The 230,686-nt window shown below is 45.0% G+C and carries 212 protein-coding genes, 1 tRNA gene, 1 pseudogene and 1 riboswitch (1 of these 215 cut by a window edge); of the genes and pseudogenes, 85 read left to right on the plus strand and 129 right to left on the minus strand.

The features are described 5' to 3' along the window. A pseudogene (locus tag ABIX36_RS02015) lies at nt 1-215 on the minus strand (hypothetical protein); the annotation flags it as partial. 170 nt (nt 216-385) lie between these two features. Next, nucleotides 386-1,303, minus strand: coding sequence for a deoxyribose-phosphate aldolase (gene deoC / locus ABIX36_RS02020; RefSeq protein ID WP_348080491.1), 918 nt, complete (start codon nt 1,301-1,303; stop codon nt 386-388). 9 nt (nt 1,304-1,312) lie between these two features. Here deoC and ABIX36_RS02025 point away from each other — a divergent pair, with 9 nt between their 5' ends. From ABIX36_RS02025 to ABIX36_RS02045, 5 genes are all read left to right on the plus strand, one after another. After that, nucleotides 1,313-2,263, plus strand: coding sequence for a nucleoside phosphorylase (locus tag ABIX36_RS02025; protein ID WP_348080492.1), 951 nt, complete (start codon nt 1,313-1,315; stop codon nt 2,261-2,263). 122 nt (nt 2,264-2,385) lie between these two features. Beyond that, the gene (locus ABIX36_RS02030) at nt 2,386-2,781 is read left to right on the plus strand and encodes a DUF2750 domain-containing protein (protein ID WP_348080493.1); all 396 of its coding nucleotides are present in this window, start codon (nt 2,386-2,388) and stop codon (nt 2,779-2,781) included. A gap of 77 nt (nt 2,782-2,858) precedes the next feature. After that, on the plus strand, nt 2,859-3,224 hold the full coding sequence (locus ABIX36_RS02035; RefSeq protein WP_348080494.1) for a hypothetical protein: 366 nt from the start codon (nt 2,859-2,861) through the stop codon (nt 3,222-3,224). A gap of 247 nt (nt 3,225-3,471) precedes the next feature. Then, nucleotides 3,472-4,029, plus strand: coding sequence for an ORF6N domain-containing protein (locus ABIX36_RS02040; protein ID WP_348080495.1), 558 nt, complete (start codon nt 3,472-3,474; stop codon nt 4,027-4,029). A gap of 81 nt (nt 4,030-4,110) precedes the next feature. Then, nucleotides 4,111-4,656: an ORF6N domain-containing protein gene (locus ABIX36_RS02045; protein WP_348080496.1), complete on the plus strand. Its 546-nt coding sequence runs from the start codon at nt 4,111-4,113 to the stop codon at nt 4,654-4,656. 54 nt (nt 4,657-4,710) lie between these two features. On the opposite strand, the gene ABIX36_RS02050 is transcribed toward ABIX36_RS02045, so the two are convergent. The 3 genes from ABIX36_RS02050 to ABIX36_RS02060 all read right to left on the minus strand — a co-directional run bounded on the left by ABIX36_RS02050 (nt 4,711) and on the right by ABIX36_RS02060 (nt 9,314). Beyond that, nucleotides 4,711-4,980, minus strand: coding sequence for a hypothetical protein (locus ABIX36_RS02050; protein WP_348080497.1), 270 nt, complete (start codon nt 4,978-4,980; stop codon nt 4,711-4,713). Between the two features lie 137 nt (nt 4,981-5,117). Beyond that, complete coding sequence (secA, locus tag ABIX36_RS02055) at nt 5,118-8,450, minus strand: preprotein translocase subunit SecA (protein WP_348080498.1); 3,333 nt, start codon at nt 8,448-8,450, stop codon at nt 5,118-5,120. A gap of 507 nt (nt 8,451-8,957) precedes the next feature. Further along, on the minus strand, nt 8,958-9,314 hold the full coding sequence (locus ABIX36_RS02060) for a hypothetical protein (protein WP_348080499.1): 357 nt from the start codon (nt 9,312-9,314) through the stop codon (nt 8,958-8,960). A 126-nt stretch (nt 9,315-9,440) separates the two neighbouring features. On the opposite strand from ABIX36_RS02060, the gene purD reads away from it, so the two are divergent. Then, nucleotides 9,441-10,715: a phosphoribosylamine--glycine ligase gene (purD, locus tag ABIX36_RS02065; protein ID WP_348080500.1), complete on the plus strand. Its 1,275-nt coding sequence runs from the start codon at nt 9,441-9,443 to the stop codon at nt 10,713-10,715. A gap of 132 nt (nt 10,716-10,847) precedes the next feature. Here the strand turns inward: purD and ABIX36_RS02070 are convergent, their stop codons facing one another. Genes ABIX36_RS02070 through ABIX36_RS02080 form a run of 3 tightly spaced genes read right to left on the minus strand, consistent with a single transcriptional unit; the run spans nt 10,848 to nt 14,421 of the window. Continuing rightward, nucleotides 10,848-11,975 (minus strand): TlpA disulfide reductase family protein, encoded by a 1,128-nt coding sequence (locus tag ABIX36_RS02070; RefSeq protein WP_348080501.1) that lies wholly within the window; start codon nt 11,973-11,975, stop codon nt 10,848-10,850. Nucleotides 11,976-12,012: 37 nt separating this feature from the next. Then, nucleotides 12,013-13,188 carry a TlpA disulfide reductase family protein gene (locus ABIX36_RS02075; protein ID WP_348080502.1) on the minus strand — a complete coding sequence of 392 codons (1,176 nt, stop codon included), beginning with the start codon at nt 13,186-13,188 and terminating at the stop codon, nt 12,013-12,015. Between the two features lie 51 nt (nt 13,189-13,239). Next, the gene (locus ABIX36_RS02080) at nt 13,240-14,421 is read right to left on the minus strand and encodes a formimidoylglutamase (protein WP_348080503.1); all 1,182 of its coding nucleotides are present in this window, start codon (nt 14,419-14,421) and stop codon (nt 13,240-13,242) included. 260 nt (nt 14,422-14,681) lie between these two features. Here ABIX36_RS02080 and ABIX36_RS02085 point away from each other — a divergent pair, with 260 nt between their 5' ends. Beyond that, nucleotides 14,682-15,650: an NAD-dependent epimerase/dehydratase family protein gene (locus ABIX36_RS02085; RefSeq protein ID WP_348080504.1), complete on the plus strand. Its 969-nt coding sequence runs from the start codon at nt 14,682-14,684 to the stop codon at nt 15,648-15,650. Between the two features lie 191 nt (nt 15,651-15,841). On the opposite strand, the gene rlmD is transcribed toward ABIX36_RS02085, so the two are convergent. The 4 genes from rlmD to creD form a co-directional block, all read right to left on the minus strand. Continuing rightward, complete coding sequence (rlmD, locus tag ABIX36_RS02090; RefSeq protein WP_348080505.1) at nt 15,842-17,278, minus strand: 23S rRNA (uracil(1939)-C(5))-methyltransferase RlmD; 1,437 nt, start codon at nt 17,276-17,278, stop codon at nt 15,842-15,844. A gap of 188 nt (nt 17,279-17,466) precedes the next feature. Continuing rightward, nucleotides 17,467-17,952, minus strand: a complete 486-nt coding sequence (gene tnpA, locus ABIX36_RS02095) for an IS200/IS605 family transposase (RefSeq protein WP_348080506.1) — start codon at nt 17,950-17,952, stop codon at nt 17,467-17,469. A gap of 330 nt (nt 17,953-18,282) precedes the next feature. Next, entirely contained in the window at nt 18,283-19,020 is a 738-nt protein-coding gene (locus tag ABIX36_RS02100; RefSeq protein ID WP_348080507.1) for a ferritin-like domain-containing protein, read from the minus strand. Nucleotides 19,021-19,098: 78 nt separating this feature from the next. Then, the gene (gene creD, locus ABIX36_RS02105; RefSeq protein ID WP_348080508.1) at nt 19,099-20,415 is read right to left on the minus strand and encodes a cell envelope integrity protein CreD; all 1,317 of its coding nucleotides are present in this window, start codon (nt 20,413-20,415) and stop codon (nt 19,099-19,101) included. Nucleotides 20,416-20,629: 214 nt separating this feature from the next. Here creD and ABIX36_RS02110 point away from each other — a divergent pair, with 214 nt between their 5' ends. After that, nucleotides 20,630-21,235, plus strand: coding sequence for a hypothetical protein (locus ABIX36_RS02110; RefSeq protein ID WP_348080509.1), 606 nt, complete (start codon nt 20,630-20,632; stop codon nt 21,233-21,235). Here the strand turns inward: ABIX36_RS02110 and ABIX36_RS02115 are convergent. The 6 genes from ABIX36_RS02115 to kbl are packed head-to-tail and all read right to left on the minus strand — an operon-like array spanning nt 21,232 to nt 25,196. Next, entirely contained in the window at nt 21,232-21,813 is a 582-nt protein-coding gene (locus ABIX36_RS02115; RefSeq protein WP_128532749.1) for a TetR/AcrR family transcriptional regulator, read from the minus strand. The genes ABIX36_RS02110 and ABIX36_RS02115 overlap by 4 nt on opposite strands. A gap of 3 nt (nt 21,814-21,816) precedes the next feature. Beyond that, the gene (locus tag ABIX36_RS02120; RefSeq protein ID WP_348080510.1) at nt 21,817-22,230 is read right to left on the minus strand and encodes a hypothetical protein; all 414 of its coding nucleotides are present in this window, start codon (nt 22,228-22,230) and stop codon (nt 21,817-21,819) included. Next, nucleotides 22,227-23,264: a phenylalanine--tRNA ligase subunit alpha gene (gene pheS / locus ABIX36_RS02125; protein WP_348080511.1), complete on the minus strand. Its 1,038-nt coding sequence runs from the start codon at nt 23,262-23,264 to the stop codon at nt 22,227-22,229. The genes ABIX36_RS02120 and pheS overlap by 4 nt, the downstream gene beginning before the upstream one ends. After that, nucleotides 23,264-23,683: a PIN domain-containing protein gene (locus ABIX36_RS02130; protein ID WP_348080512.1), complete on the minus strand. Its 420-nt coding sequence runs from the start codon at nt 23,681-23,683 to the stop codon at nt 23,264-23,266. Before ABIX36_RS02130 ends, pheS begins: the two co-directional genes overlap by 1 nt. Next, complete coding sequence (locus tag ABIX36_RS02135) at nt 23,673-23,957, minus strand: DUF6364 family protein (protein WP_348080513.1); 285 nt, start codon at nt 23,955-23,957, stop codon at nt 23,673-23,675. The genes ABIX36_RS02130 and ABIX36_RS02135 overlap by 11 nt, the downstream gene beginning before the upstream one ends. Before the next feature lie 48 nt (nt 23,958-24,005). Further along, entirely contained in the window at nt 24,006-25,196 is a 1,191-nt protein-coding gene (gene kbl, locus ABIX36_RS02140) for a glycine C-acetyltransferase (RefSeq protein ID WP_348080514.1), read from the minus strand. 123 nt (nt 25,197-25,319) lie between these two features. Between kbl and ABIX36_RS02145 the strand changes: the two genes are divergently transcribed. From ABIX36_RS02145 to ABIX36_RS02195, 11 genes are all read left to right on the plus strand, one after another. Continuing rightward, complete coding sequence (locus ABIX36_RS02145) at nt 25,320-27,800, plus strand: DUF5686 family protein (protein WP_348080515.1); 2,481 nt, start codon at nt 25,320-25,322, stop codon at nt 27,798-27,800. A 334-nt stretch (nt 27,801-28,134) separates the two neighbouring features. After that, the gene (locus tag ABIX36_RS02150; RefSeq protein ID WP_348080516.1) at nt 28,135-29,097 is read left to right on the plus strand and encodes a rhodanese-related sulfurtransferase; all 963 of its coding nucleotides are present in this window, start codon (nt 28,135-28,137) and stop codon (nt 29,095-29,097) included. A gap of 16 nt (nt 29,098-29,113) precedes the next feature. Then, nucleotides 29,114-29,710 (plus strand): hypothetical protein, encoded by a 597-nt coding sequence (locus ABIX36_RS02155; protein ID WP_348080517.1) that lies wholly within the window; start codon nt 29,114-29,116, stop codon nt 29,708-29,710. A 288-nt stretch (nt 29,711-29,998) separates the two neighbouring features. Beyond that, nucleotides 29,999-32,884 carry a triple tyrosine motif-containing protein gene (locus ABIX36_RS02160; protein ID WP_348080518.1) on the plus strand — a complete coding sequence of 962 codons (2,886 nt, stop codon included), beginning with the start codon at nt 29,999-30,001 and terminating at the stop codon, nt 32,882-32,884. Nucleotides 32,885-33,207: 323 nt separating this feature from the next. Continuing rightward, nucleotides 33,208-36,162, plus strand: a complete 2,955-nt coding sequence (locus tag ABIX36_RS02165) for a TonB-dependent receptor (protein WP_348080519.1) — start codon at nt 33,208-33,210, stop codon at nt 36,160-36,162. 20 nt (nt 36,163-36,182) lie between these two features. Further along, nucleotides 36,183-37,655 (plus strand): RagB/SusD family nutrient uptake outer membrane protein, encoded by a 1,473-nt coding sequence (locus ABIX36_RS02170; protein WP_348080520.1) that lies wholly within the window; start codon nt 36,183-36,185, stop codon nt 37,653-37,655. A 21-nt stretch (nt 37,656-37,676) separates the two neighbouring features. Continuing rightward, entirely contained in the window at nt 37,677-38,510 is an 834-nt protein-coding gene (locus tag ABIX36_RS02175) for a LamG domain-containing protein (protein ID WP_348080521.1), read from the plus strand. Nucleotides 38,511-38,605: 95 nt separating this feature from the next. Continuing rightward, entirely contained in the window at nt 38,606-40,276 is a 1,671-nt protein-coding gene (locus ABIX36_RS02180) for a glucoamylase family protein (RefSeq protein ID WP_348080522.1), read from the plus strand. Nucleotides 40,277-40,294: 18 nt separating this feature from the next. Next, complete coding sequence (locus ABIX36_RS02185; protein WP_348080523.1) at nt 40,295-41,644, plus strand: glucoamylase family protein; 1,350 nt, start codon at nt 40,295-40,297, stop codon at nt 41,642-41,644. Between the two features lie 109 nt (nt 41,645-41,753). Further along, nucleotides 41,754-42,329: an alpha/beta hydrolase-fold protein gene (locus ABIX36_RS02190; RefSeq protein ID WP_348080524.1), complete on the plus strand. Its 576-nt coding sequence runs from the start codon at nt 41,754-41,756 to the stop codon at nt 42,327-42,329. Further along, entirely contained in the window at nt 42,295-42,558 is a 264-nt protein-coding gene (locus tag ABIX36_RS02195) for a prolyl oligopeptidase family serine peptidase (protein WP_348080525.1), read from the plus strand. Before ABIX36_RS02190 ends, ABIX36_RS02195 begins: the two co-directional genes overlap by 35 nt. 70 nt (nt 42,559-42,628) lie before the next feature. Here the strand turns inward: ABIX36_RS02195 and ABIX36_RS02200 are convergent, their stop codons facing one another. The 4 genes from ABIX36_RS02200 to ABIX36_RS02215 all read right to left on the minus strand — a co-directional run bounded on the left by ABIX36_RS02200 (nt 42,629) and on the right by ABIX36_RS02215 (nt 45,092). Next, entirely contained in the window at nt 42,629-43,153 is a 525-nt protein-coding gene (locus tag ABIX36_RS02200; protein ID WP_348080526.1) for a hypothetical protein, read from the minus strand. 135 nt (nt 43,154-43,288) lie between these two features. Then, a complete protein-coding gene (locus tag ABIX36_RS02205) occupies nt 43,289-43,915 on the minus strand; it encodes a response regulator transcription factor (protein ID WP_348080527.1) in 627 nt (208 codons plus the stop codon). Nucleotides 43,916-43,918: 3 nt separating this feature from the next. Then, nucleotides 43,919-44,581, minus strand: a complete 663-nt coding sequence (locus ABIX36_RS02210) for a sensor histidine kinase (RefSeq protein WP_348080528.1) — start codon at nt 44,579-44,581, stop codon at nt 43,919-43,921. 262 nt (nt 44,582-44,843) lie between these two features. Next, the gene (locus ABIX36_RS02215; RefSeq protein WP_348080529.1) at nt 44,844-45,092 is read right to left on the minus strand and encodes a hypothetical protein; all 249 of its coding nucleotides are present in this window, start codon (nt 45,090-45,092) and stop codon (nt 44,844-44,846) included. Between the two features lie 174 nt (nt 45,093-45,266). Between ABIX36_RS02215 and ABIX36_RS02220 the strand changes: the two genes are divergently transcribed. Then, nucleotides 45,267-45,842 (plus strand): hypothetical protein, encoded by a 576-nt coding sequence (locus ABIX36_RS02220; protein WP_348080530.1) that lies wholly within the window; start codon nt 45,267-45,269, stop codon nt 45,840-45,842. 42 nt (nt 45,843-45,884) lie between these two features. On the opposite strand, the gene ABIX36_RS02225 is transcribed toward ABIX36_RS02220, so the two are convergent. Together ABIX36_RS02225 and ABIX36_RS02230 are read right to left on the minus strand one after the other, a co-directional pair. Next, nucleotides 45,885-46,643: a phosphosulfolactate synthase gene (locus tag ABIX36_RS02225; protein ID WP_348080531.1), complete on the minus strand. Its 759-nt coding sequence runs from the start codon at nt 46,641-46,643 to the stop codon at nt 45,885-45,887. Between the two features lie 247 nt (nt 46,644-46,890). Beyond that, a complete protein-coding gene (locus ABIX36_RS02230; protein WP_348080532.1) occupies nt 46,891-48,294 on the minus strand; it encodes a tetratricopeptide repeat protein in 1,404 nt (467 codons plus the stop codon). Between the two features lie 235 nt (nt 48,295-48,529). Between ABIX36_RS02230 and ABIX36_RS02235 the strand changes: the two genes are divergently transcribed. Further along, nucleotides 48,530-50,071: an aldehyde dehydrogenase family protein gene (locus tag ABIX36_RS02235; protein WP_348080533.1), complete on the plus strand. Its 1,542-nt coding sequence runs from the start codon at nt 48,530-48,532 to the stop codon at nt 50,069-50,071. A 24-nt stretch (nt 50,072-50,095) separates the two neighbouring features. Continuing rightward, on the plus strand, nt 50,096-51,742 hold the full coding sequence (locus ABIX36_RS02240; protein ID WP_348080534.1) for a S8 family serine peptidase: 1,647 nt from the start codon (nt 50,096-50,098) through the stop codon (nt 51,740-51,742). Nucleotides 51,743-51,827: 85 nt separating this feature from the next. On the opposite strand, the gene ABIX36_RS02245 is transcribed toward ABIX36_RS02240, so the two are convergent. The 7 genes from ABIX36_RS02245 to murQ all read right to left on the minus strand — a co-directional run bounded on the left by ABIX36_RS02245 (nt 51,828) and on the right by murQ (nt 61,422). Beyond that, a complete protein-coding gene (locus ABIX36_RS02245; RefSeq protein WP_348080535.1) occupies nt 51,828-52,646 on the minus strand; it encodes a TylF/MycF/NovP-related O-methyltransferase in 819 nt (272 codons plus the stop codon). Nucleotides 52,647-52,671: 25 nt separating this feature from the next. Beyond that, complete coding sequence (metF, locus tag ABIX36_RS02250; RefSeq protein ID WP_348080536.1) at nt 52,672-53,628, minus strand: methylenetetrahydrofolate reductase [NAD(P)H]; 957 nt, start codon at nt 53,626-53,628, stop codon at nt 52,672-52,674. A gap of 126 nt (nt 53,629-53,754) precedes the next feature. Beyond that, nucleotides 53,755-57,474, minus strand: a complete 3,720-nt coding sequence (metH, locus tag ABIX36_RS02255) for a methionine synthase (protein ID WP_348080537.1) — start codon at nt 57,472-57,474, stop codon at nt 53,755-53,757. 266 nt (nt 57,475-57,740) lie between these two features. Next, nucleotides 57,741-57,850: riboswitch (SAM riboswitch) on the minus strand. Nucleotides 57,851-58,527: 677 nt separating this feature from the next. Further along, nucleotides 58,528-59,262, minus strand: a complete 735-nt coding sequence (locus ABIX36_RS02260) for a Bax inhibitor-1/YccA family protein (RefSeq protein WP_348080538.1) — start codon at nt 59,260-59,262, stop codon at nt 58,528-58,530. Nucleotides 59,263-59,376: 114 nt separating this feature from the next. Continuing rightward, complete coding sequence (locus ABIX36_RS02265; RefSeq protein WP_348080539.1) at nt 59,377-59,943, minus strand: hypothetical protein; 567 nt, start codon at nt 59,941-59,943, stop codon at nt 59,377-59,379. 12 nt (nt 59,944-59,955) lie between these two features. Then, the gene (locus ABIX36_RS02270; protein WP_348080540.1) at nt 59,956-60,606 is read right to left on the minus strand and encodes a DUF4240 domain-containing protein; all 651 of its coding nucleotides are present in this window, start codon (nt 60,604-60,606) and stop codon (nt 59,956-59,958) included. 6 nt (nt 60,607-60,612) lie between these two features. After that, nucleotides 60,613-61,422, minus strand: a complete 810-nt coding sequence (murQ, locus tag ABIX36_RS02275; protein ID WP_348080541.1) for an N-acetylmuramic acid 6-phosphate etherase — start codon at nt 61,420-61,422, stop codon at nt 60,613-60,615. A gap of 225 nt (nt 61,423-61,647) precedes the next feature. On the opposite strand from murQ, the gene ABIX36_RS02280 reads away from it, so the two are divergent. After that, the gene (locus ABIX36_RS02280; protein ID WP_348080542.1) at nt 61,648-63,234 is read left to right on the plus strand and encodes a S41 family peptidase; all 1,587 of its coding nucleotides are present in this window, start codon (nt 61,648-61,650) and stop codon (nt 63,232-63,234) included. On the opposite strand, the gene ABIX36_RS02285 is transcribed toward ABIX36_RS02280, so the two are convergent. Further along, nucleotides 63,229-64,953 carry a glycoside hydrolase family 3 N-terminal domain-containing protein gene (locus ABIX36_RS02285; protein WP_348080543.1) on the minus strand — a complete coding sequence of 575 codons (1,725 nt, stop codon included), beginning with the start codon at nt 64,951-64,953 and terminating at the stop codon, nt 63,229-63,231. The genes ABIX36_RS02280 and ABIX36_RS02285 overlap by 6 nt on opposite strands. Nucleotides 64,954-65,301: 348 nt before the next feature. On the opposite strand from ABIX36_RS02285, the gene ABIX36_RS02290 reads away from it, so the two are divergent. Continuing rightward, nucleotides 65,302-65,994, plus strand: a complete 693-nt coding sequence (locus tag ABIX36_RS02290; RefSeq protein ID WP_348080544.1) for a porin family protein — start codon at nt 65,302-65,304, stop codon at nt 65,992-65,994. Nucleotides 65,995-66,054: 60 nt separating this feature from the next. Here ABIX36_RS02290 and ABIX36_RS02295 read toward each other — a convergent pair whose 3' ends face one another. The 4 genes from ABIX36_RS02295 to ABIX36_RS02310 form a co-directional block, all read right to left on the minus strand. Beyond that, nucleotides 66,055-66,858: a DUF5672 family protein gene (locus ABIX36_RS02295; RefSeq protein WP_348080545.1), complete on the minus strand. Its 804-nt coding sequence runs from the start codon at nt 66,856-66,858 to the stop codon at nt 66,055-66,057. A 24-nt stretch (nt 66,859-66,882) separates the two neighbouring features. Then, nucleotides 66,883-68,712 carry an ABC transporter ATP-binding protein gene (locus ABIX36_RS02300; protein ID WP_348080546.1) on the minus strand — a complete coding sequence of 610 codons (1,830 nt, stop codon included), beginning with the start codon at nt 68,710-68,712 and terminating at the stop codon, nt 66,883-66,885. Nucleotides 68,713-68,773: 61 nt separating this feature from the next. Further along, nucleotides 68,774-69,910, minus strand: coding sequence for a glycosyltransferase family 9 protein (locus ABIX36_RS02305; protein ID WP_348080547.1), 1,137 nt, complete (start codon nt 69,908-69,910; stop codon nt 68,774-68,776). Nucleotides 69,911-69,913: 3 nt separating this feature from the next. Next, nucleotides 69,914-70,639, minus strand: a complete 726-nt coding sequence (locus ABIX36_RS02310) for a glycosyltransferase family 2 protein (protein ID WP_348080548.1) — start codon at nt 70,637-70,639, stop codon at nt 69,914-69,916. 68 nt (nt 70,640-70,707) lie between these two features. On the opposite strand from ABIX36_RS02310, the gene ABIX36_RS02315 reads away from it, so the two are divergent. Further along, nucleotides 70,708-71,430 carry a glycosyltransferase family 2 protein gene (locus ABIX36_RS02315; RefSeq protein ID WP_348080549.1) on the plus strand — a complete coding sequence of 241 codons (723 nt, stop codon included), beginning with the start codon at nt 70,708-70,710 and terminating at the stop codon, nt 71,428-71,430. A gap of 4 nt (nt 71,431-71,434) precedes the next feature. Here the strand turns inward: ABIX36_RS02315 and ABIX36_RS02320 are convergent, their stop codons facing one another. Together ABIX36_RS02320 and ABIX36_RS02325 are read right to left on the minus strand one after the other, a co-directional pair. Then, entirely contained in the window at nt 71,435-72,493 is a 1,059-nt protein-coding gene (locus ABIX36_RS02320) for a glycosyltransferase family 1 protein (protein WP_348080550.1), read from the minus strand. 25 nt (nt 72,494-72,518) lie between these two features. Continuing rightward, nucleotides 72,519-73,394, minus strand: coding sequence for a glycosyltransferase family 2 protein (locus ABIX36_RS02325; RefSeq protein ID WP_348080551.1), 876 nt, complete (start codon nt 73,392-73,394; stop codon nt 72,519-72,521). Between the two features lie 103 nt (nt 73,395-73,497). Here ABIX36_RS02325 and meaB point away from each other — a divergent pair, with 103 nt between their 5' ends. Continuing rightward, entirely contained in the window at nt 73,498-74,382 is an 885-nt protein-coding gene (gene meaB, locus ABIX36_RS02330; RefSeq protein ID WP_348080552.1) for a methylmalonyl Co-A mutase-associated GTPase MeaB, read from the plus strand. A gap of 56 nt (nt 74,383-74,438) precedes the next feature. Here meaB and ABIX36_RS02335 read toward each other — a convergent pair whose 3' ends face one another. Next, a complete protein-coding gene (locus ABIX36_RS02335) occupies nt 74,439-75,728 on the minus strand; it encodes an aminopeptidase P family protein (RefSeq protein ID WP_348080553.1) in 1,290 nt (429 codons plus the stop codon). Nucleotides 75,729-75,837: 109 nt separating this feature from the next. Here ABIX36_RS02335 and ABIX36_RS02340 point away from each other — a divergent pair, with 109 nt between their 5' ends. From ABIX36_RS02340 to ABIX36_RS02385, 10 genes are all read left to right on the plus strand, one after another. After that, complete coding sequence (locus ABIX36_RS02340; RefSeq protein WP_348080554.1) at nt 75,838-77,310, plus strand: OmpA family protein; 1,473 nt, start codon at nt 75,838-75,840, stop codon at nt 77,308-77,310. A 74-nt stretch (nt 77,311-77,384) separates the two neighbouring features. After that, nucleotides 77,385-77,528, plus strand: coding sequence for a DUF6728 family protein (locus ABIX36_RS02345; RefSeq protein ID WP_348080555.1), 144 nt, complete (start codon nt 77,385-77,387; stop codon nt 77,526-77,528). A 32-nt stretch (nt 77,529-77,560) separates the two neighbouring features. Continuing rightward, the gene (locus ABIX36_RS02350; RefSeq protein ID WP_348080556.1) at nt 77,561-77,941 is read left to right on the plus strand and encodes a RidA family protein; all 381 of its coding nucleotides are present in this window, start codon (nt 77,561-77,563) and stop codon (nt 77,939-77,941) included. An 11-nt stretch (nt 77,942-77,952) separates the two neighbouring features. Next, complete coding sequence (recG, locus tag ABIX36_RS02355) at nt 77,953-80,061, plus strand: ATP-dependent DNA helicase RecG (RefSeq protein WP_348080557.1); 2,109 nt, start codon at nt 77,953-77,955, stop codon at nt 80,059-80,061. Between the two features lie 49 nt (nt 80,062-80,110). Next, complete coding sequence (locus ABIX36_RS02360; RefSeq protein WP_348080558.1) at nt 80,111-80,389, plus strand: type II toxin-antitoxin system RelE/ParE family toxin; 279 nt, start codon at nt 80,111-80,113, stop codon at nt 80,387-80,389. Nucleotides 80,390-80,407: 18 nt separating this feature from the next. Next, nucleotides 80,408-80,719 (plus strand): HigA family addiction module antitoxin, encoded by a 312-nt coding sequence (locus tag ABIX36_RS02365; RefSeq protein ID WP_128532827.1) that lies wholly within the window; start codon nt 80,408-80,410, stop codon nt 80,717-80,719. A 61-nt stretch (nt 80,720-80,780) separates the two neighbouring features. Beyond that, entirely contained in the window at nt 80,781-82,160 is a 1,380-nt protein-coding gene (locus tag ABIX36_RS02370) for a M20/M25/M40 family metallo-hydrolase (RefSeq protein ID WP_348080559.1), read from the plus strand. A 127-nt stretch (nt 82,161-82,287) separates the two neighbouring features. Beyond that, nucleotides 82,288-83,565, plus strand: a complete 1,278-nt coding sequence (locus ABIX36_RS02375; protein WP_348080560.1) for an MFS transporter — start codon at nt 82,288-82,290, stop codon at nt 83,563-83,565. 338 nt (nt 83,566-83,903) lie between these two features. Beyond that, the gene (locus tag ABIX36_RS02380; RefSeq protein WP_348080561.1) at nt 83,904-85,481 is read left to right on the plus strand and encodes a tetratricopeptide repeat protein; all 1,578 of its coding nucleotides are present in this window, start codon (nt 83,904-83,906) and stop codon (nt 85,479-85,481) included. Between the two features lie 294 nt (nt 85,482-85,775). Then, on the plus strand, nt 85,776-85,949 hold the full coding sequence (locus ABIX36_RS02385; RefSeq protein WP_348080562.1) for a hypothetical protein: 174 nt from the start codon (nt 85,776-85,778) through the stop codon (nt 85,947-85,949). Between the two features lie 278 nt (nt 85,950-86,227). Here the strand turns inward: ABIX36_RS02385 and ABIX36_RS02390 are convergent, their stop codons facing one another. Next, nucleotides 86,228-87,550 (minus strand): polysaccharide deacetylase family protein, encoded by a 1,323-nt coding sequence (locus tag ABIX36_RS02390; protein ID WP_348080563.1) that lies wholly within the window; start codon nt 87,548-87,550, stop codon nt 86,228-86,230. A gap of 264 nt (nt 87,551-87,814) precedes the next feature. Here ABIX36_RS02390 and ABIX36_RS02395 point away from each other — a divergent pair, with 264 nt between their 5' ends. The 4 genes from ABIX36_RS02395 to ABIX36_RS02410 all read left to right on the plus strand — a co-directional run bounded on the left by ABIX36_RS02395 (nt 87,815) and on the right by ABIX36_RS02410 (nt 90,468). After that, the gene (locus tag ABIX36_RS02395) at nt 87,815-88,126 is read left to right on the plus strand and encodes a hypothetical protein (RefSeq protein ID WP_348080564.1); all 312 of its coding nucleotides are present in this window, start codon (nt 87,815-87,817) and stop codon (nt 88,124-88,126) included. Between the two features lie 98 nt (nt 88,127-88,224). After that, the gene (locus ABIX36_RS02400) at nt 88,225-88,815 is read left to right on the plus strand and encodes a TetR/AcrR family transcriptional regulator (RefSeq protein ID WP_348080565.1); all 591 of its coding nucleotides are present in this window, start codon (nt 88,225-88,227) and stop codon (nt 88,813-88,815) included. A 138-nt stretch (nt 88,816-88,953) separates the two neighbouring features. Continuing rightward, on the plus strand, nt 88,954-89,178 hold the full coding sequence (locus ABIX36_RS02405; protein WP_348080566.1) for a hypothetical protein: 225 nt from the start codon (nt 88,954-88,956) through the stop codon (nt 89,176-89,178). Nucleotides 89,179-89,184: 6 nt separating this feature from the next. Continuing rightward, complete coding sequence (locus ABIX36_RS02410; RefSeq protein ID WP_348080567.1) at nt 89,185-90,468, plus strand: MFS transporter; 1,284 nt, start codon at nt 89,185-89,187, stop codon at nt 90,466-90,468. A 58-nt stretch (nt 90,469-90,526) separates the two neighbouring features. Here the strand turns inward: ABIX36_RS02410 and ABIX36_RS02415 are convergent, their stop codons facing one another. After that, nucleotides 90,527-91,105: a hypothetical protein gene (locus ABIX36_RS02415; RefSeq protein ID WP_348080568.1), complete on the minus strand. Its 579-nt coding sequence runs from the start codon at nt 91,103-91,105 to the stop codon at nt 90,527-90,529. A gap of 37 nt (nt 91,106-91,142) precedes the next feature. Then, nucleotides 91,143-92,009: a PfkB family carbohydrate kinase gene (locus ABIX36_RS02420; protein WP_348080569.1), complete on the minus strand. Its 867-nt coding sequence runs from the start codon at nt 92,007-92,009 to the stop codon at nt 91,143-91,145. A 184-nt stretch (nt 92,010-92,193) separates the two neighbouring features. On the opposite strand from ABIX36_RS02420, the gene ABIX36_RS02425 reads away from it, so the two are divergent. Further along, nucleotides 92,194-94,515 (plus strand): family 20 glycosylhydrolase, encoded by a 2,322-nt coding sequence (locus ABIX36_RS02425; RefSeq protein WP_348080570.1) that lies wholly within the window; start codon nt 92,194-92,196, stop codon nt 94,513-94,515. A 219-nt stretch (nt 94,516-94,734) separates the two neighbouring features. On the opposite strand, the gene ABIX36_RS02430 is transcribed toward ABIX36_RS02425, so the two are convergent. The 19 genes from ABIX36_RS02430 to ABIX36_RS02520 form a co-directional block, all read right to left on the minus strand. Continuing rightward, the gene (locus ABIX36_RS02430) at nt 94,735-95,565 is read right to left on the minus strand and encodes an alpha/beta hydrolase-fold protein (protein WP_348080571.1); all 831 of its coding nucleotides are present in this window, start codon (nt 95,563-95,565) and stop codon (nt 94,735-94,737) included. Between the two features lie 17 nt (nt 95,566-95,582). After that, the gene (locus tag ABIX36_RS02435; protein WP_348080572.1) at nt 95,583-96,359 is read right to left on the minus strand and encodes an NUDIX domain-containing protein; all 777 of its coding nucleotides are present in this window, start codon (nt 96,357-96,359) and stop codon (nt 95,583-95,585) included. A gap of 134 nt (nt 96,360-96,493) precedes the next feature. Then, entirely contained in the window at nt 96,494-96,712 is a 219-nt protein-coding gene (locus ABIX36_RS02440) for a hypothetical protein (protein ID WP_348080573.1), read from the minus strand. A gap of 62 nt (nt 96,713-96,774) precedes the next feature. After that, the gene (locus ABIX36_RS02445; RefSeq protein ID WP_348080742.1) at nt 96,775-97,563 is read right to left on the minus strand and encodes a glycoside hydrolase family 27 protein; all 789 of its coding nucleotides are present in this window, start codon (nt 97,561-97,563) and stop codon (nt 96,775-96,777) included. A gap of 17 nt (nt 97,564-97,580) precedes the next feature. Further along, on the minus strand, nt 97,581-97,760 hold the full coding sequence (locus ABIX36_RS02450) for a hypothetical protein (protein ID WP_348080574.1): 180 nt from the start codon (nt 97,758-97,760) through the stop codon (nt 97,581-97,583). Between the two features lie 4 nt (nt 97,761-97,764). After that, complete coding sequence (locus tag ABIX36_RS02455) at nt 97,765-99,516, minus strand: alpha-L-arabinofuranosidase (RefSeq protein WP_348080575.1); 1,752 nt, start codon at nt 99,514-99,516, stop codon at nt 97,765-97,767. 99 nt (nt 99,517-99,615) lie between these two features. Then, on the minus strand, nt 99,616-100,497 hold the full coding sequence (locus ABIX36_RS02460) for an AraC family transcriptional regulator (RefSeq protein WP_348080576.1): 882 nt from the start codon (nt 100,495-100,497) through the stop codon (nt 99,616-99,618). 27 nt (nt 100,498-100,524) lie between these two features. Then, the gene (locus ABIX36_RS02465; RefSeq protein ID WP_348080577.1) at nt 100,525-101,070 is read right to left on the minus strand and encodes a hypothetical protein; all 546 of its coding nucleotides are present in this window, start codon (nt 101,068-101,070) and stop codon (nt 100,525-100,527) included. 82 nt (nt 101,071-101,152) lie between these two features. After that, the gene (locus ABIX36_RS02470) at nt 101,153-102,355 is read right to left on the minus strand and encodes an IPT/TIG domain-containing protein (RefSeq protein WP_348080578.1); all 1,203 of its coding nucleotides are present in this window, start codon (nt 102,353-102,355) and stop codon (nt 101,153-101,155) included. A gap of 20 nt (nt 102,356-102,375) precedes the next feature. Continuing rightward, a complete protein-coding gene (locus ABIX36_RS02475; protein ID WP_348080579.1) occupies nt 102,376-104,013 on the minus strand; it encodes a RagB/SusD family nutrient uptake outer membrane protein in 1,638 nt (545 codons plus the stop codon). Nucleotides 104,014-104,027: 14 nt separating this feature from the next. Beyond that, entirely contained in the window at nt 104,028-107,192 is a 3,165-nt protein-coding gene (locus ABIX36_RS02480) for a TonB-dependent receptor (protein ID WP_348080580.1), read from the minus strand. A 799-nt stretch (nt 107,193-107,991) separates the two neighbouring features. Next, a complete protein-coding gene (locus ABIX36_RS02485) occupies nt 107,992-112,125 on the minus strand; it encodes a two-component regulator propeller domain-containing protein (protein ID WP_348080581.1) in 4,134 nt (1,377 codons plus the stop codon). Nucleotides 112,126-112,361: 236 nt separating this feature from the next. After that, a complete protein-coding gene (locus tag ABIX36_RS02490; protein ID WP_348080582.1) occupies nt 112,362-115,646 on the minus strand; it encodes a carboxypeptidase regulatory-like domain-containing protein in 3,285 nt (1,094 codons plus the stop codon). 151 nt (nt 115,647-115,797) lie between these two features. After that, nucleotides 115,798-116,397, minus strand: coding sequence for a helix-turn-helix domain-containing protein (locus ABIX36_RS02495; protein WP_348080583.1), 600 nt, complete (start codon nt 116,395-116,397; stop codon nt 115,798-115,800). A gap of 77 nt (nt 116,398-116,474) precedes the next feature. Continuing rightward, nucleotides 116,475-117,923, minus strand: coding sequence for a hypothetical protein (locus ABIX36_RS02500; RefSeq protein WP_348080584.1), 1,449 nt, complete (start codon nt 117,921-117,923; stop codon nt 116,475-116,477). A gap of 81 nt (nt 117,924-118,004) precedes the next feature. Further along, on the minus strand, nt 118,005-120,809 hold the full coding sequence (locus ABIX36_RS02505) for a TonB-dependent receptor (protein ID WP_348080585.1): 2,805 nt from the start codon (nt 120,807-120,809) through the stop codon (nt 118,005-118,007). Between the two features lie 128 nt (nt 120,810-120,937). Next, nucleotides 120,938-122,146 (minus strand): glycosyltransferase family 1 protein, encoded by a 1,209-nt coding sequence (locus tag ABIX36_RS02510; RefSeq protein WP_348080586.1) that lies wholly within the window; start codon nt 122,144-122,146, stop codon nt 120,938-120,940. A 7-nt stretch (nt 122,147-122,153) separates the two neighbouring features. Further along, a complete protein-coding gene (locus ABIX36_RS02515) occupies nt 122,154-122,318 on the minus strand; it encodes a hypothetical protein (protein ID WP_348080587.1) in 165 nt (54 codons plus the stop codon). Nucleotides 122,319-122,557: 239 nt separating this feature from the next. Then, nucleotides 122,558-123,127 (minus strand): RNA polymerase sigma factor, encoded by a 570-nt coding sequence (locus ABIX36_RS02520; RefSeq protein ID WP_348080588.1) that lies wholly within the window; start codon nt 123,125-123,127, stop codon nt 122,558-122,560. A gap of 451 nt (nt 123,128-123,578) precedes the next feature. Between ABIX36_RS02520 and ABIX36_RS02525 the strand changes: the two genes are divergently transcribed. Further along, nucleotides 123,579-125,132, plus strand: coding sequence for an FAD-dependent protein (locus tag ABIX36_RS02525; protein ID WP_348080589.1), 1,554 nt, complete (start codon nt 123,579-123,581; stop codon nt 125,130-125,132). Nucleotides 125,133-125,199: 67 nt separating this feature from the next. Beyond that, a complete protein-coding gene (locus ABIX36_RS02530) occupies nt 125,200-125,682 on the plus strand; it encodes a DinB family protein (protein ID WP_348080590.1) in 483 nt (160 codons plus the stop codon). 72 nt (nt 125,683-125,754) lie between these two features. On the opposite strand, the gene ABIX36_RS02535 is transcribed toward ABIX36_RS02530, so the two are convergent. The 14 genes from ABIX36_RS02535 to ABIX36_RS02600 all read right to left on the minus strand — a co-directional run bounded on the left by ABIX36_RS02535 (nt 125,755) and on the right by ABIX36_RS02600 (nt 134,136). Further along, a complete protein-coding gene (locus tag ABIX36_RS02535) occupies nt 125,755-125,967 on the minus strand; it encodes a hypothetical protein (protein WP_348080591.1) in 213 nt (70 codons plus the stop codon). Between the two features lie 79 nt (nt 125,968-126,046). Beyond that, entirely contained in the window at nt 126,047-126,460 is a 414-nt protein-coding gene (locus ABIX36_RS02540) for a hypothetical protein (protein WP_348080592.1), read from the minus strand. Between the two features lie 14 nt (nt 126,461-126,474). Continuing rightward, nucleotides 126,475-127,050, minus strand: a complete 576-nt coding sequence (locus ABIX36_RS02545) for a sigma-70 family RNA polymerase sigma factor (RefSeq protein ID WP_348080593.1) — start codon at nt 127,048-127,050, stop codon at nt 126,475-126,477. A gap of 162 nt (nt 127,051-127,212) precedes the next feature. Continuing rightward, nucleotides 127,213-127,641: a hypothetical protein gene (locus ABIX36_RS02550; RefSeq protein WP_348080594.1), complete on the minus strand. Its 429-nt coding sequence runs from the start codon at nt 127,639-127,641 to the stop codon at nt 127,213-127,215. Nucleotides 127,642-127,644: 3 nt separating this feature from the next. Further along, nucleotides 127,645-127,983 (minus strand): phage holin family protein, encoded by a 339-nt coding sequence (locus ABIX36_RS02555; RefSeq protein WP_348080595.1) that lies wholly within the window; start codon nt 127,981-127,983, stop codon nt 127,645-127,647. A 47-nt stretch (nt 127,984-128,030) separates the two neighbouring features. Continuing rightward, the gene (locus ABIX36_RS02560; RefSeq protein ID WP_348080596.1) at nt 128,031-128,297 is read right to left on the minus strand and encodes a YtxH domain-containing protein; all 267 of its coding nucleotides are present in this window, start codon (nt 128,295-128,297) and stop codon (nt 128,031-128,033) included. Between the two features lie 114 nt (nt 128,298-128,411). Beyond that, complete coding sequence (locus tag ABIX36_RS02565; RefSeq protein WP_348080597.1) at nt 128,412-129,455, minus strand: AI-2E family transporter; 1,044 nt, start codon at nt 129,453-129,455, stop codon at nt 128,412-128,414. 77 nt (nt 129,456-129,532) lie between these two features. After that, on the minus strand, nt 129,533-129,748 hold the full coding sequence (locus ABIX36_RS02570) for a histidine kinase dimerization/phospho-acceptor domain-containing protein (RefSeq protein ID WP_348080598.1): 216 nt from the start codon (nt 129,746-129,748) through the stop codon (nt 129,533-129,535). Nucleotides 129,749-129,753: 5 nt separating this feature from the next. Beyond that, nucleotides 129,754-131,190: a sigma-54 dependent transcriptional regulator gene (locus tag ABIX36_RS02575; protein ID WP_348080599.1), complete on the minus strand. Its 1,437-nt coding sequence runs from the start codon at nt 131,188-131,190 to the stop codon at nt 129,754-129,756. A 338-nt stretch (nt 131,191-131,528) separates the two neighbouring features. Beyond that, the gene (locus ABIX36_RS02580) at nt 131,529-132,128 is read right to left on the minus strand and encodes a hypothetical protein (protein ID WP_348080600.1); all 600 of its coding nucleotides are present in this window, start codon (nt 132,126-132,128) and stop codon (nt 131,529-131,531) included. A gap of 182 nt (nt 132,129-132,310) precedes the next feature. Next, complete coding sequence (locus tag ABIX36_RS02585; RefSeq protein WP_348080601.1) at nt 132,311-132,646, minus strand: hypothetical protein; 336 nt, start codon at nt 132,644-132,646, stop codon at nt 132,311-132,313. 30 nt (nt 132,647-132,676) lie between these two features. Further along, on the minus strand, nt 132,677-132,874 hold the full coding sequence (locus tag ABIX36_RS02590; RefSeq protein WP_348080602.1) for a hypothetical protein: 198 nt from the start codon (nt 132,872-132,874) through the stop codon (nt 132,677-132,679). Nucleotides 132,875-132,920: 46 nt separating this feature from the next. Beyond that, complete coding sequence (locus tag ABIX36_RS02595) at nt 132,921-133,703, minus strand: enoyl-CoA hydratase-related protein (protein WP_348080603.1); 783 nt, start codon at nt 133,701-133,703, stop codon at nt 132,921-132,923. 10 nt (nt 133,704-133,713) lie between these two features. Continuing rightward, nucleotides 133,714-134,136: a cobalamin B12-binding domain-containing protein gene (locus tag ABIX36_RS02600; protein WP_128533066.1), complete on the minus strand. Its 423-nt coding sequence runs from the start codon at nt 134,134-134,136 to the stop codon at nt 133,714-133,716. Nucleotides 134,137-134,672: 536 nt separating this feature from the next. Between ABIX36_RS02600 and ABIX36_RS02605 the strand changes: the two genes are divergently transcribed. Next, on the plus strand, nt 134,673-136,331 hold the full coding sequence (locus ABIX36_RS02605; protein WP_348080604.1) for a glutamine--tRNA ligase/YqeY domain fusion protein: 1,659 nt from the start codon (nt 134,673-134,675) through the stop codon (nt 136,329-136,331). 473 nt (nt 136,332-136,804) lie between these two features. On the opposite strand, the gene ABIX36_RS02610 is transcribed toward ABIX36_RS02605, so the two are convergent. The 7 genes from ABIX36_RS02610 to ABIX36_RS02640 all read right to left on the minus strand — a co-directional run bounded on the left by ABIX36_RS02610 (nt 136,805) and on the right by ABIX36_RS02640 (nt 141,969). Beyond that, a complete protein-coding gene (locus tag ABIX36_RS02610; protein ID WP_348080605.1) occupies nt 136,805-137,626 on the minus strand; it encodes an N-acetylmuramoyl-L-alanine amidase in 822 nt (273 codons plus the stop codon). Between the two features lie 838 nt (nt 137,627-138,464). After that, complete coding sequence (locus ABIX36_RS02615; protein WP_348080606.1) at nt 138,465-138,833, minus strand: DUF4476 domain-containing protein; 369 nt, start codon at nt 138,831-138,833, stop codon at nt 138,465-138,467. 165 nt (nt 138,834-138,998) lie between these two features. Then, nucleotides 138,999-139,298, minus strand: coding sequence for a hypothetical protein (locus ABIX36_RS02620; RefSeq protein WP_348080607.1), 300 nt, complete (start codon nt 139,296-139,298; stop codon nt 138,999-139,001). Between the two features lie 52 nt (nt 139,299-139,350). After that, nucleotides 139,351-140,121: an HNH endonuclease gene (locus ABIX36_RS02625; RefSeq protein ID WP_348080608.1), complete on the minus strand. Its 771-nt coding sequence runs from the start codon at nt 140,119-140,121 to the stop codon at nt 139,351-139,353. Between the two features lie 19 nt (nt 140,122-140,140). Further along, nucleotides 140,141-140,806 carry a hypothetical protein gene (locus ABIX36_RS02630; RefSeq protein ID WP_348080609.1) on the minus strand — a complete coding sequence of 222 codons (666 nt, stop codon included), beginning with the start codon at nt 140,804-140,806 and terminating at the stop codon, nt 140,141-140,143. Continuing rightward, on the minus strand, nt 140,745-141,656 hold the full coding sequence (locus ABIX36_RS02635) for a P-loop NTPase fold protein (RefSeq protein WP_348080610.1): 912 nt from the start codon (nt 141,654-141,656) through the stop codon (nt 140,745-140,747). The genes ABIX36_RS02630 and ABIX36_RS02635 overlap by 62 nt, the downstream gene beginning before the upstream one ends. A 217-nt stretch (nt 141,657-141,873) precedes the next feature. Beyond that, complete coding sequence (locus ABIX36_RS02640; RefSeq protein ID WP_348080611.1) at nt 141,874-141,969, minus strand: hypothetical protein; 96 nt, start codon at nt 141,967-141,969, stop codon at nt 141,874-141,876. 145 nt (nt 141,970-142,114) lie between these two features. On the opposite strand from ABIX36_RS02640, the gene ABIX36_RS02645 reads away from it, so the two are divergent. Continuing rightward, a complete protein-coding gene (locus ABIX36_RS02645) occupies nt 142,115-142,291 on the plus strand; it encodes a hypothetical protein (protein WP_348080612.1) in 177 nt (58 codons plus the stop codon). Between the two features lie 82 nt (nt 142,292-142,373). On the opposite strand, the gene ABIX36_RS02650 is transcribed toward ABIX36_RS02645, so the two are convergent. Then, complete coding sequence (locus ABIX36_RS02650) at nt 142,374-142,739, minus strand: CoA-binding protein (protein ID WP_348080613.1); 366 nt, start codon at nt 142,737-142,739, stop codon at nt 142,374-142,376. 367 nt (nt 142,740-143,106) lie between these two features. Here ABIX36_RS02650 and trmB point away from each other — a divergent pair, with 367 nt between their 5' ends. Beyond that, a complete protein-coding gene (gene trmB, locus ABIX36_RS02655; protein WP_348080614.1) occupies nt 143,107-143,754 on the plus strand; it encodes a tRNA (guanosine(46)-N7)-methyltransferase TrmB in 648 nt (215 codons plus the stop codon). Nucleotides 143,755-143,764: 10 nt separating this feature from the next. Beyond that, nucleotides 143,765-144,097 (plus strand): MGMT family protein, encoded by a 333-nt coding sequence (locus ABIX36_RS02660; RefSeq protein WP_348080615.1) that lies wholly within the window; start codon nt 143,765-143,767, stop codon nt 144,095-144,097. Here ABIX36_RS02660 and ABIX36_RS02665 read toward each other — a convergent pair. The 4 genes from ABIX36_RS02665 to ABIX36_RS02680 all read right to left on the minus strand — a co-directional run bounded on the left by ABIX36_RS02665 (nt 144,054) and on the right by ABIX36_RS02680 (nt 146,528). Then, nucleotides 144,054-144,458, minus strand: coding sequence for a hypothetical protein (locus ABIX36_RS02665; protein ID WP_348080616.1), 405 nt, complete (start codon nt 144,456-144,458; stop codon nt 144,054-144,056). The two genes, ABIX36_RS02660 and ABIX36_RS02665, sit on opposite strands and share 44 nt — an antisense overlap. A 69-nt stretch (nt 144,459-144,527) precedes the next feature. Beyond that, nucleotides 144,528-144,890 (minus strand): VOC family protein, encoded by a 363-nt coding sequence (locus ABIX36_RS02670; protein WP_348080617.1) that lies wholly within the window; start codon nt 144,888-144,890, stop codon nt 144,528-144,530. Continuing rightward, nucleotides 144,890-145,270, minus strand: a complete 381-nt coding sequence (locus ABIX36_RS02675) for a VOC family protein (RefSeq protein ID WP_348080618.1) — start codon at nt 145,268-145,270, stop codon at nt 144,890-144,892. Before ABIX36_RS02675 ends, ABIX36_RS02670 begins: the two co-directional genes overlap by 1 nt. Before the next feature lie 22 nt (nt 145,271-145,292). Beyond that, nucleotides 145,293-146,528: a hypothetical protein gene (locus ABIX36_RS02680; RefSeq protein ID WP_348080619.1), complete on the minus strand. Its 1,236-nt coding sequence runs from the start codon at nt 146,526-146,528 to the stop codon at nt 145,293-145,295. A gap of 81 nt (nt 146,529-146,609) precedes the next feature. Between ABIX36_RS02680 and ABIX36_RS02685 the strand changes: the two genes are divergently transcribed. The 7 genes from ABIX36_RS02685 to ABIX36_RS02715 all read left to right on the plus strand — a co-directional run bounded on the left by ABIX36_RS02685 (nt 146,610) and on the right by ABIX36_RS02715 (nt 154,678). Next, nucleotides 146,610-146,954 (plus strand): carboxymuconolactone decarboxylase family protein, encoded by a 345-nt coding sequence (locus ABIX36_RS02685; RefSeq protein ID WP_348080620.1) that lies wholly within the window; start codon nt 146,610-146,612, stop codon nt 146,952-146,954. A 45-nt stretch (nt 146,955-146,999) separates the two neighbouring features. After that, nucleotides 147,000-147,614, plus strand: coding sequence for a hypothetical protein (locus tag ABIX36_RS02690; RefSeq protein WP_348080621.1), 615 nt, complete (start codon nt 147,000-147,002; stop codon nt 147,612-147,614). An 85-nt stretch (nt 147,615-147,699) separates the two neighbouring features. After that, on the plus strand, nt 147,700-148,263 hold the full coding sequence (locus tag ABIX36_RS02695; protein WP_348080622.1) for a DNA-3-methyladenine glycosylase I: 564 nt from the start codon (nt 147,700-147,702) through the stop codon (nt 148,261-148,263). A 137-nt stretch (nt 148,264-148,400) separates the two neighbouring features. Then, nucleotides 148,401-151,211, plus strand: coding sequence for a DNA polymerase I (gene polA, locus ABIX36_RS02700; RefSeq protein WP_348080623.1), 2,811 nt, complete (start codon nt 148,401-148,403; stop codon nt 151,209-151,211). A 417-nt stretch (nt 151,212-151,628) separates the two neighbouring features. Continuing rightward, entirely contained in the window at nt 151,629-151,793 is a 165-nt protein-coding gene (locus ABIX36_RS02705; protein ID WP_348080624.1) for a hypothetical protein, read from the plus strand. A 201-nt stretch (nt 151,794-151,994) separates the two neighbouring features. Next, complete coding sequence (locus ABIX36_RS02710; protein WP_348080625.1) at nt 151,995-153,419, plus strand: glycogen/starch synthase; 1,425 nt, start codon at nt 151,995-151,997, stop codon at nt 153,417-153,419. Further along, nucleotides 153,416-154,678, plus strand: a complete 1,263-nt coding sequence (locus tag ABIX36_RS02715; protein ID WP_348080626.1) for a glucose-1-phosphate adenylyltransferase — start codon at nt 153,416-153,418, stop codon at nt 154,676-154,678. Before ABIX36_RS02710 ends, ABIX36_RS02715 begins: the two co-directional genes overlap by 4 nt. Before the next feature lie 53 nt (nt 154,679-154,731). Here ABIX36_RS02715 and ABIX36_RS02720 read toward each other — a convergent pair whose 3' ends face one another. The 3 genes from ABIX36_RS02720 to ABIX36_RS02730 form a co-directional block, all read right to left on the minus strand. Further along, nucleotides 154,732-155,412 carry a metal-dependent hydrolase gene (locus ABIX36_RS02720; RefSeq protein ID WP_348080627.1) on the minus strand — a complete coding sequence of 227 codons (681 nt, stop codon included), beginning with the start codon at nt 155,410-155,412 and terminating at the stop codon, nt 154,732-154,734. A gap of 80 nt (nt 155,413-155,492) precedes the next feature. Then, nucleotides 155,493-155,798 (minus strand): YbaB/EbfC family nucleoid-associated protein, encoded by a 306-nt coding sequence (locus ABIX36_RS02725; RefSeq protein WP_348080628.1) that lies wholly within the window; start codon nt 155,796-155,798, stop codon nt 155,493-155,495. A 145-nt stretch (nt 155,799-155,943) separates the two neighbouring features. Continuing rightward, nucleotides 155,944-157,149, minus strand: a complete 1,206-nt coding sequence (locus tag ABIX36_RS02730; RefSeq protein WP_348080629.1) for a serine hydrolase domain-containing protein — start codon at nt 157,147-157,149, stop codon at nt 155,944-155,946. Nucleotides 157,150-157,362: 213 nt separating this feature from the next. On the opposite strand from ABIX36_RS02730, the gene ABIX36_RS02735 reads away from it, so the two are divergent. The 7 genes from ABIX36_RS02735 to ABIX36_RS02765 all read left to right on the plus strand — a co-directional run bounded on the left by ABIX36_RS02735 (nt 157,363) and on the right by ABIX36_RS02765 (nt 163,341). Then, nucleotides 157,363-158,385 carry a tetratricopeptide repeat protein gene (locus ABIX36_RS02735; RefSeq protein ID WP_348080630.1) on the plus strand — a complete coding sequence of 341 codons (1,023 nt, stop codon included), beginning with the start codon at nt 157,363-157,365 and terminating at the stop codon, nt 158,383-158,385. A 2-nt stretch (nt 158,386-158,387) separates the two neighbouring features. Beyond that, on the plus strand, nt 158,388-159,410 hold the full coding sequence (locus tag ABIX36_RS02740; RefSeq protein ID WP_348080631.1) for a tetratricopeptide repeat protein: 1,023 nt from the start codon (nt 158,388-158,390) through the stop codon (nt 159,408-159,410). A gap of 91 nt (nt 159,411-159,501) precedes the next feature. Next, the gene (fumC, locus tag ABIX36_RS02745) at nt 159,502-160,899 is read left to right on the plus strand and encodes a class II fumarate hydratase (protein WP_348080632.1); all 1,398 of its coding nucleotides are present in this window, start codon (nt 159,502-159,504) and stop codon (nt 160,897-160,899) included. A 61-nt stretch (nt 160,900-160,960) separates the two neighbouring features. Next, the gene (locus ABIX36_RS02750) at nt 160,961-161,467 is read left to right on the plus strand and encodes a fumarate hydratase (protein ID WP_348080633.1); all 507 of its coding nucleotides are present in this window, start codon (nt 160,961-160,963) and stop codon (nt 161,465-161,467) included. A 1-nt stretch (nt 161,468) separates the two neighbouring features. Further along, entirely contained in the window at nt 161,469-162,263 is a 795-nt protein-coding gene (locus ABIX36_RS02755) for a S1/P1 nuclease (protein ID WP_348080634.1), read from the plus strand. A gap of 122 nt (nt 162,264-162,385) precedes the next feature. After that, nucleotides 162,386-162,826, plus strand: coding sequence for a low molecular weight protein-tyrosine-phosphatase (locus ABIX36_RS02760; RefSeq protein ID WP_348080635.1), 441 nt, complete (start codon nt 162,386-162,388; stop codon nt 162,824-162,826). A gap of 17 nt (nt 162,827-162,843) precedes the next feature. Continuing rightward, a complete protein-coding gene (locus ABIX36_RS02765) occupies nt 162,844-163,341 on the plus strand; it encodes a DUF3347 domain-containing protein (protein WP_348080636.1) in 498 nt (165 codons plus the stop codon). A 322-nt stretch (nt 163,342-163,663) separates the two neighbouring features. Here the strand turns inward: ABIX36_RS02765 and ABIX36_RS02770 are convergent, their stop codons facing one another. Then, on the minus strand, nt 163,664-164,581 hold the full coding sequence (locus ABIX36_RS02770) for a DUF6607 family protein (RefSeq protein WP_348080637.1): 918 nt from the start codon (nt 164,579-164,581) through the stop codon (nt 163,664-163,666). 109 nt (nt 164,582-164,690) lie between these two features. Between ABIX36_RS02770 and ABIX36_RS02775 the strand changes: the two genes are divergently transcribed. Genes ABIX36_RS02775 through ABIX36_RS02790 form a run of 4 tightly spaced genes read left to right on the plus strand, consistent with a single transcriptional unit; the run spans nt 164,691 to nt 167,922 of the window. Continuing rightward, a complete protein-coding gene (locus ABIX36_RS02775; protein ID WP_348080638.1) occupies nt 164,691-165,080 on the plus strand; it encodes a hypothetical protein in 390 nt (129 codons plus the stop codon). A gap of 60 nt (nt 165,081-165,140) precedes the next feature. Continuing rightward, nucleotides 165,141-165,638: a heavy metal-associated domain-containing protein gene (locus ABIX36_RS02780; protein WP_348080639.1), complete on the plus strand. Its 498-nt coding sequence runs from the start codon at nt 165,141-165,143 to the stop codon at nt 165,636-165,638. A gap of 23 nt (nt 165,639-165,661) precedes the next feature. Beyond that, nucleotides 165,662-166,459 (plus strand): hypothetical protein, encoded by a 798-nt coding sequence (locus ABIX36_RS02785; RefSeq protein ID WP_348080640.1) that lies wholly within the window; start codon nt 165,662-165,664, stop codon nt 166,457-166,459. Nucleotides 166,460-166,503: 44 nt separating this feature from the next. Then, complete coding sequence (locus tag ABIX36_RS02790; protein ID WP_348080641.1) at nt 166,504-167,922, plus strand: hypothetical protein; 1,419 nt, start codon at nt 166,504-166,506, stop codon at nt 167,920-167,922. Nucleotides 167,923-168,190: 268 nt separating this feature from the next. On the opposite strand, the gene ABIX36_RS02795 is transcribed toward ABIX36_RS02790, so the two are convergent. Then, nucleotides 168,191-168,715, minus strand: coding sequence for a YfiT family bacillithiol transferase (locus ABIX36_RS02795; RefSeq protein WP_348080642.1), 525 nt, complete (start codon nt 168,713-168,715; stop codon nt 168,191-168,193). Nucleotides 168,716-168,801: 86 nt separating this feature from the next. On the opposite strand from ABIX36_RS02795, the gene ABIX36_RS02800 reads away from it, so the two are divergent. The 6 genes from ABIX36_RS02800 (at nt 168,802) to ABIX36_RS02825 (ending at nt 174,656) form a co-directional block, all read left to right on the plus strand. Beyond that, nucleotides 168,802-170,628 carry an FAD-dependent oxidoreductase gene (locus ABIX36_RS02800; RefSeq protein ID WP_348080643.1) on the plus strand — a complete coding sequence of 609 codons (1,827 nt, stop codon included), beginning with the start codon at nt 168,802-168,804 and terminating at the stop codon, nt 170,626-170,628. A 149-nt stretch (nt 170,629-170,777) separates the two neighbouring features. After that, on the plus strand, nt 170,778-171,113 hold the full coding sequence (locus ABIX36_RS02805; RefSeq protein WP_348080644.1) for a tRNA-binding protein: 336 nt from the start codon (nt 170,778-170,780) through the stop codon (nt 171,111-171,113). Beyond that, complete coding sequence (locus ABIX36_RS02810) at nt 171,113-171,580, plus strand: nucleoside deaminase (protein WP_348080645.1); 468 nt, start codon at nt 171,113-171,115, stop codon at nt 171,578-171,580. Before ABIX36_RS02805 ends, ABIX36_RS02810 begins: the two co-directional genes overlap by 1 nt. 220 nt (nt 171,581-171,800) lie before the next feature. Further along, nucleotides 171,801-172,412 carry a superoxide dismutase gene (locus tag ABIX36_RS02815; protein ID WP_128532990.1) on the plus strand — a complete coding sequence of 204 codons (612 nt, stop codon included), beginning with the start codon at nt 171,801-171,803 and terminating at the stop codon, nt 172,410-172,412. 214 nt (nt 172,413-172,626) lie between these two features. After that, entirely contained in the window at nt 172,627-173,625 is a 999-nt protein-coding gene (locus ABIX36_RS02820) for a zinc-binding dehydrogenase (RefSeq protein ID WP_348080646.1), read from the plus strand. A 2-nt stretch (nt 173,626-173,627) separates the two neighbouring features. Next, nucleotides 173,628-174,656 carry an iron-sulfur cluster-binding domain-containing protein gene (locus ABIX36_RS02825; RefSeq protein WP_348080647.1) on the plus strand — a complete coding sequence of 343 codons (1,029 nt, stop codon included), beginning with the start codon at nt 173,628-173,630 and terminating at the stop codon, nt 174,654-174,656. Nucleotides 174,657-174,774: 118 nt separating this feature from the next. Here ABIX36_RS02825 and ABIX36_RS02830 read toward each other — a convergent pair whose 3' ends face one another. The 6 genes from ABIX36_RS02830 to ABIX36_RS02855 all read right to left on the minus strand — a co-directional run bounded on the left by ABIX36_RS02830 (nt 174,775) and on the right by ABIX36_RS02855 (nt 183,643). Further along, nucleotides 174,775-175,944 (minus strand): PepSY-associated TM helix domain-containing protein, encoded by a 1,170-nt coding sequence (locus ABIX36_RS02830; RefSeq protein ID WP_348080648.1) that lies wholly within the window; start codon nt 175,942-175,944, stop codon nt 174,775-174,777. An 8-nt stretch (nt 175,945-175,952) separates the two neighbouring features. Further along, a complete protein-coding gene (locus ABIX36_RS02835; protein WP_348080649.1) occupies nt 175,953-178,433 on the minus strand; it encodes a TonB-dependent siderophore receptor in 2,481 nt (826 codons plus the stop codon). 93 nt (nt 178,434-178,526) lie between these two features. Further along, the gene (gene ruvC, locus ABIX36_RS02840; protein WP_348080650.1) at nt 178,527-179,114 is read right to left on the minus strand and encodes a crossover junction endodeoxyribonuclease RuvC; all 588 of its coding nucleotides are present in this window, start codon (nt 179,112-179,114) and stop codon (nt 178,527-178,529) included. A 21-nt stretch (nt 179,115-179,135) separates the two neighbouring features. Next, nucleotides 179,136-179,774: a leucyl/phenylalanyl-tRNA--protein transferase gene (aat, locus tag ABIX36_RS02845; RefSeq protein WP_348080651.1), complete on the minus strand. Its 639-nt coding sequence runs from the start codon at nt 179,772-179,774 to the stop codon at nt 179,136-179,138. 10 nt (nt 179,775-179,784) lie between these two features. Continuing rightward, complete coding sequence (locus ABIX36_RS02850; protein WP_348080652.1) at nt 179,785-181,716, minus strand: DUF3857 domain-containing transglutaminase family protein; 1,932 nt, start codon at nt 181,714-181,716, stop codon at nt 179,785-179,787. Between the two features lies 1 nt (nt 181,717). Continuing rightward, nucleotides 181,718-183,643 carry a DUF3857 domain-containing protein gene (locus ABIX36_RS02855; protein ID WP_348080653.1) on the minus strand — a complete coding sequence of 642 codons (1,926 nt, stop codon included), beginning with the start codon at nt 183,641-183,643 and terminating at the stop codon, nt 181,718-181,720. 124 nt (nt 183,644-183,767) lie between these two features. Between ABIX36_RS02855 and ABIX36_RS02860 the strand changes: the two genes are divergently transcribed. The 3 genes from ABIX36_RS02860 to ABIX36_RS02870 all read left to right on the plus strand — a co-directional run bounded on the left by ABIX36_RS02860 (nt 183,768) and on the right by ABIX36_RS02870 (nt 188,434). Further along, nucleotides 183,768-185,150, plus strand: a complete 1,383-nt coding sequence (locus ABIX36_RS02860; RefSeq protein ID WP_348080654.1) for a DUF1800 domain-containing protein — start codon at nt 183,768-183,770, stop codon at nt 185,148-185,150. 74 nt (nt 185,151-185,224) lie between these two features. Next, nucleotides 185,225-186,424, plus strand: a complete 1,200-nt coding sequence (locus tag ABIX36_RS02865) for a DUF1501 domain-containing protein (protein ID WP_348080655.1) — start codon at nt 185,225-185,227, stop codon at nt 186,422-186,424. Between the two features lie 156 nt (nt 186,425-186,580). Next, nucleotides 186,581-188,434, plus strand: a complete 1,854-nt coding sequence (locus tag ABIX36_RS02870; RefSeq protein WP_348080656.1) for a PAS domain S-box protein — start codon at nt 186,581-186,583, stop codon at nt 188,432-188,434. On the opposite strand, the gene hisS is transcribed toward ABIX36_RS02870, so the two are convergent. From hisS to ABIX36_RS02905, 7 genes are all read right to left on the minus strand, one after another. Further along, nucleotides 188,431-189,915: a histidine--tRNA ligase gene (hisS, locus tag ABIX36_RS02875; protein WP_348080657.1), complete on the minus strand. Its 1,485-nt coding sequence runs from the start codon at nt 189,913-189,915 to the stop codon at nt 188,431-188,433. The genes ABIX36_RS02870 and hisS overlap by 4 nt on opposite strands. A gap of 101 nt (nt 189,916-190,016) precedes the next feature. Next, entirely contained in the window at nt 190,017-190,694 is a 678-nt protein-coding gene (locus ABIX36_RS02880) for an OmpA family protein (RefSeq protein WP_348080658.1), read from the minus strand. 218 nt (nt 190,695-190,912) lie between these two features. Then, a complete protein-coding gene (locus tag ABIX36_RS02885; RefSeq protein WP_348080659.1) occupies nt 190,913-192,241 on the minus strand; it encodes a HAMP domain-containing sensor histidine kinase in 1,329 nt (442 codons plus the stop codon). A gap of 3 nt (nt 192,242-192,244) precedes the next feature. Continuing rightward, a complete protein-coding gene (locus ABIX36_RS02890) occupies nt 192,245-192,928 on the minus strand; it encodes a response regulator transcription factor (protein ID WP_128533009.1) in 684 nt (227 codons plus the stop codon). A gap of 6 nt (nt 192,929-192,934) precedes the next feature. After that, complete coding sequence (locus tag ABIX36_RS02895; protein ID WP_348080660.1) at nt 192,935-193,846, minus strand: hypothetical protein; 912 nt, start codon at nt 193,844-193,846, stop codon at nt 192,935-192,937. A 24-nt stretch (nt 193,847-193,870) separates the two neighbouring features. Continuing rightward, the gene (locus ABIX36_RS02900; RefSeq protein ID WP_348080661.1) at nt 193,871-194,215 is read right to left on the minus strand and encodes a hypothetical protein; all 345 of its coding nucleotides are present in this window, start codon (nt 194,213-194,215) and stop codon (nt 193,871-193,873) included. A 151-nt stretch (nt 194,216-194,366) separates the two neighbouring features. Continuing rightward, a complete protein-coding gene (locus ABIX36_RS02905) occupies nt 194,367-195,293 on the minus strand; it encodes an FAD:protein FMN transferase (protein WP_348080662.1) in 927 nt (308 codons plus the stop codon). Nucleotides 195,294-195,529: 236 nt separating this feature from the next. Here ABIX36_RS02905 and ABIX36_RS02910 point away from each other — a divergent pair, with 236 nt between their 5' ends. Then, nucleotides 195,530-196,642, plus strand: a complete 1,113-nt coding sequence (locus ABIX36_RS02910; protein ID WP_348080663.1) for an acyloxyacyl hydrolase — start codon at nt 195,530-195,532, stop codon at nt 196,640-196,642. Here the strand turns inward: ABIX36_RS02910 and prfA are convergent. The 4 genes from prfA to ABIX36_RS02930 all read right to left on the minus strand — a co-directional run bounded on the left by prfA (nt 196,639) and on the right by ABIX36_RS02930 (nt 200,613). Further along, nucleotides 196,639-197,712, minus strand: coding sequence for a peptide chain release factor 1 (gene prfA / locus ABIX36_RS02915; RefSeq protein WP_128533014.1), 1,074 nt, complete (start codon nt 197,710-197,712; stop codon nt 196,639-196,641). The genes ABIX36_RS02910 and prfA overlap by 4 nt on opposite strands. Nucleotides 197,713-198,286: 574 nt before the next feature. Next, nucleotides 198,287-199,045: a UDP-2,3-diacylglucosamine diphosphatase gene (locus tag ABIX36_RS02920; RefSeq protein ID WP_348080664.1), complete on the minus strand. Its 759-nt coding sequence runs from the start codon at nt 199,043-199,045 to the stop codon at nt 198,287-198,289. Between the two features lie 44 nt (nt 199,046-199,089). Beyond that, nucleotides 199,090-199,650, minus strand: coding sequence for a DUF922 domain-containing protein (locus tag ABIX36_RS02925; RefSeq protein ID WP_348080665.1), 561 nt, complete (start codon nt 199,648-199,650; stop codon nt 199,090-199,092). Nucleotides 199,651-199,671: 21 nt separating this feature from the next. Beyond that, nucleotides 199,672-200,613: an SPFH domain-containing protein gene (locus ABIX36_RS02930; protein ID WP_128533017.1), complete on the minus strand. Its 942-nt coding sequence runs from the start codon at nt 200,611-200,613 to the stop codon at nt 199,672-199,674. 97 nt (nt 200,614-200,710) lie between these two features. Here ABIX36_RS02930 and ABIX36_RS02935 point away from each other — a divergent pair, with 97 nt between their 5' ends. Further along, the gene (locus ABIX36_RS02935) at nt 200,711-201,544 is read left to right on the plus strand and encodes a DUF4262 domain-containing protein (RefSeq protein ID WP_348080666.1); all 834 of its coding nucleotides are present in this window, start codon (nt 200,711-200,713) and stop codon (nt 201,542-201,544) included. A 45-nt stretch (nt 201,545-201,589) separates the two neighbouring features. Here the strand turns inward: ABIX36_RS02935 and egtD are convergent, their stop codons facing one another. From egtD to ABIX36_RS02965, 6 genes are read right to left on the minus strand one after another with little or no spacing between them, the layout of a single operon-like run. Next, the gene (gene egtD, locus ABIX36_RS02940; RefSeq protein ID WP_348080667.1) at nt 201,590-202,585 is read right to left on the minus strand and encodes an L-histidine N(alpha)-methyltransferase; all 996 of its coding nucleotides are present in this window, start codon (nt 202,583-202,585) and stop codon (nt 201,590-201,592) included. A gap of 20 nt (nt 202,586-202,605) precedes the next feature. Beyond that, nucleotides 202,606-203,760, minus strand: a complete 1,155-nt coding sequence (egtB, locus tag ABIX36_RS02945) for an ergothioneine biosynthesis protein EgtB (RefSeq protein WP_348080668.1) — start codon at nt 203,758-203,760, stop codon at nt 202,606-202,608. A 5-nt stretch (nt 203,761-203,765) separates the two neighbouring features. After that, the gene (locus ABIX36_RS02950) at nt 203,766-205,337 is read right to left on the minus strand and encodes an ABC transporter permease/substrate-binding protein (RefSeq protein WP_348080669.1); all 1,572 of its coding nucleotides are present in this window, start codon (nt 205,335-205,337) and stop codon (nt 203,766-203,768) included. Further along, nucleotides 205,330-206,295 carry an ATP-binding cassette domain-containing protein gene (locus ABIX36_RS02955; RefSeq protein ID WP_348080670.1) on the minus strand — a complete coding sequence of 322 codons (966 nt, stop codon included), beginning with the start codon at nt 206,293-206,295 and terminating at the stop codon, nt 205,330-205,332. Before ABIX36_RS02955 ends, ABIX36_RS02950 begins: the two co-directional genes overlap by 8 nt. 9 nt (nt 206,296-206,304) lie before the next feature. Beyond that, complete coding sequence (locus tag ABIX36_RS02960) at nt 206,305-207,693, minus strand: mercuric reductase (RefSeq protein WP_348080671.1); 1,389 nt, start codon at nt 207,691-207,693, stop codon at nt 206,305-206,307. A gap of 1 nt (nt 207,694) precedes the next feature. Continuing rightward, nucleotides 207,695-207,976, minus strand: a complete 282-nt coding sequence (locus ABIX36_RS02965) for a DUF427 domain-containing protein (RefSeq protein ID WP_348080672.1) — start codon at nt 207,974-207,976, stop codon at nt 207,695-207,697. A gap of 241 nt (nt 207,977-208,217) precedes the next feature. On the opposite strand from ABIX36_RS02965, the gene ABIX36_RS02970 reads away from it, so the two are divergent. The 3 genes from ABIX36_RS02970 to ABIX36_RS02980 all read left to right on the plus strand — a co-directional run bounded on the left by ABIX36_RS02970 (nt 208,218) and on the right by ABIX36_RS02980 (nt 210,324). Next, nucleotides 208,218-208,289, plus strand: a tRNA-Glu gene (locus ABIX36_RS02970). A gap of 248 nt (nt 208,290-208,537) precedes the next feature. Continuing rightward, nucleotides 208,538-209,782, plus strand: coding sequence for a site-specific integrase (locus ABIX36_RS02975; protein WP_348080673.1), 1,245 nt, complete (start codon nt 208,538-208,540; stop codon nt 209,780-209,782). Next, complete coding sequence (locus tag ABIX36_RS02980) at nt 209,779-210,324, plus strand: ORF6N domain-containing protein (RefSeq protein WP_348080674.1); 546 nt, start codon at nt 209,779-209,781, stop codon at nt 210,322-210,324. Before ABIX36_RS02975 ends, ABIX36_RS02980 begins: the two co-directional genes overlap by 4 nt. A gap of 163 nt (nt 210,325-210,487) precedes the next feature. Here ABIX36_RS02980 and ABIX36_RS02985 read toward each other — a convergent pair whose 3' ends face one another. Further along, nucleotides 210,488-210,598, minus strand: coding sequence for a hypothetical protein (locus ABIX36_RS02985; protein WP_348080675.1), 111 nt, complete (start codon nt 210,596-210,598; stop codon nt 210,488-210,490). Further along, nucleotides 210,598-210,741, minus strand: a complete 144-nt coding sequence (locus tag ABIX36_RS02990) for an RNA-binding protein (protein ID WP_348080676.1) — start codon at nt 210,739-210,741, stop codon at nt 210,598-210,600. The genes ABIX36_RS02985 and ABIX36_RS02990 overlap by 1 nt, the downstream gene beginning before the upstream one ends. A gap of 210 nt (nt 210,742-210,951) precedes the next feature. Between ABIX36_RS02990 and ABIX36_RS02995 the strand changes: the two genes are divergently transcribed. After that, the gene (locus ABIX36_RS02995) at nt 210,952-211,089 is read left to right on the plus strand and encodes a hypothetical protein (protein WP_348080677.1); all 138 of its coding nucleotides are present in this window, start codon (nt 210,952-210,954) and stop codon (nt 211,087-211,089) included. Nucleotides 211,090-211,207: 118 nt separating this feature from the next. Here ABIX36_RS02995 and ABIX36_RS03000 read toward each other — a convergent pair whose 3' ends face one another. Further along, entirely contained in the window at nt 211,208-212,740 is a 1,533-nt protein-coding gene (locus tag ABIX36_RS03000) for a HEPN domain-containing protein (protein WP_348080678.1), read from the minus strand. A gap of 140 nt (nt 212,741-212,880) precedes the next feature. Here ABIX36_RS03000 and ABIX36_RS03005 point away from each other — a divergent pair, with 140 nt between their 5' ends. Then, nucleotides 212,881-213,267, plus strand: coding sequence for a helix-turn-helix transcriptional regulator (locus ABIX36_RS03005; RefSeq protein WP_348080679.1), 387 nt, complete (start codon nt 212,881-212,883; stop codon nt 213,265-213,267). A 36-nt stretch (nt 213,268-213,303) separates the two neighbouring features. On the opposite strand, the gene ABIX36_RS03010 is transcribed toward ABIX36_RS03005, so the two are convergent. From ABIX36_RS03010 to ABIX36_RS03030, 5 genes are all read right to left on the minus strand, one after another. Next, on the minus strand, nt 213,304-214,215 hold the full coding sequence (locus ABIX36_RS03010) for a DUF5712 family protein (RefSeq protein ID WP_348080680.1): 912 nt from the start codon (nt 214,213-214,215) through the stop codon (nt 213,304-213,306). 18 nt (nt 214,216-214,233) lie between these two features. Beyond that, nucleotides 214,234-214,788, minus strand: coding sequence for a BfmA/BtgA family mobilization protein (locus ABIX36_RS03015; protein WP_348080681.1), 555 nt, complete (start codon nt 214,786-214,788; stop codon nt 214,234-214,236). A gap of 276 nt (nt 214,789-215,064) precedes the next feature. Next, entirely contained in the window at nt 215,065-215,388 is a 324-nt protein-coding gene (locus ABIX36_RS03020) for a hypothetical protein (protein WP_348080682.1), read from the minus strand. Continuing rightward, nucleotides 215,385-215,651 carry a helix-turn-helix domain-containing protein gene (locus tag ABIX36_RS03025; RefSeq protein WP_348080683.1) on the minus strand — a complete coding sequence of 89 codons (267 nt, stop codon included), beginning with the start codon at nt 215,649-215,651 and terminating at the stop codon, nt 215,385-215,387. Before ABIX36_RS03025 ends, ABIX36_RS03020 begins: the two co-directional genes overlap by 4 nt. A 149-nt stretch (nt 215,652-215,800) precedes the next feature. Continuing rightward, nucleotides 215,801-216,559: a hypothetical protein gene (locus tag ABIX36_RS03030; RefSeq protein WP_348080684.1), complete on the minus strand. Its 759-nt coding sequence runs from the start codon at nt 216,557-216,559 to the stop codon at nt 215,801-215,803. A gap of 743 nt (nt 216,560-217,302) precedes the next feature. Between ABIX36_RS03030 and ABIX36_RS03035 the strand changes: the two genes are divergently transcribed. Further along, nucleotides 217,303-219,564, plus strand: a complete 2,262-nt coding sequence (locus tag ABIX36_RS03035; RefSeq protein WP_348080685.1) for a PAS domain S-box protein — start codon at nt 217,303-217,305, stop codon at nt 219,562-219,564. A 405-nt stretch (nt 219,565-219,969) separates the two neighbouring features. On the opposite strand, the gene ABIX36_RS03040 is transcribed toward ABIX36_RS03035, so the two are convergent. From ABIX36_RS03040 to ABIX36_RS03065, 6 genes are all read right to left on the minus strand, one after another. Further along, on the minus strand, nt 219,970-220,254 hold the full coding sequence (locus tag ABIX36_RS03040) for a BLUF domain-containing protein (protein WP_348080686.1): 285 nt from the start codon (nt 220,252-220,254) through the stop codon (nt 219,970-219,972). Between the two features lie 196 nt (nt 220,255-220,450). Continuing rightward, on the minus strand, nt 220,451-221,320 hold the full coding sequence (locus ABIX36_RS03045) for a hypothetical protein (protein ID WP_348080687.1): 870 nt from the start codon (nt 221,318-221,320) through the stop codon (nt 220,451-220,453). Further along, the gene (locus tag ABIX36_RS03050) at nt 221,271-224,012 is read right to left on the minus strand and encodes a hypothetical protein (protein ID WP_348080688.1); all 2,742 of its coding nucleotides are present in this window, start codon (nt 224,010-224,012) and stop codon (nt 221,271-221,273) included. The genes ABIX36_RS03045 and ABIX36_RS03050 overlap by 50 nt, the downstream gene beginning before the upstream one ends. Before the next feature lie 1,103 nt (nt 224,013-225,115). After that, entirely contained in the window at nt 225,116-225,814 is a 699-nt protein-coding gene (locus tag ABIX36_RS03055; protein WP_348080689.1) for a hypothetical protein, read from the minus strand. Nucleotides 225,815-225,840: 26 nt separating this feature from the next. Then, nucleotides 225,841-227,211, minus strand: coding sequence for a hypothetical protein (locus ABIX36_RS03060; protein WP_348080690.1), 1,371 nt, complete (start codon nt 227,209-227,211; stop codon nt 225,841-225,843). 108 nt (nt 227,212-227,319) lie between these two features. Continuing rightward, nucleotides 227,320-228,177 carry a phytanoyl-CoA dioxygenase family protein gene (locus ABIX36_RS03065; protein WP_348080691.1) on the minus strand — a complete coding sequence of 286 codons (858 nt, stop codon included), beginning with the start codon at nt 228,175-228,177 and terminating at the stop codon, nt 227,320-227,322. A gap of 119 nt (nt 228,178-228,296) precedes the next feature. On the opposite strand from ABIX36_RS03065, the gene ABIX36_RS03070 reads away from it, so the two are divergent. The 3 genes from ABIX36_RS03070 to ABIX36_RS03080 form a co-directional block, all read left to right on the plus strand. Continuing rightward, nucleotides 228,297-229,166: an AraC family transcriptional regulator gene (locus tag ABIX36_RS03070; RefSeq protein WP_348080692.1), complete on the plus strand. Its 870-nt coding sequence runs from the start codon at nt 228,297-228,299 to the stop codon at nt 229,164-229,166. Nucleotides 229,167-229,236: 70 nt separating this feature from the next. After that, nucleotides 229,237-230,076, plus strand: a complete 840-nt coding sequence (locus ABIX36_RS03075) for a sugar phosphate isomerase/epimerase (protein ID WP_348080693.1) — start codon at nt 229,237-229,239, stop codon at nt 230,074-230,076. Nucleotides 230,077-230,248: 172 nt separating this feature from the next. Continuing rightward, nucleotides 230,249-230,686 carry the beginning of a Gfo/Idh/MocA family oxidoreductase gene (locus ABIX36_RS03080; protein ID WP_348080694.1) on the plus strand. 765 nt of this gene lie beyond the right edge of the window, so only the first 438 of its 1,203 coding nucleotides appear in the window; it begins with the start codon at nt 230,249-230,251; its stop codon lies beyond the right edge, outside the window.

The raw sequence follows: 230,686 nt of genomic DNA on the forward strand, positions 1-230,686 counted from the left end.
TCTGCTTCATTTGCTTCTGCTATTTCTGATAATTTTTCTTCAGTTGCCGGATTAATGGTATCAAAATATTTTTTGCTTAGCGGCTTTTCAAATTTTCCATTAATGAACAGGTCATATTGCGGGTCTATTTTTACAGACGATCTGCTTTCCAGGGCCGGTGCGTATTTCCGGGTGCTATCAAATTTTAGTTTTAGGGCGCTATTTTTTGTAACCATGTATTTATTTTTTTAAAGTACTCTTTAACCTCATCCTCCATCTCCTTCTCCAAAAGAGACGGAGATGGAGCTTTTGAATAAACCAAACATCATATCTTCCATTTCGGCTATAACTATAAGCCAAACAATTAAGCAAGTCTTCCCTTTGGGGAGACTTAGAGGTACTTTTTTTAATCTATCGAAAAATAATCTTTCCCCTGGTAAACGCCTGTCTTCTCTTTCATCAATTGCATCAATAAATCATTCGCCAAACTGCTTGCACCAAACCTGAACAAATGATTATTCATCCAGTCTTCACCCAAGATTTCATTTAACATTACAAGATAATGGAGCGCTAATTTTGATTTTGAAATTCCACCGGCGGGCTTCATTCCTATCTTCTTACCGGTTTTATAATAAAAATCTTTGATGGATTCTAACATTACCAAAGTCACAGGCAACGTCGCTGCAGGAATAACTTTGCCAGTTGATGTTTTTATAAAATCTGCACCTGCATGCATGGCAATATCACTTGCCCTGCGAACCTTATCATAAGTAACTAACTCTCCTGTTTCTAAAATTACTTTTAACCTTGCATCACCACATGCTTCTTTAATTGAAGCGATCTCATCAAATACAAAATTATATTCGCCTTGCAGAAATTTTCCGCGGCTTATAACCATATCTATTTCATCGGCGCCTTGGTGCATTGAAAATTTTGTGTCACTGATCTTTACATTATGCGGAGCCTGGCCACTGGGAAATCCGGTGGCAACAGAGGCTACTTTTATTCCTGAACCTTCCACGGCCTTTTTTGCTGTTTTAACCATAGAGGGATAGACACAAACCGCTGCAACAGTTGGCAGGCCGGGGTATGCATCAAGCAGGTGCATAGCTTTGTAACACATTTGCTTAACTTTTCCTTCAGAATCTTTTCCTTCCAGCGTAGTAAGGTCAATCATATTTAACGCAAGCAGTAAGCCTTTTACTTTAGTTTCTTTTTTTATACTTCTTTTGGTAAATCTTGCGGCTCTTTCTTCAATACCAACCTGGTCAACAGGGGGAGAAAATCTAAAATCCGGAAGAGCAATCGTCGTTCTTTCAGCCATTGTTATTAATTGAGAAAAAACAAAATTACTGTTATTGATTCAATAGTTACCTTAACTTTCATTCTTAAAAAGCAGTATATGCAACACATTGCTGAATCTGAATTGATCATAAATAAACGTGGCGCTATTTATCATCTTGATGCAAGGCCAGAAGAAATAGCCAATACTATTATTACCGTTGGCGACCCGGGACGTGTAAAAGAAGTAAGCAAATATTTTGACAAAGTAGAGTTTGAAAGGCAGCATCGTGAGTTTATAACCCATACCGGTTATATTGGCAAAAAGAGGCTCACAGTGGTAAGCACGGGCATCGGCCCGGATAACATTGATATTGTTTTAAATGAATTAGATGCTTTGGTAAACATTAACCTGGAAACAAGAAAAGTAAAACCTATCCTTACTTCTTTAAATATTCTTCGCTTTGGCACTTCCGGATCTTTACAAAAAGAAATACACGTTGATAGTTTTGTTGCAGCCACACACGGGCTTGGATTAGATAACCTTATGAATTTTTATCGCACCGAAAATAATGAAGAAGAGAAACAAATTATTCATGCATTTAAAACACATACGCAATTAACTTCGGGGAATATTTCTCCATACATTTATATGGGAAGCCCTGCCCTGCTAAAACATTTTGTAAAAGATTACTATCATGGAATAACGGTTACCTGTCCCGGCTTTTATGGTCCACAGGGGAGGGTGCTTAGGCTTGGGCTCGCTTATCCTCAGTTGGTTGATCTTCTTTCTACTTTTCATTTTGGCAATCACCGTATTTCTAATTTTGAAATGGAAAGTTCTGCTATTTATGGCTTAGGAAAATCTTTAGGGCATCATTGTATAAGCCTGAATTGTATCGTTGCTAATCGCATTATAAAAGAATTTACAAAAGATGGAAATAAGGCTGTGGAAAATTTGATTAAACAGTCATTGAATGTTATTGCGGATGCTGATATTTAACTTTGTTAGTTGGACAGCCATTAGATGTAAAATAAAATGAAAATCCTTATTAAATGCCCTGACGTTCTGCCCTGCTTATGCTTGAAATAGAACCATAGATAGGGAAAAAATCCTAATTAATTATGAAAGTTTCAGATAAAGAAATTAAGGCTGTCTCTAAATTGGGGGCTTTCGAACGCTATCAATATTTTATTAAAAGAGTTGCTGATTCTGAAACGATGTATAGCCTTATTGGTGAGGATGGAAATTTTGCATTGGCTGATGTGGAAAATACTGTTCTATTTTCAGTTTGGTCGGCCCCTGAGTTTGCTTTGGCATGCGCAGAGGGAGAGGGGATATGGAAGAATTTCTCTGTTAAAGAAATTTTAATGGAAGAATTTGAAGACAATATCATTAATGAAATAGAAAAAAACAAATGGCTTATAAACGTTTTTGCTATTAAAAACACATCGGGGTTTATTGTAGATTTAAATGAGCTCGCTAAGGATTTAAATGAAGAGAGGAAGAAATATCATTAAATAATAATCCGTAGCCTTGCGCCAAAAGTGGGATTATCTTATCTTTAACCAATTTCAAAATTTGGCAGTAATTAATCATGAAACCTAAATTTTATTCAAAAGCAGCTATTGGAATATTGACATTACTATTTTCACCTTTTTTGGGGTCTATATTGTTTGCAAATAACTTGAAGGAAGTCGGGAAAAGTAAATTAAATCCATATTTTCTTATAGCAGGTATTTTTTGGTTATTCATTGTAAAGCTGCTTACTAATGGCATCAACCCTCTTCTTCAACTTGGAATTGCCAATGTTACTGGTAGTTCTTTACTAACCTACTATTTTTGGGATAAATATTTAGCTGGACACGACTACGAAACCAAAAGTTTTTGGAAGCCGACTTTAATATTCTTAGCGGCTTGTGTTGGGCTTATTCTTTTGCAGATATTGACCTCTCGTATTTAGCCCTCCCTTAGTCCAAGCATATAAAAGAGTAGCGTGGCGCAAGTTTCAACTTGTGCCGTGTAAAAGAGCTACCAATAAAAATTAAGTAAAGCCGGCAATGAGTAAAAGCGGTGTTGGTTTTATGCCAACAGGAGGTGGAGGAGTTGGAAACCTTCATTCGTAAGCTTTGTAAACAATCCTCCATTCGGATAAGGTATCCCAAATTGCAATGTCTTAAATTATATTTGCAAATTATAAAACTAACAAGATGGCAAAAGCCATAAAGAAGGCAGGAGAATCCTTAATCATACCTGATGAAGTAGTTATAAACAAAATACTTTTGATAAGGAGAAAAAAGGTAATGGTAGATAAAGACATTGCAGAATTATACGGCGTACCAACCAAACGATTAAATGAGCAGGTAAAGCGCAATAAAAAGCGGTTCCCCGAAGATTTTATGTTCCAGTTAACACAAGAAGAGAAAGACGAGGTAGTCGCAAATTGCGACCACCTAAAAACGTTGAAATACTCACCCAATTTGCCTTTTGTTTTTACCGAACATGGAGCCGTAATGTTAGCCAGTGTTTTAAACAGCAACAGAGCAATAGAAGTGAACATACAAATAGTAAGGATTTTTACACAGATAAGAGAAATGCTTCTAACGAATAAAGATATTTTATTAAAGCTGGAACAGTTAGAAAAGAAAGCAATTGCACATGATGCTGATATAGAGATCATTTTTGAAGCTTTGAAACGGTTGATAAATCCACCATCACAAACGCTGCGAAAAAGGATCGGCTTTATAAGAGATAAAGACGAGCAATAGTCTTACAAATACAGCAAGTAAACCTACGGCACGCATTGTCCCCATTTTAGTCCAAGCTATAAAGAGTAAGCGTGGCGCAACGTGGCAAAAGCGTTAAAGAAAATAGAAGCGGCAGATGAAGAAATCGTTAGTAAGATTTATTTTATCAGGGATAAAAAAATAATGTTGGATAAAAACCTGGCGGAGCTTTACGATGTAACCACGGGAAATTTAAACAAGGCAGTAAAGAGAAATTTAAAACGCTTCCCGGAAGATTTTATGTTCCAGCTTACAGAGGCGGAGTTTAAAAATTTGATATTCCAAAGTGGAACATCAAGTTGGGGCGGTACAAGAAAAATGCCTTATGGTTTTACGGAGCAGGGAGTTGCCATGTTATCAGGTGTTTTAAATAGCGAAAGAGCAATAGAAGTAAATATTCGTATTATAAGAATATTTACGAAACTCCGTGAAATGTTACTTACGCATAAAGACATTTTAGTGAAGTTGGAAAAAATAGAAAATGAGTTGATGAAGCAAGATAGCCGGACAGCGAAGAATGAAGATAATATACAAATGATTTTTGAGGCATTGAAGCAATTATTAAATCCACCACAAGAGCCAAGACAAAGAATAGGTTTTAAGCCCTAATAAAATCAGTACTAGAGAAGGCCGCCGAAGGTTTGTTTCAAGAAAACAAAGAGATTATTTTTTTAAAAACAATAATATAAAACCAAAGGTAGCCACTACCTGCCCAACCCAAAAAATGAACATCCACTTAATAAGCTCGGCTTTTGTTTCGGCCACATATGCTCTTACCTCTGCAATATCTTGTTTGGTGGCTAAAATTTGACTTTTATTATCAAATTCCCCTTTTATCTTTTCTTCAATATATGAAGTAAGGGATTCCGCAGTTTCCTTTCCTACCTTAACGGAAAGAAGGTCGTATAGATGTGTGATAGATATAGAAGGCATTTTTTAAAACTTATTTTAAAGATATAATATTAACCTTATCAAACAAACTATCATTGCCTAAGTAATACATTGCAGGTTATCAGAGAGAGCATTAGAAATAATTTAATATTCAATTACATATTCATATTGAATAATAATTACGCCTCCCTCCCATGGCATTGCTTATACTTCTTTCCACTTCCACATGGGCATGGATCATTTCTGCCAATCTTCGGACCAACCTTAATTGGTTCTTTTTTTATCGGCTCTGAGGGATCATTATAATCATTTTCCTGTGAAAGATATTCCGGACCTGCGCCCGCAGCAGCTCCTGCATATTCCTCTTTACGCTGGCGCATTTTGCTCATGTCTGTTTTTTGTTCACGGCCTTCTCTTATTCTGGCTGTTTGAGTTTGCTCAACAGGAATGGCGCAGTGACATAAGAAGCTTACAATATCTTTATTAACCTCATCATCCATTTGTTTAAAAGCATTAAATGCTTCTATCTTATAAATAACCAAAGGATCTTTTTGTTCGTAGCCGGCAGTTTGTACGCTATGCCGAAGATCATCCATTGCTCTCAGGTGTTCCTTCCAGGCATCATCAATTAAAGCAAGCGTGATATTGCGTTCCAGGGCATTAGTTAATTCAGCACCTTCTGTTTCAATTGTTTTGTCAAGATTAGCGAGCGCTTGTATTGCTTTTTTGCCATCAGTGAAAGGAACCGCCACATTTTCAATATGTGAGCCTTGTTCTTTACGGATATTTTTTATTACCGGTAAAGTTTGCTGGCTCATTAATCTCGTCTTTTCATTGTAATGCGTTTTTGCTTCTTCATACAATTGTTCCGCTAAAACATTTACGTCCGTTTTATCTAATTCATCGGCAGTAATAACGGTATCAATTCCGAAGTTCATTATCACTGATAATTTAAAATCTTCGTAGTCGTTAATTTCTTTTGCAGAAAATACAAGGCCTTCTGCAACAGAATAAAATGCATTATCAAGATCAAGCACGAGGCGCTCGCCGAACAATGCATGGTTACGTTTACCATACACTACTGTACGCTGCTTATTCATCACATCATCATATTCCAGCAATCTTTTTCTTATACCAAAATTATTTTCTTCTACTTTCTTTTGAGCTCTTTCAATACTCTTTGAGATCATGCTATGTTGAATAACCTCGCCTTCCTTATACCCCATTCTATCCATCATCGAAGCGATTCTTTCACTGCCAAACATCCTCATCAGGTCATCTTCAAGAGAAACAAAAAACTGTGATGTTCCGGGATCGCCCTGGCGGCCGGCACGCCCACGTAACTGCCTGTCCACACGACGACTTTCATGGCGCTCAGTACCCAGGATAGCAAGACCGCCGGCATTTACCACGCCTGGCCCTAATTTAATATCTGTACCACGACCAGCCATGTTAGTGGCTATGGTAACACCTTGCGCATAACCAGCTTCCGCAACAACCTGTGCTTCTCTTGCATGCTGCTTGGCATTTAAAACATTATGCGGAATGGCTTTTTGTTTTAACATCCGGCTTAGCAATTCACTCACTTCTACTGAGGTAGTACCAACCAGTATTGGCCGGCCGGCGTTACGCATTTTTTCAATTTCTTCTATTACTGCTTTGTACTTTTCCCTTTTGGTTTTATAAACAAGATCCTGTGTATCCTTCCTGGTAACGGGTAAGTTTGTCGGAATGTTTACTACATCTAATTTATAAATATCCCAAAGCTCTGCAGCCTCTGTTTCGGCAGTACCTGTCATACCCGCAAGTTTGTGGTACATCCTGAAATAATTCTGTAAAGTAATAGTAGCATAGGTTTGGGTAGCCGCTTCGATCTTTACATTTTCTTTTGCTTCAATTGCCTGGTGTAAGCCGTCACTATATCTTCTGCCGTCAAGAATACGCCCTGTTTGTTCGTCAACGATTTTAACCTGCTGGTCAAGAACAACGTATTCAACATCAATATCAAATAATGTATATGCTTTTAATAATTGCTGAACTGTGTGAATTCTGTCGGCTTTGATTGAGTATTCATTAAGCAGGGCTTCTTTTTGATGTAGTTTTTCTTCCGACCCTAAACTGCTCTTTTCAATATCTGCAAGCTTAACCCCGATATCAGGCAAAATAAAAAATTCAGGATCCTCTCCTGATTTAGTGATAAGATTAATTCCTTTATCAGTTAGTTCAACCTGGTTGTTTTTTTCATCAATGTGGAAGAATAATTCATCATCCACCTTGTGCATATTTTTTTGCTGATCAGCCAGGTAATAATTTTCTGTTTTCTGAAGCTTAACCCTCATACCAGGCTCACTAAGATATTTAATCAATGCACCTGTTTTTGGCAAACCGCGATGTGCCCTGAACAAAGCCAGTCCTCCATCTTTAGGATCATCATTGCCTTCCCCTATTTTCTTTCTGGCTTCAATTAAAAAATTATTGACCACTTTTTTCTGGGCATCAACTATCCTCTCTATACGTGGCTTTAATAGGTGAAACTGTTGATCATCACCTTTAGGCACCGGACCGGAAATAATCAACGGCGTTCTTGCATCATCAATTAAAACACTATCTACTTCATCTACCATTGCAAAATGATGTTTGCGCTGTACCATCTCATCAGGAGAATGCACCATATTATCTCTCAGGTAGTCAAACCCAAACTCGTTGTTAGTACCATATACAATGTCAGAATTGTATGCTTTTCTGCGGGCATCACTGTTTGGTTCATGTTTATCAATACAATCAACTTTTAATCCGAGCCATTCAAACAAAGTCCCGTTCCATTCACTATCACGGCGGGCCAGGTAATCGTTTACCGTTACAATATGCACACCTTCCCCAGCAAGTGCGTTGAGATAGGCAGGTAACGTAGATACCAACGTTTTACCCTCACCCGTAGCCATCTCTGCAATTTTACCTTCATGCAAAACTATACCACCAATTAGCTGCACATCGTAGTGTACCATGTTCCAGGTAACTTCGTTGCCGGCTGCAAGCCAGGTGCTGCTGTGGGTAGCTTTATCGCCCTTGATAACCACGTTGGTTTTTTTGGCAGCCAGTTCACGGTCGAAAGCGGTTGCGGTAACCTCTATGCTTGGGTTCTCTGCAAGGCGTTTCGCGGTTTCTTTAACAACGGCAAAGGCCTGCGGCAGTATGTTGATCAGGATATCTTCCAGTTCTTTATTACGGTCTTTCTCCAGCTTATCCAGTTGGGTATAAAGCTCAACCTTCTCGCTTACTTCCATATCAAGCTCGTTTTCGGTACGATCCTTAATGGCCTGTATCTCGCTATCGATGCCGGAAAGGCCGGTGGCGATGGTTTCTTTAAATTCTATGGTTTTAGCCCTAAGCTCGTCGTTGCTCAGCACACCAATTTTGGCAAATTCAGCCTTAATTTTTTCAACTATAGGCTGTATGCTTTTTACATCCCGTTCTGATTTGCTTCCGAAAAGCTTACTAAAAAAGTCTAACATGTTGTTTGTATATAGTACACCGGACTCAACAATTGCGCCAGTGCAATTTCAAAGTCATTTTGACAGGCAAAGGTACGGAATTGAGGTTAAAGGAGAAAGGTAAAAGGCGAATGGATTAACATCACAGTACAGTCTGTCATCTAAAATAATAGAACCAGCTACTTTCATATTTATTATCAAAATTCTCTTTGCTATCAAGCGAAACAGAAAATTGATCTCTTTTTATATAACCAAACTCGTCGTAACTTTTTAACAACTCGAAATACTTGCCACTGAAATAATTATTAAGCCCTTCTTTTAGGGCCTCTCAATCTGGCTGTCCTTGTAAAAAAAGAAAATAGCACTTTTAAAACCTTTTACAATTTTCCATAAATTGGGGTTATTGATCTCCTTTTCCAATAGCTGGATCCGCGCCTCCGATAAACTGTTATTGGCTTCTTCGCATGCAATGGTTTCAAAATTAGAAAAACATACAAAAAGACCGTTGGTGTTATACTTATCAGGTTTCTAAGTTTGCCATCGATTCCATATTGATTTTTTTGTATTAAGTCCTAACTCAAAAAGTGTTGTTTCAAACTGATTTGCTATTGCTTGCTGTTTTTTTCCATCAAAATTTGCGATAGCCTGGTTAGGGTAAGTAAAAGGTTCAAGAAAAAAAGTCTTCTCTTTCCAAAATTCAAGCACAACTTGAAGGCGCGGAATCCTTCCCCCACTGTAAATCACGTCATAAATTATATTGATCGGTTTAATTCCATATTCCTTATTTATCCAATCACAAAGCGGTTTAAAATCACTTTTCATTTCAGCCTTGCCTTGCTTAATCAGTTTGGTGTCTTGATAATCTTTGTCGGATGGTACTATCATTTATAAACCTGGGTTTAGGGTGTTAAAACACATTGTGTAAACTTAATAAATCCAATCCTAAAATCATCTGCACATTTGAAATCTGCACACCTGCACATTTATCTGCACATTAAGTATATTCGCCCCATGAATATCCTGATCCTTGGTTCGGGCGGAAGGGAAAGCGCCTTCGCCTGGAAAATTGCCCAAAGCCCCAAATGCGAAAACCTTTTTATTGCTCCCGGCAATGCCGGCACAGGGCAATATGGCACTAATGTAGACTTAAAAGTAACCGATTTTGTCGGCATCAAAGCGTTTGCCTTAGCTAACGCAATAGATATGGTATTGGTTGGCCCCGAGGAACCTTTGGTAAAAGGTATTCACGATTTCTTTTTAGCGGATGCCGAAATACAGCACATCCCCGTAATAGGTCCGCAGCAGGAAGCCGCCCAACTGGAAGGCAGCAAGGATTTCAGCAAGGAGTTTATGCAACGCAATAACATCCCCACCGCTGCTTCAAAAACATTTACTAAAGATACTTTACAGGAAGGTTTTGATTACCTGTCCACAGCCGGTTTGCCCGTAGTTTTAAAAGCCGACGGCCTTGCAGCCGGAAAAGGCGTGCTGATCTGCTTAACTTTAGAAGAAGCAAAATTAGAACTTGCAGAAATGCTTACCGAAGCCAAATTTGGTGATGCAAGCTCTAAAGTGGTGATAGAACAATTTTTAACAGGTATCGAGCTGTCGGTTTTTGTAATGACCGATGGCACTAACTATAAAATACTGCCCGAAGCCAAAGATTACAAACGCATTGGCGAAGGCGATACCGGCCTCAATACCGGCGGCATGGGTTCTGTTTCCCCGGTACATTTTGCCGATGCCGAATTTATGGCGAAGGTGGAGCAACGCGTCATCATTCCAACTGTAGAGGGTTTGAAGAAAGAAGGCATCCCTTATAAAGGTTTCATTTTCATCGGCCTGATGAATACCCACGGCGAACCCTGGGTAATTGAATACAACTGCCGCATGGGCGATCCCGAAACCGAAAGTGTTATGCCACGCATCGAATCGGACTTTGTAGACCTGCTGGAAGGCGTGGCCGAAGGCAACCTGAACGAGAAAGAGATCATCATCTCTAATAAAACAGCAGCAACCGTAGTTTGCGTAGCAGGTGGTTACCCCGGCGAATATTTAAAGAACAAAGCCATCAGCGGGATAGAAAATGTACGCGGCTCGCATGTGTTCCACGCGGGCACCATCTTAAACGGCGAAGAAGTTTTAGCTACCGGCGGTCGCGTTTTAGCAGTTACTACCTTGCAGGATAACATGTTTGATGCTCTGCAACAAGCCACTGCCGATGCCGCCCGGATCTATTACGATGGCGTATATTTCCGGAAAGATATCGGTTTCGACCTTTTATAGTTCACTGGTTCAGTTGTTCATTAGTTCATTGGTGGGATAGTTAGGTATCCAAATTCCCGGAAATAAATAAAGCCATCCCGCAAGAGATGGCTTTATTGTTATACAAGCCCAATGAACTATTGAACCAATGAACTACTGAACTGAAAACAGCTCCGCCAACTTATCGTTCAAATCGTCGCCCCTAAGGTTTTTGGCGATGATCTTACCGTTGGGATCTATCAAAAAGTTTTGGGGGATTGCCTTTACACCATAGATCACCGCTGCTTTGCCCGCCCAGAATTTCAGGTCGGATACCTGCGTCCAGGCAAGGCCATCTTTGTGGATGGCTGCCAGCCAGGCTTTTTTAGCGGTAAGTTTATCTAATGACACACCTACGATGGTAAAATTCTTGTCTTTATATTGGTTGTAAGCTTTTACCACGTTCGGGTTTTCGGCACGGCAGGGGCCACACCACGATGCCCAAAAATCTATCAGCACATATTTCCCGCGAAAGGATGACAGGCTCACCATTTTACCGGCGGTATCGGCTTCGGCAAACTCAGGGGCAGTGGCACCCAAAGCAACAGCTTGTAATTTTGGCAACAGCTCGGCAAAGGCCTTACCACCTTCAGATGCTTTAACAGGCGCGGTAAGCGACTCGTACAAGGGCGCGATATCTGCGTAATCAGCACCATAGGCGTACGACCTCAAAGCCGTCAGGCTAACGTACGAATCCGGGTAATCCTGTATAAATTGCTTATTAATGGCCTTCCATTGGTTCCCCAATACCTTCTCTTGCACTTTGGCTTGTTTAATAAAAGCCTCCGATTTTGCCGAATCGCCGGCTGCTTTTTCTTTGGCGTCCATTGCATCGTAACCATCATCCACGGCTTTAAAAGCCGCCAGGAATAAATTATTCTCCTGGTTGGTTTTCGGCCCATCCACTTTGGCGTTCTTCAAAAGATCGCTTGTGGTAACCGTTATCACACCCGGTTCGAGATAAACAGCATGCGAGTCGTCGGCAGCACCCATACCCGATGCCTTTGGGTTAAACCAAAGCCTTGCGCTCGTTGGGCTGGCACCTGCATCGCCCTTAAAAGTAAATTTTCCGTCTTTTAAGGTAACCGAATCGCTGATGGTTTTGCCATCTATTTTGTATTGCAAATAAACCTTAGCCGGTTTGTTTAGCGTACCCACGTTGCCTTGTATGGTATATTTAGTATCCTGGGCAAAAAGTAATGCCGGGATAAAAGCAATTGCACTCAGTGCTATTTTTTTCATGTTGATGTTAAACGTACCTTCTAAAAATTCGTATCACTTATATCTTCCCCAGCAACTCTTGCAGTTTATCGTCCAGCGCGTCGCCTCTCAGGTTTTTTGCTACTATTTTCCCTTGTGGGTCTATCAGGAAGTTTTGAGGGATGGCGTGTACCCCGTATAAGGTAGCTGCCATGTTGTTCCAGAATTTAAGATCGGACACCTGCGTCCACTCCAGGCCATCGCTTTTAATAGCTGCCAGCCAGGCGTCTTTAGCGGTTTCCTTATCCAGCGAAACGCCTAATATGGTAAAGTTTTTGCCTTTGTACTTCTGATAAGTACGCACCACGTTAGGGTTTTCATGGCGGCAAGGACCGCACCATGATGCCCAAAAATCAATCAGCACATACTTACCTCTAAAAGATGATAACTGCACAGCTTTGCCGTTCACGTCGTTCTGTATAAAATCGGGCGCAATGGAACCGATGGCGGTGATCTTTAAATTATCGAGGGAATAGCGTAGCTGCCTGCCCTGGTCGGAGTTTTTCAACTCTTCGGATAGGGAATTAAATATAGGCTCCACTTCGGCCACATCCGGTGAGGGGCCGCTTACGCTGGTTAAAGCCAGCAAGCTTAAATAGCTATCGGGATTAGCGGAGATAAAGGTCTTCAGCATGGAGCGTTGCTCATCCTGCAGGGCCTTATACTTGGCCGTCATGCTGTTTTGAAACGCGGCTGATTGCTGCTGCACTGGCGTTGCTGCCTGCGCTTCCTTTGATATGGCCCGCGCTTTTTCAACGATGGGTTTTAGCGCAGCTTTTAACCTGGCATCATCATCGTTTACTTTGGAGCCTGTGATTTTTGCTTGTTTAAGTGAATCAACAGATGTTATGTTAACGGTTCCTTTTTCAACATACAAACCCAGGTAGTCGGTTGCTTTTGATGGCCCCGTGCTTTCGTTAAAGTTTTGCGATACAAATTTATTAAACCCAACACCTTTCGAATCGATAAACAGGGTCGCATTAACGGGGTTTGTGATGGTACCGGTAAAAGTAAATTCACCGTTTACAATAGCGGCCGAATCGGTAACGGTATTAGCGCCTAAACGATAGGCCAAAAACGCCTGCGCGGGTGTATTGTACTTACCAACCTTTGCCTTTATGGTAAACGGTTGTGCATTTTGTGCAAATGCCAGCGCTGGTAAAAAGGACAGCAGGCATAAAAAAGATCTCTTCATTTATAACAATTGTAAGTTTACTTAACGGCAAAAAGGCTAATGAATTGCCAATCAGTTCAATTTTTGAAAAGTACGCCACCACAAGTCGGGCATTTCGCCGGAGCGGGCGGTCTTATAATCATCGTAACGGCAGGGCACTAAATGGTAGCGCTCGTTCTTAGAGCCTCCTGTTGGGTAGGGTACCTGCATCCACCAGCGATCGCTTTTTTTGCTTTTTACAAACACCAGTTCGTGCTCCTCGTGCTTCAGGCTGGTTTTGTAAATAAGGTATTGCGATTTTGGATTGAGCGGAAAATCTTTTTTTCGGTTGTAAAAACCATCGACAAAACACCAGATCATTTGCGACAGCAGCATGGCGGTTTGCCCGTTGTTATCATACGCCGGGTTAAACTCGTAAAAGCCTATGGAGGTAAGCTTATCGTTCATGCCGGCGTAGCGGCATACCTGGCAGGCATCCTCGCCATAAAAGCCATTTGGCTTAGCGTTGGCATTGCCCACCGCGTCTGACGAGCGGATAGCGCCCATATCAAAGCTCACCATATTGGCATTGCGGATCACCGGCTCGGTAGTAGTAATATTGCCGGTAAGTTCGCCAAGGCGGTGTACATCAAAATAAAGCTTATCCATTACCCGTAAACTCTCCTGGCTGGTAAAATAGGTTTGGTACCCCAGGTTACTAAAGTTGAACAGGTAGTTAGGTTCGTGCAGAAAGATCTTGTTTAAGTAGGCTATCGAATTGGTTTCAATGCTATCGCCAAAACCGTCGTCATCCAGGTCGAAATGCGAATCGACCACCAACACATCTACCTTTTGCTCCATGTTTTCGTAGCCCAGGTACTGAGCGTAGCTAAGGTCCTGCCCGCCGCCGATAATTACCGGCACGATGTCCTTTTTTATCAGTTCCTCTACCACGGTTTTTAGCGCGAAGTAGGTATCGGTAACTTTGTCGCCGCGTTTAATATTGCCAAGGTCTACTATTTTGGTGGTATAGCCGCCCTCGTTTAGCTGGTATAATTTCTCACGTACATAATCGGGACCCAAAGCGCAGCCGGGGTTATTAATGGCGTTGCGATCCTCCATCACACCGATGATGGCGATATCGATCTTTTGTTCCAGATCTGGAAAGGCAACCGAATGATGGTCTATCCTGTCGCCCAGTTGGCTGGTATAAAACCCATCTTTAGGTATTATTTTTTTAAGATCGATAGGGGAAAAAAAATCGGCTAAAGACATTGCTTAATTTGAAAATGGGCTGATTTGAAGATTTGAAAATTCAATTTGAAGATTAACTGATTTGAAAATGTTAATACTCAAAATGCAAATATAACTCATATGCAAATACTCTTGCACACTTTTTCATTTTCAAATTTTCAAATCGGAAGCTGTTTTTCCGCTCATTTACATTTTCAAATTAACTCATCTTCAAATTTTCAAATTACTTTTTCGCACTTTTACATTTTCAAATCAGCTCATATTCAAATTTTCAAATTAAAATGATTCTTGTTACCGGTGCAACAGGGTTTTTAGGGGCCGAACTGGCGAAGGAGCTTATCCTGCGCGGCAATACTATCCGTTGCACTAAGCGTGCTACTTCTACTATTCCAGAGATACTTGTTCCCTACCCTGCCAAAATAGAATGGGTGGAGGCTGACCTGATGGATTCCTTTGCTTTAGAGGCCGCGCTGGAAGGTATTACGCAGGTTTATAATTGCGCTGCATGGGTGTCTTTAAAAGCTGCCGATAAAGCACCGATGATCCGTACCAATGTAACCGGCACCGGCTACCTTGTTGATCTGTGTACCGAAAAAGGCATCCGGATGGTGCACACCAGTTCGGTTGCGGCTGTTGGAGAAGCCAAACCCGGCGAACTCATTACCGAGAACCACCACCTTGACCCATCGCTGGAAAGCGATGGTTACGCCATATCCAAACTGGAAAGCGAAATGGAAGTTTGGCGCGGCATTGCCGAAGGGCTTGATGCCGTTATTGTAAACCCGTCTATCATCATTGGCCCGAGTGCGGGTATAGAAGGCAGCGGGCAGATCTTTGAGACCATACGCAAAGGCTTGAAATTTTACACCAGAGGTACCATGGGTTTTGTAGATGTGCAGGACGTGGCCAAATGTATGATAGCACTGATGGAAAGCAACATCAGCGGCGAGCGGTATATCATCAATGCCGAAAACCGTCCCTATCAGCAAATATTTACCGAGATAGCAGGCAAGCTTGGCGTACCCGCCCCTGCAAAACTGGCCCAACCCTGGATGATGGAACTGGCCTGGCGCGGTGCATCGGTATGGGGTGCTTTAACCGGCAACAGCCCTGCCATAGATAAAACCAGTGCGCGGGCCGCATCAGTAACCCGGGAGTTTGATAACAGCAAAATTAAAAAAGCCATCGGCTTTGAGTTTAAGCCGCTGAGCGAGACTATTGAGGAGGTTTGCCAAGTGCTGAAGCAGTAAACCTTATGGTCAGAATCGCTTTTAAATTTTCGGCTAAAGCCAGTATTGATTATTGCTAATCCGTTGGCTAAAGCCAACGGCAATAAATGGGACCAATCTCGCGCATCTATTATTGCCGTCCCTTTTAAGGGACGGACGGGAAAAGAAGCCTTCCGGCTTTAGCCAAAAAACTTCCCCTTGCTATGAATCAGCTACAAATCGTCTCTCAAGGTCAACAATACCACGTTCTCCACATGCTGGGTATGCGGGAACATATCTACCGGTTGAATTTTTACGGTATCGTATTTCTCCTTGAGCACCAGCAGATCGCGGGCCTGGGTGGCGGCGTTACAGCTTACGTATACAATTTTTGGCGCTTCAATTTCCATGAGGCGGGCAACTACATCCGCGTGCATCCCGGCGCGTGGCGGGTCGGTGATGATCACATCGGGTTTGCCATGCTCGGCCACAAAATCAGCTACCAGCACATCTTTCATGTCGCCTGCAAAGAACTTGGTGTTGGTGATATTGTTGATCTGCGAGTTCACTTTGGCATCGTCAATAGCGGTTGGCACATACTCCACCCCTACAACTTCGCGTACCTGGTCGGCAATAAAGTTAGCGATGGTGCCCGCGCCGGTGTATAGATCGTAAACCAGTTCGTCGCCTTTAAACTGGGCAAAATCGCGGGTTATCTCGTAAAGTTTTAATGCCTGGATAGAATTGGTTTGATAAAATGATTTGGGACCAACCCTAAAACGGATCACCTTCCCATGCCCGTTTGCCATTTCCTCGTGGATGTACTCCGGGCCTTTCCAACTCACTACCTCCTGATCGAAAATGGTGTCGTTCATTTTGGTGTTGAGGATATACAGGAGTGAAGTTACCTGCGGGAAATTGGCATCCACAAAGCTCATTAGCTTATTCACCTGCTCTTCATCCGCGTGAGCGAAAACCACGATCACCATAATTTCGCCGGTAGACGAGGTACGGATGATGAGGTTACGCAAAGCGCCCGTATGCTGGCGTACATCGTAATAACTGATGCCCTGCTCTTTGGCGTATTGGTTAATGCTGTTGCGCAGATCGTTTGATGGTTCTGCCTGCAAATAGCAATGGTTTATGTTCAGGATCTTATCAAACCTGCCGGGGATGTGGAAACCGAGGGCGTTCATATCAAGCGTTTCGTCCTCGCGGTTCTCGCCGTCGTACAACCAGCGTTTGTTAGAAAAAGTATACTCCAGTTTGTTGCGGTAGTAGCGGTCGGCAGGCGAGGGCACAATGGCATCCATGTGCTCCACCTCTATTTTGGCGATGCGGGTAAGCGCATCATGTACGGCTTTCTGCTTGAATTTCAGCTGCGCATCGTAGGTCATGTGCTGCCATTTGCAGCCCCCGCAGGTACCAAAATGCTCACAAAAAGCTTCGGTGCGGTGTTCTGACGGCTGGATGAGGCGGATGATCTTGCCTTCGCCAAAATTCTTTTTACTGCGGTAAACCTCAATATCGGCAATATCGCCCGGAACGGCTTTCTCGATAAACAAAACAAAATCATCTGCTTTGCCTACACCTTTGCCTTCTTCGGCTATATCAATTACCGTTACGTTCTCAAAAACTTTATTTACCCGTGGTTTACCAGATCTGCCCATAAGGATGCAAAGGTAAACGAAATAATTATTTTACGAATTAAGCTTCGCAAGTACAAAGTATGCATTTCAATATTGCCGTTGGCTTTAGCCAACGGATTAAGAAAGAAAGAACTGGCTTTAGCCGAAATCGCGCATGCTAATCAACTACATGAGTCCAGCCATAAGCTGTCATAAACTCATTCACCTCATCATTGAAAGATTTTTTTGCATGATGCTTTTTCCTGGTTCCTGATATAATTAGTAACGGCCTCAACCTGAGATTCGCTTACGGAAACAGCGAAGTAATCATCCTGCCAGCTAAATGATTCTTTTGTAAAACCTTCTCTGTTTATCCAAAAGGATGACTCGCCTTTTATTAATTGAGTTACTTTAGAAATAGTTTGGTCTTTACCGAGCGATATGAGGCAATGAATATGTTCAACATGCCCGTCTATTTCTTTTAAATAGATTCCTTTTTCTTTACAATTTGCCCTGATGTGCGTATAAAGTTGGCTTTTGAAATTCGTATGGATTAACGGCTGCCTATTTTTTGTAGAAAACACCAGATGCACCCAGATTTTAACAAACGACATTGAAACTTGATTTAGAAAGGTAAGATAATGGTTTAGCATTAAATACAAAACAATATCGTTACCTGCATAGCCTGTTTGGCTAAAGCCAATACATGATGCCACCTATCCGTTGGCTAAAGCCAACGGCAATATTATATGATGCCCATTCTTTCGCCGGTGATGGTTAGTGCATAATACGGCATCATTAATTAGATTGATTGATTCACCCCCGGGGCTCTCGTATTGTACCGGTATCTCAATCCTCATAACCTACAAAAATATGCTCAATAACTTATCAATATAAACCTCGATGGTGATGTCTTCCATCTCGAATTGCTCATCAATAAGTTCTGAAAATTCAATTAATTCTTCACTCATGGCGGTAAATTTTACTATGCAAACATAGTATTATTATACCAAAAACCAAAACGGTATTTTGTTTTTATTTTTGCTTTATTCCCATGATACGTGCTTTTGCTCCCTTTCGGTTATCATTTTTATAGTTTTACGATACTTATGTATCATCTTTCTAGTAAAGGAATTGAAAGTATTGCCCCCGGCTTTAAATAACGTGCGATGTGCAAACCATACCAGGCAGGATGTTAAAAAGAAGAACGCCTTGTAAACGTGGTTTCGCCAGGCTTTACCGATGCCAGACTTACCCTCGTAGATCATCGCCAGCCGCTCTGTTTGGAAAGTAATGTGATAGGCTTCATCGATCAAGATATCGGTGCAGATCGATTGTAAAAGTTCGCAATCAGTAGCATCTTTCAGGGCCTGATAAAAAATCTGCGCCGTGCTTTCCACCACAATTACAGCCACCGTCCATATTTCCATATTGGTGTTGTAGTACCGCACTTTTCTAAAGAGTGTGTCGCCCCAATCTTTGTTAATACGCGTTTGCCCGATGCCGTCGATATACCGGCCCAGGTTGTTGCCATGTTTTTGCTCCTCCTTTATAAAAAGTTTAACGGCTTCCACGTAGTCCGGGTCGCCTATTTTGTTGGCATATTTGGTTGACGCGGCAATTAAATGCGCCCCCTCCGAGGTTTCGCCCAACTGCCAAGCCTGTAGCGATGGCAATATAATTTTTATCTCGTCGGCGGTTAGTGAAGGGAATAAATTCCAGTCGATGCGTTTTTCGCGGGCATTTGCCTTGAAATGCCCTATCCAATAATTACTTGTATGCATGTTGATTTGGGTTTAAAATCCGCCGCATGCGTGGTGGCATGCGACGGAATATGATGTGAACGGGTTTAGGTGAATACTTTAGTGGCTATCCCAATTGATCTTACGGGAGAAATACATCAGCGCCGCCACAATAACAAACAACGCAATACCACCTACTAACAAGGAGTATTCTTCTAACTGTATGATAATGAAAATGAAGCCGTAAAATATTGCGAGGATAAAGGCAAACAGTGCTGCCGCTCCTTTATTATGCAACAACGAAGCCGTGAAAAAAGAGATGAGCGCTACAGTCGCCGTTGATGAGATGATGTAAGCATAATTGTAACCAACCTGCTCTGCAAAAGAAAGCAAAAGGATATAGTACACAATCATGGCCGCGCCTATCAGCGTATAATTAAACAGGTGAATGGGTTGCCTGCGTATCAACTCTGTTAAAAACAGGGAGACAAAAGTAAGCAGAATAATGAGCGTGGCGTACTTGTTAGTGCGCGTTACTTTTCGGTATTCGTCTACAGGCTGTTGCAGCCGTACACCAAAGGTTGCTTCGGCTATAGCCTTTGAGTTGCTCAGTATGGTATTATCGTTTAGCCATTGCTGCGGAAACGGCCTGTTATAGTAAAGCATGTGCCATTTTGCACCAGAACCATCTGCCGTAGTGTCTCGCGTATCCGGCAGGTAGCGTCCATTATAACGCGGGGTTTTCCAGTCGCTTATAAACTGCACGTTGGTAGTTTTACCAATGTGCAGGAAATTAATGTCGTTGCTCCCCTTCAGGTCGAGATCATAATTAAATGCTATAATCCCGGTAGCAGGCAAAGCAAAATTTACCTGAAGCGATTGTTCAAAAGGGTTTATGTCGCCAGACGCCGGCTCCGGGGTATAACTTTGTCCTTGTATTTTCACTGAAGGGTTGTTCAGAAGCCCTTTAATATCAGATATGCTGAATAAAAGGTGCGCCTTATCGTACATCACCTGCTTGGGCGCTATTCCCAATTTAACCAGATTGGGCTGGGCAAAATTACCTTGCACCCCCACCTTAGAAGTGTACACCGTAACATCAAAAACCCCTTGTTTGAACAATTGCGTTTTTAGGTTTGCTTTAATGTGTACGTCATCGGGCAGCACATAAATATACCCTACCGTGCTGTTAACCGCCATCGGCTGTTTGTTATAAGGTATCACCAACACCGGCCCCTGTATTAACTGGTTGCCCGACCAGCTGTCAGACACCTGTGTGCCTATCTTCGACTGGCTTTCCTGGCGTTCGTCTATCAGTCCCTGGATCCATGACGATGGAATAAGCAGCGCCAGGATAATTAAAGTGATTACGGTTAATTTTACTAAAATGGAACCCTGGTACCATTTTTTCGGTTGTTGTGGGATTTGGTCTATCATATTTTTAATTTAAAAGTTCTTTGTATTTCAAAGTTAATGGTTAAAAAATAACGCTGAATGTTTTGTCAGCGATTATCTTCGAGTTGTTATTGTATCTTAAAGTACTTTGAATAACAAAGTAAATGAATTGAATTTATCATTCCAAATAATTTTGTTTAAATATTTTGTAAATGGAATGCTTGTTATATTTACACATCACTAACTTTATCGAAGAATGTTTAAAAACTTCCTAAAAAAATTGTTCACTCCCGAACCCCGGAAAGAGAACTATATAGCTGCTCAATTGAATGATAAAATTATGCCAATTGACCGTGGTGAAGTATACGAAGATCCGTTAGATAGTTTCCTGAAATTGAAATACTACGGAGAAGTAACAGGTGGCGGAACATTGCTGAGCGAGACCAACGAAATCGAATACTGCGATGTTGAGATCAAAGTAGTCGACGGTAATTTCAATGATCAAAGTATAAAAGACATCATAGAAAAGTTAGAGGAATTGGGTGCGCCAAAAGGATCGAAACTTATAATTGAGCAAACCGGCGAAAAGATAGAATTTGGAAAATTAGAAGGCTTGGCAATTTATCTGGATGGCATTAATCTTTCCCCGGAGGTTTATGAAAATTCGGATTCAGAGGCAATTGCGGAACATATAAAGAATTTAGTCGGCATAAAAAGCGACGTTATCAGATACCATCAGGGTAACACAGAAACTGCCTTATATTTTTACGGACCTTCATTTATGACCATGAAAAACGCGATTACCGATCTTGTGAATAACCATCCTGAATGCGAAAACGCGAGGATCGTTCAGATTGCCTAAACCAAAATCGCCGCCTTCACCAAATAAGGCAGGATCTCTTTTTGGAAAGATACAAAATTCTTGCGCACATCAGCATCGCTTACCGAGGTAAAGGCAAAGCTGAATACGATGCTTTTGCTGCATTTAATTAAAAAACGCAGGCGTTGCTGGTAGGTTTCGTGCTTGCGGATGCCAGCCAGTTGGGTAAAACTCATTACCAGCAACTCTTCCAGTTCGTTAGAAAGGTTCTTTAAAAAATCCTGGGAGTTGGTGCTTTCACGGATAAAATCCCAGCCTATAAATTCGTTGCAAACGGTGTAAGAGAGGCGGCAGGTTTTCATGATGAGGTTGTTGAGGTGCGCCTCTTCATCCAGTTCGGGTACGTTGGTGTTTATCAGTTCGTCAACACTCAACTTAATATAGTCCATCAGCAGCACGTGCAAAATGGCCTCTTTACTCTCAAAATATTTATAAATAGTGGCTTTCGCAATCTTTGCGCGCTTGGCTATTTCGTTTACGCTTGTTTTATGGTAACCGAATTTGCGGAACAGATCCTGCGCTGCCCGCTTAATACTATCTTTAATTTTATCGGCTTCCATTCATCAGTTTGACACAAATATCTCAAAATTACTCACATTTACTGTATAAGCCCTCAGCGATTTTACGGCAGGTGCCTTTACGGGGCTACCGTCTGATAGCGAGAACTTTGCACCGCTGCATGGGTCGGTAGCGGTAAAGCCCGTTGCATCGGGGCTAATCGCGCATAGTTTTTCGGGCTGGTAGCTGCTGCACCTGTCGTAACAGGAGTAGGTGCCATCGGCCTGGCGATAAAGCAATAACCCGGCCACACCGTAACCTGAGATAACTACCGAACCGCCCGCGCTATTGAGTGCCGCCAAGCGCGGATCGGTTTTAGATGCTCTGAAATTTACAGGCACACTGGGCACTACACCTTCAATTTTGCCGCATGATGTAAATGTTAATACGGCAAAAATGATGATAAGTGCATTCCTCATATGATCTCTGATTGAAACTGTTTTAAGAAACGGACGTCGTTCTCAGAGAATAAACGCAGATCGCGTATCACATATTTCAGGTTGGCAATTCTTTCCATACCCATACCAAAGGCAAAGCCTGTATATTTCTTACTGTCGATGCCGCAGTTTTCTAAAACATTCGGGTCAACCATGCCGCAGCCCAATATCTCTACCCAACCGCTGTACTTACACATATTACAGCCGGAACCTTTACAAATGGTACAAGAGATATCCATCTCTGCAGACGGTTCGGTAAACGGGAAGTACGACGGTCGGAACCTAACCTTGGTACCCTCGCCGTAAAGCTCCTGCACAAAGTGGTAAAGCGTTTGCTTCAGATCGGAGAAGGATACGTTCTCATCCACATATAAACCTTCCACCTGGTGGAAAAAGCAATGCGCACGTGCAGAGATAGCCTCGTTACGATAAACACGGCCAGGCATAATGGCGCGGAACGGCGGTTTACCGTTCTCCATCATGCGTACCTGTACCGATGAAGTATGCGTACGCACGGCGATATCGCCGTGCTCTTTATCACCTTTGCGGATAAAGAAGGTGTCCTGCATATCGCGCGCCGGGTGTTCCTCGGGGAAGTTGAGCGCCGAAAAGTTATGCCAGTCGTCCTCGATCTCCGGGCCTTCGGCAACCACGAAACCTAAACGTTTAAAAATATCAATGATCTCGTTACGTACCAGCGATAAAGGATGGCGCGAACCTATTTCCAATCCGTCGCCAGGAAGCGTTAAATCAATTTCGGATTTCGGATTTGCGATTTCGGATGTAAGAGATTCCTTTATCTCCTCATAACGTGCTTCGGTGAGTTGCTTAAACTGGTTAAGCACTTTACCAAAGGTGCGTTTTTCGTCTGCACTAACGGTTTTAAATTGCTCAAAAAGATCTTTTATGATCCCTTTTGTACCTAAAAATTTGATGCGGAATGCCTCCAGTTCTTCAGCCTTAGCGGCCGTAAACGCTTTTATCTCGTCGGTATATTGATCTATTTTTGATTGCATTATAGTATTGTTCTTAAAAATTGTTCGGCAGTTAATACCGGGATGGTTGATTGTTTATAGTCTTTTAGGTTGCGAGTGATGATGGCATCAGCACCATGTTGAATAGCAATATGATTTTCTATGGCATCTTCAAAATCGGTAAAAAAACCGTTCAGAGCACTTTCGATAGCGTCTTTTTCCAAATAAAAAATCTCAAATATCTTTAAAATTCGTTTTACGCCTTCCTTTGCACCCGGCTTACCAATTTTTTTGGATAGGATATAATTGATATTGGCAACTATAAGTGTTGATGTGCTTAATCTTATTCCGTTCGATTTTATCTCTCCAAGAAGCATCTCGGCGTACATCGAAAACGGCTGCCGGTCAACCAATATATCTAATATTATATCGCTGTCTACAAATAAATGCTTATAGGCCATGCCGCTCTTTTAAATACTCCCATTTCAATTCTTTATAATCTACATCATCAGGAACCTTACCTTTCAATATACCTTTGAGTGCCTTAATATCTTCGGATATTTCCATATTTTTATAACGCTCGAGTAAAGGGTCCTCCTTCTTTCGTTTCTTTGAAAAATCATTTAAAAGTTCTTTGAAAAGCTTAGATACACTGATGTTATCTTCCGAAGCTATCCTTTTTGCCAGTTCAACGGTTTGCTCATCAGCACTTAACGTCAATTTCGTTATTGCCATATCTATTCCAATTTATACGTGCAAATATAAAAAACTTATACGTAACATTTATTTGATCACCGCCAGTTCTTTACCTACTTTGGTAAAAGCGGCGATAGCCTTATCCAAATGGTGCACATCATGCGCGGCGGAGATCTGTACGCGGATGCGGGCTTTGCCTTGTGGTACAACGGGATAGTAAAATCCTATTACGTATATACCTTCTTCCAGCATTTTGGCGGCAAATTCCTGTGCAAGCTTGGCATCGTAAAGCATTACGGGCACTATGGGGTGTACGCCCGGTTTTATATCGAAACCGGCAGCTGTCATTTTCTCGCGGAAATATTGGGTGTTGGTTTCCAGCTTATCGCGCAGATCGGTAGTTTCGCTCAGCATATCCAATACTGCTATAGATGCGCCTGTAATGGCTGGCGCAAGCGTATTGCTGAACAGGTACGGGCGCGAACGCTGGCGCAGCATATCGATGATCTCTTTACGGCCTGATGTAAAGCCGCCGGATGCGCCACCCAATGCCTTACCTAAGGTACCGGTGATGATATCTATCTTACCCATTACATTGTGATGCTCGTGCGTGCCGCGGCCGGTTTTGCCCATAAAACCGCTGCAATGGCTCTCGTCTATCATTACCAAAGCATTGTATTGCTCCGCTAAAGCGCAAATTTTATCTAATTGGGCTATCGTGCCATCCATGGAGAAAGCCCCATCCGTAACAATAATACGATGGCGCAGGCCTTGCGTTGCTTTCAGCTTTTCTTCCAGGTCGGCCATATCATCGTGCTTGTAGCGCTGGCGCTGGGCTTTGCATAAACGCACGCCGTCGATTATGGAAGCGTGGTTCAGTTCATCCGAAATAATAGCGTCCTGCTCGTTAAACAGTGGCTCGAACACGCCGCCATTGGCATCAAAAGCAGCAGCGTAAAGGATAGTATCTTCGGTGCCTAAAAAATCGGCTATCTTTTTCTCCAGCTCTTTATGTATATCCTGCGTACCGCAAATAAACCTAACAGACGATAAGCCGTACCCATGTGTATCCATTGCAGCTTTGGCCGCATCAATCACTTTTTGGTTACCGGATAAGCCCAAATAATTATTGGCGCAAAAGTTTATCACCTCTTTACCGCCCTGCACAGTAATATCCGCACCCTGCGGCGATGTAATTATTCTTTCCCGTTTATAAAGTCCCGCTTCTTCAATACCGGCAAGTTCCTGCTGTAAAACCGGCTGCAATGTTTTGTACATAAAATAGCTGTTTAGGCTGCAAAATTAAACATTACCGCCAAATGAACACTTACATGCAACATTTTTAATATATTACAGCAGTAAACAAACATTTTGGCCTAAATAATATTAATTGTAAAACCTATGAAAAGATATTTACCCCTTCTTGTTTTTTTATTCACTGCAATTAGCGCTTCAGCGCAGCAATATATTTTGTCGGGCAAAATTACCGGGCAAAAAAACGAGCCTATACCTTTTGCGTCTGTTTACATCCGCAGTTCAACATACGGTACCACGGCCAACGAGGAAGGTATTTACCATTTTAAACTAAGCCCGGGCACCTACAATGTGGTTTACCGTTTGGCAGGTTATACTGTTCTGTCAGAAACCATTACCATTACTGATCATGACGAAGTTCACAATATCCAATTAGTCGACGAAGAGTTTAAGTTTAGCCAGGTATCTGATAAGTGGAGGCGCAACCAGGACCCCGGCGATACCATTATGCGCATGGTGCTCCAAAAACGCGAAGCGCATTTGAAAGAGCTTAAAGGCTACTCCTGCGCGGTTTATATTAAAGGCGTACAAAAGCTTTTAAGCACCCCAAAATCATTACGCAGCGAAGTAGTTACCCGCGCGCTCGACCTCGACTCGCTGGGCCGGGGCATATTGTATCAGTCCGAATCGTTATCAACCTTTAACTATCAATCGCCCGATAAAGTTCGCGAGATCACCATCGCCTCAAAAAGCGCGGGTATCAACACGGCATTTGGGTATAACAAAGCATCAGACCTGCAGGCTAATTTTTACAATAATGTTTTCACCATCCCCGGGTTAAGTACCCGCGGTTATGTATCGCCGGTGGCATCAAACGCTTTCACGTTCTACCGTTATCAGCTTGTGGGGAGCACCATACAGAACGGGCAAACGATATATAAGATCCAGGTAATCCCTAAACGCGAGTATGGGCAATATTTTACGGGCAGTATTTATATTGTGGAGGGCGAATGGCGTATTTACAGTGTCGACCTGATGCTTAAGGGCAAATCCAACTCGCTTAATTTGGTAGATACCCTGCAGGTTCGCCAACAATATATCCCTATTACCGATAGCGTATGGATGCCGGTTTCGGTATTGTTCAACTTCAAAGGCTCGGTTTTGGGTTTTAAATTTGGCGGATATTACCAGGGTATTTATAACAATTATAAGCTCAACCCAACTTTCCCTGACAAGTATTTTACCGGAGAGATACTCAAAATTGATACAGCTGCCAATATTAAAACTCCAAATTACTGGGCCGCAAATCGCCCTGTCCCCTTAACACCGTTGGAAATACGCGATTACGAGAAAAAAGACAGCGTTGCCGCCTACCACAAAACCGAGGCGTATCTGGATACCCTTCAACATACCAAAAATAGCATCAATTATCCGGGTTACCTGATATTTGGCTATAGCGCCAGCGACCGCACCGAACGCGACTCGCTTTATATCTTCCCATTCCTCCAAACTTTTTATTACAATACGGTAGAAGGCTTCGGTATAAATGCTAAAGTGCGTTATACACGTACCATTGATGATTTCCATTCACTGGCTATTACGCCTGCTGTGCGGTATGGATTCTCCAATAAATTATTCAGCGCCAATATACTTACCGAGTACAAAAACGACCCTTTCCATAACGCCAAATTCTGGGTGAATTTTGGCAGCGATGTGCTCGATCTGAACAACGTTGGCACCCGTTCACTCTATTTTAATACGCTGAGTACCATCCTGAGCGAAAACAACTACGTAAAATATTACCGCTCCCAATTTGGTGCTTTTGGTTACCAGCGGGAAATTGCCAACGGCGTACTATGGAGCGCGAGCCTCAACTACTCGGGGCGCCGCCAGCTTTACAATACCAATTTAGGGCATTTGGTTGATGTGAAAGATAAGGAATTCACCTCCAATAACCCATTGGCCCCGGCAGGTACACCACCTGATGACCGCTCCTTTTTATTCCCAACACACCAGGCATTATCGTTTACCACAGCTGCTACCTTTACTTTCGATCAGCAATATATTACACGCCCGACCGGTAAATTCAACCTGCCATCTAAGTATCCTACGCTTACAGTTACCTACCGCAAGGGCTTTGATAATGTGTTGGGCTCTGATGTAAACTACGATTTTGCATCTGCGGATATTTCGCAATACAATATTCGTATCGGCCTGTCAGGTTATTCTTCATTTAAGCTTATCGGCGGCGGTTACTTTAATAATAAGAAACTGTATTTTATGGATTACTACCACTACTTAGGTAACCAGGGTACCACGTTCGACCCTACCTACATCGGTAGTTTCCACTTCCTGCCTTTTTACACCTACAGCACCAACGGCGGCTTTTTAGAGGCTCACTATCAGCATAATTTTGCAGGTTCGTTATTAAATAAGATCCCTTACCTCCGCCGTTTAAAATTGGAAGAAGTAATAGGGGTCAACTTTTTAACCACCAAAGGCAACCCCAGCTACCGCGAGTTCTACGTAGGCGTGCAGCGCCTCATTTTCCGGGTGGATTATGGTATCTCCTACGCCGGCAACAAAAAGTACCTGCAAGGATTCAGGATATTTTATGGTATAAGGTAAGTGCCTGTCCTTTTTAGGCAGGGGTGTTCCAATTGCAATGTGGAACACTTATTTTCAAAACAACATTGATTATCAGCATTTTACAGTTTTTTGTGAAACACTTTGGAACACCCCTGTCCTTTAGGTAATACATGTAAATTATTAATTGTCAAGCGCTTAAATGAAAAACGCAAAACTATGGAACACTAGTTGTGAAACAGTTTTTTTTGCAAAAAAAGAGGCTATTGTGTCAATGTTGCACCATTATAAATGTTAGTTGTTGCTTTTTACCTTTCCGCCCAAATCCTTATCTTTGCGTCTCATTTAACACTGTTTGCAGCAGTATCAATGGTTTATGGCAAAATACAACACACTACTATACTATTGTTATTCAACAATAGCCGATGCGGAGCAATTTGCTGCCGATCACTTAAAATTCTGTAAAAGCTTAGCGTTAACAGGTCGCATTATTGTTGCCGAAGAAGGTTTGAACGGTACCGTTTCCGGCTCTGCTGAATCTTGCAGAACCTACATGGACACCCTGCACGCTGATGAGCGCTTTGCGGGTATCGACTTTAAAGTTGATGAGGTTGATGAGCCGTCGTTCGTAAAAATGCATTGCCGGTATAAATCGGAGATCGTACACTCGGGCCTGCGCGACCCTCATATGATCAATCCACAAAAACAAACCGGCAAACATTTGGAGCCTGCCGAGTTTTTGGCGATGAAGGATCGCGACGATGTGGTGGTGCTTGATGTACGCTCAAATTACGAGCACAACCTGGGCAAATTTAAAAACGCGGTTACGCTGGATATCGAGAACTTCCGTGATTTCCCGGCCATGATAAACGAACTGGCGCAGTATAAAGATAAAAAGATCCTCACCTACTGCACCGGCGGCATCAAATGCGAAAAGGCATCTGCTTTGCTACTGCACGAGGGTTTTACCGATGTTTACCAGCTGCATGGCGGCATTATTAAATATGGCAAAGAAACCGGCGGCGAAGATTTTGAAGGCAAATGCTATGTATTTGATAACCGTCTTTCGGTTGATGTGAACAGCGTAAACCCGGTAGTGATATCTACCTGCCTTAACTGCGGTAAAACCACGCCTAAGATGATCAACTGCGCCAACCCCGAGTGCAACGAACACTTTACCCAGTGCGATGAATGTGGCACCGCCATGAATGGCTGCTGCAGCGATGCCTGTAATGAGCATCCGCGCAAGCGTGTTTATGATGGCACAGGTTATTACGTAAAAGTGCCACAGCCGGTAAATACGGCTAAAAAGGGCGATAAGCTGCAATTAGCTGATTAATAGCTATCTTTATTTCATGAGAAGTGCGCTAACGGTATGTTTGCTGTTTGCCTCGATGGCATTAGGGCAAAACAATTGCAGCCCCAACGATTTTAAAAAGCTTTTTACACTATCAAACCAAGCTACGGTATCAGATCCGGCATTTACGGCTGGGCTGAAGATATTCAAGAAACTGGAAGCCGGCAAATGCTATGATTATACCACGAAAAACGCGAAGCGTCAGGATTCGGTTATTGCATCACGTACCGAAATTTTCGGCGATATCTGCCTAAAGGCCAATAGTCGCAGGGCTATAAAAGAATATATAGCTTATTTAAACAGGCATACCGGGTCGGCCGAAGAACAGCTCTCTTTTTCTTTTGAACGATTGTTTGTTCAACAACCGGCAGATGTACTTTCTGTCATCGGAACAGATAAGCGTTTGCTGGGGCATTTGGTATGGGGCTTTGTAAACAACCATTATAATGCAGGTCCCGACAATTCCAAATTGAACTCTAAAAATTACAGCGCCATATTTTATCGGGTAAATCCACACATTAAGCAACTCTACCCGAAATATAAAATACAGATTGATTACTTGCTTAGCGCAATCAAATCGGAACTAAAAGGATAGTAAGGCTTATTTCGGCTAAAGCCCGATCGATCGCCAATTATCCGTCTCATAAATGGGACGGCAATAAAGGGGTAATTCCAATAAATCTTGCTCTAATTACTTCGGTTTAACCGTGGGAATAATAAACAGCCACAACTCCTTCATTGCCGTCGGTTTCAACCGACGGAATATCGAGCCAGAAGCTCGGCTTTAGCCAAACCCCACCGGTAAGCTTATTTCTTTTTATTCAATCTCAAAACTGTATTTTCGTATCAAATTTAGCGGCTACCTATCGCTATCCATCATCCTATGCGTAAACACGTTCTGCTGGCTTTTTTACTGGTTGTTTTAAATATTGGCGCTTTCGCGGCCGATATTAAAAGCATTGGCGTGCCCTACGTACAAAATTACACCAAGGCGCAATACCAATCGGGCAATCAAAACTGGTCCATCACCAGGGATGAGCATGGCGTAATGTATTTTGGTAACGATGAAGGGCTACTGAGCTTCGATGGCAAATACTGGCAGCTAAACCGTATGCCCAACGGACTAATTGTACGCTCGGTAGCGGCAGATGGTAAAGGCAAAATATACTCGGGTGGCTTTGGCGAATTTGGTTATTGGGAAAACGAGAATGGCTTTTTAAAATACCGGTCGCTCATCCACCTCGTTCCCAAACAATATCAGCCCATAAACGAGGAAACCTGGAAGATCTACATCGAGCAGGACAGGGTCATCTTTCAATCCTTCGGCTCCATCTATATTTATGCCAAGGGGCGGGTAAGCGTTATCAAAGCCCCTAAGCCTTTCCTCTTTCTTTTCCGCCCGGGCGGCCGCTATTTTGTAGAGGAAGTTGATGCGGGGCTGTTCGAATTAAAAGGAGACAAATTAAGTTTTATAGCAGGCAGCAATATCCTGGGCAGCCGTGTGCTCTCCGTCCTCCCCTTTCAGCAAGGCAAATATTTAATAGGCACCGCCAAAAACGGTTTGTTTATTTACGATGGCAAGCAAATAACCCCCTGGCAAAACCAGGCGAATGATTTTTTGAAGAACTACCAGTTGAATAATGGCGCGGTTATCTCGGGCAAGTATTTTGCCTATGGTACCATTTTAAGCGGGGTTGTAGTTATTGATACCGCGGGCAATGTGGTGCAGCACATCAACAAATCAAGTGGGCTGCAAAACAACACCGTATTGAGCCTGTATACAGATGCGCAGCAGAACCTTTGGGTGGGGCTGGATAATGGCATCGACCGGATAGAAGTAAATTCCCCGCTTTATTTCTACTTCGATAAAACGGGGCGCTTCGGCACGGTTTATTCCAGCATCATCTTCAACAACAAAATTTACCTGGGTACCAACCAGGGGCTATTTTATAGCGATTGGATAAGCCCGGGCAGCAAGGGCTTATTTCAGTCCTTCGATTTTCAGCTGATCCCCGGTTCGCAGGGGCAGGTGTGGGAACTCTCCCTGCAGGACGGTCGCCTGCTTTGCGGCCATAACGATGGTACCTTCCAGGTGAACGGCAGCAGCATCACCAAAATAACATCACTTAGCGGCGGGTGGACGCTGAAAAAATTCAACACCAACCGCCTTATCCAGGGTACTTATACGGGCCTTATTATTTATCATAAAGATGCCGCCGGCAACTGGGTGTTCGAAAATAAGGTAGAAGGCTTTGGCGAACCTTCCCGGTATGTGGAGCAAGATAGCAAAGGCCAGATCTGGGTGAGTCACGCTTATAAAGGCATCTATAAAGTTACCCTCACCTCCGATATGAAACGGGTGGCATCCAAAAAGTATTACGATAAAAGTTCCGGCCTGCCGGATAGCTACAACATCGGGGTTTTCAATTTAGATAACCGCATCGTTTTCTCCTCCGAGTCGGGCTTTTACGTGTACGATGATATTACTGATCGCTTTTACAAATACACCCAATTAAACAACAGCCTGCATACCTTCTCCACATCCAACAAGGTGATAGCGGCGGTTGGTAAAAAATACTGGTTCATCAACCACGGTAAAGTTGCCCTGGCAGACCTATCGATTCCTGGCAAACTCACCATCGATTCCAACAGGTTCAGTATGCTCGACGGTCAAATGCTGCGTAACTATGAGAACATCAACCTCATTAATAACCAAATTTACCTCATCAGCGTTGATGATGGTTTTGTTATCCTGAACGATGAGGATGCCCGCCAGCAGCAAAGGCAAAAGCTGCCAACGGTACTAATAAGGCAGGTAGAAAACATTACGGATAAGGTTTCGGTCATCAGTGATATCGGTACAGATAACAATGATCTCGAGCTCCCCTTCAACCAAAACAATATCCGTATCTCGTACAGCCTGCCCTATTACCGGCAGGGCAAAATAAAATTCCAGTATTTCTTAGAGGGGTATTCGCGTCAATGGAGCGATTGGAGCCTGCAGAGCCAAAAGGAATTTACCAACTTAAGCCAGGGCACCTACAATTTTAAAGTGCGCGCCAAAATAAACGACGAGAACGTATCAGCAATAACCGCGTTCAGTTTTAAGGTACTGCCGCCCTGGTACCTCAACAACCTGGCGTTTTTGTTTTATGTACTACTGGTCATCCTCGCCTACTACATCATCAGACATTACTACCGCCTTAAACTGCGCCGCCACCAGGCAGAGATCCAGGAGAAGCTCCAGCGCGAGAAAGAGGAGTTTCTGCGCCGCGAAGCGGTTGCCAACGAGCAGCACATCGTTACCATTAAGAACGAGCAACTACAGGCAGACCTCGCCAGCAAGAACCGCGAGCTGGCAAACTCGGCCATGAACATTGTTTACAAAAATGAACTGCTGCAAAAGTTAAGCGATGAACTGAACAACTTTAAGGATAGCGCCGGTAAAAAGATCTCGGAAGAGCAGTTGAAAAAGATCCATAACGTGATAAACGATGGCATGAGCGATGAGCGCGACTGGAACATTTTTGAGCGCAGCTTTAACGAAGCGCATGAGAATTTCTTCAAAAAACTAAAAACAGACCACCCCGACCTGGTACCCAACGACCTGAAGCTTTGCGCCTATCTGCGCATGAACATGAGCAGTAAAGAAATGGCCTCGTTATTAAACATTTCCTTACGCGGTGTAGAAATAAGGCGTTACAGGCTCCGTAAAAAGCTCAACCTGGAGCACGATAAGAACCTCGTGGAGTTTCTCATCGAGCTATAATACTACATCATTACCTCTCATACCCCATAGTGTAAACCATACGCCTTTTAAGAAGTTTGTAGTATGTACAAATTACACTATCTATTTATCAATTAATTGATATACAGTATTTTGTGTTTTTTATGAAATTCAGATGAGAAAGTGTTTTCATTGTGATGTAATAATGTAGAGGAACAATATTTGTTAAAATTGTATTAACTCCTCAATTTCGTTGCTTCTAAAAACCAATTAATTCAAGTACCAACAAATCACTACCCACTATGAAGAGAATTTATACAATCTCGGGGTTACTTCTATTGTTTACTTTTTTCTCAACTTTCGCCATGGCGCAAAACATTATCGTAAAAGGTAAAGTTAGCGATGCTAAAACAGGCGAGCCGCTTATCGGCGTAACAGTTGGCGTACAAGGTACATCCATAGGGGCCCAAACCGATGTTAACGGCGGTTTCTCGCTAAATGCCGAATCAAACGCAATCCTCCAGGTTTCTTATATAGGCTACACTGCACAGTCTATCCCGGTGAACGGGCAAACCGCCATTGATATCAAATTACAACCCAGCACAAACGAACTGGCGCAGGTTGTAGTAGTTGGTTACGGTACGCAACGCAAGCTGGATGTAACCGGTTCGGTTGCGTCAGTAAAAGGAGAAGACATTTCTAAACAAGCTTCTACCAACGCAATAAGCTCTTTACAGGGTAAAGTTGCCGGTGTACAAATTACCAATAACGGCAGCCCCGGCTCTTCTCCGGAGATCCGTATCCGTGGTATTGGTACTGTTTATGGTAACGCTAACCCGCTTTACGTAGTAGATGGCGTTTGGTTTGATGATATCAGTTTCTTAAACCCGAACGATATTGAAAACATGAGCATCCTGAAAGATGCCTCGGCCGAATCTATTTACGGTGTGCGTGCAGCCAACGGTGTGGTATTGGTTACCACCAAAAAAGGTAAAGGCGCGGCATCAATCAATTACAGCGCTTACGCCGGCTGGCAAAAAGTTACCAATCAGCCTGCATTGGCCAACGGCACCGAATACGCAACGCTGATCAACGAACTGAACAAAATCCAGTTCCCTAACGATCCGCTTACGTTTGCCGATCCGGGCAAATTTGGAGACGGCACCAACTGGCTAAACACCGTTTTACGCGATGCCTTCACCATGAAACATGACTTAACCGTTAGCGGAAGCACCGATAAATCGAGCTACTCTTTTTCGGCAGGTTACCTTAAACAACAAGGCGTTGCCACCGGTAACGATTATGACCGTATTACGGCTCACCTACAGCAGGATGTACAGGCAACCAAGTTTTTAAAACTGGGTTATAATGCCGTATTGCAACACAGCACATCTAAAGACGCACCGGGCGGCCTTATTTACAAGGCATTCACCGCATCGCCTGTTGTACCTGTATTTTATGCCGATGGTACTTATGGCGATCCAAGCGATTTCCCTATTGGTAACGTTACCAACAATCCAAAGGCACAGGTAGACTTTTTTAACTCGCGTTCTAAAAACTATCGTATTACCGGTAATGTATTTGCCGATATTAAACTGGCGAGCTTTTTAACATTCCACACCAGCTTTGGCGGCGAATTTGGCCAGGCAGAAGTGCTGGGTTATAACCCCGTTTATAAAGCAACTGCAGCCCAGTTTAATGATAACAGCGACCTGAACGTATCAAGGGCCGAAGTAAGGAACTGGATCCAGGAGAACACGTTAACCTTCGACAAGACTTTTAAAGATCACCACTTAACTGTTTTGGCGGGTCAATCGTCTCAGCGTTACAAATCATACAACATTAACGCTACCGCGCAAAATGTGCCTTACACCAGCGATGGTGACCTTTACCTTACCTTAGGTTCAAACGATACCGCTTTCCCGCGCTCAATATCTGATGGCGGTGCTTTGGCAACTTACGAATCTTATTTCGGCAGGATCAACTACTCGTTCAAAAACAGGTACCTGTTAAACGCCTCTATGCGTGGCGACGGTTCTTCTAAATTCATCGGCAACCAGCGTTGGGGTTACTTCCCTTCAGTGGGCGCAGGCTGGATCATCAGCAACGAGCCTTTCATGAAAGATCAGCATATCTTCGATAACTTAAAAATAAGAGGCAGCTGGGGTAAAATAGGTAACGCTTCGGTTCCGGCAAACCTGTCGGTATTAACCGTCAACAACTCGGGCGGCTTCGCGGCTATTTACAATGGCTCGGCTTCAACGGGTGCAAATATTACCACCATCGTACCTCCGCTTACTTACTGGGAGCGTGGTGTTGGTACCGATATCGGTTTAGAGATGTCGTTCCTTAACAATCGCCTTACTTTCGAAGCTGATTACTACCAAAAGAAAACAGAGCAGGCCATATTCGCTATCCCTGTTTTAGGTTCACTGGGAACAAGCGGGGGTACCATTATAGGTAACCAGGCAACTTTTCAAAACCAGGGGTTTGAGTTCTCTGCCGGATGGCGCGGCCAGGCGGGTAAAGATTTTTCTTACTCCATTAATGGTAACTTCAGCATCAATAACAACAAAGTACTATCAACCATTACCGGTGCAAACCCTATTTATGGTGGCGGCGCGGCAGCAACAGGCGGCCAGCTAAGCACCCGTACCATTTTAGGCCAGCCAATTGGAGAGTTTTATGGTTTAGTGGTTGATGGCGTGTTCCAAAATGCGGCAGAGATTGCAGCGTCAAAACAAACCGATGCTAAACCGGGCGATTTCAGGTACAAAGATCTGAACAGCGACGGCGTAATAGATGCGAAGGATCGTACTGTTATCGGTAATCCAAATCCTAAATATCTGTACGGCTTAAACACCTCGTTTACCTACAAAGAGTTTGACCTTGCCGTTGATCTGCAAGGTGTAGCCGGTGTTGATATATACAATGCAAACAAAGGCCTGCGGTATGGTTCTGAAAACTTTACAAAAGATTTTTACGACAATCGCTGGCATGGTGAGGGTACTTCAACTACCTATCCATCTGCCAACATAGGCGGCGGTAATAACTACAAGCCAAACTCATTCTTCGTAGAAAGTGGCGCTTACTTCCGTATCCGCAACGTGCAATTGGGTTATACGCTGCCATCGGGCATAGCTAACAAAATGTTCATGAAAAAACTGAGGGTGTTTGCAAGCGCTCAAAACGTTTACAATTCATTCAGCTACAAAGGCTTTAACCCCGAAATTGGTGGCTCGCCTACCAATGCAGGTATTGATAACGGTGCATTCCCATTGTATGCAACCTACAATTTTGGTGTAAATGTTACTTTTTAACAATAAAAAATACTTAGGTTATGTTTAACAAAAACTTTAAATACGCACTCGCTTTAAGTACATGTGCGGTGCTGATGATTACGCAGGGGTGTAAAAAAAGCTTCTTAGATGTGCCGCCACAGGCACAGCTACCCAGTGTAGAATTTTTTAAGACACAGGACGATGCCACTAAAGCCGTAAACTCTATTTATGGTAACCTGCGCGAGTGGAAAGAAACAGCGTTTGCCCCTATGGCCGTGGAAAGCCTTGGGTCTGACGAGACCGAAAAAGGCAGCACGCCCGGTGACGCAAGCTTTATGAACGGTTATGACAACTTCACCGTAACCGCTACCGATGGCCAATTACAGGATTTTTGGAACGGACAATACCAAAGCATCAACCTTTGTAACCAGGTGCTTGATAACGTACCGAATATTTCAATGGACCAAACCCTGAAGACCCGCTACCTGGCCGAAGCTAAGTTTGTACGTGCGTACAATTATTTTAGGCTGGTACGCGCTTTTGGCGATGTAGTTTTAAGGGTGCATGTGCCAAAAGATGCAACCGAATACAACCTGCCACGTACAGCTAAGGCCGAAGTTTACGCTGCAATTGAGACAGACCTTACAGATGCTGCCGCAGTATTGCCACAAACTTATGGTTCTGCAGAAATTGGCCGCGCCACCAAAGGCGCCGCATTGGCTTTGCATGCAAAAGTTGCTATGTACCAAAAGAAATGGGCCGATGTATTAACCTACACCAACCAGGTAATGGGCTTAGGCTACTCGTTGTTCCCCGATTTTGAAAAATCATTCCGCATAGCGAACGAAAACAACTCCGAATCTGTTTTCGAGATCCAGTGTCAGAATTTAGCAGCTATCCCGGGTGCATCCTCAAGTCAGTATTCGCAAATACAGGGCGTACCTGGCAACTTAAACCTTGGCTGGGGCTTCAACGTACCTACCGATGCGTTAGTGGCTGCATTTGAAGCAGGCGACCCACGTATGGATGCAACCATCATCTTCCGAGGCGAAACCACCCCACAGGGTGATGTAATTGAACTAACAGGGCCAAACCCAAGGTACAATCAAAAATCGTATGTACCTAAAAGCGTTCCCTTCTCTTCAAACCAGGGCGAGGACCAAAACGTAAGGGTTATCCGCTATGCCGAAGTATTGCTAATGAATGCAGAAGCCGCTAACGAAACAGGTAATTCGGCACAGGCGATAGCCTCTTTAGAGCTGGTAAGGGCACGTGCACGTGCTGGCAATGCTGCCATTTTGCCAAAAGTAACCACTACAGACCAGGGTGCTTTGCGTACAGCCATTTGGCATGAGCGCCAAGTAGAACTTGCCATGGAGTTCGATCGCTATTTCGATGTGATCCGCCAGGGCCGTGCTGCCACGGTATTTGGCCCTAAAGGCTGGAAAGCAGGCAAAAACGAAGTTTGGCCTATCCCGCAGAACGAAATTGACCTTGCTGTTGGCGTGTTAACACAAAACCCGGGTTATTAATCAATTCAGAGAAAAATCATCATGAAAAAATTAAATATAAAATTGATGGCCCTGGCACTAATTGGTGTAGGCTTATCATCTTGCCAAAAAAAGTTTGATGCGTCTACCTATGCACCAGCTTTAGATATTGGCGGCTATACCAGCTCAAACGGAGTAGCAACATCAAGCCTGGTGGCAAAATGGTCTTTTGACGACAACCTTGTCGATAGCGTATCAAACACCGCCGGTACCGCTACAGGCACCTTGTTTAACGCGGGTGTTAAAGGCCGCGCTTTACAGGGTGGTACAAATGCATGGGTATTAACCAACCCATCCGCCAGCGTAACGGGCCTTAAAAGCTTTACACTTACCGAATGGGTGAGTACCCCGCCGCCATCAACCGGTGTTATTGGTTTATTCAGCCTGGCCAACACTACACAGTTTTGGGGCAACCTGGAGATCTTCATTGAAAACGGCAGCACAAACGAAAACGGCAAATTAAGGATCCACATGTTTAACGGAACCGATGATAAAACATTTGCTGTTGACGGTGTAGCTAACCTGTTTGATAAGTTTGTAAACATCGGTGTTTCGTATGACGAGGTATCCGGCAACTGCAAGCTTTACGTTAATGGTTCGAGGGTAAAACAGGCAACCGTTGGCGGCCTTACCGGTCCGTTGAATTTTAAAAACACCGGCAAAGTTGTGTTTGGTTGTGTGCAATTTATGACCAGCCCAAGCCAAACAACATCGCACGGTTCTGAACCATGGGCAAGCTTCCTGACAGGTAAACTGGATGAAGTAAGGATATATAACAAGGCACTAACCGATTTAGAAGTTAGCGCTATTGTTAAACTCGAAGGCAGAGGAAAGTAATATTTGATTGGGTTTGAGGTTGTCCGGCATAAGAACCGGGCAGCCTTTTTTTGTGATTTTTTGAAGCAGCAGGCTTTTAAAACAACGATTAAGAGATGAGAGATTTAAAGATGTATGCGGGGATAAGTGTGCTGTTTGTGCTGTTTGCCTGCGGTAAAAGTAATAACCCCACACCGCCGGTGCCGCCGCCCGTTACGCCAACGTCCTTTACTTTTAACGCGTTGAAGGTGAACGGCGTTTTTAATGGCTTTACTTATGTAAATGTTAACAGCACCCCCTCCATCAAAATATCATTCAAGGCGGCGATAAACCATAGTTCGGTAAGCAACGCGCTAACGTTGAAAGACCGCAGCGGCGGGCTCGCCCCCTACACGGTAACTTATGAAAACAACGACAGCACCGTCGTAATTTCGGCCACGCTTAATGCTATACAAAAGTATACATTGAATGTCACCACGGCGCTTAAATCAAGCACAGGCGGCAATTTGCAGTCGGGGGTTGACGTTACGCTAACCACCGCTGTTGACCCTAACGACAAATTCCCAGCCATCTCCGATGATGCCCTGCTGGAACTCGTGCAAAAACAAACCTTTAAATACTTTTACGATTTTGGGCACCCCATAAGCGGCCTCGCCCGCGAGCGCAACAGCAGCGGCGATATCGTCACTACGGGCGGCTCGGGCTTTGGTATTATGGCCATGGTAGTTGGCGTTAACCGCGGTTTTATTAGTCGTGCCGATGGTTTGGCGCGGCTACAAAAGATAGTAGGTTTTTTGAAAACAAAGGCGGTTACTTTCCACGGTGCGTTCCCGCACTGGCTAAACGGCACAAGCGGCGCGGTGCAACCATTCAGCGCTTTAGATAACGGTGCCGACCTGGTAGAAACATCGTACCTCATACAAGGCCTGCTTACCGCCCGCCAGTATTTCAGCGGCGCAACTGCCGACGAAGCAACCTTACGTGCCGATATTAATACCCTTTACAGCAATGTAGAGTGGGACTGGTTTAGGCAGGGCGGCCAAAACGTATTGTACTGGCACTGGAGCCCGAGCAACGGCTGGGCCATTAATATGAAGATCACCGGCTGGAACGAAGCGCTCATTGTGTACGCGCTGGCAGCATCGTCGCCAACGCATAGCATCCCCAAAGAGGTATATGATAATGGCTGGGCCAGCAATGGCGGCATGAAGAATGGGAACACGTTTTATGGTGTTAAACTACCGCTGGGTTCGTCGCAGGGCGGGCCGCTATTCTTCGAACATTACTCCTTCCTCGGTATAAACCCTACCGGACTTACAGATGCGTATGCCAATTACGAAGATCAAACCAAAGCGCACACACTTATCAATTACAATTACTGCGTAGCAAACCCAAACAACAATAATGGTTACGGGGCAAATTGCTGGGGACTTACCGCAAGCGATATTGAGGGTGGATATACGGCCAGCTCGCCAACTAATGATGTTGGGGTGATCTCGCCGACGGCAGCTATATCATCGCTGCCTTATACGCCAACACAATCCATGGCGGCGTTGCGCTTCTTTTATTATAAACTGGGCGATAAACTTTGGGGCGACTATGGCTTTTATGATGCCTTTAACCTCACTAACCCATGGTTTGCCAACTCCTATCTGGCGATAGACCAGGGACCCGAAATTGTAATGATTGAGAATTACCGCACCGGCCTGTTGTGGAACTTATTTATGAGCTGCCCCGAAATAAAAACCGGCATGAAGGGCCTTGGCTTCACCAGCCCTAACTTATAACAATATTAAACTGATCAAATGAAAAAGATATACTCCCTCTTGCTGCTATCACTAATAACAGTAGGCAGTTTCGCGCAAAAAACCGCGAAAGCCCCCGAGGGCATTAAGCCGGTTGGCATCATTAAAAACTTAAGCGATAGCGCCCTTTTAGATGTGGTGCAACGCCAAACCTTCCGTTACTTTTGGGATTTTGGGCACCCTACCAGCGGCCTCGCGCGCGAGCGCAGCAACGTTGCTTTTGATTATGGCAACGAAGTGGTTACCGTAGGTGGCTCGGGCTTTGGCATTATGGCGCTGATAGCGGCAGACAGTCGCAAATTTATCCCTCACGACCAAGCGCTTGACCGCATGATCAAGATGGTGGATTTTTTGGTAAAAGCCGATTCGTACCACGGTGCGTTCCCGCACTGGTTAAATGGCGAAACAGGGAAAACCATTAAATTCGGTCGCCGCGATGATGGGGCCGACCTGGTAGAAACGGCGTACCTTTTCCAGGGCTTGCTTTGCGCGAAACAATATTTTAAAGGCGATACCGAGAAGGAACGCCATATTCGCGGCCGGATACAATGGATGTGGAGCGAAATGGAGTGGGATTGGTTCACACAAGGCGGCAGGGACAACCTGTACTGGCACTGGAGCCCTAATTATGGCTGGGCCATGAACTTCGCCATCCGCGGCTTTAACGAGTGCCTCATCACCTATATCCTCGCCGCATCAGCAGACCGTTACCCCGTTGGTGCTAACGTTTACCACAACGGCTGGGCGCAAAGCGATTTCTTTAAAAATGGCCGTACTTTTTATGGCTACAAACTGCCATTAGGTTTTGATTATGGCGGCCCGCTGTTCTTTTCTCAATACTCGTTCCTCGGCTTAAACCCAACAGGTTTAAAAGACCGCTATGCCGACTACTGGGAGCAGAACTTGAACCATACCCTTATCAACCGCGCATACTGTATTGATAACCCTAAAAAATTCAAAGGCTACGGTGAGAACACCTGGGGATTAACTGCCAGTGATAACTTTGAAGGTTATAACGCCCACTCGCCAACTAACGATCTGGGGGTTATTACACCTACCGCGGCTATATCGGCATTCCCGTATACGCCAAAGTACTCTATGCAGGCATTGCGCCATTTTTATTATGACCTGGGCGATAAGATATGGGGCGAATACGGTTTTACCGATGCCTTTAGCGAATCGAAAGATTGGTATGGCAAATCGTACTTAGCCATTGACCAGGGACCGGAGATAGTGATGATAGAGAACTACCGCAGCGGCTTGCTCTGGAACTTATTCATGAGTTGCCCCGAAGTGCAGAACGGTTTGAAGAAATTAGATTTCCAAAGCCCCTACATCGGCAAAAAATAATTTGTTTAAGGCATCGCGAAGCAAAATATTTTGGGAAGCGTAAATGGAATTTAATTTATTTACGTTTACATAGTAACCCAACATATAACGCTTACCTTAAACAGAACAGATGAAGTTTAAAATAATACTAATAACAGGAATGCTGGGTGCTTTGTACCTGGCATTTCCTTTTTTTACACAGGCGCAGGTAAACTCCGCGTTTGACAGGGGTTCGTTTATCAACAAAACCGACACCCTACCTTACCGGATCCTGTTCCCTAAAAAGTTTAACCCAACACAAAAGTACGCGCTCATATTTGTGCTGCACGGCGCCGGCGAACGCGGCAATAATAACGATGCGCAGCTTGCCTACGGCCCCAAATTATTCCTTAACGATACCATCCGCCAAAAATACCCGGCCATTGTTGTTTACCCGCAATGCCCAACCAACAGTTTTTGGAGCAATGTAAAAATGGATACCAGCGCCACCGGAAAATGGCAGTTCCATTTCCAGGAAGGCGGGGAACCAACCCACGCCATGAGCGCATTGGTTGCACTGGTAGACCAAATGCTGGATAAACCCTATATCAACAAAAAACAGGTTTACGTTGGCGGGCTGTCCATGGGTGGTATGGGTACGTTTGAAATATTAAGACGCAAACCAAAAGTTTTTGCGGCAGCCTTTAGCATTTGTGGGGGGGGATAATACCAACAATGCCAGCATCTACGCCAAAAAGGTACCGATGTGGGTCTTCCACGGCGGTAAGGACAACGTAGTACCGGTAGACCACTCGGATGTGATGGTAGCTGCCCTTAAAGAAGCCGGGGCCGAACCCAAATACACCATTTACCCCAATGATGGCCACAACAGTTGGGACGATGCCTTCGCCGAGCCGGAGCTGATCCCCTGGTTATTCTCACACAGCAAAAAATAAAAAAAAGCGGCCCCGAAATTCGGGGCCGCTTTTACATAAAAACTATTTTGAGAACTTACAATTAGGCCGCTTAGTTAACCTTACCTGTGAAAGTGCCTTGTTCGGCAAAGCCATCCTTACCTGCTGAATTATGCCCAACAATGTAAAATGTGCCTTCGGCTGTGGTGCTGGTTAGTGAGGTTATTTTTACTTCGCCGCCGCCTTTAACGCCGGTGCTGCTTGGTAAGTCGGTGCTGTAATTTAAAGTGCCGTCGGCAGGTTTGGTATAATCTTTTGATATGATGGCACCGTGGCCACTGGTGTTGTCCTGTAACAGATCGAATGTACCGGTGCCGGTTACGTTATTTAAAACAATGGTGATAGATTCTTTAGTACCGTCTTTAACGGCTGTAATGGTAAGTATATTACCCAGTTTTACAATACCCGCAGCAGTGCTGCTGAATGCTGCACCACCTGTACCATCAAACCCGTAGTTTGTAGCCTTAACGGTAGCCGCGCCGCCTGACGGGTTATTTGAACCATCTTTTTTGCAGGAAGATATACCTGTAACCGCAACTATCATTGCCAGTAGAATTACCCCTTTGATCTTTTTCATCGTGTTTTGTTTTGGTGTTTGTTTGAAACAAAATTGACAAAGAAACAGACGCGGTACAATCCCGATGTAAGGGCATATTTAAGTACGTGGTAATACGCAGTCGGCAATTGGTTATGGTAATTTATCAGCGGCTGTTTAGATGATTTTACGCTCGTAGGCGTATTTAAGCAACCCTACAACAGATTGGGTATTGGTTTTACGGAGGATATTTTTGCGATGGGTTTCTACCGTGCGCTCGCTGATGAAAAGCATATCGGCTATGCGCTTGTTGCCAAAATCTTGCTCTATCATCCTGATGATCTCTATCTCCCTATCGGTAAGGCGCGATTCCTCCTGGCTGCGCTTAAAGGATTTCATCAGCTGCAGGGTAATATCGGGCCCAAAATAGTTTTCACCTATGGATACCTTTCCCAGTGCTTCTATCAATTCCTGCTTGCCTGTGTTTTTAAGAATATAGCCTGAGATGCCGGCGTCTATCATCTCGGCAACTACCTGGCTCTCGCTAAACATGGATAAGGCGAGCACCTTTATCTGCGGATACTTCTTTTTTACCAAGCGGGTAAACTCTATACCGCTCATTTCGGGCATACTCACATCGGTGAGCAGTATATCAGGACTCGCAGTGGTCAGCATATCAAGCGCGCGCACCGCACTGGTGCTTTCGCCAATAATTTCAAACCCTGGGATGGTGCTGATGATCAGTTTTAGCCCGTCGATCACCATCTGGTGATCGTCTACAATAAAAATACTTTTAGTGCTCATAATTTAGGTTAAAGGTATCAGTATGGCCACCAGTGTTCCCATCCCCGGCGACGATGATATATCTACAGTTCCTTTTAAATAAGTTACCCGGGCAACAATATTCTTTAGTCCCAGGCCCTCAAATTCTGCCCGGCGGCTGGTATCAAAGCCCTGCCCGTTATCTTCTACCGTAACAGATACGCCGTCACCATCTATCGTTAGTTGAATATCCAGCAATGATGCTTTGGCGTGTTTTACCGCGTTGTTCACGGCCTCTTGCACCACGCGGTAAAGCACTATTTCTGTGTTACTATTCAATTGTTTCTCCAGAACAAGCGTTTCCAGCGTAATTTTTAAATCTCGCGATTCTATTTTGTTCACAAAATCGCGCAGGGCCGGCACCAGGCCCGCCTTCAGCAATACTTTGGGCATCATCTGATGGGTAATGGCACGCACCTCCCTGCATCCCTCATCAACCATAAAAATGGTTTTTATAATTAACTCCAGGTTTTCCGGCGCTGTCGCTTTCAGGCGTTCCAGCAATGTGTCCAGGTTCATTTTGGTCGCCGAAAGCAGTTGCCCTACCCCGTCATGCAGATCGCCCGCCATGCGCCGCCGTTCGTTCTCCCCGGCATATATAATGCCCGTTGTGGCTACAATCTGCTGCTTAATAACCGCGTTTTGCACAACAACTAATTGTCTTAATAAATAATAATTATAAAAAAGATACCCGAAACCGGCGGAGAGAATAAATATAAAGCAAATTATGCTGATAGTGCTAAGCCCATAATTTATTTGTAGGCGGAGCAATAATAAGGGGGGTATTATTTGATGCATCTATTGAGTGTTATCCCCTATAAAAGTAGGGGATAACACCTTGCTACATATACCGTGTATTACGTATTTATTTATACGTAGGTAGCACAGCACCTATGCGTATGCAATCCGGTCAGTTTACAACCGGTTCATCGCTGTTTGCTTCTTCGCTGTTGGTTATGTTGCGGTCGGCATTGAGGGCCGTAGAGGGTTCCGATTTGCTTAAGGTTTCGGTGATGCCATCCATATCGGCCACGGCATCATCGGTATTTACAATCTTGTTAGATTCATCCGTATTGGTAATCACCGCCTGTTCAGCAGCATCCACCTTTGGATCGTCTGTTGGTTGTGGTACGGATGCTTTATCTTTGGGGTCGTTCATGGTTATGTCTTTTTAAGAATAACGCTTGGGGTGGTGGGTTGTTTGGTGGAAAAATCTAACCAAATCGTCATTGCTGTAAGGCACCAGGCAATCTGGATAATTTGAAGATGCCACTACAATTAATCTGTAATGTAAAAAGGATACATTAGTAAAATCTTACCATCTCTATAACCTATGACCGATATAAATCACAAACTGGATCTTCTTTATGACCTGCTGGTGGATAATTTTACAATACTTAAAAATGAATTAATCGGTTTAATTGCCCAGCCCGGTAAAATAGATAACACAAACAAGTTTGCTTCATTGCTTTCTGAACTTAAAAACTCTGATTTTATAGGGCCGCTTCTTTATCAAATTAGTTTGGCTGATAGGAATGATATCTGGCTAACCGATTATTTATATGCTGCTATAAATCTATTAGAAGAGAGCTCTTTTGATGACGAGTTTGCTGTTCCTCCAAATTTTATTGCAAAGTTAGAAGCATGGATCATCAATAATAAGGGGGAACTCGCCTGGAAGGCTGCTAATCTTTTAAAATACCTCGAATCGGAGCAAGCGGAAAGGATCCAGTTAAAAAAACTGGAGGAGCGCGGCGATTTCTTCTTAACTTATGTTGAATGTATTTTGGGGCTTCTGCGGTATAATAAGGCAAAGCACATGAGTATGGCAAAGCAAATTGCAGAGGATGAAACAAGAGATAATGAGTTACGTGAATTTTGCCGGGATATCATTAGCCGCCAATACTAACTATTGAGCACCTTCCGATTGAATTCGATGCCCTGTATTCCCCTACTTCAAAAAGTGCTCAAACGTATCGCTCCTGATCCCCAAACGAAGGGTTTCCAGCGGGATGATATCTGCCGGTGCGATGTTGCCTAAACTAACGTTGGCACCGATGAGTTTTATAAACCAAACCTGCTGCGCTTTTTGAGGGGCTTCCCAGATAATGGTTTCTTCGGGAATCTGGGTGAGGATCTCATCCACCAGCCCCTGCCTTACTTCGCCCGAATCGCGGTAGATGCCTACGTTGCCGCTTTCGCGCGCTTCGGCAATCACCTTCCAGCTACCTGCCTCAATTTCAGCATTCATCAGTTTTATCCACTTGTATGGAGCAAATACCTTTTGGATGTCTTTAGAGCCCACCTCAGATATTACGGTGATCTGTTTGCTCAGCTTGCGGATGTATTCGCATTTCACATCATGCTCAATATCAATGGACCCATCAGATACTTCGCAGTACTCCATCTGGTATTTATCCAATATGCGGCAGTAATCCTCAAACTGCCCGCGTACGATCATCGCCTCAAACAGCGTACCGCCAAAATAGACCGGCAGACCGGCATCTTTATACAACTTTAGCTTGGCATCCAGGTTTGGCGACACGTAGGAGGTTGCCCAGCCCAGTTTTATCAGATCGGAATAACCAGCGCCCATTTCAATAAAATCTTCCACCTGGCGAAGGCTAAGCCCCTTATCCATCACCATGGTAAGGCCTTTATTACGGGGTTTCGCGGTACGTTCGGGAAGATCGTTTATATGATAGTTCATGTATAGATGCGCGTTGAGTTATAGCTTATAACTAAAAGTATTAACGCCGCAAATGTCGGTATTGATGTGCAGATTAAAAAATAGATGTGCAGATTTCAAATGTGCAGATATGCAGATGCCGGGAAGATGTGCAAATTGCAAATGTGCGAATATGGAGATGTTGGAATATTCGTTTACCGTTAAAACAAAAAATGTGCAGATGAAAGGATCATCTACACATTTGCATATCTGCACATTCGCACATCTCTTACTTCGTATACCGGTTAATAATATCTACTATCACCTTGTTCTCCTGCAGCTGGGGCAGGTAATCAAACAGGATGTAATGTTTCTCCGGGTCGGAAGTTAGCGCCATTTCTAAAAAGCTCAGGGCCTCGTTGTACTCGCCTTTGGCAAACAGGTAGGCTACCATGCGGTAATACAACTCTGCCGCTTCGGGGTTATTTTTTATGGCCGAAGACATGATCTCGATAGCGGTAACCAAACGTTGCTGCTCATACAATATCGATGAGTAATCCAGCCAGGCATCCACATCAAGCGGGTTCAGCTCCACTACCTTTTCGTAGGCGGCTTCTGCTTCGGGCATGTGGCCCAGTTTGTATTCGGCATCGGCAATGGCAAACCAGTAGTCGGCATTGGCAATATCCAAATCGAGCGCTTTTTTGTAAAAGTGCAGGGCCTCAAAATAGCGCTCTTCAAAATCGAGCGTTACACCAATACCAAACCAGGCATCTGCCAGTTTAGGATCCATCTTAACCGATTTTTTGTAGAACGACCGCGCCTCATCCATCTGCTCCAGCTTTTCGTAGCACTCGCCAATAGCGCAATAAGTATCGGCATTGGGTTGTTCGTACTCAAAGGTTTCGCGGTAAACATCTATCGCCTCGGCATATTTCTCCAGGTTAACCAAAGCGTTACCCTTGTTAAAGTAGGCTGATGCAAAGCTGTCTTTGATCAATATGGCGTAATCGTAAGCGTCGATAGCTTTTTCGAAAAGACTTAGCTTGGTGTAAGCATTGCCGAGGTTATACCAGGCGGCATAGCTGTACGGCTCGTTATCAATATACTGCTGGTAAAACTGTACGCTCTCCTGCTGGTTATCCAAAACATCGTAGCAAAATGCCAGTTCGTACAGGGCATCCTGGTTTTCCATGTTCTGTTTAAGGCACAACTTCAGGTAAGTTATGGCCGTATCGTAATCGCCCATGTTTTGGTAAACGTAGGCTATATGCAGTAAAATTTCGTCGGTTTCTTCGGCAAGGTCAAGCGCCTTTTCGTAGTTCTCCAAAGCCTCGGTGTTGCGTTCCATACTCTCGTACAGGTTACCGCGGATAATATAGATATCGGCATCGCTGGCTTCCAGCATGGCGGCTTTATCCAGGGCGGCGAAGGCCTCGGTTGAGCGATTGGTTACCACAAGCAGCTGCGCCTGTTTTATTAAAAATACAGCCGCAAAGGGGTGTTGGTTACGTGCGTATTCTGATACCTGCAAGGCTTTCGCCGGATCGTTCTTTTCGATGTAGTAGTCGATGATGTTTTCAAAAGCCTGCGCATCAAAGAAGTACTGATCATGGTTGCGGATCATTTCCTCGTAGCGTTCTACCGAAAACTTTGGATCTTCGGTAAAACCAAATTCAAATTCTTCTTCCATTCAAGTTTATTTGCAGAACACAATCCCCTGGGAGGTTTTAATCCCGCAAGGCTTAAAACATGTGTTCAAATTACAACAATAAGCAGCTTTAAAACAAATAAGTTTTCAACATACACACATTCTCAACACCCTTTTATACAAGTGCCTGATAATAAATAGGAAGCATTTGAGTAGGTGGGCTGCGGGTTGATTTAATTTGCCCTAAAGATTTTTACCTTTGACAAAAGTAACAATTATGAGCTTAGTAATTTCTGATATCCTAAATCATTTACATATAAACGACATAAATGAGGCCTTTAGTACCGGAAGCAACTGGGGCAGCAGCGCTGATACTGAGGTAAAAGACATTTTTTCGCCTACCGATGGAAAAAAGATCGCCTCGGTAAAATTTGCTACCGCGGCCGACTATGACCACGTTGTAAAGACGGCCGCGAAAGCCTTTAAAACCTGGCGCACCCTACCCGCCCCCAAGCGTGGAGAAATTGTAAGGCAGATAGGCGAACAGCTGCGTGCTAACAAAAAAGAGCTGGGCGCTTTGGTATCTTACGAGATGGGCAAAAGCCTGCAGGAAGGCTACGGCGAGGTGCAGGAAATGATAGATATCTGCGATTTCGCGGTGGGATTGAGCCGGCAGCTATACGGGCTCACCATGCACAGCGAACGCCCCGAGCACCGCATGTACGAGCAGTATCACCCACTTGGGATTATAGGCGTAATATCGGCCTTTAACTTCCCGGTTGCTGTTTGGGCCTGGAATGCCATGCTGGCCTGGGTTTGCGGCGATGTATGCATCTGGAAACCATCCGAAAAAACACCATTAACAGCCATTGCCTGCCAGCACATTGCGCAAGCAGTTTTTAAAGCAAATAATATTGAAGAAGGCGTAAGCTGCCTGGTTGTAGGCGACCGTGAGGTTGGCGAATTGATGGCTAACGATACCCGCGTACCGCTGGTATCTGCAACCGGTTCTACCCGTATGGGTAAAGCCGTGAGCGCAGCAGTTGGCGCGCGTTTAGGCAAAAGCCTGCTGGAGCTTGGCGGCAATAACGCCATTATTATTACGGAGAATGCCGACTTGGATATGTCGCTTATTGGGGCGGTATTTGGCGCGGTAGGTACTGCCGGGCAACGCTGTACCAGTACGCGCAGGTTAATCATCCACGAGAACGTTTACGAGGCATTTAAACAGAAACTCGCAAGCGCCTACGCGCAAATAAAAATTGGCGACCCACTGGATGAGAACAATCATATGGGGCCACTGATAGACGTGGACGCAGTTACTTTATACTTAGCCTCGATAGAAAAATGTAAAGCCGAGGGCGGTAAATTTGTGGTAGAAGGCGGCAAGCTGGAAGGTGGCGCTTACACATCGGGCTGCTACGTAAAACCCTGCATTGCCGAGGTAGAGAACCATTACCATATTGTACAGCATGAAACCTTTGCACCGATATTATATCTCATCAAATACAAAACCATAGAAGAGGCTATTGAACTTCAAAACGGGGTTCCGCAGGGCCTTTCATCAGCCATCATGACCAACAACCTGCGCGAAGCTGAAACATTTTTATCTTACGCGGGTTCTGATTGCGGTATTGCCAACGTAAACATCGGCACATCCGGGGCAGAAATTGGCGGCGCGTTTGGCGGAGAGAAAGAAACCGGCGGCGGTCGCGAATCTGGTTCAGATGCCTGGAAAGTGTACATGAGGCGCCAAACCAATACTATTAACTACTCAAAAACGTTGCCTTTAGCACAAGGGATCAAATTCGACCTTTAACATTTTAAAACCAGTATTTTCTATATGCACAAATTTGGTAAAATTTTTTCGGGCGCGGTTCTGTGCAGCGCTGTATTATTCAGTTATAACGGCTTCGCGCAGATAACTCCTGTTGCTACGCCTGAACCGCCAAAGGCCTGGCACCTGATGGACCTTAAAACCGATGGCTTTTTCGGCATCAGTGCTAAACAAGCTTACCTGTTCGTTACCGGTAAAAAAAGCAAACAAGTGGTAGTTGCCACTATAGATAGCGGCATTGATACCGCCCAAAACGACCTGAAACCTGTCCTTTGGACCAACACCAAAGAGATCCCTGGCAATGGGATAGATGATGACCATAACGGCTATGTAGACGATATACACGGCTGGGACTTCCTGGGCGGCCCCGGCGGCAAATGCGATTTTACCGAAACTACCGAAGAAGTACGCGAATACAATAAGCTGAAAGGCAAATATGGTACTGTAGTAAGCGCCCCCAAGGGCAGCGAAAAAGAATTTGCTTACTGGGAAAAGGTAAAGCTTACTTTTGAAACTACCGTAAAAAAATCTAAAGGAGAAATTGAGCAATTGCAGCCTGCCATGAACGCCTTAATGGCTACCAGCGGCTACATCAAACGCGCGCTGAATTTAAAAACAGATGCATCTTTCACCGTTAAAGACCTGGCGAGGATAAAAGCCAGCAACGATACGCTGAACCAGAGCAAATACGTTTGGCAATCAGTTTTTGACCAGGAAGGCGGAGGCGCCACCAATGCCAAGATCATAGCCGACCTGAGCGAGTACCTTGCTAAACTTAACAACGATGTTAACCCCGACCTGGATGCCCGCAAACGCATTGTAGGTGATAACCCGGATGTACAGGACGGCAAGCCTTACGGGAACGCTATTCTCAAATTCGCCGATGCATCGCATGGTACGGGCGTAGCCGGCCTGATAGGCGCCGTACGCAACAACGGCTATGGCATTAATGGCGTAGCTGATAATGTGCGGATAATGGCCATTAAAGCCGTGCCAAATGGCGACGAATATGATAAAGACATTGCTAACGCGATACGTTACGCGGTTGATAACGGCGCGCAGGTGATCAACATGAGCTTTGGCAAAAAATTATCGCCGCATAAGGATTGGGTGGATGCTGCCTTTAAATACGCGGCATCAAAAGATGTGTTGCTGATACAGGCATCGGGTAACGATAACCTGGATATGGATACCAAACCCGAATTCCCGAACGATATGTTTGCTGATGGCTCGGGCCTGGATGCCGATAACCTGATCAGCGTAGGCGCATCAGGTGCAAGGCTTGATGAAAACCTCGCCGGCAGCTTTAGCAACTATGGTAAAAAGAATGTGGATGTGTTTGCACCGGGCGTAAAGGTAACTTCATTAGATATGGACGCAGAGTTTAATACTGCCGACGGTACCAGCTTTGCTTCGCCAATTACTGCCGGCGTTGCGGCGCTTGTTCTGGAGTACTATCCAACACTTAGCGCGAAACAGGTAAAGCAAGTAATACTGGAATCGGCCACACCACTACAAGGCACCATGGTGCTTAAACCGGGCGAAAAAGAGAAAGTTGATTTCACCACCTTATCTAAAACCGGCGGCGTGGTAAATGCCTATAAAGCATTGCTCGCCGCATCAAAATTAAAAGGGGAAAGAGCGGGTATATAATTGCCGCTGCTGCTGAATAAGTAATGCAAGAAGCCTGTGCTAATGAAGTGCCGGCTTTTTGCATTAATAAATGTGAATAGCGTGTTTAAACCTTGCGAATAATGCAACTGCCCGATTTATCCGGTATCGGGATCACAAATTCGGGCTTATCTTTAAAGTATTCGTCGATGGCTTCCTTAGCGCTCGGCCAAAACAAACTGCTATAATCATGCATAATAAGGAAGCCGCCCTTTTTTAGTCGCGGGTAAAAGTACTCCAACGCAGCCTTAAACGGCGCGCCAAGGTCGCAATCGATATGCACTAATGATAAGCCTTCCAGCTCGTTTATTTGCTGCAGCGAATTGGGGAAGAAACCTTGCACATACACGGTATTATCGGTGCCAACCAATTCTTTTACACTGTTAAGCGATGTGCCCGAAAAGTCTTGTTTAAATCGCGTTTCGGCGTTTCCTTCAAAGTCGCGGTCATCAAAACCCTCAAAGGTATCAAAGAGGTAACATTGGCTATTAATGAGCCTGGCAAATTTGGCCAGCAAGAATGCGGAATTACCTTTGAATACACCCAGCTCGGCAATATCACCAGTGATGCCCTCTTCCAGCAATTGGTCTATACAAAGGTTCAGGCCAAAAAAACGGGCGAGGTCGCCCGCGTTGTTTTCGTAAAAGCCGCTCGTCCATTTGCTGATATCTTTATAATCAAAAAAGTTTTGCTGCGTTTGATAAAGCTTTAAGTTGGCAGCATACTTATCTGGTAAAAACTGGATATATTGCTTTTGCAACTCGTTATGAGGCTCATAATTCACTAAATGCCGATTGGCTTCCTGCTTTTTTAGCAGGTAAGCAACAATGCGATTATTCATCACATTATGCTTTATGCCGAGCAATTTAAATAGGAACGTGAGCATATTGATAGATTTATTTGCGTAATGGCTAAAATATCGCTTCCGCTATCCGTTTTGTTGGGCCGGGGTTACCCATGGTGTAAAAATGCAGTACCGGCGCACCAAATTTCATCAGCTCTTTACACTGGTTTATCATCCATTCTATACCAATATCTTTCACGTTCTTTTCTTCCTTGCAATCATGGATGGCGTCACTTAGTCCCTCCGGGATATCGATGTGGAAGGTTTTAGAAAGGTTCACCAATTGCTTGGATGTGGTGATCGGCTTCAAGCCCGGAATGATAGGCACGTTAATACCGTTTGCGCGGCAGCTGTTTACAAAATCGAAATACTTTTGGTTATCAAAGAACATCTGGGTTACAATGAACCCGGCACCCATATCAACCTTCTGCTTTAGGTATTTAAAATCGGTCTTCAGGTTCGGGGCTTCAAAGTGTTTCTCGGGATAGCCGGCAACGCCAATGCAGAAATCGGATTTTAGGACACCCTCGTGGTTCTCGTGCAGGTAAATACCCTTATTCATATTAGTTACCTGTTGCAGCAGATCGGTGGCGTAGCAATGTCCATTGGGCGTGGGAATAAAGGATGCATCTCCCCTGCGTGCATCACCACGAAGCACCAATACGTTTTCGATGCCAAGGAATTGCAGGTCGATAAGGCCGTTCTCGGTTTCATCTTTGGTAAAACCACCGCACAGCAAATGCGGAACGGTATCTACCTTATACTTATTCATAATAGCCGCGCAAATGGCAATGGTGCCGGGGCGCTTGCGGTAAGCCAGTTTCTCCAGCAAGCCGGTTTCGTGCTGTTTATAAATGTAATCCTCGCGCAGCGATGTGACATCAATAAACGGCGGCTTAAACTCCATCAAGGGGTCTATAGCGTTGTAAATCCCCTGGATGCTCTCGCCCTTTAAAGGCGGGATAAGTTCAAAAGAGAATAAGGTTTTGCCGTTTGCGTTGGCAATGTGTTCGGTAATTTTCATTTTAGTTTCTCTCTACACGTCATTGCGAGGTACGAAGCAATCTCTGAACTTTGCATAGTGGACATGCTTATCGGGAGATTGCTTCGTACCTCGCAATGACGCGCGTTTATTTTATTTAGCGTCGTATCAATAGTTAATATTCGGTCCCAACCAACGTTCTACCTCTTCTAAAGGAAGGTTTTTACGAATCGCGTAATCCTCCACCTGGTCTTTACTGATCTTACCCAGTCCAAAATACCTTGCCTGCGGATGCGCGAAATAGAACCCGCTTACCGATGCCGCCGGCATCATGGCCAGGCTTTCGGTGAGTTGCATATGGGCGTTATCCTCTGCTTTCAGTATTTCAAAAAGAGTGGTTTTCTCGGTATGGTCCGGGCAGGCGGGATAACCCGGTGCCGGGCGGATCCCCTGGTATTCTTCTTTGATCAATTCGTCGGTATCCAGGTGCTCGCCCTTGCTATAGCCCCAGTATTCTTTACGCACCAGTTCGTGCATTTTTTCTGCGAAGGCTTCTGCAAGGCGATCGGCAATGGCTTTGGCCATAATGCTGTTATAATCGTCGTGGTCGGCCTCAAATTCGGCAACCAGTTCATCGCAGCCAATGCCGGTTGTTACAGCAAAGCCACCCCAGTAATCGGGCACCCCGCTTTCCTTAGGGGCAATAAAATCCGACAACGCATAGTACGGCTCGTTCTTCGCCTTTTCTGCCTGCTGCCGCAGCGTATGGATGCGGGTAAGCAAGGTTGTGCGCGTGTCGTCAGTATAGATCTCAATATCATCGCCAACGCTGTTTGCCGGCCAAAAACCGATAACACCATTGGCGGTGAGTAGCTTGTTATTAACCACGCGTTTTAACAATGCCTGCGCGTCATCGTAAAGCTTTTTAGCTTCGGTGCCCACGTATTTATCATTAAAGATCTTTGGATAGCTGCCGCGCAGTTCCCAGGTGTGAAAGAATGGCGTCCAATCAATATAAGGCACCAGCTCCTCCAGCGGGTAAGCTTCAAAAACTTTGGTACCGAGCAGGGTTGGTTTAACCGCAACATCGCCATCCAGGCTGATCTGAAATTTACCGGCGCGTGCTTCTTTTATGCTAATAAAGCGCTTATCGTTCTTTTTATTAGCGTGTGCCTCACGGGCTTTGGCGTATTCCTCTTTTATGCCATTAATGTACGCATCGCGGTTATCGCGGTTCATCAAACTGCTGCAAACCGTTACGCTGCGCGATGCATCCAGCACGTGGATGGCCGCACCCGAATAATGGGGTGCAACCTTCACAGCCGCATGGATACGCGATGTGGTTGCCCCGCCAATGATTAACGGAATAGTAAATTCCTGGCGCTCCATTTCCTTGGCAAAATGTACCATCTCATCCAGCGATGGGGTGATCAAGCCGCTAAGGCCAATGATATCTACATCATGCTTTTTAGCTTCTTCTATAATACGCTGGGCAGGCACCATCACCCCAAGGTCTATCACTTCGAAGTTATTACAGGCCAGTACCACGCCAACAATGTTTTTGCCGATATCGTGTACATCGCCCTTTACGGTGGCCATTAAAACTTTGCCTGCATTAGCGCGGCTTCCGCTGCTATCTTCACCGGCATCAATCACACGTTGTTTTTCCAATTCGATAAAGGGCAGCAGGTAAGCCACGGCCTTCTTCATCACACGGGCCGATTTTACCACCTGTGGCAGAAACATTTTGCCGGCGCCAAACAAGTCGCCCACTACGTTCATGCCGTCCATCAGAGGACCTTCAATTACTTCCAGTGGCTTGGCAAATTTTTGCCTGGCCTCTTCCACGTCCTCGTCCAGATATTCGATAATGCCTTTTACCAGGGCATGCGATAAGCGTTGCTCTACCGGGTTCTTACGCCATTCCTCATCACGGACGATCTCCTTACCTTTCGATTTGATGGTATCGGCAAACTCCACCAAACGCTCGGTGGCGTCATCGCGGCGGTTGAGCAGTACGTCTTCAACAAGTTCTAACAGGTTTTTGGGGATCTGCTCGTAAACTTCCAGCATCCCGGCGTTTACAATACCCATATCCAAACCGGCACCAATAGCATGATAAAGAAATGCCGAGTGCATAGCCTCGCGCACCACGTTATTACCGCGGAACGAAAAGGAAATATTACTTACGCCACCGCTTACTTTAGCGTATGGCAGGTTATTTTTTATCCAGCGGGTAGCCTCAATAAAGTCTACCGCGTAGTTGTTATGTTCTTCTAAACCGGTGGCAACGGTCAGGATGTTCGGGTCAAAAATGATATCCTGCGGCGGGAAGCCGACCTTATCTACCAGGATGCGGTAGCTGCGTTCGCAGATCTCTTTACGCCGTTCTAAGGAATCGGCCTGGCCGGTTTCATCGAATGCCATTACTACCGTGGCAGCACCATAGCTTAATATCTTTTGGGCGTATTCGATAAACTTTTCTTCCCCTTCTTTCAGCGAGATGGAGTTTACGATGCCCTTCCCTTGCAGGCATTTCAAGCCGGCCTCAATAACCGTCCATTTACTGGAATCGATCATGATGGGCAGTTTGGCGATATCGGGCTCAGAGGCAACGAGGTTCAGGAATTTCACCATCACCGCTTCCGAGTCGATCATCCCCTCATCCATGTTGATATCGATCACCTGCGCGCCGCCTTCTACCTGCTGCAGGGCAACGGTTAAGGCAGCCTCGTAATCTTCGGCAAGGATGAGTTTGGAGAACTTTGGTGAACCCGTGATATTGGTACGCTCGCCTATGTTTACAAAGTTTGTTTCGGGTGTAAGGGTAACAGCTTCCAGGCCGCTGAGGCGCAAAAATGGCGCTATCTCCGGCTTTTTACGCGGACTGTGCTTCGCGGCTTTTTCGGCAATGCACCGGATATGGTCCGGCGTGGTACCACAACAACCACCAACAATATTCACCAGCCCGGCTTTTATAAAATCATCAACCTGGTGGGCGGTTTCGTGCGGGGTTTCGTCATAAGCGCCAAATTCATTTGGTAAGCCGGCGTTGGGGTAAGCGGAAATGTACACCCCTGCTTTTTCGGAAAGTTCCTCCAAGTGCGGGCGCATTTCCTTAGCTCCCAAAGCACAATTCAAGCCTACCGAAAGCAGGTTAGCATGACTAATGGAATTCCAGAAAGCCTCCACCGTTTGCCCTGAAAGCGTACGGCCCGAGGCATCGGTAATGGTACCGGAGATCATCACACCGCCGGTATCGCGGAAAGCAAGATAATCTTTGCCAGCCTCTTTACATTCTTTTTTATACCTGTCGATAGCGAACAGCGCCGCTTTGGCATTGAGGGTATCGAAGATGGTTTCTACTAACAGCACATCCGAACCGCCGTCAACCAGACCGCGCACCTGCTCATAATAAGCGTCGGCCAGATCATCAAAAGTAACGGCGCGGTACCCCGGGTCGTTTACGTCTGGCGATAAAGATGCGGTACGGTTTGTTGGACCAACGGCACCAGCCACAAAGCGTGGCTTGTTGGGGTTTTTGGCAGTATATTCATCGGCTACTTCGCGGGCTATGCGGGCACCTTCGTAGCTTAGTTCGTAATCAAGTTCTTCGAGGTGGTAATCGGCAAGAGAGATCTTTTGGGTACTGAAGGTATTGGTTTCGATAATATCCGCCCCGGCATCCAAATATTCGGCATGGATGGCTTTGATCACATCCGGGCGGGTAATATTCAGCAGGTCGTTATTGCCCTTCAAGTCCGATGCATGATCGCGGAAACGTTCGCCGCGGAAATCTTCCTCGGTGAGTTCGTACCGCTGTATCATGGTGCCCATTGCGCCATCAATAACCAGGATGCGTTTTTCTAATTCTTTTCTAATATCCATGTTTGAGATGTGAGATATGAGAATTTAGATGTGAGACTAAAACATAGCCAACCCCAATTCTCATATCTAAATTAAAACTTACCAGTGTGGTATGGAAGAGCGGAAGCTACCTCACATCTCACATCTCACATCTGATATCTCATATCTAAATTATGGCTACTAAGTGTGGTATAGAAAAAGCAGAAGCTGTCTCAAATCTCACATCTAATATCTCAAATCTAAATGTAGCTTATCTCGAAAAGTCAGGGTGTAACTCGTTTGACTTTCGCTTATCTTTCCTAACCGATTTCTCCCGGTTAAGTAGAATGTAGCACCTTGTAAGCACAGGTTGCCAAGACATCGCAGGGTCTAATCCCTCCGCCTTTCTCCATAAGCATTACAAATATGAATATTAATGTTGTAATGTGCAACAGAATATCCGGGGGCGAAAAGAAGTTGCCATAGGGCAATTTGGGAGCCTTACCCTGCCCTCTCCTTTGGAAAGTAATAACCTATCATTAGACAGAATTCATAAAACGTTCCGCTGGAACGTGAAAATCGCTATTATTTTTCTACCCATGAGACGTTCCGATGGAACGACTGCATTTTTCATCCCATCGGGATGTTTTATGGGTAGAAAAGGAGCAAGTCACATCACGTTCCATCGGAACGTTTTATGATCGCCAACCTATCCGTTTATTAGCCCCATTATAAAACGCTTCCATTTGGGCTCTTTTGCCCATTGGCCACCTTTTCTCGGTTTGATTAGGGTTAACATAACTTAACACAATTTCAATAAATATTTTTCAATTATCTAATAATCAATAAATTAAAAAAACGAAGGGTTAACATTTTTGGGGGAATAATCGTGTCACCATAAATCCTAAATCTTTTATTATGAAGCTGCAACTACTATTAATAAATATTGTCTTTGATGGGCTATTGCTCTCCAAAGGAGAGCGTTCTAAATACACCAAGTTAAAGCCCTCTCTATTGGAGAGGATTAGATGAGGCTTTAGCCGAAACAAGAAAAGCCGCGTGACGCGGCTTTTCAAAAATCATTATGAAATACGATTACCTCCGGTTGCCGCCAAATACGCGTAACAACATCAGGAACAGGTTCACAAAATCAAGGTATAGGGTAAGCGCGCCTAAAATGGCCATCTTTTTGGTAGATGCTTCGCCATACTCTAAGCCTGCGCCAATGCGTTTTAGCTTTTGTACATCATAAGCGGTTAAACCAACAAACACAGCTACACCTACGTAACTAATGATCAGATCGAGGCCACTGCTGCCGATAAAGAAGTTAAGAAAGCTCGCTACTATAATACCTATAAGCAGCATGATCATGATAGAGCCGAACTTGGTAAGGTCCTGATGGGTGATGTAGCCGCCTACTGCCATTACACCAAATACGATAGAAGACGTTACAAAAACGCCTGATATGGTACCGATTGAGTAGATCAAAAATATGTAGCTGAGGCTTATACCCATCACCGCCGAAAAAGCGAAGAATAACAGCACCGCAGCAAAATAGCTCAGTTTGTTAAACCCGAAAGAGATAATGAGTACGAAAGCAAGCGGCGCGAACATTACTACGGTACCTAAAAGGTTATTTTTGCCTGTGATATTATTGCGAAGCATACCGCTAAGCTCGGGCACAAAGGCGAACGCGTAAGTACACAAGGCAGAAACGCCAAGGGCCACAAACATCCACATGAATACGTTTGCTATAAATTTACGGGAAGCCTCGGCATTTTCTACGTGGCTAACGTTGTCGTAAACAAAATTTGAAGTTTTAGTTTCCATTTTTTATAGAGAAATTATTTGTACGAATATAATGATTGTTGAAAGGTAACAGCGTTTAAATATTGTAATGTTTAAACGCTGTTTTTACACCGATGTTACAAACGCGGCATCATCTCAATTCAATCTTTTGGTGAGTTGTTCTTCTACTTTTTTAAACAGCTGCACGGGCTTTAACGCCCGCCAGTTCAACTCGTCGAGCTGGCCGCCAAAGTTGATGTAGTAATCGATGTTGCTATTTTTAAATTCTTTGATCACATGGTCCTGGAAGTTGATGCCGGCTATCCAGCCATCCTCCACATCCTGAAACCATTCTTCGTAATAGCTATCGTCGGAATGGTGGAAGTTGAGCACGTTCTCGCCTATCAGTACAAATTTGTTAACGCCCTGATCTATCATCAACTCCAGGATCTCGCGCTTCAGCAGCATAATATCGTTGTTGATAGCATCGTTCCACTCGCCAATAAATTCGATGATGCTGTAGCCCCGGTCGTAATCAACAAAAAGCACCTTCATATACAGCGTGTTAGACCCAAACGAATCCCATTGCGGGTGCAGCAGGTAATTGTATATCTGCTTATCAAACTCAAACTCGTTGTACGTAGTAGCGTAAAAAGGCGAATACTCGTCTTCCGCTGCTATGTAATCATCGCGCCATTTATAATATGGTTCTATCTCGTGCATTTTGCCTCTTTCTCAATTAAACTTTTCCCAAAGTTTTGGATATAATGTTGGCAAGTCCTCCGTTTTCCATTCCTTACCTGTAGTAGCCGGGCCTCCCAAATCATAATTAAGTCCTTTTTTAAATGCAACACTTCTCGGGAATGTATCATCTTCCGTTTTCTTCCCGGTTTTATTCATATATGCTTTTGTGGATACATATAGCAAGCTTTCAAAATCCGGCTCCACGCCTTTTTCAACAACGCCCGCTAAATAATCAGGATTTCTTAACGTTTCTTTAAATGTTTTTTCACCCAAACCAATCAGCCAGAACCTGAAATAAAGATAAGGGTCGTCGGTAACTAACCCTTCAATAATTTTATCAGCAGCCATAACCTTAAAGTCGTTAGCTTCTATAACTTTCTTTTCAAGTATTACTTCAAATTCCACTATTTGCTCCGGAGAGTAAGCCGATAGTTTTTTAGTTATTATTTCATCTTGCTGATGCTTGTCATCACCTGCAATATTATATGAATAATCAATAATCTTCCAAAATCCCTTTTCATCCATTTGATTGCCAACTTTAAATTCGGCTACTGTTTTTGCCGATGCTGGCTTGCCCTTGGGTTGCGAACATCCCATGTTTACAGATAACAGCAAGAGCGCACCAATATGCAAGGCCTTCATTGTTGATTATCGTTTAAAATGAACGTCCACGGCCTTTCTTACACTGCCGTTTTCTTTCAGAAGCTTCGCAGCGGTCTTCTCATCCAGCCCGGTTTCATTCATTACCATGCGGGTGCCGCGGGCTACCAGTTTGTTATTGCTTAACTGCATATCCACCATTTTATTACCCTTTACACGGCCCAGCTGGATCATCACACTTGTGCTCAGCATGTTTAAAACCAGTTTTTGCGCGGTGCCCGCCTTCATCCGGGTGCTGCCGGTAACAAACTCGGGGCCTACCACTACTTCTACCGGGTATTGTGCTTCTGCCGCTACAGGGCTGCCGCTATTGCAAACTATGCAGCCAGTGGCAATATTATGGTCGTTGGCCTTTTGCAGGCCGCCGATAACATAGGGCGTTGTGCCCGATGCCGCTATCCCTACCACCACATCGTTCTCGTTAACGTTAAACTCCATCAGGTCCTTCCAGGCTTGCTGGCGGTCGTCCTCGGCAAATTCAACTGCACGGCGAATAGCGGTATCTCCGCCGGCAATAATGCCCACCACCCAATCGAAGGGTACGCCAAACGTTGGCGGGCATTCTGATGCATCTACCACGCCCAGCCTGCCGCTGGTGCCTGCGCCAATGTAAAACAGGCGCCCGCCAATGCGCATTTTTTCGGTTACGATGGTAGCCAGGTCCTCTATCTGCTCCAGCGCTTCTTCCACAGCCAGGGGCACGGTTTTATCTTCGTTATTGATATTTTGGAGGATCTCTAACAGCGGCATTTTCTCCAGTCCTGTGTATTTAGAATCCTTTTCGGTGGTTATTTCCATTTCGGGCAAAATAATTTTAACAAAATTGAATAAAAAACATCAAAGCAAAGAAGATAGCGGCCCAACGGTTTAAAATAATATCGGCAGGCGGTTTAGATGGGAAAGATTGGCGGAGTCTGTAGAAGCGATAAATACGTACACTATCTTACAAAGGCATTACTAAAGAAGATGATATAAATTATAGGCTATAAAGCTTATTGATTAAATTTGCAAGGCAACCACTACATGAAACAAACTGCGGGCGTTATTTTCCGGACCACCATTCTCATCCTCATCGGGATAATCATCGGCACCATCATTACCAACAATAATTTTGCAGGCCGCCACTTTGGCCTTAATTTTTCGCGCAGCGATGATAAGATCTCCAAAGTACTGGCGCTGGTAAATCAAAACTATGTAGACTCGGTAGATGTAGACAGCATAGCTGGCGTTACCGTAAACGATATGCTGCAAAACCTCGATCCGCATTCGGTATACCTGCCGGCACAACAGGCGCAATCCATCAACGAACGATTGGGCGGCGGCTTTAACGGCATCGGCCTGGAATACCAGATCCTGCGCGACACCCTTTTTGTTACGCAGGTTTACCCCGGTGGCCCCGCTGCAAAGGCAGGCCTCAGCACGGGCGACAGGGTGCTTTTGGTAGATGGCGCGCCATTCTCGGGCACTAAACTCACCCAACCACGCATCAGCAAAACGTTCAGGGGCGAGAAGGATTCGCAGGTGACCCTTAGTGTAGAAAAAAGCAGCGGGTTAAAGAAAGACTACCTCATTAAACGCGGGCGGGTAACGCTCAGCAGCCTCGATGCTTACTTCATATCGGGCACTACGGGTTATATTAAAATAAGCAAGTTTGCTTCTACCACCGATAAGGATTTCAGGGAAGCTCTTACCAATTTAAAGCTGGACGGGATGCAAAAGCTGGTGCTTGATCTGCGCGGCAATGGCGGCGGCTACCTCAACACGGCTACCGCTATGGCCGATGAATTTTTGCCGAAAGATAAACTGATCGTTTATACCAAAGGCGCTCACGAACCACGCACAGATTACTTTGCTACCGATTCGGGCAGTTACGAGCAGGGGAAACTCAACATCATTATTGATGAATACTCAGCCAGCGCGAGTGAAATACTGGCGGGCGCGCTACAGGATCTCGACCGTGCCACCATTGTAGGCCGGCGTTCCTTTGGTAAGGGTTTGGTTCAGCAGCAATTTCCGTTTGGGGATGGCACCGCTATTAACCTTACGGTAGCCAGGTACTATACCCCATCGGGCAGGTCGATACAGAAATCATATAAAAACGGCATCCAGAGTTATCATAACGACCTGGCCAACCGCGTGCGTAAGGGAGAATTATTATCTGCAGGCAACAGCCTTGCCGATAGCGCTTTTGTTGGGGCATCCGCCTATCATACGTCCAACGGACGCAAGGTATTTAGCTCGGGCGGTATTATGCCGGATGTTTTTGTACCTGCCGATACCACCCGCAATACACAGTTATTGGAAGATTTGGCCGATAAGCAATTATTTACCGCCTATGTGATAGATAAGCTGCAGCCGGTACTCAAAAAATTCAATACCGAGAACGACTTTGTAAAGCAGTATAACATTACCGATGCGGATTTTAACGCCTTTATCCAATACTCGGCAAAAAGTTTGGAACAGGTAGACCCGCGGGAATTGCAGCTATCAGCCAACATTATTAAAACCTTGCTTAAAGCCAACACGGCACGTTTTAAATGGGGCAATAACGCTTACTACCGCGTACTGAACGAGTACGATAATACCTTTAAAAAAGCGGTGGAACTATAACTGGTTCATCCCCGTACCGGTTGGGAAGAAAGTATTTACGCTCACAGGGAGTTTACCCGTTGGTTTAATTTGCCCGGTTATGGCTTTTACTGCAGCGCGTTGTAGCGCGTCATCTTTTTGATATCCCACTAAAATAGCACCGCTCTTTTCTATCCCCGGCAGGCCGGCGATGGCATAGGCATTGGCAAAAACACTTATTACCGAATTATTTTTAGCGGCCAACTCGGCAATAAGCAGTTTCACATCGCTGCTGTAATCCAGCTTACTTTGAGGGCGCAGGCGTGTATCGTGGATGCCCACAAACACCTGCTCGTATTGCTTTATCGATTCGAGCATTTTATTTAGGGCTGATAGGGGGGTATCCTTGCCAACCAAAAACAACATGCTGTTTGGATATTTTTTGGAAAGTTCCTGCTGAAAAACAGTTTGCCCGGTTACGCCGATACTCACAATAGCGGTTTTCTTTGTGGTATCTTGTTTAAGCAAACGACTATCGCCTTTTATCAGGGTAATGGCGGCATCGCTTAGTTGCTGTACCAGTTCGGTAGCGGCGGGGCGGTTGAGGTCCCGCAACAAATTTTCGGTTACAATAGGCGTGTAATTGCTTAGTCCGGCCCAGTATTTGGCGGCTAAGATCTTCTTCACCTTGGCCTCAAATTCTTCGGGGGTGATGTGTTTTTTTCGCACTTCCTTGCGGATAAGCTTGGCGGCGTTCTTGGAGTTCTCCGATAGTTCTATCAGGTCCATACCAGCCATAAAGGTTTTCAGGTCGGCCTCGCCGTTGGGGAAGTATTTGGTTACGCCCTTCATCTCCATGGCATCAGACACCACCAGCCCTTTAAACATCAGCGAATCTTTTAATATATCGGTAATGATCGGTCGCGATAAGGTGGACGGCAAGTTTTTGGTGGTATCCAGCGAGGGGATGCTCATGTGGGCTATCATTACGCCGCCGATGCCCGCGTTGATGGCTTCGTGAAAAGGATACATCTCCAGGGAATCCAGCCGTTCGCGTGTAAAGGGCAACAAAGGCAGATCGAAGTGCGAATCTACATTGGTATCGCCATGCCCGGGGAAATGTTTTGCTATCGCGATGAGGCCGGCATCCTGCATCCCCTTAGCATAGGCAATGCCCTTGCGGGCTACATTGTATTTATTATCGCCAAACGAACGGTAATTGATCACCGGATTATTGGGGTTGTTATTCACGTCAAAATCGGGCGCGAAGTTGATCTGCACACCCAGTCTTTTAAAATCGTAGGCTACGGCCTGCCCCATTTTGTAAATAAGGTTATTGTCCTGTATGGCTCCAAGCGCCATCTGGTACGGGTAGGAGATGGTAGAATCCAGTCGCATACCCAGTCCCCATTCTCCATCCATCGCAATGAGCAGGGGGATCCGCGAGATCTGCTGATACTGGTTAACCAGATTGGCCTGCCTGCCCGGCCCGCCCTGGAAAAACACCAGGCCGCCAACGTGCTCTTTTTTGATCACCTTCCCCACCGAATCGGAATAAGCCTGCCCGCGATTGGTATGGGCGCGCACAAAAAACAACTGGCCAATACGCTGCCTGCGGTTCAGTTTATCGTAAACAGAGTCTACCCATCGGTTTTGCTGCGCGAGCGAACTCACGAGGCTCGCCTTTTGGGCGAAGCCGTTCCCGGCTATTAAAACAAGGGCGAAAAAGAGGGTATGGCTAACGTGTTTTTTTAACTGCATTGCGATGGTAAATGTAGCTTAAATCTTAAAAACGGGTAATTGTTTTTTTTGATTGTCAGAATCAGGATTTTCAGAATTTGAGAATGAACAGAATTTAATGTACAGACCTGATAGGTGCTTAGGTTGATTTTCTCTTATTATTCAGAAAATTCTCTAATCCTGTAAATTCTGATTCAGACCTCCTTCTTGTAAAAAAGCCGATACAATTTAAAATCAACATCTATTTTATCACCACCAAAATAAACCTTAACGAAAAAAATCACTCTATGGAGTATAAAAAATCAACATAACCAGTAAGCGGCGCGGGCAACGTATGCCTCAACAGCTTCGATAAACATCAAAAAAAACATGAAAAAATTACTCTTTTTAGCGATAGGCCTGCTCACCATAGCGGCCTCGGTGAATGCGCAGGATGGCCCCCGCCGGTACCCGCGCCGTGTAGTTAGGCGCCTACCACCGCAGCAGCAGTCACACCGTTACCGCCCCGTTGATGATTGGTACAAACCCAAGGTGGGTATTGCCGGTGGTTTAAACATCAGCAACACGGTTGATGCTTACAATGCCGATTTTAGCACCAGCAGCGTTGCAGGCGCGCACATTGGTTTAACATTCGAACTTCCGATAGTTTACCCGCTATCCTTCGCGCCGGAATTTTTATTCTCCCAAAAAGGTTACAAGGCCGAAACACCGGATGGCACCTTCCGCCAGCGCACCAATTTTATCGATATCCCCTTGCTTGCCAAATTACGTGTAACCAAAGGTTTTAATATCGTAGTTGGCCCGCAGCTTACTTTCCAAACATCAACCCGTAATACTTACGATGATGGTTTTAGCACCATATACCGCGATAATTACGACGGCCTGCGCGACAAAAGTTACCTATCGGGCTTAATTGGTGTTGGTTTCGATCTTAACCGCAACGCCGAGCTCCGTTTTCGTTACGCGCTGGACTTTAACCAAAACCGCGGCGACGCAAACTCCAGCATACCCGATTACCGCAACCAGGTTTTCCAGATCGGCTTAGGGTTTAAGTTTCAGTAAAATATGTCATATAAGAATAAAGGGCTGATCGTTTGATGAGCCCTTTATCTTCACGGAGGATTATATATCGTATCCGTAGACCTTAAAGATGCTTCTCCAAAAATCAAGATGCCGATCCCAGGCGTGGCAGCCAAATGGCAATTTATTTTGATTAATGCTTAACCCGCGTTCTGGATGGTTTTCAATAGCAAACGCCATTGCTTCGCGGTAGCCGGGAATTTTAAGCACCTTACGTTTGCGGTTAACTTCTATGCTCCAAAAAACATCCTCATTAAAAAGATGATGGCGCTTGTCGTAGTAGTAAGCGATCTCATCCTTCATGGTTAAAGTAACATCGTAGAACTTCTTTACCCGCCTCAACGAAAAGCCGCCGTTGCCAACTTTATTTTCTATTTGTATTAGCGAGGGAAGCCCGTCGTTACTAACGTTAAAACGGGTGTGCCAATAGCTTAATAGTTTAGATTTTGCAGCTTTTACAATATCAGGATAATCATACTTGTGTATCCACGGGGCGCCAATGTAATCGTACCCTTTATTGCACCAATACTGTAGTTCGTCTTTAAAAACAAAAACATCAAGCTGGTATATCAGCATATAATCGTAATTCAAAAACCGCTGGTAAAACTCGGTAGCCATCACCAAATTATTGTAGCCCTTAGGGTCTTTAAAAAACTTATCGTCAAAAGCTTCTGTTAAAAAAGGTGCTTGGGTAAGTTCCGCAGGCATATCGCCCGATTCTGGCTTAATCACGATAAGTGGATAAGTTGATAAGGTTTTTTTTAACTGATTCAGCGAAACCTGTTCCAGCGGAGATAATGTTTTTTTATGAAAAGGGATAACTATGGCTACTTTAAAGTCGGTCATGAAATTTCAGCTTAGTTTCTTTATTTAATCGGCGTTAAAGGCCTGCATATCAATAAGCTTACGATACAACCCGTTGTTTTGCAATAACTCCTGGTGGCTGCCTTCCTCTATCACCTTACCACCTTCCAGCACAATGATTTTATCGGCGTTCTGAATAGTGCTAAGCCTGTGCGCTATAATCAGCGATGTACGGTTCTTCATCAGGTTATTCAGGGCATCCTGCACCAGTTTTTCCGATTCGGTATCCAGGGCCGAGGTGGCTTCGTCCAGCAGCATAATTGGCGGGTTGTTGAGCACCGCGCGGGCAATACAAATACGCTGCCTTTGCCCGCCGGAGAGCTTAGTGCCCCTATCGCCTACATTGGTTTGGTAGCCGTTATCGGTTTCTAAAATAAAGTTATGGGCATTGGCAATGCGTGCGGCAGCTTCCACTTCTTCGGGCTTCGCATCTTTTTTACCAAAGGCGATGTTATTGTAAATGGTATCGTTAAATAGAAGCGACTCCTGGTTTACCACCCCCATCAAACTGCGTAGCGAATCGGCAGTTACGTATTTTATATCGTGCCCATCAAGTGTAATACATCCTTCCTGCGGGTCCATAAAGCGGGGGATCATATCCATCATGGTAGATTTACCACCGCCCGATGGGCCAACCAATGCCACAGATTTCCCACTCGGGATAGTGATATTTACATTGGATAACACCTGCCGCTCGTTATAGGCGAATGATACATTCTCAAATTTTATTTCGCCTGTAAAATCTTTCAGTACTTCGGCACCCACAATATCGGTTATTAAAGGCTTTTCGTCTATTAGCTCCAACACCCGTTCACCGGCGGCAATACCGGAGTGGATATTACTGAATGAGTCAGACATGGCCTTTGCCGGGCGCATCACCTGCGAGAACAATGCGATGTAAGTAATAAATTCTGGTGCCGATAAGGTCGACGTTTTGTTGAGTACTAAATGCCCGCCATATAATACGATGCCTGCAACCATAGATACCCCAAAAAATTCGGACACAGGCGACGCCAGTTGCTGGCGCCTTGCCATAGCACGGGTGATAGAAGAATACTTTTTATTCTCGTTGTTGAACCTGTCTTTAATAAACTCAACGGCATTAAAAGCCTTGATGATTTTGATGCCGGACAATGCCTCATCCAGGTAGCTCGTCATGTTAGACAAAGTTTGCTGCGATGCGGATGCCTGCTGTTTCAGCCTTTTTACAATACGCGAAATTACCAGTGCCGATATAGGGATAACCAACAGCGAATACACTGTAAGGCCCGGAGAAATGGCAAACAACCAGCAAAGGTAGGCGATTAAGGTTAGCGGTTCTTTAAAAACAACTTGCAGAGTGGCTGTTACCGAGAACTGCACCACCTGCACATCCGATGAAATTTTGGAGATAATATCCCCTTTGCGTTCGTTACTAAAGAAGCCGAGATGCAGGTTCATTACATTACCGAATACGGTTTTGCGCAGGTTTAAAAGTGTATGCACCCGCAGGTTTTCCATAATACGCTGCGAAAGGTATTTAAACAAGTTGCTAAACAGAGCCGACAACACAACCGCTCCGCAAACAAATTGCAAGGCACCCCAGGCACCATACCTATTAATACAATATTGCACATAGTATTTAAACGTGCCCATGATATCCAGGTAAGAAGGATGCACACCCAATGGTTTTACCATGGCTCCACCGGTGCCGGAGAATAATGTTTGCAGTAACGGAGCCAGCAATGCCAGGTTTAGCGTGCTGAATATAATGGCCAGGATAGTGGTTAAAATATAGGGGATAGCAAATTTTTCAATTGGCTTGGCGAAGGAAAGCAGACGGAAGTATGTCTTCATTAAAAATATTATAGAAAATGCAAAGTTAGCGTAATTAACTAATTACCCGTATGCCCCCGTTTTAAGCAGGCAACAACGGCTGCACAGCCTGCCAAGCCGCATCAACCGTAATAACGCTAATGCAGGGGTAACGCTCATCGGCAGCGGTTTGGTATATGCAGTTCCAGTTGCAATAGTAGCAATCGAGCTTTTGATAAACGCAAACAGGGGCGTTTGCAAAATCATCGGGATATGGCACAAACCTATTAAAGTGCCCGCCGCCCGTGAGGCAAACGGATGATGTACCGGTGGCAACCGCCATATGTATAGCGCCGCTATCATTACCTACCAACAATACCGACGCGGCCACTTTTTGCACTAACTGCGGCAAAGTAGTTTTGCCCGTTAGGTTTATGAGCCGTTCGGAATTTACCTGTTGGCAAATAGCATCGTTTACGATCACTTCATCCGGCCCGCCGGCAATGGTGACATTTTCTGCAGAGTTTTGGAGGATAAGTTTAATAAGTGCTACACACTTATCTGTTTCCCAACCTCTCTTTTTTATACCCGCACCGGGGAATATCATGATGCCTGTTTTTGCAGTTTGTTTAACTGGCAACATTGGCCCCTCAATCAAAGTACGCTCGTTCAGCACATTATCGAAAAAGAATTTATTTCGATGAAATTCGTGGTATATAGTCGACGGCAGGGTTAACCTGGTGGTATAAAATTCATCAGTTTTGCACTTATATTTGGCGTCGATGCCTTCTGTATTGCTTTCCCAGCCGAGGCTTTCTTTGGCGGCGGCCATCCCTATAAGTCCGTCGGTAACCAACAAGCGGGTGCTTGATGGATTGAGTATAATCGAATAACCGCGGCGGAACAACACCAGGCCCAATTTAAAAACTGCCGATGGCTGATGATAAAGCTGGTACGGTTTGGTAAAAAAAAACTTGCCGATATATTGCGCATCGTAATCCGTTGTAAGGCTTTCCCATACTTGATTGCCCAGCAGGTCTATTTCGTAATTCCGGTACTTTTCAGATAGTTTTATCTTCCCGATAAAATTACGGAACAGGATGTAATCGCCAATGGCATCCGCCTTTACAATGAGCAAACGCTTGCGCGTTGGGCGAGACCACGCCAGAAAACGGAAAAGATAGGGTAGCTTTAATAAAATGAAACGCGTAAGCCTGAATAAATTCCTGTTTTGCGCCATAGCTTAGTTGGGTAGCTTTTTACCGTACTTTTGGGGAAACAATCCTTCCTTCAGCATCCGAAATTTGAACCGCGCCCAAATTTTAAACCCGTGATATTTCAAGATTAACCTGCCTTTATCGCGGTCGAAAGCGGCATCGGCCCTGGTCATAGATACGCCTGTATCGTTAAAGTTGGCTACCAGCACATCCTCAAATTTAAAGGTGTAATTTTCATCACCCCAGCACTGCATGTTTAGCACATGGTCTGCAGCGATTTTGTAGCGGGTATTAAACCGGTACTTTTTAAACACCGAAGCCGGGTAAATAATGGCCTGGTGGCAAATGGTATCTTTGGCATGCTTGTAGGCATCCACCGGGCCGGGTGTGGGTTTGCCTTTGATGAGCACACGGCCGTAGTAAATGCCTGCATCATCTTTTAGTTGTTTTGCCAGCGCCGAAAAATCTTCGTAAAGTTCGTCATCGGCACCAATAAAATAGATCCAATCGCCGGTTGCGTAACCGAGTGCAATGTTCATAGCATCATATATCCCTTTATCGGGTTCGCTATTCCAAGCGGTTATTTTATCAGCGTTTGCTTTAATAATACTAAGCGTACCATCGGTGCTGCTGCCGTCCTTAATTATAATTTCCAGGTTGGGGTAAGCCTGTTTGTAAATGCTATCCAAACAGGCTTGCAAAACATGTGCTGCATTAAAAGTTACAATAACGACAGAAATTTTCGGCAGCATTTATCTGATATAATTTTTGACAAACAGCTATTTTAGCTTAATATCGTCAAATATAGTTAACCAATTTTATGAATGCTCCACAAAAAACATCTCCCCCATTAAAGCGGCTGTCTATCATTGTGGTTACCTATAATGCTGCTGCAACCCTGCAGGCCTGCCTGGATAGTGTATTTGCGCAAACTTATCCGAATATAGAACTGGTGATCATCGACGGTAACAGCACCGATGGTACGCAGGAGATTTTACAAGAGAACACTTCCCGCATAGCCTTCTGGCAAAGCGAATCCGACCAAGGCATATACGATGCCATGAACAAAGCTTTGCAGCATATTATCGGCGATTGGGTTTATTTTTTAGGTGCCGATGATGAACTGCTGCCGGAATTTTCCGCTTTTGCCGACGAACTTGCGGATAAAAACACCATCTACTACGCCAACGTGATCCATAAAGGGGTAAAACGTGCCGGTAGGGTTAGCCCCTATTATATGGCTAAGGTTGGCATCTATCATCAGTCCATTATTTACCCCGCGACTGTTTTTAAGGATGCCCGGTACGATACCCGCTACCGCGTTTTTGCCGACTGGGCCTTTAACATGCAATGTTTTGGCAAAGGCTTCACCTTCGAATACAAAGACCATATCATAGCCAATTACAGCCACGAAGGTTTATCCTCCCACGCAGTTGATGAGGTATTTAAAAAGGAAAGAGGGGACCTCATTCTTAAAAATTTCGGCATAAAAATATGGTTGCGTTACCGGTTCAGGCTGCTGAAAGAAAAGCTGAGAAATTAGCGCGTTATAAACCCAGGCATTCGTTGTAAAGCGCGAGGTACTGGCGGGCGGTGTTATGCCAGTTAAAGGTTTCGGCATGAGCCATGATACCCGCCTGGATATCTTTTGTCGAATTATATTTTTCCATCCCTGCTGCAAAAACGCTTTGCATGGCCCAGCTTTCAAAACTATCAAAATAAAAGGCAGCGTTGCCGCCAACCTCCGGCAGGGAGGTGTGTGTTGAACAAAACACGGGCTTGCCAAAATGCATGGCTTCTATTACCGGTAAACCAAAACCTTCTGCAATAGATGGGAAAGCAAACGCCAGGCAGTTTTTATAATACCAGGCTTTATCAGCATCGTTAACGGGCCCGGTAATTTTCACCCGGTCTTCGCAATTCCATTTCCGGGCTTCGGCCATAATCTCATCCTTGTACGGCGTTTCGATGCCGGCGATGATCAGTTCATAATCATTGTTATGCAGCAAGGCAGGCAACACGGCAAAATTCTTTTTTGGCGCCACGTGCCCAATGGTAAATATAAATGGCCTCAAAGGCTGGTGCGCCGGCTGATGGTCCTCGGTAACGGTTAGCTTATCAGCACCATTATAGATCACCTGTATCTTGCCCTGTGCTGATGGGAAATGTTTTAAAATATCCTGCGCAACAAAGTTGGATATAGCCACCACCTTATCGCAGGTATCAATATGGCGTGTTAAACGGTCCAGCTTCTTTTTCACTTTCCGGGCTGGCAGTTGTTCGTGCATAAAGTTGATATCGTGCACGGTTAATATCTTTTTGCCTTTAACCCCCTGTGGCCGCAGCCTGCAGTACTGATCGGTAAAATGTACCAGGTCATACTGTCCCCTTGAGGGAAAGAATACCTTGTGAAGTTTGGAAAGGTATTGGATTTTCACCCGGTCTTCGAACTGATAAATAGCACGGCGGTGCAGGTAGTACGTGAGGTCGAACTGCTGATCATTTTCATCCAACAGGCAATCGCCCAAACTTTTGCCAAAGTAGTAGAAGCCCGAGTTGGGATACTTCATAGAATCAAACGTGACCAAAACTGCCGGCTTCTGCATATTGCTTTATGTGGTATGGTTGCTGTTATTTAACTACTTTATAATTTTTATACTCGCCAATCCGCCAGCCAAAAACATCCTCTATCCATTGCAGCGCCTTCCGCCGAAAATCCATACGCGATATTTTTTTAACATCGATGTCCAGTTTCCAGTTGGCCCGCTCTACGCGAGGCAGCAAAACAGCGGGATGGGTCTCTTTAAAGGGCAGCAGCCTGTCGGCGTTTCCATAATCAAATTCGTTCTCTTCTATCGCTTTTTCGTCGGGCACGTATTCGGGGTTATAAAACTGTGTGAAGTTTTGTCCCTTCCTCAGCAGGCCTTTTGACGATTTTACCCATCCGTAATGGTATATATAGGCATCTATTAATTTCACATTCAGTTTCCTGTCGCCGTACCTGAAACCCTGCGCATCGCGGTATGATTGAATGCCTTTATTGTTGCGCACAATGCGGATCTCGCGGCGGTAGTACCTGCGCGATTGCGCGTAAAAATCGTAAGAGCCGTAAAAATGGACGTACTTAAAAAGCAAACCTTCTATACTTTTATCGCTCAGGCAGGCTTCCATTTCCTTTTTAATGGTAGCGTGATATTTTTCATGCACGCATTCGTCGCCCTGTATATAAAAGGCCCAGTCGGCATCCGGCGAAATAGCGGCAAAGGCCTTATCGGTCTCCAAGGCAAATACCTGCCCGCCATTGCGCAGGCTGTTGTCCCACACTGTATTAATGATCTTTATTTTTGGCGAGCCTATGCCCGCTATCAGTTCGCCGGTGCCATCGTTGCTATCGCCCAAAGCCACAATAAATTCATCGCAGAGCGGCAGAATAGAGGTAATGGCCTCTACAATGGGGTAATCGTTCTTTATAGCGTTGCGGATAAATGTAAAACCGGCTACTTTCATTCGGCAGGGTATATTTGGGGCAAATATACTTATCTGCCCCCGCTCATTTTATATAAGCTTGGTTAATTAAATCTAATTTTTGTTACTTTATAGGCAGAGGCAAATGGCAAAATCCAATCTACATAGCAGTATCGATTTCCGAAAGGTGGCGCGCGAGCTTACCGTTGTAGAAAACAACCTGCCCGGTGCCGCGGAGGTTTTAAAGTCGCTGCCTTACAATACTACACCCATAACCGGCATTACCGGGCCGCCGGGTGCAGGTAAAAGCACGCTGGTAAATGCCATCATCAGCGCGCTATTGGTCAAAGGAAAAAAAGTGGCCATTTTAGCTATCGACCCTACATCGCCCTTTAATTTTGGCTCGCTACTGGGCGACAGGATCCGCATGGTTACACACTTTAACCATCCGGATGTGTTTATCCGCTCGCTGGCAACACGTGGTTCGCTGGGCGGCCTGTCTGCCAAAACTATTGAGATGGCCGATGTGCTCCGTTCCTCGGGTTTTGATCACATCATCATCGAAACCGTGGGCGTGGGCCAATCTGAAGTGGAGATCGCCGGCCTGGCCGACCAAACCTTCGTGGTGCTGGTACCTGAGGCGGGCGACGAGATCCAGAACATCAAATCGGGCCTGATGGAAATTGCCGATGCCTTTATCATCAATAAAGCTGACCGAGAAGGTGCCGACTCATTTATCAATAACCTTAAAAAGATCATCCATCAAAAAGAAGGAATGCAGATCCCGGTGTTGCGCGCGGTTGCCACCAAAAACGAGGGAATAGATGAAATAGCCGGGATGATATTAACCCCACCCCAAACACCCAACAGCCGCCGCGAACTGCTGCTCACCCAAAAAGCCTACAACCTCATCCAGCAAAGCCGCATGGCAGGCATCAACAAAAAAAAGCTCCAGCTAGATATTGCTGAAGCTTTGAAGGAGAAGTATTTTAATCTTTATATTTTTGTTGAAAAGGTTTTAAAGGGTTAGAAAAGTTTTAGATGTTAACAGATTCTAACAGGTCTAACTTTTTTAACCTTTCCAACTTAACTATTCATTATCTCCTCAATATGCGCTGCCTCTACCGGGATATCGGCCATCAGGTCTATGTTGCCATCTTTGGTGATGAGGATGTTGTTCTCTAAACGGATGCCTAATCCTTCGGCAGGAATGTATATGCCTGGTTCGCAGGTGAGGATGTTACCAACCTCGAAGGGTTTGTAACGGCTGGCGTAATCATGCACATCCAAACCAAGGTGGTGCGAGGTGCCGTGCATAAAATATTGTTTATACAGTGGCGCTTTAGGGTCCTGTTTGGCCACCTCGTGTTTATCCAGCAAGCCAAGGCCAATCAGTTCGCTCTCCATTATTTTGCCAACCTCATCGTGGTACTCATTCCATATGGTGCCTGCTATTATCATGCTGGTGGCAGCCTTCATCACACGCAGTACAGCATTATACACATCGCGCTGGCGCGGGGTAAAGCGGCCACTCACCGGTATAGAGCGTGTCATATCCGCATTATAGTTGGCATACTCGGCTCCAAAATCTAAAAGTATCACCTCGCCATCCTTGCAAACCTGGTTGTTATCTATGTAATGCAGCACATTGGCGTTGTTGCCCGATGCGATAATAGGGCTGTAGGCATGGCCCGTTCCACGTTGCTTGATGAATTCATGGATGATCTCGGCCTCAATTTCATACTCGGCTACACCCGGCTGTACAAATTTTAGTACACGCACAAATGCATCACGCGTAAGCCCGCACGCGGTTTTGGTGAGCGCTATCTCGGTATCTGATTTCACCACACGTAAGTCGCGCAGTATCAGGGCCGATCGTTCGTAATGGTGTAAAGGATACTTTGAACGGAGCGCCTCATACATGCGCATATCGCGGTATGGTACGGTGTGGCTGTAACGGTCGTTCTCGTTGGTGTTAATGTAAACATTATCAGCGTAGTTAATAATGCCATGCAAAATACTGTCATAATCCTGTAGCCAAAAGACGGCTTGGATGCCCGAAGCGGCCCTTGCCTCGTCCTTTGTGTACTTGTGACCCTCCCAAATAGCTATATGCTCGCTGGTTTGTCTTAAAAACAGTACTTCTTTGTATAACGGATTAGGACAATTCGGAAACAGAAGCAAGATACTTTGCTCCTGATCGATGCCTGAGAGGTAAAAAAAGTCGGGATTTTGCTTAAAAATGTAGTTTTGGTCACCGCTACGTAAAAACTCATCGTTTGAATGAAAAATAGCTATAGAACGCGGCTTAAGTCGGGAAACGAAATTTTTTCTATTAATTGTAAATAGTTGCTCATTTACAGGTAGATATTTCATAATTCAGGAATATGTGTTTTACTAAAAACAATTTATTTTCATTATTTGTAGTAGTAATTGTAAATTTTGGAACAAAGTTTGGTAATCGTTTCAAACATAATTACTAATTTTGAAAAAAATCACAAATAAATCGTTTAATCTTAAAACTATGAATTATTCTACATTAAAGAAAACAGCTGCCTTGTCGTTCGCTGCTTTGTTGACTGCTGGAATGGTAAGTGCGCAAGACAGCACTAAAACCGTTACCACTACAACAACAGTTGCAGACACAACAATGTCATCTGGCACAACCACCGCCAAGGTATTTGGTGGCAGGGGACAGTACAAAACTTTTAGCATCGGTATCAACGCTGGTGTTACTTCTCCGTTTCTTGCAATCGGCGGAACCAACGAATGGACCGATGCTGACATAGCTTTAGGCTATGGCATATCATTGCGCTCACAGTTGGCTCATTCATTCGGCTTGCAATTAGACGTACATGGTGGTAAAGTAAAAGGCCACAATGACCAGACCAACGGAGTAGACTACGGTCAAAGATGGGGGTATTCTACAAACTTTTACTCAGCAACATTAAGCGGTATTGTTAACGTTGCTACCATTGATTACATCCGTCGTAAAAACGCTATCAACTTCTTCATCACCGGTGGTGCTGGTTTGGCATTCTATAAGCCAAGCATTGCTATAAGTAAAGCTGATTACAATGCGGGCGTTTATCAATTCTATCGTTCAGATGCTAACGGTGATCCTACCACAATAGGTATACCTGATGGTACCAATGGCAAAAGAACTGTTAAAGAATTAATTATTCCAATTGGCGTTGGCGTTAAATTTAAACTTACCGATGCGGTTGCCCTTAACTTAGGTTACACCATGAACTTTATTGATGGTAATAACTTTGATGGCTCTTACAGCCCGGCTAAACCACAAGCAAGAGATAAATTCTCTTACGGTTACGCTGGTTTAGAGTTCACCTTAGGTGGCAAAGGCAAACCAAACTTAGACTGGGTTAACCCTGTAGCTATGATGTACGACGAATTGTACGACGAACAACTGCGCAGAGAAGTTGAAGCTCTTAAAACTCGTGTAACTAACGTTGAAAACGCTGTTACTGATCTTAAGAAAGATTCTGACGGTGACGGTGTTGCTGATCAATTCGACAAATGCCCTAACACACCTGCCGGTAGCGTAGTTGATGGTTCTGGTTGCGTTATCGTATTCCCTAAAGCAGATTCTACAATGGCGACAACTACTGGTACTGCTTACTCAAACATCCAGTTTGAATTTGACAGCTCAGTATTACGTACATCATCTTACCCTACATTAGATGCTACTTCAGCTGACTTACGTTCAACTGGTGCAACTGTACAGGTAAACGGTTACGCTTCATCTGAAGGTACTGCTGCTCACAACATGTCATTATCACGTGACCGTGCTAACTCTGTAAAAACTTACTTAGTTAACTCTGGTGTTACTGCATCTAAAGTAAAAGTTAAAGCTTTTGGCGAAACAAACCCAATTGCTGATAACTCAACTGAAGAAGGCCGCGTACTTAACCGTCGTGTAGCATTCGCTAAGAAATAATATTCCTTTAGAATAATATTATTGCGAAAGCCCCGGATAACCCGGGGCTTTCTTTTTTTTGTTAAATTTGCGGCATGTATTTCTTCCGCAAAAAGGACCCTAACCGGCCCACCAGTTTTAATCTTAAGGTAATGCATGTTATTAATGCTATCGCTATCAGCATGTTTGTGCTTGGCATTATCTATAAGCTTATCTACTGGTTTATCCTCAAGAAGTAACCGTGCTAACCTGTTGCCCTAACCAAACTTACATGAAAACGATCATCAATACCAACAACGCCCCGGCCCCCATTGGCCCATACAGCCAGGCAGTAGCCGCAGGCGGTTTACTTTTTGTATCCGGCCAGATCCCCATGAACCCCGCCACCGGCGAAATTGTAACCACCGGCATTACCGATGAGGCTACGCTGGTAATGGAGAATTTAAAAGGCATATTAGATGAAGCCGGCGTTAACTTCGACAGTATTATTAAAACCACCATCTTTTTAACCGATATGCAAACCTTTGCGCAGGTGAACGAGGTATATGGCAAGTATTTTACTGCCGATTTCCCCGCCCGCGAAACCGTACAGGTTGCCGGCCTGCCAAAAGGTGTTAATGTAGAGATCTCCATAATTGCGTTAAAGCCCTGAATTAATAAAAATTGAACAGCCAGCAGTTTCAAACACCCATTGAGTATTTAAAAGGTGTAGGCCTTGCCCGTGCGGAAGTGCTTAAGAAAGAACTGCAAATTTTTACGTTTGAGGATCTGCTCAAACACTTCCCGTATAAGTATATAGACCGGACCCGGTTTTATAAGATAAAGGATGTACAGCCCGACATGCCTTATGTGCAGGTGCTGGCGCGATTGGTCTCCAAGGAGATCATTGGCGAAAAGCACACCAAACGTTTGGTAGCACAGGCTAAGGACGATACCGGCGTCATTGAACTGGTGTGGTTCCAAAGCATTAAATGGGTAGAGAAATCCCTCATACCCGGCAAGGTGTACGTACTGTTTGGCAAGCCCGGTTTTTTTAACGGCAAAGCCCAGATGGCGCACCCGGAGATGGAGCTGTACAATTCCGGCGCAGCCCAGCAACGTGGCGCGCTCACCCTGCAACCCGCCTACAACTCTACCGAAAAACTAAAGCAGTTTACCCTTGATAGCAAAGGGCTGCAAAAACTTATAGCGGGGTTGCTGGACCAGCACGCAAAGGATATCCACGAGAATCTCCCCGCCTACCTGCTTAACCGCTTTAAACTGGCGCCCCGTGCCGATAGTTACCGCAACATTCACTTCCCCGATAATGCTGCGCAGCTTAATGAAGCCATCCATCGCTTAAAATTCGAAGAGTTGTTTTTCCTGCAATTAAAACTGCTCAAAAACAAGCTCACCCGCGCGTCGAAATTCAAGGGTAATGTTTTTGGAACGGTGGGCCACTACTTTAACGAATTCTACCACTATAAACTCCCCTTTGAACTTACCAATTCGCAAAAGCGGGTTTTAAAAGAGATCCGCATAGATACCCAGCGTGGCGTACAAATGAACCGCCTGCTACAGGGCGATGTGGGCAGCGGTAAAACGGTGGTAGCCCTAATGAGCATGCTCATCGCTATAGACAATGGCTTCCAAACCTGCATTATGGCTCCTACGGAAATTTTGGCCAACCAGCATTTTCAAACCATCAAAAGTTTGGTGGGCGACGATTTTGTAGAAGTAGCTTTATTAACCGGTTCTGTCCCCCAAAAGAAACGCAGGGTTATTCATGAAAAACTGGAGGATGGCAGCCTTAAAATACTCATAGGCACGCATGCGCTGATAGAAGATAAAGTACAATACCAAAACCTGGGCTTGGTAGTAATAGACGAGCAGCACCGCTTTGGAGTGGAGCAGCGCGCCAAACTTTGGCGCAAAAATATTGTGCCCCCGCATATTTTGGTGATGACGGCCACCCCAATCCCCCGCACACTGGCCATGACCTTGTACGGCGACCTTGACGTATCGGTGATAGATGAACTGCCGGCCGGCCGCAAGCCTATAGAAACCAGGCATTTTTACGAAGCCCAGCGCCTGCGCATGTTTGGATTAATGAAACAGGAGATAACCAAAGGCCGACAGGTATACGTGGTTTACCCTTTGATACAGGAAAGCGAAAAGCTGGACCTGAAGAACCTGATGGATGGTACAGAGATCATGAGTCGCGAGTTTCCACTGCCACAGTTCCGCATCAGTGTGGTGCATGGCAAAATGGCCGCAGCCGATAAGGATTTTGAAATGCAGCGTTTCATTAAAGGCGAAACGCAAATAATGGTGGCCACTACCGTAATAGAGGTTGGCGTAAACGTACCCAACGCATCGGTAATGATCATTGAGAATGCCGAACGCTTCGGGCTGTCGCAATTGCACCAGCTGCGCGGGCGTGTAGGCCGCGGTGCCGAGCAATCGTACTGTATACTAATGACCAGTCCAAAACTCAGCAACGATGGCCGTATACGCATCAACACCATGGTAAAAACCAATAACGGTTTCGAGATAGCAGAGATAGATATGCAGTTGCGCGGCCCCGGCAACATTGAAGGCACCCAACAAAGCGGTGTACTCGACCTGAAAGTGGCCAACTTGGCTACCGATCAGGAATTGCTGATACTGGCCCGCAAATGCGTGGAAGGCATCCTGGAGAAAGACCCACAACTCACCCTCCCCGAAAACCTTTTACTAAACCAGCCATTCCAGGCAAAAAATGCAGGTTTAAGCTGGGATAAGATCTCGTGAAAAATAAAAATAAGTTTGCAACGCGAAACGTTTCATGTTACATTTGCATATGATCGTAAGTATACGCCATAAGGGGTTGAGACAATATTTCGAAAAAGGAGATGCCTCGAAACTTCAACCTCAACACTTAAGCAAAATACGATTAATTTTAACCCGCTTACATGCAGCAAAAGTTATTAACGACCTAAACGTCCCCGGCTACGCACTGCATCAATTAACCGATGAGTTAAAAACCTTTTGGGCTGTTAAAGTTGATAAAAACTACCGCATCATTTTTCAGCTTATAAGTGAAAATGTTTACGAAGTGGATTATTTAGATTATCATTAATTAGGAAGGAGATTTAAAATGCATATGTTCGACCCCGCCCACCCAGGCGAATTAATACGGGAAACTATACAAGGACTACAGGAAGAAACCGGTAAAAAGTTAACCGTGGAACAAGTTGCTATCGGATTAGGCACAACACGTAAAACATTATCGGCAATTATTAATGGCAAACAAAGTGTTAGTACCGAAATGGCACTTCGCCTGAGTACTGCCTTTAATACTACGCCCGAATTTTGGTTACATACCCAGGAAAATTACGATTTAGCCCTGGCGCGTAAAACAGTAGATGTTAAACACGTTAAAATTTTTTGGCAACCAAAGGTTGCATAAATCTTGAAATAACATCTTAACTATTACATTTAGATTATTTTTGCTTAAACACCCATTTACCATGAAGAAATTCTTACTTCTCCTCTCTTTATTTTTTGCCGTTACCACGCTTAAAGCGCAAGATTCATTAATGATACGCAAGCTGTATGATGAAGCTCTTGTAAACGGCGAATGCTACGAAAACCTGCGTTACCTGTGCAAAAAAATAGGCTCGCGTTTAAGCGGATCGGTTGGTGCAGAAAAATCTGTAGCGTGGAGTAAAAAACTCATGGATACCTATGGCTTCGATAAGGTTTACCTTCAGGAAGTAATGGTACCGCACTGGGTTCGCGGTGCTAAGGAGGAGGGTTTTATTATTGATGGTAAAACCCGCATCAAGGTTCCTATCGCGGCGCTGGGCATGTCGGTTGGTACGCCTGCTGCCGGTATCACCGCCAACATTGTTGAGGTGAAAAGCCTTAAAGAGCTGGACGCGCTTGGCGAAAGCGTAATAAAAGGCAAGATCGTTTTCTTTAACGGCCCATTCGATCCCCGGTTTATCGAAACCGGACAGGGTTATGGTGCGGCGGGGATCCAACGCTTTGCAGGCCCATCGGCTGCTGCCAAATACGGCGCTGTTGGCGCGATTGTACGCTCCATTACCCCTGCGCTTGACGATTACCCACACACCGGCGGTACCGTGTATGCAGAAGGCGGCCGAAAGATCCCCGCGGCGGCTATCTCTACCCTTGCGGCAAATAAGCTTAGCAACATGTTAAAACTGCGCAAGCTGCCCCTTATTAAATTCTACTTTAAACAAAGCTGCCAAACCCTGCCCGACGTAAAATCATACAACGTTATTGGCGAAATAACCGGCAGCGAAAACCCTAATAAGTTCATTACCGTAGGCGGCCACCTCGATTCGTGGGACCTGGCCGAAGGCGCGCATGATGATGGCACCGGCGTAGTACAATCTGTAGAAGTGCTGCGCATCTTTAAGAAAACCGGCTACAAACCCAAAAATTCGGTACGCGCGGTATTCTTTATGAACGAGGAGAACGGGCACAAAGGCGGCCTTAAATACGCAGAAGTTGCCGCTCAAAATAAAGAGGAGCACATCGCCGCCATAGAAACAGACGAAGGCGGTTTTACCCCGCGCGGTTTCAGCTTTCAGGGTATCCCAGCATCGCAATTGAAAGCTATTAACGATAAATATAAGGCGCTGTTTGAACCTTACGAGGCCGACAGGCTGGTAGCGGGCGGCGGCGGTACGGATATCGGTCCGCTTAAAGAAACCATACCATCCATCGTACTGATAGGTTTCCGCCCCGATTCGCAGCGGTATTTTGATATCCACCACACACCAAACGATGTATTTGAGAACGTAAACAAACGCGAGCTGGAACTGGGTGCAGGCGCCATAGCAGCCCTGGTTTATTTGATAGACCAGCACGGCTTATAAACCAAATACAAAGAGGCGCCCAATAAAGCGCCTCTTTTTTGTTATAATAAAGCCACAAAACCGTTACCATTGCCATAATAAAAACACAGGTTTGTAAATTGCAGGCCTCAACACAAACACCTCATCAATGCCCGAAGAAGATAGTACAAGCCCCCGGATAGAAACTTTTGCCGCGTTACGATACAAGGATTTCAGATCTTATATCGGCATGCGTTTTTGCTTCACTTTTGCTTACCAGATGCAGGCCGTTATCATCGGCTTTTATATTTACCACCTCACTAAAGACCCTTTCGCTCTTGGCCTTGTTGGTCTTTGCGAGGCCATCCCCGCGGTTGGCATAGCGCTGTACGGCGGCTACATTGCCGATAAATCCGAAAAACGCAAAATGCTCCTGTTGATATTTATTGGGGTTTTCATCTCCTCGCTGGTGATGTTTTTAATAACCCTAAAGGGGGCCGGTAATTATATCCACCAGAGCTGGGTGGTGCCCACCATTTATGTAATGATATTTTTTAATGGCGTTGCACGTGCATTTTACGGCCCGGCAACCTTTGTTATCTACACCCAAAGTGTGCCTAAAGAAATTTATACCAATGCCGCCACCTGGAGCAGCAGCACCTGGCAAATTGCATCAATTTTAGGCCCTGCGGCCGGCGGGCTCATTTATGGGTTTCTGGGGATCTCGGTAACCTTTGCGGTTATCCTTGTTTTCCTGGCTGTGTCGCTTGTGCTTATTTACCTCTTAAGGTCGTACCCGCCTATTTTTGTGCCGAAGGAGAATATCTGGAAAAGCCTATCAGAGGGGATAAAATTTGTATTCAACAGTAAGATGATGATAGGCGCTATGAGCCTCGATCTTTTCTCGGTGTTTTTTGGCGGCGCTGTCGCGCTTTTACCGGTTTTTGCCAACGAGATATTAAAGGTTGGTGCCGAGGGCTTGGGTATTATGCGTGCCACTACATCGCTTGGCGCAGTATTAACCATGCTGGCCATGGCCCGGTTTTCACCTATGGGCAAACCATGGCGCAATTTGCTCATAGCAGTTACCGGCTTTGGCCTCTCCATCATTTGCTTTGGCTTATCGCGTAGCTTCTACTTATCACTTATCTTTTTATTTACCGAGGGCGCGTTTGACAGCGTCAGCGTAATTATTCGCGGAACCCTTATGCAGCTACTAACACCAGATCATATGCGTGGCCGGGTATCGGCGGTAAACGCCATGTTCATTGGCTCGTCTAACGAAATAGGTGCCTTTGAATCAGGTACGGCAGCAAGGTTGCTGGGCACCATCCCCGCGGTATTATTTGGTGGGAGCATGACTTTGGCTATCGTAACCATTACCTACCTTAAAACCAAAAGCCTCATACCACTCTCGTTAAACCAGATACAAACACCCGAAAACTAATTGCTTAAACCAATACTTAATTAACGGTTTAAGCAATTTTTTAAAATGGCCTATTAATTAAAAATTGATTTAAATTTAACTTCCGGTCGGGCGTAAAATGTCTATATTTAGTAGCTTAACTGAACTACACATTGACCCCGAAATGTTTAAATAGATCAAAAGGCATTCTGCTGATATTGGCGTTATTTTTTGTCGCGCTTACATTATCCGCTTTCAGGACAGTCGTTCAAAATAAGCCACCAGCCTACACACCCGGCTTGTTTGCCCCCATTAAAATCCTGCCCGAAAACAAACGGATTGACGAGGCGCGCCGGCTTTACAAAACCAGCTGTCGTACTATGGCTGAGCGGGACGCCATGAAAAGTCTGGATGATCTTGCCGCTATAGCTAAAGAACAGGCCGACCTATCGCTGGAGTGCGCCGTATTTGATATGCGAGCCGACTACTATTCGGTGAATCGCGGATACAATCCCATAAGTAATTCGTATTACGACAAAGCGATCCTATTTGCCGATGAGCATGCGCTGTCGCTCGAAACCGCTATATACATGCACCGCAAGGCGGTATACCTGCTTATCTACAAACAAAACATCTCTGCCTGCCGGTATTTTTTGTTCGCGCAGGAAAAATTTCGAGAAATTGGTTTTGATAAGGTGCCGGATATGGGTTCCTATTTTTCGCAGCTCGCGGATTTTTACTACGCCATGAGCGATTATGACAACGCCCGCGAAAACCTGAAACAGACCTTAAAATATCAGCAGCCGGCAACACGGGGCCGCGTAAATACGTTAAACACCATCGGCTTAACCTATCGTAATACGCAGCAGTTTAAAACCGCTATGAAGTACTTTGATGAGGCTTTAAATATGGCGAAGACCACTCGCGACAGTGCCTGGGTGGGTATTATAACGGGTAACATCGGTTCGATATATTTTATGCAGGGGGAGTATAAAAAAGCACTGCCTCTTATTCAAACAGATTTTAGGGTATCGTTACAATACAACCAAACCGTTAATGCCGCTACGGCAATGCTGCGCCTGGTAAAAATAAGCCTGGAGGCCGACAGTCTTAGCCAGGCGTCACAACAGCTTGCTCTCGCCGATAAACTGCTAACCCAGGCCCGCGAAGATGTGCTGCGATACCGCGTAACGTATTACGAGCTTAAAGCATTACTGTACGAAAGACTTGGTGATATGACGCAATCTAACCTGTTCAACAAAAAATACAGCGCCGCCAAGGATAGCCTCGAAAACCGCGACAACCTTGCCGCAGTTGAGCGTGTGCGTTTGCAATGGGAACTGGATAAAAGCAAGGCCCAGCTAAACAAACTAAAAATAAATGCCGAAATTGGGGCATACAAACGCAATACCGTTATTATTGTACTATTGCTTTTGATGGTGATAAGTATCCTCATCTATAACCGGCAGCGGTTAAAAAGCAAAAAGGACCAGGAGCTACTGGCATCAGAAAAATTGCGGCTGGATGAAGAATTAAATAACGCTACCCTTGCCCTGCACGGGTATACCGAAAACCTGATGCAGAAGAACCTGCTGATAGAAGAGTTTAAAACCGAGGTGGAAAAACTACAGGTAAAATTCATTAATGAAGGCGACGCCCGAGAGCTGGATAATATGATGAAGGTACACATCATGACGGATGAGAACTGGGGCGAATTTAAAAAGCTTTTTACCAAGGTACACCCCGCGTTTTTTTATCGCCTGCGCAATAAATACCCTCACCTTACCGGCACCGATACCCGGCTGATGGCACTCATAAAACTCAATTTGAATAACCGCGAAATGGCCGGCATGCTTGGCATTACTACCGACGGAATAAAGAAGGCCAAACAACGCCTGCGTAAAAAAATGGATCTGGAGGCCGGTACCGAAATGGAAGATATCGTTACAAAAATATGAGGCTGCTTATTTATAACCCTCCCATTTTGTCCTCCTTTTGTCCACCCCCAAAATTTTCTTTTAAATTAGCATAACAGGATATTTGAACGTAGTCAGCTAATTAATTTCATCTCGCAAATTGGCATTAATTAATTCAGCAGCAGATTAACTATAACGCAATAAAAGCCGTACATTTATTTCATAAACGCCCAACTCCCGCCTGCATTTGCAGCACAACCAGTTAGAGACGATTTAAATACAGTTTTGCAGATCGCTACCGCGATTACGCGCAGAGCAGCAAAACATTAAAAACGAATGTCCGCCTCCTTTGGGTACAGATCGTTTTTAACGGCGAACAGCAGGGCACCGGCCCTGCCCGATATATTCATCGCCATTTGCATTCCATTTATTTTCCTGTTGTATGCCACGCGGTACAACAACATACTAAAGCAGGCTTGCTACCTGCCGGAAGATTTTTTTAGCTACTAAGATGCAATGCGGTTCTACTAAGCCCATTGCGAAACATTGATACTGGTGATAATAATTAAAGTTTAACGTTTACAAAGACCCCGATGGAAACAAAGAACAACAAAAACAAATGCCCTAAATGCGCTGTGGGCATTCTCAACCGCAGGGCCAAAAGGCCATTTTGGATGAAAACACTATTTTTTTGGCTACCTATAAAGCGGTACGAATGCGGGAGCTGTTTCAGGCGTTCGTACGTGTTTGGCTCATACGGCACACGCAACGCGGTAGAAGCATAGCTTTTAAATAGCCCTTAACTTTATCGGCGATGCATTGGCGTAAGCCTTGTACAAAACGTAGCGTGTGGCCCCACCCGGCTGCACAACCGGCACAACCGTACTTGTTTTAGTGCCCTGGCTCACCCTTACCTTTTTCCAACCGGCGGGTACATACGTTTTAAGGCTGAGCGGCAAGTTGTACATGGCTTTATTTAACGGGTGGCTAAGGCTTACCGTAATGCCGACATTGGTGCTGGTGGCTTTAACGCTGGCACTCTGCCGCTCGCGGATGTAACGCGCCGCATCGCCAAATGTGGCTACCCATAGTTTATTGTCTTGGGCCTTAATGTAGCTGAAGTATACATCCAGTTGCTGGTGGGTTAATGCTTCCCAGCCAATACCATCAACACCGTGGAAGGTAAGCACCAGCCAGGTATTGGTTTTATTGGCCGTAGTATCAGCCCAGGCTTTCATCATGGGCATGGGTGTTTTGGTTGTTGCCCCGCGCTGAAACTGGATGTATTCCTTATCGGTATTACCCGGGTCGCTGAGGTTGCTACGGCTGATCTCCTTTAGCCAGGGCTCGGGCATCCGGTTACGTAAGGCGGGGTAAACCTTATACAGGTATTGCATTACACGCTCATTCTCGGTACCAAAGGGGCCCTCTGCCGAAAAGGTGTACCGCGCGCCAAGTTCCCTCAAAATATCCAGGCGGCTGCTTTGCATTTCGTAAAGCATATTGGCCTCATCCAGCGCGGCAAGGCGGGGGTGGGTAACCATATGGCTGGCAAACTCGTGCCCCTGTTTGGCGTAGCCACGTATATCGGCCCAGGTGGTGCCGTGGGCGTCCATATACTCGGTATTGTGCTGAATACCTGGCTTAAACTCGTTGTTACGTACTTTTTGGTACAACTCATCCATCACCGCATAAGCCTCAGCCAGCTTACCTGCATCAACCAGTGAGCCTGCCTTATAATGATAATCCAACGGGCCAACCAAACCCAGGTAGCCTGCAGCCGAGGCACGCTCATAAAAATTATCCGCATTGGTTGGCACGGTGGCAGTTTCGGCAATAATGGAGCCTACGGGCCGACCAGTAAATTCGCCCTGGTACCTGGAGCCCGGTATTTGCCCGGTAATAATAAAGAAGGTAGCTTTAAGGTTTAGCTTATTCAGCACCGGCAGGGCCTGCTTAAACTGGTTAATGGAGCCATCATCAAAGGTGATAGAAACGGCGCCGCGCTTATCGTCCGGCCAGCGGGTGATCGTAGTTTCGCCCGACGACTGGGCTTTCGCCTGGTACGCAAACAATATAAACGCAAAGGCAGATAACTTTAGGTATTTCATTTAAGGCTGATGATTAGCGGTTTATAAAAGCGAATATAAGACGAAAGCCGGAAGCAAAGCGCCAACATTGGTAATTGTTACAAAAGCAGCATCAACATTTTATTTGATATTTTATACCGTGTTTTCACCCTAAAAAAAGGGTGAAAATCGGGTACTTCTACGTATTTTTTATTTGACTGCGGCAACCTATCTTTATTGCGCCCCTAAACCTTATCACAATCAATAGATTCCCCAGCCTTAGCTTTCCGTGGTAACTAATTTAAAATGATCATCCGTATTTTAATCGTCCTCATTTTACTTTTATCCGTTTTAAATATTGTTGGCCAACCAGCCCATGCCGGCCACCTCAACCAGGCAGCACAGTTGGTCGCTCCACAACAAATGCCTCCCAGCCTCAGTCCCATTATCGAAATACTATCGGCACTCACCGTTTTATTGCTCTGCCAAAACTACCTCAACCGGCAGCTAAACAAAATTAAGGCCTCGGCACTTAAAGCCAAATTAAGCAGGCGGCTTTTCCATCAACGGATAAATCCCGGCATGCCTCTTTACAGCAATTCTTTACAGCAGGGTTAATTCATCTCATCCTTCTTTTTTCTTACCTGTTAAAAAAATAAAATATATTTTATAAGTAAATGAATATTCATTTATATTTGTAGCGTATTAAACAAAACATGCGTACAAGAGATAATAGTAAAGAACAACTGGTAAAGCAAAAAGCCGTAGAGCTGATGGTAAAACATGGCATGGAAGGCTTTAGCATGAATAAACTGGCTAAAGAGTGCCGTATATCGGTAGCTACGCTGTACATCTATTATAAAGACAGGGATGATTTGATCATGAATATAGCAACTGAAGGCGGCACGCTCTTCAGTGATGCATTGATCAAAGATTTTGACCCGGATGCCTCGTTTGAAGATGGGCTGCGCGTACAATGGAAAAACCGCTATCAGTTTATGAAGGAGCACCCACAGCTTAACCTGTTTTTCGACCAGTTGCGAAGCTCCAGTTACCAGGAGAAATTCCTCGCGGGTTTTCTGCAGGAGTTTAAGCAGATGATGGGCAAGTTTATGCATAACGTAATAGCACGCGGCGAGATAGAAAAGATGCCTTTTGAAACTTACTGGTCTATAGCCTTCTCGCCACTATACGCATTGGCCCGGTTTGATTACGAAGGGCAAAGCCTGGGCGGGATGCCTTTTAAACTAACCGATGAGGTGTTGTGGAAAACCTTCGACCTGGTGGTGAAGGCGTTAAAAAAATAAAACGGCGGCGTATCCAATATTCCGGGCTGATGATCGTCAACGATGATAGAGCCCCATCGGATGGGGCTGCCAAAAAAAGAAAAGTGATGTACTGTCCAATTATTTGCCCGGCAATAGTTATTGGATAAAGTTGATACCATGGAGAATTTTAACCACGTACTGCTATTTAAAACCAACATCAGCTGCGACGCCGATAAGGCTTTGGTATGTGCCATGCTGGGCGCTAGGCCGGGGGTTGAAAAATGGAGCGTAGATACCGAGGATGAAGACTGTGTACTGCGGATAGTATCGTACACCCTGCGCCACCAGGAAATAATTGAATTGATAAACTATCACGGCTACGAGTGCTGTGAACTAATATAAACCTATATGCAAACACAACAACCGGCCGTACCGTTTAGCGGCTACCAAAAATTCGTCATATTTATTTTAGCCATTACCCAGTTTACCGTGATACTGGATTTTATGGTAATGTCGCCCCTGGGCGATATGCTGATGAAATCACTCAGCCTTAAACCGCAGGCATTCGGGTTCGCAGTGTCGGCCTATGCTTTTAGCGCCGGTATCTCCGGCCTGCTTACCGCCGGCTTCGCCGACCGGTTCGATCGTAAAAAGCTGCTGCTGTTTTTCTATTGCGGGTTTATCCTCGGTACCATTTTTTGCGGCATGGCACAATCTTACGCAGTACTGGTGGCGGCGCGTATCATCACCGGTTTGTTTGGTGGTGTTATCGGCTCCATCTCCATGGCTATTATTACAGATATGTTTGCCCTGCAGCAACGTGGCCGGGTAATGGGTTTCATCCAGATGGGTTTTGGCGGAAGCCAGGTTTTGGGTGTACCCATAGGCCTGTACCTGGCCAACCTTTGGAGCTGGGAAGCCCCCTTTTGGATGGTGGCCGGCTTGAGCGTTGCCATAGCAATTGCCATTGCCTTATACCTGAAACCAATAACCGCGCACTTAGCCGTGCAGCGCGATAAGTCGGCATTTTTGCACCTGCTGCACACCGTTGCTAAAAGCGATTACCGGGTTGGTTTTACAGCCACCGCCCTGTTATCCATCGGCGGGTTTATGATGATGCCCTTTGGGAGTGCGTTTGCCATTAACAATTTGAAGATAACAAACGCGCAGCTGCCCATGCTGTTTATGGTATCAGGCGTAAGTTCGCTGTTTATCATGCCCGTTATTGGTAAGCTCAGCGACAGGATTGATAAGTATAAAATATTTGCCATCGCTTCCGTGTGGATGATGATTATGTGCGTTGTATACACCAACCTTACCGCAACCCCGCTTTGGCTGGTTATGATCCTCAACATCCTGATGATGATGGGCATCATGAGCCGCATGATCCCTTCCAGCGCCCTTACCAGCGCTATCCCCGAAATGGCCGACCGTGGTGCTTTCATGAGCATCAACGCGTCGCTACAACAAATTGCCGGTGGCATAGCCGCAGCCGTTGCCGGTACGATCGTATCGCAACCATCTAAAGGCGCGCCGCTGGTAAATTATAACGTGGTGGGTTATGTAATTGTGGGCATCTCGATGTTAAGCATCTTCACCCTTTGGCGGGTAGACCAGCTCACCAAAAAACGGATGGAAAGTAAAAAGGTGGTGATACCCGAAGGCGAAGCAGTGTTGAGCGAAGGGTTTTAAGAGATTGTCGGGTTCATTTCCGTATTAAACCCCATTCGGCACACGCGCCGGGAGGGGTTTAATAATTCACCCTGTACCAATTAGTATCTAATTTTGCAAACCCTTTGCGTTTGCCGGAAGATATCCGTTCTTCTATATCCTTCATTTTATCAGGGTTGTTGGTGTATAGAAATGCGGAGTAATGATCAAGAAACCCGGAGTTGATCAAAAACTCCACCGATACCGTTTTCCCGTTTGACTTTTCTACAAGGATATTGTTGTCGGGATTAGATATTGGCGGAAAATACCGCCCATGTAGACGCCCTCCCTCAAGGTTCCCATTTTTTATCTGCTCAACTATTTCGTTTCTCGTCCCTCTTCTTAACGTCCAATCGAGGTATTCAATCGCATCTTCACTAAACAACGTAACAATACCCAATACAATCCCAGCGATGCAACCTACCTTGATAAAAGGCGTATTTGATTCCTTATGATTTAGTTTTACGACCAGGTAAACTGACAACAAAAACCCGACTAACATGTACGGGTATAAAGTCAAGAATCCCCCGAAGCCGTTGACATAATAATATATCAGCGGCCCCTGTAACAGCCCCATAACGAGAATAACGCAGGTGATAATGGTTTTAGTTAATCTCATGGTTAGTTTCTAAAGATAAGCTTTTATCCCTACAGCGCTACCTACCCATCATCGCCCTCACATCCTCCGCTGTCCCCTTAAACGGACCGGCGTTCTCTATTTTCAGCCCTGCCATCGCAGAGGCGAATTTGCCTGCATCTAACACATCATCACCCTTTATGCGGCGGTACAGATAGCCTGCCATATAGGTATCACCGCAGCCTGTGGCATCAACCACTTCGGTTGGTTTATAGGCGGGCACCTCGTAAAAGGTATGATCGTAAAAAATAACTGAGCCCATACTGCCGAGGGTCATCACTACTTCCTTTACACCCCAATCGGCCAGGATCTGCGCACCTTCTATAATATCGGCGGTGCCGGTGAGCACTTCCAGTTCATGCTCGTTCACTTTCAGTATGTCGATGTATTGCAGAGCTTCTTTTTTTTCCGCCCAGTCGATAGCGTGTACCCCTTTATCAATTACCTCGCGCAAATACCCCTGTGCATCGCACGAAACGTTACCGCGGCTAAACAGGTTTTTAATGAGTTCGGTAGGGATATCATCTGCCAGTAAGGGGCCCAGATGGAAGATGATGGCTTCGGTATGGGCGAGGTCGGCAACACTAAAGGCATCGGCTTTTTGCAGTACGCGCTGGGTACGGTTGTCCTGGTTTTCGCCATAAATATTCTCAAAATAAACGGTATGCTTGCTGGGCAGTGCTTTCACTTCGATGCCAAGGTCGCGCAGATCGGTAACACTTTGCAACTCGGTTTCGGCAAGGGCTGTAACCAGCCCATACTTCACATCCATGTTGCGCATAGCGTGCGAAAAATAAAAAGCGGTGCCACCGGCCATGTGCATTACAGCGCGGGGGGTTACTACTTTATCAAGGGTGATGTGGCCAATACAGCAAATATCAAGCATAAAAGTTCCGGGAAATTGAGGGATGCAATTTAGGAATTGTGGCCGGTTTTATAATATTTAAGTTTTATCAACTATAAAATCCATTTGAACGGGTTGAAAACATGCGTCACAAGCAGGTTACATTACCAGGCTACCTTAGTGCGCATTTTATCATTAAATTGTGCCATCTCACATCTGCTACATCATGATTACCAATACTGCTAAAAAAGCGCTCTCATTATTTGCTGCTATCGCGATTTCCACGCTGATATTTGCCACCATGGCTAATGCTCAAACGGTACCTGCCGAAGACCCTTACCTGGGTATTATCCCTGCACCTGCATCGGTTAAGAAAGCAGCGGGCACATTTACCTTTAACGCGCAAACCCCTATAAAAGCCGATTGGCCGAAAGATAAAGCCGTTATTTTCCTGAAAAACTATTTGAAGGATGGCAGGCATTTCAATAATAAGATCTCCAAACACAATCCTAAAGTCAAGGTATCATCAGGGCTGGTGTTAACCTCCTACGGTGCAGATAAATTGCCTGCCGAAGGTTACAGCCTTACCATCACCCCAAAAAAGATAACCATAGTGGGCAAGGGTGCAGGGCTATTTTACGGCATACAAACACTGATCCAATTACTGCCTGTGCAGCCTGCCGCCTCGCAAAAACTGCCATGCGTTACCATTGAAGATGCCCCAAGGTTTGGTTACCGCGGCATGATGCTGGATGTATCGCGGCATTTTTTCACCGTCCCGCAGGTAAAGCAGGTAATAGAATTACTGGCTGCTTACAAACTCAATACCTTCCACTGGCATTTGGTGGATGGGCAGGGCTGGCGCATCCAGATAAAAAAATATCCCAAGCTAACCGAGGTTGGTGGCTACCGCCAGCAAACCATGTACGGCAATAACCGCGACTGGCCCGACAGCCTCAGCTACGGCGGCTTTTATACACAAGATGACATCCGCGATGTGGTTAAATTTGCCGCCGACAGGTATATCAATGTGATCCCCGAAATTGAGATGCCCGCCCACTCGGATGCAGCATTAAGGGCTTATCCCGAGTTGCGCTGCGAACCCGCCGACCCAAAGAACCCGGCGCGCAGCATCAACGGCATCTATTGCCCTACCGAGGAAACTTTTACTTTTTTAGAGAACGTGCTTACCGAAGTGATGGACCTCTTCCCCGGCAAATACATCCATGTAGGTGGCGATGAGGCTAATAAACAGCCCTGGAAAGAATCGGCATTTGTGCAGAATTTGATGAAGGAAAAAGGCCTGAAGGATGAGAAGGAAGTGCAGAGCTACTTCATCCAGCGGATGGAGAAATTCATTAACAGTAAAGGCCGCACCATGATAGGCTGGGACGAGATATTGGAAGGGGGACTCGCCCCAAATGCCGTAGTAATGAGCTGGCAGGGCGAAGAAGGCGGCATAGCGGCAGCGCGCCAGCACCATAACGTGATCATGACGCCACAAACCACCGGCAACTATTTCGACCATTACCAAAGCGGCTCGCCGCAGGAACCGGTATCTTTTGGCCGATACGCGGTACTCAAAGAAACTTATAATTACGACCCGGTATCCAAACAGCTAACGCCCGATGAGCAGAAATACGTAATGGGTACCCAAGGCAATTTATGGACGGAATACGTGCCCACCATGGCCAAGCTGCAGTACCAGATCCTGCCGCGCCTGTTTGCCTTATCAGAAGTGGCATGGACCAAACCGGAGAATAAGAATTACGATAACTTTGCCGATGCACGCCTGGCCAACCATTTTGCGCGATTAGATGCTAAAGGTTATAACTACCGCGTACCCACACCTTTTGCCGTGATTGATACCATCCTTTTCGGCCCTAAATTTACTTATACCCCAACATCGGTTGTGCCGGGTGCCCGCATTTATTACACCCTCAATGGCCGCGATCCGCTGGATACCGACCTGGAATACACCTCGCCGGTAACCATCATTATCCCCGCCAACGAGAAACGGGAGTTTAAAGCGCGTGTTATAACGCCGACCGGCAGGCGCAGCATTGCTACCCGCGTGCTGATGTACAATCGTCCACTTATCCCGGCTACTGTTTACGCTAATGGCAAACCGGGCCTAAAATACAAACTGGTAAGAGGCCGCTTCACCTCGCCCGACCAATTGGATTACGTTACCCTTACCGATTCGGCAACCACAGATAAACTAAACGCCGAGGCCTTAAAAAAGGATAACCCTTACTTCGGGGTGGTGTATGATGGTTACGTGGAGATGCCCGAAGACGGCAGCTATAATTTTTCGCAGGCATCGTATACCGATACGCAACTCTTTATCGACGGCGAAAAACTCACCGAAACCGAGTACATGCTCCCGCTTGCCAAAGGCCTGCACAAAATAAAGGTAAAATACGTTTACCAGGCACCAGTACAAACGCCAGGCAGCAGAGTTAGGCAAACGCCTTTACGCATATATATGATTGAGCCCGGAGATGCCGCAAAAGGAGAAATTGAGGCGGAGAGTTTGTTTTATTGAGTAAGGGGCTGAATAGCGTTTCACAGCAAACGCGGGCTACAATGATTTTCAAAAAGGGTTAACACAACTTAACATAATTCGCATGTTAACTTTGCAAATTATTGATAATAAATAAGTTATGATTTCTCAGGGTTAACATAAAAAACATCTTTTTTAGGCTTTTGTTGGGCGGAAAAACACAAACCAGGATAAGACGTCCTGAGCGTTCGGGACGGCTTTTTACCGGGCCTTCTTATTCAGCGCCAGTAAGGCTTCATAAACGGCATTGTGCAAAATGGTGAGATGATCCTCCTTAGGGAGATAGCTAAAGGTAGATCTCAAATCCCTATCGGCCTTTAAAATCTGAGCGAGTTTTTTAGCATCACCTATCATCTGCGGGTCTTCGTTGCCAACAAGCAGGTACGCGTTTACACCTTTATACGAATGCGAGCGGCGCATAGCAACAGCACCCTTCAGCAGGTTTTCGGTATCCCACCAAAGGCTTGGGCTTACAATAATATATTGGGTAAACAGGGCCGGTTTCTTCAACAGCACTTCCGTGGCCAGTAAACCGCCAAGGGATTGCCCGATGAGGGTTTTACTGCTGCTCACCTTATAAAATTTTTGGATATGCGGCTGCAGCTCCGTTTCTAAAAAAGTCGTGAATTTTGCCGATCCGCCTAATGTTGGTACCAGCTTTACATCGACCGGGTTAGTTGATGGGTAGGTAAAATCGCGCTTACGGTCTACATTGGCTATGCCCACTACAATGGTGTTTGGCATGGCTTGTATCATGGTTAAAAACTGTACAACGCCAACCACATGGATAAAATCCTCATCCTTACTACCATCCAGCAGGTAAATTACGGGGTATTTGGTGGTGGTATCTTTATCGTAACCATCGGGCAGGTAAATATTAAGCGTACGGTCCTCGCCCATCACAGCAGATTGCACATGATCGATAATGCCGATGCTAAGCGGGTAACGCTCGCCTTTGGCAATGGAGGCAACCTGGGCATTTGATAAGTTGCAGGTAAACAATATGGCAAGCAACAGCAGTAACTTTCTCATGTTCAAAAATAAAATAATCAGCTTAAAACTACGCCATTTTTAAGTGCCTCATCATAGCGCTCTTTATCAAACCGGTATAAATGCGGAGAACGGTGCGGGCCAATGCTGCGTTTTTCGTCCAGTTTGATCAGCAATCCAAGCGCAATTAGTTTTTTTGGGAAATTACTGATATCGAGCTTTTTGCCCAGCAGGGTTTCGTATAGCGCGTGGATCTCCGTCAATGTGAATTTCTCGGGTAGCATATTATAACCAATAGGGTAATGGTACAGGTGTATGCGCATGGTATCCAGGGCCTCGCGCACCATCTCGTCATGGTCAAATTCCAGTGCAGGTAAGCTTTCGATATCAAACCATTCACAATCTATGCTCATCATATCGGGCTGCAAAACCGTCCGCGAGAAATCGGTTATCGAATAAAAGCCAACCGAGATAGTTTGGTCGAGCAGCCAGTTACCGGGGCCAATGCGCACACCAACAGCCTGATACCAGCGTTCTTCGTCAAACTCCTCAAACCTGGCCCGGTTGGGGTCGCCAAAGGTTTTAAACTGCTGTAAAAAAAGGTTATCAACGCCGGTGCGTTCCTTTACGTTTCGGGCGGCGGCCTCTACCAGTTTCTCGGTGCGTTTGATGTATCCCCCGGGCAGGCACCAACCATCTACTGCTTTGTGCTTTATCAGCAACAACTTCAGCTGTTGCTCGTGGTAACCAAAAATGGCGCAATCTAACGACACATGAGGGATGTATTCCTTATGCCCGTTCAGTATAAAATCTTCAATTTGCTCCTGCGTAACCATGCGCTAAATTAACATTCCTTCCGTTTAAATTCTGCTTAGTGAATTTTACCAAATAAACAAACGGAACCCTCGCAGGCACAACCGCAACCTAAAACCTGGTTGAAAAAGCTGGGCGCATTGTATAGGACATCGCTTTATTGCTTTACCATTTTCAGCATCACCACGTCGTGGGATGCGACATCTTGCCTAAAGGCACCTTTTGTAGTACCTGCGGATTTCTTTAACCAAAGATCGCGCAGGGTGTAAGTACCTTCGGCAAGTTTTAAGTTTAAGCCGATTGTTTTATCTTCCACATTCAAATCGGCCCATTTGATATTAAGCTTTTGGGCGTGGTTAGAACGTTGAGGAAGCATACTGCCACCTCGTTATTCTTTAGCGCTTCACCCAAACTTCAACGCTATCCGCCATCGGTATCTTATAGGCGGCTATGCCTAAAGCATCCTGATCTATTCGCTACTACCTCTTTATTGGTTAAGATAGATTTGGTTTGTTCCGACATATTCCGCAGATCGTTACCGGCTGCCAGCGGGGCAGATAACATGCACCACATCGAAAAATGGGCTTTGTCTTCCGCATAACTCATACCGTTACCTACCTCAAGCATATCGGCGTCGTTCCAATGGTTGGGGCCATTATATTGGCGAATAGCAGGTTGCTTATCTAAAATGGTCATTACGCTGCTGGCTGTCCAGGTACCCATGTGTTTGTCATGGTCAAAATTGGCGGTGATATCGCCGGTGGTGCGGTATAATTCACCAACGCCTTTTGCCCAAAGCCAGGGTTTATGATTACCCCATTCGCACAGACTGAAAACAATAGGCCGGTCCGTTTCCTTTAACGCCGAACTCATGGTGATGTAAGCTTCCCTCGCGTTCAGGCTATCGGTATTACACCAATCGTATTTTAAAAAATCGACACCCCATGATGCATACAGACGGGCGTCCTGGTATTCGTGCCCACGGCTGCCTGGGTAGCCGGCGCAGGTTTTGTTACCCGCGCAGTTGTAAATCCCAAACTTTAGGCCTTTACCGTGCACATAGTCGGCAAAGGCTTTCATTCCGTTAGGGAATTTCTTTGGATCGGCAACCAGGTCGCCTTTCGCGTCGCGTTCCTCGTCATCCAGCCATCGTCCAACACAAAGTATTGGTACCCTGCATCCTTCATACCCGATGACACATACGCATCCACCATCCCTTTCAGCAATGGCTCATCAATTTTGGTTTAAAAAGTGTTCCAGCTATTCCAGCCCATTGGCGGGGTTGGCGCCAGGTTACCGGTTTCCAGTTTAACTTTTGCTACAGCCACCGGGGCCACGCCATCAGTTTGTGCAGATACCTTTAAATTGAATATTAAAACGCCTGCCAGCGCCAGGCAGCCAGCTGCCAAATGTTTTGTCGTCATAGTTTTATTTACCTTCTGCAATGAGGAATACCGCGCCACGGGCGGGTACGTTTACGGTTATACCACCTGCAATATCGGAAGTATTTGCCGCAATTGTGCTGTAGTTTGACGGGCCTCCCGAAGCGCCTGCCGGCCCCGTTCCATTAACCAAAACCTTCTGCGAAAAGGAGCCGTTATCTGTACCGCCGTTAAGGGTGTAGTAGTAATATTTTGTACCGAGAGCAAAGTTTTTAAAGCTGATAGTAACCACATGGTCGGCACTGCTTCTGTTTACCAGCACCGTACCCGCCTGCCCAGATGTGAACGACGAAGCGTAGCTTATAATATCCGGGCTGCCGGTTACGGTAGACGTTACCATCCGGTCGCCAAAGTATTTTTGGAAGAAATACATGTAATAGAAGGCTGGCCTCGCGTTCCATTTGGCTGCGCCGGGCTCATCACCTATATTGAACAGGCCGTGGTCATTCCCGCTATCCCAGCCATTGGCCAAATCCCAGCGGCATGCCATGCTGTATTGGTTCTTCAGCATTTCGCCCAGTACCATTACGGCGTGTACCCCCGTTACGTTTGATACCATTTGCTTTGAACCGGTGGCGAAGATATTCCACTCATCCAACGCTACGGGTTTTTGGTTGACACCAGCATTGGTGGCAGATGTTTTTACCCAACTCATCATGCTGGTTGTAACCGGGCCTGGTGTTGCGAGGATAACCTCGGGGGTAGAGTTTTGATTATAAGGGGTGTAGTAATTGTGGATCACAAAAAAATCGGGCGAGTTACCTGCCTGTGAAAGCACATTGGCATTCCAGTTTTGGACGATGGTGGAAGTGTTGTTTTTTTCATCCGCCTCGGTTAATACAATGCCTATTTTAATGCCGGTATTGCCTACTTCTGCCGCTGCCTTACGCATCGAATCGGCATAAATTTTAAAGTGATTGCCGTATAAAACGCCGTTTAACAGTTGTGGCTGCCCGTCTTTATTGTTGGCAGTGTTGATGCGGTTACCTGCTTCCCATGTGCCAAAGTTTTCGTTGCCAATTTCCCAGTATTTGGTGCGGCCGTTATCATGGCGTACCCATTGAGCAGCGAGGTGAGCAGCGGCTTCGGCTGGTTTTGGGCCGGTACCGTAACGGGCGTATCCGTAATTTACAGTGATGATGCCCGTACTGTTGGTTTGCTGCAAAACCTTGTAATAGTTATCTAAGGAGAAGGTCCAGCTATCGGGTCTGTTACCCAGCCAGTAACCCGCGTCGGCTGTAACACCAGCGTTGTTCAGGATCTGTGCAGGCGCATCGGCAGGTATAACGCCATCCCAAAAATAGATATCAGAAATACTACCGCCCGGGAAACGCAAAATATTTGGCGAGAGCGCGGTAAGGTTCCCCATTAAAACAGGCTCGGTAACATACTGGCCCATGTAGGGATTGGTGTTATTCCCAAACAGGTACTTTGATACTTTGCTTACCACCTTGCTGTAATCAACAGCAACGGTGACGCTGCCTGCAGCCGGTTTAGTGGCTGTTTTTAGCGTAGCAGGTATATCAAAGGTTTTGGGTGCCCAGGCATCCAGGAAAAAGCCCTGGCTTGCTGCCAGCGCAGGGTCGGTTTGGGGGAGGATCACGGTTGTGCCGCCATCAGTAGTGCCGCCGGTACCGCCCGTATCTACCGGGGTTGCTGGCTTACTATCCTTTTTACACGCCTGTAATATCACGAGGGCAAGCATTAGTACAGTAAATGATCTGGTAAAAATTCTCATTGGGATTGGTTGTTACTATAGTAGGGGTTGGTTATTTGTATTCCAATTGTTTTATTCCTCATCTGTACATCTGATCCCGATATCTATCGGGACTGCACATCAAATAAAGATCCGGTTACCGGTGTACGTTTCCCTGAATTCTTTTGGGATGCAAAGTTTCTTACGTTTGAAGATCCTGTTGAAGTTGGAGATATTATTAAAACCGCATTTATAGGCTATTTCGGCTACCGTTGTTGTGCTGTCTATCAGCATCCGCGAGGCATGGCCAAGCCGGATCTCGTTAAGGCTATCTATAAAAGTTTTGCCGGTGCGCTTTTTAATGAACCTGCTGAACGATGCCTCGGGCATGTTGGCAATTCTGGCCACCTCGGCCAGCGTTACCGATTTGGTGTAATTGGTATTGAGGTATTCATACACCTTCTCAATGCGGCGGCTATTGTAATTGAATTTTTCGATAGCGAAGGCAGGGTCCGACAGCGTTTTCATATTGCGGGAGATGGAGAGATCGTGCAGAATAGAGAGGAGCTCCAGCACCGAATCGAAGCCATTCTTTTTATCCAGCGAAAGCAGCCTGTCTTTCAAAACCATTATCGTTTCGGGCGGGAAGCTGATGCCGCGCTGCGAGCGTTCCAGCATGGCCTTTACAAAGCTCATTTGGTTGCGGCGGAGGAATTTATCGTCGAACAGATCCTTATGAAACTGAATGGTAACTTCGGTTATGTCCTCGCTGCAGCATTGATGGGTAAACCAGGTATGGTACAAGTTGGGACCGATGAGCACCAGTTCCAGGTCGGTTATCACTTCTATATTGCCACCCACAACCCTTTTTGCGCCTTTGGCATTGATGATGAAGTTGAGTTCATACTCATCATGATAGTGCAGTGGAAAATCAAACTTGTTCTTCACCCTGGAAGATATGGTAAAACAATCGCCGGGGGTAAGCGGCGTTATCTCGTGCATTACATTGTTGGATGTCATCATATCATTATCTCACAGGCTGCGAACCGGTCACAGCTTTGCCACTTCTTCTGCATTTAAAACTTTGGCGGTAATATCATCTATCAGCATGGTACCTGATGCATAACCCATGGCCAGCAGCACCCTAAAGCTAACTGCGGTTGCAGGTACCTTAACCTGCTTTTTGGCCTGCTCCCACTCGTGGTCGCCGCTTAGGCGGGCAATATTTTCGCCCTCGCCAATTTTTTTATCCGTCTTATCTAAAAACTCGATATTGAAAATAGCACCCTTCCATTCGTCATCGCCCTTTACCACGTTGATGGTTTTTAGCCATCCCGAAAATTCCATACCCAATGTATTTTTGGGTATACGCACAGTTTGGCTAAGGCCCACCCAATTGTTGCCGTTGTAAACAATAATAGCGCAGGCATTTTTGCCGCCTTTATAATCCCAGGGGGTAACTTTGGCGGAGTTATCGGCGGCCCAGTCGTTTAGCTCGTCTTCGAAACCGGCGTTGGTAACCAGATTTTTTTGTGCCGATGCTTTGTGGGCAAGCATAAAAAATACAGCACAACAAAGCAGTGTATAAATTTTCATGGGATTATGGGTTTTAAGTTTAAAAAATACACCACCAGCCAGCTTAGTGTGGCCGGTGGTTGTACCTCCTTAAATAAATATACTACCTCACTATACCCACATCGTCCAAATACCATAGTGTAGCTACACCGCTAAACTCCTGGAAAACAATTGAATTAATAGTTTTTGGCGCTGTGCCTCCCTTAGGCACAAAAGCAGTCATGGGGATGTTGTAGTTTGTCCAAACGCCTTCTTTTAAAACAATGGCAACCGAGTTACTAAAGTTATAATCAAGCAACATGTGTATTACTTTATTATCGCTTCCCTTACCACCATAAAGCGACATCTTGACGCTCTTCGCCTCAATATTGCCCGGTGCCTGGAAAACGTAGCCATCGTAACCGCCGGCGTACTGCACCTTAATAGCTTTTGTGCCGCGTAAAACCTGGGCTGTGCTATTATTATCAGGCGAGTTGCTCCAGCCATAGTTACTCCATCCGTTTTCAAAATTATCTTCGAATATCGCTTCTGTAAACCCAAAAGGGTACACCCCAAATGCCTCGGTATTATTACCCGGTATGCTCAGGTTGATACCATTGGACGATTGTGGACCCGTTGTGGTACCACCACCTAAAGTGGCTGATGTAGTTATGGATAATACACTGCCGCCCACTACACCTGCAGGTACTTTTACTACTGCCTTGGTTGATGTGCTGGAAACGATAGTACCTGGTATGAGCCCAAATTTAACAGCCGAAAGCCCATCAAACGTAGTACCTGTTATGGTAATAAGGTCATCTGCATTGCCAGCCATATGATCTACAGCAGTAATTGACGGGAACGGCTGCTCTATCACAAAATCATACTCTATCTGCCCAAAACTGGTAACCAGCTTTAGCTTGTTTGTAGTATTCGCATTACTAAACGGTACCGTTGTAGGGATGCTGAAAATGATAGATTGATCTGTTGCCAGCGCTATGTTAAAATATACCTCGGCATCGTTAATGTAAATATGCTTGGTATTAGCCAAATTTTTACCAATAATGGCGTATAAGGTATACACTTTACCCGAGTTGGTGGTAGAATCGAACGGAAGTGGCCTTACCTCGGGATAAGTTTGTGTGGTATTTAAATCTATCTGATGATCTATCAGCACGCTATCGTTTTTGGTTAGGGTACGCACTTTGGTAATTTCGGGGCTACCCTTACCGTAATTGTTTTCCTTTTTACAGGCGTTTATACCCAACAGCATCGCTACTGCAAACAAAAGGTACAAGCTTTTTGGTTGTTTAAATATCTTTTTCATGATGTTGTAATAATTCATAATTATTTAAATACATAAGGAACAGGTGGCTCCAGCAATTTAGGGTCGGTAGCGGTTTCAATCTGCGGTATCGGAAAGTTAAAAAACTCATCCTTTGCAATTTTTTTGTCGCTGTAAACCTGTGGCGGGGTATCGTTGCTGTAAGTACCCCTTTCCTGGTTGGCAATTACGGCCAGTGCCTTAGGGTGTTTTACGGTAAGTATGCCCTGCCAGCCATCCATACGGCCCAAATCAAACCAGTAATCGTTTTCGATAGCAAACTCCATACGGCGCTCATGGAAAAGATCTGTTTTGGTAAACGATGTTACCGCTGTTAACCCGGCCCTGTTGCGTATCATGTTGTAATATTTTAACGCAGTAGGGTCGTTAGTGCTTGCACCGCTGCCTAAAATAGCTTCGGCAGCAATTAATAAAACCTCCGAGTAGCGCATCAGATAAGTACAGTTAGCTGCAGATTGCGCCGCGCCAATACCCCCGTTATCTGCAGGGGTACCTACAACGTATTTTTTGATAGCCGCACGTGTACCTTGCGAGTTAACATTATCTGGCACTGTAAAACCACCGCCGGCCTGGTTTATCTCAGGGTATTTATCACCTGCTTTCATGATGGTTGCATGCAGGCGCACATCGCCTGGCTCGTATGCATTCTGCAGATCGATAGTGGGGCCTAAAACCGAGTATCCATCACCGGTACCGGTTACCCCGGCCATTGCTAACGATGCCTGTTGCGGGTTACCATGGCCGTAAGAAGCACCACCGGCCCATTGCAGCGCAATTACAGATTCTTCGTTGTTGTTGTTTACGGTTTTAAACAAATCGTTGTAGCCTTTACCTTCAATCAGGTTGGTGTAGCCATAAAGCGCTATCTGATCGTTGGTGATGTTACCGCGGTACAGTTTAAACTCGCCGCTGTTGATAACCTTCTCGGCCTCGATACGGGCGTTGGCGTAATCCTCCATATACAAATAAACTTTTGCCAATAGCGCAGATGCCGAACCACTTGATACGTGGCCCTGGGCGATAGAAGACCCGGCCCTCACCTTAACCGTTAAGTTGGCTTCGGCAAATTTCAGATCGTTTATCATAAATTTGTACACGTCTGCCACCGGGTTGGTGTTTATTTGGAAGTTGGTTATAAAATCTTCGCTGTTTTCAATAATAGGTACATTGCCCCATATCCTTACAATATGAAAGTACGCCAGCGCACGCATAAGGTGTGCTTCGCCAAGGGCGTTGTTTACAATAGCTTTATCAACCGAAGGAGAAACCTTTTTTGGTAAATTATTGATCAAAGCATTAGACTGCGCCACAACCGTGAACAGGGAGTTCCAGGCATCGGCAATACGCGGGTTGATGTTGGTTAAAGAAAAGTTGAATAAACTAATTACATCATCAGAATAAGTACGGCCGTTGCCGCTTGTTAGCTCGGTAACTGCCCAGCCCGATTTGGCCACCCAGCCAAACCACGGCGAGTTGTAAAGCGCGTTGGTACTGGCCACTACCTGATCGTTGGTTTGGTAAAAGTTATCTATCGTGATGGCATCTTCGGGCGGCCTGTTAAAAAATTCTTTTTTACAGCTGGTTGTTGTAACAATGCTCATTACAAACGCACCAATTATATATTTACTATATTTTTTCATGATTTTCATATTGATTAAAATTCAGCGTTTACACCAAATGTTACAGTTCTGGCTGATGGGTAGCGGCCAAAGTCGATATTTGTTAAAAACACGCTCTGGTTCATAGAGCCAATCTCTGGGTCGAGCCCTTTATACTTGGTAAATGTGTATAGGTTTTGGCCGCTTGCATAAACTCTAAGCCGGGTAAATTTTGCCTTGCGAATCCATTTGTTGGGTAAGTTCCAGCCTAAAACAACGTTTTGGATACGCAGGTACGAGCCGCTTTCTACAAACCTGTCTGATGTAAACAAGTTAGGGTTATCTAAACCGCCGCGCGGGGCCGGGATGGTAGAGGTTGGGTTTGCGGGGGTCCAATAATTGGCTGCAGAAGCCAGCTGATTGGTATACAAGCCTGATAAGCCCGAAATGGTGTAATTGAGTGCATTAAGTATTTTAGCACCGTACGATCCGTTAAGGAATATCGACAGATCTACTGATTTGTAAGATACATTATTGGTGATACCGTACGTAAACGTTGGGTTAGGGTTACCAATATAGGTTTGATCTTTATTATCAATCACCCCATCGTTATTCAAATCTTTGTAGCGGATATCGCCAAACCAGGTACCTGCTTTAGAAATTGGGTTGCCAAATTGCGGTTTAGCGTTAACCAGTTCGTCCTGGGTGGTAAACAACCCATCGGTTACGTAACCATAAAACTCGCCAACAGAGTGACCTACTTCGGTACGGGTAACGCCGCGGGTTAAGAAACCGTTAGCAATATTACCCGAAATAAATGGCGTGCCATTGGCCAGCGATAACACTTTGTTTTTGTAATGCGAGAAGATAAGTGTAGTGTTCCACCTAAAATCTTTGCCAGCTATGTTACGGCTGTTGATGCTAAATTCAAACCCTTTATTGCTTAATTTACCCCCGTTGATGTAAGGAGGGTTAACACCGCCCAGATAGGAACCAGCCGCACCCTCGCCTACTAAGAATGCAGGAAGTGCCGCCTGAAAAAGGAATTTTTCTGAGGTTTTGTTGAAATAATCAAACGTTGCATCTATCCGGTTGCCAAACAGGCTAAAATCTATACCCAAATCGGTTTGGATAGCTGTTTCCCACGTAAGATCCGGACTGGAGATTTTATCGAGCAGGAACCCAGTGCCAAAACCGGTAACAGATGGCTTAAGGGCCGACCCGTACAAGTAATTGGGGATACTTTGATTGCCCACCTGGCCGTAACCAACCCTTAGCTTAATGTTATCTGCAACTTTTTTAATACCGGCCATAAAAGATTCTTCAGACAAACGCCATGATACGGCAGCAGCAGGGAAATAACCTGTTTGCTTGCCCGGTGCAAATTTTGAAGACTGATCTGAACGGAAAGTAGCGGTTAAACTGTATTTGTTGTTATAAGTGTAGTTTACACGAGAAATGAACGATTGTAGAGCCTGGCTGCCTTTGTACTCATCTAACCGTGCTGATTTGGCGTCGCCCAGGTTCAATGTTTTGAGGTCGTTGCTGAAGAAGTTTTGCACGTATCCGGTTATACCGTTCCACTGTGAGTAGTTAAGCTCATAGCCTACTGTAGCATTAATAACATGCTTTTGTGCAAAAGTGTGGTTGTATGATGCTACTTCTTTCCAGGTCCAGTAGTGCGAATTGCTCCAGTACTCGGTTAAATTAGCTGTTTTGTTTTCGTAATCGCCATACTTAAATGTGGGGTTAAACTGCAATGCTTTTGCCCAATCGAACCCACCGTTTACTTCAGAGCGGAATACAATATCTTTAAACAAACGCAAATCTGCGTATATGCTCCCGTTAATATTGCTCCTTACCAGGTTATTGGTTAGCAACGATGCTTGCGCCACAGCATTTGGCGTACCGCCATAACCATTGGCATTGGGGCCGGTGCTTATTGCGCCGGCAAAAGTTCCGTCGGGGTTACGTACTGCAATATCGGGGGCGCTTAGCAGTGCGGTATAAACAATACCGCCGTTATCGCTCAGCCCACGGTTTTCTTCGTTGCGTGTACCGCCCAAAACGGCACCAAATTTTAAATATTCTTTTACCTGCGTATTAACGTTAGAGCGTAGCGAGTAACGCTTAAATTTGCTATTGATGATGGTTCCCTGTTGGTCGTATAAACCGCTGGATATATAATAATCGGTACCGTCTTTACCGCCCGATACCGAAAGCTGGTGGCTTTGCATTGGTGCTGTGCGGAATACTTCATCCTGCCAGTTAGTGCCCGGGCCCAGTAGTTCGGGGCTTGCAAAATCAACCCGGCGGGTTACCTGCACGTTATCGGCAAGTGCATTCTGCAGTTTGGCATACTCGGGCAGGTTCATCATCCGTAAGAATTTACCCTGCTGTTGTAAGCCGTAATACCCATCGTACCCAATACGCGCCGAGCCATTTTTACCTCGTTTAGTGGTTATAATAATTACGCCGTTTGACGCGCGTGAACCATATATAGCTGTTGCCGAAGCGTCTTTTAATACGTCGATACTTTCGATATCGCTTGGATTAATCAACGATAGCGGACTTACGCCGGTTTCATCGTTATTACCCAAGGCTGGCGAACGGCCACTTGTGCTGCGGTTTTGCGCATCGCCGGATATGGCCACCCCGTCAATTACATAAAGCGGTTCGTTTGTGCCCGATAGTGACGTAATCCCCCTAATGTGTACCGAAGTTTGGCTACCTGGCGCACCCGAGTTTTGATTAACTGTAACACCCGCAACACGGCCCTGCAGCATTTGATCAACACTGGCTTGCGGCACGTTTGCTATATCAGATGCTTTTAAAGATGAAATAGCACCGTTGATATCCTGCCTGCGCTGGCTGCCGTAACCGATAGCCACTACGTTTACATCGCTTAATGATGTAGTGGATGATTTTAGCGTTACGTCAATTTGCGTACGCGAGCCAATGGTAATTTCCTGCGGTTGCATCCCAATAAAGCTGAACACCAAAATGCGCCCACCGGCAGGCACGGTAATGGTGTAGTTACCATCAATATTGGTAATGGTGTTTACTTTAGCATCCTTCACCGTAACGGTTACGCCGGGCAAGGTTACGCCCTTGTCGTCGGCTACTGTTCCTTTGACCACTGTGCCGCCTGTTTGCGCCATGCTTCGGGCGCAAATGAAAAAGGAGGCAAACAGCAGTGCTATTCGTAGAATTTTCCTCATGTTGTTTTGGTTTGTGTTGGTTTTATATTCGATTTAATTTGGTACATATATTTGCTCACAGGTGACCGCGGCACTGCTATTGGCGGCGAAACGGCTATAGCAAAATCTGATAGCTAATAGCCACCGGTGATGCCCTGTAATTAAAAAAACTTTAAAAAATTGGTTCTGTTGGTTTATACAATATTGCCACGTCTAATTGGCACCGGGCTATATTCATTATACTGGGGTTAAAATTATATGGTATAATCAGCCCCGTTGTGGATAAATAGGGGCACAAATGTCAACCCGTATTAAATACTTGATAATCAATTATTTAATATAATAAAAGATGTAATTTTTAGAGAAATAGTTACAAATGTGTACCCTTTTTTGGGGTGGAGTACTTTATAAAGGGTAAGAATAGTATTACCTAAAATCGTAACAAGGGTTTATATTTTAATAATGTGGCGGAGAATTTCATCCGGGGGAGTAAAGCGAGATGCATGATGTATATAATACACTATCCTTTAGTATTTTGACCATCCAAGGTAAGATGTAACAAGAGTTCTATCAGGTCTCCCAACAGCTTAAGTTATCACATAAAATGTGGTGCACTTCAAAAAATCCGCGGAACTCATAATGCGTTCCAATGGAACGCCGCGTCATTGATATTTTTTTCTACCCATAAGGTATCCCGAAGGGATACTGGCTCGTATTCTCGTCCCTTCGGGACGGCTCATGGGTAGAGAAACAAAATCCATTTTAACGTTCCATCGGAACGTTTTATGATAGCCGGTAAGGGGAGCCTTTTGAAAGTTAGCTATTCCTCGTTAAAGCTATCCGCGTAGCGGGATGGGATGGTGTTAAATTCAGCCTTAAAGGTTTTTACAAAATACTTCTGGCTTTTAAAGCCCACCTTGTGGCAGATCTGCGAGATGGTGAGGTGCCCGGTCTCCAGTAACTGCGCAGCACGCTTCAGGCGCATCTGGCGCACCAGTTCGTTGGGGGTTTTGCCGGTCATCTGCAGTATTTTTTTGTACAGTGTGTAGCGGCTTACAAACATTTCGCTGCTCAGCTCCTCTACCGAGAAGTTGGGATTGGAGATATTGCCATCTATCAGCATCAGTACCTTCTTGATAAAAAGCTCGTCCGGCGAATCTACAGCCATTTCCGTAGGACTGGCATCTACCTGCTTTTGGTAGGTTTTGCGCATGTTCTCCTGCTGGCTCAGGATGTTCTTGATCTTGGATGCCAGGATCTCGAAATTGAAAGGCTTGGTCATGTAATCGCTGGCGCCGGTGCCAAGGCCTTTTAGTTGCTGTTCCTCGCCTGCTATGGCGGTTAATAAAATAACGGGGATATGCGTGGTACGCTTATCGCTTTTTATCTTCAGGCACAGGTCTATGCCGTTCATTTCGGGCATGGTAATATCGCTCACCACCAGGTTGGGGTGCTGGGCGAGGGCTTTCTGCCAGCCTTTTTTGCCGTTCTCAGCCTCAATGATGTTAAACGAATCCTTTAAGTTATCCTTTATATAGAAACGGAAATCGTCGTTATCTTCCACCAATAATACGGTAGGCCTTTTGGCATCGCGCGCATCTTTCAGCCGCGTTAGCTTTTTATCGCCGGCATCAATGGTATCATCCGGATGATGAGGCAATTGCACAGGAGTATCGGTAAACAGTTTTTTATCCAGCTGCTGCAACGGCAACAAAACGGTAAAGCAGCTGCCCTGGTTCAGTTCGCTCTCCACAAATACCTCGCCCTCGTGCAGGTGTACAAACTCCCTGGTGATAGATAAACCGATCCCGCTGCCCTGGTTCAGCATACTGCCTGGGAGGTCGTTCTGAAAGAACGGCTCGAAGATCTTTTCGATCTTATCATGATCGATACCAATACCGGTATCTATGATCTTTATCTCCAGCTTGCTGTCCTTCCGTAAATTCAACAGCACACTCACCTGCCCGCCCGCATGGGTAAATTTGTAGGCGTTGGATAACAGGTTGAACAGGATGCGTTCGATCTTATCATGATCGAAACTGGTGTAGTATTCTTCAACCTCAGTATCAAACACAAAATCAATTCCTTTTTGCTCGGCCACATCGGTAAAGGAGTGCGACAACTCGCGGATAAACGCTACGATATCTCCGCTGCGTTTGTGCAGCTTTAGTTCCTGGTACTCCATCTTCCGGAAATCGAGCAGTTGGTTTACCAGATTCAGCAGGCGCTTGGCATTGCGGTTTACCAGTAAAAGTTGGTTTTTCACATCCTGGTCTTTTACTGTCTTCACAATTTTATCTACCGGTGCCATAATAAGCGACAGCGGCGTACGGAACTCATGGCTTACGTTGGTGAAGAACTTTATCTTCATCAGGTCAAGGTCGTGCAGGCGCTGGGTTTCTTCGCGCTCCTTTTCCAGCAGGAACTGGGTACGAAGTTTGCGAATACCCTCCCTGCGGATGTAGAACAAGGCACCGATGAAAACCAGCGCGTAGAGAAAGTAAGCGTAGGTAGTTTTCCAAAATGGCGGCAGAATTTTTACGTGCAGGCTTATTTCTTTACTGTTCCAAAAACCTTCGTTTGAGGCGCGCACCTTAAACGTGTAATCGCCGGCATCCAAATTGGTGTAAGGCGCTTTGCGGGTGAGGTTGTCTGCCGTTATCCAGTTGCTATCAAAGCCTTCCATTTTGTATTCAAACTTTACCTTATCGGGGTCGAAGTAATTAAGGGCGGCAAATTCAAATGAAAATACGTTCTCGTTATAATTCAGTTCTATCCCTTTTAATTCGCTGATGGATCTGGAGAGGATAACTCCACCCGATACCTTTTCACCTACCGCCACGCTCTTATTGAAAACCTGCAGATCGGTAAAAACCAATTCGGGGATATGTTTACTGGTATGCAGACCGGCAGGGCGGAAAATATTGAAGCCATTGCCGCCGCCAAATATCAGTTCACCACTACGGGTTTTGTATGATGAATACGGTTGAAACTCGCGGCCCTGCAAGCCGTCTTTTTCATTATAGTTTACAAACCTGAATTTTAATGGAGAGGCACTCCTGTCCACCAATATGTTAGACAAGCCGTTGGGAGTGCTTACCCAAATATTATGGTTATCATCTTCGCGAATATCTATAGTGGTATTATCGGGCAGTCCGTCCTTGTGGCTAAGGTTAGTAAAGTGCCCCGTGGCCGGGTCTAATATACTGAGGCCCTCGCGGGTGCTTATCCAAACCAAACCTTTGCTATCTTCTATAATGTTGTTTGTAAAATTATTAATGAGGCTGTAGGGATCCTTATCATCATGAATATAGTGTGAAAACTCGTTGGTTTTACGGTTGAGTACATCTACCCCATAGGCGGTAACTACCCACAGGTTTTTACGCCTGTCTTCCATCAGGGCCGACATGTAGTTGGAGTGCAGTGAATTATTTACGCCGGGCGTGAAAACGTAGTGCGTAAATTTATCAGTTTTACGGTTTAGGGAATTTAACCCCCCGGCCAGCGTGCCCACCCAAAGGTTATTATCGCTATCCTCCAGTATGGACCAGATCCTGTCTTCCGACAGACTGCCCGGGTCTCTGTCGTTGTGGCGGTAATGCTTAAAGGTTTTCCCGTCGAAACAATCCAGCCCGCCAAAGTAAGTGCCTATCCATAGCTTCTGCTCATGATCCAGATACATGCTCACAATAACATTGCTGGTAAGGCTGTTGGGGTTGGCGGCATCGTGCAGGTATTTTTTAAAGCTGCCATTTTTGCGGTTAAAATAAACCAGGCCGCCTCCGTTGGTGCCCAGCCAAAGGTTGCCGAATTTATCCTCTATAAATTTATTCACATCGCTAAAACTCAGGCTCGCCGGGTCCGACAGGTGATGCGTGTAGAGCGGGAATTTAATAATGCTTTCATGGTAATAGCTTAGCCCCCGCTTATACGTGCCTACCCAAATAATACCCGCGTTATCTTTATACAACAGGATAATGCTGTTTTGGCTAACGGTTTTGTTATCGTCTTCGCGGTTGAGGAGATATTTTATGGTAAAATCCTGCTTATTGAGCAAGTTGATGCCGCCGTGGTCGGTCGCTATCCATATACGGCCCTTATCGTCCTGTATCAGGTTTGATACCACGTTGGTGTTTAGGCCCCTGGGGCCGGGGCCTTTATCTAAATGGTAAAAAATAGTTTGGTTATTGTTGATGTAGTAAACACCCGATGAATAGGTAGGCACAAACGACCAGATATCATCGTCTTTATCAATAAAAACGCGGTAGCCGGTGTTTAGCCCGGCCGGTAATTCGCTTAAGGTTTTGCGATAGTTTACTTTATAGGTTTTAGGGTCGATGCGTTCTAAAATACCTTTATTGTACGCCAGCCAAATATTGCCTTTAGAATCGGCCGCCAGGTCGGCAACGGTATTGCTATAAATGGACCCCTTATCTGTTGGGTGGCTGCTGATGTGCATTGTGCGGTTTTTTGCCGCGTCGTATTTGTAGAGGCCGGTAACCGAGTTTAAAAACCAAAAGCTCCCAAACCTATCTTTTTTTACCGCTGTTAAATTCTGAGTAGGGACGCCTATTAAACCCAAATAACTGCCAATATCGCGGCTAAACTTTTCGGTAGCCGGGTCGTAAATATTGTACCCGTTGCGGGTTTCTATCCAAAGTTTATCATTAGGGCCCTGCGATATGCTTACAATAAAATCGTCGTTAAGGCTGGTGGTATCCCCGGCAATATGCTTAAATACCTTGAATTTATACCCATCGAATTTATTTAAGCCGGATAGCGTGCCAAACCACATAAAACCCTTGCTATCCTTTAGCACGCAGTTCACCTGGTTATGCGATAGCCCGTTGGTAATATCGAGTTTGGAGAACTGGAACTCGTTATTTTGCGCGCATAGGTTTAACGCCATAAATAGCGTTAAAAGTGCAAGCAGGTAAACACGGTATCTCCTCATTCTAATTCCCAGGGATAAATGGCCCATCGCCCTCAGCAGAAACATCAAAAACAAATCCCGGTTGGCGAATGGTATAGTTGGTTACTCAAAAATAGTTAATTTATTGAGCCTCGCTGTAATACTTTTATTACAATATATAACTATTACTTTCCCCGCCAGGCAATTACAAGCGCACACAAACAAAAAAGCGCCCGGCATAAGCCAGGCGCTTGGTAAATAAAATGATTTTGTTTTGTTTAGAATGCGTAGCGCAAGCCAAACTGCATCTGCCAGCGCGAAGCAAACAGGTCTACAGAATATGGCACACCCGGATCGGCAAAAGTGTATTTAGGATAGGTACTTGATACCGAACCAAATGCCGGGGTTGTTTTAGCTGTTAAACCAACACTCGCGGTTGAGTTGAAAGTATTGGCCGAGAAGTAGTATTGTCCCCAATGTTTATTCAACAGGTTGGTTAAGTTCACAATATCGTAAGTAAAGGTGATCACCTGTTTGCGTTTACCCTTACCGAATTTAAAATCCTGCGCGAAACGGAAATCCAGGTTATTGTTCCATGGCGTAAACGCAGCGTTACGCTGGGTGAACTGGCCACGACGGGTAGACAAGTATTTATCTTTATCTATAAAGGCATCAAATGCTGCAGCCTGTTGCACCGCGGTTGCACCACCGGCTACATCGCTAAAGAAGTTAACGGTTTCGCCTGATTTGGGAATATAAGCTAAGCTAACCTGCTGGCCCGTACCATCTATTGAGCTTGGCAGGAAGCCATACGAATACGGGTTACCCGATTGCGCACTCAGGAAGAAGGTAAAGTTGGCGGTTAAATTTTGATTGCCACCCCAGTTAACCATATAGTTAATGTTTGATACAATGCGGCTACGGATATCAAAGTTGGAGTTAGCCAGTACCGGGCTGTTTGGATTAAGCGCCTGGTTCAACTGCCAGTTACTTTCCATGGAGTTACGGATCCCGTTGGTGATATCTTTAGAGTGGCCGTAAGTATAAGCTACCGATGCATTCAAACCAAAAGGGAATATTTTAGCTACCTGCGCGGTTAAGCTGTAACGATAACCCTGGTTGGTGTTTGACAACAGGTATGCATTGGTGTACGACGGGTTAACGCCTTTATTAATAAAGATAGGCTGCTGCTGATCCTTATCATATGGGTAATAAGTTACCTGGTCGGTAGTGTTTACCTGCTGGAATTTTAAATCGCGGATAACTTTAGTATAGATACCTTCCACGGTGAATTTCCATTTATTGGCAGTGGTATAATCGTAAGCTAAATTGGTACGCCATACTTGTGGCATTTTAAAATTGTTGTCAATTAAGTCAACCTGGGTTGGGCCGGTTGCGCTTACGTTTGGTGCCGGATTGGTTTGTTGTGTTACATAACCCAAGCCGCCGTTAACAGGTGCCTGTACCGGATTGGTACCCGGGGTAATTGGCGCTGCTGCGGTTGGTTTTTTATCGTAGGCGCCATAAGTATCGCCATTATTATAAAACGCATAACCAAACCATGCAAATGGTACACGGCCGGTAAAGAAGCCCGTGCCACCACGCAATACAGCTGTTTGATCGCCATTGATATCGTAGTTAAAAGATACCCTTGGGTTTATTTGCACGTTGCCCAGGTAGTTATTTTTGATATCGGCAGGTTTGGTATAGGTAAAGGTATTGCCGTAGTTAACATCAACCGGTGCATTGGTTGTTTTGGTGCTTAGCGGCTGGGTGTTTGGCACATCGGCGTAATCAAAGCGCACACCGGCGGTAAGCTTAAAGTTATCTGTAAGCTGTATCTCATCCTGGCCGTAAAGGCTAAGCAGGTTCACTTTAAACCTTGCCGATGGGTTGGCCATAATATAATCGCGCGTATTGTTTATATAGTTATAGTTGGCACGTGTACGCGATGGGTTATTGGCCAGGAAGTTAGCAATGCTGCTGTAAGCGATACGACCGTTCCATGCGTTTACAAAGTTGTAGGTGATATCGTAAAACTCGTTGTGTGTACCAAAAGTAAAGGTATGCTTACCTTTTATCAGGGTAAAGTTATCGGTAAACTCGGTAGTTTTCTGGCGCATATCAAATATGGCAGCCTCACGGTCGGTACCCAAAAATATGGTTGTACCCGGTGTGTTGCCGGTAATTTCTATCTGCGGCAAAGCAGGGTTTGAGTTAGGGGTACGGTAATCGTGTACGTTAGAGTAGCCAAACACCAAACTATTGTTTAAGGTATTGCTGAATCGAGTTTTCAGTTCGGCAACGGTTGAACTTGAATTATTGTGCGATGTATAATCGATACCACCGAAACGGAAGTTCTGCTGATCGCGCTCCAAGTTGGTAGCCGTTGATGAAATTGTGTTGTTACGCAGGGTCAACTGGTTTTTATCGTTGATATTCCAGTCGATCCGGTTAAAATATTTGTTACTGCGCGAGAATATAGATGTGTTATTATACGTTCCAGGATCAATGCCATTTGGATGGGCAGCATCGGTAGTAAATGCTTTAAATGCCGTAACAATTTTCTCACCATCAGCTTGGCTTAATATACCAGCTGCACCATCATGATCGAGGCCCCTAATAATGGGATCTTGCCTGCGGGCAATTTCTTCGTTCGTGAAAAAGAACAATTTATTTTTGATGAGCGGGAAACCTAAGCGGAGGCCGGTTTGGTAATCATGGAAAGATGACGGCAGGCTTGAGCCATCGCCACCCAATGCAGCTTTAGCATTGTTTTGGCCTACTAAGAACGCACCTCGGCCATAACCGTAAATAGAACCGGTAACATCGTTTGTACCGCTGCGGGTTACCGCGTTGATACTTCCGCCAAGCACGTTGCCAATTTTAATATCATAAGGGGCTACCAGTACCTGTATATCCTGTATCGCATCTAAAGATACCGGGCTGGTACGGGTACTGCTCCCCACCTGGCCGGAAGCATTTGACTGGCCACCCAACGATGGGCTGAAACCTATCGCATCGTTGTTAATGGCCCCATCAAGCGTTACGTTGTTGTAACGGTAGTTAGTACCCTGAAAGGAGTTGTTATTGCTTTGCGGCGTAGTACGGGTAAGATCCTGCAGGCTGCGGTTAATGGTAGGCAGGTTACGGATCTGATTTTGGCTGATGCGCGTGGTTGCGCCTGTTTTGGTAGCACCGCCGGCTGCCGTAATCCTTACCTCTTTTAAAGAAGTGGTTTCGTCTATTAATAAAAAGTTGAATGTCGCGCTTCCTAAAGATAGGTTGATATCGGTACGTTCATCTTTTTTATAACCAATAAAGGTAGCGCTGATAGTGTAAGGACCACCGGCGTTTAAGTTGGGGATGGTGTAACGCCCTTCGGCATTTGTTTGCGAGCCGTAGCGGGTGCCGGTACTGGTATTTATAACCGAGACAGATACGCCCGGTAAAGAAATCCCTTTTTGATCTACCACCTTACCGCTAATAACCGCGGTGGTTATTTGTGCATTTGCAACTGTGGCAAAAAGTAAAGTGATCAGTATAAAGTATAGCTTTTTCATTTGTGTTATTTTAACACCACAAAGGTTCGGCTATAATGTTAACCCAATGTTACGGAAGGATTATTTTTAACTGCGCTGTGTGCGGCGTGATCTACCATTATGTTAATTCTGTATTAACAATGCACCCGCATTAAGTATACTTCTATGCTTTTCAGATATTTACCTTACTCCATTTACGCGATGCATCTATTAGTTCATCAATATTGATGTAAAGCGCCCTGGCAAGCAAGGGCAGCTTATCTGCACCAACCTCTTTTTTACCAGTTTCTATTCGGCTGAGGAGCGCCCGGTCGATATTTATTTTTGCGGCAAGGGCGGCCTGCGAAAGGTTCAGCTCCAGTCGATGTTCTTTGATATAGGCACCAAAACTGGAAAAAGTCAATAGCTCCGGCGAATCGGTTGCTGCCTGGGTAGCACCTGCGCTCACCGGTTCTTCGCCCTGTAAGGAGTTTTGCTCAAAAAACGTACTAAAGTTGGCCGACATTTGGCCGAACAGTTTTTCATCAATACAATAAGTTACCTCGGTTTTTAAGGTTTTGGTTTTTATAATTCCCAACCCGCGTAGTTCCTGTATGTGCTTATTGATGGTTTTTGTATTAAAGGCGCTGGTATAAAAGGCCTGTTTGGTTAGGCTATTGCCGTTCTCGGCTATCATCCGCAATATAAAAACACGTATGGGCAAGGCAATGGCCCTTGCAAACGCCGATATCTGGGTATCTATCTCACTAAAATGCACATGCAAAAAACTCATCAAATAAGCCGCTATAGTACTTAATTAAAAAGGCTGCCTCACGTGGATGAGGCAGCCTTTTTGATATTTTAATGTGATTATTTTACAGCACCCGGGGTGGTGTAAGGCATAACCTGTGGGTTAAAGTTAGTCCAGCCGATAGTCCAGTCGGTAGTACCGATAGCACCACGGTAGGTAACTTTGTCAAAAAACGCGTCAGTTACTTTAGCATTGGTAAACAAAGCGCCAGATGCAGCAGGAGAGGTAGCTACCGGTGCAAAATTTGGGGTGCCTGGGAACGCAAAGTCCGAACCGTATTTGTATGGATCTGTTATTAATGTTAAACCGAATGATGCTGCATCAAAAGTGTTTGTAGCCCTTAAGGTAGTTTCGAAGATAGCTTTCTGAACATCTTTATCGCCTTTAACTTCGTTACCTTTTCTGTTGCTGCCATATATTAGGTTGTTTTGGAACACCAAACGACCTGCAGTGTAGTTGGTAGAGGTTGAACCAACAGTTGTTACTTTAGAATCATCGATGTACACACCTTCCATAAAGCCAACGAATACGGAGTTTAAGATACTCTCTGCAGTGTTACGGCGTAATTGAGCGGCGTGCTGAAAGTTAGCGCTGATGTTTGCAGGAGTTGAAGCTGATTGGGCAGGGCCAATCAAAGTCATGTTGCTGAATACAGCAGAAGTTTGTGGTGTTTTATCGGAACCTGAACCATCGTTATCAGATTCGAATGCGTTTGAACCAGAGTTATCCGCGATAGATGGGTAACGTTGGCCAATACCAAACTGCACTTTACCAGCGAAACCAAAGTCGGTATCAAAGTCATCATCCAAGCCACCTATAGCTAAAAGGTGTTTTGCGTTTACAGTACCGCCAAACCACTCAAAAGAGTCGTCGCCAGAACGGGTTACCTGTATAAAGTCTAATGTAGTACCTGCACCTACACCACCCATGGTAAGGCCGTTGATCTCGTTATCCGGTGAAAAAGGGATACCAGCGTACTCAATACGTACATATTTTAAAGTACCAGAGTTATCATTAGCATCGGTACCGCCGTACTGGATGTATTTGGCAGCGTCACCTTTTGCATCCAAACCACCTTCAATACCTACGTTATCGCCCTGGTTAACCGGAGCTTTACCCAACAGGATGATACCACCCCAATCGCCAGATGAACGCGTACCCGCGCCAAATGAAGAAGTAAATACAATTGGTTTATCAACAGTACCTATGGCGCTTATTTTTGCGCCCCGGGTAATGATCAAAGTACCTTTGCTTGCTTTGTCGCCTTTAACAATTGTACCGGCTTCTATAGTAAGCGTTGCGCCGTTTGTAACGTACACAAAACCTTTAAGTGTGTAAATTTTATCCGCAGTCCAGGTGGTGCTGGTAGCGATGTCGCCGCTTACTTCAACAGCAGTAGTTGGTACAACCACAATAGGTGGATTGTCGTCTATAACGGCCTCTTTCTTTGTGCACGATGCAAGTGTTATTGCTGTGCCTAACACTAAAAATAATAATGATTTTTTCATAATGAACTCTTTCGATTTGATACAAATTAAGGCTTCTATTATTAACGTTGTGTTAACTCAGCAATAACAAATGGCTTAATGTTAAAATGTGTAATTAAATGATAATGAATAGTTTGTGCCCGGCGTATAACGTTTAAAGGTGGTTCCGGTACCAGAGAAATTATAAGGCTTTCCATCCAGCATGTACTGGAAGTTATACTTCGCGTTCAGCAGGTCGCTGGCACCCAATTTTATCTCACCTTTGCTCTTCATCACCTTGTATCCTAACTGGAAATCAAGCACGCTTCTTGGCATTTCGTACACACTGCTAAACCTGGTACCACCGGCATAAAATATGCGTTTACCAAGGCGATTGAACAGCAGGTTGAATGATAATTTATTATCCAGCTCGGTATGGGTAAAACCAGCGTTGATCACATAAGGCGACTGGCCAACCAGCGCACGTGTTTTCTCTAAACGGTCAACTCCATCATCCGGGTTGGTTACTTTTGATTTGGTGAACGATGCATTAACGTAAGCTGTACTGTTTTTAAAGAATTTGCTATCATTTATAAAATCAAGCGCTTTACGGGCTTCTAACTCCACACCATACACATAGGCAGATTTTGAATTAAAATAGCTGATGGTAGTTGATGAGTTCTCATCCTCTATCAAAGGCTCGATAGCATTCTGGAATTTTTTGTAGAACGTGGAGATGGAGAATATTTGGCCAGCGGCAGGATAAAATTCGTAACGCAGGTCGGCATTGTCTATAACAGTTCGTTTCAGAAATGAATTACCCTGTACCGATGCAAGCATCTCATAATCGTAATAAGCAAATAGTGCTAATTCCCTAAACTCGGGCCTTGCTACAGAGCGGTAGTAAGATGCTCTAAAGTTTGCCTTCGGCGTTAAAGCATAAGTAAAGTTTACCGATGGAAGAAAATCGGTGTTATTAAGCTTTACTTTAGGCTGTAGTGGGTCTTTTGTAACCAAATCAAGGTCGAACTTTTCTACCCGTAAGCCATAAACCACCCTAACGCTCTTGCCAAATTTACTATCTAACATAGCATAACCGGCGTTGGTAAGACTGTTAGCAGAATATCTGTCTGTAAGATTCGCAAGTTCATCCAAGTCATATACGCCCGATTTGATCAGGTTAGGTCCAAACAGTGTTTGAATGGGACGTTGTAATAACTGAGGGATATCGTAGTTTAAATTCGCTGCAGTAGTTTCGTTAAATACAACTCCGATAAAGCGGGCATCAAACGTCCTGTCCCTGTATTGAGTACTCCCGCCGATTTTTAAGGTACTCTGAGTAAACAAATTGACCGGCACGTTATAATCTACTTTACCTGAATAAATGTTTTCATTCAAATGAGAAAATAAGCGGGCATTCTCTTTGCCAAGCGTAGAGGCTATGGCCGCAAAATAAGGCTCGTTAGGGTTGCCCGTATTATTTTGCTTATAGTTTACCTTTTTCTGATCAGGCTGATCATTAATAATGTTAGAAAAACCAAGGTTCCATTTTATTTTGGATGTTTTTTTACCAAGACCGTGCTCACCCTCTAATGTTGTTTTAAACAGTCCTTTTTCTAACATATCGTAAGCGTAAAAACGGTTATCAGAGGAGTTTGTACCAGTATTAGAGCCGGTACGGTATGTAAACTGATCGTCGAGTATACGGTTGTATAAGTTTTTAAAGGTTATTTTATTTTTACCAAAGCTGTAGGCAAAATTCGCCAATGCACCAATGTTGGTAGAGAATTTATTTTGCTCGCTGTGATAATCGTAATTATCAAACTGCTGCTGCAAGTCGGGAACAATGGTTTGCGTGTTTCGGTAAGTTAAAGCAACAGTAGTACCAAAACGGTTTTTATTCTTGCCAATTTCTGTAACGTTACCCCAGGTAACCTGGTAATTCTGAGCGGGCAGCGCCTTAGCGGTATATATATTAAAATTATTGTTTAGGCTATTTATAGATTGGATATTACGATTACCGGTAACCTGACCTGTTAAGATTTGGTTTGTAGAAGGGAAGTTGCTAACCAACTTACGGGTACCATCGTCAAATGCGAAATAATCACTGGTGCTGCGGAAGCCCGAGCGGAAATCTTTAAAGGTACTTTGTGTATTGTAACCGTAGCCGATACCTACTGTTAAAAAATTATTATCGGGGATGTCCTTGGTTAAGATCTGTACGTTACCGCCTGCAAAATCGCCCGGAAGATCGGGACTTGCCGTTTTGTTGATGATGATATTATCTATTAGGCTTGATGGTACGATATCGAAAGAGAACGCTTTTCGGTTTGGCTCGGTACTTGGCAACGGCGCGCCATCTAACGATGCGCTGTTGTAACGGTCGCTTAAGCCACGCACTACCACAAATTTATTGTCCTGTATGGTGGTACCGCTTACACGTTTTAATACGTCGCTGGTATTTCTGTCCGGCGATCTGCGGATCAGCTCTGATGAGATACCATCAGATATCGATACGCTATTTTTTTGGATAGCGTACAGCGCGTTTACCGATTCCTGGCGGTAGGTAGCTTTAATAACTACCTCGCTTAAGGCTGTTGTTGCCGATGGCGCAAGGGTAACATCAAGGGGAGTAGCAACGTTTGCCTTCACTTCGATATCAGAAATAGATTTTGTGGAGTACCCTATGTAACGTACTAATATGGTGTAGCGGCCTGGAGCTATGCCACCCAAAGAGTAATGGCCGTCTACATCAGTAGCAGCACCTTTGGTGGTGCCTTCTATACTTACGGTAGCGCCTATAAGCGTTTCGCTTGTTTTTTGGTCGATTACCTTACCCACAATTTTGCCGGTGTTTTGAGCCAGCAGGGTGGTTGCAGAAAATGTGGTAAGAACGAATAGAACTGTTGCGTATATAATTTTTTTCACGTGACTTAATTTATCGTCACAAAAGTATTACCCCCGTGTTAGCCCAGTGTTACCAGTGTATTACCATAACAAAGCGTTTATGTTACCCCCGTGTTAACTACCTCAATTTATCCTAACACAACAACCAACTATACAGGGGCTAACACATTTCTCCCGGCTAACATAGCTACATCATCAAAATAGGTTGCAGCAAGTTCGTCCCAGCTAAAATTACTGCTGTATTGCAAGCCCTCTTCAATAAACCGGGCACGCATGGCTTGGTTGGCTAATAACATGCGTATTTTAGCGGCGTATTCTTTGGCATTATAGGGCTGGCATTTAAAGCCGTTTACACCCTGGTCAATAAAATCTTTAGAGCCCCCGCCGTCGGCTATTACACAAGGTAAGCCCGAAGCCATGGCCTCCAGCACCACATTGCCATAAGTTTCGGATACAGAGGGGAACAAAAAAACATCCGCAGAGGCGTACAATACAGCCAACTGGTTATGATTTATCCTGCCTGTAAAAATGGCTTTCGGCATCCGGGCTTTACAGACTTTCAGGGCAGTGCCGTCGCCCGCAACTATAAAATTCAGGGGCTCACCATAGGCTTGCAATTCGTCATACACTTCAAACAGTGTTTCCAAATTCTTCTCCCAAACCAGCCTGCTGGCAAACAAAACACCCGGGTTGGTATTCCCAGTGAGCTTTTGATACGCGTTCTTGTTTTTTTTATACGGGGAGAATAATTTGGTATCGATGCCGCGCTTCCATAGCTGCATACGCTGTGGCGCAATACCTATTCCGCTTAGTTCGGCTTCAATACTTTCGGAAGGAACATATACCTTATTGCATTGATTATAAAAAGCCTTATGATTAGCTGCAAGTAACTGTTTCATGCTGCTTATTAAAAATGGCGCATGCTTAAAGTAGTAATCGATATAAGAAAGAAAATGTGTGTGATAGATAGAAATTACGGGCAGCTTATTTTGCACCGCATAATTTAAACCAAAGCTGCCCAGCAGCGATGGCGTTGCAATATGCACCACATCGGGCGCAAAATGCTGCAGCGTGTCTTTTAACCTGCTTTGCGCAAAAACAGGCAATGCCATAGAATATCCCGCGTTTACAGGCAGGTTTAAGGTGGGTACTTTAATGCTTTCGAACCCGCGTATGTTTGACGGCCCATCGCCATAAACAAACAGGAACTCAAACCGCTCACGGTCTATCCGGTCGATCAGTTGGTACATGGTGCGTATAGCACCATCCAGTCCCTCTGTCAATATCTCCGCAAAAAAAGCCACTTTAACCTTGCACCGGGTACCGGCCGGCTCAAAATTCGCGTATGGGTTTATCATCGGCTGCTCAATAAGGTACCGGATGACCGCGACGGCTTTTGCGTTTTATTTTATATTGAAGCCTTTCTTCTTTTGATATACTTTCTTTTTTTGGCGTGCGCATGGCCACCCAAATTACAAATGCTGCTATAGCCAGCATCACCAGGTCAATTGTGCTGTATCCCGCTTCCATAGTTTTGCTTTTTTTATACTATAAAGCTACGGGCTTAGTTTAACCGGTATGTTAAGTTGCTATTATGATACGGCTTTATCAAAAAGAGCCAGTAATACGCGATAACTTTTTTAGGGGAGATCGTATTTTATCAGGGCTTTGGGGGAATTTGCCGCTGATGTTGATTTATTGATCATGCTGGCAGTCGTGCCAGGTAATCAATAAATCATGTTTATCAAGTTAATCTTCGGGGGATTTGATTAACCTGCCAGGCAGTGGCGTTCCCTTGTTGCTAAGCTGTTCAATTTCTCTTTTAAAATGGCACGGGCACGGTGCAGGGTGGTGCGCGATAATAATTCCGACATACCCAAACTGCTGCCTATTTCCTGGTGCGAGTAGCCTTCAATGGCGTACATATTAAATACGGAGCGGTAGGTTTTCGGCAGTTGCTGTACCATTTGCATCAATTCCTGTGCTTCTAAACCATTGGCATTATAGCTGCTGCTCACCGGGATGTTCTGCTCGGCAAAGTCATCAACCAAAACCATGGTTTTTGCTTTGCGGTAGCGGGATATAGCGCTGTGTACCATAATACGGCGGATCCACCCTTCCAGGCTGCCTTCGCCGCGGTAGTTTTTCATGTTTTTAAACATTTTTATAAACCCTTCCTGCAGGATATCCTGGGCCTCATCTTTATCTTTTGCATAACGCATACATACGGCCAGCATTTTTGGGGCAAGCATTTTGTACAACTGTTCCTGTTGCTTTCTGTCGTTCTGTAAGCATCCTTCCCAAAGGCTGCTTAATTTTGTGTCGGTGTTCGGTGTCATAGTGATATTGTCGTGATTCGGTATATGCCAAAACTCAACCATTTTTGCAAGTTGTTGAATTTCAGGCGATTAATTTTACAAGCGATTTTAAACTGTTCGCTTCCGTACAGTTAGCGTTCTTTAGCGTACGTTATATTTTTGTGTACGCCTCACACTAAGTAAACAGCCTTACGGAAGCAGAAATAATTGTGATACAACAGTGCGTTAAATAATTGTAAAGTGGGTGTTTTCACGGGGTAATGTCCCGCCAAAACACCTTAAGTTGATGTGCAGATGTGTAGATTTAAGATGTGCAGATGAGGGAAAGGATTTGCAAGCGAAAATATCGTCCATAGTGTACAACGCGATGTTGGGAGTTCATCTGAAATTTGCACATCTGAAATCTGCACATTCGCACATCTGAAATTGTTCACTATCTTTGTACCATCCAGGATAAAAACCCGGCTACACCATGATAAAAGAAGCAGAAATTGTTTGCCCGCCCGGGCAGCAGGAAGATGAAGCGTTTTTAACCACCCTTGCATCGGCAGCTATCAATATCCCACAGAAAAGAATAAAAGGCATTAAGGTACTTAAGCGATCGATAGATGCGCGGGGACGGAAGGTGCTTTACCGGATGCAGCTGAGTATTTATATCGACGAGCCTTACACGCCCGAGATCTACAACCATCAATATAAAAATGTAAAGGATGCCAAACAGGTTATTATAGTAGGTGCAGGCCCTGCCGGTTTATTTGCCGCGCTGCAATGCATCGAGCAAGGCTTAAAACCCATCATCGTAGAACGCGGCAAGGATGTTAAACAACGCCGCCGCGATCTGGCCAACATTAATAAACAAGGCCTGGTGAACCCCGAATCGAACTATTGTTTTGGCGAAGGTGGCGCGGGAACTTATTCTGACGGAAAACTTTACACCCGCAGCACCAAGCGCGGCGATGTTACCGGTGTGCTAAAAACCTTTGTTGCCCATGGTGCCACCGAAGATATTTTGGTAGACGCCCGTCCGCATATTGGCACCAACAAACTCCCGCAGATTATTACCGCCATGCGCGAAAGTATCCTGAACGCGGGCGGCGAGGTGTTGTTTGATACTAAAGTAACTTCACTATTGGTATCATTCGGAAAGATGCAAGGTGTGCAATTAGCCAATGGCGAAAAGTTGATGGCTGATGCCGTGATACTGGCTACCGGCCACTCGGCACATGATATGTTCCGGATGCTGCACGCCCAGGGGATTTTGATAGAGGCCAAACCCTTCGCCCTTGGCGTACGAATAGAACATCCGCAGGAAATCATAGACCGTGCCCAATACCATTGCGAATACCGGGGACCGGACCTCCCCCCATCCTATTATAACCTGGTAGAGCAGGTAGACGACCGCGGCGTATTCTCTTTTTGTATGTGCCCGGGTGGCATTATAGCCCCATGCGCTACCGCAGCCGATGAAATTGTAGTGAACGGCTGGAGCCCAAGCAAGCGTAATAATCCTTTTGCTAATTCGGGTACCGTTGTACAAATCAACATGGAAGATGTAAAAGGCGATATGGCCGACCCGTTCCGCATGCTGGATTTTCAGCAGAAAGCCGAGCACCTGGCATTTAAAGCAGGTGGCGGTAACCTGGTGGCACCGGCACAGCGCATGGTAGATTTTGTTGAACGCCGCGTATCTGCCAACCTGCCCGTAAACTCCTACCTCCCGGGTTGTAAAAGCGTAGACTTAATTGACGTACTGCCCGATTGGATCCACGCCAGATTACGCAAAGCGTTGCCTGCCTTCGGCCGTAAAATGAAAGGGTATTACACTAACGAAGCCATATTGGTGGGTGTAGAATCGCGCACCTCATCGCCCATAAAAGTACCGAGAGACCGGGAGACTTACCAGCATCCGCAGGTTGCAGGTTTATTCCCATGCGGGGAGGGCGCGGGTTATGCCGGTGGAATTATTTCTGCGGCGATTGATGGCGTGAATTGTGCGAACGGGGTGAGGAAGTATCTCGGCATTTAAAAGCCCTGCCGACGGTGCAAATCAATACACTAACAAACTTAACCTAATGCTCATGCGTTTAACCACCATGAGCACATCGGAACAATTAAGCGCATCGCTACAAAGCATCTTAAACGGCGACCCATGGTATGGGCCGAACACGTATGATATAATCGATAACATCTCCTTTGACGCGGCTTATGAAACGCCGCCAGGTTCGGTGCATAATATAGCAGGCATCGTACTGCACATGCTCGGCTGGACTTTAGAAACCACCGCCCGTATGCAGGGGCAAACTGCTGGCGACCCCGCAGGCGGCGACTGGCCCGATCCGGGTACGCCGGACGAGCAAAAATGGCAGCACCTTATCAACAGCTTTAAACTGGCCAACTTTACGCTGAGTGGAATAATAGAAGATTTTCCGGAAGATAAATGGGATGCGCCTACTAATGACAAACGCAACCGCGCATTGGGCTCGGGGGTAAGTTACCGCGCACTTGTTGAGGGCTTGACACAGCATCACATATACCATAGTGGGCAATTGGCGCTGTTGAACAGAATAGTTGGGTGAGGATGTTTGCAGTTTACCGATCGCGGTGAGCAGGCATAAATGCATCTAAAGCAAACGGTGAACTGCCAAAAGCTATTTCAGCTCTTCGCAACTAAAGCCTGCTATTCTAAGGATGTGGTTGATGGTTTGCGGCTCAATACGGCTGCTTACGATGCGAAGCACGCGGTCGCAGTCCTCCAGGTCGAAAGTGTATTGCTTGATATCGGCCAGAGCACCTAACAGCGGTTGTAAGCGGCTTGCCTGCCCCTGAGTGGCAACGCTTGTTTTAAATATCAGCACATCCATAGGTTTGTTGTTTTGTGAGCTACCTTAAATTTATAATCTAACGTCCTGCTGAAATGAGTTCAGCAGGACGTTAGATATTTTACTCTTTGCTTTTTTCGTCCTTTATCTCAAAATCAGCTTCCGGCTTATCGCCCTTAAAAGCATCCTTGCCCATCCAGCCTTCGCCTCTTCTGCCCCAGCCACAGCGGTCTTTCCATTGGGCTTTAAAATGATCGCGCTCTTCGGGGCTCATGTCTTTAAAACGCTCTTCCATCATTTGCTTGCGGCGCATCCATGGGGCACCGCCGCCCGGGCCGCCTTTGCCACCAAAGCCAAAGAGGATCTTGCTCAGTATAAATATACCCATAGCTTGCCAAAAGGTAATAGTGCCTACGTGCAGTATCTCTGGCAGCAGGTGATTCCACAGCTGCATTACTACGTAACTTACAAGGGCTAATATCGCTGCTATTCCAAAAGGAATTAGAAATAGCTTTTTTCTATATTTTATATTCATTTCAATAGTTTTTATCAATAATCATTAATTTCATCGTACAATTGCTTTAAACGCTTACGTAAATGCAGCACTGCGTAGCGCTTACGCGATACCAAAGTGTTGATGTTTTCGCCGGTGCGTTTTGCAATTTCTTCAAAGGGAACATCATCCAGTTCGTGCCAAATGAACACCTGCCGCTGCAGCTCGGGCAATTCATCAAGCGCTAAAAAAAGTTGTTCCCAAAAAAGGTTGCGCACGTACTCGGTTTCAGGTGTGCGGGCCTCGGTGAGCAGGATGTCGCTAAAGTCCGGCGCATCATCGTCATCCCTGGCATCGTTACCCAGCATATCGTCCAGCAAGGTCTCGGTGTGCTTTTTATGCTTATCCAGTATCTTGTTACGCGCAACACGATACAGCCAGGCGCTGGTTTGCTCTATCGGCTCCGAGTTTACCACGTTGCTAAACTGATACCAAACATCCTGCAGAATGTCTTCAGCATCGGCATCGTTTTTCACCCGCTTGCGGATAAACCCCAATAGGCTTTTACCATACGCTGTAATAGTGTGTATGATATGGCTGTTTTTATCCTGGGGCATTACTACGCTTTGCAATTGTATGAGTGTTTAAATATAAAGACGACTGTGGCTGAAAAACATTTTAAACTATTTTTTATTTTTTTGACGGTGTGCCCAGGCCATAAAAAACAAAGGGATAAGCTATTTAAAGCCTATCCCTTTAAAGCCGTGTTTCGCAACAGGGCCTGAATGTTTTATTTAATATTTAACGTATGCCGGTGTGGGCACTTCTTCTTCATTTTTCTTTTTTGTGAATTTATTAAACAGCGCTTTAGCTTTACCCCAAACACCGGTTACCGAATCTTCGCTGATATAATGTGACGCCTTTTGAGACAGGATCCCCACCAGCGTTTTCACCAAAAAATTTGAATGCTTAAATATGGTCTTGTTTAATGTTAATGGCAATGCTATTCTCGATATCAGTCCTAAAAAATCCTGGCTAAAAAAGCTTTCGTTTTTAACACCGTCAACCGTTGGCGATTTTGGGAATAGCGACATCGCTGTGGAGAAAATAGCTGCAGGGCTGCTAAAGCGCGCTTTTAAAGCCACGGCTTGCTCAACCTCCTGGTTTTTTAACCGGGCTATCTCTAACTTCAGGTCGTTTACATTTTGTATCAGGATGTCCATATTTTATTTAAAAAGCTTTCGCACTAATATGTTAACAATCGGGCGCTCTATTGGTTTTTTGGCAACCACCAAAACTATGGCCAGCAACATATATAAAATTGCAACCGAGCCAAAGCCCATCCAATACGAGTGCATTACATCGCCAAGGAACAGGGCCAATGTAAAACTTGCAAACAAAAAAGTAAGTAAAAAGAAGATAACCACCGTAAGTTCAACCACAATGTTGGCTGCTATGGCGGTGCTGCGTTCTATTACTTCTAATTTTAAGAGCTTTACACGGGTTTCAACGTACTCCTGCGCCTGTTCAATAATGGGGCGTGTTGCTTCTTTTTGTGGTTCCATAAATAGCGATAATGTTCAGGGCCTTATTTAAACCGCAAACGGTAAACTTATGCATGCTCCAGGTCGTCCTGGTATTCTTCTTCGGTAGATTTTACTTTACTTTTAATATTTTCTACCACGGTATCTTTCAGGTTCAACAACCTATCGATCTCGTTAGAGGCAGTTTCCTTTATCGTATCGCCCAGGTTCTTTAATGAGTCTGAAAGTTTATCACGTGTCTCTGTACCCCTTTCAGGTGCAAATAAAATTCCAAGTGCCGCTCCTGCCGCTAATCCTGCCAGCAGCGCGACAACCACTTTTGTGTTATCGTTCATATTGTATTAATTTTTAAGTTGAATATTTGTTTTATTAATTATCAAATTTATTTGCTGCGATAGATTAAAACGCATTTTTGCAATATACTAATAACGCTCAACAGCCATCTATTGTTACGTATCCACTCCGGTTCTTATTCGTTCCAGCCTATCGGCAGCAAGGCGGTTAGTTTCGTATATTTCCAGCAATAATAAGAAATATGACAGCAACACAGGCCCAAAAACCAGGCCAAGTATGCCGAAAAGTGGTAGACCGATGAAAACTCCTATTACAGAAATAATAGGATGCGTATTGCCTACTCTTTTATTGATGATAACGCGCAATACATTATCAACATTGCCTATAAATAACAAGCCATAAGCCAGCAGCAGTACGCCTTTTAAATTATGTCCGCTTGCAAAAAATATAATACTGGCCGGTATACACATGGTAGGTGCGCCAACCACCGGTAAAAACGACAGGAACACCCCTATTACACCCCAAAAAATGGCATCGGGAATTTCGAACGCGTAGAAGCCCATAGCCAGTAATACGCCTTGGGTTATAGCAATGATACCTTGCCCCAATACGTTGGAGAAGGTAGAATCGCGCAGGGCTTGTGCGAATTTAAGCGCGTGCTGCTCGCGAAAGGGCGCGTATTTAAGCAGCCCGGTTTCAAAAGCGCGCATCTGCGTAAACATAAAGTACATTAAAAAGTACATCACCAATAAGGTAAGTATAATGCTCACCGCGCTGCCTAATATAGACGGGAACAAATCGGCACCATAAGCGCCCAGCTTTTGCAGGGTCTCCTCGGCAAAATGGGGCTGGTTTAAATTTGCACCGGTAAAGGCGTCTATCTTAGCGGTCCATTGGTCTATATGGATGGCATCCTTATTAATGCTGCCTATCTTCCCTATCACCATAATACTTAAGGAGAGGAATGGTATTACAATAACAATAAGGGAAATAATGATGATGATGAGCGCCGCCAATGTAGCGTTGAGGCTTTTCTTCTCTACCATCCATAAAAAAAACGGACGGAAGATGGTGAACAGCACGATAGCGCCCAGGATAGAGCTGAACAATTCGCTTAAAGCGTATAACAAGAAACAGCCAAGCACAATGATGCTTACTAATACGATATTATTACGCTGCTTGTAGTTGAAAATGGACATGCCCGTGAAAAGCCTTAAGTATGCTATATAAACAAAGAAAGCCTAAAAAGTTTTAGTGGTACAGGGCCTATATGAAATTAAATATCCGTTTGTATAATATCCAGCAATTTATCAATCCTTTGTGCTGCTGCAAGCATACTTTCAATATATAAGCTGGTATCGCCATCCAGCTCTTCTACCTCATATCGCAACCCTTCTATAGCCAGCTGGATGTTGGATAGCTGGTTTTTAATATCGTGCTTCAGCATCAAAAGCGCATCAGCATCGGGCGTGTTGCCGGTTGTGGCTGACATAGATATTATTTAAGGTTGATGGCCTTCATTTTATTGTAGAGCGTTTTCCTATCGATATTCAGGATCTCGGCTGCTTTTGTTTTATTAAAGTTCACCTCGCGCAGTACTTTTAGTATGGTATCGTGCTCTGCACCGAGCGCCGCGTTTTTCAGGTCGTGCTTCGGTGCCTCTTTTGCTTCGGGTTGGTCCTGGAAAGGCGGCCCGTTGCTATGGCTGCTATTCCCATGTGATTCGTAAGCGGTTACTTTAAAGTTTGAGATCTCCAGCGGAAGGGTTTTCATCCCCACCTCGGTTCCTTCGGTAAGTAAGGTTGCACGGCGCACTACGTTCTTCAGCTCGCGGATGTTCCCCGGCCAACGGTAGTTCATAAAGCACTCTACAACCTCTGGCGAAAAGCTGGTTACATTCCTATCCAGTTCGCGGTTAGCAATTTTCAGGAAATATTCCGCCAGCATCATAATATCGTTACCACGATCGCGCAGCGGCGGCATCTGGATACTAAACTCGTTAAAACGATGATACAGGTCCTCGCGGAAACGGCCTTTAGCGATACCGTCCTGCAAACTCTCATTGGTGGCTATAATAATGCGCACATCAAGGTCTATCTCTTTTGTGCTGCCAATGCGTTTTACTTTGCGTTCCTGCACAGTACGCAGCAGCGCAGCCTGGATCTCGTACGAAAGATTGCCCACTTCATCTAAGAAAAGCGTGCCGCCATTGGCCATTTCAAAGTGGCCTATTTTAGTTGCAAAAGCACCGGTGAACGAGCCCTTTTCGTGCCCGAAGAACTCACTTGCGGCAAGCTCTTTGGTGAGCGAGCCACAATCCATCGCTATAAATGGCTGGTTTGCACGCAGGCTGTTTAAGTGGATACTTTTGGCAACCGACTCCTTGCCGGTACCGCTCTCGCCCAGTATGATAACGCTGTAATTGGTAGGCGCAACCAGTTCTATCTGTTTTAATAATTCTTTTGAGGCACGGCTGGTACCAACAACAAACTCGCCGGATAATATTTGCTTTTTGCTTTCTTTCTGCGGCTTATCGGTGCTGTAATCGTTAGCTGCCATTTCCTGCAATGCGTATTGCGTTTCTATGGCTTTATTTATGGTGTTTAATATCTCGTCGGGATAAAGGGGCTTAGTAATGTAATCGTAAGCACCCATTTTAATGAGTTCTACCGCCATTTTAATATCCGAATAGCCGGTGATGATAATTACGCCCGTTTTTAGGTAAAGCGCCTTGATGTTTTTCAGCATTTCGCGGCCATCGGTATCCTCCAGCCTAAAATCGCAAAGCACCAGATTGTAATCTTTATTTTTCAGGCACTCCATTCCGCTGCTGCCGTTTGTGGCAGTATCTACATCAAAACCGTTGCGCCTTAAGAACTTAGATAGCAACAGCCCTACATTAACCTCGTCATCAATGATGAGAATCGTCTTCATATCGGAAAAAAAAGTTATTAGGTAGCGTAATAGGTAGGTAAGGTACAAATATTTGCCAATCTTTTCGAAATAATTAATATTGACAAAAAAGAAGATGAGGTATTGACCCACAATAAACCACCTAAAAACTATCGCTTACAACTGCTTACAGGAAATTGGGGATGCGTTGTAGTTAAAACCCAAAAGCCCATTCTTAGTGCAAAGAAATCTATATAACGGCTATTGGTTATTAACTCTAACGTAACGTCCCCGTTAAAATCAAACGCCGCCAAATAAAAAAGGAAGCTGGCGGGCTTCCTTTCTTTTGTTTTTTAAATTGTTGTAAATGTAGGGCGATATTAGAAACCGTAAGCCAGGCGTACGCCTACAAAGTTTACTTTGCTGGCATCAGATGCGCTGCTATATTTGGTGGTACCTTCGTAACGTACACCTGCATCAATAAAGTTGCCATTTGCGCTAACCGGGAACTGAACACCAATTTGCGGAGCGTAAACAAAGGCTACAGATTTATCGTTAAAGAAATCTGATTTGTTTAGCAGGAAGGCCGCACCGGCTTCGCCCTGAATGTAGAAGTTAGCTACCGGGAAGAATTTTAAACCGGCTTTAACTGGTAGCAATTGCAGGTTTGGAACCTCAAGAGTAGAACTTGTATTGCCGCCTGCTATGTGAATGGTTTCGCCAAATACGTTATTGTAACCCGCGTTTAAGGTAAAAAATAACTGGTTAGCCACAGGGATATCTGCCTGTACCGAACCGCCTAAGTTCCATTTAAAGCCGTTGTTAAAAGTGCCGGTTGGGATGCCTGCATCAACGCCGATGCTGTAGCGTACGCCGCCTGAAGTAGTGGTTGATGTAGTGGTAGTAGTTTGAGCTTTTGCAGCAAATGATAATCCGGCGAAAGCTAATGCAAGTGTTGTGATTTTTAATGCGTTTTTCATGACTTTGTTATTTAAAATCTGTGCTTTTTTGTTTAGCACAGGCAAAGTAAAGCATGAAATCGGCAAGGTTTTTTCATCCAATTGTAAGGAATATTTAATCGATTGATTAATAGTATTTTATTTTTTGACTAAATAAGGTTTTTGGTCAGGCGAGTGTCATAGCGGCAATGCCGGGGCCGTTTTTAATCAAAAACGAACCCAGTATGCAATCCCAGGAAGCTTACTTTAACAGAGTTATTTGCTTTTGGCAAGGTGGATTGGTAGCGCAGTGATGCAATGAAGCGGTGGCTGCCCACAGGCAATTCCACTCCAATTTGAGGCGAATAAACAAAAGCCGTACCTGCTTCATGTGCTGTGCGCGGGGTGCCGGAAAAGAAGGCTGCCCCTGCTTCGCCCTGCACAAACAAGATCGAACTGGGATAATACTTTAATCCCAGCTTTGCAGGTACCGACTTTACACCAATATAATTTACCTCCGGAATATTTGGTGGTTGTGCGCTGGATTGCCTTTTGCCCAAAAAGTAATTATAACCACCGTCAATAGTGAATTAAAGCCCCCTGTTGAGCGGGAACCCTACCTGCACCGAACCGCCAAACATTGCAGAGTGGGTATTGGCAAGCGTACCGGTTACTATACCAACGTCGGGCCCTATGCTCAATTGCACCCTGTTAGATAACTGTGCTTTGGTGGCGAAAGACGCCATGGTGCAAAGCGTTATAAAGATTAGTTTTTTAAGATCAAACATCTGGTAAAGTTACAGTATTGCCGGCAACGCGTCCATTAAGCTTTTGTTACCTGCCCTTAAATTCGGGCTTGCGTTTGTCCAAAAATGCCGCCACGCCTTCTGTAAAATCTTCCGTGCCGAAGCAATTGGAAAACTCGGTTATCTCCACCTCAAAACCGTTCACCCCACCTGTTGAAGCAGCGTTGACAGCCTTTATTGCCGATGCCAGTGCTAATGGCGCGCGGGTAAGTATTTTATTGAGGATCTCTTCTGCTTTAAGCAGCAACTCTTCTTGAGGTACCACGTGGTTTACCAGGCCGGATTGCAATGCCTGGGCAGCGGTTGCCATATCTGCCGTCATAATCATCTCCAGGGCTTTGCCGCGGCCTACCAGTTGGGTTAAACGCTGGGTGCCGCCGTAGCCCGGGATCAAGCCCAGTGTAACTTCCGGCAGGCCCATTTTGGCGTTATCGCTTGAGATGCGGATATGGCAGGCCATAGCCAGTTCCAGTCCGCCACCAAGGGCGAAGCCGTTTACCGCGGCAATTACCGGTTTGCCGCCATTGGCTATTACATCAAATACCCGGCTTTGCCCCTCCTGGGCTATTTTGCGGCCGCCGTCCGCATCCTGACCAGCAAATTCGGAGATATCAGCACCGGCTACAAAGGCTTTGGTGCCTGCGCCGGTAATGATAATGCCACCAACCTCGGCGTTGTTAAAAGCATCGGTAAGGGTGGTATGTAGTTCCTGAAGGGTTTGCTTGTTGAGGGCATTCAGCTTGCTTTCGCGGTTGATGATGATGTATTGGATACGCCCTTTATTTTCTATTAAGAGGTTTTGAAATTCCATGCTTTTGGTATTAAAAGTTACGGTTGGCGTGTACCCAGTTGGTGATGTATTTTACGATATCTGCGGTGCTGGTTCCGGGTGGGAACAGTTCGCCTACGCCTATTTTTTTTAGCTCGGCCATATCATCTGCCGGAATAATGCCGCCACCGGTGAGCAGTACATCGCTCATGCCTTTTTGCTTGATGAGCGCCATTACCTTAGGGAAAACTGTCATGTGCGCACCGGAGAGAATACTGATGCCGATAGCGTCCACATCTTCCTGCAGGGCGGTGTTTACTACCATTTCCGGTGTTTGGCGTAAGCCGGTGTAGATCACTTCCATGCCGGCGTCACGCAGCGTGGTGGCTATGATACGGGCGCCGCGGTCGTGCCCGTCCAGCCCTACCTTGGCTACTAAAACACGAATGGGACGGTTGAATTGGGTATCGCTCATGGGAAATGCCGATTGGTTGTTGGTAAAAGTAGTAAAATAGTTTTTGATTGCGTTGTTGTGTTGTAGCTTGTTAGTGGAGAGGTTTGTACTGATTGTTCTGTAATGCGCTGTTAGGAGCGGGCAGTAAAATTATGCTAAGCTTGTGGATGTTCATTTCTTTTGACACCAAAAGAAACGAACCAAAGAAAAGTGCCGGCCACGTTACGCTCTATGAAAGTTAGTGGATGTTCATGGCCTGTGCCACCCGACCGTTCCTGATGCCGGTTTTTTTAGGGCTTCGTTGGGCTCTGCGGACCAATCTATCATCAAAAAATTCCATTGCCATTGTTGTCTGAATCAGAATTTTTCACGGGAGTGGTAGCTATGGCGTTCGAGAGGGCTTCGCCGTTTACAGAATTAATAAATTTTCAGAATGCCTGATCAGCTTCACCGCGCAAAATCAATATTAATTGCTAATCATATTCTGTAAATTCTAAAATCCTGTAAATTCTGATTCAGATGATTTTTCCGTACTTTTGCAGCCTGTTAGAGATACCATGAGCGAAGAAAGATCACTGAATTTTATAGAGGAAATTGTTGAGGCAGATTTGGCTGCCGGGAAGAACGATGGCAGGGTGTTAACCCGCTTTCCGCCGGAGCCGAACGGTTATTTGCATATCGGGCACGCGAAAGCCATATGCCTTAACTTTGGTTTGGCACAGCGTTACAACGGTAAAACCAACCTGCGTTTTGATGATACCAACCCTGTAAAAGAGGATGTGGAGTATGTAGACAGCATTAAGGAAGACGTAAAATGGCTTGGTTTCGACTGGGCCGAAGAACTTTACGCATCTGACTATTTTGAACAACTATACGACCTGGCCGTTGAACTGACCAAACAAGGCCTTGCCTACGTGGACGATAGCACCGCCGAGGAAATTGCTATACAAAAAGGTACGCCAACCGAACCGGGTGTGGCTAACGAGTTCCGCAGCCGTAGCGTTGAGGAAAACTTAGCTTTGTTTGCCGACATGAAGGCTGGTAAATACCCCGACGGTGCCAAAGTGCTACGTGCCAAGGTTGACCTTGCCGCACCCAATATGCAACTGCGCGACCCTTTGATGTACCGCATTAAACATGCCCACCATCACCGTACCGGCGATGCCTGGTGCATTTACCCTATGTACGATTTTGCACACGGACAAAGCGATGCCATTGAAGAGATCACCCACTCGATATGCACGGTGGAGTTTATCCCTCACCGCCCGCTGTACGAGTGGTTTATAGAGAAGCTGGAACTGTTCCCGAGCAAGCAATACGAGTTTGCCCGCCTGAACCTGAACTACACCGTAATGAGCAAGCGCAAGCTGCTGCAACTGGTAGAGGATGGCCATGTTGACAGTTGGGACGACCCACGGATGCCTACCATTAGTGGCCTGCGCCGCCGTGGTTACACGCCTGCCAGCATCCGTGAGTTTTGCGAGCGCATTGGCGTGGCCAAGCGCGAGAATATGATAGATGTTGGTTTGCTGGAGTTTTGCATCCGCGAGGATCTGAACAAAACCGCCTGGCGCCGTATGGCCGTGCTGGACCCTGTGAAGCTGGTGATCACCAATTACGAAGAAGGTAAAACCGAGCTATTTCATGGGGAAAACAACCCGGAAGCTGAGGGTGGCGATGGTAGTCGCGCTTTTAATTTTGGCCGTGAGATTTGGATAGAACGCGAGGACTTTATGGAAGTGCCCGCCAAAAAATACTTCCGCCTGAGCATTGGCGGTATGGTACGTCTCAAAAACGCTTACATTGTAAAAGGTGAAAGCGTGGTAAAGGATGCCGATGGCAAAATCACCGAGATCCATTGCACGTACATCCCCGAATCGCAAAGCGGGAACGATACCAGCGGCATCAACGTTAAAGGTACCATCCATTGGGTGAGTGTAGAACACGGCAAAACCGCCGAAGTGCGCCTGTACGACCGCCTCTTCCAGGTGGAAGACCCAAGCAACGAGGACGGCGATTTTAAAGATTACATAAACCCCAACAGCCTGCAGGTACTCCCCGCAGCCTACATAGAGGCCGACCTTGCCAACGCTAAAATTGGCACCCCGGTGCAGTTTATGCGTAAAGGTTATTTCACGCTGGATAAAACCTCCACCGCCGATAAACTGGTGTTTAACCGTACGGTTACGCTGAAGGATGGGTGGGTGAAGAAGTAAGGCGAAGCCCCCCGGCCCCCTGAAGGCGAAGCCCCCCGGCCCCCTGAAGGGGGAGCCTTTTAAAAATCTTGATGCCCATCTGCCAACAGATGGGCATTTTTTGTTTTACAGCTTGCCAGCCGTAGAAGCCCCACCTAAATCCTCCCCAAAGAGTAATAGCCCATTAAAAGACAGCATATTCAATTTTTGCCCCATTTTACTGATTATAAACATGCTTGATTAGGGTTAACATAACTTAACACAATTTCGATATTTAGTTTTTAATCATCTGATAATCAATAAAATAAAAAAATGCAGGGTTAACATTATTTTCACCAAAATAGTGTCACCATAAAACTTAAAACTTTTATTATAAACCCGTAACGAAATTTAATAAACACCGGCTTCTGATAGGCTATTTACCCTCCAAAGGAGAGGACTTAAAAAAAAGTATTTTAAAACCCTCTCCTTTGGAGAGGGCAGGTGAGGCTTCCTCAATACTTCCTATATACATTATACAACACATCCATGTCGCAGCAGCTGAGTACAGGCAGGTCGTCGGTTTGGACGAAGTGGCGTTTAAAGGCGCTGATGGCGGCGGGAAGGTTACTCGTATCGTACCCGATGAGGCGCAGGGCGGTTACATAATCAAAGTTTTCCGGGGCGACTTGTTGCTCCACATCCGCCCATTGGCCGAAGCCTTTTTTAGCAAGCTGCGCCCAAGGGAAAAACACGCCCGGGTCGGGTTTGCGGGGAGGGGCAATGTCGCCATGGCCAATGAAGTTGTTGGTGGGGATGTTATACACCTTTTTCAGTTGCGCCAGCAGGGCAAGCAGGCTTTTCACCTGCGCCGGGGCGAAGGGTTCCTTACCGTTATTATCCAGTTCGATGCCTATCGAACAGCTGTTCATATCGCTGATGCTGCCCCATTTGCTGATGCCGGCATGCCAGGCACGCAGGTAATCGTTCAGCATGTGTACAATTTTGCCGTCTTTACTCACCACGTAATGCGCGCTCACCTGCGGTTTTACCAGCGTGAAGGTTTTAAGCGTTTGCGCCAATGAGTCCTGCGCGGTATAGTGGATAATTACATAATTAGGCTTGCGGAGGTTAAAGTTCACCGTGCCCACCCATTCGCTGGGGATGGCTTTGCCCAGGCTATCGGCAAGGGTAATGGTGTCCTGCTTTTGTATCACGGCAATAAGGCTGTCGGTTTGGGTGGCGTACACCTTATTGGTAGCGGCATACGGCAGTATCTTTTTAGAACACGACGATAATATTATAGCTGCGAAGAGTAGGAAGTAGTAATTTTTCATGAAAGTTGATCTGATTATCATTTGGTGCAACCACCAAACCGATGCTTCTGTTTTTATTGAGGGGCAATATAGGGATATTATAGGGAGGGTGGTTGGGTTGTGGAGTGTGCTTCGTTAAGTGGTAGTGGGTGTTGTTGGTTTGTGCCTTGTTAGTTGTTGGTGGGGTTGGCTCGTTCGGCTTGTGCCTTGTTAGGAGTGGGTCGGGGGTTATGCCAAGCCTGTGGATGTCACTTTCTTTTTTTCCGCTAAAAAGAAAGTAACCAAAGAAAAACTTAGCGCAGCGACCTCATGAACACCTTAAAAATAAACAACCGTGAATAAACTCTCGGCTTGGTTATGCCCTATTAAAGTTAGTGAGTGTTCAGAGCCTGTGCCACCCGTGCATTCCCGAGGCCGATTGAGGAAGGGGCTTCGTTAGGTTCAGTTGTTTTGCAAATCAAATCCCTTGAATCGTAAAAATCCCATTAATCTTGGTTCAGCAGCTCAGCTTCGGATGAAAGCGGGCAGAACGCGGTGGGCTGTGCGGCGGGAGGGGCATTTGAATTTTTACTGAAGCGTAGGGTTTGAGCGGCGAAGCGAGGGGCAAATTTTCACAGCCCGTGGTTATGCCCGCATTGCAGGGGGAAGGCCTGTGCGGCAAAGAAGCCTAATTGCTGAAAGCACTTTTGTTACTTTTGGTGCATCAAAAGTAATGGGCCCCTGCGGCCAAGAGCAGACTGACGTAAATAAGCCACATTACGCTCCTAACAAGGCACAACAGCAAATCTCCTGCAACCGCTACTGCACCCCTGCAGCTACAACCGCTCCTGCAACCGCCACCGCCACTACTACTTCCCCTTTACCTATTCTTCTTCACAAAATCCTCCAGCTCACGCTTGCTTTCCTCGTCGCCGAAGAGGTCCTGAATTTTGTCGTACTTTTTATAGTCTACCGTGTATTGGAAGGCAAACTTGGCGCAGATGAGTTTGCTTTGGTCGGTGCCGAACTGGTTAAGCAGAGTGGCAAGCTGGTCTACCTTAATGCCTTTGTCTTTAACGCCGGCGCTGAGGGCCAGCACCTTTTCGCCGTCGCTGCCTTTTTTCTGCATGTCGGCCAGTATGGTGGCTACTTGCGCGTCTGTCATGGCTTGTTTGGGGTGCTGTATCTTTTGCGCAAAGGCAAGGGTAGCAGATAGCAGCAGGATAATTATCATCAGCTTTTTCATCATTGTTAATGCTTTGATGTGCTAAAATAAGCAAAATATAAGCCAGGCCGCAAGCCCCTTATCAAAACAGGAAATTATGGGCGTTGCCTGCGGCCCAGGCTTTCCGCTCATACGCCTGCAGGCCTTATGCCCGAGGGCCGGTACCCGCTGCAATCCTTAACGCGGGAGCTACGGAAGAAATGAAACATTATCGATTTTTAAAAACCCTGCGTTTACAGGTTCATCGGTGTATTCAATGCTCTCGAACTCGTGATAAGTATGATCCAACTCGTTATCCCAGGTGCCGAAGTGCAGGTCGGGCACATGCCAGAGATGATTGTAAAACCATTGTTCTTCAATAAGATTGGCACGGATGAATATTTCTAAATCCAGCAGCGAAATATTATCCGGATTGGCAAATACTACCGATCCATAGTTTTTATAGTTACCGGCATCGCGGTAGAGGTAATTGAATTTGATATTGGGCACCCGGCTAAATTAGCCGGACGGGTTGAGGTGGGCAATCGGATATAAGTGAACTTTAGGGTTTGAAAGTGCCATTGTGAACCTTTAGAAACTCGGCATCCAACGAGAATTTCTTCGGCGCGTTTAACGGCTTGCCCTCATAAGCCGCGAAGTTTTGGGCAACGCTTGGCACAGCGCTTTTCAGCAATAGGGACGACACTTTTATCTTCAAATCTTCGGTGATGGTTAATAAGCCTCTATCGAATGCTTTATCGTGCAGGCAATTTAGCGCCAATCCATTCTTGGGGTTGAGCCTATTGCCCTCATCTTTACTCCACGGCAAAATGTGGCTGGCTACCAGTAGCGAAATTTGGTCGATACCTGTAATGCAGCATTTGTTATCGAAGTTGCTTAACACCATTTTGCGGAAAGCCGTTTGATTGAGCCGCACCATTACCGACCGTACGGCCTGCCTGCCCTCCATCGGCTCAAAATCTTCCTCGTCTATCGGATTCAAGGCCTCAATGGTGGTGTTCTTTTTTTGGGCCAGCAGCACTTCGCTTTCAATAAATTGTTGATCCCAATTATGCATGTATTCCTGCCAAACCTGTTTATCCAGTTTACTGGCGTTCTCTAAGCCCCTAACGCCACGGGCTTGCAGCTTCGGGTCGAAACTGGCGAAGTTGCCCAGCTTGCGTGCTATGGCACTCGGCGACCTATCAATAATACCCGCCAAATCCTTAACCTCCGCATTATTGGCATGCATCTGCCCAAACCGTATTTTACTATACAGGTTTATGGCTAAGATAAGTTGCTCTTTTGTCCAGAGAGTTTGGCCAGGTTTCATGGGTGGGGACAATTAAGGATTAACTGATTTTAACCAGATTTTCACTTTTCTTTAATGCATCTAATAAAAAATTAAACACATTATTTTCTATAGGTTTTGTCTGCGTTGGGTCCTCGATGGTTGGTTCTCGAAACTGAACATATCTCGCATTTGGACCGTCACGATCCAGCGTATAATAGACAATCCTGTTCCCAATAGCTAATATTTTGTTTTTATGCTGTGGATGCACAGAAGCTTTATTGAAATAATCTAAGCTACTAACCATAAATTCTAAGCTAATTTCCTTTAAATATGTTTGCACTTCTTCAGCGTCACGAGATAATAAGTCTAAGGAGCTGTTATCAATCTCGTATTTATTCGATAATGTTACCAAAAGAGATTCAATTTGACTTATACTTATTAGTTTCTTAACTAAATGGAAAAGCACTAAAAACGGATAGCGATTTGCCGGGTATTCGTAATTTTGCTTCCCGGCTTTAAAACTGTATATAGGTAAGTCATAAACGGAAAATTGTTCCAAGTTCCTTAACGTTAATGCATTTATTTCAAAAAACGATCGCAATAGGTATTCAAACGCAAGATAAAAATAGTTTGATGTTCGTGGTAAATATTTTGAGTACAGTTTAACATCTATATTTTGTTGCTTTTTGGCAAAAATTTCTTGTAATATATTTTCTATTGTCATAATAAAAGACATCAGTAGAGTAAAATTTGTCGATATATCCACTAAAGTCCACTCCCTTACCATATCTATGCTCATACATGAGCCTAATGTTGTTATAATCACAAACGAAAATTACTCTATCAAACCCAAATTTATTCTCCTCAGTAATACTGTCGTAGTGGGCACTAAATATATTAAATAACCTAAATACATGCTCTGGATCTAATCTATCAATATCATCAATTATGAGAACAGTTTTGATGCCTGGATTATTTTCGATGTTGACACTCTTCACGCGTTGCAACATCGCAGTTATCAACTCAGATATTTGATCATGCTCGTGTGCCGTACCTCTGAAGCTTTTCAGTTGAGCGATATACTTGTTCAGCAAGGAAAACTCATCGTTAGTTACATCTTTCTTGTAAGTAGAATATTGCTTTACAATGCCATTCAGTTGTTCCATAATATCAGCATAAGCTTCGGATTCCGGTGAGCTTGCTTTTAAAATTGCTTTAAGTAATGGATCAACTTTTAAATTATGTAAAATGAAGATTTGAGCCAATAAAGAAAAAGAATAGTCATCTTTCTCCAATTGAACGTCATCTGGATGGTTAGATAACAATTCATAAATTAAATCATATTTGATTAATTCAAATACGTCTTTATTATTAGCTATTGAATAATTAACGGGATAGAGTTTAAGCGATATATAATCCTGGGAATTTTCAAAATAGTTCTTAAGAAATGTAGACTTACCAGCGCCAAAGCGAGCCGAAAATAATATGCGTTGATTGTCCTCATCATCTAAATGTTTTTTGAAATCAACCTTGACGCTTTGCTGATCGATAAAAGTTAGAGGATTGCTTTTCATTTGTCGTTTTCTATTTCGAAAAATACATGTTTACATTGGATATTGATGCACGCATTAATTAATGCTCCAATATTGGTATGCAAGAAATCGCAAATTACTTCAGTTCTCGCGCCACACATAGGGCAAGTTGTCGGCTGGTCGGTCATTAAATAAAAAGTTAACATTGTGCAATTTAGCCATAGCGGTTCCTCTTGTCAATCGACTATAAGTGATCTTTTTATGCTGGGCAGTTTAGCAGTTCGGGCTTAGTATCCTTACACCTAATGCGCGACATATTGTAGCTTCTGGTTTCTTTGGAGTGTACGTCTGCCATGTTATTTAAACCTGCTTTTCTCCAGTTTGTTTATCAAATCCAGTTGAAACTCCCCCAAGGGATCCCCACTCATGGCCCTCATGCAAGATAGCCGCCACGCTTTCCACCCTGTTTCAGCTGTTTCACTCCCCAGTTACTGTAACAAGTGAAACACCCGAAACAGCACAAGCCCGCCAACACCAAACCTGATAGCAGCGGGTACCGGCCTGTGACTAAGGCCTTGTGCGCGTATAAGCGTATAGCAGGGCTGCACTGGCCTATTGGTACCAGCGGTGGTTTTCCTGTAAAAAAGCGTTTCGGCTACCTGCCGCTTTGGGATTAGATGGTGTCGCTATCGCTCACCATGACAAAAAAGAAAACTACTCACCATTCACTACTCCCTACTCTCCACTCACAACTCCCCACTAATACTGCCCAATACTCAATAGCACCAGCGTACAAGCATAGTCGGTTTCGATGCCGTTTTCGTGGGCCATGCGGCGGAGGTCGGCGTTTTCGGTGCCGGGGTTAAATATGATGCGTTTGGGCTTGGTGTTGAGGATATAATCGTACAGGGGCGGCTGGTTTTGCGGGCCTACGTACAGGGTTATGGTATCAATATCGGTGTGGATGGTTTCGGGCTTTTCGATGGGTACGCCAGCTACTTCGCCGGTTTTGATGCCCACGTTTACGATGCTGTGCCCACGGCTCACCAGTCGGTTAGCGGCGAGGTAGGCGTAGCGGCTTGCGTCGGGCGTGGCACCCAGTATCAGTGTTTTTTTATCGGCCATGGTGGTATAACGCGCAAGGTAGGGATTTGGTTTTTTAGTAGCGGTGGGAGGGGTGGTTTTTATGGGGTTGTGACCGGGGGGGAAGTGGCGGTTGCAGTTGTAGGAAGGGAGGAGTGGCGGTTGCGGTTGCTGTTGCGCCTTGTTAGGTTAGTGCAGTAAGTTATGTTAAGCCTGTGGAGGTTACTTTTTTCGCGATTGTTTATTTTTTTTATCGGTGCTCAAGAGGGCTTCGCCGTTCTTTTTTTCCGCTAAAAAGAAAGTAACATCCACTGACGCTCATAACCCATACCAGCACCTAACAAGGCACAACAGAACATAACAACAGAACCCAACGAAGCCCCGTTTATTTTTTTATTTTTGCGCCTTTATGGGAAAAGACAAAATAAGGCGTTTTGCCGAGATAGATACTTTTAGCAATGTGCTGCAACTGGACGCGGGCAAACCCTACCAGGGCAAATGGGCTCTCGACTTTTTTAAGAACGACAACCCCGTTGTGCTGGAACTGGCCTGCGGTAAAGGCGAATACACGGTAAACCTTGCTGAGCTGTTTCCCGATAAGAATTTTATTGGGGTTGATTATAAGGGCAACCGCATTTGGCGTGGTGCTAAAACCGCGCTGGAAGATGGTGTGCCTAACGTTGCTTTCCTGCGGATACAGATTGAGAACCTTAATGACTACTTTTCTGCCGGCGAGGTAGACGAGATCTGGATCACCTTCCCCGACCCGCAACCCCAGCTGAGCCGCGAGAAGAAACGACTAACCTCGCCCCGCTTTTTGGATAAGTACCGTGTATTGTTAAAACCCGGTGGCTGTGTGAATTTAAAAACGGATAACGATGGCCTGCACGCTTACACTGCCGATAAGATAGCCGAGCTGAGCCTCCCCCTCCACGCCCGTACGGAGGACCTGTACCATTCGGAATTTGCGGATGAGGTGCTATCGATAAAAACCTATTACGAGAAAAAATATTTGAAGCATAACAAAAACATTAACTACCTTAAGTTTTCGTTTTAACCACCACCCCATGCCCGATTATACCTTTTACGATAACGTGTACGATGTAGTACGGCTGATACCCAAGGGCAGGGTAACTTCCTATGGGGCCATAGCGGCGTATTTAGGGTCGAAGCAATCGTCGAGGATAGTGGGTTACGCCATGATGGCCTGCGGAACGGCAAACCCGCCGGTACCTGCACACCGTGTGGTAAACAGGCAGGGCCTGCTAACCGGGAAGTTCCACTTTGGTGGCGATACCATGGAGCAACTGCTGGCAAACGAAGGCATCACCGTGAAAGACAACCAGGTGCAAAACTTTAAACAATTGTATTGGGACCCGGCACTTGAGTTGGGCCTCTGAATCTCCTCACCGGTTTTTCAGAGTCGGTGTAGTCGGTCACCAAAAAGAGCACCAGCAGTAATACGGCGTAGGTAAGGAAGAAACCCCTTGCGCGTTCGTCGTACCTAAAAATGGTATAGCTTACAGTCACCAAAATTATGATTACCCCAAATTCTATCAGCCCGTGCAGGGGCATAGAAAAAAACCTGAATATGCCGGATGTGGTATCGGTACAAACGGTTAGGGCTAAATGCGCTATACCAAACACGTAGGCAAGGCGCGACAGGTCATCGGGCAAAACAAAAAACGTTGGTGCCGACCACAGGAGCAGCACCATCAGGTAGTCTGCAATTCCATGCATCGCCGGGGTAAGTATTTTCATAACCGTTAAAGGAAAAGCAATATACTAAAGTTTTATCGCATAGTGTAATTCCTACAACCACAGGTAGTACTATAGTATTTGCAGCAGTTCCATGCGGTTGCCAAACGGGTCGATAAACGCAAAACGAGTTCTGCCGGGGATGATGGGTTCTTCCAGTATCTCCACGCTGTTGGCTGTTAGTTGTGCCCTTGCCGCCGCAATATCGGTAACCTCCATGGCCACATGCCTAATGGTACGCGGCAAAGCAGGCTCCACCCCAATATGCAGCTGCACACTGCCTATATTGAACCAATAGCCCGCCGAGGGGAACAGATCATCGGGCCGGTAAATAAGCTCCAGGCCTATAACTTCGGTATAAAACAGGCGTGCTTTCTCCAGCCTTTCGGGCGGTACGCAAACATGGAAATGGTCCAGCCGTTTAAAGGTTATCATTAGGCTTCGTCTTCGGCAAAGGTTAATACGTAGCTGTTGTTATCGAGGATGGAGAATTCGGTGGCACCGTAAAAGGTTTTTTCGAGCCCTTTAAGCACGGTAACTTTATCTTTAATATCCTCAAAAAACACCCGGATTCCTTGCAACTTAATATAAAACAACAGCGAGCCGCCATCAGTACGTTTTATCTCAGGCAGTTCTTCGCCAAGGCTTACCATCGACTGGAACATGATGGTTACGCTGCCTTTAACCATCATAGCCCACACCAGGTCAGGCCCGGTTTCGGGTACGCTCATGGCCAGTTCAAAGCCCAGCAGGGTATAAAATTCAATGGTTTTGTTAATATCGGTTACAAAGATGTTTGGCGATAGGCTTTCCATGGTGATGTATATTGATTTGCCGCTAAAATAAAAAATTAACACCAGCCTGGTAGGCACCCGTATCGAAACGTGACGAATTACTTCCCGGCAATTCCGATTTTGTTACGTAGCCTGCGTTCAGCTCAAAGTGTTTAGCTACTACCACACCGGCCTTCAGCAATAAACGGGCGGTAGAGTTTGAAAAATCAAGAGTACCCGGATGTTGCAGCTCCGGCGGATTAGAGCCATTTTTATAAATGGAGTAGTTTTTAAACTGATACTTATTGTATATAAAACCCACGTCTATAAAAACCTTAAGATTGTCTTTTGAATATACGTTATATATAAACTGCGGCTGTAAGGATATGGTTTTATAGTTTACAAAGAAGTCGCGCGAGACGAATGAATTGTCCTGAAGCAGGAAGTTGAAGTGATTCTCATTGTAACCAACCTCTACCCTGAAAAAAGCATCTCCTTTTTTCTTGTTGAAGATGAGGTCGATACCGGCGTCTATTTTAATCCCGGAATCATGTTCCGTTCCTCTTTTAACCGGGGTGTTTAATTCATAACTGAGCGAACTCTTTACATAGCTTGCGCCAACAAAAAACCTCGTAGTAAACAGTTTTTCGGCTGTAAAAACCGGGCCTTTATCTTTGTTAATGGTGCGTACAATGTTAGCTATCTCTATTTCCTGGTAGCGCGAATTTTCAATCGTTTTGTTGAATGAAGCATTATCCACTTTCGCGCCTTCGGCAAAAGCTTGCAGTTGCACCCGGTATTGGGGCACCCATCTTATAAAACTAACGTTCTCGTCGGTAAATACGTGATAGATCAATTCTTCCGCGTGTTTTGTCGCGTTATCCAATATAATAAACCTGGGTTTAATTAGGTCGGTGTAACTGTACAGGTTCAAAACCGTTCCGGTAGTTACTACTTTTAAAAACACGGTGCGCACTTCGGTTTTTACCCTTATATGTACCGATGCTTTATTGGGGTCTATATTATCTAAGCTAATTGGCAGCTCAAATTTTTCGAAGGTTACATTCCCGGCTACGCCGAAGCCGTTAATATCTTTAGGGGTGTAGGTTTTTTCCTGCCCGTCTGTGTTCGATCGAAAAACAACAATATCGGGGTTTATATCCCATTCACGTGCATCAACGTTGCCCCTGATGGTATCACCTTTCAAGTTTAAAATATAGCCTGGTTTAAAGTTGGTTTGGGCGTAGGTAAAAGAAGATACTGAAAGAAGAAATAGCGCAAGGGAGTAAAAAAACTTCATATTTGTGATTTAGGTTTACAGACCGTAAAGGTACTCAATCAACTCAACACACACCCTAACTTTCATATTTTTTAAACCCTTATGGCACAATTAATAAACGATTTTGATGCCTATCGCACCAAAATGAACGATAGAATAATGGACACCGCCAACACCAATATTAAGCGGTTTTTCGCCCTGGATACCACCACCTATGCTGATGGCGCATTGGATGTAAAAACAAAAGAAATGCTGGGCCTGGTAGCCAGCATGGTGCTACGCTGCGACGATTGCATTAAATACCACCTGGGCAAATGCCACGAAGCCGGCGTAAAGCACGATGAAATGAACGAGGTATTTATGATAGCCAACCTGGTTGGCGGCTCGATAGTGATACCTCATTATCGCAGGGCTGTGGAGTATTGGGATGAGTTGAATGGGTTGTAAAAGTCCGATTGCTTTATGTAAATTTATAGCATAAACCTAATCCACATGCGCACCCGGCGAATATACCCTTACGTGCCTATAGAACTTGCCGCCGTTTGTTCGGCAGCATTTATATTGTTGCTGCTGTACTTATCAGAAGCAAGGGCCAAATTCCCCGAACCTCTAAATATTCAAATGCCCGGTTCGTCGGGTTTTTATTGTGGGATAAGCGGCTTTGGCGAAGGGATGATATTGGTAGGACGTGGCAAAGTAATGCTGGACTTCGATGAGGATATCCGCAGGCAAACGTTGATAAACATGGGCAAGAGGTACAACATGCAGTTTACTCCTGCCGAGCTGGAAACTTTTGAAACGATGAATATTGTCGGTGTGCCGTTAACACAGCTCAAATCATACCTGGCTACTTATAAAGCCGAAAGCCCGGCATACTACGCGCAACAGGGAATTAGTATTGAAATAGGCAAAAACGAGTTGGGCGACTGGATATCTTCGGCGAAGCAAGCGCAGAGAGCGTTGAAAAATTCGGGCATACGGATGGCTCTAATGGCCGATAGTAGCACAAAATCGCCGTTGATAAAAAGAGTAATGGATATTTTGGTTGAACGAAAAATTCATAGTGTTAACCTTGTGACTGACACAAAAAGATGGGAAAGACAATAGAATGCACGGCTGCAAAATCTAAAAATATTAGCAATTTCTGCTTTTAGTTACTAACTTGTCCCGCGTAATTTAAAGCCGAAACATCATGCCATCTACCCAAGAAATAACCCGCTGCAGCTGGTGCGGAACCGACCCGCTTTACATGGAATACCATGATAAAGAATGGGGTAAGACCATCCACGATGATGAAACATTTTTCGAATTCCTCACCCTGGAGGCAGCCCAGGCCGGCCTTAGCTGGATAACTATTTTGCGCAGGCGCGAGAATTACCGTAAGGCATTCGCCGATTTTGATGTGCACAAAGTAGCGGCTTTTACCGATGCTGATAAAGAACGCCTGATGAACGATGCCGGCATCATCCGCAATAAGCTCAAAGTAAGCGCCGCTATCCGCAATGCGCAGCTTTTTATTGATGTACAAAAGGAGTTCGGATCGTTTAATAATTACCTGTACAGTTTTATGCCGGATGGAAAGCCTATCGACAACCACCTTAAAAACGGCCCGCAAGCCACCTCGCCAGAATCTGACACAATAAGCAAGGACATGAAAAAACGTGGCTTTAAATTCTTTGGCAGCACAATTTGCTACGCGCACATGCAGGCCACCGGCATGGTAAACGACCATACGATGGAATGTAGTTTTAGATGATTACACCGATTATGAAAAATGATTTCACTGATTTAAAGTTGATGAAAACATAATCGTACTTTTGAAAACATGCACCAATCTGTCAAATCAAAATCAATCGGTGTAATCGGTATTAAAAATCGGTGTAATCAAATATTATGAAGAAGCTTTTTCTATTGGATGGCATGGCCCTTATTTATCGGGCGCATTTTGCATTAAGTAAAACCCCGCGCTTTACTTCGGGCGGTTTAAATACCTCTGCCGTAATGGGCTTTACCAATACGCTGCTGGATGTATTGAAAAAAGAAAAACCCACCCACATGGCCGTGGTTTTTGATACCGATGCACCAACCGAACGCCACGTAGAATACGAAAAATACAAGGCCCACCGCGAAAGCATGCCCGAGGACCTGAGCAAGGCCCTCCCCTATATATTTAAGGTAGTACTGGGTTTCAACATCCCGCTGATCACATCTGACGGTTACGAAGCCGATGACATCATAGGCACCCTCGCCAAAAAAGCCGAGCAGAAAGGCTACCAGGTTTACTGTATGACACCCGATAAGGATTTCGCGCAGCTGGTATCCGAAAATATCCGCATTTACAAACCTGCCCGCATGGGTAACGAAATGGAGATACTTGGAGTTAAGGAAGTATTGGCCAAATGGGAGATAGAACGCCCCGAGCAGGTGATAGATATCCTTGGCCTTTGGGGCGATGCGGTAGACGGTATACCCGGCATCCCCGGCGTTGGCGAAAAAACCGCGAAAACACTTATTAAACAATACGATTCGGTAGAAGGCATTATCGCCCACAGTCACGAGTTGAAAGGTAAGCTGCGCGAGAACGTGGAGGCATTTGCCGAGCAAGGCTTAATGTCGAAAAGGCTGGCTACCATCAACCTTAATTCTCCTGTTGAACTGGATGAAGCCGGTTTGGAAATGTGCGCGCCAAGTAAAGACTTGCTGGAGCCGCTTTTTGCCGAATTGGAGTTCCGTACGCTTGGCCGCCGTGTGTTTGGCGATGATTTCAGTATTACTGAAACCCGCGCCGTATCGGTACAAACCGATTTGTTTGGCGAGCCGGTAGCCGGTGCCCGCACCACGCTCACCGTAGAGACGCAAGACATTTACGAAGCGCCGAACCAGCCAGAAGTAAAAAATATCAACACGGTTGAGCACGAATATATTTTAGCCGATACTTTTGAAAAACGTGCCGAACTCATCAAGATCCTCAGCGAACAAAAGACCTTTTGTTTTGATACTGAAACTACCGGCACCGACGCCAACCAATGCGAGCTGGTGGGCTTATCCTTTGCGGTGAAACACAACCAGGCCTGGTATGTACCCGTGCCGGTTGATGAGCAGGAGATCATAAAAATAGTAGCCGAGTTTAAACCGGTATTTGAGAACGAGAGAATTGGCAAAACCGGCCAGAACCTGAAATTCGATATCCTGATGCTAAAATGGTACAACGTGGAAATGAAGGGCGACCTGTTTGATACCATGATGGCCCATTACGTGATAGACCCGGATACCCGCCACGGTATGGATATCTTGTCGGAAAATTACCTCAATTACAAACCCGTTTCCATTACCGAGCTCATCGGCCCCAAAGGCAAAAACCAGGGTAATATGCGGGATGTGGAGATAGAAAAAATAAAAGAATACGCCGCCGAAGATGCCGATATCACCCTGCAGCTGAAAACCATTTTTGAGCCGAAGATAAAAGAGGTAGGTGCCGAAAACCTGCTGCACCAGATAGAAAACCCGCTGATATATGTACTGGCCGATGTGGAGCACGAAGGTGTCCGCATAGACCACGAAACTCTGAAACAGTTTAGCAAGGAACTGGAAGTTGACATAGCCAAACTGGAAAAAGTGGTTTTCGAAAAAGCGGGTGTACGCTTCAATATCGCATCGCCAAAGCAACTGGGCGAAGTACTTTTTGAAAAACTGCTGCTGGACCCTAAAGCCAAAAAAACAAAAACCGGCCAATACCAAACCGGGGAGGATGTGCTTTTATCCCTTGCTGCAAAAAGCGATATTGTTAGGGATATCCTGGATTTCCGCCAACTACAAAAGCTAAAATCTACCTATGTAGACGCTTTGCCAACCATGGTGAACGCCAAAACCGGGCGCATCCATACCAGCTACAATCAGGCGGTGGCCGCAACCGGGCGTTTAAGCTCTAATAACCCCAACCTGCAAAATATCCCTATCCGCACCGAGCGCGGCAGGGAAGTAAGGAAAGCTTTTATTCCGAGGGACGAAAATCACGTCATCGTTTCTGCGGATTATTCGCAGATAGAACTGCGCATTATAGCCGAGATAAGCAAAGACCCAAACATGCGCCAAGCCTTTATAGATAATATTGATATCCACACGGCCACCGCTGCCAAGGTTTATGGTATAGGCATTGAGGAGGTAGACAGCACGCAGCGCCGTAACGCCAAAGCGGTGAACTTTGGGATCATCTATGGGCAATCGGCATTTGGCTTATCGCAAAATTTAGGCATCCCAAGGAAAGAAGCTGCCGATATCATCGAGAACTACTTTGCCCAGTATCCGGGTATAAAACAGTATATGGCCGATACCATGAACTTCGCCCGCGAAAACGGTTATGTAACCACCCTAATGGGCCGCCGCCGTTACCTGCGCGATATCAACTCTGCCAACCAAACAGTACGCGGTTTTGCCGAGCGAAATGCCATCAACGCGCCCATCCAGGGTTCGGCTGCAGATATGATCAAAATAGCCATGATCAACATCCACCGCGAGTTTAAAGCCCTAAAGCTGGATGCGCGGATGACCATGCAGGTGCATGATGAGTTGGTTTTTGATGTGCCACATTACGAAGTGGAGATAGTAAAACCCATCATTCTGGAAAACATGAAGAACGCCATCAAAACCGAAGTACCGATAATGGTGGAGATAGGTACAGGTGTGAATTGGTTGGAGGCGCATTGATAGGATGAACACTAATTAAATTTCAATATGTCGCAAGAGCAGGTTCAGTGCCCGTCGTGCAAATCTTATAAAGTTGAAAGTGTTAAATCTGCTGCAATTACTTTTGGTATTGGATGTATAGTTGCATCGCTATTTTCCTCATATTTTTTCTCTATCAATTATTGGATTGTTGCGTGTTTTATCATTTTGGGAATGATTTGTATTGTTAATGGAGTTAAAAGTGCGGACGATTACACTTGTAAAAGTTGTGCTTACAAATTCAAAAAACAAGTATAGCAAAGCGAGGAACTTGCGTTAGGGATCGTAACGAAAACCCCGGAATGGAGAGCTGCTTCTATCAGCAGCACGAAATGAGAAGTTGTAGTGTAGAGCCCGGGCCGCAGGCAACGCCCAAATAATTTTTTAATAGTTTATTAAATGGAAAGCCAAACAGAAACGAAGGGTAACAAATCGGATTGGTTTGATGAATTATACAGCGAACAGCAAAACGATGTATTAAAAGGGATAGAAGAGGCTGATCGCGGCGAAACGTATTCTCATATTGAAGTGGTGAAGGTGTTTGAGAAATGGGGCCTAACCTAATTTTAGCATCCCTATTTTGATGTATTAAACCACCCATTGCCAACTCCGCAACAAAGGCGTTCGTCTATTTCAGATAAATACCGAAATGGTAACTATCAGCATGTTTTAATTAAAAAATAACACCATTTCAAACACATTTTTCAAATTATATGTTTGTTCATTTGAGGAAATGTTTAGTACCTTAACCAAACATAATCCCGAATGAGAATATTCCACCTGAGTGCCGAATGCTACCCCGTTGCCAAAGTTGGCGGGCTTGCAGATGTTGTTGGTGCCTTGCCTAAATACCAAAACCAGGCGGGCCAAAACGCTGCTGTAGTGATGCCCTTTTACAACCGTAAGTTTGTTCACGAAAACACTTTTGATGTGGTTTTCCAGGGCACCACGTTATTGGGCACCCGCCGGATCTATTTCGAAATATTAAAAGAAACCACTGATAAACTGGGCTTCGAGCTCTTTTTAATAAAGATCCCCGGCCTGCTGGATAGGGAAAATATCTACAGCTACCCGGATGAGCAGGACCAATTTATGGCCTTCCAGATATGCTTTTTGGATTGGATAAACTGGAGCGGCCAAACACCGGACCTGGTGCATTGCCACGACCACCACTCGGGCCTGGTACCATTTATGATGTACCACTCGGCGCTGTACACGCGACTGGCGCACATCCCAACTATATTTACCATCCACAACGGGCAATACCACGGCGCTTTTGGCTGGGAACGGTTAAACCTGCTGCCCGAGATCGACTTTTATAAAACCGGCTTGCTGGACTGGAACGGCGGCATCAACCCACTTGCATCAGCAGTAAAATGCTGCTGGCGGTTTACTACCGTATCGCCCAATTACCTAAAAGAGCTCTCCATCAACTCCAACGGTTTAGAATACCTGTTTTATGTTGAAAGACATAAAGGTTATGGCATTATCAACGGCATAGATACCGAGGTTTGGGATGCCAATGCCGACCCAATGGTGCCAAATAAATTTACCGCTGCAACAGTTAATAAAGGCAAGCAAAAGAATAAAGAATTGCTGTGCACCCGTTTCCACCTTTCGCCAGATAAACCGCTTATCGTATTCATCGGTCGGTTGGTTGTAGAGAAAGGTGCCGATGTACTACCCGCCGCTATACAGCGCAGCATACAGCAACATGGCGATGAGGTTAACTTTTTGATACTTGGCACAGGCGACCCGGAAACCGAAATGGCCCTGCAAAAGCTGAAAGACCTTTATCCGCAAAACTGTAATGTGTTTATTGGATATGACGAATCGCTGGCGCATTTGATTTACGCCGGGGCAGATTTCCTGCTGATGCCATCGCGTGTGGAGCCTTGCGGCTTAAACCAATTATACGCCATCCGTTACGGCACTATACCTGTCGTACGTACCACGGGCGGCCTGGCAGATACGGTAATTGATTTTGGAGACGAAGACGGTTATGGCATCCGCTTTAACAATGTTAGCGTGGATGATATCAGCATTTCGATAACGCGGGCGGTTGAATTATACAGCGACTCTAAAAAAATGCTGTTGTTGCGGACGCGCATGATGGGCCTCGATTTTTCTTGGTACCGGTCGGCAAAAGAATATATTGACCTTTACGAAAGTTTAACTCCTACGATATGACATCAAAAGTAATCAGCATTGTACTTGGCGGCGGCCAGGGTAGCCGTTTAGCACCGCTAACCCAAACACGTTCGAAACCGGCAGTGCCTATTGCTGGTAAATACCGATTGGTTGACATCCCCATCTCCAACTGTTTGCACTCGGGTATCGACAGGATATTCGTGTTAACGCAGTTTAACTCGGCATCGCTTAACAAGCACATCAAAAATACCTACCACTTCAGCACGTTCAGTACTGCTTTTGTGGATATTTTGGCCGCGGAGCAAACCCCTACCAGCGGGGGATGGTTCCAGGGAACTGCCGATGCGGTTAGGCAAAGCCTGCACCACCTGGGCGTGCACGATTTTGAATACGTGCTGATACTATCGGGCGACCAACTGTACCAGATGGATTTTGATGAGATGATTAGGCAGCACATCGAAAAAAAGGCTGATATCTCTATCGCCACTATCCCGGTGCATGTGAATGATGTTCCAGGTTTCGGTATCCTGAAAACGGATGATCAGAACCTGATCACGTCGTTCATCGAAAAACCTAAAACCGGTTTCGAGAACTGGGTATCAGAAGTAAGCCCGGAAATGAAGGAGCAGGGCCGTATTTACCTGGCGTCGATGGGGATCTATATCTTCAACCGTAAATTATTATACGATTTGCTGGAAGGTAATGACCATACCGACTTTGGTAAGGAAATTATCCCGCAATCGATAGAGGGGCATAAAGTTATTAGTTACCAATACGAAGGCTACTGGACCGATATTGGTACCATCCCATCTTTTTTTGATGCTAACCTTGGGCTTACAGATGACATTCCGCAGTTTAACCTGTTCGATAAAAACCAAATTTACACCCGTGCGCGCATGTTGCCGCCAACCAAAATATCGGGCACACATTTGGATAGGTCTATCATTGCAGATGGCTGTATCATCAACGCCAGCCTGATCACCCGCTCTATTGTAGGTATCCGTACACGTATAGGGCTTTATACCACAATAGATAGCTGCTATGTAATGGGTTGCGATAATTATCAAACCCTGGACGAAATAGCAGTTGCCAAAGCCAACGGCGACCCGGTTATGGGTATTGGCGACAGGTGTACCCTGCGCAACGCAATTATTGATAAAAACACCTACATAGGCGACGACGTAAAAATCAACTGCGGCGGTAAGCTGCCGGATGGTGATTTCCCAACCTATACCGTAGTTGATGGTATTGTTATCGTTAAGAAACGTGCTATTATACCAAGTGGAACAGTGATCTAAACAAATAGTACATAAAGAGAACGGCCCCGAAAGTTTCGGGGCCGTTCTTGTTTTTACAGATCTAAGCTTTCGCCGATAGCAGGCAGCTTAAGATTAAGCCCCGCTTTAATGAATTTTTCTTTTACTTCTTCCTTGTCTATCTTGATCACCGGGAACGAATCGTAATGGATGCCGATGATGTTTTTGCAATTGATAAATGCCGCTGCTTTAATGGCATCATCCGCACCCATGGTGTAGTTATCGCCAATTGGTAAAAACGCCCAGTCGAGGTTTTCATCCTCCAGCAATTTCATATCGTAAGTAAGCGCGGTATCGCCGGCGAAGTAGATCTTCTTTCCTTCTGAAGAGATCACAAAACCCGCGGGGTTACCGCCGTTGCTGCCATCGGGCAGGGCGCTGGAGTGTACAGCGTTCACCATTTTCACCCGGCCAAAATCAAAGTTAAAGCCACCGCCAATGTTCATGCCGTGTACATTATCAATATCCTGTTTACCAAGCCAGCCAGCAATTTCGGCTATGCAAATAACTTTTGCACCGCTTTGCTTTTGCACCTGCACCAGGTCGGCAACGTGGTCGCCGTGGCCGTGCGATACCAGGATGTAATCGGGTTTAAGGCTTGCTACATCAACAATGCCTTTGGCCAGATCATTATAAGTAATAAACGGGTCGAACAGTAATTTTTTTCCGGCAGCCTCCATCTCAATGGTCGACTGGCCTAAGTAGGTAACTTTCATAGGGCTATTTTTATGTGTAAATTACCGAATAGATAATGAATGTTGCAACCTGTAATTTGCTTTTGACAGCATTATAACATTTACTTGCCAAACAAGCTGCCCATTCCGCCAAACATAGCGCTGGTCATGGCGGCCATTTCGCTTTGGCTAACGTTGTCAGCCTGTTCCATGGCTTTGTTAATGGCAATTACCAACAGTTCTTCCAGTTCCTCTTTATCGGCTTCCTTCAAAAAAGCCTCATCAATAGTAACGGACTGAACCACCTTATTACCATTGGCCTGCACGGTGATCTTGCCGCCTTCGGCGCTGCCGGTTACGCTGATAGCGTCCAGCCGTTTCTTTACTTCGCCAGCCTTTTGCTGGGCTTCCATTAATTTATCGAACATGATTATTGAATGTGCAGATATACAAATGTGCGGATGTGCAGATGATTTGCACTGGTCCCACAACTGCATACCCAGGTTATCTAATTATTATTTATCAATTCCTCATCTGCACATCTGCATATCCTCGCATTTGCACATCTGCAGCTTAATCCTCCTCCGTATCGCCAGCTCCGTTATAAGCACCTTTGCGCACTACGGGCATACCTGTCATTTTATACAGGTCGTCCAGGTGTAGCAGGCTGCCGTTCACCATATTACCTAACAAAACAATGGTTACATCGTTTTTAAGGTCGCGCAAATAAATATGACGGAAACCATGCCACCAGCCGGTGTGGTAAACCACATCCTGCCCCGGCGATTCAAATATACGCCACCCGTAGCCATAACTAAAATGCCCGCGTACCATTGGGTTGCGCGGCGTGTAAGCCGAATCCTGCGTGGCGGGCTTTATCAAACGCCCGGCCCTAAGCGCCTGGTCGAAAATGTAAAGATCGCCGACGGTGCTGTAAATACCTTTGTCGCCCACGGGGCCATCTAAAAAGTTTTGCGCTACAGAATAGCGCCAGCTGTTACGGTCGTGCCCAACTACATCAACGGGTATTTTATCATACACCGCTTTAGAATAAACAGCGGTATGTTTCATGCCGGCGGGTTTAAACACATTCTCCATCATATAATCGGCGTAACTTTTACCGGTAATTTTCTCAATAATGGCCCCAAGCACCATAAAGTTAGAGTTGTTGTAATGGAATTTTTTATCGGGAGCGATGTAGCGCGGCGGTTTATACTGCGCTATCATGGCCATAGCCCCGGCATTGGTAAGTCCCTTTTTCTGGTCGCGGTGTTCTGCGCGGTAAATGCCGTCTACAAAATACACGTAGTTCATCATACCTGATCGGTGTGTAAGCAGCAGGCGGATGGTAACCCCTTCGTAAGGAAAATCGGGGAAAAATTCTTTAACGTTTTGGTCGAGTTTAAGTTTACCACGCTCCCAAAGTTGCATAATAGCAGTACCCGTCATGGTTTTGGTAACCGATGCCAGCTCGAACTGCGAACCAAGTTTAAGGCTGTCGCGGGTGAGGTGATTTGCCCAGCCCAGCGCGTTCTCGTAAATTATCTTTCCTTTTTTGGCAACCAGTACATTGCCGTTAAAGCCGCTAACCCTATGCAGGTGCTGCATAAAATCATCAATTTTTTTATCGGCGCCTTTGGGGTTATATTTTAATAATCCGGTTGGGTCAAAAGGCTTCAGAGAATCGGCAGCAGCATTTTTTTTGTCGGCCGAACCAGACGAGCACGCCGAAAATAAGAACAAGGAAGCCGCGAACGCAGCTTTAAGCACAAAATTCATAGATAAAAAATATTCGTTAAACGAAAAGCAAAAATGGAAAAATATATAGAAGCAATAAGCGAAAAGTTTAAATAATGTTTCAACATAAATAAAAACAAGTTAAATTATCCTCACAAGCATAAATCTTGCTCTTGTGTTTTGTTCTAAAAAAATTATGGAATCCTTCTCCATCTGGCATCTTATTGTTATAATTAACAATATAAACCTTACACAATGAAACCGCTTTACAAAACCTTACTGCTGCTGGCCTTTGTTGCCATTTCGGTTACCGCTTACAGCCAGGACCGCGACAAAGTAAAAGAACTGATAAAGCAAGGAGTTGCCCTGAACGATGAAGGAAAATACGACGATGCCATAGCCAAATACGCAGAGGCGTTGAAGATAGAACCCGGAAGCTACAACGCTAATTATGAAACGGCTTATACATTACAGGCGAAAGGGAAACCGCTGGATGCCATCCCCTACCTGGAAGCCGCTATAAAAATAAACCCCGAAAGCGGTGATGGCTACAACATGATCGGCAACATTTACGACGATAATAAACAACCCGATAAGGCGCTGGAATACTATAAAAGAGGAATAGCCGCCGCGCCCGATTATCAGCGCCTATATTACAATATAGCCGTCACTTATTATGGCCAAAAGCAATACACCGATGCCGAAGCAAGCGCCATTACCGCTATCAAGTTAGACCCTAAGCACGCCAGCAGCCAGCGGATATTCGCGATGGCCACAAACCGCCAAAACAAGTTGGGTGCATCGCTTTTGGGCTGGTGTAGTTTCTTACTGATAGAGCCGCAAACAAAACGCTCGCCGGAGGCGCTGACCTATGTAAAAGCGATCATCAATAACGGCGTGAAGAAAACCGGCGAAAAAAGTGTAACCATAACCATAAATGAAAAAGACCTTAGTTCATCCAACTTGCTGATGCCATTGACGGTTACCAATGCTACATCCGACAAAAAGAATCTCAGCGCAACCGACTCATTAACTTTACAATTCACCGCGCTTTTTGAGATCGCACACGTTATTACCGGCGATAAAGACAACCCTTTCGTTGCCTCTTATTATTCAGATTTTTTTGAGAAGCTGGCAAAATCGGGCAATATGGCCGCATTTACGCGTTATATAAGCCTTAGTGCTTACAAGGACGAGAACCTCGCCTGGTTTAAAGAGCACGACAAAGACCTCGCTGCTTTTGACGACTGGCTAAAAGCAACCAAACGGGAATTTTAAATATGCGGTTTTACTTTAAGATCATCATTTTTATTTGTGCTTTAGGCAGTGGTGTAGATGCATCGGCACAAAGCGATAGTAGTGTGGCAGGCCTTATTAAACAAGGCGTAGAACTAAATAATCAAAAAAAATACCCCGAAGCAGCGGAGAGCTACAAAGCGGCCTTAGCACTCGAACCTGACAACGTGCAGGCCAATTACCAAATGGCTTTTACGCTTTTCTCTGCAGGTAAAAACAAGGAGGCCCTGCCATTCATAGAAAAAGCCAGCAAAGGCAACAACCCCAAATTCACTGCGGCGGCTTACAGCCTCATGGGGAGCATTTACCAAAGTGTAAATCAGCTACCCAATGCTGTTAACGCTTACAAAAACGCTATTAAGGCCGACGGCAGCAACCAGCGTATCTACTATAATTTGGGAATAGCTTATTTTAAGGGTAAGTTATATGGCGAGGCGGAACAAACCTTTGCCACGGCCATAGAGTTGGATAGCAGCGATGCGGGTAGTACCCGGATGTACGCGTTATCGGCCTTTCACCAAAATAAACGGGCGGAGGCGACATTTGGTTTTTGTCGCTTTTTAATGCTGGAACCTAATACTCCCCGTAGTGCCGAAGTTTATGGCAACTTACAGAATATTTTGCAGGGTGGTGTTTTAAAACCCGAACCTGGTTACCGTGAACCCCGTGATATGAGTTCTGCAGATCCCGGCAATAAAGTATTAACAAAAGCACTTGCAGGCGTGGCAAACCGAAAGTATGCTACATCTGCTGATCTGTTGGCGGCCCAACTTAAAAGCATTTTCAATGCCGTGGGTAATATCCCGGTTGAAAAATACGCGTTTTGGCAATCATTAGCTACCTATTTTGGACAACTTACAGCATCCAATAATCTGCCCACATTCGCCCGCTACATTAGCCAAAGCGCCAAGCCTGAAAGCGCGAAATGGCTGAAAGATAATCCCGATAAACTGAGCGCGCTGAAAAATTGGGTGGCCGTTACCAAGCCCGCATTTAAGGTATTGTGATAAATACTCCTGTACCAAAAAGATTACTTCATCTCTTCCCCATACTCCATTTAAAACCCTAAATTTGCCCCCGCAAAACATATATATCCATATGAGTTTCAGAACCGAATATGATACCATGGGCGCGGTACAAGTACCGGCCGACAAATACTGGGGCGCGCAAACAGAACGCAGCCGCAACAACTTTAAAATTGGCCCCGAGGCTTCTATGCCGAAGGAAATTATTGAAGCATTTGCTTACCTGAAGAAAGCTGCCGCTTATACCAATACCGATTGCGGCGTACTCCCTGCCGAAAAGCGCGACATGATAGCCGCCGTTTGTGATGAAATCTTAGCAGGCAAGCTAAATGGCGAGTTCCCGCTGGTGATCTGGCAAACAGGTTCGGGCACGCAATCAAACATGAACGTGAACGAGGTGGTAGCTAACCGCAGCCACGTACTACAGGGTAATACTTTGGGCGAGGGCAAAACCTTCATCCACCCCAATGATGATGTAAACAAATCGCAATCATCAAACGACACCTACCCTACAGCAATGCACATTGCTGCTTACAAGATCCTGATAGATGTTACTATCCCCGGCATAGAAAAATTGCGCGATACCCTGCAGGCGAAAAGCGAAGCTTTTAAAGCCGTTGTAAAAATTGGCCGCACCCACCTGATGGACGCTACGCCGCTTACTTTGGGCCAGGAATTTTCGGGCTATGTATCGCAACTGAACCACGGTTTAAAAGCGCTGCGTAACACCTTTGAGCACCTAAGCGAACTGGCCCTTGGCGGCACAGCGGTAGGCACCGGCATCAACACCCCAAAAGGATATGATGTAAAAGTTGCCGAATACATTGCCAAGTTCACTAACCTGCCATTCATCACTGCCGAAAATAAATTTGAAGCACTGGCGGCACACGATGCCATTGTAGAAAGCCATGGCGCGTTGAAACAGATCGCGGTATCGTTAATGAAAATAGCAAATGATATCCGGATGCTGGCGTCTGGTCCGCGCTCGGGTATCGGCGAGATCCACATACCGGATAACGAACCCGGTTCGTCTATTATGCCGGGTAAAGTTAACCCAACCCAGAATGAAGCGGTTACCATGGTAGCAGCGCAGGTAATGGGTAACGATGTAGCCATCTCCATAGGCGGCAGCAACGGGCATTACGAACTGAACGTATTTAAACCGCTTATGGCGGCCAACTTTTTACAGTCGGCCCGTTTAATTGGCGACGCTTGCGTATCATTTAATGATCATTGCGCCGTTGGCATTGAGCCAAACTACGAAGGCATCAAAAAACACCTCGAAAACTCGCTGATGCTGGTAACCGCGCTTAACCCCCACATTGGTTATGATGCCGCGGCCAAAATTGCCAAAACAGCACTGAAAGAAAATAAGTCGCTTCGCGAAACCGCGGTTGGCTTAGGATACCTCAGCAATGAGCAATTCGACCAGTGGGTACGCCCCGAAGATATGATAGGCGGGCTGAAATAAGCCCCCCGGCCAAAAGCCTCACCCAACCCCTCTCCAATGGAGGGGGACATTTTAATGTTTTATGCGGAAAAGCCACATCCTTTATCTTTTGTCCTTCGTCTTTATACTGGCGTCAAGCTGCCGCTTCAACCCCGATATGCAGGGACCCGGCGAAGCCGCTTTGCAGGGCGAATGGCAGCAGGACAGTGTCGTTTTGCAAAAAAAACTGCTCAACTACTCGCTATACCATTTCAAATTCAGCTGCGATTCTTTTTTCGTAAGCATCAAATCGTTCAGTAAAGCCAATGGTGGTTACCCGGATAGCTGCGTACAAAACGGGCAATGGAGCGAATACGCCAAGGGCGTTTACGAGCAAAAGCACGATACACTTCGTTTGAAAGGCCTGTTTAGCAATGCCGACCTTACCTATAAAATAGAGGGCGGCTGTTTCCGCTCGGGTAAGTACGAGGAGACCTTTAAACTCGTCAAAAAAGCTGATTCGGTTATTCAATTTTTCCCAACATCAAGCGTTATCCCTTTCGATGCGCATTTAACAAAACGAAGTTCCTGTACTCCAAAACCGTTATAATATGAAAAACTTGTTTAAAAAGCTGCTTGTAGCGGCAGCCGTACTTTACTTCCCGGCGCAAGCTATGGCCTGGGGCACCAACGGGCACCGCATTACCGGGCAAATTGCCTACAGTTACCTTACCCCAAAGGCGCGCGCGGCTATCAAAGCCATCCTGGGCAACGAGTCATTGGCGCTCGCAGGCAACTGGGCCGATTTTGAACGCTCTAACCCCGATTATAAATTCACCGAGACATGGCACTATGTTAATTTGGATAAGGGCTACACCCTGCCCGAAATGAAGGCATATTTAGCTCAGGATACCATCACCGATGCCTACACTAAACTGAATTTTTTAATGGGCGAACTAAAAAAGAAAACCCTGAATAAAGACCAGAAATTTTTTGCGTTGCACATGCTTATCCATTTAATTGAAGATATTCACCAACCTATGCACACCGCGCACAGCTTTGATAAAGGAGGCAACGATGTAAAGGTTACCTGGTTTAATAATCCAACCAACCTGCATACCATCTGGGATTCTCAGCTTATAGATTTTCAACAGATGAGCTTTACCGAATACGCTACCGAAATTAACCATACCACCGCAGCACAACGCGCCGCATGGCAAAAAGCACCGGTAGCGCAATGGCTTTACGAATCTAACGTGATATGCCAGGACATTTATGCTTATTCAAAAGATGGCGATAAAGTAAGTGCATACAACTATAACTTTAAATTCATCAGCGTAGTAAACCAGCGCCTGCTGCAAGGCGGCGTAAGGCTGGCCGGTGTTTTGAACCAAATATTTGGTTAGTAGTTAAGAGACGTTAAAAGGGTTAGAAAGGTTGTAAAAGTTAGGACCAACCTTTCAAACCTTTTTAACTTTTTACAACCCTTTTAACCTTTCTCTAACTTTTTTAACATCTCTCAACTAACATGAAAATACTAATGGTATGCCTGGGCAATATTTGCCGTTCGCCGCTGGCGGAGGGTATTATGCAGCACCTGGCCGATAAGGAAGGGTTGGATTGGGAAGTAGATTCGGCAGGTACGGGCAACTGGCATATTGGTTCCCCGCCCGACAGGCGCTCCATCCGCGCCGCAGCCGATGAGGGTGTCGACATCAGCAGGCAAATATGCAGACTTTTCCGCGCAAGCGATTTTAACGAGTTCGACCTGATACTAGTGATGGACAAAAGTAACCTGAGTGACATTTTAGCCAAGGCACGCAATAATGCCGATAGGAATAAAGTTAAGTTACTATTGGGCAACAAAATAGTGCCCGACCCTTACTACGACGACACGCAATTCGCGCCGGTATTTAAACTGATCGAAGCGGGTTGCAAAGAAATTATCAAGGAATATAAAACCAAGTAATTAATTCAGGATATTATATGAAAACACTTTTTTTAAGCATCGTCCTTGCGTTTAGCATCGTAACCGCAAACGCGCAGCAGATCAACAGCGTTGATAAGCTAACGGCATCATACATTGGTGTAAAGGATGCCTTAGTGGGCAGCAACGCCGAATTAACAAAAAGCCGCTCGAAGGAACTGCTTGGCGTATTAACCGCATTCCCGGTAAAAACATTACAGCCAAAGCAACAAAAAACCTATGCTGCTTACCTTGAAAAGTTAAAGTACGATAGCCGCCACATCAGCGAGACTATCCTTATTGATCATCAGCGCGAGCATTTCCAAAGCCTGTCTAAAAACATGTTCGCCTTGTTATCCGGCTTAAACATGACCAGCGCACCACTTTACCAACAGTATTGCCCCATGAAAAAGGCCTATTGGTTAAGCGAATCCAAAGATATCCGCAACCCGTATTACGGCGAAGACATGCTGGAATGTGGTAAGGTAACTGCTACCTTAAAGGTGGCGGCGAAATAAAATACACCAAGTTGTATTAGGAGGCTGTATCATATTGATTTTGATACAGCCTCTTTGTTGTTTTTTGGCTGCCCGTCAATCGACAAAAAAACTATTGAGTGTTCACGCCACACAAGTGAACACCGTGAACATTTATAAAAATCTTATAATCAACAATTTACAAATTACAAGATGGTGTCAATATTGTGTCACCACCAATGTTGTTGCTGTTAACTATTTTCGCGGGTAAAACACACCAAAGCCAAAAAGGAGATAATAACCCAATAGGTAATCTATGTGTTTTGGGTAAACCGGCTTTGATACTGCCTCCTCTTTTTATTAATTACGCCCCTATATACACCGCGATAATTTTATTCGCTTCTTCCTTATTTTTTGCAGAACTCCATTTTTCTTTTACCGATTGATCGCCCAGATCAAATAATCGTTGATACAGTCTTTTATCGTCTTTTTTATCTGCCAGTTTAATGGTGCCGTTCTTTACAAAAACATTGTCCCACACCGCGCGCACATCCGTCCAATATGCTTGCTGGTTTGCCCACCAGGTTTTGGCATAAGCAAATTTACTTGCATCTACTTTGGTAAATTCCTCGTAGCCTTTCTCCTGGGCAATTAGTTTATCACCTCCGGCCGAGCGGACTATTTTCTTATTGTCCTGCTCAAACATCCAACCCTCAGGTGTTAAGTAGATGCGGTTACCGCGGCGTAGTACGTTATAGTCGTTACGTTTGGTATACTCGCGGCGTGGCAGCGGCGAATCGCTTTCGCCCTGCCACTGGTGGCGGCCATCTACATGCACCCAGGTGCCAATGCTTTCATACCGTGGGCTATCATCAACCTGCAACACTTTTTGTATCCATTTGCCTTTTGTTTCGGCAGGCGAAAGGGGCACTTTTTTCCAGGTGTTCTCTTTATCAAAAGCTAAAATTGAGGGCTGTTCGTAAACCCAGTCTTCGCGCCAGTGTTTTATAACAGTCGTATCGTCAACAGCCAGCAGGTGTTGAATTACAATTTTCTTTGGCGAATCTTCCACTATAACAGCCCATTCGTAACCCCATGAATGGTAACGGGGATGAAATTTATAAGCCGTATCCGGCGCAAAGGTTTCGGCATAATTGAATGTTACTTTGTAGTAGCCCGCCAGCGATTTTATGGCTTGCCTATCTTGCTCGAGCTTGGATTGTGAAAAAGCAGCTAAAGCGACAATGCAAATGCTTAAGGATAGGATTAGTTTCTTCATCATCTATTTAGATTTAATCTAAATACAAAGAAAGAATATAAATTTGAAGATTTCAATACTTATTTATAAATTTTGTGTTTGTAATCAGTTAGTTAAACATTACTTTTGTAACATGATTAAAAAGCAGGGAGCATTGCTATTAGCGTTACTGTACACCGTTACAGTGGCCGGCTTTGCGCTAAACCTGCATTACTGCGGTAGCCATGTTGCAGATGTACAGATAAATGCCCCGGCAAAACCTTGTTCAACCACCATGGCAAAAAGCAAAATGAATTGCTGCAAGGATAGCAAGCTGGATGTGAAGGTAAAGGATGACCATCAAAAAGAATCCACCTCGTTTTTCTCCAGGCTGTTTGCTTTTGATTTGCCAAAGTTCCCATTGGCTGATTTCCTGCTATCGGCACAGCAATCTGTATTAGAAAAACTTTTCGACCGCGGCCCGCCCGATATTCCATCTGAGGGGATCGCCGTTTTCCTTAAAAATTGCATTTTCCGAATTTGATAACCGTAGGTAATTTCAAAATTAATTACACTATCAATTCAAATTCAATTTTTAAAAACAATGAAAACGTTAAAAATATACATCATCCTTTTTATAGCAACCGTAACTGTTGCAAAAGCACAATTCACCAAAGCCGAACTGCAAGTTAGCGGCCTTACCTGCTCGCTTTGCGCAAAATCTACCGAGAAGGCGATCAAAGCCTTGCCGTTCGTAAGCGAAATAAAACCCGACCTGATCCGCAATATCTACAACATTACCTTTAAGGAAGGTGTACCGGTAGATTTTGAGCAGATCAGCAAGAAGATAAAAAGCGCAGGCTTTTTTGTGAACTACTTTAAAACCACCTACAACTTCGCTAACACCACTGTTGCGGAAAATGCCTTCACTTATGGCGGCGATACCTACAAACTGTTAAATGCTGATAAACCGCTGAGCGGCGAGGTATTGTTAACCATCGTAGATAAGGGCTTCGCGCCAAATTCAGTATCTAAAAAGTATCTGGGCAAAAACCCGGAAACACCGGCTGCATCGGGCAAAACTTACCACGTAGCAATTTAAGCGCTTTCTAAAACTCATTATTTATGAAAGCAACTTTATTGGCATTTTGCCTTATGGCATCTGCATATGCCACATTTGGGCAGGAATTATACGTAAATACCGAGCCGGCCAGCAATATGGCGGCCCATTCTTTAGGCATCCGCCTGGAGAACCAGGGCTTCACTTCGCCGGAGTTTAAAAACCGCAGCACGCTGGAGATAATGTACGGTGCTACCGGTAAACTGATGGTGCATGGATCTGCCTACGTATCAAATTTTTATCAGCAAAGCCAGCACCTCGAAGGCGGGAGCGCCTACGCCAAGTACCGCTTTTTATCCATCGATAGCGTGCAATCGCATTTTCGCGGGGCGGTGTTTGGGAAGGCATCTATCAGCAGCAACCCGTTCAATACACAGGAAATTGCTTTAGAGGGCGATAACAGCGGCTTGCAAGGCGGCGTTATCTTCACCAAATTGATGCATAAGCTGGCCTTATCCGGCTCGGCAAGTTATTTGCGGGCATTTGATAATAATGGTAACGCCCCGCCAATTACGGGCGCAAAAAACGCGGTAGCCTATAGTATATCTGCCGGTTACCTGCTGCTGCCCAAACGCTACAGCAGCTACAACCAGGTGAACGTAAATGTATATGCCGAACTGCTTGGTAAAAGCAACCCCGGTTACGCGCAAAGCTACCTGGATGTGGCCCCCGCTGTGCAATTCATTTTCAACAGCGTTTGCCGGTTAGATCTTTCGTACCGCGCTCCTCTTTTTAATTCTATGGAACGTTTCAGCAAGAACATGTACCTCATCCGCTTCGAGTACAATTTCTTTAATTTATAAGATCAGAGGGCACGAGATGTCGCGTCTCTTTAAAAGAACCTACCATGAAAAAACATATTTTAATAATAGCCATGCTTTTTATAGCGCTGGCAACTCACGCCCAGGATATGGGCAATATGCAGCACATGCAAAAGGATACCGGCCAAAAAAAACCCATGAAACACGACCATGCCGCCATGATGAAAAAGATGCAGCATGATACCACACACAAAATGGGCATGATGACCAGCCAGTTCTCGCTGGACCTGCCCATGAACCGCGATGGCTCGGGCACCTCTTGGGTGCCGGATGAAACACCGATGTATATGTACATGATCCATGGCAAAAAATGGATGCAGATGGTACACGGCAGCGTGTTTTTACGCTACAATAAGCAAGACGTGTTTAACAAAGGCAGCCGCGGTGGCAGCCAGCTTGATGCACCAAACTGGCTGATGTATATGGCGCAGCGCAAGGTTGGCAAAAACGGCCTGTTCGCCATTAACACCATGTTTTCTTTCGACCCGTTTACGGTTGGTGCCGGGGGCTATCCGCTGCTTTACCAAACAGGCGAATCGTACAAGGGGAATAAACTGGTAGACCGCCAGCACCCGCATGATCTTTTTGCGGAACTGAGCATCGCCTACACCCAACGCGTTGCAAAAAACACCGATGTATCGCTTTCGGTTGGTTATCCCGGCGAGCCTGCTTTGGGGCCGCCCGTGTTTATGCATCGCCTTTCGGCCATGAATAACCCGGATGCGCCGCTGAGTCACCATTATGCCGATGCCACGCATATTACCTTTGGTACGGCTACCTTGGGGTTCCGTTATAAAAACGTAAAGTTGGAGGGGTCGGTATTTACGGGGCGCGAGCCGGATGAACACCGCTATGATTTCGACAAAGCTAAATTCGATTCGTACTCCGTTCGCCTGTCGGTAAACCCATCGAAAGAATGGGCGCTGCAGGTTTCTAACGGCTGGCTGAAAAGCCCGGAGGAAGCCGAACCGCTGGAAAATATCAGGCGTTTTACCGCATCGGCCATTCACACTAAAATGCTGGGCGATGCCAGCTATGTGGCAACTACACTGGTATTTGGGCAGAATCACCATAACAGCAGCGGCGCAAACGAACCTGCTATATTGCTGGAACATGCTTACCAGTTCAACAAAAACGCCATCTATGGCAGGTACGAGTATGTACAAAAAGATGCCGGTGAGCTGGATTTGGAAGCTCAATACCCTACCGATCCTCGTTTCAACATCAACGCTGTTACCCTCGGATATAACCGCATCCTCACTACGTTTAAGCAAACCAACCTTACCGTGGGTACGCAAGCGACGCTAAACCTGTCGCCAACGCAATTGAAAACGCTGTACGGCAATGCGCCCTTAGGTTTCCAGGTTTACCTGCGGGTTACGCCCGCTTTGATGAAAATGGGCGGGAAGCATAAGATGGATAAAATGATGGATATGGACATGTAATAAATGCCCTCTAATCACCACGCGTCATTGCGAGGCACGAAGCAATCGCTGAACTATGCATGACCGCTTTGTATTCCGCCTACCTGCCTATCGGGAGATTGATTCGTGCCTCGCAATGACGGGCTGATTATAAAAAATAGCGATGAGTTTAAGACCCATCGCTATTTTTTGTGGAACAATTCCAGCGTTAAGGATTGGCGCGGATACCGGCCCTGAGCCTAAGGCCGTGTGCGCGTATGAGCAGAAAGCCTGGGCCGCAGGCAACGCCCTAAAACTTCTTTATGGTCTCAGTTAAATGCGCCAAATGGTGCCTGCTGTGCCATGCGTACAAGGCAAGTCCTTTTTTTAAACTAACGGTATCGCCGGATGAGGGGTGTACAAAAGTTTTATCCCACTGATCGTCAGTAAAACTTTCGAACAGGGCAACCATGTGGATGTGGATCCCTTCCAGCATCCGCAGGGACGGCTCTACCGGCAGGCGGTAGTCGGGCAGCAGCGCCCAGTCGCCTTCTTCGTAGGGTTTTATGGTTGGGTTATCTTCGGTAAGGGCCAGCTTAAAGCGCACCAGCGAGTTCATGTGGCTATCGGCCAGGTGGTGTACAACCTGCCTTAAGGTCCAGCCGCCGGTGCGGTACTGGGTATTCAGCTGGCGGTCGTTTAAGGGCATAATAGCGTTCCTAACTTTGCCGGGCAGGTTGCGGAGTTCGCTGATCCATTTACGTTTATCTTCGATGATATAGGAAACCGGGGGTACAAATTTCCCGATAGGGTACCGCATCTGCTCGTCTGTCATGTGTCTTAATTTTTCTGGAGAATATATTTTGATGTATCCATAAGGATTTGCCCTAAATTAGCGTTTTGTACTTGTTTTGTAAACTGATGATAAAAAAATTATTAACGCTGCTCTTCGTACTCCTCTCTGCGGCTGCTTATGCCGATACTATTAAAACCGATGTACTGGTAGTTGGTGGTGGTGCAAGCGGCGTGGCGGCAGCCATACAAAGTGCTCGCAGTAACGTAAAAACAATGCTGATAGAGCAGGGGCCATGGCTCGGTGGCGCTATGACGGCTGGCGGCGTTTGCATTTTAGAGGCTAACCGCAACCTGCCCAACGGTTTTTACGGCGAGTTTAGGGAGCGGATCAGAAACTTTTACAAAGTAAGGCTGGGCTACGATACCACCTTTAACGCCGTGCTTAACTTTGAGCCGTCGGTTGGGGCATCTATCCTCAAAAAACTAACAGACACGGTAAAAAATCTTACCGTAAAGCTCAACACCCCTTTTACCACTATTAAAAAAGACGGCACCGGCTGGGAAGTTACCATTACCGTAAACGGTAAAACAGATGTAATAAAAGCCAAGGCTGTTGTTGATGCTACCGAATATGCCGACGTGGCCACCAAGGCAGGCGCTATATTTAATACCGGTTTTGACAGCCGCAAGGAAACGGGAGAAGCGCAGGCACCGACGGATCCTACCAACCAGATCCAGGATATCAGCTGGGTAGCCATATTAAAAGATTATGGCCGAACGGCGGATAAAACCATTGTCCGGCCCGACAATTACGAGCCCAGCCAATACGCCTGCCTTAAACGGATAGACATTAAGAAAATGCTGAAGGCCGGCGCCCTGATTGATAACAAGTACATGATGAACTGGAACGATTGTGCCAACCAGTACTCTGTTACATCAGACGACCTCTCGCCCGAAAACCGCGCCGAAACCTTCCGCAAAGCACGACTTCATACCCTCGGGCTTATCTACTACCTGCAAACCGAACTCGGCTACAAAAACATAGGGCTTGCGGATGAATTCCCCACCAAAGACAAACTACCGCTGATACCTTACGTTCGCGAGAATAAGCGGGCCTATGGCGAAGTGCGGATGGTGCTCGATGATATTTATACACCCTACACCCGCGGCTCGAGGCTGTACCGAACCGCTATAGGCATTGGCGATGCTATACCCGGCCAGCATTACATTATCCCCGGTGCGCCAAAAATAAAGTACCCGCCTTTCCCACCATATTCTGTCCCGCTGGGCAGCATTGTAGTGAAAGACGCTGTGAACCTCTTTGTAACCGAGAAGGCTATGTCGGTAACGCATTTGGTTAATGGCAGTATTACCAACCCTGCCGTGCAGATGGCTTTGGGGCAGGGCGTTGGCGCTTCGGCAGCATGGTGCGCGTTCTTCGGCAAAACCACAAGGGAACTGGATGTACGCAAGATACAGGATGAGGTGCTCATCTATGGCGGCGCGGTGATGCCCTTTAGCGATATCCCAAAATCTGATCCGGCTTATCGCGCGGTACAACAGGTTGGCTCAACCGGCATGCTGCAGGGTTTCCGTACGGTTACCGGCACCACCGCCCAAATGCTTTTTAAACCCGATACCACGGTTTATACAGCAGAAGTGAAACCGTTTTTAAACGAAATTTACACACGCTCGTTCCTGTGGTTCAACAAAACCCAGCCGGGCGATAACTTTACGGTGGGCAACCTGCTATCTTACATTAGCGAAATGTCGCTCACCGATCCGGAGACCCTGGAGCGCATCATGCGCACCAACTGGAAAACCAAATACAATTTTACCGTTGCCTTTGATACCCGCCGCCCGGTTACCCGCCGCGAGTTTGTGGTGCTGGCGAACAAGTATTTGAACCCTTTTTCGCGCAAGGTGGATCTGGCAGGGAAGATGATCAATTAATTGTGGGAGACGGATGTTCGATTTCGGATGTCAGTTCTACTCCGCACGGAGGGTGAAAAACAATCCGGGATAGCCAGCTACGCATCCCTCCACTCCAACAAAATTTATATTCCGCTTCATATTTCCGCCTGCCTTCCTACCTTTACAATATGGAAACCATCAGCTGGAACGATTTTGAAAAGGTAGAGCTACGCGCGGGTACTATCCTGGAAGTATTGGACTTTCCGGAGGCCCGCAAGCCCGCCTATAAACTCAAAGTCGATTTTGGGCCGCTGGGGATTAAACAATCCAGCGCGCAGATCACTAAAAATTACAGCAAAGAGGAATTGCCGGGCAGGCAGATCATGGGGGTGGTTAACTTCCCTAAGAAGCAGATCGCTACCTTTATGTCGGAGTTTTTGGTTACCGGCTTTTCCGATGAGAACGGCGATATTGTATTGGCCACTATTGATAAACCAGTGCCTAACGGCAGTAAATTAGTTTAATGAAATATTTTACTTTTGGCGACGAGCCGGCTATATCGCCGGATGAGTTTTTTATGAACGAAGCCCTGAAAGAGGCGCGTTTGGCACTAAAGGAGGATGAGATCCCGATTGGCGCGGTGGTGGTTTGCAAAGGGCAGATCATTGGCCGCGGGCATAACCTTACCGAGCGGCTGAACGATGTATCTGCCCATGCCGAAATGCAGGCGCTTACTGCGGCGGCCAACTATATGGGCGGCAAGTACCTGCCGGAGTGTACGCTATATGTAACCATGGAACCCTGCGTAATGTGCGCGGGCGCATCCTATTGGTTCCAGGTGGGCAGGATAGTTTTTGGCGCCTATGATGCCCAGCGGGGCTTTGGCCGGCTCAACCAAACCATCACCCACCCCAAAACGGTGGTCACCGGCGGCATCTTCGAAAACGAATGCGCGCAGTTGGTGAAGGATTTTTTTAAGCGGAAGAGATAGTTTTGGTTCATGGATGATGGTTCATAGTTCATAGCCGGAAAATATTAATGATTATTGGGCCATAAATTTAATGACCGCTATTGTGAACCATTGGCCATGAACCATCACCCATGAACCATCACCCATGAACTATCAATAAATGACATTCATTTAGAACAAAAAGCCGATTCCAACCTTATATTTGCTCATCACAACTTGTAAAACTTAAAAACTGAATATTATGGCATTTACACTACCGGCGTTATCTTACGCTACCGATGCACTGGAACCGCATATTGATAAAGCTACTATGGAAATTCACCATGGCAAGCACCACCAGGCTTATGTTACCAACTTAAACAAAGCTTTAGAAGGTAAACCAGAGGCTGATGCTAAAATTGAAGACATCATTAAAAATATCTCTAAGTTCGCTCCTGCTGTTCGTAACAACGGTGGTGGTCACTACAACCACAGCCTGTTCTGGACGTTGTTATCGCCAAGCGGTGGCGGCGAACCAACCGGTGCTTTAGCAGCTGCTATTACCAGCACTTTCGGTTCATTTGCCGATTTTAAAACAAAAGTACAGGAAGCCGGCGCAACCCGTTTCGGTTCGGGCTGGGCATGGTTAATTGTTACTGCCGATAAAAAACTGGCCGTAACTTCAACCCCTAACCAGGATAACCCACTGATGGACATAGCCGAAGTAAAAGGCACACCAGTTTTGGGTATTGATGTTTGGGAGCACGCTTACTACTTAAAATATCAAAACCGTCGCCCTGATTATCTGGCAGCGATCTGGAATGTAATTAACTGGGCACACGTGTCTGAGTTATACACTAAAGCGATAGCTTAAGCCTTACCTTAGGAGAGGATTTAAAAATATATGAGCGGCAGGTTGGAAACAATTCTGCCGCTTTTTTGATTTTATCTATCTTTAACACGCTCGTTAACCACCGCGTCATTGCGAGGTACGAAGCAACCTCTGAAGAGGACAAGCCGTCGTGCAAATCCGCTTAGCTTATCGGGAGATTGCTTCGTACCTCGCAATGACGATTGTTTTTTATCCTATGAAAGCCATCGTCCTCGAATCCGCAGAAAACCCCATCGTATACAAAGATGTTGAAAAGCCAACCGCCGGCCCCGGTGAGGTATTGGTAAAGGTAAAAGCCGCAGCACTAAACCGCCGCGATTATTGGATAACCATTGGCAAATACGCCGGCATTAAGTACCCAACCATATTAGGTGCCGATGGAGCCGGAATTGTAACAGAAACAGGCGAGGGTGCTGAAGAATGGCTGAACAAGGAAGTGATCATCAACCCCGGGCACAACTGGGGAGAACATCCGGAGTTTCAATCCAAAGAATTTAAAATGCTGGGCCTGCCGGATGATGGCGCGTTGGCCGAGTACGTAAAAATAAAGGCCGAATACCTTTACCCTAAACCAGCCCACCTTAATTGGGAGCAGGCGGCAGCACTACCTTTAGCGGGACTTACCGCTTACCGCGCTTTATTTACCAAAGCCCGGATTAAAAAAGGTGATAAGGTGCTCATTATTGGCGTTGGGGCAGGCACGGGTACGTTTCTGTTGCAATGGGCGGTTGCATCTGGTGCACAGGCGTTTGTAACATCGGGTAGTGGCGAGAAGATCCAACGTGCCAAGCAGTTGGGTGCGGCAGCCGGGGTAAACTACAAAGCACAGGACTGGGCCGAAGAGCTGAAGCATTTCTCGGGCGGAGGGTTTGATATTGTGGTGGACAGCGCGCTCGGGCCCGATTTTAATAAGATCCCCGATCTGTGTAACCCGGGAGGACGAATTGTGTTTTTCGGCGGTACCGCAGGCAATATCCCCGAAATGAACGCCCGCCCCATCTTTTGGAAACAACTGCAAATATTGGGTACCACCATGGGTACACAGGAAGAATTTAAAGCGATGGTAGCTTTTGTGAACGAACACAAAATTGTGCCTGTGATTGATGAAGTTTTCCCGCTGGCGGATGCGGCAAAGGCATTCAAAAAAATGGAGCAGTCCTCGCAATTTGGCAAGTTGGTTATCAGCATTGGCTAAACATGACTTACCCCGATATATTGGAACTACGGGTAGACGGCATCAAGTGGGAAACACCCGATACCGCCACCTTTTACCTGGTAGAGAAGATACTGCGCCCTGTGCCTTATAAGGCGGGGCAGTTCCTTACGTTTATATTCGGGCACCACCATGATGAGTTAAGGCGATCATATTCATTAAGTTCCTCACCGGATGATCGTCGGTTAGCTATTACTGTAAAACGCATCAGCAATGGCGAGGTGTCCCGTTTCTTGCTTAGTAAAGTAAAAGTGGGGGATATTTTAGCTGCGGTAAAACCGGCCGGTGTGTTCACCGTCCCAGCTTATGAATCGGTGAAGGATCTTGTTTATTTTGCGGCGGGCAGCGGCATTACTCCGGTGCTATCCCATCTCAAATATATTCTTAACCGGCAGGGCAACAGCAAGCTGCACCTTATCTACAGCAATCAAAACAAAGCCAGCATCCTGTTTCACAACGAGTTGAATGAACTGGCGACGAATTATCCCAACCGCCTCAACATCACTTACCTGCTGAGCAGCGAGAGCAATCGTCTCAACAATATCCTGGTGGAGCGATTGGTGAATGAACAGCTAAACTTCCCCAAAGAGCAGGCAGAATTTTACCTCTGCGGGCCATTTGCTTATATGCGGATGATCCGGCTCACCCTGCTGTATATGGGCATCGCGCACAAGCACATCCACAAGGAAAACTTTGTATTGGAGACCGTGCCTGTGACCGGCACTGCGGTGAATTATCCACCCAGAAATATTCGCATTAACTACAAGGGGGAGCGGCACGATATACAGGTTGGAGAGAATCAATCTATCCTCCAGGCGGCTTTGCAAAACAATATCCAGCTCCCCTACAGTTGTCGCCATGGCATCTGCTCGGCTTGCGTGGCGCATTGCAAAAGTGGAGAGGTAGAGATGGCCAAAAACGAGGTCCTTACCCCTGCCGAATTGGCGCAGGGTCTCGTCCTTACCTGCACCGGCCACCCCATTACCGATGGTGTAGAAATAACTTATACCTGACCTGATTTTTAAAAATCCGCATAATTTAGCATCAAGAAAAGCAGTAAAAAGCGCAAAAAAGGCTTGTTTTTCGCGAAAAAACACGCCTTTTTTGTAAATAAAATCAGTGCTATTGGGGTTATACTTCTGCTACCTGTTGTTTATGCGTTTTACGATGGACCACATTACGCACTTTTTTAGCCTTCGATTTTTTGCGTTTACCCAGCCAGATAATAAAACCGGTTACCGGCAAAGTAGCGCAAATTAAACTTGCTAAAAACGCGATGATCTTGCCCGGAAGGCCCAGGATCTGGCCTACATGGATATCGTAATTCATTTCGTTCAGTTTCAGGCCGGCACTCTTTTTTTCGTAGTCGTAAGTCTTTAGCAGCTTGCCGTTGTACTTATCGAACTCAAAACCATCCGCGTGAGAATAGTGCATCGATTTGGCATAAGCCCCTACACCAATAGCACCAGAAAGCGCAGGGTCGTTGTGAATCAGGAACATCTGGGCATTAGGCACTTGCTTCCGCGCATATGCAAAAGCCATATCTATCACCGGTTGTTTTGCCAACCCGGAACGCTTTAGCGAATCTGACTTGGGCTCTGTTACTTCCTTGTCATAATCAACGCTCCCTAAATTAGCGGTGTTGTATATCGCCCTGCTCACCGGTTGAAAGGCAATGGCCAAACCCGATAGCGCCAAAATAATAGCGATGGATGTAGCGTAAAAACCTAACACATTGTGCAGGTCGTAGTTAACCCGGCGCCAGCGGCCGCCCCATTTGATAGTAAAGCTGCGTTTACGGTCGGTTTTACGTTTGGGCCACCATAGGATGATGCCTGTTATCATGATCGCCACAAATGCGATAGTAGAGCCACCTACTATCCAGCTACCAATTGCCGGCGGCAACAGCAGGTACAGGTGAATGTACTCTACAATAATAAAAAAGTTGGTTTGCGGCTTTTCGTGATAGGTTATTTTGGCGTTGTATGGGTCCAGGTACACATATTCGTAGCCCTCCGTACCCAAATTTGCCAATACACCGGCAGGGCGCTCAACTCCATAATAGTAGATATAATCGGGCGATGCTTTAGGATATGCTTTCTTTACAGTCGCTATCAGTTCAGATGGCTGCACGTAGCCTTTGCTTTGCGGCGTTACTGTGCGGTAGCTGTACATGGCATCCTGGATCTCATCCTGGAAACAAAAGATACAGCCGGTAAGAGCCACTATAAACACCACAAGCCCGGAGATGAATCCGAGCCAGCGGTGGCAAAAAAGTGTGACTTTCTTGAAATTCGTCATTTATCTTATTACAATTTATACGATGCAGTTAATACAAACTGACGTAGCTTTTGCGGGTTTATAGTAGTAAAACCTGTGTAGTAATGTTTGTTGGTTAAGTTGTTTCCGCTTAATGTGAAACGGTACTTAGCTCTGTCTAAAAACACAGAACTATTCAGCAAAGTGTAAGATGGCAATTCAAATGTCCCCTGGCTTGCGCTGTTAATTACTTTATTGGCACTGGCATAGTTGCCGCCAACGCTAACGCCTAACCCTTTAACGGTGCTTTGAGGTAAGCGATAGCTAAAGTACACGTTGGCTAAGTAAGGTGAACCGGCGGTAGTTGGGCGGTAACCTTCTATATCTGGATCAGATTTGGTATATTTTGAATTGTTGTAAGAAAAGCCTGCAATAATATTTACCGACGCTACCGGGCTCGCTGCAATTTCGGCTTCGAAACCTTTACTGTTTTGGGTACCGTCCTGTACGGAGCCAATAGCCGATCCGGGGATAGGGCGAATAACGTTAGTAAGGTTAATACGGTAATAGCTAACCGTCCCGTTTAATTTACCATTAAATAAAGCCATTTTAATACCTCCTTCTATTTGGTTGGCGTTTTGAATCTTAGGATTAATTAACACATTGTCGGCACCCAAAAAAGGATCGGGGTTATTAAAGCCGTTTTGATAATTAGCAAATAATGAAAGCGCCTCTTTAATTGGCTGGTATACTAAACCAAATTTTGGAGAAAATGCTGTTTGGTTGAACGGTTTCGCTGTTTGATCGCCGTTTAGGCTATAGCTGCCTTTATTTTCGTACCTGTCTACACGTACACCTACAGAGGCAATTAATTTTTCAGTAAGATTAACTACGTCTGAAGCGTATACTGCATACGTGTTCTTTTTGTAGATGTATGGATAAGCCGCTGCCGCGTTAAATGGGTTAGCATCAACCTTTTGTTTATTAAACGCCCCGTAGTCAAAAGTTGGATCATTAATAGGAGCAATGCCGTAACTATTGCCAAAGTAAATCTGCCTTGAATCCTGGCGCTGAAAATCTACACCTACTACAAAACGGTGGCGCATGGATGCCAGATCGAAATCGCCGTTGATGTTTTCCTGAACTTCGATTGCATTAAGCTTGCTGTTCGCTGTAGACTGATCGTTACGGAAGATGTAATTGTTGTTACCGGGCAGGTCTGGCAACGTGCTCGCCGGGTTATACATTTTGTCAATAGCTATTGCGGTAGCATCAGTCACCAGGTAATAATAAGGGCTTGCTCCGTTAGAAAAACTATTTGATGATGAGAATAAAGTTTGTGAGGTTAACCTGTCTGATATCTTATAGTTAGCCTGTGCAAAGTAATTTATAGTGCGTGAGTACGAGGTAATATTGTCGTTTGAATAGGCATTTTTATAATCAATGTTTAAGTCGCTAACTTTGGTAATGCCCATTTTTTTTGGCGAATCGTAAAAGAAGAAGAACGGTTTGGCTGAGTTGCGGCCAAAAAACATCTCACTTTCTAAAAGGAAAAATAATTTATCATTTGCTTTGATAGATAAGCTTGGCGCTAAAGCAAAATTGCGGCTCTTGCCATAGGTTTGAAAACTACCCTCGTAATTGTAAGCAGTATTTACGCGGAATGATACGTTTGAACCAAGCGGTGTATTCAGGTCAAGCGTGGTGCGGCTTAAATCGTAGTTACCCACAGTATGGCCAATCTCTGCACCAAAAGTTTCATAAGGCTTTTTAGTAACCCTGTTTATTAAACCCCCGTAAGAAGTTAAAATACTGCCGTATAAAGTACCTGAAGGGCCTTTTATAACTTCTATTTTATCTATGTTAACCGCATCAATGCCACTGGTAACTAAACCAGCTATACCGTTACGTACAGATGTTTGTGTAGTAAAACCACGTAATGTATAGTAGCCACCGCCATCGCCTGCGCGGCCCGTTGCATCCCATAGTTTTTGTATCCCCGGAGAATTCCTAAGCGATTCATCTACGGTAAAAACGTTTTGCTCCTTTATAAGTTCATTGGTAATTGTAGTGTAGCTTTGTGCATTTTCTAAATTGTTTAATGGGATTTTTCCCACATCTACGCTTATTTTGCGGGTAAAACGATTTGCACGGTTGGCGATAACGTTTACCTCACTCAATTGCGATAAGCTTGCGTTGATGGTTATTTGCGGTACTGTGATTGTTTGGCCGGACGTAACCGTAACCGGTATTTCAACACGTTGCACACCTACGTACGAAATGATTAAAGTGTATGTGCCCGTAGCAGCTTTAAAAGAAAACTCACCAATATTATTGGTAGTGCTACCGTAGCCGGTACCTATTAAACCTACCGATACGTTTTCGGCTACTTCGCCTTTTGCGGTAACAACCTTACCTGTAACTGTACCGCGGCGTGCCTGTTGGGCGTTTATATTTAAAGGGTTTAACAGCGCGAATATGACGGCGATCGCAGCGATCCAATGGGAAAAACAAGGTTGTGGTTGCTTCATTTTATTAAGACTAATTATAAATAACTGGTCAAAAATAAACGAAGCCTGCCATAGTTCCAAATTATTTAGAACAATTATAAATAATATCGAAATTTACTTGGAAGCGCCTTTTACCCTTGAAGTATTATCCTTTACAAAAGTCTCCCAGCCAGAATAGGATTTTTTGGTTTTACCGGAAGACGACGTGGGTACCCTTTGGAACGAGTGACAAACCGCAACAGCCAAACCGTCAGTAGCATCTAAAAAATCGGGCGTTTCGCTGAATTTAAGCAGGGTTTGCAACATAGCGGCAACTTGTTCCTTGGTGGCGTTGCCGTTGCCAGTGATAGATTGTTTTATTTTACGGGGAGCGTATTCTGTTATTACAATATTTCGCGACAGCGCGGCAGCGATGGCCATACCCTGCGCGCGACCAAGTTTCAACATCACCTGGATATTCTTGCCATAGAAAGGTGCTTCTATAGCAAGACAATCGGGTTTGTAGTTATCAATCAGGGCAACCGTTTTCTCGAAGATGCGCTGCAGCTTCAGCATGTGATCGTCAATCTTTTCCATCTTCACCACGCCAAGGCTAATAAGTTCTATTTTTGTGCCTTTCTCCAGCACCAGCCCGTAGCCCATTACCGCCGTGCCGGGGTCAATGCCTAAAATTATGCGTTCCTTGTTGTTTACTAAATCCATTTGCTGGTACAAAACTAAGCTTTAAGCGATGGATTTATGCAGAATGCCAATATAATCTTCCCGGCTTATCATCATCGCGCCGAGGCTTTCCAGGTGTTCGGTATATACCTGGCAGTCTATCAAATTGTATGCGCCGGTATTGCACAGCCATATAAGGGCGGTTTTTGAAGCATTACTCGCCAGGCTAAACATGCTCTCGCCGCAAAAAACCTCGCCAACTTTTACCCCGTATAAGCCACCAACCAAGCCACCGTCCTGCCAAACCTCTACCGAATGAGCATATCCCTGCCGATGCAGTTCGGCATAAGCGGCTTTCATATCGGCGGTTATCCAGGTGCCGTCTTGTCCCTCGCGGGTAACAGAAGAGCAAGCGGCCACTACATCGTTAAAACATTGATTGGTTGTTACGGTAAAAGTGCCCGACCGCAGCACTTTCCGCATAGATTTGGAAACATTAAGCCGTTCCGGAAAAAGCACGAACCGCTCATGTGGCGAAAACCACAGAATGGGTTCATCCTCACTATACCAGGGAAAAATGCCATTGGCGTAGGCCTGCAGCAAGCGCGGAACAGACAGATCGCCGCCTATGGCAAGCAAGCCGTCCTCCCCGGCAAGTTCCGGGTTGGGGAATAGTATGCGCTCGTCAAGCCTAAATATCATCCCGGCAAATTTATGCCTTCTTGCGTACCACCAACTTTTTATTTTGCGCCTTGGCAACGGCATCCATATAAACCTGCATCTCGGTGTATTTTGCCGCGGGCACCACCTGGCTGGTCAAGTTAAATTTAGCCGTGCTTACTACCTGGTTCTTTTTGTTATCGTAAACGTAGTTTACCTCGTAGTTGCCGTAGCTAAACTTTAGCACCTGGTTGGTTGGCAGCGTTTCTACTTCAAAGCCTTCGGGCAGATCAATAGTGGTAACGCATACTTTTTGCAGCGGGTGGTCGAAATAATAATCCGCTTTCCGTTTCTCCAATACTGGCAGTGTAAGCCTCCACAGGTCGAAAACACGTGGGCGATAAAAGTTTTTATTCCCTGCGGAGATATCCGAGAATTTCTCGTACTCCAGGTCTATATCCACCTCCTTGATGCCATCTTTATCCGTAGCCGGGTTAAGTTCAATAGTGCTTGGTTGTTTCATATTCAGCAACCGTATCAGGTACTCCTTTTGCTCATCAACCTTCATTGCCGCTATGCCTATATACTGGCTGCGGTATTCGCCGGTATTAAACATTTTTAGCTTGGCTTTTGCGCCACCTTCGGCATTCAATATTATGTGTACTTCGCTTTTAAACTGATTATCCTCACCGGTGCTTTTTGGGGTGTTTACCAGTTTGCCGCCGTCCTCGGTTATCAGCAGGGCGTTGCGGTTTTCGGTAAAGGGACCAAGCTTGCCAAAAGGCTGCGTGCTGCTGGTACACTCCAGCCAGGTGGTATCGCCCTTAAAGGGGATGCAAAGTATCTCGTGGTTAAACTGGTTTATGGGGAAGGATACATCCGCCGGTTGCTCGTTTTCACCCGCGCGGATAATGGCGTAGTACGATGGGATGTTTACCGCTTTAAGCAAAGTGTACATGTAATTGGACAAGGCTTTGCAATCGCCGTATTTTTTTTCGTCCACAAAAGAGGCCGGGAAGGGCCTAAGACCGCCAATCCCCAGCTGGATGCTCACGTAACGCATATTTTGCTGCATGTATTGGTACAAAAACTTAGCCTTTTCTTTATCGGTTTTTAAATCGGCGGTCATCTTTTGTATCTCTGCAATACGTTGCGGGCTAAGGGTGCTTACATCGGCGTTTAGCGTTTGTATCCATTTGCCAAAGTTTTGCCAGCTGCTTATGTTACCGGCCATTCCATAATATTCAAAGGCGCTGGTGGCAAAATAAACATGCGGTAATACCTGCCAGCTTTCCGCGCCGTCCTCCAGCTTTAGAGCTTTCATGTTGGCGACCTTCCACAAGTAGGTATCAGTGGTGCCTGCTGTTGTTTTATCTGGCTTTATGGTAGTATTTTTATTCATGTACCTAAAACCGGCGTTGTTATCAATAACAACCTTGTAATAAGTATTCTGAATAGATTGCTCGTCGCTTTGGATGGTCCAGCGGCCAAGGTCCATTAAGCTTTTAAAATCCTGGTCGTATATAAACTCAATGGTGGTTGGGTAGCTGGCTATGGTGTGCGATATCATCAGCAGTCTGTCGTCGCTCACGATGGTTTCGCCGGATGTGGCAGAACGATCATACATGTCGCTTTTTTTGTACTTTTTGATCATCAACCCGGCGGCATTGTACACTTTCATTTCAAAATCGCCTACGCTACTGAATTTTTTGTTGTACGATAACACCCGCTCAGCCTCGTCGTTCCCTTTATCGTTCAACACGGTAACAATAGAGTGTACCTTCATGGTAGCTTTGCCCGGTGCCTTTACATCCATTTCTTCCATATAATAGCGCACCACGGAGTTGGCATCCTCTTTTAACGAATCGGGGATGCTGGCCGCGAGGTATAATTCTACAGGTAACTTCTTATCCTGGGCAAAAGAGTTGTTAATTAAGCCGTAAACCAACAGCAATAGGGCGAATAAATATTTCAGCGCCTTCATACTATGATTTTTTTAGAACGATCTGCTCGTTCAGCATTTCGTACATGCGTTTATAAAACTCATGAAAATCCGGGTAGTCTTCTTTAAAAAATATCGATTTTTTACTTTCAACAATGTAACGCACCGCTATCGCGCCGTTCTGCTCTGCAATTAGCCGCCTAAAAGTAATGCCGGCATCGGGCAAGGCCATGCTGGCACTTTTCGGCAGCGATTCTACTTTATATCCGGCCGGTATTTTATAGTTACCAACCAGTGTAAAACTGTTGCGAGAACCAAAATCAATATCGGTAAGACGGTTCACACTTAAAAAAGGACTGGTTTTGGCGGCGCCCAATACATTGGGGTTAAAGTAAATGTAGTTATCGTCAGATCCGGTAAGATCCAGGGCAAAATCCAAAGATTGTTTCAACGGCAACGTATCAATATCCATGTCTTCCATTTTAATATTTGATATTTTCAGGCTGTTGTTGTCATCCCTCAAATAGTCTATGTATTTCTTCTCCCCCACTGTTTTGTACTTGTCAACGGCGTTCACTTTTTTATAGCCATAGTATACAAGGCTGGCTGTGCCCGCTACTTTGCTATCTGCTTTTATCTCTGCATTAACTAAAACAAAATGCCTTACCGGGTTTTCGTTTTGCAGAAATGTCATCTCGTAACTGTTGGCATCTTTATTCATTGCCAGGCCGAAAGTATTAAGCAGGTTCGATGGAATCTGGTTATACAGGTTGTACTTGTTAGTGGCATCGAGCACGTACGATTTTACGCTGTCTACAGGGATATACGCCACCAGGCTATTGAATTTATAGGAGTTAGGGTAGCCCGGGTTCACCTTGCCATTACCACGGGTACTTACTATCATGGGGTACACCTTCACGCCCGATTTTTTCAGCAAATGGCAAACCATCATGTTGATCTCGCCGGAACCGCCGGTTTTTTTGTCCCAGGCCTTATTGATTCCATCATCCGAGAACTTGTAATAATGCTCATCCCATTTCATGGTGTTTTTAACCTCTGCAAATATGTAGGCTATTTTGTCATCATCTGTTTTCAGCGTTTTTGCTTTCGCGATGATAGCTTCCTCACCGGTTAGTTTTTTACCGAGCTGGCCGCCCAAATAATCGTTTTCCATCAAGTTTGTGCCCACCTTGGTCCAGGTGTCAGAAAAGTTTTGTGAAGCGGCTCCCACATTCCTGATGCTTAACAATTGGAAAAGCAGGCGTTCGCAGTTATCCTCACGGGAAGTCATAAAAGGCTCATCGGGAATTGACGGCACGTTGGCAATGGCCCTTATCTGGGTGCCGCCTACATCTCCTTTATTGATCGCGTACGGCTGGTACCGGCTCTCCAGGTTCTTGTAATACAAAATATCCGGCACAGTGGTTTGTAGTTCGCTATAACGGTTTGGCAGGTGACTTTGAAAATACCAATCGGGGAAATCGCCCACACTGGCAGCGGTAAGGTTATATTTAAATTCTAATACCGAGCCCGCTTGTACATTAGGGAAAGAAAACACCATTGCCGAGCGGTATTTATCTATCGCCTCGGTAAATATCTGCTTCTTATCAACTTTAATTATCTCAACATTACCATTGTTGAGGTTAATGGTTTGCGCCTGCAACCCGCTGATATATTCCTCACGGTTTGCACTGTAATACTCTATGCGGATATTGGCTTCATCTTTCGCGTTAGTGTTGAAGATCTTTATCCGCTTGTGCCTGTTATACACAATATTGTATTGCTGATCGAAAAAGACATCGCCTTTATCAAATAATATCATGGCGTTTGCATCCTTCTCAAAATCACAGGATTTCAGCTCGAGGTCGGCTTTATCAATTTTGCCGAAAGCTTGGGTTGTTGGGGCTTGCTGCGCTTTAACAGTGAAGTTAATTGCAAAAGCCAGAATGAGGGTAAAGGTTTTGGTCATATAGCTAATTAGGTTAGGCCACACGAATATAACACGTGGTTTTGATATTATATAGTATCCGAAGGTTTTTTAATTAAAAATAAAAAAAAATTAAACCCTCTCTGTCTCTATCTGTCATAAGTATATGATCAGCAGTATAAAGTACATCCGGCATTTATATGCGCGGGCTGGCTTCGGCATCCGTTTTGAGGAGTTGAAGCAAGCAGAGAACTTGTCTGTTAAGCAGGCCGTAGCCGGATTGTTTAAAGCATCAGAGACCATCATCCCTGCCGATATCATAGCAGGGAACATCAGTTACAAGGATTTTTTGCAGGCAAACGAAGGCACTAAAAAGATGTTCCTGCAGGAGCAGCGCCAGCAGGAGAAAGCCCTTAATATCGACTGGATAAATAAAATGAGCACCAGCGATGCCCAGCTCCGGGAGAAAATGACGCTGTTTTGGCATAATCATTTCGCTTGCCGCACTCAAAATGCCTGGTATGCACAGCAACTAAACAACATACAACGGAACAACGCGGTGGGCAATTTTAAAACGCTGCTGCTGGAGGTATCGAAAGCTCCCGCTATGCTCCAGTTTTTAAATAACCAGCAAAATCAAAAAAATCACCCAAACGAAAATTTCGCGCGCGAACTGATGGAGCTTTTTACCATTGGCCGTGGCAATTACACCGAACAGGATGTAAAAGAATCGGCAAGGGCCTTTACCGGTTGGGGTTTTAATAAGCAAGGAAGCTTTGTTGCACGGCCAGCCTTGCATGATACCGGTCAGAAAACCTTTTTAGGCAATACCGGCAACTTCGGTGGCGAGGATATCATCAACATTTTGCTTGCCAAAAAAGAAACGGCACGTTTCATCTGCACTAAATTATACAAATACTTTGTGAACGAAACCCCGGATGCCTTGCATATAAACGCAATGGCAGAGGTGTTTTACAGCAACAATTACGAGCTAAAACCATTGTTGGAATTTGTTTTTACTGCCGACTGGTTTTATGCTGAAAAAAATACGGGCAACCTGATAAAAGCCCCTGTTGAATTTATTGTGGGGCTTAATCGCCAGTTTTATATCACCTATCAAAACCCCGATGTAGTTTTACAATTTGAGCGCGCTTTGGGGCAGGTACTGTTTTATCCGCCAAACGTGGCCGGCTGGCCTGGCGGCAGAAATTGGATAGACAGTTCATCGCTAATGTATCGCATCAAGATACCATCAACCGTGTTAAACGGCGGTGTAATTGATTTTAGCGGCAAGGTTGACCCTGAGGACGAGGCATTTATAGCTACCACCCGCAAACAAAAAGAAGCGGTAACCACCAAAGTGCAGGCCCAGGCCGATTGGGATAAGTTTTTAAACAGCATCCCCGGGGGCACAGGCAAAACTACTATTGCACAAACCATACTGGCTACCAGTATTAGCAGCAACATTACCGAGATCATAAATAAAACTACTGATACAAAAACGTTGGTGATAGAACTGGTATCAACACCAGAGTATCAATTGTGCTGAAAAATGAGCGAAGGAGTGATTGAGTGATTGTTAAATGCGATAATCTCTATTCGCTCATTCAAAATTAAAACATTATGAAAAGGAGAGATTTTTTAAGAAATTCGGCATTAGCATCTGGGGCACTTCTGATTCCGTCGTTTTTAAAGCCATTGGAAGCAATGGCCATGGGCGATATGTCGGGCTATAAAAACCTGGTTATTATACAGCTATCTGGCGGAAACGATGGACTGAACACCATTGTGCCTTATGGAAATGATATATACTATCAAAAACGCAAAACCATTGCCATACAACAACCGGATATTATTAAGCTCACCGATGTGCAGGGGCTTAATCCCAACCTATCAGCACTAAAGGAAATTTACGACCAGGGCTGGATGAGTATTATCAATTCGGTAGGGTACCCTAACCCGGATAGATCGCACTTCCGCTCGATGGATATATGGCAAACCGGCAGCGACGCCAACCAGTTCTTAACCACCGGCTGGATAGGGCGTTACCTCGATTCGAACTGTAACACCTGTACAGACCCATATGCCGCTATTGAAGTGGACGATACCCTGTCATTAGCCATGAAGGGCGTTAAAATGAAAGGCATTGCTGTAGAAAACCCGGCTAAATTATACCAGGCCACGCGCGACCCTTTCTTTAAACAGTTGGTACATCAGCATGATAGCACCCACCTTAGCGAGGATAATTTAGGCTATCTGTATAAAACCATGATAGAAACCTACTCCTCAGCAGATTATATCCAGCAAACATCAAAAACTTATAGCACCACAGCCTTATACCCGCAAACAGCATTCGCCAACCAGCTAAAAAGCGTTGCCAAATTCATTAACTCCGGTTTAAAAACAAGGGTGTATTATGTATCGCTCAGCGGATTTGATACCCATACCGGCCAGCAAAACCAGCAAGGACGGCAGCTAAAAATTTATGGTGATGCTGTCGCGGCCTTTATAAAAGACCTGAAGCAGGCCAATAAACTGGACGACACACTGGTGATGGCCTTCTCGGAATTTGGCCGTCGCGTAGAGCAAAATGCCAGCAACGGCACAGATCATGGCACCGCCAACAACGTAATGATTTTTGGCGGCAAGCTAAAAAAACAAGGTGTTTACAATAATGCACCCAACCTTTCCCAGTTAGACAACGGCGACATGAAATACGAGGTAGATTTTAGAGACGTTTATGCTACCCTGCTTGATAAATGGCTTAATGTGAACAACAGTCAGATATTGAACAAGAGCTTTTCCGGACTAAATTTTGTATAACCTACCTCTGGCCCCCATAGGCATACCTCTTCGCATTTAAATCTCTTGCCGGAATGGATTTTTATTAAATTACCATTCCTGTAAGTACTTTTCATTAATTAGCGCTATTGTTGTATTTTACATAGAAATATACCGCCGCTATAAGCCCTGCCATTAATGGAGAATATTTACAAAATTATCCTTGAAGAAACCCTCGCCGGGTACTGGGACTACCACGTTAGGGAAAACACGGTAGTGCTAAGCCCGGCATTTAAAGCCATGTTTGGCTACCAGGACCACGAGTTAGCCAATTCTACCGATACCTGGGCTAAGCTCATTGTAGAAGAGGATCGCTCCCGTATGGACGAATGTGTAGCCGGGCATTATTTAAGCCATGGCCTAAAACCTTATAATATAGATGTAAGGTACAAGCACAAGAACGGCTCGATAGTATGGATAAACACCACGGGCAGGGTAATAGAATGGGACGGCGACGAACCTGTACGCATGGTGGGTTGCCATTTAGATATCACCCAAAAGAAAAAAGCTGAACTAAGCCGCGAGATAAGCGAAGAAACGTTCCGGAACGCCTTTGAACACTCGTCGATAGGTATGGTGCTGGTATCTACCGAAGGGAAGTTTATGAAAGTAAACAAAAGCCTTTGCGCGATGCTGGGCTATACGGCCGAAGAACTGATCACCAAAACATTCCAGGAAATAACCCACCCCGAAGACCTGGAGGCCGATCTTAGTTTGCTGCAAAAAACGCTCAATAAGGAGATTAAGAACTACCAAATGGAAAAACGCTATTTTACCAATAGCGGAAAAATTATCTGGGTAGTGTTAAATGTATCGTTGGTGCTGGGTGAGGATGATGAGCCGCTTTACTTTGTATCGCAGATAAAGGATATCACCGAGCGTAAAAAAGCGGAGGAAGCGCTGCGCGAAAGCGAACGCCGCTGGGCATTCGCGTCGGAGGGCTCTGGCGGGGGGCTCTGGGACTGGGATATAAAAAATAAAATCATTTTCCACTCAGAACAGTGCATGCGGATGATCGGCATGGAAAACGATAATTTTGGTGCAGTACTGGGCGATTGGACAAGCAGGGTTCATCCCGACGATAAGGAAAAATACACGGCGGACCTTGCTAAACATCTAAACGGCGAAACCGAGATTTACACCAACCAGCATCGGGTTTTATGTAAGGACAATACCTACAAATGGATATTGGACCGGGGCAAGATAATGGAGTATGACGAGAATGATAACCCCTTACGCGTGATAGGCACCCATACCGATATCACCGAGCAAAAGAATAAAGAAGAACAGCTACGCGAAACACTTGATATGGTAAGCGGGCAAAATAACCGGCTGCTTAATTTCGCCTACATTGTATCGCACAACCTGCGTACGCACGCCAGCAATTTTAAAATGATAATGGATGTGTTGAACGACCCGCAAACTGAAGACGAAGAGAAAACAGAATTATCCGGCCACTTAATAAAAGTGTCCGAACAGCTGAACGATACCATCACCAATTTAAACGAAGTGGTGTCTATCCAAACCAATATCGATATCCATACGGCAGAAGTGAATTTGCACAGTTACGTGGAAAAAGCGATAGAATTACTGAGCAATGATATTGCGATGTGGAAGGTAGAAATAGACAACCGCATCCCCCATGACTGGACCTTGGTTTATAGCCCGGCTTATCTGGAAAGCATTATGCTTAACTTACTCAGCAATGGCATTAAGTACCGGTCGTTAACCAACCCACCTAAAATAACCATCGAGTATTTCCATGAACAAACCGGCGGGCATGGTTTTATTGTTGCTGATAATGGCATCGGCATCGATCTGAAGAAAAACGGCGAAGATTTATTTGGCATGTACAAGACCTTTCATGGCAACCGCGATGCCCGAGGCATGGGGCTCTTTATCACCAAAAACCAGGTAGAATCTTTCGGCGGCAAAATAGAAGTGAGCAGCGAATTGGGTAAAGGGACAACATTTAAAGTTTATCTTAATTAATCAGCCAAACGCGCTAAAATATCTTCAGCAGATAATTTCTCCTGCACACCGCTTTCCATATTCTTAAAGGCAAGTAGGTCGCTTTGCATTTCGTCGCTGCCTATCAATACGGTATAGGGGATCTGTTTACTATTGGCGTAATCCATCTGCTTCTTGATCTTGGCACCTGCGGGATACAACTCAGCACTTACGTTGCTATCGCGAAGTTTTTGCAGCAATGGCAAAGCATAGATTTCGGCCTGTGCGTCAAACGCTATGATGAGCACTTGCGTACTTGTTTCAGCAGATGCCGGGAACAGGTTCAGCTCTTCCAGCACGTCGTAAATACGATCGGCACCAAAAGAGATACCCGCGCCCGTTAGGCCTTTTAAACCAAACATACCGGTGAGGTCGTCGTACCGGCCGCCACCACCAATACTGCCCATGGCAACTTCGTTAGTCTTCACCTCAAAGATAGCACCGGTGTAGTAGTTTAGTCCACGGGCCAGGGTGATATCTAATTCCAATACCGCCTTTTTAAGGGGCGTATATTTTAAATAGTTAAATACAGTTTCCAATTCTTCGCAACCTTGCAAACCTATTTCCGAAGTTTTTAAGGCTGCGCGAAGTTTTTGTAATTTCTCTTCGTTGCTGCCTTCCAGCAGGATAACGGGCTTCAGTTTATCAATGTCCGCCTCTGTAAAGCCGCGCTCTAAAAGCTCCTTTACAACGCCGTCAAGCCCTATTTTGTCCAGCTTATCAATAGCTACGGTGAGGTCAATTATACTATCGTATTTATCTATAACTTGCGCTATTCCCGATAGTATTTTTCTATTATTTATTTTTATAGTGAAATCTTTCAAGCCTAACAGGCTTAAAGCTTCGTCATAGATCATCACAAACTCTGCCTCGTTTAACAAAGAAGCGGATCCAACCACGTCCGCATCGCACTGATAGAATTCGCGGTAACGGCCTTTCTGCGGCCTGTCTGCACGCCATACCGGCTGCACCTGGAAACGCTTAAAAGGGAAGGTAATTTCGTTTTGGTGCTGTACTACGTAACGGGCAAAAGGCACGGTTAGATCGTAGCGGAGGGCTTTTTCGGAGATTTCCTCAATTAAGTTTTTAGTTGAAAAAATATGATTGTACGCGTTCAGCAAATCGTTCGATATCTGGCTGGCAAACGGAACTGAGTTTCCTGCGGTTGGCTGAGAAAAACCTGTTTTAATTCCATTCTCTAATGTAGAAGCGAAGCGTTTAACGCTTACAGATTTCTCTATTGACTCACCACTATTTAGCACCTTAAATATCAACTTATCCCCTTCATCACCATACTTACCAGTAAGGGTGGAGAGGTTCTCCATAGTTGGCGTTTCTATTTGCTGATAGCCATATTTGCGGAACACGCCTTTAATGGTATCGAAAATAAAATTACGCTTTGCCATTTCGGCCGGAGAAAAATCGCGGGTGCCCTTGGGTACAGATGGTTTGATGGATGCCATGCCGCAAAGGTACAAAAAACCAACCCTATCAAAAAACAAAGCCCCTTGCTTTGGGCAAGGGGCTTGTGGGAACTATTAACTGATCCCTATTATTTTATAAATTATTGTGCGCTGCGAGCCTGATTTTTCATTTGCTCGTTGGCAACAATTACAATTTCTACACGACGGTTTTGTGAACGGCCATCAACGGTAGTATTATCTGAAATCGGCTCAGTTTCGCCTTTACCAGATGTTGATAACCTTGAGTTGGCAACATTACCGGCTGCTATGAATGATTTCACTGCTTCTGCCCTGCGGATAGAAAGATCCATATTGTGTGCATCAGAACCGGTGTTGTCGGTATGGCCAACTATTAAAATATTTGTTTGCGGGTTGTTCACCAACGACGCAGAAAGATTTTGTAAGTTGGTACGTGCAGCAGCCTTAAGTGAAGATTGATCAGTATCAAATAAAATACCTGAATCAAATTTCACCAAAATACCTTCGCCTTCGCGAATAACGGTAGCACCCGGTACGGTTTGTTTAATTTCAGCTGCCTGCCTATCCATATTACGGCCAATAAAAGCACCTGCTGTACCACCAACGGCACCGCCTATAATAGCACCTAATGCCGTATTACCTGCTGCTTTACCAATTATTGCTCCTATGGTACCACCTGCACCTGCGCCAATGGCCGCGCCTTTTTGTGTTTTTGTAAGTGAATTACAACCGGCACTTAAAACGCCTAATGTAGCTAAGGCAATACCGAACGTAGCTATCTTTAATTTTAAAGTCTTCATGTTATTTAATTGATGTGTTTTATAACAGAGTAATTGCAAAGTAAATGCCAAATTATACAGATGTTATTTAATAATAAATATCCTGCAGCAGTCGTAATAAATAATAGTGTAACAACATTTTTTTAATGTTTAGGAAAACAAACGTGAAAGAATGGCAGAAGTAGTGACTGCCGTATTTTACGACTGACTGTATTTTAGTACAGCTATTGGCGCAACACCTATTGCTTTACCAACTTTGAGGGGATAATGAGGGTAAAGGTGCTCCCTACATTCTTCTCTGAGCGCACCTGCAGTTCGATATTATGAAAAGCCGCAATCGATTTTACGATAGGCAGCCCCAGGCCAAAGCTATCCTGTTTAAGCGATTGCTTGATCTTTTTAAACCGGTTAAAAATGTAGGGCAGCTCGTCGGCATCAATGCCAATGCCGGTATCGTTTATGTTGATGGTATAATAATTTTTCACCCGCTCACCGGTAACGATGATGCTACCATCGGGCTTATTGTATTTGATGGCATTATTCACCAGGTTAAACATCAGGTTAAACAGCAAAAACTTGTTTACGTTGATCAATACCACATCCTGTGACAGCGCCAACGCATACCCAATGTTTTTGTCCTGCAGGCGAATGGAGATCTCCTCGTACAGGTCCTGCAGCATATCGGTAAGCGAGATCTCGTCTTCTTTTAAAAACTGCTCGTTCTCTATCTGAGATATCAGCAACAAAGTTTTGGTGATGCTTTTTAGCCGGTTGAGGATCTTCTGCATCTCCAGCATCCGCACTTTCATTTCATCGGCAATATCCTCCTGCTCAAACATGTTCTCTATCTTTGATTGCAGGATAGAAATAGGCGTCATCAACTCATGTGAGGCGTTGGATATAAACTCTCGCTCCTTTTGAAAAGCATGTTCGATGGTTTCTATCATTTTATGAATGCTGAGATCAAGGTGCTGAAAATCCGACGTACTGGTTTTAACCTCGCTGTATGATGTAAAACTCGGGAATTTGGTGCCTACCAGCTTAGTGCGGATGATACGGCTTAGCGGAGCCAGAATATAGTTAGAATACACCTGATCGGCAATGATGGTAAGCAATATCATCCCCAACAATATCAAGAAGGCGATATTCTGCAAAGGCCCGGTAGTGTCGTCAATGGTTTCGGTGCTTTTCCCTATCTCCAGCAGGTAATTCTTATTATCGGCCCTAAAGGTGTGGCTAAGAATTCGGTAGCCAATGGTATCGCGCTCCACACTGCGGCGCTCGTTCTGGATAGTGTCGGCGTAATAATCGGCTTCAACCTCGTCCAAACTAATGTATTCCTCTTTTAAAGGTAGGTAACTGCCATAGCTCTGGCCATCTTCAATATAGGTTTTTATCCCCCTATCCTTAACAATCTGCAAAAGCTTATCCTTTTGCTTTATCAGGCGGCTATCGGTATAGTTACGGTTTATGTTTTCGATAATGGAGGGCAGCAACAGCACAAAAAGGGTTACAATAACCAATTTTGATATGGCATTAAACAGCGTAAGTTTGGTTTTAAGTTTCAATACTTAAACGTTTGTTTTTATCCGGTAGCCCAGTCCCCGCACGGTTTCCAACCACTCGGTAGCGGCGAAAACGCTTAACTTTTTGCGTATGTTTTTAATATGGGCATCAATAAAGTTCGAGTCGTAATCGTCGTTCACCACACTCCCCCAAATATGCTCGCTCAACTGTGCCCGGGTTAGGGTGCGGTTTTTATGCAAAATGAGGTATGCTATCAGGTCGAACTCCTTTTTGGTTATAGTGCTCACCGTGTTACTCAAATGCGTTATGGTGCGGTCGGTAAGATTCACCAGGAACCCGTCCAGATCCACCGTTTGGTTTACCAGCCCGAATTTGCGGCGGGTAATGGCTTGCATGCGGCTTTGCAACTCCAGCAATGAGAATGGTTTTGCCAGGTAATCATCGGCGCCAAGGTCCAGCCCCTTTATACGGTCGTTAACCTCCGCGCGGGCGGTAAGAATGATACAGGCCGCTTCGGGGCGGCTTTTTTTTGCCTCCTTTAACAGGTCGAGCCCCTCGTAATCGGGCAGGCCGAGGTCTATCAGGATAAAATCATAAAGGTTTACCGCAATTTTTTCCGATGCAGACGTACCGTTGAAGCATACCTCACAGATATAGTTGTTTTTTGACAAAAACAACTCCACTTCGTAGGCAAGCGCCTTTTCATCTTCTATAATTAAAACATTCATCAGGCATCAATAAAAAACGTAGTAAAATGTTAAGTTATAAAAAGATTCGCGCCGGTTAAGCAGCGCGCCTTCCACGTTCACCGGGATAGAGTATCTGTACGAAAACTCCAAAGTATAATGCGGCCTATTGTAGGATACGGGCACTTTAAAGCTGTAGTTAAGCATGGTAAACTTAGCGTTCGCCCTTGCCCCTATTCCATTTTCGTTCCTGATATAAATATTATTTGCTTCCAGCCGGTATTTATGGTCTATTGAGTAACGCTGCACAAAATTTTGCGTGCCCAAAATAAAATTAAAAGATGGGTTTATAGACAGGTAATCCTGATCGTCGAAAATACTCCAGCTGCTTTCCCAGTACTTTGAGTTGCTGATGGTGGCAAATACATCGTACGATTTACCAAAAAGGTAGTCGCCTATGACGCTGGTTTTAAACGGACCCCAATCATACGAGTTTTTAAAGTTGATATCATTAGATGATGCCGATTTGATGATCTCTGATTCCTTATTAAAAATAAACCGGGTGTAACTGATGGTACCGGTAAACTTTTTGGAGAGCCGGTAGAAATACCCGCCACCCACGTCAATTTCGTCTACCACGGGTTTGTAGCCCAACACTTTTAATGCAGAACCATATATAAAAAAGCCCGATTGATAGTTTATCACGAGGTCGGCCGCCATAAAGGGGTATTTGGTTGGGCCGGTACGCCCAAAAAACAGGGCGTCGCTGCCATAGTTTATACCGGCCGAAAGGGAATTCTTTTTTACAACTGCGGCGGTAGTATCAGCAGGTGTTTTGGTAATTGTATCTGTATCAGCAGCCAAACGGGTTTGCAGGGCTGCAATAAGCAAAGGTTTTGCCACTGCAGCGCTCAACGCGTTACAACTTACTAAAAGAACCAATATGCCGAAGTATCTCATTAATAATATGCCGTAAACTTAATACTAATTATTATTTCTTCTTGGTATCTCGGGCGGCCGCTCCATACCATCGGGCCGGCGCTGCCGTTTAGGTTTAGCTTTGGGCTTACCCGTTGCCGGGTCAATTTCCTCCACCTTTTCGGGCTTGGGCTGTTTTTTTGCTTTAGCTATTTCTTTAATTTTCTTTTTGTCCTCCTCCTGCTGGCGCTGCCTGGCCTTGGTGGTAGTATCCTTTTGTAACGCAGGCGAAGCATCCGTGCGTATAGTGTAACCGGTAAAAGTTTTATGATTAACAGTGTTGGTAGTTGCAGATAAAAGGCGTGGTGCGGATATCATCAAGAGTACAATATACAAAAACCACTTTATCATTTCAGGAGGCAAACAAAAGCTTTATTACCGGTGCACCAAAAGCAATGAGCCAATTGTAAGCGCCGGTAAGCATGAGGGTAAAAATTTTACTTATAAAGGCTTGGTTGTAATATTGGTAAATATATAAATAGCAGCATAAGCAGCAAAGCGCCTATACCGTTAATTTGATATCTTTTGATGTGTAAATGCGTGCGTGGTCGTCAATAATAATGCAGGCCATCTGGTTCAGCTTATTTATTAAATACAAGCCGGCATTTATGCCCATTGCAATGATTGGTGTGGCCATAGCATCGGCCAATTCTGCGCCGGGGGTTATAATGCTTACGCTCTTAATTTTACTAACCGGGAAACCGCTCCCGGGGTCGATGCTGCCAGCTGGTTTAGCATCGGCAATCGCAGGCATTTTTTCCGAATTGAAAGAAGTAGCTATTGCCATATTGCTGATATTAACCCCGGCAAAAGGCTGCGTTGCTTGTGATGGGTCGGCAGTGCCGATGGTCCATGGGGTATTATCAGGTTGCAAGCCCCAGCTTAGCAGGTCGCCGCCGGCGTTAATAACACCGCTGCTTACACCCTGCATTTGTAAAATATATTTTGCCCTGTCGGCAGCGTAGCCACGGCTAATAGCGCCCAGGCCAATGCGCATACCTTTGTTCTTTAAAAACACTGTTTGCTTTGCAGCATCCAGTACAACATTTTTATAATTGGTGAGGCTCAGCCTGCGTTTAGCGGCTTTGGTATCGGCACTAACAATTTGATTTGCAGGATAGGTGATATCAAAAGTACCATGAGTAAGATCAGAGATCTGCAAGGCTCTGTCAACAAGCTTAAAAATTTCGGCGTCGACACGTACGGGCCTGATACCGGCGTTGCGGTTTATCTCGTTCAGCTTGCTGTCATCAGTAAAAGTACTCAACAGTTTTTCAACACGATTGATCTCATTAACGGCTTCGTTTATACGTTCGTCTGCCCAGGCGGCATCATTGGCCACTAAACTTATCCCGAACCTATTACCCATTAAGCGCGCTTCGCGTGCGAAAACCGAATTATTACCTGTTAAACTTTTTACTGCCAGCATATGCATCCAAGATTACGTACAGTTAAAATAAGTTACAGCCGATGCAAAAATTATTGCAAGCACATAACTTAACACTGCTAAAATAACCCGGCATTATGAAATTGAGATGAAAAGGCTATAAAGTGATATTAAATTATTATTTTGCGGGTTACATATATATAAATATTTCAATATATGTAATACAACCCTAATTACATAAACAATTAGCGCAGCCGGCTATTGCGCACCATCAATACATGAAAAAACTCGCGCTGATAGTTCTCTTATTATTTTCATTTGCACGTTTGCTGGCCCAAAGCAATAATAAAATTGAGCTTAACGGCTTGTATGGTTTAAGCACCTTCACCGCGGAATTTTATAAAACCCCCGGGCACATAGGCGGCGCAGAAGCAGCCTACCATTTTGATATGGGGAATAATAAAGCCCCATACATCCGCTTATTAAACGTGCAGGCTATTGACGTAGTTGCCGGCTACCGCAGTTTTAACGATGTAAGTGTAATTGATAGCAATGATGTAGTAACCCATCCTATAGGGCAAGTTTACTCGCTAATGGGTAGGTTAGAGTTCCCGATAGTTAAAGCAGGTGGCACACGGCTGGTTTTTGCGCCCGCGCTGGGCTTTGCATATGCCACCGGCACCTATTTTACCAATGGAAACCCGCTTATAGGCAGCCATATTAATTTATGTACCCAAGCAGGCTTGTTTATAACCACCCCATTAAGCAACACCATAACGCTAAAAGGCGGGATAGATATTTTTCATTACTCCAACGGTGCCGTGCGGGTACCCAATAACGGGGTTAACACGGTGGAAACATCATTAGGTTTTATTAAAACCTTAAACACACCCGGGCCGCAAACAAGCAGTAAGGCCTTCAGCACTTTTTATAAACATTCTTTTGAGATTGGTTTTGATGTAGGCCGCAGGGGCATACAAAAAGCTGAGGGGGGGTTGTACAAAACGGGGTTTTCGGCAGCTTATAATTACCGGCTAAGCCCTGTATTGAGTTTAAAGGCAGGCGGCGATGCCGTGTATTATTTTACGCTCTATCATCCCGATAACGACCCCAAAACAAATTTAGAGCCTACTTACCAATATCACGGCACATCGTTCGACAGGTGGCGTTATGGGCTCAGCGTAGGTGCCGACCTTTGGCTGGGCCGGCTGGCTATCATGGCAAACTATGGGTATTACCTGCACTACAAAAGCACCACCAAAATTAACACCTACTGGACCCCCGGCGTAAAATATTACATGCTGCCGTGGATGGCCCTGCAAGTGAAGGCTTACATCCACAACAGCGATTGTGATTACCTGGGTGGTGGCTTAATCTTCCGGGTGCATTAAGCTGCGGTACCTTCTTTCAACCTTTCGGCGTTCTCAGCAAACTGCAAAGCTTCCATAATTTCCTGCAGGTCGCCGTTCATTACACCGGTAAGGTTGTATATGGTTAAGCCAATGCGGTGCTCGGTTAAACGCCCTTGCGGGTAGTTATAGGTACGTACTTTGGCCGAACGGTCGCCGGTAGCCACCATGGTTTTACGCTTCTTAGAAGTTTCTTCCAGGTGCTTTTGCAGCTCCATTTCGTATACACGTGAGCGGAGTACGCCCAGCGCTTTATCGTAGTTTTTTAGTTGCGATTTCTGATCCTGGCACTGCGCCACAATACCTGTAGGGATGTGCGTTAAACGCACCGCAGAGTAGGTAGTATTTACCGACTGGCCACCCGGACCAGACGCGCAGAAAAGATCCTTACGGATATCGCTCACCTGCAAATCAATATCAAACTCATCTACCTCCGGCAATACCACTACAGATGCCGCTGAAGTATGCACGCGGCCCTGGGTTTCGGTATCAGGCACACGCTGTACACGGTGCACGCCGCTTTCGTATTTAAAGTTACCGTAAGCGTCCTCGGCATTTACGTTGAAAACTATTTCTTTATAACCACCGGCAGTACCTTCGGTATAATCTATCAGTTCGGTTTTCCAGCCGCGGCGTTCACAATAGCGCATATACATGCGGTACATATCGCCTGCAAACAATGCAGCCTCATCGCCGCCCGTACCGCCACGGATCTCGATAACGGCATTTTTAGAATCTTCCGGATCTTTCGGTATCAGCATCAAACGGATGCTCTCTTCCATCTCGTCCTGTTTGGTCAACAGCTCGTCCAATTCCATTTTAGCCATCTCGCGGAACTCATCGTCCTTCTCGGTAGACAAAATTTCTTTATTGGTGTCAATGTTGCTCATAATGTTTTTGTAAACATTATACTGATCCACAATTTTAGCAAGGTCTTTATATTCCTTATTCAATTGGGCAAAACGCTTCATGTCGCTCATAGCGTCAGGGCTGCTTAGTTCAGCTTCTACAGCTTTCCAGCGTTGGAATATCAATTCTAATTTCTCTAACATCTTATTTCGAAAATCAAGTGCAGTGCTAGTTGGTTATGCCAGCCCCGCTTTTTATTACAAGCCTTTTACCCTTTGCTGCGCGCCGCCAAAAAGGCTTTCCATTCCAATCGGGTTTGGTTTACGCAGTGCAGTGCAAAAAACATGCAAAAATACGGAAATAAAGGGATATAATTTATTCAGCGGATTGTAAATAGATATGCCCGACCCTAACCCTCTTCAAAGAGGTATAATCCAGAAAAAAGACAGCGTATTCGATTTTATCTATCCTTCTATTAATCGCTTCAATTTGGGCATCTTCTTACTACTCATTAAATATTTTTTGTATGGGTCGAGGGTTAACATAACTTAACACAATTTCAATATTGAATTTTCAACACTCTGACAATCAACGCATTAAAAATATATTGGGTTAACATTATTTTACATATATAGTGTCACCATAAATGCTAATTCTTTTGTTATGAAACCATACAGAAATTTAACAAACTATCTCTACCGGACCATTACGCACCAAAAGAAGATTCACTTTTTAACTTATCCAAAGAGGAGGATTACTACATAAAGGCCTCGCCGTTTAGGTGAGGTTCTCCTTAAAATATTTCAACTCCAGTGTATACCCGTCGAAAACGGCATAGGTAAAATAGTTTATCCAGTCGCCAATGTTGATGTACCTGCTTGTACCGGTAAGCGGTATATCCATTGGCTTATGCCGGTGCCCATATACCATGTAATCGTAGTATTGGGTTTGTAAAACTTCGTTAGAGTAGATCTCTATCCACTCTTTGGGGTGCAGTTTTTCGTCGCCTATCTTCGCGTTAACCTGCTTACTGTTATGCGACCAGGCATTGGCAATACCTATCCCCAAATTTGGATGCAGCCGGGCAAAAAGCCACTGACATAGCCTGCTGCGAAAAATCTTCTTCAGGAATTTGTATTTATTATCGCCGGGGCCTAAACCATCTCCATGGTGCAGGTAAAGCTTTTTACCTGCACGCTCTATCACCAGTTCGTTGGGAATAATAGTAGCATTAAGTTCGGTTACAAAGTAGTCGAACATCCACATATCGTGGTTGCCTTTAAACAGGTAAAGTTTTACGCCCGCATCGGTTAGTTGTGCCAGTTTGCCCAAAAAACGCACATACCCTTTTGGCACCACCGTTTTGTACTCGAACCAAAAATCGAAAACATCACCCATCAGGAATAATTCGGCAACATCATCTTTTATCATATCCAACCAGCGGATTATGCGATCCTCCCGCTCGCGGGAAGAAGCGTGCCCGCCCGCACCTAAATGAAAGTCGGAAGCGAAATAAAGATTTTTACCAATTGGCATATAGCACCAAAAATACGGCAATATTCCAAAGCAACAAATCTCATTTAGTAGGCGCTGGCACTCAGCGGCGGCATGTTTGCTATCCGTTTAGCAAAATGAACGTCCCAGCTGTGCTGCTGTTGCTTATTGGTGCTATGTTCGGTATCGTCGTCATAATCAATATTCAGCTGTTTGTATTTGGCATCTATGCGGTTAAAAATAGCCATAGCCTCGTTTTGGTAATTAGCCGAAAAGCGCGTACGGTTCACTTCGCGCAGCACTTCCTGCTGCTCCAGGTAAGCTATGTTGTAATGCCCCTGTTCGTGCTTTAATATTTCTGCAAGCGATTGCTGCGAAATAATGCGGGAGCGGTCTATCCACGACCGGTCGCTGTTCATATTCAGCCGGACAGTAAAATGGAGGCGATATTCATCATCGCCGCGCGAAGCCTGGAAACGAAAATCGATGGTACAATTGGTGTAAGCTACCACACCACGGTTGTTGGCGCGAGGATAGCCCTGAAAATCACCCGCCGTTAATTGCCTGAAGGGTTGAGCAAAAAGCGTAGCGGAAGCAAGCAGCAACAACACAGATACCGTGCCTGCACATAATAGTTTAAATCTCATTCAGAAGCCGTTAAGTAAATTTTACTTTTTGACTTTGTCTGGCTGTAAAAGGTTTAATGCCATCATTTCTTTCATGGTGTGTTCCATTCCTGCGGTAGAACCGTCTAAGAAAATAACATTGCCTTTGGAGTTTTCGGCGAAGTGTTTGATAGATTCCGTCCACATGGTGAAGAGGATAACCGAGGTATCCATATTAGCGCCCTGCATTTCCTTGGCTGCCATGGTCATACCCTTGGCCACTTCCTCGCGGAACAACGCGATACCCTGCCCCCGCAACTGTGCCGCCTGGCGCTCGGCCTCGGCAGAAATTTTTATAGCGTTACCGTCTGCTTCAGCAGCTTTTGTTTTGGTGATGAGTAATGCCTGGCCCTCGTTTTCCGCAGCCGCTTTCAGGTTGTTTGATGCAACCACCTGGCTCATGGATTTCATGATCACCTCGTCAAAGGTGATATCATTCAGCTGCAGATCCTGCAGGTGGTAGCCCCAGCCTTCCAGTACGGTATCCAGTTGTTCTTTTACGTGTTCAACAATATCGCGGCGCAGTATAAGCACTTCGCTTTGGCGTTTGGTGGCCACAAAGGCGCGGATAGAGCCCTCTACTGTACGGATCAATGCCTGCATCAGGTTACGCTCGTCTACAAATTTAAAGGCTACGTTTTTGATAGCTTCTTCTGATTGATCGAGCACCGAGTAAAGCAGCATGGCTTTGAAATAAACGTTCGCCTGGTCGAAGGTAACCGCCTGGAACTCCAACTCCACCGAACGGTTCTGGATGGATATTTTAGAGTATATATTTTCGATGAAAGGGATCTTAAAATTTAAGCCCGGCGTTAATATGCGGCGGTATTTGCCGAAAATGGTTATCACTGCGATGGTTCCCTGCTTTACGGTAACGAAGGAGGATACCACCACGATAAAGATGAAGAAAATGATTACATAAAAGACAATTGACGATGCTTCCATTTGGCGCTTATAATTTGAATAAATATAGACTTATTTATTTGAGGCGCAAGATGAAAATTATTCCGTTATCTTGGAATCGCGATTAACGCCAAATAATATGGAATGCAAGCATGATCATCATACAGATGAAGCCCGGAAAAATGTAGAGGCAAATATTGAAAAATACGGGTGCCATCTTGTATTGATTGAAAGGGGCGATTACTTACCGGCATTCGTTTATTCGATAGGGTTGCATCAAAACTTTAATCATCCCGAAATCATCTGCTTCGACCTCAAATCCGAGTTGATGTCAGGTATGATCAACCACGCCTGTGACCTGATCAAACAAGGCGAAAAATTAGTTCCCGGAAAATCATACAGCGACTTTTTGGAAGGCCATAACATCCAATTCCTCCCTGTTGATAAAGAGTTTTATCCGGATTACCTGGGTTATGCTAATTGGTATTATGGTAACGATTTCAATTTCCCTGCGCTACAAATGGTTTACCCTGACTTGCAGGGATTTTTTCCATGGGAGAATAGCTTTGACTCCGATTGGAAATTCAGGCAGCCATTGCTTGATCGGAATACTGATTTTAAGTTTAAAGAAGAGCGAAATGTATGCGTATACACTACAAAGCAGGCACTTGAAGGTGACCCGATACTTTACGCTTACCATAATACCGATGGTGCCTGGCAATTTCATACAAGCGACAGCCCCAACCTTGCAGACGCAAAATTGGTTTCGCTTGAGGAAATGACGAAATTGGACCCAACTCTTAATGAAATTTATCATTTAGAATATGGATGGCGCGCCTGGAGAAACAGCCTAACTGATGCCTGGGATTATGAACAAGACGATATGGAGGAAGAACCAATCGAAGAACCGGAAATCATAAACAAACCAGTCTCTGCCATTAAAAAGCTGACAAATTGGTTTAAATCAAGGTAACGCGGGAGACGCAAAATATCGCGTCTCTACGGAAAAAAAGCCCGCTTATTCCGCCACCCAAACCGCATCTACAAACCAACCCTTGCTATCCAGCAATTGGTTCAACGGCTTAAAGCCTGTAGACCTTGCCATATTATCCACCTGCTGCAGGGTGAACTTTTGGGAGATCTCCATATCGATGTACTCATCCTTAGCGAAGGAGATATTCTCCGTTCCGTTTATTTTAACCTGCTGGTTTTGCAGGCTGATGAGATAACTTTTACACGCACCGGTCTCGGGGTTGTAAGTAGCGTAATGGTCGAATTGGTTGACCTTAAAATCAGCGTTCAGTTCGCGGTTAATCCGTTCCAGCAGGTTAAGGTTAAAGCGGCGGGTAATGCCCCCTTTATCGTTATAAGCCGCAAGCACTGTTTTGGGGTTCTTTTTCAGGTCGACACCTATGAGCACCATATCGCCGGGCGAAAGGTGCTGCCGCAGCACGCGGCAAAATCCTTCGGCCTCGGCAACGGCCATGTTCCCAATATTGGAACCAAGAAACATAACCACTTTGCGTTTAGTGGATATAGAAGCAGCTTTTGTCAGCATCTCAAAATACTCCCCCTGCAAACCATTTATTTTTATACCCGGCAAAGTAACCGGCAGGGTAATGTTGAGATAGGATATCACATTGGCCGAAATATCTATCGGCAAATAGGTAAAATCAGCCTTTTCATCAATAAGGTGTTTTAACAGGTAGCTTGATTTTGTGGCATCTCCGGCACCTAATTCTATCAGATCGAACGCGTCGCCATCTGCAATGATGGATCTGGCCAGCTCCGCAGTTTTTTGGGTAAAGATCTCCAGTTCGCAATTGGTTGGATAGTATTCCTCACAATTCATCAGCTCCTGAAAAAGCTTATCGCCAATGGCATCGTAAAAGTATTTCGAGTCGAGGCGCTTTGGTTCCGAGCGCAGCCCTTTTAAAACATCTTTATAGAATTGCGTGACCGTTACGTCGGTTTGTTTAGCAGATGGTTGTTGGCAGGCGGTGGTGTTTTCCATATTGGTAGATGGTGATGTTATTATTTTGCAAGGCGTATGCCAGTAAATTGCCAGCGTAATTCCGGCTGAAAAAAATTTCGGTAAGTGATACGGCTATGGTTTGGCGAGGTAACTTCTGATGCTCCCCTTAAAACCTTTTGCCCTACCATAAATTTGCCATTGTATTCGCCAATGGCGCCAGGCGCTTTCGCAAAGCCAGGGTATGGCAGGTAGGAGCTTTCGGTCCATTCCCAGCGGCTGCCCCAGTTAAATTGTGTTGCGGCAGCTTCCCATTCAAACTCAGTTGGGAGGCGCATGCTTTTCCAGGAGGCATAAGCATAGGCTTCATAATAGCTAATGTGGCAAAGCGTTTCGTGCAGGTGCAATGGCTCCAAACCGTGGTAGGTGTAGTAATGCCACTCGCCGTCTATCTGGTGCCAGTACATGGGCGCTTCAATCTTATTGGTGTTTACCCAATCCCAACCGGCAGCGTGCCAGTGGCGGAAATCGTGATAACCGCCCGCATCTATAAACTCCAAATATTCGGCGTTGGTAACCAGCACGGGGCTTATCTCGAAAGCGTTTAGGTAAACTTTGTGGCGGTTCAGCTCGTTATCGAAAGCAAATCCCTCGCCCTCGAAACCTATCTCATAAACGCCTTCATCCAGTTTGATGAATGTTTTATCTTCAGCTTCTTCAACCTTTGGCGTTACGTATTCATGCGAATAAGCAGGGAAAAGCGGGTTATTGCCCAGGATAAATTTGATATCCGTCAATAAAAGTTCCTGGTGCTGCTCCTCGTGATTGAAACCCAATACCAGCAGTTCCAGCACCTCATCGCTTAACTCGTTGCAGGCAATATATTTCTGCATGGCATCGTCCACGTATTTGCGGTAAAGCTGGATATCGATAACGGTAGGGCGACTCAGGTTCCCCCTATCCGTACGGATAACACGGTTCCCTACAGTTTCGTAATAGCTGTTGAATACGTAATTGTAGTTTGGGTCGTATTCCTGGTAGCCCATAAAATAGGGTTTCAGGATAAAAGTTTCGAAGAACCAGGTAGTGTGCCCAATATGCCATTTTGGGGGACTAACATCCACCACTGGCTGCACTACATAATCCTCGGTTTGCAGCGGGGCGCATATCTGTTCGGTACGCTGGCGCACCTTTTTGTAACATTCAGCTAAATCCATTGGTATTATTTGCTATCCAAATATCGTTTGAGGTTAGAAATTGTTTTGATATGTAACTCTTTTGCCTGTTTTTCGCGCATCATTAAGGCATAAGCATTATTAAAGCCGATTGGCTTAAGCCACTTGAGCTGGTACCGCTTTTCAAATTCGCGGGCAACGTAATTGTAGGTACTATCCTTGCTTACCTGTAATTGGGTAACCGTTTTTGGTGGTGCCTGCAGTATGGCCAGCAGGCCCGTGCCGGTGTATTCAGGGTAGAAGTCTATCTGGTCGTTCGTTAGCGCGTCGAAAACTATTTTTGTTCCGCCGAGCCCGGTTTTAGTGGCTACATCGTAGTTGGTGTAGCCCTTTATCAGCATGGTGTACATGCTGGCCAAAATGTACTGCTCGCCAAATATTTTAGAACCGATGCGCACTACGCCTTCCTTGCCGCCTTGGTCTGCCCGGTACAACTTCTTCGCCACCAAAAAATCTTTGGCCACCCGCTCGGGCGGCTGGTGCAGGTAATCGGTTTTATAGTTCAGCTCCGTCATGATGGAATCGGTAATGAAACCTGATAACAAATTCAGCGTTTTCTCCAGTTCAGGAAATTTTCGCAGGGCATCCTCTCTTACCACCGGCGCGGCATAATAGGGCGGGAAGATCTTCTTATCATCATCTAATACGATGAGGTCGTATGCCTTCAGTCGCCCATCGGTAGAATAACCGCTGATCACATCCAGTTCTTTTTCCTGCGCGGCCTTATACATCACCGCATCGCTGATTACGATGGTGTGGATCTTTAGTCCGTACTTGCTTTGCAACCCCAGGTTACCATCCTGCCTGCCCATAAATTCGGGTGTAAAACCGGCGGTTAGCTTGCCGCCATAGGCAGACGGGATAAAATACAGGCAGGAAAGTATCAGCAGCGCCACCGGCGCAATCTTTACCGCGCCTTTTATCTTTTTAAAGTTGAGTTTCTGCACCAATGAGAGCAGAAAATCGAATATAATGGCCAGTAATGCCGCCGGGATTGCCCCTGCCAGAATCATGTTGGTATTATTAAGCGAGATGCCACCAAAAATAAACTCGCCTAAGCCACCCGCCGCAATGTAGGACGCCAGCGTAGCCACACCAACATTAATGACTGTAGCCGTACGGATACCGGCCAATATCACCGGCATAGCAAGTGGCAGCTCTACCTTGAACAATACCTGCCACTTGCTCATCCCCATCGCAACCGCCGCTTCTTTTACTGTCCCGTCCACGCCGGTTATACCGGTATATGTATTTCGGATGATAGGCAACAGTGCATAAAGCAGCAGCGCTACAATAGCAGGTTTAGCACCGATGCCCAGCAAAGGGATCATAAAGCCAAGCAGGGCGATACTCGGGATGGTTTGCAATATACCCGCGATGCCCAGCACCACGCCGGAAATGTTTTTTTTGCGCGTGATATAGATCCCCAGCGGCAAACCAATGAGCACGGCGATGAAGAGCGAAATAAATGTTAGCCCGATATGCTGCAGCGTTTGTATGCCCAGCTTATCCGCCTGCTGGCTCATAAACCCCCAAAGCGACTGTGATTCCTCATTCATGCGGCTGCAGGTTTTTATATTGTGAATAGGCCACCATCAACTGCTCGAAAGTGATGGTTTTAACTTCTTTATTTTGCTGGTTGAGGATGTTGAGATTCTCACCCTTAATAAATTGGAATTGTTCCAGCACCGCCCAGAAATCTAATTCGGCCGAGAGCGAAGACGTATTTGTTTTACGGCTGCCCTCTGGTAAGTGCTCCCACAGATCTGTAATTTTAATTGCCTTAAACTCCAGTTGCAGGCGTTGTTCCTGCAAAAAATCGCTTACAAAATCGTTAGCCGGGTGAAACAACAATTCGGCAGGTGTGCCTATTTGTACAATTTTGCCCTTATCCATCAAAGCGATGCGATTGGCCAGTTCACAAGCTTCCTGCACATCGTGCGTTACCAGAATGATGGTTTTGCGCTTCAGTTCGTCCAGCACTTTAAATTCGCTGTGTATTTTGGAGCGGGTAACGTTATCAAGCGCGCCAAAGGGCTCATCCATCAGCAACACCGGCGGATCGGCAACCAATGCCCGGGCCAGGCCTATTCGCTGCTGCTGGCCCCCGCTTAATTCGCTTGGGTAGGCGTTCAGATGGTCTTTGGAGAGATGCAGCTTTTCCAGTAATTCGTTTATGCGTTTATCTGTTTTCGCTTTATCCCATTTCAACAACTGCGGCACAATGGCGATGTTCTCTGCCACCGTATAATGGGGAAACAATCCGTTGTTCTGCAACACATAACCAATACCGCGTCGCAGGGTTTCGGGGTTTTCTTCTAAAATATTTTTACCATTGATAGCAATGCTGCCGCTATCGGGCTCTATCAGCCGGTTAAGCATTTTTAAGGTGGTGGTTTTTCCGCAGCCACTGGTACCCAACAAGGCCAAAGTTTCGCCTTCGGCCACCTCGAAAGAAATGCCATCAACGGCCTTTGTTGTACCGAATGCTTTTAACAGTTGCTCAACTTTTATCATAGCGGGCAATTAGTCCTCCAAAGCCATAAAAAGGTTATTTAATGATTCGGAGTACGTGGGGTGAGCAAACACGCAATAGCGGATCCTATCGTACGTAATGCCGCCCTCCATGGCCATCTGTAGTACAGTCATAATCTCGCCGCCTTCTGTTCCCACTACTGCCACGCCCAATATCTTTTTGGTATCGGCATCCACAACGGCTTTCATCAACCCGCGGGTATCGCCGGTTTCTAAAGCCCTTGCCACATGCGCCATTGGCAGCCTGGCCACTTTTACATTCAGGCCCTGGTCTTTGGCTTCTTTTTCGGTGATACCTATCCGGCCCAGTTCCGGGTCGGTGAACATACAGTATGGCACCGGCCTGTCTTTAATGCTGAGATCTTGCTTTTCTATAAGATTTCGGTAAACAATAGTATAATCGTTATAGGCGATGTGGGTAAACGCCGGGCCACCTTTAATATCGCCAAGTGCATAAATCCCCGGCTCGCTGGTCTCCAGCTTATCGTTCACTTTGATGTAGCCTTTGACGTCAAGCTTAACACCCGTTTTATCCAACGCGAGTCGTTCTGTTTGCGGTGAGCGTCCAACGGCTATAAGCACATGGCTGCACTTTATTTTGCTTTCTTTATCGCCGGTTTTTACCGTAGCGGTAATTTGGTTTTTCCCTTTATTTTTAAACTTAATGGCCTTGCTGTTGGCCAGCACCTTAATACCTTCATCTTCTAATATGCGGGTTATTTCTGTAGATATATCCTCATCCTCGCGTGATATCAACCTGCCCGACCGCTCCAGCACTGTTACCTCGCTGCCAAACCTCCGGAACATCTGCCCAAACTCCAGCCCAATATAGTTACCTCCGATGATCAGTAAATGTTCAGGCACCTTCTCCAGTTCGAGGATAGAGGTAGAGGTTAAATAATCAATATCGTCCAGCCCTTCAATGTCTGTAGGAATAATAGTTTTGCAGCCCGCGTTAATGAAGATCTGCTCGGCTTTAAATTGCCTTGCTTTCCCGGTTTTTGGGTTTACAGAGATGGTTTTGTTATCGATAAAAGTAGCTTCGCCAAAAAACAGATCGAGATTTTTGGTTTTCTCCATCGCCGCCTGGCTGCCGTTACGCGATTTCATTACAATCCCCATTGCCCGTTTTTTTACCTGTTTCAGATCTACCGTGTATCCCCTAATGGTAATCCCCATATCATTGCAACGGCCCGCCAGGTAGGCAAGCCGGGCGCTGGCCACCATGGTTTTGGTGGGTGTGCAACCATCATTTACACAGGTACCGCCAATAAAGCGCTTCTCTACCAGTAAGGTTTTTTTACCTGCATTGGCCAGTTTTTTCGCCAGTGGTGAACCCGCCTGGCCCGAACCGATAATAATTGCGTCGTAATGCTTCATATCAGTCGGTTATTTTTACGCCCTTCCAAAAGGCAACATGGTTGGCAATGTTCATGGCAGCCGGTTTCGGTTCAGGATAATACCAGGCCGCATCCGGGTTTTGTTTGCCATCCACTTCCAATGTATAATAAGATGCCAGGCCTTTCCAGGGGCAGGTAGTTTGCGTAGCGCACTCCTTAAAAAACTCTTGTTTTATGCTTTCCTTAGGGAAATAGTGGTTGTTTTCAACAACAATGGTATTATCGCTTTCGGCAATAACCTGGTTGTTCCAAATGGCTTTCATATAAGGTTGATTTGTTTATAAAGATACCGCAACAGCATCGGATTTATAAATAGTAAAAGCCGATTTTTTGTTTGGCGGTATCAAAAATGATATCTGCTACATAAAAGGTCGTGCCTGCTGTAAAAACCTTACAGAAATTTTTTTTTAAACTTTATTTTTAATTTATCAGGAAAGGTATATCTTTGCATTCCCAAAATAAGGGGAACGAAATTTAAAATATCAAATTTCGCAACCGAAAAATGGCCCGTTCGTCTAGGGGTTAGGACGTTAGATTTTCATTCTAGAAACAGGGGTTCGATTCCCCTACGGGCTACTTAAAACAATGTCAAAAGACACCAAAAGGCTGCAAATCGTTGATTTACAGCCTTTTTTGTTTCTATCAAAATGCCACTTTATTCACTAAAACTCACCAAAATGGTGAGCGAAGTGGGGAGTAAATAAAGCGGTAGGCATTACTCACCAAAAAATCATTAACTGGTTGAAAAACAACATGTTCAGCCGTTAAACATCTTGTTCAAGCGCAATTGCAAGCTTAGATTTGTTAACCCTTTAAAGCTTGTTATGAACACAAATTTCACATTGCTTTTTTATTTAAAGAAGCCAAAGGCCTGGACCAAGGGTCCTATTCCTATCTACCTCCGTATCACTGTAAATTGCAGAAGGTCAGAGCTTTCATGCGGAAGAAACTGCGAAATAAACCGCTGGAATTCTGAAGCAGGACGATGTATTGGAAATAAGGAGGAAGCGAAGATGCTTAACACTTATTTAGACACCTTGCAAACAAAAATGCGGCATTCCCATCAAATTTTGCTCGATAGCGGCCAACCAATCACTGCCGAAAGCCTCAAAAACCAGTTCTCTGGCAGTGCGGAAAAGAGCCGGTACCTAATGCAGATTTTTAACGAGCATAATAAACGCATGGAGTCGTTGATCGGTAATGGGTTTGAGCTTAATACACTGAAAGGATATAATACCTCGGTTAAACACTTATCCGGATTCCTGAAAACTAAATTCAGCAAAATGGACGTTGAAATTAAAAGCCTTGACCATGCATTCATTGTAGATTTCGAATATTACCTAAAATCGGTTTGCAAATGCAGCGGTGTTTCGGCAGCAAAATACATAAAGCATCTTAAGAAAATGGTAAACCATTGCCTTGCCAATAACTGGATATCCGTTAATCCCTTTACTAAATTCAAGTCAACAGCTAAGGCCAAGGAAAGGACTTTTCTTACTCAGGATGAATTAGACAAAATAATTGGAAAAGTTTTCGACGTCGACCGGTTGTACCAGGTTCGGGACATTTTCGTATTCTGCTGCTATACCGGACTGTCTTACGCCGATGTCCAGAAATTGAAACGAAGCGAAATTGGAAAGGGCATTGATGGTGAAAAATGGATATTTACCACCCGTCAAAAAACGGATACCAATTCACGGATACCACTATTACCCGAAGCGCTTAAAATAATGAAACGATATGAGGCCCATCCGCTTTGTGATATTAAAGATCTGTTACTCCCAGTCTTGAGCAATCAAAAAATGAATGCTTACTTGAAGGAGATCGCAGACCTTTGCTACATCCACAAACATTTGACCTTTCATTTGGCCAGGCACACTTTTGCAACTACTGTTACTCTTTCAAACGGTGTACCGATAGAAACGGTGAGCAAGATGCTTGGGCATACCGTTTTAAAGACCACACAGCATTACGCCAAAATTTTGGATGTGAAAGTAAGCCAGGACATGAAGTCATTGAAGAAAAAATTATCGTTAAATAAAAGCAGGAACTTAAAGCAAACCATATGACAGCGCCGCAAATTATCAATGAAGAAAATATTTTTGAGAAAATATATGTCATTAGAAACATAAAAGTAATGCTTGACCGCGACCTTGCAGAGATCTACGGGGTAAAGGCGATAAGGTTACGTGAGCAAGTGAAAAGAAATGCCGCCAGGTTTCCAAAGCATTTTATGTTTCAATTATCAGAAGATGAAGCAGATCTTATGGTATCGCAAAATGCGATACCATCCAGGAAACACCTGGGCGGCGCTATGCCCTACGCTTTTAGCGAGCACGGCATTTTGATGCTCGCTAATATTTTGAAAAGTGACCAAGCTATCTTGATGAGTATAAAAATCATCGAAGTTTTTATCAAAATCAGGGAAATGATTTTAAATAACAAAGATTTACTTCTGAAACTTGAACGGCTTGAAACAATCCTAACAGATCATGATGATCAAATTCAAAAACTTTTTGGGTTACTGAAACACCTGATCACGGAAAAGCAAGAACCCAGGGAACCCATGGGATATAAGCTTTCTGGCGACAAAGACAGAAATCAAACATGAAACCAAGAGATTAAAAAAGCGGTAATAGCATAAAAAATACGTGCAATCAAGTACTGGTTTGCTATTTATATAGGGCGGCGAGGCCTTTTTTACGTGGGGTTATTTGCGGTGTATTTTGAGTTGCCGATTGTGTTTTTTGGGCATTTTGCTGATTAGGATTTGGTTATTGGATAAGCTTTTCTTCAGCAAGCCTGACACTAATGGTCCTGCCGTCAATTTCGCCGCCATCAAGTGCTGCAATTGCGCGTTCGGCACCGGCCTGTCCTTCCATCATTATAAAGCCGTACCCTTTACTTTCGCCGGTACTTTGATCGGTACGATTGTAACGGTATTGACAATTCCATGGATACTGAATATTTCAACCAGTTCAATTTCTTCCATGTCCCTTGGAAAGCCAACAATAAATAGCTTTGCCATACTTACGCAAGTATAATATTAGAATATTGTATATCAGCACACACTACTCCATTGCAATGCGTAAACAACCAGCAGCAGCAAGCAGGAAAATTGTCAAGGCCGGGTATCCGCTGATAAGCGGATGCCCGCTTGTATAGCCTTGACGATTTTGCTGCGATGCTAATTTTGTAGCAGCAGTGCTTGGAGTACCGCCGGCTTTTTTTGGCTGTTGTGAGCGCAGCGAACATCAGCTTCCCCGCATCGAGGCTTGCAGCGGAATGGAACCCGGCGCGGCAGAGCGTGGTGAAATGGAGCTGCGGGCCGCAGATGCTGAACAGGCCATCGTTATCTATTAACTTTCAACAATAACCAGCAAGGCGGTAGCGGGCAACATGACCCAAGGGCAGTTTTATCGATCACACAGCCGCTCACCGCAGTGCAGGTTTTTCCAATAAGGCGTTATTTTGACTTCCGATTAGGATAATCTTTACTTTATTTTGAAAACCAACTCCGCCATCTGTAATAAATTCCGCACTTTTTCCAATGCGGTTCTCACCATCTCGTCGTTCACTAAAAAATTCTCATCGTAACGGGCTTTTGAATAGCCATCTTGCACCAAAGTAAATAACTTATAGCCTTCTTCGTTGCCCATCTCGAAAACGTCCTTAAATTCATCTGTGAATAGCAAAGTCAATTTAATCAGCCGGAACAAATTATGAACTGACTGCCGGTAACCTAAAAGCACCTGTAATACCCCGATAAGGGAAGTCTCCGTTGCCTGGTGTAAAAGGAACAGGGCTAAACGTGCGTTGCCATCCTCCAGGTAACGTTCTGCTCCGCTGAAAAACTCACCACTCATTAGGCCATATTTATTCCAACTTGCCATCCGAACTGCAAGGTCCTGCTCTTTGCTTATAGTCAGTGGTGTAGGCAGTACCAATCCATCTGCACTATATAAATTCAGCCCACGCCCGAAAACCAGGTTCCAAAATTTTCCTTTGCCATTTAAGCCGTTTATTGCGCTTTCAACCTTGTGAACGATAGCATAAACATTGACCAGTGGCCGGCAGTTATCTTCTATCTTATTGACGATTCCATGCTCCGGCAATTTTTCCGTTTCATCAATGAGGATCAGCAAATAAAAAGTAAATGGTGAATGATAAGAGCCTAAAAAAGTTATGGATCGTGCCGATGGAACAGTTCTAAGGATCAAAGAAACAACCTCAGCCAATCCAAGCTTTTCTGCCGCTGTGGCCTGTGGGGCAAACGGTTTAAACATAATTGAACCTTTAGACAATATCGATGAACCGCCTACGCTATCATCTAATCTTTTGGTTGCGTTATCAGCCTTGTTGGCTTTTGTTTGTTGATCTTCCTTTCCGGTATCAGTGATTCCCTCGCCAATTGGCCCTTTGTCGGGTTCTCTGTATTCCTTCTTTAACATCGGGTTATTTGATTCAGTTTGGCGAATCATCCATGCAGCCGAAGCAAGCTTCTTAATATTTTCATACACGGTAATTATTTCTTCAGCTGTCATCGCTTCATCTACCTGGCTATTGTATAAAGCAGCATGCAGCCATTCCTTTAAATAATCCCGGTATTCGGCAAGCTTATATTTTTTAAACACTTTCTTAAGCACCCGGTACGGGTTCCTCAACTCCTTGTCAGAAAGGTCATTGGGGAAATATGGCCATTGTTCTCTGCCTTTTGCCAATGAATCCTCAGATAACAGGTCTTCTTTGCGCAATTCATAATCAGAATATTTCAGCGATAACAAATAACATGCTTCCAGTAAACGCAAATGCTCATCACTGATGAAAAGCAAAGAACCAGGCCCATGCGGGTGGGTATAATGCTCATTTTTCATCACGTACTTTCGCCACTCTTTCCATTCCTTGCGTTGTTCTGCCGGCCAGGTATCATTGAAATAACCAAGCACTACACCAAAAGGATATTGGATCTCGTCAAACCGTAGAAATTTGGGGTATTCATCCCAGGGGAAATATTTACCGTTGTACATAAAACTTAATTTTGCTCCGGATCCCATTAGCCGGCAGTACAAAAGAATGCCGGCAATCCGCCGTACCGAACCATAGCGTTTTGTACTTTACAATACGGCGGTTGTTTTGTACTTTTACGTTTATCATCTACATTTGACCTATGGCAGAGGCACTACACATCGGAAGAAAAATCGGCAAGATACGCGAGTTACGCGGCATGAAACAGGAAACCCTCGCAATGGAACTGGGTATTAGCCAGCAGGCTGTTTCTAAAATTGAGCAAAGCGCTGAGGTGGAAGATTCTGCACTGGAAAAAATTGCACGTGCGTTAGGAGTAACGCCAGAAGGTATTAAAAAATTTAATGACGAAGCTATATTTAATATCATTGGCAATAATTACCATGATAGCTCGAGTTCTGTTCAATATCAATGTACGTTCAACCCCATCGATAAACTTGTGGAAGTTTTCGAGGAAAATAAGAAGCTGTATGAACAACTCCTTGTAAGCGAGCGCGAAAAGATTGAACTTTTAAAAAAATCCAAATAGCAAACGCCCCTTTTTAGGGGCGTTTTTAGTTAAATCCTATATGCGCACTCCCTGGTAATAACCCTGTTTCTTTTTCTTCTTCCTTTTGAAAGGGTTCGGATCGGCGGTAATGTTGACACCTTGGTCAGTTCCTAATAAAACATCAAAAATATCCTTGCCATGGTAACTTTGCTGGTTACCCGATTTAAACACCTGTTCAATCCGCTGCAATTCTTTCACCTCCTTCTTTTGCTCATAACTGCCATTCTTCATCGCATTGGCATATTGGAAGCTTTCCTTGATTTCCCGGTCGTAATTGAATAGGCTGTCAAATATCGATTCCGTTGCCTGCTTAAAAGCAACCCTGTCGAATTGCCCCACCTTATGGCTATGCGCTGCATTAGAGCCTTTAGAATTATTGAGCGGGCTTAACTTGATACTGTTGCTTGCATCCTTCCTGCTGACAATAACCTGAACGTGCATTTGGTCCCCGGGTTTGGTGTCGCCTTTCTTAGCTACGCCTTTCCTTACCTCTAAATCTTTGTAGGTATAATAACGGTTGTTCTCCAGTTTGGCGAAATAAACCAAGGCCTGGTTGGAGGTAATGCCATTCCGTTTAAAGTTTTTGGCATAAGCATCCATCACCTTGTTGGCGTAGTTTTTTAACTGCTCTTTAGCGCCAGCCTTGCCGAATTTTTCTTTTAAAAAAAGCAGTTCCTTTGAACTTGGGCTGATATTGACCAGGAAGAACTTGGCATCATCCTTTGAAAGCTTGGCAATATTATTATCAATGCCTTGCCTCACCTCATAAGGCTGTATGTTTGCCCGCTCCTGGTTAAACCAATATTCGGGTTGCTTTTCTTTATTTATTTTCTCTGCCACCTTGTTCTCTTTTTCAAGATAGGTAACCAGTTGGCTGCTGCTTCCTTTATTGTTCCCTGCCTCGCTTTTGGTGATATTGATATGCATCGTTAGCTCTCCTCTGCTTTAAAGGTATTTCATCTGTTCCAATGTGAATTTTATCAATTCGTCTTTATCTGCCTGCTTGGTTAATACATTCATCTGTTCCCTTGCTTTGACATAATGCTCCAAGATGTCAATGAATCGCTTTTTTAGTAAATTGGCATCAAACCTTGCTGCATCCAGCTTTTTCAGGTAGTCTTTTATCATCCTGGTATCTGTTGCCAGTTCTTTACTTGTTGCCTGTTGCGCCTCGTTGTGCTTCAGGATATGCCTGTCGAAAATGAGTCCCTGTTTCTGCTGGGATAGTATCATCCGTTCCGCGTCTTGTTTGATGGGTATCAGCAGCTCCTGCTCCTGGGTTTTAATAAAGCTGACAATGTTATTTGTCTTCTTATGCAGTTCTGTTTTTAGTAACTCATCATTGAGGTCTCTCGGGTCTTTCTTTGACTTATAGAAGTAATCCACCATATGGATAAAAAAAGCCAGCTTCGTCAGTCCGTTCTTCGCAGCTACCTTTTGAAGTCTATCATCTGTCCCTACCGGGAACCTTATCGTTTTAACATTCTCGTCCTTGCTCATTCATTACCTCCTTTCTTAATGGTTCGGTATACGCTTCAGTATACTGTTTCCTTATCCTGTAGCTTAATACGGGGGGAAAGTATACCGCAGGTATACGGAAATCTGCTTTGCCCCGCAGGGCAAGCGGAAAAAGTCGGGTGTGCCCGACTTCCGCTTGCTCCCCCCGCCTTCGCGGAGCGACGCAGCGAAGCTGCCCTGTTAATAGCCGCTTTGTTATACTGCTAGGTAGATATAGCGCTACAGTGCTGCACGGATACTTAGCTATATGGATACATCTCATACCTCAGCCTCCCATCCGGCAGGCCAGTAAACCTGGCTGCCAAGTTTGGGATGGTAGGACGGCTGGTAACGGATATAGCCGAATGCATCAAGCTCCCTAATGCATTTGTGGTAAGTCGCGATGGATGCTATTTTGCTGTAACCCATCAGTGCCTTCCGCGTTACCGCGAAAGGGCTGGCAAAACCGTTGCGCTGCCAGTGGATGAATAAGCCTGTGAACAGGCTGATATGTGTTGCATTCAGGCGGCTGTCTTTGCTCATCCGCCGGAGCAGCCTGCCGTAGCCGGCAAGCTCTGTTGTTGTATTGTTGCCGGTTTTCATTTTGCGCCTCCTTCCAGCAGTTTGTTGATATCATCCTGTTTGTAAAAAATGATGCTGCCAATGCGAGTAAAACTCAGTGTGCCATTGATGCGCAGGTTTTGCAAGGTTCCCGGCGATATTTTCAGCAGTTTTCTTACTTCGCTACTCTTGAGCCATTTTTTCGTTGCGCCCTGCCCGTCCATCGGTACCAGTTTTTTAATTTCTTTCAATAGCCTGCTTTCAAATTCTTTTAAATCTTCTTTCGTGATCATCTCCACATTCATCTTTTCCTCCTTGTTTTAATTCAAACCTTAAACCGGTTCAGTAGCAGCATGGAATTACACCGCCTGAACCGGATGAAGGCAAAGGTGAAAGCTAAAAAGGCGAAATGAATGACCATTGGAGACGTTTGGTCACGGATGGAGGAAGACTTCTATTTCTTATCTTTGCGGACTATCTGGAATAACTTATCTTCTTCTGGTATGTTGATATACTTCGATGGCTTATCGGTTTTATTGGCCGGAAAGTAGTTTTTTGCGGTGTCAATGGAAATAGGCTTGTCGCCATGCATAAAGTACTTGGCGATCATTTTATACCACGGGCTTTGCCCCTGTGTGTTAACTAACTTCGTGTTTTCCGAGGTTAGGCCTTGCAACTGGTTCATCAAGTCCATGAAGGCAGCTATATAGCTATTAGTTATCACGACCTTTTCGTTAGCATCGAATTCCCTGGCTTGTTTTAATTGCGATTCGAGTTCTGCGATTCGCTGTTTTAATTGGGCAATTAATTTATCCTTTTCGCCGATAACTGATTCCAAGGGCTCAACTTTATGCCATTGGTCAATGGTTTTCAGAAATTCTAAAAATGATTCTAGTTTATGGGTTTGTTCTAAGCCCGCTGCATATTTTGCGGAGAAAGGGTCTTGGTGTTTGAAGTGTCGGATGCGGTTGATAACAATCTCGAAAACATGGTTGAAAAAGGTCTCTTCTTTGCCTGGATTAGCTCTCAAATAAAAACCTAGCTGATAATCGTAAAACAGCCCATACTCTGTCCCGTCTATTTCATAAATCTTGAGCAAAAAGAAATTGTCCTCCAACTTCCTGTTACTAAACAACGGCCGGCCAATGTCGTACTGGTGCGGGGAGAAATCGAATCGGGTTCGGAATTTAAAATAATTGTTTTGTGTCGACATAGCAACGTATTTATTAGAAAACGCTCAAAAAGGTGATATGGTTTACAATTTCTTCACCTTAAATACTTATCAAGGTAAAATTTCAAGGTGAGATGAATACTTAGCCTAAGCCATGCGTTGTTAACGGCACTGCATTATTTTATTGGTTCGAATCAAATGAGGTTCTCTATACATACTGAACCTAATTGAAAGTTTTTCGAACCATTTTTTAAATGAATTGAAAGAAATTAGCCAAATAGCTAAAGTGGTTCGAGCCCAGTTTGGGGATGATTATTCTAAACAAAGCATAGTCTAAGAGGCTAGGCTCGAACGATTTTAATTCGCTAATCGCCTTTGACAATTCCTCAGAACAGGAACTTTCATTATCCTCAAGTAAGGGTCTTGATCAAGCAGCGGGCGGACATGCACTTTTCATGTAATCCGGAAGTGCTTCCTGTTCAACGGTTTCAACGTTAATCATTGTATATTCGTTTCCCTGGTTTTTATTCATTTGTAGCAGATATAGTGATTTGTTGAAGATATATTAATTAAACCACTTTTATATCTTATGAAAAATATTAGGTTTAACTCAATCCGTAATCCTACGTATGTAATTATTATACCAATTTTACCGCAGGCAGTAATCGCGTCATTAATAATTTCCCGAACAACTTACGACTATATTCCGTACAAGAGGGTTACTTAGTTAACAACCATATAATATCCGAACTTTTTTTAACGACATGCCGCCTGATATACGTTATATGCCAAGCAAATTTACCACGTTCGTTGGGCTGCTGTCGTTGTTTACCACGTTAATAGTCCTTGTTGGGTGGATAATTGGTCTTACAAACATGCAAAGAGTGATGCCGGGCGTGGTAACCATGAAGGCCAACTCGGCCATTTGCTTTGTGCTGCTGGGAGGCACACTGTTATTACAGAACGAACGGCAATACCTGCAGCAAATCCCCCGCATACTGCTCATCCTGGTAACGTTCATCGCAGGTACAACGTTATTAGAATATCACTTAAATTTCAACGCCGGCATAGATGAATTGCTTTTTACCGATCCGGAATCCGTGTCATTGCGGTTTCCCTACCCCGGGCGCATGGCCTATAACACCGCCCTAAGCTTAACCTTGCTGGGCTTTGGCTTGCTCGGCCTGCACATCGCCGCAATAAAGGCCGTCTGCCAGTATGCCTTACACGCGGCAACCATACTCGCAGGTGTCGCCATTATGGGTTATGTGTATGGGGTGTCTATGCTGTACAGTTTTGCCTATGTTAGCTCTATGGCCATACATGCGGCCCTGCTCGTCTTCCTCATTTCCATTGCCGCGGCCAGGTTCAATCCCCACCTCGGCGTTGCGCGCCTGTTTATGGCGCAGGGCGTCGGCAATAAAATGGCCAGGCGGCATTTTACAACATTAATGCTGGTACTCTTGGTTTTTGGTTCTCTCCGCATCCAGAGCGAACGTTATCACCTCCTGCCGCCCGAAATTGGCATTTCAATGTTGGCCATCAGTTTGTTACTCACCAGCCTGGTGATGATCTGGATAACAGCCAACTGGCTAAATAAGTTAGACAGTGAGCGGTCCACGGCCGAATTGGAGATCCGCGATCTCAATGCCGCGCTGAAAACTAAAGTAGAAAAGACCGAGGCAGATTACCAGTCGCTTATCGAGCATGCTTCTGATGCCATTTACCTACTGAATTTAGCCGGAGATTTTATGCAGGTTAACAATAGTACCTGCCAGCTAACCGGCTATAGCCGGCAGCAACTGCTGGAACTAAACATATCAGCGCTCTTAAAAATCGACATGCTGGAAGACCACACGCTGCAGCTTGCGGGCATTGAGCCGGGAAGATCTGTAATGGTGGAAAGGCGGTTTAACCCCAAAAATGGCGACGCCGTTGATGTGGAGATGAACTTAAAGCGCATTGTGGATGACAGGATACTGGTTATAGCCCGCGACATTACCGAACGCAAACGGCTGGAGTACGAATTAGAAAACTCCGCGCAAAAATATAAGTTGCTTTTCGAGAGTAACCCGGTGCCCCTGTTAATTGTGGGCAAGGAAGATCTGGTTGTTGTGGCGGCCAATGATGCAGCAGCCAACCTTTATGGTTATGCGCCGCAGGAATTCCAGCAGATGGATATCAAAAAAATGAGCCCCGGTGCATTGGGAGAAAAGATCGTCAACAGTAACAGGGTTTTTGTGGAAGATGCGGCTGATTTTGGCCTGATCGAGCATTTAAAAAAAGACGGCACCCGGATCCTGGTCAACATCATAGCGCAAGATATTACTTTAGAAGGCAAATCTGCCCGGCTCTGTTCCATCAGTGATGTAACCGAAAAATTAAGGGCACAAAGGCAGTTGCTGGCAACAGAAGCCAATTTACAAACCATCCTTAACAATACCGATAGCGCCTATGCGCTGCTGAACGCAGACCTTGATGTGGTGGAATACAACAACAAGGACGTAATCTTTGCTCAAAACGAATTTAATTTCCAACCGGCTAAGGGCAAAATATTTGACTTAATGCCGTCCGAAAAGCGCGTGAAATTTCTTAGCCACACAAATGAAGTTTTCCAGGGAAACGCCATCAGGTATGAGCTGAATTATACCGGGGAAGATGCCCGTGCAACCTGTTATTCCGTCCGGATGTTTCCAATTGCCGGTAAGGACGCCCAGATCTTAGGCCTGGTATTATCTATTACCAACATCACCGATCGTAAAGTTGCAGAGGAGGACCTTAAAGATGCTTACCACAGTATCAGTACACATATTGGCAAGATCCGCGAAATGGCATGGAAACAATCCCATCTAATCCGCAGCCCGCTGGCTAATTTAATGGGGCTTTTCCCTATGATCAAAGAAGATCCGTCGGATCGGTTGCTTTTAGGCTACGCCGAAACCGAATTGGAGCGAATGAACCAAATCCTTTGGGAAATGGCGGAAGGGACAACCTCGAGCCCTTCGGACGAAGCTTATATCGGTGACATCCTGGTCAAGTATTTGTGATCTTAAACTAACAAACAAATCTTTACTTTAATGCAGACGTTGGAATCGGCAAGTAAGATGCGGAGCTCATATTCGCCTTTGTTGTTGTCCAATCAAGCCGCTATGCCGTTATCCTTCCGGTGATTTGTTAAAAGGGCAATCCCGTTATTCAATTGGCCGCACTTTGAAGGTCCAAGGACTCTTATGAGGCTCCGCTGTCGCTTTTGGCCAAACCCTTCCCATGGTTATTGCGGAGCTCCAGTGTTTTTAAGGTTTCCCGTGTATCGGTGCGGTTAGCTAGCTTGGATATTGGCCAAAAGTGGGGGTGCGTTGGGGCAACATGAGATTCATTATTGCATAACGGGGCAGTCACCATCGGTAATATCAAAGAACTTAAGCACCTTGTCATTTTCTAAATTAACCACGTCATGGCCATCCCCATTCAGTAAAAATACTGGAAGCAATCGGTCCCTCTCGCAACGTTGTCACCTGAATATGAAGGGCGTCGTTTTGAATATTACGGTAAAGCTGTTCAATGGTTTCCTCTGGCGCTTCAATCACTAGAATGTAGCTTTCGGGTAAGCAAATAAACATGCCTGTGATGCCATAGCGTTTATAGGACTCTCTTGAAATGTGAAGCAACTCGTACAAAGCTTGATCGCTCATAAGTTTCGCGGAAGTGTTTGTATAAATGAGGCGATGTAGGTGCATGACTGGAATTCGGATGTTTTACGTTGCCAACTTTACTAATGCTTTATCTCGAATCGCTGTGCCGGATTTTTACTGATTAGCCCGTAGGGGAAACTTTTCGAACCCTTTTTTGGCCGATTTAAGATTATTAGCCTCATCGTAGATATTGGTAATAATTAAATTTTTTCCTTACTAAACGAGGCTTTGTCCGTCTGTTTTAATGCTCTGGCGTCGTCATTCTCTCGGTTTCAAATATTTTGCCATCCCGGGTTGTGTCTACAGCAGTCATAATATCGTAATTCATACACCGCCAGGGTATTTTGGCTTTGGGGTTAATTTTGTAATCAAATGGGCCTGGCTCAAGGTTCATTACCAATCCTTTCATCAATAGGTCATGCCTTTCGGGATGACTGTGCTCGCCATCCTCACGCCCTATGTTTAGGCTCCGGCTTAGTAGGGGGGCCAGAACGGTAAGGTTAGAGTTTTTATTCATTCGATGGGACAGGCTCAACGTCCAGTCTTGCTCGCATGGATAATTGTGGTTATCATTCCACCAGCAAGGCTCTACAAGATTTACCCATTGATACCGGTTAATGATCAATCCCCATGGCGAAAACAGCTCGCTTGCTGTAAACTCATTGACCGCTTCAGTGCCCTTGCTGGTTACAAATAAGCTCATAAAAAAAATCCGCACATCAAATAACTTATCCTCCCTTACTAATTGCTTGTACCATAGGGCAAGGTGGCAAATGTCGGGTGAAACTATGATGTCATCTTCCAAATAAATATTGATTTCGCTGCCGTGGTTAAACGTGTATTGTAAAACACCATAGGGGTTGCCCCGCACACCCAAGCTTTGAGAGTTGTATAAAATGGTGCAAGGCATAAACGCAATATCGCGGCACAATTGTGCGCAGGTTTCGTTACCCGGCTCAAGGCCAATGTACAGATGCCAATTCGCTATATCACTTACCTGGCTAAGCATTTGCAAACAACGCCGCAGGTAATGCGGGCGGTTGTTGACTGTTAGCGTTATACTATTGAGCGAGAGCACGTTTTTTTCTGAAGCCTTTTGTTGGAGATGCATAACCAGCGAAGTGTATCTCGATACTGTCAATGTTATCCAGATTGGCTTCCGGATTAAACCTATCCGGCACGTTAACGGTAAAAGTTGCAAACGGGCTTAGCGGAATACGCTTGCTATTATCACCAGTAGTATCGCCACCAAGCGAGCCGCCTGCAACTGTGTGCGTTTTGCCGTCAACTATATCATATTGATAAACCGACGATACCCGGTTATGGCTAAAATCTTTTACTTTACCCGCTGGGTCAACTATTAAAACATGGCCCTGGTGCAGTAGTTGTACATATAATTTATCGTTGCTGGCCATTTTAGCCCCATTGATGTAGATCCTGAAATTGGTGAGCATTACATTGCTCCACCCCAAAAAGTTAACATCATCTGTAGGTATGTTAAAAGTGATAGTTCTATCGGTCTTAAATTTTTGAAATTGCTCTTGCCGGGCATCGGGCAGCAACTTTATCATCACATCTGTAAGTTGTTGTTTTGGGTCGCTATACGTGTTTATCTTAGTAATAATGTCGCCTTTGAGTTTAGAATGCGCTAGTCCTAAACCTGTGAATGAATCGTCGGTTATATTCAACTTGTTATCTTGCTGCGCCCAATAAATAAAGGCGCGGTTTTCCTGGTAAATATACTTTAGCACAAAGCTTTTAAAATCCTGGTACAGGGCGTATATAAAACTTCTGTAAGTAATTAGCCCGGGTACATTTTCACTTGCTATCTGCGCTTTTATACGGTCCAGTTCTTCTTGTTTCTGTTCAATTTTAGCTACTATGGCCAGGTACTGTATTGCCATGTTAGTATACTCAAAAAGTTTTACATTACGCGCCTGCGCTATCCCGATATAATCGTGTAATTGTTTTTGATATTCTTTTGCTTGGGGCAGGGTTAAATAAGGTGTAATGGTCTTGTCAAACTCGTCGCGCATGGCAACCAGTTTGGTCGAGTCCTCAACGTCGCCGCCACCCGGGCTTATTTTTTGCCATGCGTCCTCAATGGATTTCGCATCTCCCTGTATCGCTTCGGGATTCAATACTATTTTACCGGTATCAATACTGTCAATTAACTTTTCCCAGTCGCCTTTTGCAGTTGTTATCGAGTCTATGCTCGGGTTTGTAAATGCATCAAGAGTATCTTTACCAACAGCCACGATGGTTTTAATCAGATTCAGCAACGTATTGAAAGAGCATTTTTGCTGATCTTCAACAGCTTTTTTAAAGGTATCACTAGCTTTTATTAACACCTGGTACTGGTTATCTAATGCGGTACTTAATGTATTAATAACCGGCGGCAAATCGGTTATTTGGGTTTTTAAATTTGCTTGTATGTTTTTATATGTGGTCAAAACTTCGGCTGCACTGTTAGTGGCCTGCGTCATATTAGTGAAATCGTGGGTTTGCCCCGAAATGAAAGCATAGTACTGATTATATACCGATTCGATTGCGTTACCGGTTTGCAACATGCCATCGATCATCAATTGATAATAATCTAATGATACTATGGGTACATAGTTCATGGGGTTGGCATAATAATCAAGTCCTTGCCTTAGTTGATCCATTAAAGCACGGCACTGACGGTAAATACCGTGAAATTCTCTTGCCAGACTTGCAGTATCGGTTGCCTTTGCCGTCAGCCGTGCTATCCATTGATAGTAGTCTAAAGCCGGTGCTAGGTTACCTTGTAAATATTCTGCTTCGGCATACCTCATGCTCAATAATAACAATGCAAGCATGCTGGTATTTTGCACCAATAAATTTGTCTCATCATCACTACGCGCCCCTGCATATGCGCCGGCGTTACCTGCGGTGGCTGCAGTAGTGTTGCCGTCTACCCCGGTATTCCCATCGGCACCGCTGTCAGTACGGTCATCGCTTAATTCCCATATTTCGCGGTGAAAATGATCTTGTGTAGTTGTTTGAATGGCGATACGACCGCCTATGCCCCCTTTGCCGTTCCGGCCCGCCTTCCCTGCCGTTGCCGTGTCCCCGGCACTGCCGCCAACATTATTATGCGTTATTTGGTCATCGCCCAAGGCAACAAAAACATTAACATTAATAGCACCGCCGTTACCGCCATTGCCCGAACGACCACTGTTGCCGCCTTTGCCCGCATTTCCGCCACTCTGGCCGCCAGTAGCCGGCGTAACATCATAGGTATCCGGATTCCTCCTGTCATGTACCACCCGCCGTATTATCGCATCGGTGCCGTTACCACCGTCCCGGCCGTCGCCACCATCTTGCCCAGTCTGCGCCTGCTGCCCCTTTCCCCCATTAGCTTTCAAAATAAGCCGACCGTTGATCGCGCCGGCATTTATAGTAATGTTGCCTGCGTTATTACCAGTTTTAGCAGTAGTTTCCGATGTTATGCCCCCATCCTGGCCATCTGTCCCACTCTGGCCGCTGCTTTCACCACTGTTAGCCTTCGGATTGGAATATGGCATAACCATCGTATTATCATCATCAGCCGTGACGTTAAGTATCGCACCGGCATCGCAGTTGATCACGTGCGCGTAGATAGTGATGTTTTTACCTTTTAATATAAACTCTTTTCCGGGTATTTGAAGCCTGTCCACGTATAGTTCAAGATGCGTGGTTGGGTTAAAGTCAATTTGATCCAATGTATAATTGGCAGCAACTAATGTGGTAATGTCGCCTACGGTTTGCTTTTGAACAGCAAAAAATGGTGGAGTATTCATTGGTTGGGAATCTTTAACGTGATAAATAAGGAGCTTAATATTACAAACAATAATTGAGGTACCAAAGCAGCAAATAAAAAACTTCGCATTATGTGTTACCAAGCACCTTCGTTCCGGCACAGTTATAACGAAATATCCTACATGGTATCTGGTTTTAAACTCGATTAATTATTTGAGAATACTAAAGACAAGTGTGGCGAAATAGGCTTGCTTCTAGCATTTTGCCGAGGAATATTTTTAATGAGATCACTGCACCTGGTTCTGAAGTATATGTTGAAGCTTCAGTTCTTCTATAAAGTGGTTAGAAAGTTTTGAGAGCTTTACAAAGCATTCTTCAGTTCGATTTAGCGTTTATTTGGGCCACATGTAAACTAGGGACTTAGCATTCTTGCAGAATTTAAGGTAGATGGCTAGCAAGTAATTGGTTCGATTCCTGTTCCGGCTAGCTAAAATAATAATCTCGAATCCGTTCAGTAGCGGGAGCAGGACTAATGTCGAAACATTTGCTGCAAGAATTAAAAAATTTGGCTAACTTTATTTGATTGGTCCAACCCAATAGGGGTCATTCTGTGGGACTTTTTTCAAACCAATTTATCATGAATTTGAAATAAATCAGCAATTTTTGACGGTTCGAGCCCAGGCTGTGGACTTCGGCATTACAGCAAATAACCAAAAGGTAACGATTCCTAACTTAAACATTAAGTTATTGCTTTCACTCTTAATGATTATTTTAGCCAGTATAGTTATGCAGTTATCCGTAACCATTTTTGATCTGATTGTTTTAATGGGATTTATTCAAGGAATAAGTATGTCCATGGTGCTGTATTTTATTCCAGCGAAAAATCAAGGAAAATCTTTTTTTTGCTTTATTCTTTTGATAATTTCCTTACTCAGCTTTAAGATACTGCTTCATACACTTGGTCTCCAAAATATACCATATTATTTATTTTAGACTGCTAATCTTTTCTTTTTTGCATACGCGCCCTTCAAAACAAAAGTGCTGAAAAATTTAAAACTCATAATGTTAGTAAATAGTAATCAAACAAGTAATTCGACTCAGGTTTATTTTCAAGATGAAACCTCAATAGCTACGTTTATTTTTCTTAATTGGTGCCTACATTCGGAAGGTAATAATGGTAAAGCACATAGGTATTTGGCTCCGGTAATATAACTTTAATTTCGCCTCTTGAATTTACTGTTATAGCCTGATTGCGCCCCGTTCCCATGGCGGCTTTTAGGAATAACTTTTGGCCGGGAGACAACCAGGTCCTTATAAATGACTGTTTAAGCTTATTCTTTTCCCTGATCACCAATAAATATCCCTCATTCTTTTTTATAGACTGAAAGCCTGTCCATGAAGTTCCGGAAGGTTCATTCCCGATAGGAAAGATCTGGCCTGAATGTATATCTGCTTGTAAACTCCGATACTTATTTATCACCGGAGCAACGGCAAACGCTTTTTCAGGCAGCCCGGTTGCTTCCATCCATGCTAATGGTTGTGCCATCATTGTTAAAGCGAACTCATAATCCAGACTGTTTTTAGAAGGGGCAAGCAAATCATTCGCTGCGTATTTATCTGCGTTCCGGTAATTGTTCAGAAATTCGATTTGGAGATTTTGAGCCGGAATATATTTGGAAAGCATCCATAAATTTCTCAGGGTAGTATAAGGATAATAATTACCCCAGTCGGTATATCGATTTTCCAGAAATATGTTACCATAGGTATTAAAATAATGATAGCCATTTCGTCGCCCTGCGGTTACATCGAGATTGAAAACAGCCCGATTGTTTGTTACGGCCATTACCGTGTCAAACATCTAACGTAGATTCACTTCTCTTTTTTGTCGATGATCTGCACGCCATCAATTTTGAAGGTGCGAATACCATAAGTTTTATACAAACTGATTAGCGCTTCCGCATCATTTTTCCAGTGGACATAGCTACCATCTTTACTTGGGTTAAACCATAAACAGATTTCTATACCCAATTTTTTGCCGAGATCTACAAGCGGCGCCAGTCCATTTGAAAATTTTATTGGATCGGGCTTCCAGTAATTGGGATTATCCCAAATATTGTTTAGCGTACCTCCCTTAAAAGCAGAATTTGATGAGCGGCCCGACTGCCATCCGTCATCAACCTGGAAGTGTGTAATGTGCAGGCGATGTGCCGCATTAAGCTCTTTTATCGTAAATGCTTCGCCGATATGTTTATCCTGGCTGCGGTCTCCCCAGGTATTCATCATGATCATTTCATCCCGCCCGGGTAGATGAACACGAACCTTTTCCTGGTAAGATCGCAGCGCTTGTAAACGCCCCAATGCACCGCCGCTTGTCACACCTGCTACTATTCCATAACAGCGCGTCCATTTATCGGGTGATAAGTCACCGGGGCTAACGCCAAAGCCAACAGCTTCTAAGCTACCCGTGCGGGCCCTGAAATCAAAGCCCGGATAAGCTAACTGTACATCCGATGTTGGAGCTTCTTTTAAAATAAATAGGCCCTGGTCGCTTAATAATTCATCAGCAAAAAGCAAGTTACCTGCCATACGGCTTTCCGCGCGGTAAATTAACTGCTCATGTTCCTGAACTAACGTATTGTTACGATCTGTAATATCAAAAAACTTTACGGTATGTAAATTCCAGTGCGTCCCCGGCAAAGCGAGTGTTTCCATAACCGGTACCTTTTCTCCTCGCGTTGTTTGGTCATCGTTGGTTTCAATGTTATGCAATTCACCATTATTAACCATCTCATTAGACCATTTACCGGTAACATTGCCCCGTAGATAGTAATCACAAGCGATAGCAGGGCAATTTTCATAGATCCTGAATACTCTCTTAACTTCCAGGGTGCCTAATTTTACATAAACCTCTGCTTTTAAAAATGCGGGGGATATGCTGTTTGCCAGTACCTTTTCAACTTTAAAGCTACCGTTAGCCGGATTACCCGCGCCCGGGAAATAACTATCGGCACGGGTACCAGCCAAAAACCACTTGTACCCCGTGCTTTTATCGGTTAATGCAGTACTTTGGATATCACCATTGTTCCAGTTATAACTGCGGCTGAGGCGATTATTCTCCAGAGTAAGGGTTCCATCTTTAAGCGTTGCTTTACAATCGCTCAGCTGCCCTGAAAGCGTTTGGCAAAACGCAGACACCGTCATAAAAATTATATTAAACACCAAAAGGATTTGTTTTTTCATTCGTAAACATCATTGGTGATGGTGACTAAACTAATATTTAATTGATGTCTATCGAAATTAAATCTGGTTTTACTAAGGTTGTTGTTGAGAACTGAAAACGAGCGGATACTAAACCGTTTTCACCTTGTTTTCCCATCCGGTTTCTTTCAAAGCAGGGTCATTTTCTTTTACTAAAAAATCGACAGCGGCGGTTTCAGAAGTTGCCCACTCCAAAATTGCATTATCAGGAACTATTTTTACAGGCGTTTTCCATGATGTAGAGGTTTCGCTATAAGCGAGGTTGGATTGCGAACTGTAGCAGGAAATGATGGACCAGCGTGGATGGTCCGAAAGATTTGCCTCCGAGCGGTGAAGCAGATTACTATGGAATATAAGCGCGTCGCCTGGCTCCAATTCGCAATAAACCAATTCCATGGTTTTTAATGCATTTTCTACCATCACCATATCTGCACCCACCTGTTCACCCGAAAAACCATGGTTAACCCTGCCTAGTTTATGAGAGCCTTTGATTACCTGCAGGCCCCCGTTAGATTTATTAGCCGGAGTTAGCGCTATCATCACGCTTATAAGCTGATCAGGAAACATAAACTGGTTTTTATACCAATAGCCATAATCCTGGTGCCACTCCCAGGCTCCGCCAACTTTAGGTTCTTTTTGCATCAATTTGGAATGAAAGTGACATACCGGGGCTGTGCTATCCAATAGAGACGCAACCGATGTCACCATTTTTTCGCTTCGCGTTAAATATCCAAATACATTATCGCCGGGCGTAAACCATAACGAAAGCTTTGTCTTCTTGCCGGTCTGGTCGTTCAGGTCAAGCGCGTTTTTTTTCATGGCATCATCCTGTAATGCTGTCTGGTACAACTTTTCTGCTTCTGGCCGGCTGCAAAAACCTTTTATTACGATATAGCCATCTTTATTATAGGCCGCTATTTGGTTGGTGGATAATTGGGTATTTGACATAATTGGATTTATTGTTAAACAAATTTACTCGCAATGGCAAAAAACATCCACAACAAGGCATGCTGAAAATGATACTTTCCTAACATTGTATTTTTCCCTATCATTACAAAAAATTTAAAATGAAACCCGTACTTGAATATTTACCAAGGGAGGAAGAAGAATCATTCGTAGTAAAATATTTCGATTATGATTATTATCCTACGCCCTGGCATTATCACCCCGAATATGAGCTTGTACTGGTAACCGAAAGTACCGGCAAGCGTTTTATAGGGGATAATATCAAAAGCTTTAGCCCGGGCGATCTTGCGCTGATCGGCCCGAATGTGCCGCATCTATACCGTAACGACCCGCCCTATTATCAGCCCCAATCCGGCCTAAGGGCAAGCTCTATTGTTATACACTTCCTGGCAAGTTCAATAGGCGACGATTTTTTGGCTTTGCCTGCCTGTAGAAAGATAAGGGAACTTTTAAGTAAATCGGCGATGGGGCTTGACATTAAAGGCAAAGCAAATACTATGGTGGCTGAACAGATGCATCAATTATTGGAACTAAAAGGCGTTCCGCGGCTATTGAAACTGCTTGACATTTTGAACACACTCGCAGAAACAAAGGACAAAAGGCACATCTCTAATCAGCTGGTTAAAGGCGAGAATGATAGGGAATCTGAAAGGTTGAACAAGGTATTTGAATACGTTATGAAAAATTTCCTGTCGGAGATCAGTATTACAGATGTTGCAGGCCTGGTGCATATGGCAGAAAATTCGTTTTCACGGTATTTTAGCCAGCGTACCCGCAAAACGTTCTCAGCCTTCGTGAACGAAATAAGGCTTAGCCACTCCTCCAGGTTGCTGGCTGATACCGACAAAAGCGTTTCGGAAATCTGCTTTGCATCAGGGTTTAATAATCTGTCCAACTTTAACAGGCAATTTAAAAGCTTATATGGATTAAGCCCTTTAGCATACAGAAACCAATACATCGTTAAGGCATAATCTAACACAAAGCAACAAAGGTGCCCTTAATTCAACTTACTTTTCTAATCTGTAAATAAACGATCTATATATGAAAATTCTGTTTTTTTGCCCGAGGTGGGGCTCGGAAAACCTGCCCTGGGATATCTTTTTTAAGAAAGTAAAGGATGCTGGTTACGATGGTGTTGAAATGGGCTTCCCGGCCACGTTGACATCCGAAGAAAGGTCGATCATTATAAAGGGTCTTAAACAATATAACTTGTCATTCATAGGGCAGCACTGGCAAACAGTCGATCAGGATTTCCATACGCATCTCAGGGTTTACGAAGAAAATCTACTTAGCCTTGTTTCCGGCAGTCCGCTTTTTATTAATTCGCAAACAGGTAAAGATCATTTTACAATGGATCAAAATCTGCAATTAATTAAACTCGCTGATGAAATTAGCAGCAAAGCCGGCATCCATATCATACACGAAACGCATCGCGGCAAATGGAGTTTTGCGGCCCATATTACTAAAGCCTACCTCGAGCAAAACCAGGAAATCAGGATCACCCTGGATATTTCACATTGGTGCAATGTGGCGGAAACCTATCTGGAAGACCAGCCGGAAGCCGTCGAACTGGCCATAAACCATACGGATCATCTCCATGCGCGTATCGGGCACACCGAAGGGCCGCAAGTGCCCGACCCGAGTGATCCCCTTTGGTCAGATGCCCTGCAACACCATTTGGGCTGGTGGGATCGCGTGATTGAACTGAAGCGCCAACAAGGATCTCCTGTTTTTACAATTACACCGGAATTCGGCGCACCTCCCTATACTACGCTTTTGCCTGGTTCGCATCACCCTATAGCCAGCCAGTGGGATATTAACGTACATATGATGGAAATGCTGCGAGCACGGTATTTAAAACACAATACGCATCAATGTTAGAAAAGTATCATTTAAGAACAGATGTAAGGTAGTTTACATCAAATAAATGTAGGTATTTTGAGTTGTTAAATCAACTAAATCTCTCTCATTGTTTTCCCGTGTTCAACTTGCCAGGTAAAACTGGCGAGTTGTGGGGAAGCAAAATGATTGACCTGAATTATTCTGAAATTTTATGAAAATAGCAATACTTGGATCGGGATTTATAGCCCGTTTTTATGCGGATACGCTTGCCGGACAGCGTAGAAAAGACACACTGCACGTTGTTTACTCTCGCACTGAAGCAAATGCAGATAAATTTGCGGGTGATTATGATGTGCCCCATTTTTTTACGGATATGGCAGAAGCGGTTAACCACCCCGAAATTGATGTGGTGATCATTGCGCTTGCCAATCACCTCCATCTTGCCGCGATTGAAGCCTGTGCTAAAGCCCGTAAGCATGTTTTATGCACCAAACCATTGGGCCGCACCGGCGAAGAAGCCAAATTAATGGTGGAATTGGTGGAGAAGGCCGGAATTATGGGCGGCTATTTAGAGGACCTCTGTTATACCCCCAAGTTTTTAAAATCGCTGGAAAGCGTAAAGAACAATAGCATTGGCCGCGTGCTGTGG

Origin of the sequence: Mucilaginibacter sp. (assembly GCF_039925265.1) — a bacterium.
Classification (GTDB): Bacteria; Bacteroidota; Bacteroidia; order Sphingobacteriales; family Sphingobacteriaceae; genus Mucilaginibacter.

Bases quoted from the DNA above. Each gene is read 5' to 3' on its own strand.
- ABIX36_RS02955 (WP_348080670.1), bottom strand. From the start codon at position 206,295: ATGATAAAAGTTGAGCAACTGTTAAAAGCATTCGGTACAACAAAGGCC.
- ABIX36_RS02850 (WP_348080652.1), bottom strand. From the start codon at position 181,716: ATGAAGGCGCTGAAATATTTATTCGCCCTATTGCTGTTGGTTTACGGC.
- ABIX36_RS02120 (WP_348080510.1), bottom strand. From the start codon at position 22,230: ATGAGGAATGCACTTATCATCATTTTTGCCGTATTAACATTTACATCA.
- metF (WP_348080536.1), bottom strand. From the start codon at position 53,628: ATGAAAATTACCGAACACATTGCCAACGCAAACGGCAAAACCTTATTC.
- ABIX36_RS02350 (WP_348080556.1), top strand. From the start codon at position 77,561: ATGAAAACGATCATCAATACCAACAACGCCCCGGCCCCCATTGGCCCA.
- ABIX36_RS03070 (WP_348080692.1), top strand. From the start codon at position 228,297: ATGAAACCCGTACTTGAATATTTACCAAGGGAGGAAGAAGAATCATTC.
- ABIX36_RS02760 (WP_348080635.1), top strand. From the start codon at position 162,386: ATGAAAATACTAATGGTATGCCTGGGCAATATTTGCCGTTCGCCGCTG.
- ruvC (WP_348080650.1), bottom strand. From the start codon at position 179,114: ATGGATTTAGTAAACAACAAGGAACGCATAATTTTAGGCATTGACCCC.
- ABIX36_RS02930 (WP_128533017.1), bottom strand. From the start codon at position 200,613: ATGGAAGCATCGTCAATTGTCTTTTATGTAATCATTTTCTTCATCTTT.
- purD (WP_348080500.1), top strand. From the start codon at position 9,441: ATGAATATCCTGATCCTTGGTTCGGGCGGAAGGGAAAGCGCCTTCGCC.
- ABIX36_RS02890 (WP_128533009.1), bottom strand. From the start codon at position 192,928: ATGAATGTTTTAATTATAGAAGATGAAAAGGCGCTTGCCTACGAAGTG.
- ABIX36_RS02390 (WP_348080563.1), bottom strand. From the start codon at position 87,550: ATGAAATACCTAAAGTTATCTGCCTTTGCGTTTATATTGTTTGCGTAC.
- ABIX36_RS02950 (WP_348080669.1), bottom strand. From the start codon at position 205,337: ATGAATGAGGAATCACAGTCGCTTTGGGGGTTTATGAGCCAGCAGGCG.
- ABIX36_RS02235 (WP_348080533.1), top strand. From the start codon at position 48,530: ATGAGCTTAGTAATTTCTGATATCCTAAATCATTTACATATAAACGAC.
- ABIX36_RS02820 (WP_348080646.1), top strand. From the start codon at position 172,627: ATGAAAGCCATCGTCCTCGAATCCGCAGAAAACCCCATCGTATACAAA.
- ABIX36_RS02465 (WP_348080577.1), bottom strand. From the start codon at position 101,070: ATGAAAATTTATACACTGCTTTGTTGTGCTGTATTTTTTATGCTTGCC.
- ABIX36_RS02565 (WP_348080597.1), bottom strand. From the start codon at position 129,455: ATGTCCATTTTCAACTACAAGCAGCGTAATAATATCGTATTAGTAAGC.
- ABIX36_RS02625 (WP_348080608.1), bottom strand. From the start codon at position 140,121: ATGAAACCTGGCCAAACTCTCTGGACAAAAGAGCAACTTATCTTAGCC.
- ABIX36_RS02490 (WP_348080582.1), bottom strand. From the start codon at position 115,646: ATGAAAAAGCTATACTTTATACTGATCACTTTACTTTTTGCCACAGTT.
- ABIX36_RS02080 (WP_348080503.1), bottom strand. From the start codon at position 14,421: ATGTCTTTAGCCGATTTTTTTTCCCCTATCGATCTTAAAAAAATAATA.
- ABIX36_RS02810 (WP_348080645.1), top strand. From the start codon at position 171,113: ATGAAATATTTTACTTTTGGCGACGAGCCGGCTATATCGCCGGATGAG.
- ABIX36_RS02920 (WP_348080664.1), bottom strand. From the start codon at position 199,045: ATGCCAATTGGTAAAAATCTTTATTTCGCTTCCGACTTTCATTTAGGT.
- ABIX36_RS02405 (WP_348080566.1), top strand. From the start codon at position 88,954: ATGGAGAATTTTAACCACGTACTGCTATTTAAAACCAACATCAGCTGC.
- ABIX36_RS02495 (WP_348080583.1), bottom strand. From the start codon at position 116,397: ATGAGTTTTTTGCATGTGCATTTTAGTGAGATAGATACCCAGATATCG.
- ABIX36_RS02335 (WP_348080553.1), bottom strand. From the start codon at position 75,728: ATGAAATATCTACCTGTAAATGAGCAACTATTTACAATTAATAGAAAA.
- secA (WP_348080498.1), bottom strand. From the start codon at position 8,450: ATGTTAGACTTTTTTAGTAAGCTTTTCGGAAGCAAATCAGAACGGGAT.
- ABIX36_RS02880 (WP_348080658.1), bottom strand. From the start codon at position 190,694: ATGAAGACTTTAAAATTAAAGATAGCTACGTTCGGTATTGCCTTAGCT.
- ABIX36_RS02280 (WP_348080542.1), top strand. From the start codon at position 61,648: ATGAAACAAACTGCGGGCGTTATTTTCCGGACCACCATTCTCATCCTC.
- ABIX36_RS02735 (WP_348080630.1), top strand. From the start codon at position 157,363: ATGAAACCGCTTTACAAAACCTTACTGCTGCTGGCCTTTGTTGCCATT.
- ABIX36_RS02540 (WP_348080592.1), bottom strand. From the start codon at position 126,460: ATGAATATAAAATATAGAAAAAAGCTATTTCTAATTCCTTTTGGAATA.
- ABIX36_RS02285 (WP_348080543.1), bottom strand. From the start codon at position 64,953: ATGCAGTTAAAAAAACACGTTAGCCATACCCTCTTTTTCGCCCTTGTT.
- ABIX36_RS02865 (WP_348080655.1), top strand. From the start codon at position 185,225: ATGAAAAGGAGAGATTTTTTAAGAAATTCGGCATTAGCATCTGGGGCA.
- ABIX36_RS02135 (WP_348080513.1), bottom strand. From the start codon at position 23,957: ATGGCAATAACGAAATTGACGTTAAGTGCTGATGAGCAAACCGTTGAA.
- ABIX36_RS02975 (WP_348080673.1), top strand. From the start codon at position 208,538: ATGAACACAAATTTCACATTGCTTTTTTATTTAAAGAAGCCAAAGGCC.
- ABIX36_RS02265 (WP_348080539.1), bottom strand. From the start codon at position 59,943: ATGCACGAGATAGAACCATATTATAAATGGCGCGATGATTACATAGCA.
- ABIX36_RS02530 (WP_348080590.1), top strand. From the start codon at position 125,200: ATGAGCACATCGGAACAATTAAGCGCATCGCTACAAAGCATCTTAAAC.
- ABIX36_RS02835 (WP_348080649.1), bottom strand. From the start codon at position 178,433: ATGAAGCAACCACAACCTTGTTTTTCCCATTGGATCGCTGCGATCGCC.
- ABIX36_RS02965 (WP_348080672.1), bottom strand. From the start codon at position 207,976: ATGAAAGCCATTTGGAACAACCAGGTTATTGCCGAAAGCGATAATACC.
- ABIX36_RS02300 (WP_348080546.1), bottom strand. From the start codon at position 68,712: ATGAAGACATACTTCCGTCTGCTTTCCTTCGCCAAGCCAATTGAAAAA.
- ABIX36_RS03015 (WP_348080681.1), bottom strand. From the start codon at position 214,788: ATGAGCAAGGACGAGAATGTTAAAACGATAAGGTTCCCGGTAGGGACA.
- ABIX36_RS02740 (WP_348080631.1), top strand. From the start codon at position 158,388: ATGCGGTTTTACTTTAAGATCATCATTTTTATTTGTGCTTTAGGCAGT.
- ABIX36_RS02400 (WP_348080565.1), top strand. From the start codon at position 88,225: ATGCGTACAAGAGATAATAGTAAAGAACAACTGGTAAAGCAAAAAGCC.
- ABIX36_RS02085 (WP_348080504.1), top strand. From the start codon at position 14,682: ATGATTCTTGTTACCGGTGCAACAGGGTTTTTAGGGGCCGAACTGGCG.
- ABIX36_RS02440 (WP_348080573.1), bottom strand. From the start codon at position 96,712: ATGCTTCCTCAACGTTCTAACCACGCCCAAAAGCTTAATATCAAATGG.
- ABIX36_RS02030 (WP_348080493.1), top strand. From the start codon at position 2,386: ATGAAAGTTTCAGATAAAGAAATTAAGGCTGTCTCTAAATTGGGGGCT.
- ABIX36_RS02710 (WP_348080625.1), top strand. From the start codon at position 151,995: ATGAGAATATTCCACCTGAGTGCCGAATGCTACCCCGTTGCCAAAGTT.
- ABIX36_RS02475 (WP_348080579.1), bottom strand. From the start codon at position 104,013: ATGAAAAAATATAGTAAATATATAATTGGTGCGTTTGTAATGAGCATT.
- ABIX36_RS03005 (WP_348080679.1), top strand. From the start codon at position 212,881: ATGGCAGAGGCACTACACATCGGAAGAAAAATCGGCAAGATACGCGAG.
- ABIX36_RS03075 (WP_348080693.1), top strand. From the start codon at position 229,237: ATGAAAATTCTGTTTTTTTGCCCGAGGTGGGGCTCGGAAAACCTGCCC.
- ABIX36_RS02705 (WP_348080624.1), top strand. From the start codon at position 151,629: ATGGAAAGCCAAACAGAAACGAAGGGTAACAAATCGGATTGGTTTGAT.
- ABIX36_RS02040 (WP_348080495.1), top strand. From the start codon at position 3,472: ATGGCAAAAGCCATAAAGAAGGCAGGAGAATCCTTAATCATACCTGAT.
- ABIX36_RS02205 (WP_348080527.1), bottom strand. From the start codon at position 43,915: ATGAGCACTAAAAGTATTTTTATTGTAGACGATCACCAGATGGTGATC.
- ABIX36_RS02535 (WP_348080591.1), bottom strand. From the start codon at position 125,967: ATGGATGTGCTGATATTTAAAACAAGCGTTGCCACTCAGGGGCAGGCA.
- ABIX36_RS02790 (WP_348080641.1), top strand. From the start codon at position 166,504: ATGAAAAAACATATTTTAATAATAGCCATGCTTTTTATAGCGCTGGCA.
- ABIX36_RS03000 (WP_348080678.1), bottom strand. From the start codon at position 212,740: ATGTACAACGGTAAATATTTCCCCTGGGATGAATACCCCAAATTTCTA.
- polA (WP_348080623.1), top strand. From the start codon at position 148,401: ATGAAGAAGCTTTTTCTATTGGATGGCATGGCCCTTATTTATCGGGCG.
- egtD (WP_348080667.1), bottom strand. From the start codon at position 202,585: ATGGAAAACACCACCGCCTGCCAACAACCATCTGCTAAACAAACCGAC.
- ABIX36_RS02780 (WP_348080639.1), top strand. From the start codon at position 165,141: ATGAAAACGTTAAAAATATACATCATCCTTTTTATAGCAACCGTAACT.
- ABIX36_RS02650 (WP_348080613.1), bottom strand. From the start codon at position 142,739: ATGGCCGATAAAAAAACACTGATACTGGGTGCCACGCCCGACGCAAGC.
- ABIX36_RS02130 (WP_348080512.1), bottom strand. From the start codon at position 23,683: ATGGCCTATAAGCATTTATTTGTAGACAGCGATATAATATTAGATATA.
- ABIX36_RS02755 (WP_348080634.1), top strand. From the start codon at position 161,469: ATGAAAAACTTGTTTAAAAAGCTGCTTGTAGCGGCAGCCGTACTTTAC.
- ABIX36_RS02785 (WP_348080640.1), top strand. From the start codon at position 165,662: ATGAAAGCAACTTTATTGGCATTTTGCCTTATGGCATCTGCATATGCC.
- ABIX36_RS02935 (WP_348080666.1), top strand. From the start codon at position 200,711: ATGGAATGCAAGCATGATCATCATACAGATGAAGCCCGGAAAAATGTA.
- ABIX36_RS02320 (WP_348080550.1), bottom strand. From the start codon at position 72,493: ATGCAGAAGCCGGCAGTTTTGGTCACGTTTGATTCTATGAAGTATCCC.
- ABIX36_RS02175 (WP_348080521.1), top strand. From the start codon at position 37,677: ATGAAAAAATTAAATATAAAATTGATGGCCCTGGCACTAATTGGTGTA.
- ABIX36_RS02485 (WP_348080581.1), bottom strand. From the start codon at position 112,125: ATGAGGAGATACCGTGTTTACCTGCTTGCACTTTTAACGCTATTTATG.
- ABIX36_RS02805 (WP_348080644.1), top strand. From the start codon at position 170,778: ATGGAAACCATCAGCTGGAACGATTTTGAAAAGGTAGAGCTACGCGCG.
- ABIX36_RS02500 (WP_348080584.1), bottom strand. From the start codon at position 117,923: ATGAAAAAATCATTATTATTTTTAGTGTTAGGCACAGCAATAACACTT.
- ABIX36_RS02310 (WP_348080548.1), bottom strand. From the start codon at position 70,639: ATGCTGCCGAAAATTTCTGTCGTTATTGTAACTTTTAATGCAGCACAT.
- ABIX36_RS02815 (WP_128532990.1), top strand. From the start codon at position 171,801: ATGGCATTTACACTACCGGCGTTATCTTACGCTACCGATGCACTGGAA.
- ABIX36_RS02325 (WP_348080551.1), bottom strand. From the start codon at position 73,394: ATGAAAGTAGCCGGTTTTACATTTATCCGCAACGCTATAAAGAACGAT.
- ABIX36_RS02295 (WP_348080545.1), bottom strand. From the start codon at position 66,858: ATGACCGACTTTAAAGTAGCCATAGTTATCCCTTTTCATAAAAAAACA.
- ABIX36_RS02460 (WP_348080576.1), bottom strand. From the start codon at position 100,497: ATGATGACATCCAACAATGTAATGCACGAGATAACGCCGCTTACCCCC.
- ABIX36_RS03040 (WP_348080686.1), bottom strand. From the start codon at position 220,254: ATGCACCTACATCGCCTCATTTATACAAACACTTCCGCGAAACTTATG.
- ABIX36_RS02365 (WP_128532827.1), top strand. From the start codon at position 80,408: ATGCATATGTTCGACCCCGCCCACCCAGGCGAATTAATACGGGAAACT.
- ABIX36_RS02985 (WP_348080675.1), bottom strand. From the start codon at position 210,598: ATGATGGAAGGACAGGCCGGTGCCGAACGCGCAATTGCAGCACTTGAT.
- ABIX36_RS02100 (WP_348080507.1), bottom strand. From the start codon at position 19,020: ATGCATACAAGTAATTATTGGATAGGGCATTTCAAGGCAAATGCCCGC.
- ABIX36_RS02750 (WP_348080633.1), top strand. From the start codon at position 160,961: ATGCGGAAAAGCCACATCCTTTATCTTTTGTCCTTCGTCTTTATACTG.
- ABIX36_RS02855 (WP_348080653.1), bottom strand. From the start codon at position 183,643: ATGACCAAAACCTTTACCCTCATTCTGGCTTTTGCAATTAACTTCACT.
- ABIX36_RS02675 (WP_348080618.1), bottom strand. From the start codon at position 145,270: ATGGAAAGCCTATCGCCAAACATCTTTGTAACCGATATTAACAAAACC.
- ABIX36_RS03030 (WP_348080684.1), bottom strand. From the start codon at position 216,559: ATGTCGACACAAAACAATTATTTTAAATTCCGAACCCGATTCGATTTC.
- pheS (WP_348080511.1), bottom strand. From the start codon at position 23,264: ATGCAATCAAAAATAGATCAATATACCGACGAGATAAAAGCGTTTACG.
- ABIX36_RS02615 (WP_348080606.1), bottom strand. From the start codon at position 138,833: ATGATGAAAAAGCTGATGATAATTATCCTGCTGCTATCTGCTACCCTT.
- ABIX36_RS03045 (WP_348080687.1), bottom strand. From the start codon at position 221,320: ATGCATCTCCAACAAAAGGCTTCAGAAAAAAACGTGCTCTCGCTCAAT.
- fumC (WP_348080632.1), top strand. From the start codon at position 159,502: ATGAGTTTCAGAACCGAATATGATACCATGGGCGCGGTACAAGTACCG.
- ABIX36_RS02455 (WP_348080575.1), bottom strand. From the start codon at position 99,516: ATGAGAATTTTTACCAGATCATTTACTGTACTAATGCTTGCCCTCGTG.
- ABIX36_RS02510 (WP_348080586.1), bottom strand. From the start codon at position 122,146: ATGATAAACCCATACGCGAATTTTGAGCCGGCCGGTACCCGGTGCAAG.
- ABIX36_RS02830 (WP_348080648.1), bottom strand. From the start codon at position 175,944: ATGACGAATTTCAAGAAAGTCACACTTTTTTGCCACCGCTGGCTCGGA.
- ABIX36_RS02385 (WP_348080562.1), top strand. From the start codon at position 85,776: ATGTCCGCCTCCTTTGGGTACAGATCGTTTTTAACGGCGAACAGCAGG.
- ABIX36_RS02160 (WP_348080518.1), top strand. From the start codon at position 29,999: ATGCGTAAACACGTTCTGCTGGCTTTTTTACTGGTTGTTTTAAATATT.
- ABIX36_RS02430 (WP_348080571.1), bottom strand. From the start codon at position 95,565: ATGAGAAAGTTACTGCTGTTGCTTGCCATATTGTTTACCTGCAACTTA.
- ABIX36_RS02860 (WP_348080654.1), top strand. From the start codon at position 183,768: ATGATCAGCAGTATAAAGTACATCCGGCATTTATATGCGCGGGCTGGC.
- ABIX36_RS02575 (WP_348080599.1), bottom strand. From the start codon at position 131,190: ATGAAGACGATTCTCATCATTGATGACGAGGTTAATGTAGGGCTGTTG.
- ABIX36_RS02180 (WP_348080522.1), top strand. From the start codon at position 38,606: ATGAGAGATTTAAAGATGTATGCGGGGATAAGTGTGCTGTTTGTGCTG.
- metH (WP_348080537.1), bottom strand. From the start codon at position 57,474: ATGGATATTAGAAAAGAATTAGAAAAACGCATCCTGGTTATTGATGGC.
- ABIX36_RS02670 (WP_348080617.1), bottom strand. From the start codon at position 144,890: ATGATAACCTTTAAACGGCTGGACCATTTCCATGTTTGCGTACCGCCC.
- prfA (WP_128533014.1), bottom strand. From the start codon at position 197,712: ATGTTAGAGAAATTAGAATTGATATTCCAACGCTGGAAAGCTGTAGAA.
- ABIX36_RS03020 (WP_348080682.1), bottom strand. From the start codon at position 215,388: ATGAAAACCGGCAACAATACAACAACAGAGCTTGCCGGCTACGGCAGG.
- ABIX36_RS02695 (WP_348080622.1), top strand. From the start codon at position 147,700: ATGCCATCTACCCAAGAAATAACCCGCTGCAGCTGGTGCGGAACCGAC.
- ABIX36_RS02150 (WP_348080516.1), top strand. From the start codon at position 28,135: ATGGCAAAATACAACACACTACTATACTATTGTTATTCAACAATAGCC.
- ABIX36_RS02165 (WP_348080519.1), top strand. From the start codon at position 33,208: ATGGCGCAAAACATTATCGTAAAAGGTAAAGTTAGCGATGCTAAAACA.
- ABIX36_RS02900 (WP_348080661.1), bottom strand. From the start codon at position 194,215: ATGATAAAGTGGTTTTTGTATATTGTACTCTTGATGATATCCGCACCA.
- ABIX36_RS02190 (WP_348080524.1), top strand. From the start codon at position 41,754: ATGAAGTTTAAAATAATACTAATAACAGGAATGCTGGGTGCTTTGTAC.
- ABIX36_RS02600 (WP_128533066.1), bottom strand. From the start codon at position 134,136: ATGAGCGATACCCAATTCAACCGTCCCATTCGTGTTTTAGTAGCCAAG.
- hisS (WP_348080657.1), bottom strand. From the start codon at position 189,915: ATGGCATCCATCAAACCATCTGTACCCAAGGGCACCCGCGATTTTTCT.
- ABIX36_RS02425 (WP_348080570.1), top strand. From the start codon at position 92,194: ATGATTACCAATACTGCTAAAAAAGCGCTCTCATTATTTGCTGCTATC.
- ABIX36_RS02050 (WP_348080497.1), bottom strand. From the start codon at position 4,980: ATGCCTTCTATATCTATCACACATCTATACGACCTTCTTTCCGTTAAG.
- ABIX36_RS02895 (WP_348080660.1), bottom strand. From the start codon at position 193,846: ATGAGATACTTCGGCATATTGGTTCTTTTAGTAAGTTGTAACGCGTTG.
- ABIX36_RS03060 (WP_348080690.1), bottom strand. From the start codon at position 227,211: ATGAAAAAACAAATCCTTTTGGTGTTTAATATAATTTTTATGACGGTG.
- ABIX36_RS02110 (WP_348080509.1), top strand. From the start codon at position 20,630: ATGTTTAAAAACTTCCTAAAAAAATTGTTCACTCCCGAACCCCGGAAA.
- ABIX36_RS02215 (WP_348080529.1), bottom strand. From the start codon at position 45,092: ATGAACGACCCCAAAGATAAAGCATCCGTACCACAACCAACAGACGAT.
- ABIX36_RS02550 (WP_348080594.1), bottom strand. From the start codon at position 127,641: ATGGACATCCTGATACAAAATGTAAACGACCTGAAGTTAGAGATAGCC.
- ABIX36_RS02395 (WP_348080564.1), top strand. From the start codon at position 87,815: ATGATCATCCGTATTTTAATCGTCCTCATTTTACTTTTATCCGTTTTA.
- ABIX36_RS02870 (WP_348080656.1), top strand. From the start codon at position 186,581: ATGGAGAATATTTACAAAATTATCCTTGAAGAAACCCTCGCCGGGTAC.
- ABIX36_RS02595 (WP_348080603.1), bottom strand. From the start codon at position 133,703: ATGGAATTTCAAAACCTCTTAATAGAAAATAAAGGGCGTATCCAATAC.
- deoC (WP_348080491.1), bottom strand. From the start codon at position 1,303: ATGGCTGAAAGAACGACGATTGCTCTTCCGGATTTTAGATTTTCTCCC.
- trmB (WP_348080614.1), top strand. From the start codon at position 143,107: ATGGGAAAAGACAAAATAAGGCGTTTTGCCGAGATAGATACTTTTAGC.
- ABIX36_RS02185 (WP_348080523.1), top strand. From the start codon at position 40,295: ATGAAAAAGATATACTCCCTCTTGCTGCTATCACTAATAACAGTAGGC.
- ABIX36_RS02420 (WP_348080569.1), bottom strand. From the start codon at position 92,009: ATGCTTGATATTTGCTGTATTGGCCACATCACCCTTGATAAAGTAGTA.
- ABIX36_RS02415 (WP_348080568.1), bottom strand. From the start codon at position 91,105: ATGAGATTAACTAAAACCATTATCACCTGCGTTATTCTCGTTATGGGG.
- ABIX36_RS02075 (WP_348080502.1), bottom strand. From the start codon at position 13,188: ATGAAGAGATCTTTTTTATGCCTGCTGTCCTTTTTACCAGCGCTGGCA.
- ABIX36_RS02690 (WP_348080621.1), top strand. From the start codon at position 147,000: ATGCGCACCCGGCGAATATACCCTTACGTGCCTATAGAACTTGCCGCC.
- ABIX36_RS02245 (WP_348080535.1), bottom strand. From the start codon at position 52,646: ATGCTCACGTTCCTATTTAAATTGCTCGGCATAAAGCATAATGTGATG.
- ABIX36_RS02795 (WP_348080642.1), bottom strand. From the start codon at position 168,715: ATGACAGACGAGCAGATGCGGTACCCTATCGGGAAATTTGTACCCCCG.
- ABIX36_RS02560 (WP_348080596.1), bottom strand. From the start codon at position 128,297: ATGAACGATAACACAAAAGTGGTTGTCGCGCTGCTGGCAGGATTAGCG.
- ABIX36_RS02610 (WP_348080605.1), bottom strand. From the start codon at position 137,626: ATGAAAAATTACTACTTCCTACTCTTCGCAGCTATAATATTATCGTCG.
- kbl (WP_348080514.1), bottom strand. From the start codon at position 25,196: ATGTACAAAACATTGCAGCCGGTTTTACAGCAGGAACTTGCCGGTATT.
- ABIX36_RS02570 (WP_348080598.1), bottom strand. From the start codon at position 129,748: ATGTCAGCCACAACCGGCAACACGCCCGATGCTGATGCGCTTTTGATG.
- ABIX36_RS02480 (WP_348080580.1), bottom strand. From the start codon at position 107,192: ATGAGGAAAATTCTACGAATAGCACTGCTGTTTGCCTCCTTTTTCATT.
- egtB (WP_348080668.1), bottom strand. From the start codon at position 203,760: ATGGATTTAGCTGAATGTTACAAAAAGGTGCGCCAGCGTACCGAACAG.
- ABIX36_RS03035 (WP_348080685.1), top strand. From the start codon at position 217,303: ATGCCAAGCAAATTTACCACGTTCGTTGGGCTGCTGTCGTTGTTTACC.
- ABIX36_RS02660 (WP_348080615.1), top strand. From the start codon at position 143,765: ATGCCCGATTATACCTTTTACGATAACGTGTACGATGTAGTACGGCTG.
- ABIX36_RS02770 (WP_348080637.1), bottom strand. From the start codon at position 164,581: ATGATGAAGAAACTAATCCTATCCTTAAGCATTTGCATTGTCGCTTTA.
- ABIX36_RS02060 (WP_348080499.1), bottom strand. From the start codon at position 9,314: ATGATAGTACCATCCGACAAAGATTATCAAGACACCAAACTGATTAAG.
- ABIX36_RS02145 (WP_348080515.1), top strand. From the start codon at position 25,320: ATGAAAAGATATTTACCCCTTCTTGTTTTTTTATTCACTGCAATTAGC.
- ABIX36_RS02715 (WP_348080626.1), top strand. From the start codon at position 153,416: ATGACATCAAAAGTAATCAGCATTGTACTTGGCGGCGGCCAGGGTAGC.
- creD (WP_348080508.1), bottom strand. From the start codon at position 20,415: ATGATAGACCAAATCCCACAACAACCGAAAAAATGGTACCAGGGTTCC.
- ABIX36_RS02170 (WP_348080520.1), top strand. From the start codon at position 36,183: ATGTTTAACAAAAACTTTAAATACGCACTCGCTTTAAGTACATGTGCG.
- ABIX36_RS02910 (WP_348080663.1), top strand. From the start codon at position 195,530: ATGAAAAAACTCGCGCTGATAGTTCTCTTATTATTTTCATTTGCACGT.
- ABIX36_RS02520 (WP_348080588.1), bottom strand. From the start codon at position 123,127: ATGACACCGAACACCGACACAAAATTAAGCAGCCTTTGGGAAGGATGC.
- ABIX36_RS02665 (WP_348080616.1), bottom strand. From the start codon at position 144,458: ATGAAAATACTTACCCCGGCGATGCATGGAATTGCAGACTACCTGATG.
- ABIX36_RS03010 (WP_348080680.1), bottom strand. From the start codon at position 214,215: ATGCATATCAATATCACCAAAAGCGAGGCAGGGAACAATAAAGGAAGC.
- ABIX36_RS02720 (WP_348080627.1), bottom strand. From the start codon at position 155,412: ATGAAAGTTACCTACTTAGGCCAGTCGACCATTGAGATGGAGGCTGCC.
- ABIX36_RS02240 (WP_348080534.1), top strand. From the start codon at position 50,096: ATGCACAAATTTGGTAAAATTTTTTCGGGCGCGGTTCTGTGCAGCGCT.
- ABIX36_RS02635 (WP_348080610.1), bottom strand. From the start codon at position 141,656: ATGAAAAGCAATCCTCTAACTTTTATCGATCAGCAAAGCGTCAAGGTT.
- aat (WP_348080651.1), bottom strand. From the start codon at position 179,774: ATGATATTTAGGCTTGACGAGCGCATACTATTCCCCAACCCGGAACTT.
- ABIX36_RS02115 (WP_128532749.1), bottom strand. From the start codon at position 21,813: ATGGAAGCCGATAAAATTAAAGATAGTATTAAGCGGGCAGCGCAGGAT.
- ABIX36_RS03050 (WP_348080688.1), bottom strand. From the start codon at position 224,012: ATGAATACTCCACCATTTTTTGCTGTTCAAAAGCAAACCGTAGGCGAC.
- ABIX36_RS02450 (WP_348080574.1), bottom strand. From the start codon at position 97,760: ATGACGACAAAACATTTGGCAGCTGGCTGCCTGGCGCTGGCAGGCGTT.
- ABIX36_RS02220 (WP_348080530.1), top strand. From the start codon at position 45,267: ATGACCGATATAAATCACAAACTGGATCTTCTTTATGACCTGCTGGTG.
- ABIX36_RS02515 (WP_348080587.1), bottom strand. From the start codon at position 122,318: ATGGAAGCGGGATACAGCACAATTGACCTGGTGATGCTGGCTATAGCA.
- ABIX36_RS02640 (WP_348080611.1), bottom strand. From the start codon at position 141,969: ATGGCAGACGTACACTCCAAAGAAACCAGAAGCTACAATATGTCGCGC.
- ABIX36_RS02825 (WP_348080647.1), top strand. From the start codon at position 173,628: ATGACTTACCCCGATATATTGGAACTACGGGTAGACGGCATCAAGTGG.
- ABIX36_RS02680 (WP_348080619.1), bottom strand. From the start codon at position 146,528: ATGAAGTTTTTTTACTCCCTTGCGCTATTTCTTCTTTCAGTATCTTCT.
- ABIX36_RS02370 (WP_348080559.1), top strand. From the start codon at position 80,781: ATGAAGAAATTCTTACTTCTCCTCTCTTTATTTTTTGCCGTTACCACG.
- ABIX36_RS02260 (WP_348080538.1), bottom strand. From the start codon at position 59,262: ATGGAAACTAAAACTTCAAATTTTGTTTACGACAACGTTAGCCACGTA.
- ABIX36_RS02345 (WP_348080555.1), top strand. From the start codon at position 77,385: ATGTATTTCTTCCGCAAAAAGGACCCTAACCGGCCCACCAGTTTTAAT.
- ABIX36_RS02410 (WP_348080567.1), top strand. From the start codon at position 89,185: ATGCAAACACAACAACCGGCCGTACCGTTTAGCGGCTACCAAAAATTC.
- ABIX36_RS02070 (WP_348080501.1), bottom strand. From the start codon at position 11,975: ATGAAAAAAATAGCACTGAGTGCAATTGCTTTTATCCCGGCATTACTT.
- ABIX36_RS02435 (WP_348080572.1), bottom strand. From the start codon at position 96,359: ATGGTTACGCAGGAGCAAATTGAAGATTTTATACTGAACGGGCATAAG.
- murQ (WP_348080541.1), bottom strand. From the start codon at position 61,422: ATGGAAATAACCACCGAAAAGGATTCTAAATACACAGGACTGGAGAAA.
- ABIX36_RS02925 (WP_348080665.1), bottom strand. From the start codon at position 199,650: ATGAGATTTAAACTATTATGTGCAGGCACGGTATCTGTGTTGTTGCTG.
- ABIX36_RS02980 (WP_348080674.1), top strand. From the start codon at position 209,779: ATGACAGCGCCGCAAATTATCAATGAAGAAAATATTTTTGAGAAAATA.
- ABIX36_RS02230 (WP_348080532.1), bottom strand. From the start codon at position 48,294: ATGGAAGAAGAATTTGAATTTGGTTTTACCGAAGATCCAAAGTTTTCG.
- ABIX36_RS02380 (WP_348080561.1), top strand. From the start codon at position 83,904: ATGGCTGAGCGGGACGCCATGAAAAGTCTGGATGATCTTGCCGCTATA.
- rlmD (WP_348080505.1), bottom strand. From the start codon at position 17,278: ATGGGCAGATCTGGTAAACCACGGGTAAATAAAGTTTTTGAGAACGTA.
- ABIX36_RS02305 (WP_348080547.1), bottom strand. From the start codon at position 69,910: ATGGCGCAAAACAGGAATTTATTCAGGCTTACGCGTTTCATTTTATTA.
- ABIX36_RS02905 (WP_348080662.1), bottom strand. From the start codon at position 195,293: ATGCTGGCAGTAAAAAGTTTAACAGGTAATAATTCGGTTTTCGCACGC.
- ABIX36_RS02685 (WP_348080620.1), top strand. From the start codon at position 146,610: ATGGCACAATTAATAAACGATTTTGATGCCTATCGCACCAAAATGAAC.
- ABIX36_RS02035 (WP_348080494.1), top strand. From the start codon at position 2,859: ATGAAACCTAAATTTTATTCAAAAGCAGCTATTGGAATATTGACATTA.
- ABIX36_RS02200 (WP_348080526.1), bottom strand. From the start codon at position 43,153: ATGAAAAAGATCAAAGGGGTAATTCTACTGGCAATGATAGTTGCGGTT.
- ABIX36_RS02990 (WP_348080676.1), bottom strand. From the start codon at position 210,741: ATGGCAAAGCTATTTATTGTTGGCTTTCCAAGGGACATGGAAGAAATT.
- ABIX36_RS03025 (WP_348080683.1), bottom strand. From the start codon at position 215,651: ATGAATGTGGAGATGATCACGAAAGAAGATTTAAAAGAATTTGAAAGC.
- ABIX36_RS02225 (WP_348080531.1), bottom strand. From the start codon at position 46,643: ATGAACTATCATATAAACGATCTTCCCGAACGTACCGCGAAACCCCGT.
- ABIX36_RS02630 (WP_348080609.1), bottom strand. From the start codon at position 140,806: ATGACAATAGAAAATATATTACAAGAAATTTTTGCCAAAAAGCAACAA.
- ABIX36_RS02775 (WP_348080638.1), top strand. From the start codon at position 164,691: ATGATTAAAAAGCAGGGAGCATTGCTATTAGCGTTACTGTACACCGTT.
- ABIX36_RS02590 (WP_348080602.1), bottom strand. From the start codon at position 132,874: ATGTTTGATCTTAAAAAACTAATCTTTATAACGCTTTGCACCATGGCG.
- ABIX36_RS02290 (WP_348080544.1), top strand. From the start codon at position 65,302: ATGAAAAAATTACTCTTTTTAGCGATAGGCCTGCTCACCATAGCGGCC.
- ABIX36_RS02730 (WP_348080629.1), bottom strand. From the start codon at position 157,149: ATGAATTTTGTGCTTAAAGCTGCGTTCGCGGCTTCCTTGTTCTTATTT.
- ABIX36_RS02765 (WP_348080636.1), top strand. From the start codon at position 162,844: ATGAAAACACTTTTTTTAAGCATCGTCCTTGCGTTTAGCATCGTAACC.
- ABIX36_RS02525 (WP_348080589.1), top strand. From the start codon at position 123,579: ATGATAAAAGAAGCAGAAATTGTTTGCCCGCCCGGGCAGCAGGAAGAT.
- ABIX36_RS02725 (WP_348080628.1), bottom strand. From the start codon at position 155,798: ATGTTCGATAAATTAATGGAAGCCCAGCAAAAGGCTGGCGAAGTAAAG.
- ABIX36_RS02360 (WP_348080558.1), top strand. From the start codon at position 80,111: ATGATCGTAAGTATACGCCATAAGGGGTTGAGACAATATTTCGAAAAA.
- ABIX36_RS02960 (WP_348080671.1), bottom strand. From the start codon at position 207,693: ATGAAGCATTACGACGCAATTATTATCGGTTCGGGCCAGGCGGGTTCA.
- meaB (WP_348080552.1), top strand. From the start codon at position 73,498: ATGGCAAAATCCAATCTACATAGCAGTATCGATTTCCGAAAGGTGGCG.
- ABIX36_RS02155 (WP_348080517.1), top strand. From the start codon at position 29,114: ATGAGAAGTGCGCTAACGGTATGTTTGCTGTTTGCCTCGATGGCATTA.
- ABIX36_RS02315 (WP_348080549.1), top strand. From the start codon at position 70,708: ATGAATGCTCCACAAAAAACATCTCCCCCATTAAAGCGGCTGTCTATC.
- ABIX36_RS02375 (WP_348080560.1), top strand. From the start codon at position 82,288: ATGCCCGAAGAAGATAGTACAAGCCCCCGGATAGAAACTTTTGCCGCG.
- ABIX36_RS02470 (WP_348080578.1), bottom strand. From the start codon at position 102,355: ATGAAAAAGATATTTAAACAACCAAAAAGCTTGTACCTTTTGTTTGCA.
- ABIX36_RS02580 (WP_348080600.1), bottom strand. From the start codon at position 132,128: ATGAAAAACGCATTAAAAATCACAACACTTGCATTAGCTTTCGCCGGA.
- ABIX36_RS03065 (WP_348080691.1), bottom strand. From the start codon at position 228,177: ATGTCAAATACCCAATTATCCACCAACCAAATAGCGGCCTATAATAAA.
- ABIX36_RS02270 (WP_348080540.1), bottom strand. From the start codon at position 60,606: ATGAAGGCCTTGCATATTGGTGCGCTCTTGCTGTTATCTGTAAACATG.
- ABIX36_RS02800 (WP_348080643.1), top strand. From the start codon at position 168,802: ATGATAAAAAAATTATTAACGCTGCTCTTCGTACTCCTCTCTGCGGCT.
- ABIX36_RS02605 (WP_348080604.1), top strand. From the start codon at position 134,673: ATGAGCGAAGAAAGATCACTGAATTTTATAGAGGAAATTGTTGAGGCA.
- ABIX36_RS02555 (WP_348080595.1), bottom strand. From the start codon at position 127,983: ATGGAACCACAAAAAGAAGCAACACGCCCCATTATTGAACAGGCGCAG.
- ABIX36_RS03055 (WP_348080689.1), bottom strand. From the start codon at position 225,814: ATGGCCGTAACAAACAATCGGGCTGTTTTCAATCTCGATGTAACCGCA.